The sequence below is a fragment of the Calidifontibacter indicus genome (assembly GCF_003386865.1).
Classification (GTDB): domain Bacteria; phylum Actinomycetota; class Actinomycetes; order Actinomycetales; family Dermatophilaceae; genus Yimella; species Yimella indica.
Genome location: NZ_QTUA01000001.1, coordinates 2,157,896 through 2,388,581, shown reverse-complemented (window position 1 = coordinate 2,388,581; position 230,686 = coordinate 2,157,896). Strand labels below are relative to the sequence as shown.

The following is a 230,686-nucleotide window of genomic DNA, read 5'->3' as shown; positions in this document are numbered from 1 at the left end:
CGGCACCCCGGTGCGGTCGATGGTGTCCTGCACGCCCCGGGTGAAGGACGACGCGAGCGCGGTCATCCGCGAGAAGGCATCGGCGGTCAACACCTCCGACAACGTCGCCCGCGCCGCCGCGAGTGACAGTGCGTTGCCGGCCAGGGTGCCGCCGACACCACCCATGTCGATGAGGTCGAGGTCGCTGCGCGCCAGCAGTGACTCGGCGAGCGCGGACGAGATGCCGTAGGCCCCGATCGGGATTCCGCCGCCGATCGCCTTGCCGATCGTCACGATGTCGGGCTTCAACCCCCAGGCCCGGGTCGCTCCGCCGACACCCGCGGAGAAGGTGTGCGTCTCGTCGTTCACCAGCAACACGCCGTACCGCTCGGTCAGCTCGCGCACTCCGTCGAGGTAACCGGGCTCGGGGAGGATCAGGCCGATATTGGTCAGCGCCGGCTCCATCATCATGGCGGCCACGTCGCCCTGGGCAAGCTGCTTCTCCAGGCCCTCGAGGTCGTTGAACTCGGCGACCCGCGAGGTGCGGGTCACCTCGACGGGCGCACCGACATTGCCCGGCCGGTCGGCTCCGTCGAAGCTGTCGTCACACACGATCAGCGACTCGTCGACCGACCCGTGGTAGCAGTAGCTGTGGAACAGGATCTTCGGTCGGCCGGTGATCGCCCGCACCAGCCGGAGCACCCAGCGGTTGGCGTCGGTGGCGGTCAGCGAGAAGCTCCACCGGTCGACGCCGAATCGCGAACTCAGCTCGGCCGCAACCCATTCGGCGTCCTGCGTCGGCATCATCGCGGTGGCGCCACCGAGTTCGCCGAACCGTTTCGCCACTGCCGCGACGACCGGCGCGGGGGAGTGACCCGCCATCGCACCGGTGTCGCCGAGGCAGAAGTCGATGTACTCGTGGCCGTCCAGGTCCCAGACCCGGGCGCCGTCCGCCCGGTCGAGACCGAGCGGAAACCCGCCGGCCGCCTTGTTCATCCACGTCATGGGCACCCGCCCGAACAGGTGCTCACCTGCGTCGTACAACTCCCGTGAGCGCGGGTTGCGCCGCGCGTACTCGGCGCGTTCGGATGCGAGCAGGTCGCGCAGGCGGGAGCGGTCGATCGACATGGGAGGTCCTTCCACGGGGCCCGAGGTGGCTTGCTCCGGATGCTAGAACCACCGGCGCGAAGGTGGGTGTGCTTCTAGCGAACTCCCAGCGCACGCGCCATAGGGTGTGGCCGTGAATCACAACGAGTCACCGGTCAGTTGCCGGGTGTGGCGCGACGGCGCGATGGTCGAGGAAACCGTCCGCAAGGACGAGATCATCGACGCTCTCAACGACTCCGACCGGCTCGTCTGGCTCGACGTCGTCGACGCGAAACCGGAAGCTCTCGGCTCGCTCATCGACGCCCTCCGGTTGCCGGCCACCGAGATCGAGGACGCGTTCGCGCCGCACGAACGGCCCAAGGTCAGCCGACACGGCGACCATCTGTTCTTCACCACGTACGCCACCGAGCTCGCCGGACGACTCGCCGACCTCGAGGGCGACCGGCTGCGCACGCACCGGATCTCCGGTTTCGTGCTGCCGAGCGCGCTCGTCACCATCCGCTCGTCGGACTTCGACATCGAGCCGGTGTTGCGCGCTTGGGACGAGAACTCCGACCTGCTGAAGGCGGGTCCGCGGGCGCTCGTGCACGGCCTGATGGACACGATCGTCGACGGACACTTCGCCACGATCCAGACCCTCGACGACGACATCGAAGACCTCGAGGACGTGCTCTTCGAGGAGAACCGCACCGGTCGCGGCTTCCAGCAGCAGGTCTACTCGCTGCGCAAGGAACTCGTCGCGCTGCGCCGGGTGGTGCTGCCGATGCGTGAGGTGGTCAACGGGCTGCTGCGCCACGGCGGCCGCACCAACACCGAACTCGACAGTTGGTACGAGGACCTCTACGACCACATCCTGCGAGCGGCCGAATGGACCGAGTCGCTGCGCGACATGGTCACCTCGGTCTTCGAGACGAACCTGTCGCTGCAGGACGCCCGACTCAACACCACCATGCGCAAGCTCGCCGCATGGGCCGCGATCATCGCCGTGCCGACCGCGATCACCGGATGGTTCGGGCAGAACGTGCCCTATCCCGGCTTCCAGAAGGAGTTCGGGCTGTGGGTCAGTGTCGTGACGATCGTGCTGGGGTCGTTGGCGATGTGGTGGTCGTTCCGGCGGCGTCGCTGGCTCTGAGCCGGCTTCAGCGATCCTCAGAAGTCGATGCAGCCGAGGTCGCACCCGTCGCAGCCGTCGCACCCGTCGGAGCAGCCGTCGGCGCTGTCGAACAGGTCGGACGCCGAGGAGGTGAAGCTCTCGAACGCGTCGGAGATGTCCAACAGGCCGACGTCGATGTCGCCTCCCAGATCGATCAGAGCGCCGATGCCTTGGCCGACGTCGCCGATCAGGGAGATGGCATCCATGCCCATGCTGGTGAGGTCGGATGCGTATTCGAGGTTGTCGAGACCCCGCTCGAGGCGACCCTGACGCAGCGCGTCGCCGACGACCTTCGCCCACCGATCGGCCAACCCGAAGACGATCGCGAACGGCAGATAGCGGGTGAAGAGGCCGGCGGCCTCCTCGTAGCGGATCTGGTCGGCCTCGGCGGTTGCGAGGTACCGCTCGAACCCGAGCGTCTGGATGCGTGCGGCGGTGCCCTCTGCGGTGCGGGCCGACCGTCCGCGACCCAGGGTGAACAACAACACGGACGCCACCAGCGTCGCCACCGGGAGGGCGAACAGATACGGGTCGTCGTCACGCGCGTAGACCGAGTACGCGCCGCCGGCGAGCACCGCAGTGACGATCAACATGAGGATGCCGAACAGGGTGGTCCAGGCGCTGCGCGAGCGGGGGTGCTTGCGATACCAGCCGCGGTCGATCATCTCGCGGTACAGGTCGATCTGCGCCTCGCGCAGGCTCAGCCCGAGGTTGTCCTTCAGGGTCGACAGCGGCACCTGGTCGCCGTGCGAGAACACCGCGTCGAGCATCCGCCGCTCGGCGGGCGAGACCGGCTCCCGAGGTGGGTTCTGATTGCGCACGAACAACCAATCGGACTTCGCCGACCCGTCCTTGGCGCGTCCCTTGGTGCCGTCACCGCTCAGCGGCTCGAGGGTGAAGAACCCGCGCAACGACAGATCGACCAGCATCGCCGCGAGGTCACGTCCGTCGACCTTGCCGTCGACCACGGTGCCCGCCACCGCCGGGCCGATGCCGGCCGGCGGCGCGAAGGCGACCGCGACCGGCCCCTTCCATTCCTGCCCGCCGCGCACTCGTCGGACGCGGCGCGGCTGACCGGGTGCCGGAACGACACCCGGCGTGACTCCGACGAACTCCTGGTCGCGTCGACGCCAACGCAGCAGTGCCACGGCCCCGGCCGCGATCACCAGCACGACGCCCGACACCGCCAACCAGGCCATGTCCACCTCGGTCACGGAAATCCCCTCAGTACCCTCGACGGTATGATTGCACCGACCCTACGGCCTCGGGTCGCGTCGAACCCGGGCGCAACAACCGCTGTGGACGACTGATGGGGCGCCGCACAGATCGCAGACGCCTGGTTCAGGTGACTTTCGGTGCCGACCGGGTCAGCGCGCGTGAACGGTCCGAGACGGTGGCCGTCGAGGAACCGCTGGAGATCCGGGTCGGCGGCGAGAGTCTCACCGTGACGATGAGGTTGCCCGGCGACGACATGGAGCTCGTGCACGGGCTCCTGCTGTCCGAGGGGCTCATCCGGCACCGCGAAGACCTCATGGTCGCGCGCTACTGCGCCGACACCGACACGATGAACGTGATCGACGTGACCCTCGCCGACGGGCCGCGTCCGTTACCGGTGAGCGCTCAGCGTTCCTTGGTCATGCACGGCGGTTGCGGGCTCTGCGGCAAGGCGAACATCGACGCGATCACTGCTTCCGTCGGGGTTCTGAACTCTGAACGTCGAGTTGAGGCTGAAGTTCTACGAGCCCTTCCGGGCCGCCTGCGCGCAGGCCAGCAGACCTTCGACCGCACCGGCGGAACACACGCGGCCGGGCTCTTCACGGCGACCGGCGAGACGGTCGTCATCCGCGAGGACGTCGGGCGCCACAACGCCGTCGACAAGGTGCTCGGCTGGGCCTTGGTCAATGGTCACGACGCCGCGAACGACGTGTTGCAGGTCTCCTCGCGGGCGTCGTTCGAGATCGTGCAGAAGGCCGCCATGGCCGGGGTGGGCGTGCTCAGTTGCGTGTCCGCGCCGTCCGCCCTGGCCATCGACGCGGCAATCGACACCGGGGTGACGCTGATCGCGTTCAGCCGTGAAGACCGGCTGACGATCTGCTCCCACCCCGACCGGGTGCTGTTGCCCGGATCTCGTGAGCCGCTGCACGGCGCCGCCGGCGCGGGCGCTTAGGCTTCCGGACGTGGAACAGGCGGATCAGGTCAGCAACCGCATCTGGACGGTGCCCAACGCACTCTCCGTGCTGCGGCTGCTCGGTGTCCCCGTCTTCTTCTGGTTGATCCTCGCCGAGCACGACTGGTGGGCGTTGATCGTGCTCATGGTGTCGGGGTTCACCGACTACCTCGACGGCAAGCTGGCACGCGCCCTGAACCAGATGTCGAAACTCGGCCAGGTGCTCGACCCGGCCGCCGACCGTCTGTACATCCTCGCCACGATCGTCGCGCTGGCGATCCGCGACATCATCCCGGTCTGGTTGGTCGCGATCCTGATCGCCCGCGAGGTGTTCATCGCCTGCCTCGGCCCCATCCTGCGCACGCACCGGCTGCCGTTGCCTCCGGTGTCCTTCATCGGCAAGTCCGCCACGTTCAACCTCATCTACGCCTTCCCGCTGGTGCTGCTGGGGGAGCAGGCCGGGGTCGTCGGTGACATCGCGCGCCCGCTCGGCTGGGCGTTCGTCTGGTGGGGCACGGCGCTCTACTGGGTGGCCGGCATCCTCTACGCCGTCCAGGTCAACCAGATGGTCGCGGCCAAGAAGGGTGCCACGCCGCGATGAAGTGGTCGAAACTGCCCAAGCTCACCCCCGACGAGCCGACCCCGCCGCGCGACCCCGCCGCCTCGATGAGCCTGATCAACGACGTGATCAGGCACCCGCTCGACCCGTCGTACGAGGCCGCCGCCGCGAAGAAGCGCGCCGCCGGCCTCGCGCCCACCTCGGGCACCCGCTCGCCCCTGCTCATCCTGGTGATGGTGCTGATCGGTTTCGGGCTCGCGGTCAGCGCGCTGACGCTGCGCACCCCGCTCGGTGAGGCCAAGAAGCAACACGACGAACTCGTGTCGCGGATCAACAAGGGGCAGACGCTCATCGACCAGCGCTCGCGCTCGGTCACCGGGCTCAACACCGAGATCGCCGGGCTGCAGGAGTCGGCGCTGAGCCGAGGCAACCGGCAGGACACCACCGATGAACTGCACGTCGCCGAGGCGGTCGCCGGTGCGGTCGCCGTGCACGGTCCCGGATTCGTGCTGAGCGTGAACGACGCGAAGGACGCCGGCACCGATGCCCAGGGTGATCCGCGCACCTCCGGGTCCGACACCGGGCGGGTGACCTCCGCCGACCTGCAGATGGTCGTCAACGGTCTGTGGGAAGCGGGCGCCGAGGCGATCGCCATCAACGGCCAGCGGGTCACCTCGCTCACCGCGATCCGGTTCGCCGGCGAGGCGATCCTCGTCAACTACCGTCCGCTCGTGCCGCCCTACGACATCTCGATCATCGGACCGTCGGGTCTGCATGCGGCATTCGACAAGAACGCAGGTGGCAACTACCTGTCGACCATCAGTAAGGGTGTCGGCGTGCGCTCGAGTTGGCGCACGTCGCAGAACGTTCAGCTTCCCGAGGCACCCTCGGTGTCGCTGAACTACGCACGCCCCGCGAAGGAGAAGTCCCAGTGATCCCTGCCCTCGGCCTCGTTGCCGGCCTCGTCATCGGCATCGTCCTGTCCCCGGACGTGCCGCTGTGGCTGCAGCCGTACCTGCCGATCGCGGTCATCGCCGCTCTCGACGCCGTGTTCGGCGCCGTGCGTGCCGTGCTCGACGGCATCTTCGACGACAAGGTGTTCGTCGTCTCGTTCCTGTCGAACGTCGTCGTCGCCTCGTTCATCGTCTTCCTCGGCGACCAGCTCGGTGTCGGTTCCCAGCTGTCGACCGGTGTGGTCGTCGTGCTCGGCTTGCGCATCTTCAGCAACGTCGCCTCCATCCGTCGACACCTCTTCCACGCATGAGCCCCAGGAAGCGCAAGCCCGACCCCGAGGCGTCGCCACCCGGCGAGGTCGATCCGGCGCTGGCCGCGTACGAGGACGAAGTGCCCGACGAGACCGAGTCCGTCGAAACCCGGCCCGCCGCGTCCCAGACACCCTCACAGGGCTGGGGACGGCTGGCCCGGATGGGGCGCCCGCGGTTCACCAAGGCCAACCTTCTGGTCACCGCGTTGGCGGTGCTGCTCGGTTTCGCGATGGTCACGCAGGTGCAGCAGTACCGCGCGTCCGGCCTGGAGAACATGCGCCAGGAAGACCTGGTCACGCTGCTCGACGGCGTCAACCAGCAGAGTGGCAAGCTCGGCGACGAGATCAACCGGCTCACCCGCACCCGTGACTCGTTGCGGGCCGGCGGGGGAGACGCGGCGGCCATCAAGGCCGCGGAGGACCGCCTCGCGGCCCTCGGCATCCTGGCCGGCACCGTCCGCGCGACCGGGCCGGGCATCATCCTGACGATTCCCGACCAGGCCCGACAGATCCAGCCGAACAACGTGCTCGACACCGTGCAGGAACTGCGCGACGCCGGCGCCGAGGCGATCCAGATCAACGACAGCCGGGTCACCGCCAACACCTGGTTCGGGCTGACGATGCAGGGCCAACTGATCGTCGACGGCAAGACGCTGACCGCCCCGTACACCGTGCGGGCGATCGGTGATCCGCACACCATGTCGACCGCGCTGGCGATCCCCGGTGGTGTGCTGGAGACGTTGCGGCAGTTGGGAATCGCCGCCACAGTGGCCTCCAAGAACCCAGTTGAGGTGACCGCGTTGCGGCCCTCGGAGGTGCCTGGATACGCTCAGGCGGACACAGCCCGGTAGACCTCCGGTTTTCCGCGTGCATCACGCATCGTCGACCTAGGAGCATCATGAGCGACCTCGAGTACCCCGCCGACCTGCGCTACACCAGTGACCACGAGTGGGTGAAGGAGCAGGGCGACGGTGTCGTCCGCGTCGGCATCACGGCGTTCGCGCAGGATGCCCTCGGCGATGTGGTCTACGTGAGCCTGCCGGGCGTCGGTGACACCGTCTCGGCGGGTGACTCGTGCGGTGAGGTCGAGTCGACCAAGTCGGTCAGCGACCTCTACTCGCCGCTGGAGGGCGAGGTGACCGCTGTCAACGAGCAGCTCGACGCGACCCCCGAACTGGTCAACTCCGACCCGTACGGCGAGGGCTGGATGTACGAGCTCAAGGTGGCCGACCCGGCCGCCGTGGAGCAGCTCCAGGACGTCGACGCGTACAAGTCCTCGCTCAACTGAGCTCCGTCGCCCTGCGGGGCCGATCGATTAGGCTGAACAGATGAACGACCAGCAGCACCCTGGAACCGACCAGCCGGGTGGTGACGCCACTGCCCGTTTCACCATCGGCTCCGACGCCGTCGTCCCGGCGGAGTTCTCCGGTGAGCTGCGCCTGTCGCAGTCCGACCAGGCGATGGTCGACGCGTTGCGACCCGGCACGGCCCTGTTGATCGCGATGCGCGGCCCGAACTCCGGTGCACGATTCCTGCTCGACGACGAGGAGATCGGCAGCGGTCGGCACACCGACAGCGACATCTTCCTCGACGACGTCACCGTTTCCCGTCGGCACGCGGTGTTCCGCCGTCGCCAGCAGGGCTACAGCGTGGTCGACGTGGGCTCGCTCAACGGCACCTACGTCAACGGTGCGATCACCGACGCCGCCGAACTGCACAGCGGTGACGAGGTGCAGATCGGCAAGTTCCGGTTCGTCTACTTCGCCGCCCCCGCGGGGTCGTGAGCGAGCAACGGCCGACGCTCGCCATCGGCGCGGTCCTGAAGCAACTGCAGGACGAGTTCCCTGACCTCACCCTGTCGAAGGTGCGATTCCTCGACGCGCAGGGCGTCGTCAGTCCGCAGCGTGCCGGCAGTGGCTACCGGCGCTACACCGAGCGTGATGTGGAGCGGCTGCGGTTCGTGCTGCGCGCCCAACGCGACCGGTTCTGGCCGCTCAAGGTGATCCGCGAGGCGCTCGACGCGTTCGACCGCGGTTTGGAGCCGGCTCCGGTCGAGGGCCGACCATCGGTGCCGGCCTCGGCATCCGACGCCGACGCCGACGCGCCGACCGTCGCCGACATCGTCGCCGAGGGCGACCACGACCTACGGCTGTCCGTCGACGAACTGTGCGCGGCCACCGGGCTCGACGCGAAGGCGGTCGCCGGACTGGCCGATTTCGGGCTGGTGCGCCCGGGCAAGGACGGCTACTACGACGCCGACGGTCTGCAGATCGCCCGCGCGGCCGCAGCGTTGCTCGCCTATGGCATCGACGCGCGCCACCTGCGCCCCTTCCGGCTGGCGGCCGACCGTGAGGTGGGGCTGGTGCAGCAGCTCAGTTTCCGACCGGGCGACTCCGACCGCGACGCTGCGGCCGAGGTGGTGCGCGAATGTCTCGCTCTGCACCTTGCTCTCGTGCGAGCCGGGCTGCGGGGGTAGCGTTGTCGGTGTGAGACAGGTCGAGGTGATGGGCGTCCGTGTCGAGATGCCCACGAACAAGCCGATCGTCATCCTGCGCGAGGCCGACGGAGGTCGGTGCGTGCCGATCTGGATCGGGGCTCCCGAGGCTGCCGCCATCGCACACGTGATGGAAGGCGTCGAGCCGCCGCGACCCCTGACCCATGACCTGTTGCTCACCGTGATGGAAACTCTCGGTGGCCGCCTGTCGCACGTCGACATCGTCTCGATGACCGAGGGTGTGTTCTACGCCGAGCTGGTGTTGGCCAATGGCACCCGCATCGACGCGCGCAGTTCCGACGCGATCGCACTGGCGCTGCGGTCCGGTTGCGCGGTCTACGTCGACGATTCGATCCTGGAGGAGATCGGCATCACGATGGATGTCGAGGAGGACGAGGTCGAGCGGTTCCGGGAGTTCCTGGACAACGTTTCCGCGGAGGATTTCGAGGACGCCGAGGGCGGAACCGAAGAATCCGGCGGAACGACGGGCGAGAATCCTTAACCATGAACTACAGGTTGAAGGTTTGTGGAGGCGGCTTGTCGAGGCGCGACACGCCGAGGGAGTTCGTTGACGCTCCCTCGTCCCACCCGTACCTTGATTCACAGGCACGCGAGGGCGTGCAGCAGTCATTTACGAGGAAGAGGTAGCCATGGCACGCGCTGATGTGCAGCCCGAAGGCTCCCCGGCTCCGGCCCCGCTCGAGGCGCCGGTCACCGACGGCATCGACCTGCCGGACGACGACCAGCTGGGCTACCGCGGACCCGCGGCCTGCCGCGCCTCCGGCGTGACCTACCGCCAGCTCGACTACTGGGCCCGCACCGGCTTGGTCGAGCCCTCGGTGCGCAACCCGAGCGGTTCGGGCAACCACCGTCTCTACAGCTTTCGCGACATCCTCGTGCTGAAGGTGGTCAAGCGACTGCTCGACACCGGCGTCTCGCTGCAGCAGATCCGCATCGCGGTGGCCGCCCTGCGCGACCACGGCGTCGACGACCTCGCGACCATCACCCTGATGTCCGACGGTGCGAGCGTCTACGAGTGCACCTCCGACGACCAGGTGATCGACCTCATGCGCGGCGGCCAGGGCGTCTTCGGCATCGCACTCGGTTCGGTCTGGCGCGAGGTGGAGGGCACGCTGTCCGAGCTGCCCTCGGAGCGCCCCGGAGCCGAGGAGATCGCCGAACACCCCGGCGACGAACTCCGCAGCCGCCGCGAGCGTCGCAAGGCCGTCTGAAGGCCGGGCAACGAGTTTGCCGCCACGATGCGGCACCAGCACCGGACGTTTCGACGTCCGGTGCTATTTTTGTGCTCAGCTCGCGACACCGGGTGGGAGAGTCCTGCACTCACATCCACCGATGTGGTCCAGGCGCCGAAGGTGCAATTCTCCCCAGAACCTCTCAGGCCACCGGACCACCCGGACGAGGCGACTCTGAAGACGCTGCCGTCCGGCGGCGCCGACAGAGGGGGAGACGTACCAGCCGTACCTCGCCAGAAGGAAGAGCATGACGAACAGCACCCCCGGCCCTGATTTCGTCGGCCGGCACATCGGTCCGTCGCAGTCGGAGATCGACGCCATGCTGGAGGTCATCGGTTACCCCAGCGTCGATGCCCTGGTCGACAAGGCGACCCCGGCCACCATCCGGATCAGCGAAGCCCTCGACGTCGAGGCCGCACCGAGCGAGGCGGCCGTGCTCGCCGAACTGCGGGAGAAGGCGTCTCGCAACAAGGTGCTCACCTCGATGATCGGCCTCGGCTACTACGGCACCCACACCCCGGGCGTCATCAAGCGCAACATCCTGGAGAACCCCGCCTGGTACACCGCGTACACGCCCTACCAGCCGGAGATCTCCCAGGGCCGGCTCGAGGCACTCCTGAACTTCCAGACGGTCGTCTCCGACCTGACCGGCCTGCAGACCTCGTCGGCGAGCCTGCTCGACGAGGGCACCGCGGTCGCCGAGGCGATGGCGCTGATGCACCGCGCCACCCGGGCCAAGGACGACGCCGTCCTGCTGATCGACGCGCAGGTGCTGCCGCAGTCGATCGCGGTCACCCAGACCCGCGCCGACGCGGTCGGCTTCGAGGTGGTCGTCGCCGACCTGCGCGGCGCCACCACCGCCGACGCGCTGCGCGAACTGGCCGGTGACCGTCCGGTCTTCGGTGTCGTGGTGCAGTACCCCGCCGCGAACGGAGAGATCGTCGACTGGGCCGCTCTGGGCACCGCGGCGCACGACGCCGGTGCGCTGGTCACTGCCGCGGCCGACCTGCTGGCCCTCACCCTGTTGAAGTCGCCGGGCGAGTGGGGCGCCGACATCGCGGTCGGCACCACCCAACGCTTCGGTGTGCCGATGGGCTTCGGCGGCCCGCACGCCGGCTACATGTGCGTGCGCGACGGCCTGGAGCGCAACCTGCCCGGACGCCTGGTCGGCGTGTCGATCGACGCGGACGGCGCGCAGGCGTTCCGGCTCGCGCTGCAGACCCGCGAGCAGCACATCCGCCGTGAGAAGGCGACCAGCAACATCTGCACGGCGCAGGTGCTGCTGGCCGTGATGGCATCGATGTACGCCGTCTACCACGGCCCCGACGGACTGCGCCGGATCGCTCGCGAGGTGCACGGCAAGGCCGTCGGTCTCGCCGCGGCGCTGCGTGCCGGGGGAGTCGAGCTCGTCGCCGACAGCTTCTTCGACACGCTGACCGCGGTCGTCTCCGGCCGGGCCGACGCCGTCGTGTCGGCGGCGCTCGACCGCGGCGTCAACGTGTGGCGGGTCGACGCCGACCACGTCAGCTTGAGCGTCGACGAGACCACCACCGAGGCCGAGTTGGCCGCCGTGGCCGCCGCCTTCGGCGTCAACGCGCCCGTGCCCTCCGACGGCACCCCGACCTGGGCGGCGTCGCTGGTGCGTGAGTCGCACTTCCTCGGCCACCCGGTGTTCAGCACCCACCACAGCGAGACCGAGATGCTGCGCTACCTGCGCGGTCTCGCCGACCGCGACTACGCGCTCGACCGCGGCATGATCCCGCTCGGCTCCTGCACGATGAAGCTGAACGCCACCACGGAGATGGAGTCGATCACCTGGCCGGAGTTTGCGAACCTGCACCCGTTCGCACCGGCCGATCAGACCGTCGGCATCCGTGAGCTCATCGGCGAACTCGAGCAGTGGTTGTGCGCGATCACCGGCTACGACTCGGTGTCGCTGCAGCCGAACGCCGGCGCGCAGGGCGAGTTCGCCGGACTGCTCGCGATCCACGCCTACCACCAGGCGCACGGCAACGGACACCGCAATGTCTGCCTCATCCCGGCGTCCGCGCACGGCACCAACGCCGCGTCGGCCGCGATGGCCGGCATGAAGGTGGTCGTCGTGAAGACCGCGCCGACCGGCGAGATCGACATGGACGACCTGAAGCTGAAGTTGAAGCAGCACGGCGAGAACCTCGCCGCGATCATGGTCACCTACCCCTCGACCCACGGCGTGTACGAGGACACCATCACCGAGCTGTGCGACCTCGTGCACGAGGCCGGCGGCCAGGTGTACGTCGACGGCGCCAACCTCAACGCGCTCGTCGGCCTTGCCCAGCCGGGTGTCTTCGGTGGTGACGTGTCGCACCTCAACCTGCACAAGACCTTTTGCATCCCGCACGGCGGCGGTGGCCCGGGCGTCGGTCCGGTGGCGGTGCGTTCGCACCTCGCGCCGTACCTGCCCAACCACCCGCTGTCGGCCCACGCCGGCCCTGCGACCGGGGTCGGTCCGATCTCGGCCGCGCCGTTCGGTTCGGCGTCGATCCTGCCGATCTCGTGGGCCTACGTGCGCCTCATGGGTGGCGCCGGTCTGACCCAGGCCACCCAGGCCGCGGTCGTCAACGCCAACTACGTCGCCGCCCGGTTGAACGAGCACTACCCGGTGCTCTACACCGGCGAGGGCGGCCTCGTCGCGCACGAGTGCATTCTCGACCTGCGCGGGCTGACCAAGGAATCGGGCATCACCGTCGACGACGTCGCCAAGCGACTCATCGACTACGGCTTCCACGCGCCGACGATGTCGTTCCCGGTGGCCGGCACGCTGATGGTCGAGCCGACCGAGTCGGAGAGCCAGGCCGAGCTCGACCGTTTCTGCGAGGCGATGATCGCCATCCGCGCCGAGATCCAGGCCGTCATCGACGGTGCGGTCAGCGCCGACGACAGCGTGTTGCGCGGCGCCCCGCACACCGCGCTGAGCCTGGCCGGCGACTGGCCTTACGCCTACCCCCGCAAGGAGGCCGCGTACCCGGCCGGTGTCGACCCGCTGCGCAAGTACTGGGCGCCGGTGCGCCGCATCGACGGGGCGTACGGCGACCGCAACCTGATCTGCTCCTGCCCGGCGCCTGAGGCGTACGAGGACTGACCGGGTAAGAGGGATGGGGGCGCTCAGCGCATGGTCGCGAGGAACTCGTCGATGCGGCCGATCGCCTCGGTGAGCAGTTCGACGTCGGGCAGCGTCACCAACCGGAAGTGGTCGGGTTCGAACCAGTTGAAGCCCGTGCCGTGGGTAACGAGGATCTTCTTCGCACGCAGCAGGTCGATCACGAACTGCTGGTCGTCGTCGATCTTGTAGACCTCGGGGTCGAGGCGCGGGAAGCAATACAGCGCGCCCTGGGGTTCGACGCAACTCACGCCGGGAATGTCGTTGAGCAGCTTGGACGCCAGCTTGCTCTGCTCGTAGAACCGGCCGCCGGGCACGATGAGTTCGTTGATCGACTGGTAGCCACCGAGCGCGGTCTGGATGGCGTGCTGGGCCGGCACGTTGGCGCACATGCGCATGTTCGCCAGCAGGGTCAGGCCCTCCAGGAAGTCGGTGGCGAGGTGCTTCGGGCCGGTGATGAACACCCAGCCGGCGCGGTAACCGCAGACCCGGTAGGCCTTCGACAACCCGGAGAAGGTGAGGCAGAGGACGTCGTCGGCCGCGTAGGTGGCGGCGTGGTGGTGCACGGCGTCGTCGAACAGGATCTTCTCGTAGATCTCGTCGGCCATCACCACCAGGTCGTGGCGGCGGGCGATGTCGATGAGGCCCTTGACGATCTCGGGGGAGTAGACGGCGCCGGTCGGGTTGTTCGGGTTGATGATCACCATCGCGTGGGTGTTGGCGGTGATCTTCGACTCGATGTCCTCGAGGTCGGGGTTCCAGCCGTTCTCCTCGTCGCACCGGTAGTGCACCGGGATGCCGCCGGACAGGGTGACCGCGCCGGTCCACAGCGGGTAGTCGGGCGCCGGCACGAGGATCTCGTTGCCGTCGTCGATGAAGGTCTGCAGCACCATCGTGATGAGCTCGGAGACACCGTTGCCGATGAACACGTCGTCGACGACCGCGTCGCGGAAACCGCGCGACTGGTAGTACTGCGCGACTGCGGTGCGAGCGCTGTAGATGCCGCGCGAGTCGCTGTAACCCTGGGCGTCGGGCAGTGCCTGCACCATGTCGGCCACGATCGCCTCGGGGGCCTCGAAACCGAACGGGGCGGTGTTGCCGATGTTCAGCTTGAGGATCCGGTGGCCCTCGGCCTCGAGGCGCTGGGCCTCGACGAGGATCGGTCCACGGACGTCGTAACGGACTCCCTGCAGCTTGCGGGATTGTCGGATGGTGCGCATGGGCTCACCTTTGCACAGCGGTTCAGGCGGCCGACGACGCATCGCCGACATGCACCTCGACGCGTGACCCTTGTTCTGTCTTGTGGACGCGGATCTGCGCCGGCACCCGGCTGCGTAGCTCGCTCACGTGGCTGACGATGCCGACCGTGCGCCCGCCGGACCGTAGGTCGTCGAGCACCTGCATCACGAGTTCGAGCGACTCGTCGTCGAGGCTGCCGAAGCCCTCGTCGACCAGCAGGGTCTCCAGCGGACGGCCGCCCGCGTCGTGCAGGACGGCTTCGCCGAGCGCGAGCGCCAGAGCGAGCGACACCATGAAGGTCTCGCCGCCGGAGAGAGTGGCGGTGTCGCGGGCGGTGCCGGTCCAGGAATCGCGCACATGAAGGCCGAGGCCGCTGCGGGCACCGCCCTTCGCCTTGGCGTCGGTGTGTTCGAGGCGGTAACGACCGGCCGACATCACCTCGAGTTGGTGATTGGCCAGGGTGGTGACCTGCTCGAGCCGGGCCGCCAGCACATAGGCGGACAGTCGCATCCGCAGCTGGTTGTCGCCGGCGCCGGTGGTGAGGTCGGCCACCCGGTCGAGCACCGGCAACGACTCGCGGTCGGCCCGTGATTCGGCCAGGAGGCGGTCGACGTCGGCCGCGAGACGTTCCAAGCTGGCGGCTGCACGCTTCGCACCGGCGAACTGCTCGCGGGCCTGCCGGTCGGCCGACTGTGCCTCCCGGCGCAGCGCCAACGCACCCGCGGGGTCGGCCGGGTCGGCGGCCATCGCGGCCACGACGTCGGGTTGGTCGAGCACCCCGCGGGCCTGCTGCGCGGCGTCACGCGCCGAGCGCAACTGCGCGACGAGTTCGGCTTCGGCGGCCGTCGACAGCAGGGCAGCCCGGGCCTGTTCGACGCCGGAGAATCCTTCATCCTCCAGTTGACGGTCAAGCTCGGTGCGGGCTTCGGCCAGCGACTGCTGTGTCGCTGCGACCTGGTGTGACACGGTCGTCCACCGCTCGAGGAGTTGTTCGAGGTCGCGGTGCCGGCGGTGCGCGAGCGCCGGGTCGTCGGTAGGGTGATCGGCTGCGGTGTCGGCGCTCGGGCGCGCGCAGGCGCAGACCTCGCGGTGGCGGCTCAGCGCTTCGGCGCGACGGTCGACCGCGTCCTGCAGCGCCTGCCGCAGGCTGTCGCGCTCGGCGGTGGCCTGCAGGACCGCTTGCTCCGACCGGCGCTGCTCCTGCTCGAGGTCGAGCCGGCGGGCCTCGAGCGCAGCGTGCTCCTGCTCGGCGGCGGCCAGCACCTGGCGGGCGCGGGCGACGTCGTCGAGTTGCGTCGCGAGATCGGACTGCAGGGTGGTGAGGTTCGACGGTTCGAGGCTCGCTCCGGTGAGCGCCGCCCACTGTTCGGCCAGGGACGCCTGGCGTTCGGCGAGCGCGACGACCGTCGTCCGCGCCGCGGTCTGCTCACGCTCGGCCGCGCGGTGAGCGTCGGCGGCGCTGCGCGCTACCTGCTCGGCGGCGGCGACATCGTCGGCGCCCACGCCTGCTGCGGACGACGCTGGACGCGGATGTTCGGCCGAACCGCACACCGGGCAGGGCGCGCCTGGCCGCAGACCGAGCGCGAGCTCGCCGGCGAAACCGGCCAGGCGGCGGGTGCGCAGGTCGATGACCTCGGCCTCGGCCTCGGCGTACCGGCGCGCGGTCTCGGTGACGCGCTCGACGGCGCGGGCGTCGCGGCGTTCGGCGTCGCGCAGTGTGGCGGTGCTGCCCCGCCATTCGTCGAGCAGCGCCTTGCGGTGCTGCAGGTCTGCCGCGCCCTGACTGGTCTGCCGCGCTGTCGTGATCGTGGTCGTCAGCACGACCAGGCGTTCGTCGAGCCGTGTGCGGGTGGTCGCCAGGGTGCCGACGGCCGTGCGGGCGGTCTCGACCGCGGTGTTCCTGGCCGGGAGTTGCTGCTCGGCCAACCGGGCGCCGCGGTCGGCCTCGAGCGCCTGGCTCAACGGTTCACGCCCGTCGGCCAGCAGTCGGGTGCCCTGGTCGGGGTCGGCGATGCCGGCCGCCTCCAGCGAGGCCCGCACCGGCGCGGCGGTCTCACCGGCCGTGCGGTGACGGACGGCGGCGCGCTCGGCCGCGCGCACTGAGGGCATGACACGGGCGGCCCGCCGATGGGCGGCGAGCACGCCCTCGGCCGACGCCCGCTCGTCGTCCTGGGCCTCCCATTGGGCCCAGGTGGCCGCGGCCGCCGCGCCCTTGCGTTGCAGCCCGAGCAGTGCGTCGGCCTGCTCGTGGGTGCGCACTGCCGCGTCGAGCGCGGTCGCGGTGCGTTCGGTGAGCGCCATCGCCTCCGACAACCGGGTGGACGTTGCGGCCGCGGCCTCGGTGACGGCCGCGGGCAGGGCGTCGACCGGCAGACCGCGCCATTGTTCGATCTGCGGGGCGAGATCGACCAACGACTCCTCGGCGCGCACCACCGAGGTGTGGATCGCCCGGTCGTTCTCGGTGACCTGCGCGCGCACCGTGCGCCGGCGATCGGCGAGCCAGGTCTCGAGGTCGGCGAACCGCGAGATGTCGAACAGCCGCTGCAGCAGCGCGGCGCGGTCGTCGGCCTTGGCGCGCAGGAACGCAGCGAACTCGCCCTGCGGCAGCAGCACCACCTGCGCGAACTGGTCGAGGCCGAGCCCGATGAGGTCGTCGAGAATCTCGGCGGTCTCGTCGGCGCGGGTGCTCAGCGCCGTCCACCGTCCGGCGAGGCGCTCCTCGAGCAACACCTTCGCCTGGCGGGGAGTCTGCCCGTGTCCGCGCTTCTTGGTGACGAGGTGTTTGGGGGAGCGGGTGATGCGCAGCCGGCGCTGGGCGACGGTGAACTCGAGCCGCACTTCGGGGGAGGTGCCCGGCTGCGCGTGGTCGCTCACCAGTCGCTCGGTCTGGCTGCGTCGGGCTCCCGGCACCGCGGCGAACAGCGCGAAGCAGACGGCGTCGAGCACGGTGGTCTTGCCGCTGCCGGTGGCGCCGTGCATCAGAAACAGCCCGTGGGCGCCGAGCGCGTCGAAGTCGATCGCCTCGGTGCCACCGAACGGACCGAAGGCCCGGATCTGCAGGTGGTGCAGCCTCACGCCACTCCCTCCCGCGCTTCGCCACCGATGGCGGCGATTCCCTCGTCGTCGGCGCGGGCGCGGTCGATCTGAACGGCCGCGATGCCCTCCTGCAGGAGCGCGTGTTCGGCCTCGTCGGCCGGGCGTGAGCGCACGTGGTCGACGAAGTCGCAGCAGATGTCGACATCGCTGCGCGCCCGCAACCGCTGCGCGTAGCTGACCTGGGCGCCGATGCGGGCCGGACCGTCGAAGCCGAGCGCGAGGGTGTGCGGGAACCGCGCCCGGATGCGTTCCATCGCTCCCACCGGCTGGATCGCATCGGTCAGCGTGACCTCGCACCAGGCGTCCTCGGCGTGATCGAGCGCCGGGTCGTCGAGCAGTTGCTCCAACTCGCCGCGCAGTCGCGCGACCGGGCGGTGCACCGGCGTCGGGATCAGTGACTGCTCGCCCGAGTCGAGGTCGACCAGCACCGACGACTTCACCTGCCCGGCCTCGCTGAACGAGAACGCCATCGGGGCCCCGCTGTAGCGCACGTGGTCGCGCACCACCTGCGGACGGTGCAGGTGGCCGAGGGCCACGTAGTCGATGTCGTCGAACACCTCGACCGGCACGACGCCGAGCCCGCCGACCGAGACGTCGCGTTCGGAATCGCTGGTCGTGGCGCCGGCCACGAACGCATGCGCCATCACGACCCTGCGGTCACCGATCGCACAGTCACGCACGCGGTCCATCGCGGCCCGCATGACGGTGGCGTGGGTGCGTTCGGTGGCGCCGAGAGCCTCGGCGACCACGGCCGGCTCGAGGTAGGGCAGCGGGTGGATCGCGACGTCGTCGAGCAGGATCGGGGCACCGATCGAGGCGACGTCGGTGGCGATGTGCAGGCCGAGCCGGGACATGATGCGCGAGCCGAAGCCCAGCCGCCGGGCGGAGTCGTGGTTGCCGGCCGACAGCACGACGGTGGTGCCGGTGTCGAGCAGCGCGACCAGAGCGTCGTCGAGCGCGGTCACCGTGTCGGGCGCGGGCAGCGCACGGTCGTAGATGTCACCGGAGACGAGCAAGGCGTCGACGTCGTGCTCCTGGACGACCTGCACGAGGTGGCGCAGATAGGCCCGCTGGGCATCGAGCAGCCCGACTCCGTGGAACGACCGGCCGAGATGCCAGTCGGAGGTGTGCAGCAGGCGCATACCCGGAGGTTATGTCGGGGCACGGACAACATCCCCGACCAACACGGCGTACCACTAGCGTTGGCGCAGCAGAGCAGGCAGCTGCGCAGTCACGTGTAGGAACCGTGCGAAGGAGTGGACATGGGATCTGACGTCACCGGCAACAACTACACGCGCGAGGAACGGCAGCGGTACCGCGAGAAGGTCCGCCAGGACCTCGACGTGTTCGAGCGGATGCTGCACAGCCGCGGCTTCGAGTTCGACCGGCAGCTGACCGGCATGGAGATCGAGATGAACCTCGTCGACTCCGGCATGCAGCCCACGATGAGCAACGCGGCGGTGCTCGACAAGATCCAGGACGGCGACTACCAGACCGAGCTCGGGCAGTACAACATCGAGTTGAACGTGAGCCCTCGTCCGATGCCGGGCGAGGAGGCGTTGCACCTCGAACGCGACCTTCGCGCCAGCCTCAACCGGGCCGATGAGCTCGCCCGGCAGGCGGGGTCACGGATGGTGATGATCGGCATCCTCCCGACGATCATGCCCGAGCACTTCCACACCGAATGGATGAGTGCCAACATCCGCTACGGCGCGCTCAACGAGGCGATCTTCAACGCTCGCGGTGAAGACCTGTTCATCGACATCGAGGGTCCGACCGGTGAACGTCTCGCGACATACGCCGACTCCATCGCCCCCGAATCGGCGTGCACCTCGGTGCAATTGCACCTGCAGGTGCGGCCGATGCAGTTCGCGGCCTACTGGAACGCCGCACAGGCGCTGTCGAGTGTGCAGCTCGCGCTCGGTGCCAACTCGCCGTTCTTCTTCGGCAAGCAGTTGTGGCACGAGACCCGCATCCCGCTGTTCAAGCAGGCGACCGACACCCGCAGCATCGAGTTGAAGAACCAGGGTGTGCGTCCGCGGGTGTGGTTCGGCGAGCGGTGGATCACCTCGATCTTCGACCTGTTCGAGGAGAACGTGCGCTACTTCCCCTCGCTGCTGCCCGAGTGCAGCGACGAAGACCCGGTGGCGTTGTTCGAGCAGGGCGAGGCACCGGTGCTGTCGGAGCTGCGGCTGCACAACGGCACCGTCTACCGCTGGAACCGTCCGATCTACGACATCGTCGACGGCAAGCCGCACCTGCGCGTCGAGAACCGCGTGCTGCCGGCCGGGCCGACGATCGTCGACACCATCGCCAACTCGGCGTTCTACTACGGCGTGGTGCGCATGCTGGCCGAGGACGAGCGCCCGATCTGGACGCGGATGAGTTTCGCGGCCGCCAACGACAACTTCACCCAGTGCGCGCGGCGCGGTATCGAGGCGAAGGTCTACTGGCCGGGCTTCGGCGAGGTCGCCGCCGACGAGCTGATCCTGCGGCACCTGTTGCCGCTGGCGCACGAGGGCCTGGAGAAGTGGGGCGTCGCGCAGTCGGTGCGCGACCGCTTCCTCGGTGTCGTCGAGGACCGCTGCCGGGCCGGCGTCAACGGCGCCAGTTGGCAGATCGCGTGCGTGCAGCGGCTCGAGGCCCAGGGCGCCTCGCGCCGTGATGCGCTGGTCGGGATGCTCGAGCGCTACCTGGTCGGCATGAGCGACAACGCCCCGGTGCACACCTGGGAGCTGCCGGCCTGAGCGGTCAGGCCCCGCGGGTTTGCCGGTTCCACACCTGGATCGTCGGCTGCCCGTGGTGGAAGCCGAGCATCGACAGCGAGCCGGCGTCGAGCAGCAGGCGCGCGCCGAAGCGCGGGCTCATCTGCAGGAACACCGACGCCAGGATGCGCAGCGAGTGCCCGTGCGCCACGAGTGCTACGTTGCCCTCGTCGAGCAGCGGGGTCACCTTGGCGAGCACGTGCGACACCCGCGCCGCGACGTCCCACACCGACTCGCCGGGGGTGTCGCCGGGCACGGTGCCGTCCTTGAAGATCTCCCACGTTGGGTCACCGGTCTGCTCGCGGATCTGCGGGGTGGTCAGGCCCTCGTAGCCGCCGTAGTCCCACTCGCGCAGTTCGGGGGCGAGCTCCACGTCGCGCAGTCCGGCCAGTTCGGCGGTGCGGACGGCGCGCTGCAGCGGTGAGCAGAACGCGGCCACGAACGACATGCCGGCGAGCAGTTCACCGGCCCGGCGGGCGCACGCCTCGCCTTCGGGCAGGAGCGGAAGATCGGTGGTGCCGGTGTGCTGACCGCTGCGCGACCATTCGGTCTCGCCGTGCCGGATGAGCACGATGCTGTGCTCGACCTCGACGTGGTTCGCAGCGGGCTGGCTCGCGGGGTGGCTCATGACCCACCACGCTAGTGGCAGGCTGATCCCATGACGAACCCCGAGGCCATGCGCTCAGTCACCATCACCCGGACGTCGGCGGGCAAGTTCCGCGCCACCAACGCCCGCGGCGGCACATTCGACTTCGGCAGCGGCGGCGACGACCAGTTCACCCCGGTCGAGTTGCTGCTCACCGCGATTGCCGGCTGCTCCGCGATCGACGTCGACATCCTCACCTCGCGCCGCAGCGAGCCGACCACCTTCGACGTCACCGCGTCGGGGGAGAAGCTGCGCGACGAGCAGCACAACCACATGGGTCCGATCACCGTGCGCTTCGAGGTGAGCTTCCCAGAGGGCGCCGAGGGCGATGCCGCCCGCTCGGTCTACCCCGACGCCGTCGAGCGTTCGCACGACCGGTTGTGCACGGTGAGCCGCACCGTGCAGTTGGGCGCCGACGTCACCATGCAGATCGCGGGCGAGAGCGGCGACTGATGGCGCAGTACGTCGCGTTCCTGCGGGCGGTGAACGTGTCTGCGCGCTGGGTGAAGATGGAACGCCTGCGGGAACTCTTGGGCGACAGCGGATTCCGTGACGTCGCCACACACATCCAGAGCGGCAACGTGCTCTTCGGCACCTCGATGCGCAGTCGCGCGAAGATCATCGATGCGCTGGAGTCGGCGATGGAGACGGAGTTCGGTTTCCCGGTGCCGGTGGTGTTGCGCACACCCGTGCAGCTCGTCGAGATCGCCGACACCGCGCACGGTCTCGACGACCCGTTGGGCGGTGCCGACCGGCGCTACGTGACGTTGTGCGCGCAGACACCGTCCGCCGACGCCGTCCGCACCCTCGACGAGTGGGACGTCGACGGTGAGCGGTTGAAGGTCGTGGGCGATGAGATCCATTGGTGGTTGGGCAAATCCACGCACGAGGCCAAGATCAGCAATGCGCGCATCGAGAAGCTCGTCGGGGTCGCCACTACCCGCGACCTGAAGGTGATGCGCACGCTCGCCGACAAGTGGGGCGCGCGGGCGTAGGTTGACGCCATGGCCCGCTATTTCGACGTCCACCCGGTCGACCCACAGCCACGCAGCATCAACCAGGCCGTCGCGATCCTGCGCGACGGTGGACTGATCGCGTACCCGACCGACTCCTGTTTCGCGCTCGGCGCGATGCTCGGCAACGTCGAGGCGAAGGAGCGCATCGTGCGCATCCGTCACCTCGACGACAAGCACCACTTCACGTTGATGTGCCACGACTTCGCGCAGTTGGGGGAGTTCGTGATCATGGACAACCGGGTCTTCCGGGCGTTGAAGGCGGCGACGCCGGGCCAGTACACCTTCATCCTGCCGGCAACCGGCGAGGTGCCGCGGCGCTTCCTGCACGCGAAGAAGAAGACCGTCGGGGTGCGCATCCCGCAGCACCCGGTGGTGCACGCGTTGTTGGAGACGCTGGGGGAGCCGCTGATGACCAGCACCCTGCTGCTGCCCGACGAGGAGGAGCCGATGGTCGACGGTTGGTCGATCAAGGAACGCCTCGACCACGAGGTCGACGCGGTGATCGACAGCGGCGAGTGCGGTGTCGAACCGACGACCGTCGTCGACTTCTCCTCCGGGTACCCCGAGGTCGTCCGGGTCGGAGCGGGTGACCCGACGCCGTTCGAGTGACGGTCGCTAGGGTGAATCACATGACCCGTGCACTCATCGTGACCGAACACGGCGACCGGTCCGTCCTGGCCGTCCGAGACATCGACGTCGCGGCTCCCGCGGCCGGCCAACTGCAGGTGAAGGTGGCGGCCGTCGGCGTCAACTTCATCGACGTCTACAAGCGCCAGGGCGTCTATCCGCTCGACACGCCGTTCGTGCTCGGCGAGGAGGCGGCCGGCGAGGTCGTCGCCGTCGGCGAAGGGGTTGAAGGTTTCACCGTCGGTCAGCGCGTCGCATGGGCCCAGTTCACCGGCAGTGCGGCCGAACTCGTCAACGTCGACGCCGCCGGTGTGGTGCCGGTGCCCGACGGACTCGACCTCGAGACCGCTGCCGCCGCGATGCTCCAGGGCATGACCGCTCACTACCTGACCAACTCGACCTGGGCGCTGCAGGCCGACGAGATCGCGCTCGTGCACGCGGCCGCGGGTGGTGTCGGTCAGTTGCTGGTGCAGATGGCCCGCACCAAGGGTGCCGTCGTCGTCGCCACCGCGGGCAGCGAGGAGAAGCTGCAGATCGCCCGCGACCTCGGTGCGAACCACACGATCAACTACCGCGAGTTCGAAGCAGAGGCGCTCGCCGCCGAGGTGCGGCGGCTCGCCGGACGCGGCGTCGACGTGGTCTACGACGGCGTCGGCAAGGCGACCTTCGACGCGTCGCTGGCCAGCCTGCGTCCGCGTGGCCTGATGTGCCTCTTCGGTGGCGCCAGTGGGCAGGTGCCGCCGTTCGACCTGCAGCGGCTCAACGCCGCCGGGTCGCTGTTCGTGACCCGTCCGACGCTGGGCAGCTACCTGCTCGACCGTGACGAACTGCTTTGGCGCTCAGGGGACGTGCTCGGTGCGCTGGCCGACGGGTCGCTGAAGCTGGGGATCGGCGGACGCTACCCGCTGGAGCGGGCGGCCGACGCGTACGAGGCGCTCGAGGGGCGGCAGACCACCGGCAAGCTGATCCTCACGATCTGAGCGTCAGTTTTGACCGTCAGTCGCGTGCGGTGAGACCCCAGACCTGCGCGAGCGCATCGTACGACTCGCGCCGGTGCGCCGGGTCGTAGGTGTAGGTCGTCACGATGACCTCGTCGAGCTCGTAGTCGTCGACGAAGCCCTGCAAGCCGTCGCGCACCTGCTCCGCCGTGCCGACGAAGGTGGCCGGGCCGTCGGGGCGTCCGGCGAACTCCAGTGCGCCCTCGGGCAGCACGGTCGACAGGTCGTCGACCGGCGGGAGCAGCGGCCCGAGCTGGCCGGTGCGCAGGTGCACCCGCATCTGCTGGGAGGTCGTGAACCGTCGCTCGGCCTCGGCGCGGGTGTCGGCGATCAGGACGTTGACCCCGGCCATCACCCGCGGTTGCTCGATCTGGGCGGTGCGCACCGAGGCGTCGAAGCCGTCGCGGTAGACCGCGAGCGCCTCGCGGATCTGCTGGGGTGCGAAGTGTGAGGCGAACGAATAGGGCAGGCCCAGGGCGGCCGCGACCTGCGCGCCGCCGGTCGACGACCCGAGCATCCACACCGGCACCCGCGTCTCCTCGCCGGGAATGGCGCGCACGCCGCCGGGCAGTGAGCGGGCGTCGCCGAGCAGGTCGATGATCGCGACGACGTCACTGGCGAAACCGTTGAGGTCGGGGTTGCCGCGGCGCAGTGCGGCGGCGGTCATCGGGTCGGTGCCGGGTGCCCGGCCAATGCCGAGGTCGAACCGGTCGCCGTACAGGGTGGCGAGGGTGCCGTAGTACTCCGCGACCATCAGCGGGGCGTGGTTGGGCAGCATCACGCCGCCGCTGCCGAGGCGGATGCCGCTGGTGTGATGGGCGAGGTCGCCGAGGATCACCGAGGTGGCCGACGCCATGAAGGTGGTGCTGCCGTGGTGTTCGGCGACCCACAGGCGTTCGTAACCGAGTCGGTCGACCTGCGCCGCCAGGGTGCGGGTCTCGTCGAACGCGGCCGAGCGGGTCATCCCCTCACTCACCGGGACGAGATCGAGCACGGACAGTGGGACCGACGTGTGCGCTGACTGGGCTTCGGGGGAGTTGGTCACGAATGGTCCAACCAACCGGTGCGGCCGGTTGTTCCGAGTCATAGGGTGAATCCAACCTTTGGGAGGAGCCCTGACATGACGCAGGCAGGCGAGCCGACGGACGGCGACGCACGGGTGCAGGACCTGGTGGCTCGGCTGGGCGCCGACATCGTGCGCACCTCGGCGGAGCAACGCGAGGCCTATCGCTACGACTGGGCCCGCGACCCAGACGCACAGCTGCCGCTCGCGGTGGTGCTGCCGCGCGAGGTCGGCCAGGTGCAGGAGACGATGCGGTGGGCCACCGAGCACGGTGTCGTGGTCGTGCCGCGCGGTGCCGGTTCGGGGTTGTCCGGCGGTGCGTCCGCGCAGCCCGACGGCATCGTGCTCTGCCTCGAGCGGATGACCACGATCGAGGTCGACCCGGCCACCCGCACCGCCCGGGCACAGGCCGGGGCGCTCAACGTCGACATCAAGAAGGTCGCCGCCAAGGACGGGCTCTGGTATCCGCCCGACCCGTCGTCGTACGAGATCTCGACGATCGGCGGCAATGTCGCCACCAACGCGGGCGGGTTGTGCTGCGTCAAGTACGGCGTGACCGTCGACTACATCATGGGCCTGCAGGTGGTGCTCGCCGACGGACGCCTCATCGAACTCGGCGGCCCGCGGATCAAGGACGTCGCCGGACTCAACCTCATCAAGTTGTTGGTCGGCAGCGAGGGCACCCTCGGCATCGTCACGCAGGTGCTGTGCCGACTGGTGCCCAAGCTCGCGGCGCCGGCCACCCTCGTCGCGATGTTCGCGACGGTCGAGGACGCCGCCCGCGCGGTCGTCGCGACCTGTGCCACCAGCCGTCCGTCGATGGTGGAGTTGATGGACAACGCGTCGATCAATGCCGTCGAGGACTTCCAACCGATGGGCCTCGACCGGTCGGTGGGCGCGATGCTGCTCATCCAGTCGGACGCGGCGGGGGAGTCGCGCACTCTGGAGCTGCAGGCCGCGCGCGAGGCCTGCGAGCAGGCGGCGGCCCAGGAGATCTTCGAGACCGACGACCCGGCCGAGGGCGAGATGTTCGTGCAGGCCCGGCGTGCGGTCTTCCCGGCGGTGGAGCGGCTCGGCGCCTACATGCTCGAGGACGTCGGGGCGCCGGTGCCGAAGCTGCCCGAGCTGGTCGGTGGGGTCGCGGCGATCGCCGCCGAGCACGACCTGCGGATCGTCACGGTGGCACACGCGGGCGACGGCAACGCCCACCCGGTGATCGTCTACGACGCCACTGATGCAGACGAAAAGGCCCGGGCCGCAAGGGCTTTCACCGAGATCATGGCGTTGGCGCTCTCGATCGGCGGCACGATCACCGGCGAGCACGGCATCGGCCGGCTCAAGCAGCCGTTGTTGCGCAACCAACTCGGCGACGACGTGCTCGACCTGCAACACGCCATCCGCAAGGTGTGGGATCCGGACGGGTTGCTCAACCCGGGAGCGGGTTACTAGCCACCCAGCGTGCCTGGGGTTCTGCCCGATTGCTGGTGGGTAGGCGTCACACTTCAGAGTTGTTGACGCGTCAACTGTATTCGTTCTAGGCTGGTGCTATGAGCGAACGCATGCCGGTCATCTACCTTTCCCACGGCGCCCCGCCACTGGCCGACGACGACACCTGGACGGCGCAGCTGGCCCAGTGGTCGAAGGAACTGCCGAGGCCGAAGAACGTGCTGATCGTCTCCGCACACTGGGAGAACAACCCGATCACCGTGTCCTCGACGACCGGCGCGCCGCTGACGTACGACTTCTGGGGTTTCCCGAGCAAGTACTACGACGTCACCTACGAAACCCCGCCGGCGGAGGAACTCGCGCACGCCGTCGCCCGCAATGTGTCCGACCTCGGCCCGGTCTACCAGGATCAGTCGCGCGGCCTCGACCACGGCGCCTACGTGCCGATGGTCGAGATGTTCCCCGAGGCCGACGTGCCGGTGCTGCAGGTGTCGATGCCGACCCTCGACCCGCGTCAGCTGTTCGAGTTCGGCAAGCGCCTGTCCGGGCTGCGCGACGAGGGCACGCTGATCGTCGGCTCCGGCTTCACCACGCACAACCTGCGCTGGTTCCACCCGCACGAGCCCGCCGATGCTCCCGCGCCGATCGCGTCGCAGGAGTTCGACCACTGGGCCGCGGAGAAGGTCGCCGAGGGTGACGTCGACGCGATTCTCGACTGGGAGTTCAAGGCGCCGGCCGCCCACGAGGCACACCCGCGCTCGGAGCACTGGGCGCCGCTGTTCGTCAGCCTCGGTGCGACCAGCGTCGAGGGAAGCGTCAACGGCGACAGCCAGATCGACGGCTTCTGGTACGGCCTGAGCAAGCGGAGCTGGACCTTCAACTGACCCACCCCACCCGCAAACGCTGCGGCAGCCGCAGCGTTTGCGGTAAGTGGGGGCCGGCGGGTCAGCGGTACTGGCGCAGTTCCCGGCGCGCGATCGAGCGCTTGTGCACCTCGTCCGGGCCGTCGGCCAGGCGCAGCGTGCGCACACCGGCGTAGGCGCGGGCGAGCGGGAAGTCGTTCGTCACGCCGCCGCCTCCGTGCACCTGGATGGCCCGGTCGATGATCTTCAGCGCCATGTTCGGGCCGGCCACCTTGATCGCGGCGATCTCGGTCTGGGCCTGCTTGTTGCCGACGGTGTCCATCAGGTACGCCGCCTTGAGGCACAGCAGGCGCACCATCTCGATGTCGATGCGGGCCTCGGCGATCCAGTCCTGGATGTTGGCGTTGTCGGCGACCGGCTTGCCGAAGGTGCTGCGCGCCAACGCCCGCTTGCACAGCAACTCGAGCGCGCGCTCGGCCACGCCGATGGTGCGCATGCAGTGGTGGATGCGGCCGGGGCCGAGGCGGGCCTGGCTGATCGCGAAACCCTCGCCCTCGCCCTTCAGCAGGTCGGACGCCGGCACCCGGACGTCTTTGAAGACGATCTCGGCGTGACCCTCGCGGTCGATGTAACCGAAGACCGGCAGGTTGCGCTCCACGGTGATACCGGGGGTGTTCGCGTCGACGACGAACATCGACTGCTGGCGGTGGGTCTCTGCCGACGGGTCGGTCTTGCCCATCACGATGTAGACACCGCAGTTCTTGTGAAGAGCGTTGGAGGAGAACCACTTTCGCCCGTTCATGACGTATACGTCGCCGTCGCGCTCCATCGACATCTCGATGTTGGTGGCGTCGGAACTGGCGACGGCGGGCTCGGTCATCAGGAAGGCGGAGCGCAGCGTGCCGTCGAGCAACGGCTTGAGGTACTTCTCCTGGTGTTCGGGCGTGCCGAAGAGGGTGAGCACCTCCATGTTGCCGGTGTCGGGGGCGTTGCAGTTGAACACCTCCGGTGCCCAGTGCACGCGTCCCATCAGCTCGGCCAGCGGGGCGTACTCGAGGTTGGTGAGACCCGGACCCCATTCGGCGTGCGGGTGGAACAGGTTCCACAGGCCCTGCTCCTTGGCCTTGGCCTTGAGGTCCTCCAGGATCTGCGGCTGGTGGTGCGGGTCACCCGACTCCTCGATCTGCTGCTCGTACACCTCCTCGGCGGGGTACACGAACTCGTCCATGAACGCGCAGACGCGCCGGTGGTAGTCGGCACCACGCTCGGTCATCTCGAACATCGTCGTCATCGGGTCTGGCCTTTCGTCTTGTCTGCAGTGGTCATCGGGGGTCATCGGGGGTCATCGGGGGTCATCGGGGGTCATCGGGAATCGTTGAGCAGGGACGCCTGGTAGCGCCGCATGCCACCCAACCAGCGTTCGTGGTCGGAGGTCTTCTGGCGCATCATCTCCAGCACACTGGCGTGCGGGAGGATCAGGCAGCGCTCGTCGGCGACGGCATCGAGCACGATGGTGGCGACGTGCTGCGGGGTGAGCACCTCACCCGCGCTCAGCACGGCGTTGGTCGCGGCGACCCCGAGCGGGTCACCGGTCTCCCGTCCGGCATAGAGCAGATCGGTCTCCACACCCATCGGGCACAGGCAGCTGGCCCGCACCCCGGCGTCGCCGTACGTGATGTTGAGCCACTCGGCGAACCCGACGGCCGCGTGCTTGGTGACCGTGTAGGTGGCCGAACCGATCTGGGTGAGCAGACCGGCGGCGGACGCGGTGCTGACGAAGTAGCCTTCGCCGGCCTCGACCCAGCGGGGCACGAGCTTCTTGGCCGCGCGGATGTGAGCGCGCAGGTTGACGTCGATCGATGTGTCCCAGTCGGATTCGCTGACGTCGAGGCCGGGGGCGCCGATGATGCCGGCATTGGCGAAGTAGAGCTGCAGAGCGCCGAAGGTGTCGTCGGCGAGTCGCACCAGGTCGTCGATGACGGCTTCGGCGCAGACGTCACCGACATGGGCCACCGCCACCGGAGCGCTGTCGCCGGCGGCCTCGTTGAGGGTCGCCGCGACCTCCTCGACCTTGGGTGACAGATCGCCCAGCACCACCCGCGCGCCGCGCGACACGAGCTCCTGCGCGAGTGCCGCTCCGATCCCGGCGCCCGCACCGGTGACGATCGCAACCTTGCCGTCGACGTCCATGTCGCTCCTTCGCTTGTCGGCCACCTGCATTCAATCCGACCGGGCGCCGTTGCCCAAGGGCGGGGTTGCCTGGTGATACGCGTCGGCGATCGGCAGTCGGCGCCCGCTGCGCAGCACCCGTGAGGTGCCGTCGATCGGGTCGACGAAGGTCAACTGTTCGGCGAGCAGCTGCAGCGGGTGGTCGAAGTCGTCACGGGCGACGGTCTGTTGGACGGGGTACAGCGGGTCGCCGACGATCGGGGCGCCGAGGTGACTCATCGTGGCCCGCAGTTGGTGGGTGCGGCCGGTGGTGGGCTCGAGCCGGTACAGGCCGAGCGGGCCGCCGGCGACGAACTGGTCGACGAGCGCAATCCGGGTGTGCGCGTTGGGTGCCGGATGCCCCACTTCGACGGTGGTCGCGTGCCGGCCGTGCACCTTGACCAGGTGCAGGTGGACGTCGCGCGGACGGTCGAAGCCGTCGAGCACCGGCGCCAGGGCGAGGTAGGTCTTGCCGGCGCGGCGGGCCGCGAACAACTCCTGGTAGGGCCCGCGCCAGCGCGGATGTTTGGTGAGCACCAGAACGCCACTGGTCAGCCGATCGAGCCGGTGCGCCGGGCTGAGCAGCGGCAGGTCGAGTTCGTCCCGCAGGCGCGCCACCGCGGTCTGGGTGATGTGGCTGCCGCGCGGCATGGTGGCCAGGAAGGGCGGCTTGTCGATGACCAGGATGCGGTCGTCCTGCTCGATCACCGGAATGTCGAAGGGCACGACCGGCTCGGGTGCGAACTCCCGCCGCACGAACACCACCCGACCGCCGACGTACGGCGTGGAGCCGGTCACCGGCGTGCCGTCGGGTGCGGCGACGTCGCCGGCCGCGAGCTTGGCATCGAGCTCAGCCGCGCTGAGCTTGCTGAGTCGGTCGAGCAGATGCTCACGCACCGTCGTCCACCCGCCGTCGTGCGGCAGCGTGACGCGCATGGCGTCGATGCCGTGCTCCTGGGGGAAGGGGGAGACCGGACGGTGCCGACGGGATCGGCTCACGACCGCGCCGGCAAGATCATCGGCGGGCCAACTGCACGAGCACCTCGTGGTGGGTGCTCTGCGGGAACATGTGGAATACCCGCGCCCGCTCGACGACGAAGCCGGGCATCCGGTCGAGGTCGGTGGCCAGGCTGCGCGGGTTGCAACTGGAGTAGACGAGGTGCTCGACCTGGGCGTGCTCGAGCCAGTCGCACAGGTGGTCCCCGATGCCGCGTCGGGGCGGGTTCACCACGACGACGTCGGCGGACGGCGCGTCGGCGAGCGCGTGGAAGGCGTCGCCCGCGACATAGTGGAAAGTCGTTGTGGGCGAGTCGAGTTCGGCAGCCGACCGACGAGCGCTCGACACCGCGTCGGCAGAGATCTCCACCCCGAACACCTCGCGCACACCCGCACCGGCAGCGGTCAGACCGAAACCGCCGACCCCGCAGAAGAGGTCCAGCAGCACGCCGGGTGCCAGCTCGCCGATCCACGTCGCGGCCTGGCGGTACAGCTGCTCGGCGACCGTGGTGTTGGTCTGGAAGAAGCTCGCCGGCCGCAGGTGCAGTCGCACCGTGCCCAGGCGCATCGGCAGGGTGTCGTGCTCGGTGAGCACGATCTCCTCCTCGCCCTCCATCACCGCGCGATGGCCGGGCAGGAGGTTGGCGGTGACGACGCGGGCGTTCGGCAGGCGCTGCTGCAGGTCGGGCAGCGCGCGCTCGAGCTTGCCCAGTTGGCCGGTCGAGCGCAGCACGAACCGCACCATCAGTTCGCCGTCGGGCGAATAAGTGACCAGCAGGTTCTTCAGCTCACCGTTGCGGGTCGGCACGTCGTAGGGCGTCAGGCCGATGTCTGCGACGAACTCGCGCAGGGTGGGCAGCGCGGCGGCCAGCCCGGGCTCGTACAGCCCGCATCCGGTGAGGTCGACGCCGTTGCCGCCGGCGTCGAGAATGCCCAGGGCGGGTGCGCCGCGGCGGCCGGCGACGACGAGCTTGGCCTTGTTCCGGAAACCCGCCTCGGGCCCGGTGGCGCTGGGCAGCCAGGAGTCGACGCGGTCGGCAAGGGTCGCCCGCACGGCGTCGTCGCCCGAGGCGACCTGGTCGGCGTACGGGACGTTCATCAGGGTGCACGACCGGCACTCATGTCGGTCGAAGTACCCGCAGCGCATGGGTCGAGGATAGGCGGAGTGCGCCGTCGCCTCCGGGAGCGGCCGAACGCAGCAAGGCACCGGCTTCGGGCCGGTGCCTTGCTGTCGTAGGGGGCTAGGCGGGCCGGTCAGGCCTCGGTGGCCAGCGCGGAGGCGAACCCCAGCATCACCAGCCCGGTGCCACCTTCGATCGCCTGCTGGAACCGCTTGCGCTGCAATGCTCCTCGCACCCGTCCGGCGATCGTGACCACCAGCAGCAGCACCAGCAGGCCGACGACGGTCAGCGTGAGTGCGTAGGCCATCAGCCCGGCAAGGCCGGTGTCGGGCGAGGCGAACTGCGGCAGCACGGCGAGGTTGAACGCGAGCACCTTCGGGTTGGTGATGTTGCACAGGAAGCCCTGGCGGAAGGCGCGCCACGGCGACGCGGCCGTCTTCTCCCCGGCCGCCCAGTCGGCGTCGCGGGCGCGCAGCGCGGCACGGATGGCAATCACACCGAGATAGACAAGGTAGGCGACACCGGCCCACCGGATGGCCTCGAAGACCGGTCGCGCGTTCGCGATGATCGCACCCAGCCCGATCGCGGCGAGGATGCCCTGCGTGGCACCGGCGACGCAGATGCCGAAGGTCGTCCACAGTCCGCGGCCGCGACCACCGATGACGGTGTTGCGCAGCGTCAGGAAGGTGTCGGGTCCGGGCGCGACGGCGATGGCGGTCGCGAAGAGGACGAAGCTGAAGTAGTGGGCCACATCCGGAGTATGCGACCGGCGCGCGACTACCCGCCAGTCCGGTCCGGACGGTGGTCGGGCGCCGCGCCGGCGGCAGTTCGGGGTGACCGTGCTCGACCATCTGCGCCGGCGCGGCGGCAAGGTGCTGGCCGGGGTGGAGCGCAGCCGGCCCACCCAACAGGGTGGAACCGTAGGGTGAGGACATGGCTGAACTCGTCCTCATCGCCAACGCCGGCGACGGCACCGTCTCCGCCCTTACCCTCCACCGCGACAACCCCCGGTTGGAACTGCTCACGACCTCGAGCGTCGGGCAGGGCTGCAGCACCTTCGCGGTCGACACCGAGCGCGACCTGGTCTACGCCGCGTTCAAGGGCGACCCGGCCGGCATCGCCACGATGCGACTCGACCGGGCCACCGGAGCACTCACCGAGATCTCCCGGCGCGAGGTGCCGGCGTCGATGACCTACCTGTCGCTCGACGCGTCCGGCACGGTGTTGCTCGGCGCGTCGTACGGCGGCGGGTGGGGCGCCACCTGGCCGATCGGAGACGACGGCCGACTCGGCGACCCGGTGTCGCAGATCGAATACCCCAACCTGCATTGCGTCGTCGCGCGCGACGGCCGCGCCTACTTCGTCTCGCTCGGCGCCGACCTGATCGCCCAGTTCGACCTCGCCGGCGACGGCACGCTGACCCCGCTCGAGCCGGCGACCGTCGCGCAGACCGAGGGCTGCGGGCCGCGGCACCTGGTCTTCGACGGTGCGGACGGTTACCTGATCACCGAGTACTCCGGCGAGGTCATCCGGCACTCGGTCGGTGCCGACGGCACCCTCACCCGGGCCGAAGTGGTGAACATCGTCGATCCGTCAGCGGGGTTGAAGCACAGTCGTTTCGGTGCCGACCCACGCGCGGAGCACCTCATCTGGGGCGCCGACGTGCACCCTGCGGGTCGGTGGCTCCTCGCCTCCGAGCGCTCGGCGTCGACCCTCGCGACGGTCAGCCGCGACGGCGGCCGGCTCGGCGAGGTGGTTGCGTTCGCGTCGACCCGGGAGCAGCCGCGCGGGTTCGCGGTCACCGCCGACGGTGCCTACGTCATCGCGGTGGGGGAGCGCGCCACCGACGCCGAACTGCACGAGGTCGGCGCCGACGGCACGTTGACGTCGCTCGGCACCACCCCGATCGGTCAGGGCGCGAACTGGGTGCGGATCGTTCGGTAGGGCTCGGTCATATGGTGGCCGGCTTGTTCTTGGTGCAGGTGCGGAACCAGAACCTGCCCACCCACCACATGATCGTGAACCACACGGCGAGGTACAGGATGCGTTGCCAATTCGGCATGACGTACTCGGACCGGGGAACGATCTGTTCGAAGGTGTAGCCCTCGGTCTGTGTCGTCGAAATTGCGATCCCGCTTCTGCGCGGGTGTGTCTGGTTTGCGTTTGGTGCGTTGTACTTCTTGGCGGACTTCGGTTGATCGGTCTTCGCCCCATGCCGCCCAAGAGCAGAAGGGGGATCCTTCCCTGCTGGTTTTCAGCGGCGACTCAGCGGGAGTCGGACGCCTCGAACGGCCACCCGTACTCGCGCAGGTGCGACTCCACTCGCCGCACGTCGTCGTCCGTCGGGAGTTCGTCGGTGGTGCCCAGGATCGCGGTGCGTGCGCTCATCTGGTCGGGCATACGGCCGTGGGCGCGGGCGTCGGCGATCACCTTGAGCGCGATCGCGTCGGCCTCTTCCTCGCTCAGCTGACGCCGCAGCAGTGCGAGCACCGGTTGGTAGTCGGTCGGCGGCACACCCTGCGGGTAGCCGGCGCGCAGCCAGTTGAGTATGCGCTGTAACCAGCCCTGCTCGCCGTGTTCGCGCAGCAGATCGTCGGCGAGCGGCCATCCGGTCTGCGCGAGGCGGGTGGCAACCGCGGCGACCTCCTCCTGGGTCGGCACGGTGTTGGCTACGTCCTCGATCGCGGCCGTGACACTGGCTCGGTCGGCTTCGGAACGCGGGTCGTCGTCCTGCAGGTGCGCGACGACCTGGTCGACTTCTTCGTCGGTGAGCGCCCGACGCAGCAGCGCGACGATCGGCGCCACGTCGTTCGGTGCCACGCCCTCGGGGTACCCGGCGCGCAACCAGTTCAGAACGGACTCGATCGATGCCATCAGAACAGGGTGATTCCGAAGTAGTGGTCGATGCTCTTCTGGGTGATCCAGAGGACGCCCATCACGACGGCGAACACGACCACGGCGAGGCAGACCACGGCGCCGGCGAGCGCGGCCGGGTTGCGACGGGCGGCGGTGCCGTCGGCGCTCGGCTCGGGACTGCCGATGCTCCACAGGCGGATGCCGATCGCGAAGATCGCGGGCAGGCCCGCGCCGAACAGCAGTCCGGCGAGGAACACCTTGAGGGCGGACTGGGCGGCGTCGGCAATCATCGGGTGACCTCCGGGGTGGTGTCCTTCGCGTCGGTGGTGGGCACGACGCTGTTCGACTCTTCGTTCCACTCGTGGTTGACGTTGTTGTGATCGACCTTCTGGGCCTGGGCGCGCATGTACATGAAGCCGGAGAGGCCGAGCAGGATCGCGAAGATGACGACCGCTCCCGCCAGACCGCCCACGGTGTCGGCGATGAAGAAGCACAGCGCGCCGACGATTCCGGCGGCCGGCAGGGTGAGCAGCCATCCGACGACCATGCGTCCGGCGACGCCCCAGCGCACCTGGGCGCCGGGCTTTCCGACACCCGACCCGAGGATCGAGCCGGTCGCGACGTGCGTCGTCGACAGCGCCATGCCGAAGTGGCTGGAGGTCAGGATGATCGCGGCCGACGATGCCTCGGCCGCCATGCCCTGCGGCGACTCGATCTCGACGAGGCCCTTGCCGAGGGTGCGGATGACCCGCCACCCGCCGAGGTAGGTGCCGAGCGCGATCGCGGAGGCGCAGGTGAAGATGATCCAGACCGGAAGTCCGTTGCTGTCGATGCTCTGCGTCGTGAGCGAGCCGTGGGCGATGAGCGCGAGGGCGATGACACCCATCGTCTTCTGTGCGTCACCGGTTCCGTGGGCCAGCGACACCAGCGATGCGGTGCCGACCTGACCCCAGCGGAAGCCGTGCGAACGCTTGCTCTCGGAGGTACCGCGGGTGATGAAGTATACGAGCGCGGTGCCGATGGCGGCGATGACGCCGGCGATGAACGGTGACATCACGGCGGGTATGAGCACCTTCTCGCCGATGCCTTGCCAGTTCACCCCGCTGGTGCCGATCGCTGCGAGGCCTGCGCCGATGAGGCCGCCGAAGAGTGCGTGGGACGAACTCGACGGGAGCCCAAACAGCCACGTCAACAGGTTCCAGAGGATGCCGCCGATCAGACCGGCGAAGATCAACAGCATCGCCTGATTCGGGTCGAGTCCGGAAACGAGTGCACCGTCGGACGTCTGGATCTTCAGGACGTCCTTGGTGATGGTCGTTGCCACCTCGACGGACAGGAAGGCACCCAGCAGGTTGAGCACCGCCGAGAGCGCGACGGCGACCTTGGGTTTGAGCGCTCCGGTCGCGATCGAGGTGGCCATCGCATTGCCGGTGTCGTGGAAACCGTTGGTGAAGTCGAAACCGAGAGCGGTTACGACGACCAGGATCAGAATGATCAGGTCTGTTGACATGGAGCCAGAATGGACCCGACGCCGCGGCGGCGTCCACTCAGCCGCTCGTCGCTACGAGCCGCTGACCTGCACTGTCGCTATGTTCACCGAAAGTTCACCGGTCGGGGTTGAGCCACACGTTCGCCGTGACCCGGTCGCCGAGTTCGATGCCGTGTTTCTTCAGGACGCTCGTTCGTCCTGGGTCGAGCCGGAGTCGGACAGCTGCCGGGCGACCTCGAGTGCCGCACGGCGGGCGGCGCGGCTGGCGCCGATCGTGCTCGCCGACGGGCCGTAGCCGACAAGGTGCACCCGGTGGTCGAGCACCGCGGTCGTTGCGCCCTGCACGTTGCCCTGCACCCGCTCCAGCGGGATGCCGCCGTTCGGCCCGCGCAGGCCGAGCGGTTCCAGATGGTCGACGGCAGAACGGAATCCGATCGCCCACAGAATCACGTCGGCGGGCTCGAAGGTGCCGTCCGACCACAATGCGCCGTGCTCCTCGAGCCGCTCGAACATCGGCAACGGGTCGTCGTACGCGCCGAGCCGGTCGGCCTCGGCCTCCTGCGGACGCAGCATCAGGCCGGTGACCGCCACCACGCTCTTGGGTGGAAGACCCTCGACCACGCGCTTCTCGACCTCGGTGACGACCTGCAGCCCGGCCTCCGGGCCGAGCGTGCCGCAGTCGCGCCACTGCGGTGGGCGACGGGTCACCCACAGAACGGCGGCGATCGGGGCGAGCTCACCGATGAACTGAACCGCCGAGGCACCCGCGCCGACCACGATCACGCGCTTGCCGCGTAGGTGGTCGCGGCCGGGATAGGTGGAGGTGTGGAACTGCTCCCCGGCGAAATCGTCGATGCCCGGGTAGTCGGGCCGGTTCGGACGCGTCCAGGTGCCGGTCGCGTTGACGAGCGTGCGGGTGCGCCAGGCGCGGTCGCCTGCGTGGACGACCAGGAGGTCGCCGTCGCTCGTGACCCGGGTGACCTCGACCGGTCGTTCGACGGGGAGGTCGTGGTGCCGCTCATAGGCCGCGAAGTACTGCGGCACAACGACATTGGCGCGATCCGTCGAGCGGGCAGGCGCAGCCTCGCCGGGTAGGTCGGCGACACCGTGCACGTCGTCCATCGCGAGGGAGTCCCATCGGTGCTGCCACGCACCGCCGGCGATCGGGTTCGCGTCGAGCACGAGGTGATCGATGCAGCGCTGCTTGAGGAAATACGACGCCGCCAGCCCACCCTGGCCGGCGCCGATGACGATCGAGTCCAGAACGTCAGTGCCCACGCCAGTTGAACAAGCAACAACGCCCGGTTATGCCGACGGCGGTGGGAGGCTGGAGCGTATGGGACGACTCGTGTACGTCAGCATCGGCTCGCTCGACGGGTTCATCAACGACGAGCACGGCGAATTCGACTGGAGCGCACCGGATGCCGAGGTGCACAGCTTCCTCAACGAGCGCGACTGGTACGACGTGCGGCGATGACGATTGCGGCGACCAACCTGCACTGGGGGAGACCCACGCACGATCGCGGCACCGGTGTGCTGGTGCTCGCGGGGTCGAGCGGGCGCCTTGATTCGGCGCGCGCCGAGGTGCTGGCTCGCGCCGGCGCAACAGCGCTGGCGCTGCGCTGGTTCGGCGGTGCGGAGCAACCGCCGACGCCCTGCGAGGTGCCCTTGGAGATGTTCGTCGAGGCATTGGATCTGATTGCGGCAGAGTGTGATCGGCTCGCGATCATGGGGCTGTCGTACGGTGCGGAGGCTGCGCTCTCGGTGGCCGCGCGCGACCCGCGAATCGGTTCTGTGGTGGCGCTCGCACCGACCACGGTGGTGTGGGAGGGGCACCGGGAGGACGACGACGCGCCGGCCCGCAGCAAGTGGACCTGGGGTGGTGATCCGCTGCCGTTCGTGCCGCTCGACCGGTCATGGCGGCCCGCCGACGAGCCGCCGGCGTTCTCACCGCTCTACGAACACAGCATCGAGGTCGCCGACGCTGGTGTGGTGGACGCGGCCCGAATCCCGGTCGAACGCATCGAGGCGGAGGTGCTGCTGGTTGCCGGTGGCGACGACCGGGTGTGGCCGAGCACGCGCGCGGTCGAGGAGATCGTCGCCTCTCGTGCCGAGCACGGCCTCGACACGCAAACCGTCGTCGATCTGCGCGCCGGGCACTCGGTGGCGTTGCCCGGCGAGCCCCAGGGCGACCAACGCCGTCCGTATCAGGTGGGTGGCGACACGGGCGCTGCGCAACGGATCGGCGCTGCGGCCTGGCCGCAGATCTGCCGGGTGCTGCATCTCGATCACGATTTCGGCGAGGACGAACGGCCCTGGCCACCGTGCCGTCGGGCATCGGTCTGCTCGGCACACCCGGGATGTTCGACACCCCGTTGATCCTCGCCGGTGTCGTCACCCTCGCGTCGGTGATCTACCTGCACCACCTCATCCGCAAGGGACGCGCCACGGCGAAGGCGCTGCTCGGCGCCGGCGTCTTCTACCTCGTGTTCGCCGCCGGCTTGGTGCTGACGCTGGTCTAGCGTGGCCGAGTGCCCATCGAGATCCGTTCGCTCCAACCCGAGGAGTGGTCGACCTATCGCGCGGTTCGCCTGGCGGCCCTGAAGGATTCACCGGACGCCTTCGGTGGCAGCTACGACAAGAGCGCCGCCTACCCGGAGGCTCTCTGGCGCGAGTGGTGCGGTCAGCCGTCCTGGTTCGCGTTCGACGGGACGGCGCCGGTCGGGATGGTGCGAGTCTTCGCGGCGCCCGCCGAGGAACTGCCCGAACTGGTGTCGATGTGGGTGGCTCCCGAGGTCCGTGGCCGGACGGTGGCCACGGACCTCGTCGCCACCGTGATCGACTGGGCGCGGGCGTCCGGGGTACCTGGCGTCCGGCTGTTCGTCGTCGACGGAAACGCGCGGGCACAGCGGTTCTACGAGCGAATGGGCCTCCGTGACACAGGTGTTCGTGAACCGTTGCCAGATGGACGCACCGAGATCGGCATGGAGCTCAGGTTCGGCTGACCGCTGAGGTTCGGCTGACCGCTGAGGTTCGACGGACGGTCGGGTTCGACGGCGGCATCCCGAGTTCGTAGACGGGTTCGTCGACCAGCAGAAGCGCGGCGACATCGCGCACCCGGCTGGGCGAGTGAGGTCGCCGGCTATCGCGCCCGTCGCGGTGCTCGATTGGCGCACACCTAATGTTGTCCCCAGCCCGGACGACTCTCGCGTCGGGCAACCCGAGCCCGGAGGAGTGGGTAGGTGGACCTGGTTCGCCCGAGCGAGCACGCCGATCCTGTTGCCGCCGTGATCGCCGCGCACCGCATCGGAGCCACCCTCGCGCTCAGCACTTCGGGCACGACCGGTCCCGCCCGGAGCATCCTGCGATCGACCCGGTCGTGGTGGGGGAGCTTTCCGGCCTACACGGCGCTGTCGGGGGTGACTTCCGGGTCGCGGCTGTGGGTGCCGGGTCCGCCGAGTTCGACGATGGTGCTCTTCGCCGCGGTGCATGCCGCCGCCGCCGGTGCCGTGGTCGTCGCCGATCCGGCGGACGCGACCCACGCCTGTCTGACGCCCGCGCTGCTCGCGCGTCGCGGCAGTGAACTCTCGCCGGGAGCGCACCTCGTGGTTGCGGGAGCGGCGCTGCCGGCGCGGCGGGTCGACGAGGCCACGCAGCGTGGTCTCACCCTCAGCCACTACTACGGAGCGGCAGAGCTGAGCTTCGTCGCCGCGGGCACCCCCGGCAGCGGTCTTCAGCCGTTCCAGGACGTCGAGGTCGAACTGTGCGACGCCCCGCACCCGGGCACGATCTGGGTGCGCTCGCCCTGGGTGTGCGACGGCTACGAGGGCGCGCCGGGTGCGCTGCAGCGCGACGGTGGGTGGGTCACCGTCGGCGACGTCGGACGCTTCGAGGCCGGTGTGCTGCATGTGCTCGGGCGTCCGGACGCGGTGACGACGGCGGGCGCCACGGTGCAACTCGCGGATGTCGACGCGGCCCTGCGTCCCGCGGCACACGGCGACTTCGCCGTCCACGGTGTGCCGCACCCGACCTTCGGCGAGTTGATCGCGGTGACCCTCGTCGACCCCGGCGACCTCGCGCGACTGCAGTCGGCGGCGTCAATGTTGCCGTCGTCGCATCGTCCGCGGGTGTGGCGAACGGTCGACGAGCTGCCGTTGACCGAGGCCGGCAAGATCGACCGTATTGCGTTGCGCGACAACGCGTCTGCGGGAGCGGTGTTGTGACCGGGGCGCTGATCGTCGCGGCTCGCCGCACGCCGATCGGGACGGCCGGCCATGGGTTCGCGTCGGTCTCCGCCGCCGACCTCGCGTCGGCGGCGATCGGAGCCGTCGTCTCCGACGTGGAAGAGATGGACGAGATGGCCGACGTCGGGGGAGTGCCCGACGAGGTCGTGCTCGGCAACTGCATGGGTCCGGGCGGCAACGTCGCCCGGGTCGCGGCGCTCGGCGCGGGCTTGCCCGACGCGGTGCCGGCGTTCAGCGTCGACCGTCAGTGTGCCAGTGGCCTTGCCGCCATCGAGATCGGCGCGCGACTCGTGCAGACCGGACGCCGGCTGGTGGTGGCCGGCGGCGTCGAGAGTGCGTCGACCGCGCCATGGCGCATGTGGCCGCCACGCGAGGGCGGCGAGCCGGTGCGCTACGAACGCGCGCCGTTCGCGCCCGAACCCCGAGACCTCGACATGGGTTACGCCGCAGACCTGCTCGCAGCCGAACACGGCATCACCCGGGCCCGGCAGGACGCGTACGCCGCGCGGTCGCACGCCCGCGCTGTCGAGGCCATCGCCAAAGGCGAGTTCGACGACGAAGTCGTGCCGGTCGGTGCAGTGGTGCGTGACGAGCGTCCCCGTGCCGGGCTCGGCGTCGCTCAGCTCTCCCGGTTCCGTCCGTTGCACCGCACCGACGGCACGGTGACGGTCGGCAACTCCTGCGGCATCAACGACGCGGCCGCGGCCGTCGCGATCGTGCCGGAAACCGTTGGCGTGCAGGGGCTTCGGGTGTTGGGCGCCGCGTCGGTCGGCGTCGTACCGGAACGCCCCGGCATCGGCATCGTGCCCGCCGTGCAGGCGGCTCTGGCCGAAGCCGGTGTGGGAATCGACGACGTCGATGTCTTCGAGTTCAACGAGGCCTTCGCCGGGCAGGTGTTGGCGTGTTACGACGCGCTCGGCATCGATCCCGACCGGGTCTGCCTCGACGGCGGCGCCCTCGCGCTCGGTCACCCGTGGGGAGCCAGCGGAGCCGTCCTGGTCGTGCGCCTGTTCACCCAACTCGTCCGGCGCGGCCGCGGACGAATCGGCTTGGCGGCCATCGCCGCCGGCGGCGGACAGGGCACGGCGCTGGTGGTGAGCGCATGCCCGTGATCGAGTTCGACCGGGTCGGGCACTCCTACCCCGATTCAGCCGGCGGCACCACGACGGTGCTGCGCGATGTCAGCGTCCGTCTGACCGAGCCGCGGATCGGGGTGATCGGCGCCAACGGTTCGGGCAAGTCGACCTTCGCTCGGATGCTCAACGCACTGGTCGTGCCGACGACAGGCAGCGTGCGCATCGACGGGCTCGACACCGCTCGGGACGCCCGGGCGATCCGGCGCAAGGTGGGCTTTTGTTTCACCGACCCGGACGCCCAGATCGTCATGCCCACCGTGCAGGAGGACCTCGCGTTCGGGCTGCGCCGCCGGATGCCCAAGGACGAGGTGGAGCGTCGGGTCGACGCGGCCCTCGAGACGTACGGGCTTGTCGCACAACGCAATCAGCCCGCGCATCTGCTCTCCGGCGGGCAGAAGCAGTTGCTCGCGTTGGCCGCTGTGCTCATCACCGAACCGTCGCTCGTCGTCATGGACGAGCCGACGACGCTGCTCGACCTGAGGAACGCCCGGCGCATCCGCGACCTGGTGCACCGCCTCGAACCCCAGGTGGTGCTGGTGACCCACCATCTCGACCTGCTCGACGACTTCGACCGGGTGCTCGTGTTCGACGGGGGAGGGCTGGTCTTCGACGGTGCGCCGGCGGACGCCGTGCGCCACTACCGAGACCTCGTGTCGTGACCGTTCTCGCGACGTACGTCGAACGCGACTCACCGATCCACCGGCTGCCGGCCGGGGTGAAGCTCGGCGCGTTGGTCGTCATGGCGGCGTCGACGGTGTTCGTCCGACAGTGGTGGCAGCCGGTCGCGCTGCTGGCGTCGATTGCTGTCGTCTACCTGGTCGCCCGCATTCCGTGGCGCAGCGCCCTCGCCCAGGTGCGTCCGTTGCTCGCGCTCCTGGTGGCACTGGCGATCTTCCAGACGGTGTTCGCCGGGTGGGAGAAGGCGGTTGTCGTGTGCGGATGCATCCTGGCGCTTGCCGCCCTCGCGTCGCTGGTCAGCCTGACGACCCGCACCGACGACCTGGTCGATGTAGTGGTGCGGATGGCGCAGCCGTTGCGCCGGTTCGGGGTGGTGCCAGAGCGGATCGGGTTGCTGGTGTCGCTGGGCATCCGTTCGGTGCCGGTGGTCGTCGGGTTGGCACGGGAGGTGCGGGACGCGCAGCGCGCGCGAGGTGCGAGTGCGCGTCCGGTCGCGTTTCTGGTGCCGCTGGTGGTGCGCAGCCTACGGCACGCCGACAAGGTCGGTGAGGCACTGGCCGCGCGCGGTCTCGACGACTGAGGTTCGAGTCGGGCGGGTGGCGTTCAGGCGGCCCAGCGCAGGTCGAGTCGCTGCGTCAGGAAGGCTTCGACCACGCTCGTCGGATCGTCGCCGGTGGGACTGGTCGCTGCGCACGGTGCGGGTGGCGCAGTCGACCGGTAGGTCTTGCCGGTCGGCGTGGTGATCTCGATCGTGTGCCGGTGACCGGGCGGCGGATCAGTGCCGTCGGCGCCATCGACGCCCTCTTCCGGGGGACCATGCAGCACCCGCACCGACCACCCGGGCATTTCCTTCACCAGGTTGAACCGTCGGCACACCCCCGCACCGTTGTCGATGTCGGTGGGTCCGCCGTCGGCGAACCGGTGCACATGGTCGGCGTCGTCGATCGGCGCCTCGCAGAACGGGGTGCGACACAGTTGGTCTCTGATCCGGATGAACCGTCTGACCGTGCCGTCGAAGCGGCGTCGTCGTGGATCGACCGCCGTGACCTGCCCGGTGACCGGGTCGGTGAGCACGCGTCGCACCCAGGCCTGCGCGTGGTCGGCCTCGACCGGGGTGGGACCGAACAGTGCCGGGTGTCCGGCGATGATCGCCCGCGCCATCGCTGCCGGGATCGGCCCGTAGCCGTCGAGCCAGGCGGGCCCGTCCGGGTCGGACTGGCCGGCCGGTGACGGCGAGCCTGCCGTGTCCGGGGTATCGCCGAAGAGTTGATCGGTGCCCATCACCAGTTGTACCTCGACGGGCAGCCCGGCCTCGCGGGGGCGACCGGTGAGCCGTTCGACGAAGAGATCGGCCATCGCCTGCGGGCGGGTGCGCCCGTCGATCGCACCGGTCGTCATCGCTGCTGCGGTGTCCTTCTTCAAGGCGCCGAAGGCAGCGATGCCTTCGGGGGCGGGAAGGAAGGCGACGATCTTGCACATGCCGTCGGGCTGGGGTTTGAACCAGACAGCCCGGTCAGCTGCCGCCTTGGTGGCCCGCTTGGTCGCACCGTCGGGGTCAGCAGCGAGCGCAGCCCGTCGGGCCGCGTTGGCCGCCGCGCGAACACCGAGCCGAGGAAGCGCACCGACCAGTTCACCGTCGACCTGGCGCCGCAGCGTCGGCTCGAGGTGATCGGTCTCCCGATGAACCGCTTGCGCCGCCCGCTCGTTGATCTGACCGGTCGACAGCAACCGTCCGGTGCCGGCGAGGTCGCGACGCATAGCCCTGGCGAACCCGAGATCGCGTGAGGCCTGCGCGGGGGAGATGCGGCGCGCGAGAGCGATCTGATCGGCAATGCCGCGTCCGCGCTCCCGGCTGGGCACCTGCTGTCTGCGCTGCTCGTCGCGCTGGGAGATCTCGAAGTCGGCCGATACCCGTGCGATCGCCCCGGCGGTCGCGTTCTGCAGCTGTTGCAGCAACTCGAGTTGAGTGATCTTGTCGAAATCGTCTGCGGCAGAGAGCAACTCGGCAACCCCTTGAACCAACTGGTCAAGGCCTCCGGTCTGCTCTTCGTTCGCCATGAGACAAGTCAAGCAGCGAGGTGTGACAACCTTCCGTGACGACGTCCGGCACCTGCACGTCGGGAGGGTTCAGTCGTCCGCACTCGGTCGCGAACGGTCACTCTTCACCTGGCCGCGGCGGTGCTTGGCCGCGAGCCGCCGCCGCTGCGACCCACGCGTCGGGCGAGTTGCCCGGCGCGGTTGCGGGGGAGGCGCGAGGGCTTCGCGCAACAGGTCGGCCAGGCGCTCCCGGGCGGCCGTCCGGTTGCGACGTTGCGATCGGTGCTCGGCCGCATCGATGGTGATTGTGGTGCCCACCAGACGGTCGCGGAGGCGCTCGAGCACGCGTGCGCGCTGGACGTCGTCCAGCGCATCGCTCGCCGCGATGTCGAAGGTGAGCTGCACACGGGAGTCGGTGGTGTTGACCCCTTGGCCACCGGGTCCGGAACTGCGCGAGAAGCGTTCCACGAGTTCGGCGGACGGCACGGTCAACCCGTCCGGGATGCCCGGACCGGGAGGAACACGCAGATCGGCCACCCGTTCATTGTCGCGGGTGGAACGAATGGTCAGCCGCGTCGGCGGGGGAGTAGGCGCGGGTCGGCCCGGTGCACGGCGCCGGCGATGATTGCGGCGAGCACCGCCTTGATGAGGTCGCCGACGATGAAGACGCCGCTGCCGACGATGGCCGCGCGCAGGCTGATGTCGGCTCGCCAAGCGGTGACCGGCACACCGATGAGGTAGAGCACGACGATGCCACCGAAGATGATGGCGGCGAGTGCGTACGGGAGGTTGTACGGCGCGCTGTGGCGGTAGATCAGGTAGCCGATCACGGCCGCGGAGATCGGGAACCCTACGAGGTAGCCGGCGCTCGGTCCGGTGAAGACGCCGAGGCCGCCTCGTCCGCCGGCGAGCAGGGGGAGCCCGAGCGCGACGAGGAACAGGAAGAAGAGCACGGCCGAGGCGCCGTGTCGCGGGCCGAGCACGGCGCCGACCAGCATGATGCCGAGCGACTGCAGGGTGATCGGCACGGCGAACCCGAAGGGGGAGAAGGCCGGCACGAGGCCGAGCACCGCGATGAACGCTGCGAACGTCGCGGTCAGTGCGAGGTCGCGCGAGCGGGTGGACGAGCCGGACATCGAATCTCCCCGGATTAGGTTCGGTCTGAGCACAACAAACAAGCCGAACTCTATGAGAGGTGCAACGGACGGTGACGCACGCGTCCGCCGGACACGATTGCGACCCGTCCGGACCAGCCGGTGACCGCGCGCCGGACGGCACGCGTAGCGTTGTCGCGATGTCATCGACCACCCAACGACGCCGTGTCCTGACCGCCGGAGTTGCCGCGCTGACGCTCACGATTGCCGGCTGCAGCAGCGGGCGACCGACCACAGCGACGAGTTCCAGCACCGCCACCAGCACGTCGCCGGTTCAGACCTCGGCTCCGAGCACCAAGACGAGCCCGTCCGCGACGTCGTCGACGTCGGCGGTGCCGTCGGTCGATCCGCTCACCGGTGGCCGGAAGAACGGCAACCCGGTCATTGCGGTGAAGCTGGAGAACACTGCCGCCGCGATGCCGCAGCGCGGGCTGTCGGCTGCCGACCTCGTGTTCGTCGAGGAGGTCGAGGGCAGCCTCACCCGGTTGATGCCGATCTATCAGTCGAGCTACCCGCAGCGCGTCGAGCCGGTGCGCAGTGCGCGCAGCACCGACATCGACATCCTGCCGATGTTCGGCCATCCGCTCCTGGTCTACTCGGGCGTCGCGTCGCAGGTGCGTCCGAAGTTGACCAAGGCACCGATTCGACTGAACAGCAATGGTTCTCGCGACAAGAGTCGTGTCGCACCGCACAACGTCTACTTCGATGTGCAGGCTGTCGCCAAGCAGCGCGGGTTGTCGACATCGGGGGACATCGGCCTGCGGTTCGCGACGTCGTACGCCGCCGTCACGAACGCCGCGAAGCAGGAGAAACCGGACGTCCGCGTGGGCGGCGACCGGTTCACCTTCGCCTACCAGGGTGGGCGCTATCTGCCGAGTTGGAACGGTCGGCCGTACACCGACGGTGCGACCCGCGTCATGGCAGACAACGTGCTGGTGCTTGCGACGAAGGCCGTGCCGGACTCGTACAAGGACCCGGCGGGCAACCCGGTGTACAAGACGGTGTCGACGGGATCGGGGAAGCTGTCGCTCTACCGGAACGGCAAACAGATCTCGGGCACGTGGAGCCGGACGGCGACGGACCAGCCGTTCGTGCTGCGTGATGCGAGCGGCAATCAGTTGCAGTTGGCGCCGGGGAAGACCTGGATCTTGTTGCAGAACTGAGGTGGTACAGGCGGGTGGAAATGCGAGGCTGGCCCGGGGGAGTTGGGTGCCGACTCGGATGACACCTCGTCACGCCTCCGTCGCCCTCATCAACGACCTCGCTCCATGTCCCGGCAGGGGACTGCGAGTCAGCAAGTCACGAAAGCGCACGTCTGGGGGCTGTATACGACAAGACCCAGCTTGGCTGCATGGCCGGCAATGAATTCCTCGACAGCGCGGCCCCGCTCAGCGCCGGCGACCGTGATGTAGCTGAAGTCACCGTCAATGAGGTCTTGGAACGACTCGCCCTCCCACGGCCCGTCAGGCCCGAACTCGCCTTCCACAAGCTCGGTCAATCGCGCGAACTCTGGAGTGGCCGGTCGAAAATTTGGCCACCGGGAGTCGCTCGCGTCGAATCGTCGGGTGAACTCAGCTGTGCAGGTCATCTGCGAAGGTCAGAGCCCCAAAGGCCGTCGCCCCGGGGTAGTGGCGTGCGGCCGTCCGAAGGATTCACTCTGCGGTACGCAGACTATAACTTTACATAATGTAGATTATCGGACAATAACCAACGGGCGTTCTAGTAGATGCAGTGACTCCCGCGCTGCCGACGTGAACCGCGTTGTCGCAGGTCAGCCGGCCCACCACCGGGCCAGGCAGTCACCAGCCCACCAGCCCGGTGCCTTGCGGTATCGGCGCAGGTCGCCGTACGTTTTCTGCGTTAGATGCAGGTCGGTTCCGAACTCACAGTTACGAGACATCGCCCGCGGGACCAGCCCCAAGCTGCACAAGTCCGGGCAGGACGCAGCCATCGAGCGTGTGGTGTACACCGACGAACTCACCGTGCGTGACCGAGCCGCCGCGATCTTGGTCATCGTGTTCGCCCAGCAAATCGAGGATGTCGTCGAGCTGACGTGGGACGACGTCACCGTGACCGACGATGACGTCACCGTCAGGCTGGGGAAGACCGAGTTCGCACTCCCCTCCCCTCTGGACGAACCGTTCCGCCACCTAGCTGCCGAACCAGACCACGACCTCACCGCCTCGCATCCGAACAGCAACTGGGTCTTCCGCGGCTACTCCCCTGGACAGCACATTCATGGCTCCAGCCTGCGAGAGCGGCTCAAGGTCGTCTTCGCCACCCGCGCCGCTCGACTCGGCACATTGCATGAACTCACCAAACTCGGACCCGTGCCGGTCAGCGCGGACGCGCTTGGGTACCACCCGTCGACCATCGAGCGCCACGTCGTTGCCGCGGCAACGACGTATGCCGAGTACATCGCAGCAGCCCGCGACCAAAGGATGACCTCATGATCCCAGTACCCGCTACTGGGGTAAGGCACATATCGCGAAGCCGCCGAGGAACACCACAAGCGGACTCTCTGTGCCCTGTCACTCAGCCCAGAATGGGCTGTCCGCCGTGAAGGGGATATCGCCTTTCGCCCTTCAGTACTCGGTTCTCCGTGCGACGGCTGAGCGGAGGTGGAGGGGTAGGGTGCGTTCGACATTTGACTTCGGAGGGATAGCAGATGGCCAACTCTTTGCTCGAAGACGCTCGGATGACCCGAGCAGTGAGCAGCATCGTCGCTCGTTCCGAGCGTCAGCCTGACACCGAAGTGCTGAGAGAGACCTACGTCGAGACAGGCGTCATGCCTCAGGTGGCAAACTTCGGCCATCAGATCCTCTACGGCCGCCGGGGCACGGGCAAGACCCACGTACTCCAGGTGCTCGCCGCCGAGATGGAAGAGCGGGACGACGTCTTCTCCATCTACATTGACATCCGCCTGCTCGGCAGCGCCCACATGTTCACCGACCCAACGCAGCCCCTCGCGCCCAGGTGCATCGCCCTCTACAAAGACTTCTTGTCTCTCCTCCAAAGCCGTTTGCTTGACATCGCGACCGCTCCTGACCGCGACGGCAGCGGTTTGCAGGAGGTTGACGAACTCGCACGCTTCATCACTGAGAAGACTGCCGACGTGACGCGCCGGGACGTGAAGTCGACCAGCGTGACGGACTCCGGCAGCAACGCCGGGGCGCATGCCGGCGTGAACGCCACGGGGCCGAACATCAGCGTGACCCTCGGCGCCAAGTCGAACGACTCGCAGACCAACGAGGTCGCCTTCACCGAGGCTCTCCGCGAGACGATCGTCTATAGCGAGGTCTACCAGTTGCTCGACGCTGCCCTTGGCGCCATGGGCGTGGACAACCTTCTCCTCCTCATCGATGAGTGGACGTCCATCCCGACGGACCTCCAGCCATTCATCGCCGAGTTCCTCAAAAGGTCCGTCCTCCCATCACGGCGCGTCACAGTGAAAATCGGTTCACTGGAGTATCGGTCGCGCTTCAACCTTCCCCAGGACGAGGGCGGCAACGTCGTAGGCTTCGAGTTAGGGCCGGACATCACGGCGAACCTGGACCTCGACGACTACTACGTCTACGAGCGGAACCCCGAGCGGGTCGAAGACATCTTCGCGGCCCTGCTGTACCGCCACGTCGCGTCCGGGATCGAGGCACAGGCCCTGGAGGAGCACGGGGTGCGAGATGCCACGGGTTTCCGGGCCCGCGTCTTCACCGAGCGAGCCACGTTCGTCGAACTTGTCCGCTCCGGAGAGGGTGTGGTGCGGGACTTCCTGGGGATCTTCGGCGCCGCCTACTTCAAGGCGACAGGGAGCGGGCGCAAAAAGATTGATCTGCACTCAGTTGAGGAGGCCGCCCGCGACTGGTACGAGACCGACAAATCCGCATCCCTTTCGCACGCACAGCACGCCGCCCTTCAGCGAATCATCAGGGACGTCATCGGGGAACGTCAGACGAAAATGTTCATGCTCTCTCGCGAGCACTCGGACCACCCGATGATCCACTCCCTCTTTGACCTCCGCCTGCTGCACCTCATCGAGCGTGGGTATAGCGATAAAGAGAACCCGGGCCTGCGATACAACATCTACGCCCTCGACTACGGCACGTACGTCGACCTCAAGCGAACCAACGTTGAGCCCGAGGGCGTCTTGATCGACGTCGCCGAGAGCGCGGAGGACGACAGCGGGCGTTTGGTGCCTCTTGCGGACAAGCGCAGCATCAGGCGTGTCATCCTTCAGCCCACCATCTTCGACGACCTGTAACGCTGCTGAGCGACCTGGCTGGGTCTCGGCGCGTGTCTGGATCGCCTGTCTTTCCGCCGCGGATGGTGCTGCCGCTCGCCTGCGCACACTGAGCTCAAGCTGTCCGTCTGGGAGCACGCAACTCAGCGGCGAGCCAGTCGGTCCCTCGCTGACGCGGCAAGGTCCCCCATGACGGGAATCGACGGGCTCCCAGAGTTCGCGCTCACCGCACCACCTGCACACCATGGCCTTCCAGCGGACCCGCTACGTCGGCGCCCTCCCAGCGGTGCAGCAAACCAAAGAGCAAGAGCGTCTCGCAGAGGTCAGGTGGATGGTCGCGCTGCCGGCAACGGCCACAGACCCATGCTGCCGTGTTCCGCGCTCATGCCGCTGTTGGGACGCAGTCTGCCCACCGACTCCCGCCTCACCTACTCCCGCGCCTGCCAGCTGGGGACTGTCCGCCAAACGGTGTTTCTGGCCTGACACGCCGGCTCAGCTGGCGGGGAAGGTCATGTGATGACCGAGAAGATCACGAGCGTGAGCTCGATGCCGAAGAAGGTGAAGAAGACGACCTCGCGCAGCGAGGTCGAGCAGGCTGCGGTCCGGGAGCTGGTCAAAGCCGCCCGGGCCCGTGGTGAGGACCTGACCGGCCCGGACGGGCTGCTCAAATCAATCACCGCCACCGTCCTGGAGACAGCGTTGGAAGAGGAGCTGACCGAGCACCTCGGCCACGAGAAGCACCAGGTACCCACCGCGGAGAACGGCAACATCCGCAACGGCACCCGACCCAAGACGGTGCTGACCGACGCCGCCGGAGAGGTGACGATCGCGGTCCCCCGGGACCGGGCCGGCACGTTCGAGCCGGTGATCGTCAAGAAGCGACAGCGGCGCCTCTCGGACGTGGACGCGGTCGCGATCAGCCTGTTCGCCAAGGGCCTGACGACCGGTGAGATCAGCGCGCACTTCCACGAGGTGTACGGCGCCTCCATCAGCAAGGACACGGTCTCGAGGATCACGGACAAGGTGCTCGAGGAGATGGCCGCCTGGTCCTCCCGGCCGCTGCAACCGGTGTACGCGGCCATCTTCATCGACGCGATCTACGTCAAGGTTCGCGACGGGCAGGTCTGCAACCAACCCTTCTACGCCGCGATCGGCGTCGACCTGAACGGCCGGCGAGACGTCCTGGGCCTGTGGGCCGGGCAGGGAGGTGGTGAGTCGGCAAAGTTCTGGATGAACGTGTGTCAACGGCGGCTGAAAAGTGACCCCCTAGCGGCAATCGAAAGTTGACCCCCTCGTCTACTGGTTCTCTTCGGTGGCGGCCGCGGGGACGCGGCCGAGTTCACGGTTCTTAAGCCGGTAGGAGTCGCCTTTGAGGGCGATGACTTCGGCATGGTGGACGAGCCGGTCGATCATCGCGGCGGCGACTGTGTCGTCGCCGAAGACCTCGCCCCAGCGGGCGAAGTTCTTGTTCGAGGTCACGATCAGGCTGGCGCGCTCGTAGCGGGATGAGACGAGTTGGAAGAACAGGTTCGCTGCCTCGGGCTCGAACGGGATGTAGCCGACCTCGTCGATCACGAGCACGGGGTAGCGGACTAGCCGGCGTAGCTCGTCTTGCAGCTTGCCGGCGTGGTGGGCTTCGGCAAGCCGGTCGACCCACTGGGACGCGGTCGCGAACAAGACCCGATGCCCGGCCTGGCAGGCCCGGATCGCGATCCCGGTCGCTAGGTGCGTCTTGCCGGTGCCTGGCGGGCCGAGCAGGACCACGTTCTCTTTCCCGGCGACGAAGTCCAGGGCGCCCAGGTGCGCGATCGTCTCGCGTTTCAGGCCACGGGCGTGGTCGTAGTCGAAGTCCTCCAGGCTCTTACGGCCCGGGAACCGGGCAGCGCGGATGCGTCCCTCGCCACCGTGGGACTCCCGCGCGGATACTTCGCGTTGCAGGCAAGCCGCGAGGAACTCCTCGTGAGTCCAAGACTCTTCCCGGGCCCGCTGCGCGAGCCGTTCGACCGAGTCACGCAAGGTGGGTGCCTTCAACGCCCGAGTGAGGTATTCCAACTCACTCGACACATCTCTCCCCGTCCTCGGCTTCGCCACCTCCTGCGACGATGCCGACGCCCTGGCGTTCGTGGCGTTCGTGGCGTTCGTGGTGGTGGCGGGGTTTCGGGTTGTCATCAGCTCAGCTCCCCGTCCACCAGGCCGAGGGCTTTGTCATAGAACCCCAACGAACGAACTTCTACCTCGGCGTCGTCCTTCATCGCAGCGCCCGCGACTGAGCGCAGCACGTCACTGCGCCCTCGGCGCAGCAATTTGGCCGCGACAGCGTGGTCGAACTCGGTGATCGTCTGATGCTGTGCCCACACCCGGGCATGGTCGGCAACGACCTCGCCCGCGCACGTCGCCCATACCCGGTCCAGGTCGGCATGGATCTCGATCCGGCGGCCAATCACCGCCGGGTGGACCGAGTAATCGTTGGAATCAACCCGGACGTAGTAGTCACGTGGCAGGCGCATCGACTTGCGCCACCCGACCTGCGGTGGCACCGGCGGCAACGGCATCATCGCGGCCCGGTCCGCGGCGACACGGTCGCTCGGGCTACACCCCAACACCCGCATCCGTCGGGCGTTGGCCCGGACGAAGAACCCAGCCAGTTGGGTGTTGAAATCCTCCGGTGAAGCGAACGTGCGACCGGGCAAGAACGACTTCTCCAGGTAGTCGTGGAGCCGTTCGAGCATGCCCTTAGCCTCAGGGTCGGCGGGCTTACAGATGTACACCTTCGTGCCGAGCACGCCACGGAACGCCTGACAGTCACCAGTCAACTCCGGTTGCCGCGCCCGCCACCGCCCGACCGCGCCTTCGCCGTCCCACACCAGCATCTTCGGGACGCCCTGCAACTGGGTCGACACCAACTGCCACCACCCGGCGTACAAATCCTCGGCCTCCCGCGAGGGAATCAGCAGACCACCTGACCAGCGTGAGTACCCCGTCACCGTCGTCATCACCGGCAACCGCGTCGCCGTTCGTGCTTGGCCGTACCCAACCGGCAGCTCGATGGCTGGGAACCAGAAGTCGAACTGCGCCAACTCGCCCGGCTCATACACCGTGCGGGAGGCCGGGTCCGGCGGCAGATACACCGGGCGGAGCTCACTGACACGATCCCGCAGGATCCGGATCGAGTGCTCCCACCCGATCCGCTCGGCCACCACCGTCGCCGGCATCGTCGGCGTCACCTGCAGCAACTCCCGGATCCGCGGCTCGACCGCGTCGACCAGTGACCCTCGACCGACCCGCTCATACCGGGGCGGACCACCGGCACGCAGCGCCCGACGCACTGTGTTCTTCGAAATGCCCATCGACCTGGCGATCACCTTGATCGGCACTCCCTCCGCACGGTGCAACCGCCGGATCTCAGCCCAATCCTCCACTGCCAACACTCCGCATCTCCTGCCTCGAGGGTCGAGGACAGGCTCTCGGAGAGGGTCAGTTTTCAGTTGCCGTTTAAGGGTCAGTTTTCACGTGCCGCCGACAACGTGCTGGCGGACCTGAAGAACCGTGGCGTGCGCGACGTGTTCTTCATCGTCTGCGACGGCCTCAAAGGACTGCCCGACAGCGTGAACGCCGTCTTCCCCCAGGCGATCGTGCACGCCTGCGTGATCCACCTCATCCGGGCGACGCTGCGCTACGCCTCGCGGAAATACTGGGACCAGCTGGCCAAGGACCTGCGCCGCATCTACACCGCACCCTCGGTCGAGGCAGCATGGGCGGCGTTCGAGGAGCTGGAGGAGAAATGGGGCAAGCCCTACCCGGCCATCCCCAAGATGTGGACAGCGGCGTGGGAGGAGTTCATCCCCTTCCTGGCCTACGACGTGGAGATCCGCCGGGTGCTGTTCTCCACCAACGCCATCGAGTCCCTGCACGCCAGGTACCGGCGCGCGGTCACCGTGCGCGGGCACTTTCCGACCGAGCAGGCCGCCCTCAAGTGCCTGTACCTGGTCACCAGGGGCCTGGACCCCAAGGGCACCGGCCAGGCACGATGGACCATGCGGTGGAAGCCCGCGCTCAACGCTTTCGCCGTCACCTTCGCCGACCGCATGCCGGCCGCGGAGAACCTCTGAGATGAACGCCGGAAACACCGTTCATCGGACAGACCCCTCTGCGACCTGCTCGGCGACTGAGGTCAAGGTAGAGCTACTCCCCCTCAGCAACTCCCACTCTCGCCAATTTGCGCATAGTGCAAGGAGGCTGAGAAAGCGCCGTCAGCAGTCTCTTTAAGGCTTGATTGCGTCGATGCGTTCACGGTTCATGTCCGCGTCGAGCGAGACTTCCAGCTCGGGAGGTTCAACGCGTACATACCAGGTGTACCCTGCGGCCTCGCACAGGTGCCCAGTGGTGCTGGTCCCGGACGCGCGACAGCCGATCAGTTGGAGATTCGTTCGTGTAGTGACTTTGCCGTGGCCCACAGGCAGTGGGGAGTCGATGTCGCAGAACAGTTCGGTTTCTGGGGCCAGGCTGGCTCCCGGGATGGCTTCGAGTCTCGTGCGTAGAGCGGTGTAGCTGGCCCTGATTGTCTGATCGGTACAGGTGCCCGGCGTCTGCGGGTCGTCGAGCAGGCCGCACCCCGCACTGGCGAGAACCCCAATAGCGATCAGGCACCGCTGCCAGTGCGCTCGTCCGCCCAAGGTTCTGTCGACCTTGGCCATTTGGCTCGAGTCGGTCATCGTTGATCGGAAGCGTTTGGCTCGCAGGTGGACTCGGAGATCGCAAGCCACCAACCGGTGTCGCTCGCTGTGGTGGCGTCCCGCTTGCCCTCATGCTCGGCCTTGAAGCTCTCGCCTGCGATGCCACGACCCCACATCGCGGTATGACCTGCATGCTGCGCCGAACCTGACTCGCTGATGTTGAAGCTGCTCATCGGATGCCACGTGCCGTCAACGCGTTCGTACCAGTCGAAGTCAATGTCAGCGCCGTCGCCGTTGGTGTCCACGATCGCTGCGCCTGCATTGCCGTTCGTTGCGACCGCCAAGACGATTGCGTAGCGCGCGTCCCACCCGCCGGCTTCGATCGCAGTGTCCCAGTCCAGCCTACGCACGCTTGAACTCCCCTTCTGGACGACGTCCCGCTCGAAGTATTGCCCAACGGCAGATCAGCCGCGACCCATCACCTGAACACCTGGCCGCAGTTGGCCGAGCCGTTGCCAGCCGGCGCGCAGGTACAGGCGCACCGCCGGGTCGCTCGCGTCGTCGTTCGTGCTCAGCAGGCACCGTCCATGGCGGAGCCAGATTTGCTTGCGGCTCAGCCCTGCTCGCGATTCGCTGGGTTCGTGAGTCTCCATGCAGACGAAGTCTCCATCACGATCGACGACGCGCGGCGACTGGTCGACGGCCAGTGTCCTCAGTGGCGATCGATGCCGCTGTCCCCCGCCGGCCACGGCACGGACAACCAGATGTTCCGCCTCGGCAATGAGTTTCTCGTGCGTCTCCCCCGGCGTCCGGGAACTGCGAAAGACGTTGCGAAAGAACAGGATTGGCTACCTCGGCTCGCGCCCCGACTCCCCCAGCAGATTCCGGAACCCGTGTTTCGCGGCGCCGCCGACGACGAGTACCCGTTCGCCTGGTCGGTGCTGCGCTGGATCGACGGCGCCGAGCCCGATGAGTCCACCGTCGACGACTGGGCGCAGTTCGGGCGCGACCTGGCGGAGTTCGTCGAGGCGCTGCACGGGATCGATCCTGGCGACGCACGCGCCGAAGGCGCTCTTGAGTGGTACCGCGGGCGGCGGCTTGCGGAGTTCGTTGCCGACGGCCACGACGTCATCGAGCAGGTGCGCGGCCTTGACGGCCTCGTCGACCTCGACGTTCACGCGGTCGCCGACGAATGGCATCGCATCGCATCGGTACCCGACCCGGTCGTGCCCGACGTGCTCCTGCACGGCGACCTGCGGAGTGCGAATCTTCTTGCCCGCGACGGGAAGTTGGCGGCTGTCATCGATTTCGGTGCCCTGAACATCGGCAACCCGACGGCCGAACACGCGGCAGTCTGGCAGTTGCCGCGCGACGCCCGTGTCGCCTACCGCGAGCGGCTCGGAGTCGACGACGACTCCTGGCAACGCGCACGCGCTTGGGCCATCTTCGTGTCGTTGCTCGCGATGCCCTACTACTGGACGAGCTGGCCTGAGTTCGCGCGGTCGGGCATCGACACGATCAATACCGTGCTGGGCGAGCCTCGTTGAATCGCAGTCGAACCAAGCGGCGCTGAATCGCCTTCGATCGAGATCGATGCATGGTCGAGCCAGCGGGTGGAGATGAAGCGCAGTTGGGTCTGATACTGCCCGAAGCAGACGAGCGTCAGACACATGTCGGTCATGCCGCTCAAATCGGTATCCCGGGACAATCCGTACATGCGCAATCACCTCGGAGCGGACAGGCGTTGCGCGGAGATTAGGGTTTCCGGATGGCAGAGGAACTCGACCCCGTTGCCCACAACCGTGCCGCGTGGGACCAACTCGTCGACAACGACAACGAGTGGTCGCGGCCGGTCGGCTCGGACGTCATCGCGCGGGCTCGCGCAGGTGACTGGTCGGTGGTGCTCATCGGCTACGAGCCGACACCGCGGGACTGGTTTCCGGCCGATCTGGACGGATCGGACGTGCTGTGCCTGGCGTCCGGCGGCGGGCAGCAGGGGCCGGTGCTTGCGGCGGCTGGTGCCAACGTGACAGTTTTCGACAACTCCCCCAAACAGCTGGCCCGCGACGAGGAGGTCGCGGCGCGCGACGGCCTCGAGATCCGCACCATGCTCGGAGACATGCGCAATCTGAGCGCATTCGACAAGGAGAGCTTCGACGTCGTCCTCAACCCGGTCTCGAATGTCTTCTGCCCAGACCTCGCGCCTGTCTGGGCGGAGTGCTTCCGGGTGCTGCGACCGGGCGGCGCGTTGCTCGTCGGGTTCATGAACCCGGACATCTACATGTTCGACGAGAACGCACTCGATCGGCGCGAACTCGTTGTCGCACACAGACTTCCCTACAGTTCTCTCGACCTGCCGGAGGCCGAGCGGGAGCGTGCCTACGGCGATGGTCCGATCGAGTACAGCCACTCACTGACGACCCAGATCGGTGGCCAGCTGCTTGCCGGGTTCAGCCTGACGCACCTCGTCGAAGCGCCGCACCACGCGGACGTCACCGCGGAGCACTTGCCGGGCTACATCGCGACACGCGCAGTGAAGCCCGTCGGCCGGAACTGACGCCTCAGTGGGCCGACGCGTCGACTTGCACCGCGTAACCCGACGCGAGCACCGCGACGGTCGGACGCGGCGTCAACACTTCGGCGTCGCCGGTCTACGGACGCGGCGACCACTCGCCGTAACCGCCGGAAGCGGCGTCCCAACGTGCCAGGTGATCCTGCACGACCACCACCGCAGCGCCCTCAACCACGACGAACGTTCCATCGGGCACGTCACGCCAGGGCAACGTCCACGTCAAACGCAACCCGGGGCCGAGTGGTCGCCGGGTCCGGTGCAGCGCGGCGTCCATCTCGACCGCGCGAGGTGCCGAAGAACCAGCCGCACCCACCACGACGACTCGTTGGGAACAGTCAAGTCATCCACTACCGGACTTCCGACACCCCATAGCGGGTCCACTTCACACCGTCAGCCTGGGGCCAACTCTGCTTGACGTAGCCAGATCCTCGGGGCGTCATGCCAGATCCTCCGGACGAAGACCTTCGGGTCCGAGGTAGACGTCGTGACTCGATTCAAGGGCAAGTGTCAGAGTCTTGCGGTAGCGGTCATCAAGTTCAGGAAGTGCGTCAATGGGGAACCATGCCACTGCGGAAGACTCGTCATCGCCGACCTTTGCCTCACCCGCAACCGCCTCGCAGAGGAAAGCGATGTCGTAGTACTGGGTCTGGTCTCCGTTGGGGTAGGTACTCCGAGGAAGGGTTTGGACCCATAGGAGCCGCGTGATCCTGGCCTGGAGAGTCGTCTCCTCATGGATCTCCCGCACCATCGCCTCGTGGGCCTGCTCACCGGGATCGATAGCGCCGCTGATCAGCGTCCATACACCATTCTCTGAGCGGCGGACAGCCAGGACCTCGCGGGAGTCAGGGGTCCCACGCATAACGACTCCAGTGACCCCTGGCAGGAGGACGAGGTCATTGCCCACCTTGGACCTCAATCCCGCGACGTAGTCCGACATGCCCATATTCGTTGCCTCCCGAGTCCTACCCCCTGACAGATCTTGACAGGATGAACTCTAATTCCTCTTTTTACAGATCCCTGCAGGCAACCTAGCGACCGAACAGCGCGTGTCTCACCTGGGCAAAATTTACATGGATCATGCATGGAATCCCGTGTACAGCTGCTCGACGACGTACCGCTCACCGAAGCCGAGACCGAGTACGTCGAGGCCGCCCGGGCGGCGAACACACTGGCCCGCGACGTCACCAACGCCACGGCAGCCTCGACGCCTTCGCCCTCGCTCCTGGCCTGAGCCAGGTCGGCGAGTTGAGCGATGCGGGTGGCGATCGGGAGGTCCACGCCCGCGGCACCGGCGGGGCCACTACGTCCGTCCCACCGCTCGTAGAGGGCAGCCCCGCCCAGTCTTACCGGTAGGAGTTGCGACGCGCAGCGATGTCGTCGCCCAACCAGCGTCCGTACTCGTGCGAATCCGCGTGACATCCGATCCACATCACCATCGTCGTGTGGAAGGCGGAACGCTGTTGGTCGGCGTCGAGCCCGAGAGCGCCGGCGAGGCGGTGCGCACAGATCGCAGACCGCAGCACATGTTCGGCCGGCAGTCCGAGGCCCAGGTCGATAGCAAGGGTGAGCGCCCCGAGCAGCTCCTGCCGGTCGGGACCGACTCCGTCGGGTGCGACGCCGATCCATTCCCACAGCTGCACCGTGCCGCCGGCAGCTTGCGTTGGCGACCAGCGTGCCGGGGTCGACCGCTCGTGAGGTGAGGCCGATCGGACAGAGGAGGAAGCGTCCGCCGGCGGCCGCGTAGCGGTCGAGCAGGCCCGGCAGGTCGGGGCGCGGCACGTAGGCCGCCAGATGTGGTGTTGGTGTCCATGTCTCAGGTGTATGCCCGCGCGACGGGCCGCACATGAGGCATTCGCCCCAGGAATCGCCACCAGCTTCGCCGACGGTGCCGCGGTCGCGGCCCATGCGTCAGCCGACCCGGTTCAGCGCGTTCACCACTCGGAAGAGATCGCCGCGGTTGTAGTAGTTGACGGCGACGAAGTTGGGGATCATGCCGCGTTCCTTCTGGCACCGCAGCATCCGCGGGTAGAGGCTGTCGTAGGCATTGACCTGGTCGGCGCCGGTGACGATGCGGTCGAAGTTGTTGAGCCAGTTGTTGATGAGCAGGAGTTGGCTCTTGTCGGTGCCCCGGTTGCGTGCGCAGCTGAGTTGCTCGGGCGTCTTCGCGTCGTAGTTGGTGTCCTGCGCCTGGTCCCAGCCCTGCAAGAGCCACGGGTAGGTCGCTCCCCCGCCGTCGCGCTGCATCAGCACGACGACCCGCTTGCCGGTTTCGATCATCTGGCCGAGGGTGGGCCAGGGCCGGCCCGGCTCGTGGGTGGCGACGTAGGGCAGCAGCCCGGCTGCCTCGAACACCTTCGCGGTGTCGGCGGCCGACACGTTGTCCTCGATGAAGAAGGTCACGACCTCCCGCGGGTGGTTCTGCAACCAGGTGCGGACGCCGGCCATCGCGGGCTCCCACTTGGTCGCGCCGATGTCGCAGACGGCGTGGCACAAGTACGGCTCGACCGGACCGATCGGGTTGCCCGACACCGTGTTCCGCAGCCGCCGTGCGCTTGCCACCGCCCCAGCACCGAATTCGGCGTTCAACTGCGCTTCGGCTTTCGCCTTGTCCTTGGCCGCGTTGGAGACCTGGCCGGGGGTTGTGGTGGCCTGCCCGTACCAGGTGTCGATCAGCAGCACCCTGATGCCGGCGTCCAGCTGTCCCACGAGCCCGGTCGGCTGCTCGGCGAGGAACCATCCCGGCTCGTCGGCCGCCGACATCGAGTTGTGCGCGGCCGGATAGGCGACCTGGTTGTACGGACGCGCGCAGAGTTCGACATATCCGTTGCACCGGGTGTCGTTCGGCACCGCCAGCACGGCAGGCAGGGCGCGCGACGACGGCAGCGCCAGCGAGATCACCAAGCCGGCGACAACCACCCCCGGAGCCACCTGCAGCACCCGGCCGATCCAGCGCTGCACCCGATCGCTCACTCGCGAGCCGTGCTCGGCGACAAGTTGGGACAGGATGCGGGTCGCCTCGCCGAGTCCGAGCAGCAACACCCCCAGACCGATCAGCAGCGCGACCGCCTGCACCGCCGACGCGGGCCGCACCACCACGTACGTGCCGAGGAGCACCAGAATGCCCGCACGCAGGCCCTGCACCCGCTGCGAGGACGGTTGCAGCTCAAGCCAATCGCGCGCGTCCGAGGTGGCGGGTGCGCCGTCGAGCGCCGCGACGACGCGCAGCACCACGCCGGCACCGAGCAGCACTGCGGCCGGCCACCACAGGAGACCGACGAGTTCGTGGATCGTCGCCGCCCGCAGCGCGCCGTCGAGGGTGTTGGTGCCGGTGGTCGAACCGATGACGGTGCCCACCCCTGCCACGAGCGCGACGAGGCAGCCCGCACCGAGAAGTGAACGGCCGGCAAGGCGCACCGACCGTTCGCCCCACCCGCTCGCCCAGGCCGCCGCGACGACGCACAGCAGTGCCAGCAGCGGCAACAGCCACGACAACAAGGAAACCCGGCGGGCCAGGTCGATCGTCGAGTGCGCGGCTGTCTGATCGCCGATCCGAGCGAGCGTCACATCGAGGTTCGGCGGCAGCGACGCTGCGGTGTCGGGCGAGATCTTCGCGACCACACCCGACAACACCGCGCCGATGTCGGCGAGCCGCAGCACGACCGTCCCTGACCCGGGCTGGGTGAACGCCGCGTGCACCTCGCGGATCGTCGCCGTCAGCATCGGGCTCACGCTCGGACTCTGCACCACGGCCACCGACGCCGCTTCGATCAGCGGACGCACCGCCACGAGATCGGGGTTGGCCTCGATCACCTTGTTGGTCATGGCGATTCCGACCTGACGCGCGACGGCGTCGTCCTGCCGGACGGCGTCGACGTGGGCCGCAAAGCGTGAACCGTCGACGAGTTGTCGGTTGGCGATGCCTGCGAGAGTGCCGCCGGCAAGCAGCACCGCGCTCACCACGCACAGGACGATGGATGCCCAGGCCCGCGCCGATCTGCGCGGTTTCGCCCGCCCGACTACCGGCTCGCGGGACTCGGCCGACTCGGGTGACACAGGGTCTGCGTCGTCACCCGACGCCGGCTCGCCGTCCTGGTCCACAACTCAAGCATCTCGCATCCGGCGTGAGCGAGCAAGGTCTTTGATCTGTTCGATCACCGCGGTCTTGGCATCCGAGTATGCGTTCATGTCGGGCCAGTCCTGCGCGACCAACTCGCGCTTGGTGCGTTCGTACAGGTCGCGGTCGGCGTCGTCGGCGCGCAACTGGTCGCGCAGCAGCAAGTAATCGTCGGCCGCGGGGTCGTCGGGTTCAAGGATGTGCACGTGCACGTCACGCTCGGGTGTGCGCACCAGCCGGTGGCCGGGTTCGCGCACCCGCATCACGTAACCCGCGGTGAGCAGTTGGTCGAGGTAGTCCTCCTCGGCCGTGATGTCGGGCACGGTCACGAGGATGTCGATGATCGGCTTGGCGGCCAGGCCGGGCACAGCCGTCGACCCGATGTGTTCGACCGCCGCCGCGTTGTCGCCGAGCGCCGCACGGATGCGCGCCTCGTGGGTGCAATAGTCCCGCGCCCACGACGGGTCGTGCTCCACGAGGTACAACTCCCGCTTCTCGACACCGCCGACGAGTTCGACATCGTTGACGTCAGGGCGGCGTCGGGCGCGGGGCTTGGACTGGCTCACTCCAGGAGGCTAGCCGTCAGCACCGTTGCCCGGAGTCGACGGTCCAGGTGCCGTCGCGCAGCTTCAGCACATGCAACCTGGAGTCGTCGGCCTTCAGCAGCACACCGCTGTCCGACGTCTCGGCGGTCGCCCACCCGTCCTTCGGCAGGCCGTTCTTCGCGGCGTACGCCTGCGCGGCGGCCACTGGGGTGGCAGCTCCGCCGCCCTGATCCGAGATCAGCGACAGGGCGAAACCGGTGCACGACGGACCGTCGCCCGTGGCGCCGCAACCGGTGACGGCCAAGAGCACCGAGCTTGCGAGGGCAAGCCGAACGAACCTGTTCGCCGCAGGCGGGGTCATGGCGACCAGTATCCGAAGGGGGGCGCGGGGTGGCTACGGCCGTAACTGCATCGCAACCGGTATGAGTCGATTCCGTGATGTCCTCGATGGCGTCGATGTCGGGGCCGACTCAGCTCGGACGCAGACCCGCCAGGTAGACGTCGACGAGCAGTGGCTTCGCCGATACCGGACGATGCTCCGGTCACGAGGGATACCCGGTCGGTCATCGCGGCGGACGGCGTGCGCACCTTAGGCTGCACAGCGTGAGCACAGCAGTCGTCCGCCGAACCCGCCGACGTCGCTGGCCTCGGCGTCTGCTCGTCTCCCTGGTGGTGCTGGCCCTCGTCGCTGCCGCTGGTCTGGTCACCTGGGCGCGGACCTTTCCCGCCGACGACGTCGAGGTGGTGCGTCCGACGAAGCTCACCTTCGCCCCCGGTGTCGGCGGGGCGCGGGTGCAGGACCTCGAGGCCGTCGTCTTCGGTGATCGGCTGCAGCTTCAGCGCAACGAGCGTGTCGTCTGGACCAGCCCGATCAACCAGTCCTTCGTCACAGCGGCGAAGGCAACGGTGAAGTACGACGACCATCACGGCTACTTCTGGCCGACGGTCTCGACCGGTCGCGAGTGGACCACTCAGCGAGTCGATTCGGTTCGGGCACAGGGAGATCGGATCGTCGTGAGCGGTGTGCTCACCGGGTCGCCGCAGGTGCCCTACACGATGACGATCGCGCCACGGGCCGCCGGCGGGCTGGACGTGCAACTCAGCACCACCTCGACCGCCGTCGACGCGATCGGTTTCCAGACCGGGCGCACGCCCGGGCGCGGGGTGCACGGCTTCGGCGAACAGTTCGACAGCTTCGACCTCTCGGGCCGGCTCATTCCGCTGCTGGTGCGCGAGCAGGGGGTCGGGCGCGGGGAGCAGCCGGTCACCTTCCTCGCCGATGCCACGCAGCACGGCGCCGGCGGCACCCGCCAGATGACGTACGCCGCCTACCCGACCTTCGTCACCGATGACCTGCGCGGGGTGCGGGTCAGCCCGACCAGCCCCGAGGCGGGAGCGTTCGCGGTCGCCGACACCCGCAACGGTGACCGCGTCGGACTGCAGGTCTGGAGCCGCACGCTGCATCTCGAACTGACAGCCGCCGAGTCCGCCACCGGCCTCATTACCCAACAACAAGGCGCCGTCACCCGCCCCGAACTGGCGTCGTGGACCCAGGACGGTCTGATCGTCGGAGTGCAGGGTGGCAGCGCGAAGGTGCGCGACACCGTCCGCCGGTTGAAGGCCGCGGGGGTGCGGGTTGCAGGAGTGTGGATCCAGGACTGGGCGGGGCAACGCACCACCGGCTTCGGCGACCGACTCTGGTGGACCTGGCAACCCGACCCCACCAGGTATCCCGACTGGAAGGGTCTGGTTGCGGAACTGCAGAGTCAAGGCATCCGCACCACCACCTACGTCAACCCCTTCCTCACCGACGCGACCGGACGGCCCGGCACGAACCTCTACGCGCAGGCCGCCGACCGCGGTTACCTGATTCGCGACGCCGCCGGCAAGCCGTACCAGCAGGACCAGGGCGGTTTCTCCGCGACGATGGTCGACTTCACCAATCCGGCTGCCCGGCAATGGTTCTCCCAAGTGATCGCGCAACACGTGTTGGCCGATGGAGTGGTCGGTTTCATGGCCGACTTCGGTGAAGGGCTGCCGATGGACGCGCGCCTGCACTCCGGCGATGCGCGCACCCTGCACAACCGTTGGCCGAAACTATGGGCCGACACCGTGAAGGCCGGTTGCGCTGCCGCGGGCCGCACCGATTGCGTCACGTGGTTCCGCTCCGGCACCCCGGACATGGCCGGCGACACCCCGCTGTTCTGGAACGGCGATCAGCTGGTGACCTGGTCGGCCGACGACGGGCTTGCCTCGAGCTTGCTCGGCACCTTCTCCAGCGGCGTGTCGGGTTGGGCCCTCAACCACAGCGATCTGGGCGGCTACACCTCGGTGAACGCGGTCGTGAAGAACTACGTCCGCTCCCCCGAACTGCTGCAGCGCTGGGGTGAGGTCGCTGCGTTCGGGGTGGTGCTGCGATCACACGAGGGCAACCGGCCCGCGCAGAATCGTCAGGTCTACGACACCGCCGAACTCGCTGCAACAGCACGCAATTCGCGCATCTTCGCTGCGCTCGCGCCGTATCGGGCGACCGTGCTCGCCGAAGCGACCGGCGACGGCGTTCCTGCGGTGCGGCACACCTGGGTGAACTGGCCGAACACCACTGCGGCCGCGAATGACAGGCAGTTCTTCCTCGGGCGCAGCCTCCTCGTCGCGCCGGTGCTGGCCGAAGGCTCTCGGACGGCGACGGTCTCGTTCCCACCCGGCACGTGGGTCAACATCTTCACCGGGGCCAGCTACTCCGGCGGTCTGACCACCGACGTGCCCGCGCCGCTCGGCACGCCGGCCGCGTTCGTGAGTGCTGACGACCCGTGGCTGCCGAAGATTCGAGCCGCGGTGCAGGCACAGGGACTGAGCACCGCGAACTGACCGAATCGGGGTCCGAGCTACCGGACGGTGGATGTGGGTCCGAACGCACTCAACCACACGTTGATTGCTCCGAGCGCGCCGTTCGAGCCGGGCAGCCAGCGAGCTTGCCGCCCGTCGACGACCACGACGCTCCGCTCACCGATGACTGTGGCCTGTGCGCTGCTGACGCGCAACGCCGTCCGCTCGCTGATGCCGACTCCAACAGTGGACGGTGCGGCCTTCCCACCGGTGTACAGGCGACCCCAGCGGTAACCCTCGGTGAGCTCCGGTTCGAAGCGGTAGCCCGGCACGATGCCGAGGCCGGTGGCCAGCACCGGGTAGGAGGTGCGGAACTGGGCGATCGCTTCGTCCTCATCGAAGAGGTCCGGATCGGGGTTGGCCAGGTAGTTCGCACCCAGCGCGGGCGTCATCGCACCGTCCGTCATCACAATTGTGGTGGTCACGGCGACCTTGACCGTCTGGGTGAACTGCTTGTCATGCAGCGCCTTCGGTATCGCCGACTGGTCACCACCGACGAAGAGCACAGCCGCGGCGCCGGCGATGGTGCCCGGGTTGACCTTGTCGCTGCCCTGCACCACCGACCTGGTCGCACCCGACCAACCAGCTCCCTTGACAGCGCTCACGTACTTCGCGGCAGCTGCCCGGCCCGAGGCCTCGTCGGCGTAGCCGGCAGCGATCACGACGACCGGTCCCTTCCCACCGGCCGCGGACACGAACGATCGAAGGGCACCCGACGATGCTGAGTCGTTCTGTCCACCGCCGAGCAAGAGCGTCCGCTTCGTGGCCAGGGGCGGCAGCGCCTGCTGGACCGGTGCGGCGACCGGCGCGCCGCCCGATGACGGCGTGCGCGACGCAACGTCGTAGGTCATCCTGGTGCCCGGCGCCATCAGGTGTGTGAGCGCGCCGCGCAAGGTCAGTGTCTGCCGTGGTCCGACCCAGGTCGGTGCGGACGCGTGCCTGAGGTCGATGAAGGTCGACGAGGACGCGCCGTACGGACGAGCGACGCTCGTGTCGTCGGTGATGGCCAGCCCGGTGGCGAAGTCGACCCCGAGGCCGAGCTTGCCGGCGCCGCCGTAGCGCTGCGCCGACTCCGCGGTGTACTCCACCAGCCGACCGAAGCGTCCTCGCTGGTAGAAGTGCTGGTCGAGGATGATCTTGCGCGAGCCGAAGGACAACCCCCGCTCGTCGCTCGCCGCGTCGTCACCCCAGAAGATGAGCGCCTGGCCTCGCTCCATCGCGTTCTCGGGGTAGCCACTGGGGGCGTAACCGGCACCCATGCTCACCGACTCGACCGCGTTTCCTGCGCTCGTGCCGCCGAACACCACCCCGCGGCCGGACGCGTAGTGCATCGACTGCTCGGCCGGGGTGTTCGCCAGTACCTGCATGGCGAGCACCTGGTCGCCGCCGAGGATGAAGCTGCCGTCGGTACCGGGATCGCGGAACGCATTTGAGTTCTTCGGATCAAGCGCGTCGGCGCGGTTCAACAAGGTGAGCAGCGTGGCGTTGCAACCACCCGGGAAGCGCGCGGCATACGCGGACGCGGCGACCGCCGCATCGCACTCGCGATCGATCTGTTGCGCCCGTTCACCGGCAAGACGCAGGTTCTGCGCACGATCTTCCGGTGCGTCACCGTACGACGACGGCACGACCAGGATGTCGACGGTCGACCCGGTCGCGTGCGCGGCCACCTCGAGCGCGAATCCGCGCAGGGCGGGCGACTCATATCCGCCACCGATCGGTGTGAGCACCAGTGGTGCGGTGGGATCGGCCGCCTGCGCGCTCGACGGGGCGAGCGTGAAGGTGCCGCAGACGACGGCGAGCGCAGCAGCGGTGAGGCGAGAACGACGAGGCATGACGGAACCCTTCGTTGCGTGACGAGGCGTGACGGTGGAGCCACGCTATGCCCGACACGACGTTCTACGGGGAGCAGCGAGCCTTCGAATCGCGTTGTCGAACCGACGTACTCGGCTCCAGTGAAAGATTGCTGCTGCTATGACAGCACCAATCTTTCACTGGAACCGCCCAATCACTTCCCGGCGGCGACGTACTGCGCGAGATACTTGCCGGTCAGCGTCTTCTGCCCCTTCACCAGGTCGGCCGGGGTGCCCTCGAACACGATCTCGCCGCCGTCATGTCCGGCGCCCGGACCGAGGTCGATGATCCAGTCGGCGTGCGCCATGACGGCCTGGTGGTGCTCGATGACGATGACCGACTTGCCGGAGTCGACGAGGCGGTCGAGCAGCGTCAGCAACTGCTCGACGTCGGCCAGGTGGAGGCCGGTGGTCGGTTCGTCGAGGATGTAGACGCCGCCCTTCTCCCCCATGTGGGTCGCGAGCTTGAGCCGCTGCCGCTCCCCGCCGGAGAGCGTCGTCAGCGGCTGCCCGAGCCGCAGGTAACCGAGCCCCACCTCGGACATGTGCCCGAGGATCTTCGCCGCGGCGGGCACCTTCGCGTCGCCGTCGGCGAAGAACTCCAGCGCCTCGTCGACCGGCAGCTCCAACACCTCGGCGATATTGCGCCCGCCGAACTCGTACTCGAGCACGGCGCTGGAGAAGCGCTTGCCCTCGCAGTCCTCGCAGACGGTCGACATGCCGGCCATGATGCCGAGATCGGTGTAGATGACCCCGGCCCCGTTGCAGGTCGGGCAAGCGCCTTCGGAATTCGCGCTGAACAGAGCGGGTTTCACGCCGTTCGCCTTTGCGAACGCCTTACGGATCGGCTCCAGCAGGCCGGTGTACGTGGCCGGGTTACTGCGTCGCGAACCGCGGATCGCCGTCTGGTCGACCACCACCACACCGTCGCGCTTGGCGAGCGACCCGTGGATCAGGGAGCTCTTGCCCGACCCGGCGACACCGGTCACCACGACCAGGACGCCGGTGGGGATGTCGACGTCGACGTCCTTGAGGTTGTGGGTGCCCGCGCCGCGCACCTCGATGACGCCGTCCGCCTCGCGCACCTGGTCCTTCAGCGAGGCCCGGTCGTCGAGGTGCTTGCCGGTGAGCGTGCCGGCTTTGCGCAGCCCGGCGATGTCGCCCTCGTAGACCACCTCACCGCCGCCCGAGCCGGCCGCCGGACCGATGTCGACGATGTGGTCGGCGATCTCGATCATCTCGGGCTTGTGCTCGACCACGAGCACCGTGTTTCCCTTGTCGCGCAACCGGATCAGCAGCTCGTTCATCCGCTGGATGTCGTGCGGGTGCAGCCCGATCGAGGGCTCGTCGAAGACATACGTCACGTCGGTGAGCGCCGACCCGAGGTGGCGGATCATCTTGGTGCGCTGTCCCTCTCCCCCGCTGAGCGTGCCCGACGGACGGTTCAGGCTGAGGTAGCCGAGCCCGATCTCGACGAACGAGTCGAGGGTGTGTTGCAGCCCCGCGATCAGTGGCGCGACCGACTTGTCATCGACCCCGCGCAGCCACTCGGCGAGCGCGTCGATCTGCATCTCGCACGCCTCGGCGATGTTGATGCCCTTGATCTTGGAGGAGCGGGCGTGTTCGGCCAGCCGCGTGCCGTCGCACTCCGGACACGTGGTGAAGGTGACCACCCGGTCGACGAACGCGCGGATGTGCGGCTGCATCGAGTCGCGGTCCTTCGACAGCATCGACTTCTGGATCTTGGGGATGATGCCCTCGTAGGTGAGGTTGATGCCCTCCACCTTGATCTTGGTCGGCTCCTTGTAGAGCAGGTCGTGCAGTTGCCGCTTGGTGAACTTCTTGACCGGCTTGTCCATGTCGAAGAAGCCCGACCCGCCGAAGATCCGGCCGTACCACCCGTCCATCGAATAGCCGGGCACCTTCAAGGCGCCTTCGGACAGCGAGAGGTTCTCGTCGAACAGCTCGGCGAGGTCGAAGTCGGAGACCTGCCCCATGCCCTCGCAGCGCGGGCACATGCCGCCGAGCCGGTTGAAGGTCGCCTTCTCGGCGATGGTCTTGGCGCCCTTCTGCACGGTGATCGCTCCCGACGCCGACACCGACGGCACGTTGAACGAGAACGCGTTCGGTCCGCCGATGTGCGGAACACCCAACCGGGAGAACAAGATCCGCAGCATCGCGTTCGCGTCGGTGACGGTGCCGACGGTCGACCGGGCGTTCGCGCCCATCCGCTCCTGGTCAACGATGATCGCGGTCGTCAACCCCTCGAGCACGTCGACCTCCGGCCGGGCGAGCGTCGGCATGAAGCCCTGGACGAACGCGCTGTAGGTCTCGTTGATGAGGCGCTGGGACTCCGCGGCGATGGTGCCGAAAACCAGCGAACTCTTGCCCGACCCCGACACCCCGGTGACCGCGGTGAGGCGGCGTTTGGGTAGGTCGACGCTGATGTCCTTCAGGTTGTTGACGCGGGCGCCCTGCACCCGGATGACGTCGTGGCTGTCGGCTGCCGGCGTGGTGGCCATGGCTTGGTTCTCCGTCCGGCTGCGGGTCGGTCGGATGCATCGGTCGCAGCCGACCCGATCCAACCACGCTGCCGACCCGCCGTGGGAACGGCCGCACCCCGGCCCACAACACGACGTGGAGGCCGAGCGATCGACAGAACGGTCACTGACACAATGGCGCCCATGAGTGGCATGGACACCGAGACCGGCGGAGCCTGGCTGTCCCGCGAGGAGATCCGCGACGCCCGCGAGCGGTTGCCGATCCTGTACGTCGACCTGATCCCCGTCCGGGTGGACGAGCGATCGATGGTGACCGAGATCGGCCTGTTGCTGCGCGGCAACGCGGAAGGACGCATCCGACGCGAACTGGTGTCTGGCCGGGTGCTCTACCACGAGCGCATCCGCGACGCGATCCTGCGCCACATTGAGAAGGACCTCGGTCCGATGGCACTGCCGCAGGTGCCGATCTCCCCGCAGCCCTTCGCGATCGCCGAGTACTTCCCGACCCCTGGTGTGACGCCGTTCCACGACCCGCGCCAGCACGCCGTGTCGATGGCGCACATCGTGGTCGTGATGGGTGATTGTGCACCGAGCGCCGATTCCCTCGACCTCGCGTGGCTGAGCCCGCAGGAGGCGCTCGAACTTGCCCGCACCGAGGAGATGGCCGGCGGTCATGGCGTGTTGTTGCGTCAGGCGTTGGCCCACCTCGGGTTCCCGGTCTGAACCGGCGCGCGTCCGAGCTGCCGATGACCGATCTGCGGATCGAACCCTGCCGGAGCGAATGCGCTTGGGGCGCGACCGGCGCCGAACTCGACGGCGAACCCTTGTTCGCGTGTCGCTCCTGCGGCAGTGAGTGGGTGCCCAGTCAGCCCTGGACCCCGGCTGACGCCGACGGCTGCGTGCCGGACGACGTCGCGCGGCTGCGTCGAGCCGACTGAACGGACCGGAGAAGCAGATCGCCGGACGCACCCGTGGTGGGTGCGTCCGGCGATTCGCGTGGTGTTCGGGTTACAGCGGCAGCTTGTTCTGCGCGTTCGCCGCGGCGAGGCGAGCCTCGAGCGCACCGGTGTGCGCGGCGCGACCGACGGCGTCCTTCGCCATGCCGGCGCGGTAGGTGAGGCCGGGCTTGCCGGCGGTGTCGACGGCCGAGGTGAGCAGGCCGCCGAGCAGGCCGAGGTTGGTGACGAAACCGACCAGGTGGCGGCGCTTGTCGGCCTCATTGTCGGTGGCCCAGAAGGCTTGGCCGGCCAGCGTGGTCGGGATCAACAGGCCGGACAGCAGCGCCGACGAAACGCGCGGCGCCTTGCCGGTTGCAAGGAGCAGGCCACCGGCCACCATTGCGGCCCCATTGGCCTTGACCAGCACGTTCGGGTCGCTGGTCGGCAGCTTCATCGGCGCGGCGAGCCGGTTGGTGACCGGTTCGGCTGCTGGTGCGAACTGCTCGCTGTTGCGCAGCTGGTTGAAGCCGCCGAACACGAACGGGGCGGCGAGCAGCGGACGGGCCAGAAGACGGACGAGAGCCATCGGGGCGAATCCTTTCGTCGGGGATCGGGATGCTGCGTCCAACGCTATCGATCGGCGAAGTCCCGGCGGGAGTCGGCGGGCTGTGAATACGCACGCCCACCCCTGAGGGTGCGTCCGAAATATGGACGTCATGACCAGATGGCGGATGCGCTGTGGCTGTGTCGGCGGCCGGTGCGATGATTGGGCGAAGCTGCCGGCGCACCAGTGCCGGCGTACGGAAGGAGTCGACATGCCCGAATTGCGTTCCCGCGTCACGACCCACGGCCGCAACGCCGCCGGTGCGCGTGCGCTCTGGCGGGCGACCGGCACCGGCGAGAACGACTTCGGCAAGCCGATCGTCGCGATTGCCAACTCCTACACCCAGTTCGTTCCGGGTCACGTCCACCTGAAGGACATGGGCGAGATCGTTGCCGAGCAGGTGCGCGCCGCCGGCGGAGTCGCCAAGGAGTTCCACACCATTGCCGTCGACGACGGCATCGCGATGGGACACGGCGGCATGCTCTACTCGCTGCCCTCGCGCGAGGTCATCGCCGACGCCGTGGAGTACATGGTCAACGGCCACGCCGCCGACGCGTTGGTCTGCATCTCCAACTGCGACAAGATCACCCCGGGCATGCTCAATGCCGCGATGCGCCTCAACATCCCCACCGTGTTCGTGTCCGGTGGCCCGATGGAAGCCGGCAAGGCGGTCGTCGTCGACGGTGTCGCGCAGGCGCCCACCGACCTCATCACCGCGATCTCCGCGTCCGCTTCGCCCGACGTCGACGACGCCGGCCTGAGCGCCGTCGAGGCCGCCGCCTGCCCCACCTGCGGTTCGTGCTCGGGCATGTTCACGGCCAACTCGATGAACTGCCTCACCGAGGCCCTGGGCCTGTCGCTGCCGGGCAACGGTTCGACCCTCGCCACCCACAGTGCCCGCCGGGCGCTGTTCGAGGAGGCCGGCCGTCTCGTGGTCTCGCTCGCGAAGCGCTGGTACGACGACGACGACGCGTCGGTGCTGCCGCGCTCGATCGCGACCAAGGAGTCGTTCGAGAACGCCATGGCGCTCGACGTCGCGATGGGCGGCTCCACCAACACCGTGCTGCACATCCTCGCCGCCGCCCAGGAGGGTGAGGTGCCCTTCGGGCTGGCCGACATCGACGCCGTGAGCCGTAGGGTGCCCTGCCTGTCGAAGGTGGCCCCCAACTCCGACTACCACATGGAAGACGTGCACCGCGCCGGTGGCATCAGCGCCATCATGGGCGAGCTCTACCGCGGCGGGCTGCTGCACAAGGACGTCCACAGCGTCCACTCCCCCTCACTCGAGGCGTGGCTGTCCGAATGGGACATCCGCTCGGAGCAGCCCTCGCAGCAGGCGCTCGACCTGTTCCACGCGGCGCCGGGCGGAGTGCGCACCACCCAGGCGTTCTCCACCGACAACACGTGGAGCAGCCTCGACACCGACGCGGCCGAAGGCTGCATCCGCGACGTCGAGCACGCCTACACCAAGGACGGCGGCCTCGCCGTGCTGCACGGCAACCTCGCCGCCGACGGCGCCGTCATCAAGACGGCCGGCATCGACGAAGACCTCTGGACCTTCCGCGGCCCCGCGCTCGTGGTCGAGAGCCAGGAGGACGCCGTCGACGCGATCCTGTCCAAGCGGATCAAGGAGGGCGACATCATCGTGGTCCGCTACGAAGGTCCGTCCGGCGGCCCGGGCATGCAGGAGATGTTGCACCCGACCGCGTTCCTCAAGGGCACCGGCATGGGCAAGAAGTGCGCGCTGATCACCGACGGCCGGTTCTCCGGCGGTTCCTCGGGTATCTCCGTCGGCCACGTCTCCCCCGAGGCGGCCCAGGGCGGCCTCATCGGCTTAGTGGAGGACGGCGACCAGATCCTCATCGACGTCCGCACCCGCACGCTGGCCCTCGAGGTCGACGACGAGGTGCTCGCTCAGCGCCGCGAGCGGATGAACGCCTCGGAGCGTCCGTGGCAGCCGGTCGATCGCGACCGCCCGGTGACCAAGGCGTTGCAGGCCTACGCGGCGCTGGCCACCTCGGCGTCGTACGGCGCGGTGCGCGACCTGGGGCAGATCAAGCGCCACTGACGGGCACTGAGCAAGCATGAACGAGCACTGAACGGCACCGAGCCGGCTCAGCCGGCTTCCACATAGGTGTTCATCGGCTCGGCATCGGAGGCGCCGGTCTTGGAGTTGCTGATCGTCAGCGCCGACGAGGTGACCAGGTAGCTGTACGTGCCGTTGCTGGTCTTGGCCAGCCAACCGCCCTCGCTGCGCACCGGGTCGGCCAGGCGCAGGCTGTTCGGCCGGGTCGCCTGGTTCGGGCGCATCCCGAGGTAGTACATGCGACCCGAGTGCGTCTCGCAGATCGTGATCAGCGAGTTGTCGCTCGAGGCGACCATCGCGGCCCGGTCGTCGCCGCCGCACCGCACCGCCGAGTAACCGGTCCACCCCTGCCAGTCGTACCCGGGACCCGCAGGAATCGTCGTGCCCCAGGTTGGGGACGACGAGGTGCTCGTCGACGTGGTGGTCGACTCGGTGGTCGACTCGGTCGTGGACGACTCCGACGTCGACTCCGACGAACTCGACGGACTGCTGCTCTGGGTCACGGTGACGGTCGTGGTGTGACCGTTGGGTTGCGTGCTGACCGAGGTCGTCGTCGACGTCGTGGATGTCGTCGAACTCGTCGTGGTCGAAGTGGTCGTCGAGTTCGGACTCGACGACCCCTGCGAGGTGGTGCCGCTCGTCGTGCCCGGACCAGGCCCGTCCGCTTGCTTGCTGCCGTCACGTCCGAAGGCCTGCCAAGCCGCAAACCCGGCGAGCAGCAGCACGGCGGCGAGCGCCGCGAGCAGAGCCGCGCTGGGGCGCCGCCCGAGCCGCTGCGTGTCCCCGTCGTGCGAGGAACCGTTGTATCCGTTGCCGCCGCCAGCGTTGCCGTTCACAGTGCGCTGACCCAGTTGCCCTGCGGCGTAACCCGTTTCGTGGTCGGCACGACCGGTGCCGTAGGTCGCTCCGTGCGTGATGCCGCCGGCCAGCGGCACCGCCGTGGCCGACTCGTGCGGACGACGGGGCGTGAAGGCCGGCACGGTCATCGTCGGGGCGGTCGTCGGGTCGGGAGGGTGTGTCGCGGCACCTGTGCCACTCAGTGCCGCAGTGGCCGCCTCGCCGAACTCCCGCGCACTCGGGAATCGCTGTCGAGGGTCCTTGGCCATCGCCCGGGCGATCACCGCGTCGAGTTCGGGTGACACATCACTGCGCAGAGCCGACACCCGTTCCGGGGTTTCGGACAGGTGGGCCTGGATCAGCGCCGACACCGACCCGCGCGGGAACGGCGGCCGGCCGGCCAGGCATTCGTACAGCACACAACCCAAGGAGTAGATGTCGCAGGCCGGGCTGACGGGCGCGTCCTGGAACCGCTCGGGTGCCATATAAGCGAACGAACCGATCGCGGTTCCGGCCGAGGTCATCCGCGCTTCGTTGGTGCGGGCCGCGATGCCGAAGTCGGCCAGGTAGGCGAAGCCGGACGGCAGCAGCAGGATGTTCTCCGGCTTGACGTCACGGTGCACGAGTCCGTCGGCGTGCGCCGCACCCAACGCGTCCGTCATCTGGCGCACGAGGTCGACGGCGAACGCCACATCCATCCGGTCGGGGCGGCGCAGCACGGTGCGCAGGTCCCTGCCGCGCACCAAGCGCATGTCCATGAAGAGCACGTCGTCGATGCGGCCGAAGTCATGGATCGGGATGACGTGCGGTTCCTGCAGACGTGCCGCCACCCTGGCCTCGCGCTCGAAACGGTCCCGATAGGACGCGTCACCGGCCAACTCTCGCGGCAAGAGTTTGAGGGCCACCTCGCGGTCCTTGACCGTGTCGTAGGCGCGATACACCTCCCCCATTCCGCCGCGACCGATCAGGTCGACGATGCGGTATGGGCCGAAGGTCGTGCCGACGCGATCGTCGGTCATGCCAGGTCCTCCCGGGTCAGGGCGAACTCCCCCGAATTCGCTCGGCCCCACCGTAACCCGACCGACTCGGTGGAATCGGTTCTGCCCCGGCAACGGTTCGGCCTCGAACCGTCCGGCACCCGGCCGCAAGTCCCGCACCACGCGCGCGGGATGTGTCACAGTTCACCCGTGGATCTGACCGACACCGCCGGCGAACCGGTGATCACCCGTTCGACTCCGCAGCAACGCGAGCTGCAACGCAAGTGGTATTGGTACGACTGGGCGTGCTCGGCGTTCGTCACCGCGACGATGACGGTGCTGTTCGGGCCGTACGTCACGGCGCTCGCCAACAAGGCCGCCTGCCCCACGCAACCCACCGACGACGAGTGCCTGCGTGACCTGCACGTGCTCGGCGTCCCGATCCCGCCCGGATCGCTGGTGGCGTACACGCTCACCGTCTCGACGATCGTCTCCGCGGTGATCCTGCTGTTCATCGGCGCGATCGCCGACCGTTCGCCGCGTCCGACCCGCCTGCTCGGACTGTTCACCCTCGTGGGTGGCCTGGCCGCGACCTCGATGTTCTTCCTGGAAGGCGACAACTGGCAGCTTGCCGTCCTGTTGGTGATCGTCGCCAACCTCAGTCTCGGCGGTTCCCTCGTCGTCTACTCGGCGCTGATGATCCGTATCACTCCCCCGAACGACCGCGACCGGGTGTCGACCGTCGGCTGGTCGTTCGGGTATCTCGGCGGCGGACTCATGCTGGCGGTCGCGCTCGCCTTCCTCAGCTTCCACGAGCAACTCGGTCTGTCGCTGAGCATGACGGTGCGCATCGTCTTCGCGGCCGGAGGCATCTGGTGGATCGTCTTCGGTCTCATCCCCGTGCTGGGTCTGAAGGACGTGCCCGGTTCGGCGAACCCGCGCGGACGGGAGCCGGTGATCCGTGGTTCGCTGACGCAGCTGAAGCAGACCTTCGGTGAGTTGCGCGGCTACCCGCAGACCATGCGCTTCCTCATCGCGTACCTCTTCTACAACGACGGCATCCAGACCGTGATCGCCGCGGCCGCGCTGTACGGCGCGCTCGAGCTCGACTTCTCCGAGAACCAGCTGTTCATCACGATCCTGGTGGTGCAGTTCGTCGCGTTCTTCGGGGCGCTGTTGTTCGGTCGGCTCGCCCGCACCCGCGGATCGCGCCAACTCATCCTGCTCAGCCTGGTGCTGTGGACCGGTGTCGTGTGTGTCGCGTTCTTCGTACCCAAGGGCGCGTTCGGGCCGTGGCTCCTGCTGGCGGTCGGCATCGGCATCGTGATGGGCGGCAGCCAATCGCTGTCCCGATCGTTGTTCAGTCACCTGATCCCGCACGGCCGCGAGTCGGAGTTCTTCAGCCTCTACCAGGCGATGGAACGCGGCACCAGCTGGCTCGGCACGTTCGTGTTCGGTCTGGTCTACCAGCTGTTCCACAACTACCGGCTGTCGATCATCGCCCTGATCGTCTTCTTCGCCGTCGGCGGCGCACTGCTTCGCACAGTCGACGTCCGCAAGGGCATCTCGGACGTCGGCAACGAGGTGCCACAGGTCATCTGAGCCAGGCAGTTCGCCCTTGCTGTGGATATTCTGTCGTGTTCTCGGAACAATGTCGGTCGCCGGCCCGTTTGCATCAACAGATGCCACGGCAACAGCGAGGACGCTGTGGCGACCAGGCAAAGGGGTTAAACATGGCAGAGCGATCATTGCGAGGCACGAACCTCTCGTCCGTCTCCCACGAGAGCGACGAGGGCGTCACCCTCAGCGAACGGCGGTTGACCCGCTACCAGTGCCCGGAGGGGCACATCAGCGAGCTCCCGTTCTCGGTCGAGGCCGACATCCCGGGTCTCTGGGAGTGCCGGTGCGGCGCCGAGGCGAAGTTGGTCGACGGACCCGAACCGGAGCGTAAGCCGGTGAAGCACGTCCGCACCCACTGGGACATGCTGCTGGAGCGGCGTTCGATCCCCGAACTCGAGGAACTGCTCGAGGAGCGGCTCACGCTGCTGCGCGAGTCCCGTGGCGTCAAGCCGCGGCGCAAGCGCACCGCCTGAGCTCGACTCGCACACACCGAAAAGGTGGTCACCGTGAGGGTGACCACCTTTTTCGTGTGTTCCCGGCGGCGGACCGCACCCGTCAGTCGTCGACGATCTCGCCTTCGATGATCTCCTCGCCCGCGGCGTTGCCCGGTGCCGCACGGCCGTCCTGCTGCTGATGCGGCGGCCGGCTGTCGTAGGTCGTTTCCGTCGCCTGCATCGCGAACCCCGACCCGGCGAGCACCCGGCGTGCCACCGCGGCCTGCAGCAACGGCCGTGCCAGCGGACGGGTGAACGGCAGCACCAGCAGCAAGCCGAGCACGTCGGTGACGAACCCGGGCAGGAACAGCAGCGCACCACCGATGAGCACGAGCGCAGCGTCGGTGAGTTCCCTGGCGGGCATCTTGCCGGTCTGCAGCGCCGTGCGCAGTCCGCGCCAGGCGGTGCGCCATTGGCGCTTTACCAGCCAGGCGCCGACAACCGACCACAGCACCAACAGGCCGAGGGTCTGCCACGCCCCGATCCGGCGTCCGACCATGATGATCACGATCACCTCGATGACCGGCATCACCAGGAAGAACAGGAACATCGCCCAGCCGATGCGTCCGCGTCGCGCCGCCATCAGCGTCTCCCCACCAGCCGTTTCACCTGATCGACCCGGTGCGCCAGGCCCCATTGGGTGACGTTGAGCATGGCTTCGCGCACGATCGACTCGTCCATCTTGGAGGCACCGATCTGCCGCTCGACGAACGTGATCGGCACTTCTGCGACCACGAGGCCCTGCCGGACGGCGCGCCAGGTCAGGTCGACCTGGAAGCAGTAGCCCTGCGACGACACGTCGCCCAGGCCCATCGTGCGCAGCGCCGATGCGCGGTAGACGCGGTAGCCGGCGGTCGCGTCCTTCACCGGCATGCCGAGGGCCAGACGGATGTAGAGGTTGCCGCCACGGCTGATGATCTCGCGCGACTTCGGCCAGTTGACGATGGCGCCACCGGGCACCCAACGCGACCCGATGACCAGGTCGGCTTCGCCGGCCACCTCGAGCATCCGGGGCAGCACCTCCGGCGGGTGGCTGCCGTCGGCGTCGATCTCGATGAGGGCGTCGTAGCCGCGTTCGAGGCCCCAGGCGAACCCGGCGAGGTAGGCCTTGCCGAGCCCTTCCTTGCCGGTGCGGTGCAGCACCTGGACGCGCGGGTCGTCGGCGGCCATCTTGTCGGCGAGTTCGCCGGTGCCGTCGGGTGAGTTGTCGTCGAGCACAAGCACGTCTGCGTCCGGGACTGCTGCACGGATGCGTTCCATGATGAGCGGGAGGTTCTCCAGCTCGTTGTACGTCGGCAGCAGGACCAGGACGCGGTCCAGCGGTTCGCGGGCGGTGTCAGACACGCGCTCCCTCTTCTGTCTCGGTGGTCTCGTCGGTGCTCTCACCCGCGTCGTCGGTCGTGGAGCTGTCGTCCGCCGGGTCGGCGGAGTCTGTGACGTCGCGGCGGCGCTTTCGGTTGCCGCGCGCGGCGAGCGCGACGGCGACGACTGCTGCCGCGTCGACCAGGTACTCGGGTAACGGACCCCATCGGTCGGCGAGCGTCGTCGACGACCGCAACGGCAGAGTCCCAGCGAGCACCTTTCGGGTGAACAACGACGAACGGTCGTGCACCATACCGTCGGGTGTGATCAACCCGCTGACCCCGACGGTCGAGACGTGCACCACGGAACGGCCGTGCTCGACCGCGCGGACCTGCGAGATCGCCAGTTGCTGTTCCGACTCGGCGGTGTAACCGAAGGTCGCGTTGTTGGTCTGCACGATGAGCAGTTGCGCGCCCCGGTCGACGGGAGCGCGGGTGATCGAGTCGTAGGCGATCTCGAAACAGATGACCGGGCCGACCTTGACGTTGCCGCGGCTGGTCGGGATGTCGAAGACACCGACCTTCTGGCCGTGGGTGAACTCGGTGGTCAGCAGGTCGACCTTGTCGGAGAACTTGCGGAAGAAGTTGCGGTAGGGCATGTACTCGGCGAACGGCACCGGGTGTTGCTTCACGTAACGGTCGACCAGCCCCTTGCCGGGCAGGTACAGCATCGAGGTGTTGGAGACCTTCGGGGCCGGCTCTTCCAGCACGGCGCCGACGATCAGGGGCGCGTTGATGTTCGCGACGGTCTGCGCGATCTCGGTGGCGGCGTCGGCATTGCGGGTGGGGTCGATGTCGGAGGAGTTCTCCGGCCACACGACCAGGTCGGGGTGGGCGATCTGACCGGACCGCACCATCACGGCCGCCTGGGCGGTCGCAGTGACGTGGTTGTCGAGCACGGCGCGGCGCTGGGCGTTGAAGTCGAGGCCGGCGGTCGGCACGTTGCCTTGGATGCCGATGACCTGCATCGGGCGGCCCGAGGTGGGCACGGGCACGACGAACGCGGTTGCCGCGATGATCGCGGTGGCGGCGAACGGGATGAGCACCCGGCGCACGTCGATGTGTCGCTCGGTGTCTCCATCGGTGTGTCCATCGATGCGTCCCGCGGTGCGGCCCACGAGGCGCAGGACGCCGAGCGCGATGAGCGCTCCGAGCAGCGCGACCAGGAAGGTGAGGCCGGGTGCGCCGGCGATCGACGCGAAGCGCATCAGGGGCGAGTCGGCGGTGGTCCAGGCCAGCCGGGCCCAGGGGAAGCCACCGAAGGGCACGTTCGATCGCAGGGTTTCCTGCAGCACCCACAGCGCGGCCACGGCTCCCGGGCGCACCTTGCCGGTGCGCTGGACGACGGCGATGGCGAGGCCCATGAACGCCAGGTAGAGCGATTCGGTGATCGACAGGGCGATCCACGGCAGGTCGCCGACGTAGATGCCGCTCCAGTGCAGCGTCGGCAGGAAGCACGCGAGTCCACCGAGAAGTCCCAGCAGGAACCCGTTCCGTGCCCGGGTGCCGACGGTCGACAAGGTGATCAATGCGACGCCGACCGGCGCCATCGGCCACCACGCGACCCCGGGGAACGCCAGCCAGAGTGCGAGCCCGCCGAGCACGGCGAGCAAGCAGCGGGCGGGCAGCCCGAGCCGGGCGAGCTTTGCGGAGGACATCACTACCCAAGCGTAATCGGACGCGTCCACTCCCCCACCCAGGCACAACGGATCACCGGCCGAGGAGGTGTGTGAGGTGCACCAGGGTCGCGCACGAAGCTCACAGTGGCGGGACTGCAACTGCGAGAAGCAGCCAAGAAGGAGGAACGGCGCAGCTCGGGTTTGGTGGGTACGCAACTGCCGGTGGTGGCACCCGAGGGTGGACCGTACGAAAGGCTCACCGTGGCGGGACGGCTCGTGGTCGCAGCGAGGAACGAGCGGCGAGCACGAACGCCGAAGGAGCCACGAAAAAATGCAGATGGGCCCCGTTGAGTCATCGTTGGGACCGATCGCGGGCGTGCGAAAGTTATCTACTTGATGACGGGGCCCATCTGGCGTAAGAGCTACGCTACCGGGCACTCTGCGACTGTCAACGCGGCCGTGACCTGCGGGTTTGAATCGTTGATGCAGGTCAGGCGGCTTCGTCTGAGGTACCGAACTGATCAGGATTTTTCGGATGTGGACGGCGTGTCCCTGCGCGACACGCCGAGGAGGTTGCGGATGGGACGCAAGGGACGTGGCCGTGAGGGCGTCGAGGGTGCGGCGACACCGGCGACGCGAGTGCTCACCCAGGCGGCGGTGGAGTTCTCGGTGCACCCGTACGAGCATGACCCGCGGGCGGACAGTTACGGCCTCGAAGCGGCTGAGGCGCTGGGTCTCCAACCGGCCGAGGTGTTCAAGACCCTTGTGGCACAGACAGATTCGGACCGTGACCACGGCCTCGTGGTGGCGGTCGTTCCCGTGGATCGTCAGGTCGACCTGAAGGCGTTGGCGGCCGCGGTCGGCGCGAAGAAGGCGGCGATGGCACCGGTGCCGTTGGTGGAGCGCACGACCGGTTATGTGGTCGGCGGCGTGAGCCCGGTGGGTCAGAAGCGCCCGTTGCGCACGGTGGTCGATGCCAGTGCGCAGGGGTTGCCGCGGATGTATGTCAGCGGAGGGCGCCGCGGCTTCGACATCGGGTTGAGTCCGGCCGACCTGGTTGCTGTCGTCGACGGGCGGTTCGCTCCGATCAGTCGGTGAACGGGCTGCGGTCCTCCCACGGTGTGCTGAGCACGACCGTGGTGCGGGTGGTGACGGCTGCCGCCGTTCGGATACGCGCCAGGAGTTCCTCGAGTTCGCAGGGGCTGGCGACGCGCACCTGGAGCACGTAGTTCTCCTCGCCCGCCACCGACCAGCAGGACACGATCTGGTGGATGTCGCGCAGCCGGTCGGGGATGTCGTCGGGTGCGGACGCGTCGAACGGCGTGATCGAGACGAGCGCGGTGAGCGGGAGCCCGGCGGCCTCGTGGTCGACGACGGCCCGGTAGCCCTTGATCGCCGATCGTTCCTGCAGTCGACGCACCCGCTGGTGCACGGCGCTGACCGACAGCCCCGTCTCCTTGGCCAGGTCGGTGAAGCTGAGCCGGCCGTCGGACGCGAGAAGTGCGACTATGCGCCGGTCGAGGTCTTCCATGGGCCTACGGTATTGCAGCATGGAGCCCACTCCCCGACTGCTTCTGCTCGACTCTGCCAGCCTGTATTTTCGGGCGTTCTTCGGCGTGCCCGACCGGCGCTCGCGGGCGGACGTGCCAATCAACGCGGTGACCGGTTTTCTGGACATGATCGCCACCTTGGTCGACCGGGAGAAGCCGACCGACCTGGTGTGTTGTTGGGACAACGACTGGCGTCCGGCGTTCCGGGTGGAGGCGATCCCGTCGTACAAGACGCACCGCCTCACCGAGGGCAGTGACGTGCAGGAGGAGTCTCCGGAGAACCTCACGCCGCAGGTGCCGATCATCCGCGACGTGCTGGCGGCGATCGGCCTGACCCGGTTGGGTGTCGACGGCTACGAGGCCGACGACGTCATCGGCACGCTGGTGCAGACGCACCTGGGGCGGATGCCGGTGGACGTCGTGACCGGCGACCGTGACCTGTTCCAGTTGGTCGACGACGCCCAGGACGTGCGGGTGCTCTACACCGCCAAGGGCGGTGTGCGGGAGCCCGACATCATCGACCAGTCGTTCCTGCAGGCGAAGTACGGCGTGGCGACGGGTGCCGGATATGCCGACATGGCGGCCCTGCGTGGCGACACCAGTGACGGCCTGCCGGGCGTGCCGGGCGTCGGCGAGAAGACAGCCGCCCAGCTGATCGCTCGTTACGGCGACCTCGCGGGTCTGCGCGCCGCGATCGACAACGGTGACCCGGAGATCAAGGGTGCGCGCCGCGCGAAGCTGGAGGCGGCGTCCGCCTACCTGGACGTGGCTCCGCGGGTGGTCAACGTCGTGCGCGACATGCAGTTGCCGGCCGACCTGGTGACCAGCCTCCCGAAGCAGATCGCCGACCCCGAGCGCCTCGACGAGCTGGTCGAGGAGTTCGGGATCGGCGGATCCGTGGGACGTGTGACGAAGGCGTTGTCGATCGCCTGAGGTCAGTAGCGGTTCGGGTTGCCGTCCTCGGGCGGAAGCTGCGGCATCGCCCGGGTCTCGCCACCGTCGTAACCAGGGGCGCGGCCACCGGTGCCGTCGGCATACGGCTGCGGCCGGTCGTCGGAGCCGGTGGAGTCGTTGTAGTCGTCGTAGCGCGGCCGGTCGTCGTACCGCTGCTGGTCGAACGGGCGCTCGTCACGCCCTCGCTCGTCACGCCCTCGCTCGTCACGTCCACGCTCGTCACGTCCACGCTCGTCACGCGGGGCGGCGAAGCGCTCACGCGAGGCTCCGCGCCGGTGGCCACCCTCGTCGAGGGAGTCGGAGTGGCTGAACAACAACTCGTTGATCTTCACCTGCACCGACTCCACGTGCGGGATGTCCTCAAGCCGCAGCTGCGGCTGGTCGGACGCGTCGGAGATGAGCAGAGTGCCGCACCCGAGCATCCGGTCGCTCACACCCTTCTCGTACTGCACGTCGTTGATGCGGAACAGCGGGATGTCGCGGCCGGCCTTGGCCATGATGCCGGTGCGCGTGATCAGCCGACGGTTGGTGAGCACGAAGACCGTGTTGCGCCACTTCCAGATGGGGATGAGGCCCCAGATGAACAGCACGATGAGGCAGAGCACGAGCACCGCGATGAGCGTCCACGGCTGACCGCTGTCGGGCAGGTAGAAGTACGCCAGGACGCCGAGCACGATCATCGCGAGGATCACCAGGATGGGGCCGATGATCCGCTTGATGTGAGTACGGAACTCCAGTTCGATCGACTCGCCCTGGGTGAGGTGCTTACTCGAAAAGGCCATGCCCAGCATCCTGCCAGAGCGGGCCCCACCTGGCGGGCACACCGACGGGCGTGCCGTCGAGCCCGACCCCCACGGGTGGGGCGTGACCAGCGATCAGTCGAGGCGGTCGGCCGCCACCACGCCCCGCAGCAGCAGATCGACGGCCCGTTTCGCGCTCGCCGACACGGCCGGATACCCGTCGAGGTCGGCCAGTTGGTCGAGCAGGTCGATGATCTGCTTGCAGCGCCGCACGAAATCGCCCGCGGTGAGCTCCGAGCCGCGCAGCACCGTCTCGAGGCGCTGCCCCGCCGCCCAGCGGTGGATCGCCCAGGCGATCGACGCGTCGGGTTCGGACGGCGGCGTCAGGTGGTGCCGCTTGGCCTGCTCCAGCAGCCCCTCCCAGACGTCGTACTGGCGCTGCACGGCCTCGGCGACGTCCTTGCCGGGCATCCGGGGGTCGGGGTCGGGGCCGTCCTTGCTGCGCGACTGGTGCACGATCGCCGACACGGCCGACGCCAGTGAGGGCGCGTCGAGGCCCTTCCAGACGTCCTGCCGCAGGCACTCGGCGACGAGCAGATCCTTCTCGGCGAAAATGCGTTGCAGGGTGCGGCCGTCGGCCGTCACCGACTGCCCGTCGGCGGACAAGAACCCCAGCTCGGCGAGCTGGTCGCAGACCCGCTCGAAGGTGCGGGCCACGCTGTGCGTGCGCCCGTCGACCATCTTCTGCAGGCCGTCGGTCTCGCGGCGCAGCTTCCACCACCGCTCCGCCCAGCGGGCGTGTTGTTCGCGGTAGGGGCAGTCGTGGCAGGGGTGACGACGCAACTGTTCGCGCAGTTCGCCGACCCGTGCGTTGAGCCGGCGCAGTTCCTCGGTGTCGGGCGCCTCGACCTGCCCGGGGCGCACGTCGCGCATCTTGATCCGCAACGTCGAGGCGAGGTCGGCCCGCGCCTTGCGGTCACGGTGGTTGAACCGCTTCGGCACCGGCAGGTTGCCCACGGTCGCAACCGGGCCCCGCACGTCCTGCTCGGTGAGCCGCTTGGTGCGGGCGTCCTCGGTGAGCACGTAGGGCTGGGCGAGGCCACGACGCGGCGCGTCCATCGACAGCACCAGCGCCAGACCGTCCTTGCGGCCCTGTGGAATGCGGATGACGTCGCCGACGGCGAGCTTGGAGAGGGCGACGGCGGCCGCGGCGGTGTTGGCCGACGAGGTGCGCCGGCTCAGCTGTTTCTCGGCGTCGGAGAGTTCACGGCGCAGCGCGGCGTACTCCTCGAAGTCGCCCAGATGGCACCGCATCGCCTCGGCGTAACCCTCGAGGCCCTCCTCGTTGCGCTTGATCGAGCGCGCGTGCCCGACCACCGACCGGTCGGCCTGGAACTGCGCGAACGACGACTCCAACGTCTCTCGCGCCGGGCCGCGGCCGAGCCGGTCGACGAGGTTGACGGCCATGTTGGACGTCGGGACGAAGCTGGAGTTGAGCGGGTAGGTGCGGGTGCTGGCCAGGCCGGCCACCGACTCGGGGTCGACGTCGCGGCCGAAGAGCACGACGGCGTGGCCCTCGAAGTCGATGCCGCGGCGCCCGGCGCGACCGGTCAGCTGGGTGTACTCGGCCGGCGTCACCGGAGCATGCGCCTCGCCGTTGAACTTCACCAACTTCTCCAACACGACGGTGCGCGCGGGCATGTTGATGCCGAGGGCGAGGGTCTCGGTGGCGAAGACCGCTTGGATGCGGCCGGCGGAGAAGAGTTCCTCGACGATCTCGCGGAAGGTCGGCAACATGCCCGCGTGATGAGCCGCGAACCCGCGGGTGAGCCCCTCCACGAAGTCGAAGTAGCCCAGCACGGTGAGGTCTTCCTCGGGCAGGGTCGCGATGCGTTCCTCGACGAGCCGGCGGATACGCTCCCCCTCCTGGGGCGCGATCAACCGGGTGCCCCAGGCCAGCAGTTGCGACACCGCGGCGTCGCAGCCGACCCGACTGAAGATGAACGTGATCGCCGGCAGCAGACCGTCCTTGTCGAGCGCGTCGATCACCTCGGCGCGGCTCGGCCCGCGCGAGGGCCGACCCGAACGCACCGGGCCGGACGGCGCCTTGCCCGGGCGGCCACGGCGTCCGCGGGGCGCACCCGCGTCCATGCGCACCCCGCGCGGGCCGTCGTCGCGCTGCCGGAACGCCGAGATGCGCTGCCGCAGTTCGGGATTGACGGTCTTCTCCCCGCCCGACTCGGCGAACAGGTCGACGAGGTTCTGGCCGACCATCATGTGCTGCCACAACGGCACCGGACGGTGTTCCTCGACGATCACCTCGGTGTCGCCGCGCACCGTGCGCAGCCATTCGCCGAACTCCTCGGCGTTGCTGACCGTCGCCGACAGCGAGACCACCTGCACCTGCTGCGGCAACTGGATGATCACCTCCTCCCAGACCGCGCCGCGGAAGCGGTCGGCGAGGTAGTGCACCTCGTCCATCACGACGAACCCGAGCCCGTCGAGGGTGTCGGAGCCGGCGTACAGCATGTTGCGCAGCACCTCGGTGGTCATCACCACGACGGGGGCCTCACCGTTGATCGAGGAGTCGCCGGTGAGCAGTCCGACCTTGTCGGCGCCGTGCCGGGCGGCGAGATCGGTGTACTTCTGGTTGGACAGCGCCTTGATCGGGGTCGTGTAGAAGGTCTTGCGGCCGGTGTGCAGCGCGAGGTAGGCGGCAAACTCCCCCACCAGCGTCTTGCCGGCACCGGTCGGGGCAGCCACGAGCACTCCGTGGCCGTTCTGAACAGCCTCGCAACCGGCTCGCTGAAAGTCGTCGAGCGGGAAGTCGTAGCCCTCGGCGAATCGGTCGAGGTGGGTGCTGTCGAACGCGCGACGGGGGCTGTTGTCGGTGGACGGGACAGGCATGTCCGCAGGTTAGTTCGCCGCAGCGATCACATCGTGGAGGCGTGGTCGTCCGGCACGTCGAGCCATTGCGGACGGTCCTTCTTCTTCCGACGGTCGAGGATCGCCGAGATGCCGCAGGCGAGGTAGAACAGCCCGACCATCGGAAAGGCGAGCGCCAGCATCGACCACGCGTCGGGGCTCGGACTCATCAGTGCGGCGAAGACGAAGATGACCATGACGGCCACCCGCCAGCCCTTGATCATGACCCGCGCCGGAAGCACCCCCGCAGTGTTCAGACCGACCAGGAAGACCGGCAGGAGGAACGCGATGCCGAACGCGAGGATGAACCGCGTGACGAATGCGATGTAGGTGTTGGCGTCGGGCAGGTTGACCGCGTCACCCGGCGTGACGCCCAACAGGAACCGGACGGCGTTCGGCAGGGCGAACGTCGAGACCCAGCAGCCGAGCAGGAACAACGGCACCGCCGCCGCAACGACGAGGCGGGAGATCCGCTTCTCCTTCTTCGTCAGGCCGGGCGCGAGGAACCCCCAGATCTGCCACAGCCACACCGGGCTGGCGAGAATCAGACCCACCCACATCGACACCTTTAACTTGACGTTGAAGGCTCCGGTGACGCCCTTGCCGCCCCAGTTCAGGTTGATGTTCTCGTTGTGCCGCTGGGTCTGCAGGTCTTTGATCGGGCCGACCAGCCATTCGTAGAGCACATCGAACTTCACCCAGCCGACGATCGCCGCAATGAGGATCGCGAGCACCGCGACGAGCGCCCGGCGACGGAACTCGCGGAAGTGATCGCCGAGGGACATCCGTGCTTCGGGATTGTCCTTACGACGCAGCAGTGCCATGGGTTGCGATCGGGGTCGGGGTCAGCGAGGCGGCGTCGGACGGAACTCAGGAGGAGCGGCCGGAGTCGGACTGGTCGTGCCGCGGGTAGCCATCGGGGTGACCGGCCTGGGCTTGCTGGCGCAGGCGGTCCTCGGACTGCTGCACCGTCTCGTCGGCGGACTCCTTGACGGTCTCGCCGTTGACGGTCTCCTTCGACGCCTTGGACGACGCCGACTCCGACTTCATCTCATCGACTTCGCTCTTGAGGATGCGGGCCGAACGGCCGAGCGACCGGGCGGCGTCGGGCAGGCGCTTCCAGCCGAAGACGACGACGATCACGAGGATGAGGATGACAAGGTGCCAGCCCTCGAAGAGGTTGCGCCACATGGCCTGGATGCTCCTTCTTTCCGACCACTCTGCGGGCCGGTCGACACTGCGAAGAACACTACGCGATGGGTTCGCGTTGTTCCCTCTCACCCACCGTACGCCGCCAACGCTTCTCGCGCTCCCTGCTCCACCGACGCACGCAGGTCGTCCGGAGCCACGACCCGCGCCGCGCCGCCCAGTCGCCACACCAACTGCCGCACCCAGTGCAGGTCGTTGGTGCGCAAGGTGGTGGTCAACCCACCGTCGTCAGCGCGGGTCACCTGGTCGACGGGGTAGTAGTCGACCACCCAACCGGCCTGCGGCTGCAGTTCGAGCGTGACCGACACGGCGTCGGCGCCCGGGGAGAAGACCGAGTCACCGAGCTCGCGCGGACGGGCCTGCGCCGGCGGGGTGCCGTCGGCGTCGAGCAATTGCAGTGTCTCAATGCGGTCGAGCCGGAACATCCGCACGTCGTCGGCCCGGTGACACCAGCCTTCGAGATACCAGTGGTCGTCCATCAGCACGACCCGCATCGGGTCGACGTCGCGTTCGGTGCTCTCGTCGCGGGCCGCGACCAGGTAGTTCAGCCGCAGCCGGCGATGCTCGGCGATCGCCTGCCGGGCGAGCGCGAGCCAGCGGGTCTGCTCGCCGTCGTCGGTGGAGATGCGCACCCGCATCGACGCGGCCGACGCGTCACCCGCCGCGTCGATGAGTTTCGCCAGCGCACATTCGATCGCGTCGCGCTCCCCCAACCCGGGCACGGCGGCGAGAGTGCGGAGTCCGACGATCAGCGCGAGCGCCTCATCGACCCCGAGCCGGAGCGGTCGGGCGATCGTGTCCGCATTGCCGACGAACACCTTGCCGCCTTCCCATTCGGCCTCGATGAGGTCGTCGGGCATGTGGCCCGGGGTGCCGCAGACGAACAGCAGATTGAGGTCGGCCTCCACCTGGGCCGGACTGACACCGAGCTCCTTCGCGGCTTCCTCGATGTCGATGCCCTGGCGGTGCATCAGCCACGGCACCATCGTCAGCAATCGCGCCAGGCGATGGGTTGCGCTCTCGGCAGCCATCAGGCGTCCTCTCGATTGGTGTCCAGCACCGCACGCAGCCGCCGCGTGACCGATTCACGCAGGTCGTCGGGCTGGATCACCCGGACGGTGGGCCCGTAGCCGGCGATCTGGTCGGCGAAGATCTCGGTGTCGGTGTAGTCGATGTCGAGCTGCGACCAGTCGTCGTCGATGTCGCCGCTGGTGCGCGCTCGGCGCCGCAGCGCGTGTCCCGAACCGACACGCACGTGCAACACGGCCGGCTGCGGCTCGCGTTCGACCTCGCTGCCGCGGATCATCACCAGGGCATCATGATCGGCGGGCACCTCGTAGGCGGCAGCGGGGCCGGATGCTCGCACCGGGCCGTCGATGCGTCCGAGTCGGAACACCCGGGGTGCATCACGGTCGAGGTCGTGCCCCGCGACGTACCAGCGGCCGTGCCAGTTGGTGACCGACCACGGTTGCAGGCGTCGCTCGCTGACCGTGCCGTCGGCCTTGCGGTAACGGAAGCTCACCTGGCGGCGCGCGACGGTGGCGTCCTTCATCGCCGGGAAGGCCGGCTCGGCGGTGCGCACTCGCGGTTCGAGACCCACCAGCGTGCCGTCGTCGCGTTCGACGTCGGCGGCTTCGAGCTTGCGCAGCGCGGTCGCGGCCGCACCCGCCAGGCTGGCCTGCTGCCAGGTGCGACTGGCGAGGCCGAGCACGGCCAACTCGTCGGGTTCGAAGCGGATCTCCGGCAGGGCGTACTCGCGCCGATCGATCCGGTAACCGGTCTCGTCGTCGAACAGCGGGTCGATCGCCTCGGCGCGCAATGGGATGCCGAGGTCGCGCAGTTCGTCCTTGTCCCGCTCGAACATCCGGTCGAACGCCTCGTCGGATGCTGCTTCGCCGTACTGCGGCACCGCTGCGCGGATGCGCTGCTTCGACAGAGGCTGGCGGGTGTAGAGCAGGCAGATCACGAGGTTGAGCAGCCGCTCCGTCTTGGCGGCAGGTGTCGGGGCGCTCATGGGTCCGACGCTATCCCATCGCGGGCGCCGCGATCGCACTAGTGTACGAGCCGTGATCACGTGGCGCGAAGGAATCGTGGTCGGCCTCGGGCGTGCCTGGTCGACCGCAGTACAACTCAGTGTCCGGTTGCCCGACGACTCCGTCGTCGACGCGCTCGCCTACACCGACCTCGTCGGCTCCCCCGAGCCCGGCGACCGGGTGCTGCTCAACACGAACGCGATCGACCGCAACCTCGGCACCGGCGGCAGCGCCCTGGTGACCGCACTGCCAGACCGGCTGCCCCCGACGCCTCCGGCGCGGCCGGGCCACATCGTGAAGGCGCGCTACACGCCGCTGCAGACGATGCTGCTCGGGGTCGACGAACAGGAGAGCCCCCACCACGAACTGCTGCGCGACGCCGACGATCTGGCCGGCCTGCCGGTGGTGGCGGCCGACCTGCATTCGGCGGTGCCGGCGATCATCGCCGGGCTGCGCACGGTGCGAACCGACGCGACGATCGCCTACGTGATGACCGACGGCGGTGCGTTGCCGGCCGCGTTCTCCCGCACCGTCGACGGCCTGCGCAGCTCCGACTGGCTGGCCGCGGTCGTGACCGTCGGTCAGGCCTTCGGCGGTGACCTCGAAGCCGTCAACGTCCACACCGGCCTGCTCGCCGCCCGTGAGGTGGTCGGTGCCGATGTCGCCATCGTCGCCCAGGGACCGGGCAATCTCGGCACCGGCACTCGTTGGGGGTTCTCCGGCACCAGCGCCGGAGAGGCGCTGAACGCCGCGCACACCCTCGGCGGACGCGGGGTGGCGTCGCTGCGGGTGTCGCAGGCCGACGCCCGCGATCGGCATCACGGCATCTCACATCACAGCGTCACCGCCTACAGCCGGGTCGCGCTGGTGCCCGCCGACCTGCCGGTGCCGCGTTTGGACGGCGCGTTCGGAGCGAAGGTGTCGGCGCAGGCCGACGACCTCGTGCGGTCGTCCGACGGTCGCCTCGTCCGCGCGGATATCGCCGTCGACGGGCTGCTCGATGCGCTGCGCACCAGCCCGGTCGGGCTGCGGACGATGGGGCGCGGCCTCGAGGAGGATGCCGCGTCGTTCCTCGCCGCCGCGGCCGCGGGAGTGCACGCCGCCGACCTGCTCGCCTGAAGTCTCGATCGGGTTCCTGCGAAACGCCGTAGCGTCGAACGTTTAGTCGTCGCCCGTTCGACACAAAGGATCCCCGGCACCATGCGGTGCCGGGGATCCTTTCGCGTCAGGTGTCAGCGCAGGCCGAAGGCGCTTCCGGCGCCGGGCTTGGCGGTCGAGACGAGGTCGACGACGAAGATCAGCGTCTCGTTCGGTCCGATCGCGCCGCCGGCACCGCGGGCGCCGTAGCCGAGCTCCGGCGGGATCGTCAGCTTGCGGCGACCGCCCGGCTTCATGCCGACGATGCCCTGGTCCCAACCCTGGATGACCTGACCGACACCGACCTGGAAGTCCAGCGGTGCGCCGCGGTTCCAGGACGCGTCGAACTCCTCTCCGGTCGACCACGCGACGCCGACGTAGTGCGCCTTGACGGTGTCACCGGCCTCGGCCGCGCGGCCCTCGCCCTCGGTGATGTCCTCGATGAGGAGTTCGGCCGGGGGGGTGTCACCCGGGAAGTCGATCTCGGGCTTGGTGGTGTTGGGGTCGAAAGGCATGGGTACTCCTTCGTACTCGGGTTTGGAAGCTTGGATTCTTGCGGGTCAGAGGCCGGCGAGGATGTCGACCACGAACACGAGGGTGTCGGTGCCCTTGATACCGGCCTGGGTGTTGCCCGCGGTGCCGTAGCCCTCGGCCGGTGGGAGCACCAGCAGGACGCGGCTGCCGACGGTCTTGCCGACCAAGCCCTTGATGAAGCCGGGGATCATCTGGCCGTCGACGAGGCCGAAGTCGACCGGCGCACCACCCTGGGTGGCGGAGCTGTCGAAGGCCTTGCCGGTGTTCCAGATGACGCCGGTGTAGCGCACCTTGACCGTCTCGCCCTCGACGATCTTGCGGCCCTTGCCGGTGATGAGGTCCTGCGACACGAGCGTCTTCGGAGCCGTCGCCACCTTGGCACCGTTCTTCGGCATCGTGATGGTCGCCGGCTTCTTGGACTGGTTGCCGTCGGAGACCGCAACGGTCGGCAGACCGGCCTTGGGCGCGACGGTGGTGCCCTCGGGCTTGTCGAGCACGGCGGCGGTGCCCTTCACGGTCATCCGGAAGACGAGGGTGTCCTTGGCGGTGACGCCGAGCTGCTGGCTGCCGGTGGCTCCGAATCCTTCGGCCGGCGGGATCGCGATGTCCATCACGGTGCCGACCTTGGTGCCCTTCAGGGCGGTGACGAAGCCGGGGAACTGGGTCTTGTCGTTCATCAGCACTGCGACGTCGTTGGTGTCGTAGGTGCTGAGCAGTTCCTTGCCGTTGGTGCCGTTGACCGCGACATAGCTGACGTAGGCGATGTCGGTGGCCTTCACCTCGGCGCCGGTGCCGGCCGTGACGACGTTCTTGGTCGTCTTGTTGACGTGGAACGGCGTCTTGGTCAACGTGAGCTTCGGCGCCTTCGGATTCTTGTCGTTGACCTTGATCGACGACATCGACGCGACCTTGTCGGCCGCCACGGTCAGCGGAGTCTCGGCGGCGGTGGTGGCGCTGGAACTGCTGCTCTTGGAGGCGGAGTCGTCGCTGCCGCAACCGGCGAGCAGGACGGTGGAAAGGACGCCTAGCGCGAGCAGGCGGGTGTTACGGCGCACGCGAAAATACCTCGTGATCGTCGGAAAGGTCAGCTGGAAACTCGGTCCACCATAACCGGCGAGCCTGTGGGCACCTGTGTCCGAGCCATGTGAGCGGTGCCGGGCGGCGCGTGCTGCGGCTTTCGTGCGCCGGCTCCGCCGGGCCGGGTCAGCGCCCTAACCCATCGCTTGGATCAGTGCCTCGACCCGGGGGTCGGAGTTGGCGAACGGGTCCTTCACCAGCACCGTCCGCTGGGCTTGGTCGTTGAGCTTGAGGTGGATCCAGTCGACGGTGAAGTCGCGGCGGTGCTCCTGCGCGGCCCGCACGAAATCGCCGCGCAGCTTGGCCCGCGTCGACTGCGGCGGCGTCGTGATCGCGGTCGTGATCTCGTCGTCGGTGCACACCCGCGCCGCGCGACCGGCCCGCTGCAGCAGGTCGAAGACACCGCGGCCGGGCTTGATGTCGTGATAGGTCATGTCGAGCTGCTGAATCCGCGGGTGGTCGAGTTCGAGGGTGTGCTTGGCGGCGTACTGGTCGAGCAGCTTCTTCTTGATCACCCAATCGATCTCGGTGTCGACCCCGGACAGATCGCCCGACTCGATCGCGGTCAGGGTGCGGCCCCACAGGTCGAGCACCCGGGTGGTGGTGGGGTCGCTGATGCCCTTGCGTTCGACAAAAGCGGTGGCCCGCTCGAAGTACTCCGTCTGCATCGCCAGCGCCGAGATCTCCTTGCCGTTGGCAAGGCGCACCTGCGCGCGTCCGGTGATGTCGTGGCTCATCTCGCGGATCGCCCGGATCGGGTTCTCCAGCGTGAGGTCACGCATCGGCGTGCCGTCCTCGATCATCTGCAACACCAGGTGCGCCGAACCCAGCTTGAGCATGGTCGTCGTCTCGGACATGTTGCTGTCGCCGACGATCACGTGCAGTCGGCGGTAGTGCTCGGCGTCGGCGTGCGGTTCGTCGCGGGTGTTGATGATCGGACGCGAGCGGGTGGTGGCGCTGCTGACGCCCTCCCAGATGTGGTCGGCCCGCTGACTCACCGCATAGACCGGACGGTTGCCCAACTGCACGATTTTGCCTGCGCCACAGGTGATCTGGCGGCTGATCAGGAACGGGATCAGGTGGTCGGCGACGCGTTGGAAGTCACCGGTGCGCGACACCAGGTAGTTCTCGTGGCAGCCGTAGGAGTTGCCGGCGGAGTCGGTGTTGTTCTTGAAGATGTAGATGTCCCCGACGATCTCGTCGGCCGCCATCCGCTCCTGGGCGTCGACGGCGAGGTCGACCAGGATGCGCTCCCCGGCCTTGTCCTGGATGACCGCCTCGCGGATGTCGTCGCACTCGGCTGTGGCGTACTCGGGGTGGCTGCCGACGTCGAGGTAGAGCCGCGCGCCGTTGCCGAGGAACACATTGCTCGAGCGGCCCCACGACACGACGCGGCGGAACAGGTAGCGCGCCACCTCGTCCGGCGTCAGCCGCCGGGTGCCGCCGGAGGTGCACGTCACGCCGTACTCGGTCTCGATGCCAAAGATGCGCCGCTCCATGTCATGACCTTATGTTCTGCGGCTGCGCCGACAAGGCACCGACCACCACCTGAGCCGCGCTCCCGCAGAGGCGGGGGTTGCGCTGAGCGCGAAGTCGGCTGACAACGACCACCCGTTCCTGGTGGGCTGAGGGCATGCGACTGCTCATCCTCGGCGGAACTGCCTTCCTCGGCCGCGCCACGGCGACGGCCGCCCTGCGACGCGGCCACGAGGTCACCTGCCTGGCGCGAGGCACCAGTGGGCCGGTGGCCGAAGGTGCCGAACTCGTGGTCGGAGAGCGCAGCACCTCCACGGGCTACGCGGCACTGGACGGCGACTTCGACGCCGTCATCGACGTCGCCCGCGAACCACGGCATGTGCGCACCGCGCTCCGAGCGCTCGAGGGACGCATCGGCCGGTGGTCGCTGGTCTCGACCATCAACGTCTACGCCGATGTCGGACCGGACGTCATCGGTGCCGACGAATCGGCGCCCCTGTTGGACGCCTGGGACGGCGACGACTGGACGCCCGAGCAGTACGGCGCCGGAAAGGTGACCTGCGAACGGCTTGTCGCACAGGCCTATCCGGACGCGCACCTCATCGCCCGCGCCGGTCTGCTGGGCGGGCCCGAGGACGTCTCCGATCGCACCGGCTACTGGCCGCTGCGGTTCGCGCACCCGTCCCGCGCCGACGGACGCGTGTTGGTGCCGCACTCCCCCGACGCCCAGGTGCAGCTGATCGACGTCCGAGATCTTGCCGACTGGCTGGTGGCCGGCGCGGAGAACGAGGTGGTCGGAGTCTTCAACGCGTCCGGGCCGAGCGTGCCGCTGCACGGCGCGCTCGCCGCCGCCCGCAAGGTCGCCGGCCACACCGACGAACTGGTGCCGGTGACACCCGACTGGCTTGCCGCACACGGAGTTTCGCCGTGGATGGGTGAACGTTCCCTGCCGCTGTGGCTGCCGTGGCCCGACCTCGCCGGGATGATGACCGTCGACAACGGCGCCGCCCAACGCGCCGGGCTGACCGTGCGCCCGCTGCCGCAGACCTTCACCGACGCGCTCGCGTGGGAGCTGCGCTCCGGGCCGGGGCGACCGCGCAAGGCGGGACTCTCACCGACGGACGAGGCCGACCTCATCACCCAGCGGTTGTCCGAACCAGCCTGAGGCCGACCCGAACCACCCGCAAACGGGGGTTGGGGTAGGGATTTGGCGGGTGGGTCAGGCGAGCGAGTCGACCCAGGCCTGGTGCAACGCGGCGTACTTGCCGCCGGTCTGGCGCATGAGTTCCTGGGGCGAGCCGTCCTCGAGCACCCGGCCGTGTTCGAGCACCAGCACGCGGTCGGCGATCTCGACCGTCGACAGGCGGTGAGCGATGATCAGCGCGGTGCGACCGGCCAGCACCGTCTGCAGGGCGTGCTGCACCAACCGCTCGCTCGGGATGTCGAGCGAACTGGTGGCCTCGTCCAGGATCAGCACGTCGGGGTCGGCGAGGAACGCGCGGGCGAAGGCGACCAACTGTCGTTGACCCGCCGAGAGCCGTCCGCCGCGCTTGGCGACGTCGGTGTCGTAAACCTGCGGGAGCGCCTCGATGAAGGTGTGGGCACCCACCGCAGTGGCAGCCGCACGCACCTCGTCGTCGCTCGCGTCGGGGCGACCGAACCGGATGTTGTCGGCGACCGACCCCGAGAACATGACGTTCTCCTGGGTCACCATCACCACGTGGCGGCGCAGGTCGGGCTGGGCGAGGTCGCGCAGGTCGTGGCCGTCGAGCAACACCCGACCGCTGTCGGGGTCGTGGAAACGGGCGATCAGCTTGGCGATGGTCGTCTTGCCGGCTCCGGTGGTGCCCACGAGCGCAACGGTCTGACCGGCCGGAACGAAGAGATCGAGACCGGGCAACACCGGCCGATCGGCCACGTAGGCGAAGTGCACGTCGTCGAAGATGACCTCACCCTTGACGTCGTGCAGCGGCGTAGGCTCGGCCGGGTCGTCGATCGCGGGCTTCTCGGCCAGCACCACCGACAGCTTCTCCAGCGCCGACGTGGCCGACTGGAAGGTGTTGTAGAACTGCGTGATCTCCTGCATCGGTTCGAAGAACATCCGCAGGTACAGCAGGAAGGCGGTCAGGACGCCGATCGTCATCTCGCCGTGCATCGCCAGGTAACCGCCGTAGAGCAGCACCACGCCCGTCGTGAGGTTGCCGATGAGCTTGACACCTGGCATGAAGATCGCGACCAGTCGCATGGTGTGGATGTTGATGTCGCGGTAGCGGTCGGCCAGGCCGTCGAAGATCTCCTGGTTGCGCGGCTCGCGGCGGTAGGCCTGCACCGCCTTCACCCCGGTCATCGTCTCGACGAACTGCACGATGAGCAGCGCGGAGATCTCGCGGACGGTGCGGTAGGCGGCCGCCGACTCACGGCGGAACCACAGCGACAACAGCACGAGAAACGGGAAGCTGACCAGGCAGACCAGGCCGAGGCGCACATCGAGGGTGATCAGCAGGATCGACGTGCCGATCAGGGTGAGGACGGCGGTGATGAGGCCGTCGAAGCCGTTCTCGAGCATCTCCTGGATCGCCTCGACGTCGCTGGTGGAACGACTGACGACGCGGCCGGAGGTGTACTTGTCGTGGAAGGTGACGTCGAGCCGGCCGAAGTGGCAGAAGATGCGTCGGCGCAGTTCGAGCAGCACGTTCTGGCCGATGCGGCCCGACTGCAGTAGGAACACCATGCGCATGCCGGCCTGCACCACCAGCGCGATCAGCAGCACGACGACCACCCGGGTGAGCACGCTGGAGTCGCCGGAGCGCTGCAGCGGGGGCACACCGTCGTCGACGCCCACCTGCACAAGGCGCGGCACCGACAGTCGCGCGGCGTTCTCCAGCACCACCGCGATCGCGAGCAAGAAGACCGTCTTGCGGTAGGGCCGCAGCAGGTCCCACAGCAGCGCCTTGGCCTGCCCGGGAGCCGCGTGCTTCTCGACATCGGCCTGCGGCTGGTCGGCCATCCGGCCGCGCCATGCATCGGTGGTCTCGGTGGCGCCCTGGGCGGTGTCCGACGTCGCCGCGGACGTCGAGGTGGTGGAAGTGGTCGTCATCGGCTGCCCTCGCAGTTGTCCTCGCGGCGTCGATCGGCGGAGCGCTCGGTCGGCATCCCGACCAGCACCCCTTCGTCGAGCGCATCGCGTTCGTCGTCGCTGAGCCAGGTCTCGTCGTGCTCGGCGTCGTCGATCTCGTCGTCGGCGGCGAGCAGGTAGCGGTATTCCGGCACGGTGGCCAGCAGTTCGGTGTGCGAACCGACGTGACTGATCGTTCCGCGCTCGAGCAGCGCCACCTTGTCGGCCAGCAGCACGGTCGAGGCGCGGTGGGCCACGACGATGCCGGTCGCCTCGGCGAGCACGCTGCGCAACGCCTGTTCGACCAGTGCTTCGGTGTGCACGTCCAGGGCCGACAAGGTGTCGTCGAGCACCAGGATCCGCGGTTCGGCGAGCACCGCTCGAGCCAGGGACAGGCGCTGCCGCTGCCCACCGGAAAGGCTCATGCCCTGCTCACCGATGCGAGTCTCCAGGCCGAACGGCAGGTCGCGGACGAAGCCGGCCTGAGCGACGTCGATCGCGCGGTCGATCTCGGCGTCGGTGGCGTCGGGGTGACCGAGCGTGAGGTTCTCGCGCACGGACATCGAGAACAAGGTGGGGTCTTCGAAGGCGGTGGCGACGACCTTGCGCACCACCGGCAGCGGGAGTTCACGCACGTCGACGTCGTCGATGAGCACAGCTCCCTCGCTGACGTCCTGCAGCCGGGAGACGAGCCCGGTGAGCACGGACTTGCCGGAGCCGGTGGCCCCGACGAGCGCGACGGTCTCCCCCGGTTCGACGACGAGGTCGAGATGGCGAAGCGCCCACTCCTCGGAGTCGGGGAAGCGGAACCCGGCGTCGCGGAACTCGAGCCGTCCGCTGGTGATCGGGACGTCGCGTTGCCCGCTGACGATCTCACGCGGTGCATCGAAGATCTCGCCGACGCGGTCGGCGGCCGTGACCGTCTCCTGCAGCATCGACAACAGGAAGCCGAGGCTGGCGATCGGCCAGACGAGGTTGAGCATGAAGGTGATGAACGCGACGAGCGTGCCGAGGGTGATCGAGCCATCACCGACCGCGTGGGCGCCGAGAGCGAGCACGATCACCAAGGTGGCGGTCGGGATCACCTCGAGCAGCGTCCAGAAGCGCGACATGATCTTCACCTTGCGCAACTGGATGTCACGCAGGGTGCGGGCCTGTTCGTCGAACCGCTCGAAGGAGTAGTCCTCGCGGCCGAACGACTTGATGACGCGGATGCCCAGCGCGGCCTCTTCCACCTGGGTGGCGACGTTTCCGGTCTGGTCCTGGGCGGCCCGGGACGCCTTGGTGAACTGCCGCTCGTAGTGCAGGTTGGCGGCCACGACAGGGCCGATGGAGATGAGCACGACGATGCCGAGCGGCCAGTACATCGCCAGCAGCATGATCGTGACGACCACGACCTGGATGAGGTTGAGGATGAGCATCACGGCGCCGAATCCGATGAACCGGCGCATCATGCCGAGGTCGTTCATGATGCGGGAGAGCAACTGCCCCGACTGCCAACTGCCGTGAAAACTCATTGGCAGCACCTGCAGTCGGGCGTGCATCTGCTTGCGGATGTCGGTCTCGACACCCGTGCTCGCGAGCTTCACGAGCCAGCGGCGCAGCATCCACAGCGCAGCCTCGGCGATGCCGAGCAGGATCGCGCTGGCCCCCAGCACCCACAGGCCGTGTTCGTCCTTGTGTCGCACCGGACCGTCGATGACCGCCTTGGTCATCAGCGGGATGGCGATCGTGCTGCCGATGGAGGCGAGCGCGACGACGAACATCACGATCAACCGGGTGCGGTAGGGCCGCAGGTAGGGCACCAGCCGCCACAGGGAGTTGGCCCGCAGACCCTTCCCCCCCCGCCGGCGCAATGCTGGGTTGGCTGATCAGCTCGCCGGGTGCCGCGAGTGTGTTGGACCGGTGTGCGTCGGCGGACAAGACCTCAAGCGCCCCTCAGGAAAAAGTTCGGCACTGAATCATGCCGCTCCACGAGTATGCCAGCCGACACCGACAAAGGGCGAGCGAAAAACTAGGGCTGCGGGTCCTCGGTGATCGGATCCTGTTGCGGCTCAGGAGAGTTCGACGACGGAACATTGTCTGCCGAAGTACCTTCGCGGAGCAGCCCCTCCAGCACGGGCACGGCCAATCGGCGGAAGGTGCGACGTTCTCGGGCACGATCGAGCACCGCCACCTCCAACTGGTCGGCCGACAGCTCGCGGGAGCCCCCGTCGCCGTCGGCACCGAGCAGTTCGACTGCCAGGCGCAACGCGGCACCGAGATCGAGGTCGTCACGCCAGCGCTCCTGCAAGCCGGCCGTGATGCGGTCGGCCCCGCCGCCCATCGCGACGTAGGCCCGTTCGTCGGCGACGGAGCCGTCGTACATCAAGCGGTAGATCTGGTCGTCGGACGCCGACTCCCCCAACTGCGCGACGACGATCTCCACCTCGTACGGCTTCGACTCCTGGGTGAACACCGTGCCGAGCGTCTGGGCGTAAGCGTTCGCCAGACCGCGGGCGGTGACATCGCTGCGGTCGTAGGAGTAGCCGCGCAGGTCGGCGTAACGGACGCCGGCGACCCTGAGGTTCTCGAACTCGTTGTACTTGCCGACCGCCGCGAACGCGATGCGGTCGTAGATCTCGGAGATCTTGTGCAGCGCCCGGCTCGGGTTCTCGGCGACGAACGCGATGCCGCCGTCGTAGACCAGCGCCACCACCGCGCGTCCGCGGGCGATGCCCTTGCGGGCGAAGTCGGCGCGGTCCTTCATCAACTGTTCGGGCGAGACGTAGAACGGCATGCTCATCGCGCACCACCCCTCCGGCGGGACTCGATGACCGAGGCCACCACCTGTTCGATGTCGTCGTCGGCCACGAACCTGCCGCCCTCGGCGTCGAGCACGGCGACGGTCGGCCAGATGCGGCGTCCGGGGTCGGGGCCACCGGTGGCCGAGTCGTCGTCGGCGGCGTCGTACAGCGCCTCGACGATCACCCGCACCGCGGCGTCGGCGTCCATGCCGTCGCGGTACAACTTCTTCAGCGCACCGCGGGCGAACAACGATCCGGAGCCGACCGAGTGGTACTGCTGCTCCTCGTAGCACCCGCCGGTGACGTCGTAGCTGAAGATGCGACCAGCGCCGGTGTCGAGATCGAAGCCGGCGAACATCGGCACGACCGTGAGGCCCTGGAATGCCATCGACAGGTTGCCTCGGATCATCGACGCGAGGCGGTTGGCCTTGCCCTTCAAGGACAACTGCGTGCCCTCGATCTTCTCGTAGTGCTCGAGTTCGACCTGGAACAACCGCACCATCTCGATCGCGACACCCGCGGTGCCGGCGATGCCGACGCAGGAGTAGTCGTCGGTGATGAAGACCTTGCGCATCGTGTGGCTGGCGATGAGGTTGCCCATGGTGGCGCGCCGGTCACCCGCCACGAGCACGCCGCCGTCGTAGGAGACCGCGACGATCGTCGTGCCGTGCGGGGCGGACGCAGCCGCTCCCCCCGAGGCGGACGCCGCGTCGAGCTGCGCCCGGGCGACGTCGGGCGCGTAGGCCTGGAGGAACTCGGTGAACGAGGACGAACCGGGTGCGAAGTAGGCAGCAGGCAGCCGACCGGCCGGGTCGGCGGTCACTGGCCGCCCTTCTGCACGAATCCGCGCACGAACTCCTCGGAGTTCGCCTCGAGCACGCCGTCGATCTCATCGAGGACGCTGTCGATGTCGCCGGTCTGCACCTGGGGCGCGGCCGGTGCGGGCGGCGGGGTCTCGTCGGCCGGGTCTCCGTCTCGACGCTGCGGGGTGATGCGTTCCTGAGCCATACCTTCACCCTAACCGCGCGGCGCGGCCATCCGGCGGCAGTCCGCAGGTACTGTCGGCGCAAGCGCTCAAGGGGTGGACGGGGACTGCAGATGAACGCACGAACGACGACAGCAAAGACGCCCGCGTCGGGCAAGCGGCGGCAAAGGGCGACCGTCGCGCTCCTGGCCGCCGTGCTCGCGGGTTCGGTGACGGTGGCGGGCTGCTCGGGCTCGAGTTCGGATCCCGCGGCGAAGACCGCGTCCGGCACTGCTTCGGGCACTGCTTCGGGTACCACGGGTGCGCCCTCGTCCGGGTCGGGCACCGGCAGCGCGAACGGCACGACGCAGGGCGGCGCCGACAGCCTGACGATCCTGTTCAGCGGCGACGACATTCCGCAATCCGCGCCGAACCGGGCGGCACGGGTGCCCGGCACGAGGAACACCTACGACTTCAAGCCGTTGCTCGCCGCGGCCAAGCCCTACACCTCCTCGGCCGACCTGTCGATCTGCAACATGGAGGGGGCGCTGTCGCCGGACAACACCAACCTCACCGTCGGCATCCGCCATCACGGGCCACGCGAGTTCGCCACGGCGCTGGCCTGGATGGGCTACGACGGGTGCAGCACGGCCAACAACCACACCTTCGACGCCGGTCTGCCGGGCATCGGTCAGACCCGCCAGGTGATGGCCGATGCCGGGCTCAAGGTGTCGGGCCCCGGGCCCGACGCGCAGACGCCCAAGGTGGCGACGTACGAGGTCAAGGGCGTGAAGATCGCGCAGTTGTCCTACAGCTACACGCTCGACAACTTCGCCGGCGGCACCGACACCTCCGTGCCGGCGAACGTGCCGTGGTTCAAGGACTCGATGTGGAAGCTGAAGGACGCCGCGGGCATCATCGCCGACGCCAAGCAGGAACGCGCCAACGGTGCCCAGATCGTGCTGGTCTCGATGCACTGGGGTATCCAGTTCACCTTCACCCCGACGCCGCAGATGGTCGACACCGCCACGAAGGTGCTCGCCTCCGGTGAGGTCGACACGATCATCGGCAACCACGCCCACGTCGTGCAGAAGTGCGACCGCATCAACGACCGCAACGTCTTCTACGGTCTGGGCAACCAGATCTCCGACCAGGGCACCAACTGGGGTTTCCCGGACGAAACCCAGGACGGCATCATCGTCAAGGCGACTTTCAAGCGGGGCGCCGACGGCAAGTGGACGCAGCCGTCCGCCGAGTATCAGGTGACGCGGGTCGACCGCACCGGCGGATACATCCTGAAATTGGTGACCCCGACGTCGAACCCGAAGTCGTTCGAGCGTGAGTCGCAGTTGATCAAGGGCGACTCGAACGCGTGCAACCTGTCCCCCGCACCGGCAACCGACTGAGTCGGGGCCGGCTCAGCGCAGCAGTTCGTTGAGCAGTTCGTCGGCGCTGGCGGCGCGGTCGAACAGCTCGCCGACGTGCTCCCGGGTGCCGCGCAACGGCTCGAGCATCGGCACCCGCTGCATGGTGCGACGTTGCGGCACGTCGAAGATCACCGAGTCCCACGACGCGGCGGCGATCTGATCGGGGAACTGCGTCACGGCGCGGCCCCGGAAGTAGGCGCGGGTGTCTTCCGGCGGGTTGTGCACGGCCGCGGCGACGGCCTCCGCCGAGACGAGTTCGGTGAAACGGCCACCCGCGGCGAGCTTGTGGAAGATGCCCTTGTCGGCCCGCACGTCGCTCCACTGGATGTCGATCGCGCGCAGCTTGGGATCGGCCCACTCGATGCCGCGGTTGCGAAACCCTTGCAGCAGTTGCAGTTTGGCAACCCAGTCGAGGTCGGCCGCGGCGTTCATCGGGTCGGTGGCGAGGGTGTCGAGGGTCTGCCCCCACCGGCGCACCACCTCGGCGGTCTCGGAATCGACGTCCGAGCCGTAGGTGGCCTCGAGCCAATCGGTGACCATCGCGAGGTACTCGCGCTGGATCTGCACGGCGGTGAGCTCACGACCGTCCTCCAACCGGACGGTGGTGCGCAGGCTCGGGTCGTGCGAGATCTGTTGCAGCGCCGCGACCGGCTCGCGCAGGCTGAGGTCGCGGGTGACCGCGCCGGCCTCGATGATCGCGAGCACCAGGCTGGTGGTGCCGAGCTTGAGGAAGTTCGCGACGTCGCAGTGGTTGGCGTCGCCGATGATGACGTGCAGCCGGCGGTACTTCTCGGTCACCGCGTGGGGTTCGTCGCGGGTGTTGATGATCGGCCGCTTCAAGGTGGTCTCGAGCCCGACCTCCGTCTCGAAGAAGTCGGCGCGCTGCGACAACTGGAAGCCCGGACGCTGCGACTCGGTGCCGATGCCGACCTTGCCCGAGCCGCAGATCACCTGGCGGGACACGAAGAACGGGATGAGTCCCTTCACGATGTCGGCGAACGGGGTCAGCCGGCGCATGAGGTAGTTCTCGTGGGTGCCGTAGGAGGCGCCCTTGCCGTCGGTGTTGTTCTTGTAGAGGTTCAGCGGCGGCATGCCGGGCTGGTTGAGCAGGCGGGCCGCCTCCCGCATCACGAGCTCACCGGCGCGGTCCCAGGTGACGGCCGCAAGCGGGCCGGTCACCTCCGGTGAGCTGTACTCCGGGTGGGCGTGGTCGACGTACAGCCGGGCGCCGTTGCCCAGCACGACGTTCGCCATCGTCGGGTCTTCGGCGTCGGTCAACTGGCTGGGGTCGGCGAACTCCCGGTCCATCGCCCAGCCGCGGGCGTCCTGCAGCGGCGCTTCGTCGGCGTAGTCCCACCCGGTCTGAGCGGCGCGCAGGCCGAGTTCGCGGGCATAGGCAGTGACGACTCGACCCGAGAGCACCATCGGGTTGGCGCTCGGGTCGCCGGGCTGTGAGATCCCGTACTCGGTCTCGATTCCCATCACACGGCGCACGGTCATGCACCCCACCCTAGGAGCGACCCCGGCAGGCCCGTGGCGGGTGGTCATCCAGCAGACTTGCCGCATGTCCCCCACTTCCTGGACCGACACCGCCGGAATGCCGTTGCGCACCCGCCTGCTCTGCTATGCACGTGGACGCAGCGGCAGCGTCGCGGACATGACCCTCGAGCAGATCGCGGTCAACCGCGCCCTCTCGCCGGCGCCGCGCTTCCCCGCCTCGCTCGTGATCGGAAGTCTCACCAAGGGGGTGCAGATCGACGGGTTCACCGTGCGTGGCCGGTCGGGCCACGAGATCCCGGTGCGCCGCTACCGCACCGGACGGCGCACCGACCGGGTGCTGCTCTACCTGCACGGTGGCGGGTGGGTGCTGGGGCGCCCGCAGGACTACGACTCGATGCTGTCGATGCTGGCCGGCCGGTGCGACGCGACGGTGCTCGCACCCGACTACCGCAAGGCGCCCGAGCACAAGGCTCCGAACGGCCTGCACGACTGCCTCGACGTCTTCGACTGGCTCGCGGCGGCGCCGTCGGAATGCGGCACGACCTCCCCGCGCATCGTCGTCGGTGGTGACAGTGCGGGCGGCAACCTCTCGGCCTTGGTGGCGCAGCACGCCCGCGACCACCGCAAGGACCTCGTCGGTCAGGTGCTGATCTACCCCGCGACCGACCTGTCGATCGAGCACACGATGCGCAACGCGCCCGGCCTCACCGGCGACGACATCGACCGCTACAAGGACCTCTACCTGTCCGGCAGCGGGATCGAGGCCGAGTCCGCGGTGCTTTCGCCCGCGCGGGGTGACCTGCGCGGGTTGGCCCCGGCGCTGGTGCAGACCGCGGAAATGGACCCGCTGCGGGACGAAGGCATCGACTACGCCCACAAGCTGCGCCACGCCGGCAACGAGGTGCGACTCACGCGCTACTACCAGGTGCCGCACGGCTTCCTCAACATGCCGGGGGCCACCAGTTGCGGGCATCAGGCGCGGATGGAGATCGCCGACCAGCTCATCGACTGGTGGCAGCACCGATGAGTGCGCGTGCTCGCCAGTCGGCCCTGCTGTGGGCCTTCTTCCTGCTCGACGCGGCGCTGGTCACGGTCTTCGCAGCCATCGGACGCCGGTCGCACGACGAAGCCGATCCCGTTGCGGGAGCGCTGGATACGGCGTGGCCGTTCCTGGCCGGACTGGCCATCGGTTGGCTGATCGCCTACTTCAACTGGTCGCGGGTCATCCCGGTGTCGGTGGCCTCGGGCGTGACCGTGTGGGTGTCGACGGTGTGTTTCGGGATGCTGATCCGTCACTTCACCGACAAGGGCACGGCGTTCTCGTTCATCGTCGTGGCGAGCGTCGTGCTCGCGGTGTTCCTCATCGGATGGCGGGCGGTGCGCCACCTGCTGGCGAGCCGCTCGGCGAAGACTCCGTGATCGATCAGTAGCCGAACAGGGCGGACAGCCGGGAGCGCCCACCGTCCGCGTCGAGGCGGCGTTCGATCCGGGTGACCAGCCCACGGTTCGGCACCACGTGAACGATGGAACTGGATCAGTCCGGCGCAGATGAGCCCGATGAGCACGAGCATCATCGGCGTGGTTTCGGCATTCAGGTCACACCTCAGTGTTCGCGGTCACCGTTTCGTCAGAGGTACTGGCCGGTGGTGGCGACCGAATCGATCGCTTTTGCGGATCCACCGCCCTGCTTGCCGTCGATGAGAGTGCGGATGTACGTGATCCGTTCCCCCTTCTTGCCCGAGATGCGTGCCCAGTCGTCCGGGTTGGTGGTGTTGGGCAGGTCTTCGTTCTCCTTGAACTCCACCACGCAGCTCTCCAGGAGGTGCTCGACCCGGATGCCCTTGGCGCCCGTCGTCAGTTGGTCCTTGATCGCCATCTTCTTGGCGCGGTCGACGATGTTCTGCACCATCGCGCCGGAGTTGAAGTCCTTGAAGTAGAGGATCTCCTTGTCGCCGCTGGCGTAGGTGACCTCCAGGAAGCGGTTCTCGTCGATCTCGGCGTACATCCGCTCGACCGCGGCCTGGATCATCGCCTCCACCGTCGCCTGACGGTCGCCGCTGTTCTCGGCGAGGTCGTTGGCGTGCAGCGGGAGGTCGGCGGTGAGGTACTTGCCGAAGATCTCGTGCGCCGACTGGGCATCTGGGCGTTCGATCTTGATCTTCACGTCGAGCCGGCCCGGACGCAGGATGGCCGGGTCGATCATGTCCTCGCGGTTGGACGCGCCGATGACGATGACGTTCTCGAGCTTCTCCACGCCGTCGATCTCGGCCAGCAGCTGCGGCACGATCGTCGTCTCGACGTCGGAGCTCACGCCGGAGCCGCGGGTGCGGAACAGCGACTCCATCTCGTCGAAGAACACCACCACGGGGTTGCCGCCCGACGACGCCTCCCGGGCGCGCTGGAAGATCAGCCGGATGTGGCGTTCGGTCTCGCCGACGTACTTGTTGAGCAGTTCCGGACCCTTGATGTTCAGGAAGTAGCTCTTGGCCTCTTCCTGCCCGGTCCTCTCGGCGACCTTGCGCGCGAGCGAGGCGGCGACCGCCTTCGCGATCATCGTCTTGCCGCAGCCGGGAGGGCCGTAGAGCAGCACGCCCTTCGGCGGCCGCAGCGCGTGCTCGCGGAAGAGTTCGGCGTGCAGGTACGGCATCTCGACCGCGTCGCGGATCTGTTCGATCTGACCGGCGAGGCCACCGATGTCCTCGTAACGGATGTCGGGCACCTCCTCCAGCACGAGGTCGGCCACCTCGGCCTTCGGGATGCGCTCGAAGACGAAGTTGCTGCGCGCGTCGAGCAACAGGGAGTCGCCGATGCGCACCTTCACCCCCTTGAGCACGTCGGCCACGCGGCAGACCCGCTCCTCGTCGCCGTGCAGCACGACGAGCACCCGGTCGTCGCCGAGGAACTCCTTGCACTGCACGAGTTCCCCGACGTTCTCGTAGCCGAGCGCGCGCACCACGTTGAGGGCCTCGTTGAGCACGACCTCCCGCCCGGGCACCAACTGGTCGAGTTCGATGGTCGGGCTCACCGCAACGCGCATCTTGCGGCCCGAGGTGAGAATGTCGACCGTCTCGACCTCACCGCTGTCGGCGGCGTCGTTGCGCTGCAGGATGATGCCGAACGACGCCGGCGGCTGGGCGAGCCGGTCGATCTCGCCCTTGAGCGAGACGATCTGCTCGCGCGCGTCCTTCAAGGTGCGGACGAGACGTTCGTTCTGGGTCGACAGGGTCGCCTGCGCCGACTGCAACTGCCGGATCTTCTGATCCTGTTCGGCACGCTGCGCCGACCCGGTGACACGTGAACGGAGGGCCTCGACCTCGGCGCGCAGACTCTGCACCTCGTCGAAGCGGGCGGCATCGCCGCTGGGGCGCTGTTCGTCGGACACGTCACTATCCCTTCGTCGACGGCTCCGACTTCGACCCTAACTCTCCGAGCGGGTCGAATCCTGGTGCGGCTCACCAAATGAACGCGCCAGCTTGCGCACCTTCTTGTCCGAGACCGGGCGCTCCCCCACGTCCTGCGGGCTCCACTCGCCCGACGGGAGCACGGCCTGCACGTCGGCCTCGTCGTAGCCGTCGGCCGCACCCTTGCTCGGACGGCGCTTGCGCACCGGCGGCGTGACGCCCGGAGCGAGGCGCCGGGTGGAGACGAGGAAGCCGGTGTGGCCGTGCATGCGGTGCTCGGGTCGCACCGCGAGTCCCTCGAGGTGCCAACCGCGCACCAGCGACTCCCAGGCCTGCGGCTCGGTGAAACCACCGTGATCACGCATCGCCTCCGCGGTGCGGGACAGCTGAGTCGCGGTGGCGACATAACAGATGAGCAGGCCGCCGGGGGCGAGCGCGTCACCGACGACGCCCAGGCAGTCCCAGGGCGCCAGCATGTCGAGCACGACCCGGTCGATGGTGCCGGCCTCGACAGTGGTGGGGAGGGCGTCGACCAGGTCACCGACGGTCACGGTCCAGCCGGGGTGTTCGCCGCCGAAGAAGGCATTCACGTTGCCGCGGGCGATCTGAGCGAAGTCGTCACGGCGCTCGAAGGAGTAGAGCCGTCCCTGGTCGCCGACCGCGCGCAGCAGCGACATCGACAACGCGCCCGAGCCGACGCCGGCCTCGACCACCCGAGCGCCCGGGAAGATGTCGCCCATCGTGACGATCTGGCCGGCGTCCTTGGGGTAGACGACGGCGGCGCCGCGCGGCATCGACAGCACGTAGTCGGGCAGCAGCGGCCGCAGCGCGAGATACTCCACGCCCGCGGTGTTGGTGATCGTGGTGCCATCGGGGCTGCCGATCAGCTCGTCGTGGCTGAGGTAGCCGCGGTGGGTGTGGAACTGCTTGCCGGCACCCAGGGTGATCGTGTGCATCCGCCCCTTCGGGTCGGTGAGCTGGACGCGTTCGCCCTCGGTGAAGGGGCCGCGGCGCAGGTGGGCGCCGAGCGGGCTGTCGGGTGCTTCGGTCATGGGCGCCAAGTCTAGGGTCGGCCGCGCCGCGGACGAATTCGGTCGAAGCGACCGCGGCGGAGGCGGCTCAGGTCAGCGCCCGGCTCACCGCGTTGATCAGGTCGTCGCGGGCGATCCAGCCCAGGGGGCGTCCGTCCGCGGTCAGGACGACCGTGCGTTCGGCGACCCCGCCGTGCCGGGACGCGTGCTCGACGAGGGCGCCGAGGTCGTGACCGGCGGTGTTCTCGTTCTCGACCTGCACCAACCACGGGCCGGTCGGCACGATCATCAAGGCGTGCGCCGGGGTCGAGGCACGACGTTCGATCGGCACGGCCATCGCGCTGCCCGCGGGCACGAACCCCGCCGCTTGTTGATCGCCTCCGACCAAGAGGGTGTCGGCCGGCGGCAGGTTGGCCACCGTGATGTCGGCGGCGGCGACCGCCAGCGGACGCAGGATGTCACCGAGCGCGACCGCGCCGAGCTGGTTGTTGACCTTGCCCCGTTGCACCGCGGACGACGCACCGAACCACATGAACGAGGCGATGAGAGCGACCCACACGGTGCCGATCATCGACAGCGGCCGGCCGTTGACCAGCGGCCAGACGACAAGCACGCCGACCACGGCCAGGGTGACCAAGCGTCCGCACCAGCCGGCGGCGACGGTGCCCTTGTTGCGATTGCCGGTGGCGCCCCACACCGCCGCCTCGACCAGATGGCCGCCGTCGAGCGGGAAGCCGGGGAGCAGGTTGAACGCCGCCACCAGCGCGTTGGCCCAGGTGAACGCGACGACCAGGAGATGGGCGACATCGGGCAGACCGAACTGCAGAGCGCCCCACCCGGCGACGGCGAGCAGGGCGTTGGACAGGGGTCCGACGACGGCGACGATCGCGCTGCTGGCCGGGGAGCTGTCCTCACGGGTGAACGACGTGTGACCGCCCCAGAGATCGGCGACGATCTGGTGCACCTCGAAACCGCGCCATTGGCCGGCCAGCGTGTGGGCGGCCTCGTGCACGAGCACCGAGAGCAGGAGGCCGAGGACATAGGCCAGCGCCACGACGTAGGCCAGACCGCCGAGCTCGGGCAACGCCCGCTGCACCTGAGGGCCGAACGTCGCCACGATGACGATCGCGATGAGCACCCATGAACTGCCGATGAACACGGGCACGCCGCGCAGGGAACCGATCTTCAGACCGGGGGCGGCGTTGCGATTCATGTTCGAAAGGTTAACTGCCGCGCCTGTGGAGGTCCGATGCCGTCCGGCCCGCGCTGCGGTTGTCGGCGCCCGCGCCTAGAGTCCAGGACATGCAGGACAGCACGCTCGCCCAAGAAGTCTCGGTCACCGTCGTCAAACCGGCGATCTCCCCGAGCCGTGCTGCCGACTACATGCAGTGTCCGTTGCTCTACCGCTTCCGGGTCGTCGATCGGCTGCCCGAGCCCCGCTCTGCCGCCGCTGCACGCGGCACGCTCGTGCACGCGGTGCTGGAGAGGTTGTTCGACGTCGAGGCGGCCTCGCGAACCCTTGCGCACGCGCACAGCCTGCTGCAGCCGCAATGGGAGGCGCTGGTCGCCGACGATCCCGAGCTCGCGCAGTTGGTCGAGGGTGACCTCGGCGACTGGTTGGCGCCGGCACGGGGCTTGGTCGAGCGGTGGTTCGCGCTGGAAGACCCGACGCGGCTCGAGCCGGCCGAACGCGAGCTGTACGTCCAGGTCGAACTCGACGGGCTCACCTTCCGTGGCTACGTCGACCGGCTCGACGTCGCCCCGACCGGCGAGATGCGGGTGGTCGACTACAAGACCGGTCGCTCGCCGTCCCCGTTGTTCGAGGCCAAGGCGCTGTTCCAGATGAAGTTCTACGCCCTCGTGCTGTGGCGCACGCGCGGCGAGATTCCCAAGCTGCTCCAGTTGGTCTACCTCGGCAACAGCGAGATCGTGCGCTACGCGCCCGACGAGCAGGAGTTGCTGGCCACCGAGCGCAAGGTGCAGGCGCTGTGGGCCGCCATCGAGCGCTCGGCCCGCACCGGAGACTGGCGCCCGTCGACCTCGCGTTTGTGCGACTGGTGCAATCACCAGGCGATCTGCCCCGCGTTCGGCGGCACTCCCCCGCCGCTGCCCGCCCAGGCCGCCGGACGCGCTGTCGACCCGTCGGTCGCCGGCACCCCCGAGGTCGACGACTGACCGTCAGGTCTGCGCGATCCGCCAGAGTGACTCGAGGCTCTGACCAGCGAGCGTGTCGACCTTCGCCGCGCCGACCTCGTCGGGCACCGCGACGATATGTGGCACGGCCACGGTGCGGGCACCGGAGTCGACCGCAGAGCGCGCTCCCGTCGGCGAGTCCTCCACCGCGAGGCAGTCGATCGGATCGACACCGAGGGCCTCAACCGCCTTGAGGTAAGGCTCCGGGTGCGGCTTGCCGTGGGTCACGGCATCGCCGGTGACGATCGCGCTGAAGGTGCCCTCAGGTAGTTCCTCGACCAGCACCTGAGCGAACGACGCATACGACATCGTCACCAGCGCGTTCGGAATCCCTTGTGCCACAGCCTCGTTCAACAACTCGGCGGCGCCCGGACGCCACGGGATGTGCTCGCGCATCTGCCGGATCACCGACTCGAGCAACCGGTCGACGATCTGCTCCGGGGCCAGCGTCACGGGTGAGTTGTCGCGGATGACCTGCGCCGACACGAGCAACGGGTTGCCCACGAGCAGGTGTGCCAGGTCGTCGTTCCACACCCCGCCGAACTCGCCGACCAGTTCGTGCTCGGCGTTCATCCAATACGGCTCGGTGTCGACGAGCGTGCCGTCCATGTCCCACAGCGTGGCCTTGGGCAGGTCTGGCACCGTTCAGTCCTCCGGCTCGTAGCCGAGGTTCGGCGACAACCACTTCTCCGCCTCGGCGAGGGTCCAGCCCTTGCGCTGCGCGTACGACTCCACCTGGTCACGGCCGACCCGTCCGACCACGAAGTACTGCGACTGCGGGTGGGAGAAGTACCACCCCGACACCGACGCGCCCGGCCACATCGCCATCGACTCGGTGAGTTCGATGCCAGTCTGCGCCTGCACGTCGAGCAACTCCCACAGGGTCTGCTTCTCGGTGTGGTCGGGGCAGGCCGGGTAGCCCGGGGCGGGGCGGATGCCGCGGTACTTCTCGGCGATCAGGTCATCGTTGCTGAGGTGCTCGTCGGCCGCGTAGCCCCAGAGTTCGTGGCGCACCACCTCGTGCATCCGCTCCGCGAACGCTTCGGCAAGGCGGTCGGCCACCGACTCGAGCAGGATCGCGGAGTAGTCGTCGATGGCTTCCTTGAACTCCTTGATGCGGTCGGCCGCACCGAGGCCCGCGGTGACCGCGAACCCGCCGATGTAGTCGCGCAACCCGGTGTGCTTCGGCGCGATGAAGTCGGCGAGCGACTTGTTCGCGACGCCCTCGCGGTGCTGGCCTTGCTGGCGCAGGTGGTGCAGCATGGTGCGCACCTGCGCACGCGACTCATCGGTGTAGACCTCGATCGAGTCACCGACGGCGTTCGCCGGGAAGAATCCGACCACACCCGACGCGTCGAGCCAGTCCTCCTTCTCGATCCGGTCGAGCATGGCGTTGGCGTCGTCGTACAACTTGCGGGCCGTCTCACCGGTGGCCGGGTTGTTGAGGATGTCGGGGAAGCGCCCCTTCATCTCCCAGGCGTTGAAGAACGGCTGCCAGTCGATGTACTCGCGCAAGGTTGCGATGGAGTACTTACGCACCACCTTGGTCCAACTGCGCACCTGGCCGTGCAACTGGTCGTTGCCGATGTGCTCGTCCTGGGTGAGCAGCAGCCGCGGCCGCGGCGGCTGGTAACCCGACCAGTCGATCGCCGGCGCCGCCGCGACGGCCTTCTCGTACGACACCAGCGGACGGTCGTTCTTCTTGGCCGCGTGCCGTCGCCGGATCGACTCGTAGTCCTTCTCGACCTCGTCCAGGAAGGCCTGCTTGCGGCTGTCGGACAACAACGCAGAAGCGGTGGGCACCGAGCGCGACGCGTCCTTCACCCACACGACGGGGCCGTGATACTTCGGCGTCACACGCACCGCGGTGTGTGCCCGGGACGTCGTGGCGCCACCGAGCAGCAGCGGGATCTCGAAGCCCTGGCGTTCCATCTCCTCGGCGACACCGACCATCTCGTCCAGCGACGGGGTGATGAGGCCGGACAGGCCGATGATGTCGGCATTCTCGGCCTTGGCCGTCTCGAGAATCTTCGCGGTCGGCACCATGACACCGAGGTCGACGACGTCGTAGTTGTTGCACTGCAGCACGACGCCGACGATGTTCTTGCCGATGTCGTGGACGTCGCCCTTGACCGTCGCCATGACGATCTTGCCCTTGGAGTGCGCGGCGTCACCCGGCTTCTTCTCCGCCTCGATGAACGGAATGAGGTGTGCCACAGCCTTTTTCATCACGCGGGCTGACTTCACCACCTGCGGCAGGAACATCTTGCCGGCGCCGAAGAGGTCGCCGACGACGCCCATGCCGTCCATCAGCGGGCCCTCGATGACGTTCAGAGGGCGCTCGCCGGCCGCGGCGAGCTCGACCCGCATCTCCTCGGTGTCATCGACGACGAAGTCGTCGATGCCCTTCACCAGGGCATGCGTGATCCGCTCGCGCACCGGCAGGTCACGCCACTCGAGCCCGGCGTTCGGGTCTTGGGCCTCCCCCGCCTTGTTGTGCTCGGCGGCGATCTCCAGCAGCCGCTCGGTGGCATCCGGACGGCGGTTGAGCACGACGTCCTCGATGCGCTCACGCAGTTCGGGGTCGATCTGGTCGTAGACGACCAGCGCACCGGCGTTGACGATTCCCATGTCCATGCCGGCCGCGATGGCGTGGTAGAGGAACACCGAGTGGATCGCCTCACGCACCGGGTTGTTGCCGCGGAAGCTGAACGAGACGTTGGAGACGCCGCCGGAGACCAGAGCGCCCGGCAGGTTCTGCTTGATCCAGCGGGTCGCCTCGATGAAGTCGACCCCGTAGTTGGCGTGCTCCTCGATGCCCGTCGCCACCGCGAAGATGTTCGGGTCGAAAATGATGTCCTCGGCGGGGAACCCGACCTCCTCGGTCAGGATCTTGTAGGCCCGTGCGCAGATGTCCTTGCGCCGTTCGATGGTGTCGGCCTGACCGTCCTCGTCGAACGCCATCACCACGACCGCGGCGCCGTACTTGCGACACAGCTTGGCGTGTTCGACGAACGGCGCGACACCCTCCTTCATCGAGATGGAGTTGACGATCGCCTTGCCCTGCACGCAGCGCAGACCGGCCTCGATGACGTCCCACTTGGAGGAGTCGATCATCACCGGCACCCGGCTGATGTCGGGCTCGGACGCGATCAACTTGCAGAAGCGGTCCATCGCCTCGATGCCGTCGATCATCCCCTCGTCCATGTTGATGTCGATGACCTGCGCGCCGGCCTCGACCTGCTGGCGCGCGACGCTGAGAGCGGTCGGGTAGTCGCCCTCCCTGATCAGCTTGCGGAAGCGGGCCGAACCGGTGATGTTGGTGCGCTCGCCGACGTTGACGAACAGCGAGTCGGGGCCGACGTTGAACGGTTCCAGACCCGACAGCCGCAGCTCCGGGTCGACCTCACCCACCCCGCGCGGTGCGACCCCGTCGACGATCTCGGCGATCGCGCTGATGTGTTCGGGCGTGGTGCCGCAGCAACCGCCGAGGATGTTGACGAGGCCATCCTTGGCGAAGCCGCCCACCACCTCGGCCATGGCCTCGGGCGTCTCGTCGTACTCACCGAAGGCGTTCGGCAGGCCGGCGTTCGGGTAGACCGACACGAACGAGTCGGCCACCTTCGCCAGCTCCGCCACATACGGCCGCATGTCGGCGGCACCGAGGGCGCAGTTGAAACCGACGGCCAGCGGTTTGGCATGCCGGACGCTGTTCCAGAAGGCCTCCGTGACCTGCCCGGACAGGGTGCGACCGGACGCGTCGGTGATCGTGCCGGAGATGATCACCGGCCAGCGACGTCCCTCCTGCTCGAAGAGGGTCTCCAGGGCGAAGATCGCGGCCTTCGCGTTGAGGGTGTCGAAGATCGTCTCGACCAGCAGGAGGTCTGCCCCGCCGTCGACCAGCCCCTGCGCCTGCTCCAGGTAGGCGTCGACGAGCTGTTCGTAGCTGATGTTGCGCGCGCCCGGGTCGTTGACGTCGGGCGAGATGGACGCGGTGCGGTTCGTCGGGCCGAGTGCGCCGGCGACATAGCGCGGCTTGTCCTCGGTCGAGGCCTTGTCGGCCTCGGTGCGGGCGAGCACCGCGGAGGCGTGGTTGAGCTCGTAGGAGAGGTCTTCCATGCCGTAGTCGGCCATCGAGATGCGTTGTGCCGAAAAGGTGTTCGTCTCGATGATGTCGGCGCCGGCGTCGAGGTAGGCGCGGTGGATGTCGGCGATCAACTCCGGGCGCGTGATCGACAGGAGGTCGTTGTTGCCCTTGACGTCGAGGTGCCAGTCGGCGAACCGCTCACCGCGGAACTCTTCCTCCGAGAGCTTGTGCCGTTGGATGAACACACCCATCGATCCGTCGAGGATCAGCATGCGGGAGCTGAGGGCCTCGGTCAGTTCGGGAGTGGCGTCCGGACGCTGGTGGCTGCGGTCGCGCTCGATGGTCTCGGAGCGGGAGTCGGAGCGGCTGCTCACTGTTGTTGTTCCCTTCGTAGAGTCGACCGAGTTTACGACACGGCCGCGTGATCCCCGGGGGCTGCACCTGCGGCCCCGGTCACTCCGTAGGCTGGTGGGGACAGCTGTTTCCTCAGCTGCTTCCCGGCCCCGGAGGACGAAGTCGCGTGATCGAGATCGAGGACATTCCACTGCTGGACGACCCGATCATGATCGCGGCGTTCGAAGGGTGGAACGACGCCGGCGAGGTTTCGTCCAGCACCATCGCGCACCTCATCGAGGTGTGGGACGCCGAGCTGGTGGCCGCGATCGACCCGGCCGACTACTACGACTTCCAGGTCAACCGCCCCCGGGTCACGGGCGAACCGGGGTCACGGCAGGTCGAGTGGCCGACCACCCGCATCTACCTCGCCCGTGACACCCCGCTCGACCGCGATGTGCTGCTGGTGCACGGCATCGAGCCGTCGTTCCGGTGGATGCAGTTCACGTCCGAGCTGCTGTCGTTGGCGGTCGAGACCGACACGACGATGATCATCACGCTCGGTGGTCTGCTCGCGGACGTCCCGCACACCCGTCCGCTGCCGATCACGGTCACCGCCGAGCACCCCGACATCCAGCAGCGCTACGACGTCGAGCCGAGCCGCTACGAAGGCCCGACCGGCATCGTGGGCGTGCTGACCGACACCGCGGGTCGCACCGGCATCACCACCCTGTCGGCCTGGGCGGCCATCCCCCACTACGCTGCCGCGGCGCCTTCGCCCAAGGCGACCTTGGCGATGGTGGTGAAGCTCGAGGAACTCCTCGACGCCGTGATCGAGCACGCCGACCTGCCCGACGCGGCGGCGGCGTGGCAGCGCGGGGTCGACGACCTGGCCGCCAACGACGACGAGGTCGCCGAATACGTGCAGGCGCTGGAGCAGGCGCAGGACACCACCGATCTACCCGAGGCGAGCGGTGACGCGATCGCGCGCGAGTTCGAGAAGTACCTGCGTCGGCGCGACGAGGACCAGTAGCCCGGTCTCAGAGCGCGATTGTCAGAGTGCGACACCGAGCACGGCGTCGATCGCGGCGCGCACCCGCGGGGAGTCGCCCGACTCCGCCTGAACGTTGCGGGCCGCCCAGGCGTCGACGGCGGCCAGCGCGGACGGCGAATCGAGGTCTTCGGCCAGCGCTGCGGTGATCGTGGCGATCAGGTCGTCGGCATCGGTGTCACCCGCCCGCGCCGCGACGTCGCGCCAGGTGGCGAGCCGCTCCTGCGCACGGGTCAGCTGGTCGTCGGTGTACTCCCAGTCGGTGCCGTAGTGGTGGTCGAGCACCGCCAGGCGCACCGCCATCGGGTCGACGCCGGCCGCGCGCAGCACCGACACCTTCACCAGGTTGCCGAGCGACTTGCTCATCTTCTCGCCGTCGTACGCCACCATCGCCTGGTGCGCGTAGCGGCGTGCGAACGGCGACTTGCCGGTGAGCGCCTCGGCCTGCACGGCCGACATCTCGTGGTGCGGGAACACCAGGTCGGTGCCGCCACCCTGCAGGGTGAACGAGATGCCGAGGTGGTCGAGCGCGATCGTGGTGCATTCCAGGTGCCAGCCCGGACGGCCGTCGCCGAGTTCGCCTCCGTCCCAGTGCGGTTCGCCGACACGGCGGCCACGCCACAGCAACGGGTCGAGCACGTCACGCTTGCCGGCACGGTCGGGGTCGCCGCCGCGGTCGGCGAACACCTCGAGCATCTGCTCGCGGGTCCACCCGCTGGTGGCGCCGAACGACGGCTGGGTGGACAGGTCGAGGTAGAAGTCCTGCACACCCGGTGCACCCGCCTCGGGCTCGTCGACCGGGAGCCCGTAGGCGACGCCGTCGGCGACGAGTTTCAGGATCACCTCGACGTGGCGCGGCATGGTCTCGACGACACCCACATAGTGCTGCGGCGCGATGTTGCGCAGCGCCTCCATGTCGCCGTGGAAGATCTCGATCTCGCGCTGGGCGAGGTCGACCCAGTCGATGCCGTCGCGGGCGGCCCGCTCCAGCAACGGGTCGTCGATGTCGGTGACGTTCTGCACGTAGGTGACCGGGTGTCCGGCGTTGCGCAGGGCCCGGATCGCGAGGTCGAAGGTGACGTAGGTGGCGGCGTGGCCGAGGTGGGTGGTGTCGTACGGCGTGATGCCGCAGACGTAGACGCCGACCGGCTTGTCGACCGGCACGGGCTCCACTTCACCGGTGAGCTCGGCCCGCATCCGCAGGGCGGGTGCCGGGGTCTCCAGGGTGGGCAGCGACGGCGACGACCAGGACTTCACGCGTAGAGCCTAGGCCCCGTGGCCGACCACCCCTGCACCGCTCGGGCCTGCGGTGGCGAGGATCACGCGCGCAGCAGCACCAGCGCCGTCAGCACCGCACTCACCACAGCGGCCACGGCAGCGGGTGCCGGTCGTCCGGCACCTCGGGCATCACGCGTGTCGACAGCAGGCGATGAAGGCGGTCGTCGAGCGCCTCGATCTCCACCGGCGTCAGCACTTCGGCGAGTTCGTCACCGCACTCCGCGTCCAACGCGTTCGAGAAGCGTTGCAGCGCAGCGAGATCCGCTTCGGCGATCGGGGCGCCGGCGAACCCCCAGAACACCGTGCGCAGCTTCTCCTCCTCGTGGAAGCACAGACCGTGGTCGATCGCCCAGAAGCCGTCTCCGTCGGCGAGCAGCGCGCTGGCCTTGCGGTCGGCGTTGTTCAACAGGGCGTCGAACAACGCCAGCGTGCGCAGCCGAGGAGTGTCGCTGTGCGACACGACGAGCGGACGGTTCGCGTCGTCGCGCACCATGAGCACGACCACATTGCCGGCCGGCACGTGTGACGGCTCGTCGATGCGCACGAAGTCGGGGTCTTCACGCCCGTCGAGCGGCCCGACCCATTCCTGCACGGTGCCCACACCGAGCGGACCGTCGCGCAGCACGGTGCGGGGCACGAAACCCCAGCCGGTGGCGTCCGACACCAGCGACGCAGCCAACTCGCGCCCGGCCAGGGATCCGTCGGGGAAGTCCCAGAGCGGACGCTCCCCCTGAATCGGCTTGTAGACGGCTGCAGTTCGCGACTCGCCCGCACCCACCCAGACGCGCAGGGCGAGGTTGGACGCGTCGACCAGGCGTCCTTCGATCTCCAGGTCGCTGTCGGCCAGCAGCCGCAGCACCGGGTCGTCAGCGTTTGTATCCGTTGGCACGGGGGCAGATGTGTCCGCTGGGGTCCAAGGGGTCGCCGCACAACGGGCAGGGTGGCCTGCCCTGTTCGAGCAGAGCGCCTGCGCGCCGGGCGAATTCACGGGCAGCCGCCGGGCTGACGGCGACGCGCAGGGTGGTGCTGTCGGGTTCGTCGACGGCGACGGACGGCTCCCCCGTCTCGTCGACCTCGACCGACACCGTCGAGTCGAGGCACTCCACCAGCACCCGGCCCGATTCCGGGTCCCAGGCGAGGGTGAGCGTGCCCACCCGGAACTCGTCGTCGATCGGGGTGGTGAGCGGCGCGTTGTCGGGCTCGATGGCCGGGAGGTCGTCGTCAGCGCCGAGTTGGTCGAGCAGTTCCTCGAGGCGCTCGGCGAGCATCGCCACCTGCGCCTTCTCCAGGGACACGCTGGTGACCCGGCGCCCGTCGACGGCCTGCAGGAAGAAGGTGCGTTGACCGGCCGGTCCGACGGTGCCGGCGACGAACCGGTCTGGATCCACGTAGTCGATGAGCGGCATGACCTGACCCTAACGCCGCGCTAACCCTGCGCGGTCGCGCCACCACCGACGGCGGCGTCCGACGACGCCTCCTCCTGGGGTGCAGGCACGAGATCGGACGGGTCACTGCCGGTGTCGTTGATCCGCAACACGAACGGGCGCCCGGGGCCGAGGCGGACGGCGCTGAGCGACGCCGGGCCCACGGTGATGCGCTGGAACTGGTCGAGGTGTTCGCCGAGGCAGTCGGCGAGAATCGACTTGATGACGTCGCCGTGCGAGACCAGCGCCCAGACCGCGTGCGGTCCGACCTCGGCAGCGAAACGCTCGTCGTGTCGCCGCATCGTCTCGACCGCGCGCAGTTGCATCTGGGCGATCGACTCGTGCCGGAAGTCGTCGCTCGCCGGGAAGGTCGCGGCGCTCGGCCGGTGTTGGACGGTGCGCCAGAGGTCTTCCTTGGCGAGGTCCTTGAGCGGGCGACCGGTCCACGCCCCGTAGTGGCACTCCCCCACGCCCTCGTCGACGACCACCGGGGTGTCTCGGCCGGCCACGACCGAGTCGGTGGTCTCGACGCAGCGCTGCAAGGGGCTGGTGACGACACCCGCGAGCGGCACCTCGGCGAGGCGCTTGCCGAGGGCCTCGGCCTGCGCGCGACCGGTGTCGTCGAGCCCGATGCCCTCGGTCCAGCCGGCGAGCAGGCCGCCGGCGTTCGCCGCGGTGCGGCCGTGACGCAGCAGCAGCACGGTCGTCATTTCGACCGCAGCCCCTCTTCGTCCATCAGTCGTGCGACCAGGCCGACCAACTCGATGCGTTCCTCGAGGCTGTCCATCCACGGCGAGATCGCCAGCGTCGTGACGCCGGCCTTGGCGTAGGCGCGCAGGCGGGCACGGATCGCCTCCGAGTCGCCGACCATCGCGGTGCGTTCGATGAACTCCCGGGGCACCGCCGCTGCCGCGTCGCGGTGCTGCTTGGCGAGGTAGAGGTCCTGCACGTGATCGGCCTGCTTCTCGAACCCCATTCGGGTCGCGAGCGCGTGGTAGAAGTTCTTGTCCCGCGAGCCCATGCCACCGACGTAGAGCGCGGTGTGGGCTCGCAGGCGGTCCGCGGCGACATCGATGTCATCCGAAACGCTGATTCCGATGGAGGCGACCACGTCGAACCCGTCCATCGTCTTGCCGGCCTTCTGCCGCCCCTCGCCCATCACCGCGAGCTGCTCGGGAAGGAACTCGGGGCTGACGAAGATGCCGATCCAGCCGTCGGCGATCTCACCGGTCAGCGCGAGGTTCTTCGGGCCGAGCGAGGCGAGGTAGATCGGCAGGTCGTCGCGTTCGGGCAGCAGGAGCAGGCGCAGCGACTTGCCCGGACCGTCCGGCAGCGGCAGGTCGAAGTGCTTGCCGTGAAACTCGACGTTCTTGCGCCCGAGCGCCTGCCGCACGATCTCGACGTACTCCCGGGTGCGACCCAGCGGGTCGGCGAAACGCACGCCGTGCCAGCCCTCGCTGACCTGGGGCCCGGAGACCCCGAGACCGAGGTGGAAGCGTCCGCCGGTGATGCGGTCGAGCGTCGCGGCGGTCATGGCGGTCATCGCCGGGGTGCGACCCGGGATCTGCATGATCGCGGCGCCGTAGCCGACGTTCTGGGTGTGCGCGGCGAGGTAGCCGGTGAGGCTGGGGATGTCGGAGCCGTACGCCTCGGCCAGCCAGACGACGTCGTAGTGGTGCTCGTCGGCCGCCTTCGACAGCGCGAGCATGCCGTTCAGGTCGTCGGTGCCGGTCGTGCCCCAATAGCCCACATTCAGCGCAAGTCGCATGGCCTGAACGGTACTCGGTCGGCGACGCGCCGCGAGCGGCACCGGCAGGGTGCGCGCCTGCTGCAGATAGGTTGGGGCGCATGCACTCCCGCCCTCTCGGTCGTAGCGGCCTGACCGTCTCCACCCTCTCCTTGGGGACGATGAACTGGGGCACCCAGGTCGACGAGGACGATGCGCGGCAACTGCTCGACGACTACCTCGACGCGGGCGGCACCACGATCGACACCGCCTACGGATACGCCGACGGCGCGTCGGAGACGATCATCGGCTCGCTGACCGCCGACCTGCGCCGCGAAGACCTTGTGCTCGTCGGCAAGGCCGGTATTTCCCGCCGCACCGGCGAGCGGGTCGTCGACACCTCGCGGCGGGCCCTGCTCGACCAGCTCGACGCGAGCTTGGGCCGGCTGGGCACCGACCACCTCGACCTGTGGCTGGTGCACACCTGGTCGGACGCGGTGCCTTGGCAGGAGACGCTGTCGGCGCTCGAACACGCCGTGGTCTCGGGCCGTGCGCGCTACGTCGGGCTGTCCAACCACACCGGCTGGCAGTCGGCGATGGTGACGAGCGAAGCGCAACGCTGCCGGATCCCGTTGATCGCCAACCAAGTCCAGTACAGCCTCCTGGCCCGCGAGGCGGAAGCGGAGATCGTGCCGGCCGCGCAGGCGCTCGGTCTGGGGTTGATGGCGTGGTCGCCGTTGGCCGGCGGCGTGCTCACCGGGAAGTACCGCGCAGGGGTGCCCGCGCAGAGCCGTGCCGGTTCGGGTGACCACCCCCGCTGGGCGGCCAGGATGCTGGCGGCCGCCGACGGACCGGTGATGAAGGCGGTGGCCACCGCCGCCGACGGCCTCGGCGTGTCGGCCACCGAGGTCGCGCTGGCGTGGTTGCGTGACCGTCCCGGGCTGGCCACGGCCGTCGTCGGCGCCAGTCGGCAGAGTCAGCTGCGGATGGCGTTGGCCAGCGAGCGACTCGAGATCGCGCCGGCGATCAAGCAGGCACTCGATGAGGTGTCGGCCTGAGCTGAGCGCGACGACTCGTTCAGCAACTCATTCGTCGCTGTCGTCGTACTCGATGTCCTCGTCGTCCAGCCCCCGGTACGACGCGGCGTCCTCGTCGTCGTCCTCGTCGTCGTCCTCGAACTCCTCGAGTTCGTCGTCGTCGAGGTCGTCGTCCTCGTCAGCCTCGTCGTCCTCGTTTTCTTCGTCGTCGTCGTCTTCATCGAAGTCGTCGTCGAAGTCGTCGTCCTCGTCGGCCGGCACGAAGAACGGGGTGGCGACGCCGTACTCGTCGTAGAGCGCGTCGTCGTAGGCCTCGAACGCGTCGGACAACGCGTCGTAGGCCTCTCGGAGGTGGGGGTCGTCGGGATTGCGCCCGCTCGAGGCAAGCTCGAGATGACGCTCCAGGGCGTTGACGAAAACTGCGAGGGCGGCACGCGGGTCGTCACTCATGACACGAACGCTAGCGGCTCTGGCGCACAATGGCATCGATGATCGAGTACGAGTACCAGGTGCTGACCTTCCCGCGGGACGTGGAACGGTCGGTGATCCGTCAAGCCCTGACCGACCACGCCGAGTACGGACACTGGGAACTGGCCCGTTCCGTGCTGTATCTCGGCGGCTTGCGGCGGGTGTGGCTGCGCCGCAAGATCATCCGGGTGCAGCGCACGGCCTGACGTCCGATCAGCGGTGATCCGCACTCAGCAGTCGCGGAAGAACTCGCCCAGCACGTCGGCGCCGAAACGGAGCGACTCCAACGGAACCCGCTCGTCGATGCCGTGGAACATCGGCGCGAAGTCGAGGTCGGCCGGCAGCTTGAGCGGGGCGAACCCGTAACCGGTGATACCCAACTTCTTCAGCGCCTTGTTGTCGGTGCCGCCCGACAGGCAGTACGGCAGCACGACCGCCTCCGGGTCGTGTGCGGCGACGGCGCTGCGCATCTTGGCGACCAGCGGCCCGTCGACCGGAGCGTCGAGCGCGATGTCGTGGTGCAGCACCTCCACCTCGACGAACTCCCCCGCCAGTTCGCGGATCACGTTCATCAGATCGTCCTCGTGTCCAGGCAGGAACCGGCAGTCGAGCGATGCCGACGCGGTCTGAGGGATGACGTTGTGCTTGTAACCGCTGTCCAACATGGTGAAGTTCGCGGTGTCGCGCAGGGTGCCTTCGACGAATCCGCGGGCGCCGCCGATGTGCTGCAGCAGTTCGCTCGCGTCGTCGGACGTGTAGCCGATGCCGGTGATGTCGCAGAGTCCGTCGAGCAGCAGCGACACGCTCGCGATGTACTCACGCGGCCACGGGTGGGCGCTGATGCGGGCGATCGCCTCGGCGAGCCGCACGACCGCGTTGGCATCGTTGGGCACCGAGCCGTGACCGGCGCGTCCGTGCGCCACCAGACGCAGCCAGGCGATGCCCTTCTCCGCCGTCTGCAGCAGGTAGACCCGTTGCTGGGCAGCGGTTTTGGTGGGCACGGTGACGCTGTAACCACCGACCTCGCTGATCGCCTCGCTGGCGCCTTCGAACAGGTCGGGACGGTTGTCGACCAGCCAGTGGCTGCCCTTGATGCCGCCGGCCTCCTCGTCGGCGAACATGCCGATGATGAGGTCACGCGGGGGCTTCTTGCCCGACCGGACGAGTTCGCGCACGTTCGCGATGATCATCGCGTCCATGTCCTTCATGTCGACCGCGCCGCGGCCCCAGACGCAGTCGTCCTTGATCTCTGCCGCGAACGGGTCGACCTGCCAGTCGTCGGCGTTCGCCGGCACGACGTCGAGGTGGCCGTGCACCACCAGGGCGCCGCGCGAGGAGTCCTCACCCTCGATCCGCACCACGACGGACGCGCGGCCGGGCTCGCTCTCGAGCAGTTCGGGTTCGAGGCCCACCTCGGCGAACTGCGACATGACGTACTCGGCCGCCTTGCGCTCGCCGGGGCCCTTGTCGGTGCCGTAGTTGCTGGTGTCGATGCCGATGAGGTCCTGACAGATGCGCACGACCTCGTCGCGGGCCTTGACGTCCGACGTCGTGGTGTTGTTCGTGTCGCTCATGTCTGCTCCTCGTCCGGGTCCACCTGGTTGTTCTGCTGCCACTGTGCCAAACGCAGCACGTCGTCGATCGAGTCGGCCTGCTCGGCGGACTTGTCGTCGCGATAGCGCAGCACCCGCGCGAAGCGCAGAGCGACGCCGCCCGGGTAGCGCGTGGAGCGTTGCAGACCGTCGAACGCAATCTCCACGACCTGCTCCGGGCGCACCCGCACGACCCAGTCGTCGCGTTCGGTCATCAGGTCGGTGAACCGCCGGGTCTGCCAGGCGAGCATCTCGTCGGTCATGCCTTTGAAGGTCTTACCGAGCATCACGAAGCCGCCCTTGCCGTCGCGGGCGCCGAGGTGGATGTTCGACAGGTAACCGCGGCGGCGACCACTGCCCTCCTCGACGGCGAGCACGACCAGGTCGAGGGTGTGCCGGGGTTTGACCTTCACCCAGCCGTTGCCCCGGCGTCCGGCGGCATAGACGGCGTCGGTGCGTTTGGCCACGACGCCCTCGTGGCCGCGGGCCACCCAGTCGTCGAAGAATGCCTGTGCGGCAGCCGTTTCGGTGACCTCGAGCGCGGAGACGACGTGCTCGGCGGGCACGAGGCCTTGCAGCGCAGCGCGCCGCTGCTGCATCGGCGCATCGACGAGGTCGGCGCCGTCGAGGTGCAACAGGTCGAAGAAGAGCGCGGTGACCGGCACGGTGCGTCGCAGTTCGTCGGGGTCGGCGCTGCTGGCCGTGCGGGCCCCGGTGACCTGGAAAGGGTGCGGGCTGCCGTCGGGGCGGAGCGCGATCGCTTCACCGTCGAGCACCACATTGCGCGCGGGGAGCGAGCCGACGAGGTCGACGATCTCCGGCAGCCGGGCAGTGATGTCGTCGAGGCTGCGGGTGAACAACCGCACGTCGTCGCCGATCTTGTGTGCCTGCAACCGGATTCCGTCGAGTTTCACCTCGACGGTCCACTCGCCCGGTGCGGTGACGTCGCCGAGCGCCGAGGCGATGTCGGGGCTCGAACCGGCGAGCATCGGGCGCAACGGTCGACCCACCTCCAACCGAATGCGCGCGAGTGCCTCGGCTCCGCCGTCGAGCGCGATCGCCGCGACGGGGCCGGTGCGCCCGGCGAGCATCACCGCCCGACGCACCTGCGTCTCCTTCAGGTCGGCGGCCGCCGCGATCGCCTTGAGCATCACGCCGTCGCCCGCGCCTTGGCGGGCATCACCGATCAGCAGACCGGTGAGAAAGGTGCGCTCGGCGTCGGTGAGCCGCGCCCACAGGTCGTCGAGCAGTTCCTTGCGACGGGTCACGGAGCCGGGGCCGTGCAGGTCTTCCAACTCGGTGAGCCGGGCATCGATCTCGCGGACGGCGACCGTCGGTGCCTGCGCGGGTGTCGAGGTGCTGCCCCGCAGCGATCGCCAACCGACGCCTACACGTCGTTGCGGGAGGGTGCCGGCGAGGTAGTCGGCGGTGAGTGCACGTTCGTCGGGCGCCACGTCGCGCAGCAGCGCCGCGATGTGGGCAACCTTCTCGTTGCGCGATGCCGTGCCGGCCACCTGCCGGGAGACGTCCGCGAGGCGGGCGAACGGAGTCGGGTTCATGCGAGCCGGGAGTGCAGGTCGCGGATCGCCGGCTCGACGAAACGCATGACGCTCAGGTGGCCGGCGTCGACGACCCGCAGGTCGGCGTCCGGGATCACGCCGGCGAGCCAGCGGGAGTGGTCGGCGGGCACCATCCGGTCGCGCGCCCCGTGCAGCAGCACGGTTGGCACCCCGATGCCGGCCGGATCGAAGCCCCACGGGTGGGTCGCTGCGACGTCGTCGTCGACGAAGCCGTCCGGGCTGTGCACCATCGAGGGGCGCACGACGTCCATGAACCACGACCAGGCGCCCTCGAACATCTCCAGGTCGTCGGGTTCGAACGGCGGCTCTGCGTCGGGCTCTGCGGCCAGGAAACGCTCCATCTCCCGCGGACCGGCCGACGCGGCGGCGAGTTCGCGACGTCCGGCCTCGTCGAACCCGGCGAAGAAGTCCAAGCCCTCCGCGTCGATCGGCGCGAGTCCCGAAATGGCCAGCGCGCCAACGCATCTCCGATCGCGGGCCGCCAGCGCCAGGCTGTGCGCTCCGCCACCGGAATGCCCCATCGGCACGAACTGTTCGATGCCGAGGTGGTCGAGCACCGTCGCGGCGTCGGGCACCACGTCGACCACCCGGCGGTCACGCGCACGGTCGGACCCGGTGTAGCCGGGGCGGGTGTGCGAGACGAACCGGATGCCGAGCTCGTCGGCGAGCGGGAACAGCGGCACCGGCGGCTGCCCGATGTTGGGCGACCCGTGGTGCCAGTAGAGGGTGAGCGCGACACGATCGGACGGAACCGCGACGTACGCGTGCAGCACGCGCCCGTCGGGCAGCCGGATGTTGTCCTCGTGCAGGTCCACCGCTCAGCGCTCGCCCGGGTTGACCAAGGTGTCGAGCTTCTCGAAGGAACTGCCCCACCCTGCGGCGGTCTGCGCGAGGAGTTCCTCGGTGGGGAAAGGTCCTTGGCGCAGCACGAGTTTCGCACCGGACGGGTCGGCGCCGAAGGTGACGGCGAGAGTGATCTCGGTTGCGCCGTCGGGCCCGTCCATCGACTCCTTGCCGACGAGCCGCTCCCCCGGCACCACCTCGGTGAGCTGTGCGTCGACCGGCACCCGGCCGGCACCGCCGTCCTCCGCCATCGTGAGCCGCCAGACGCCACCCGGGCGTGGGTCGATCGTGACGGTCTCGGCCGGGACGGTCCACCCGGTCGGCGCGAACCACGCGGCCAACTCGACCGGGTCGGTCCAGGCGCGGAACAGCCGCCGCGGGTCTGTTGTGAAGGTGCGTTCGATCTCGACGTGGTCGGTCATCGGCTCTCCGGGGTTCGCGTTTCGTCAGGGGTGGTCCGTGTGAGCACCGCCTGGTGGCACGTCCGATCCTGGCAGGATCAGCGGTGTGACGGTGGCCACGGCGTGCCGAACCCGTGGCGAGCACACCGTTCACCCCAGAATCATCAAGCCCAGGAGGAGACCGATGCCGGTGACGGTCGAACTGCCGTCGGACGAAGCGACCCGGGTGCATGCACTCATCGACCGGCTGGGCCTTCCCGGCCTGATCGACGTGCACACTCACTTCATGCCGAAGTCGGTGCTCGACAAGGTGTGGGCCTACTTCGACTCGGTCGGGCCGCTCACCGGCCGGGAATGGGGCATCGCGTACCGGTTCGACGAAGCGGAACGGGTTGCGAAGCTGCGCGAACTCGGGGTCGTCGGGTGGTCGTCGCTCAACTACCCGCACAAGCCGGGAATGGCGCAGTGGCTGAACCAGTGGAGCGCCGATTTCGCTGCGGCACACCCGGACTGCCTGCAATCGGCGACGTTCTATCCCGAACCCGGGGCCGGTGACTACGTGGCCGAGGCGATCGCGTCGGGCGCCGAGATCTTCAAGGCCCACGTGCAGGTCGGCGCCTACGACCCGACCGACGACCTGTTGGACGGCGTCTGGGCGAGGTTGCAGGAGTCCGGCGTTCCGGTGGTGTTGCACGCCGGCAGCGGCCCGACCCCGGGCGAGTTCACCGGACCGCAGCGGGTGCGCTCCGTGCTGGAACGCTTCCCCGGCCTCAAGCTGATCATCGCCCACATGGGTATGCCGGAGTACGGCGAATTCCTCGACCTGTGTGATGAGTTCGCCGGCGTGCACCTCGACACCACGATGGTGTTCACGCAGTTCGTGGAGAACGACATGCCGTTCCCGAAGGACCGCCTGGGCGACCTGGTGCGCCTCGGTGACCGAGTGCTGCTCGGCACCGACTTCCCGAACATCCCCTACCCGTACGTGGAGGCCCTCGACGCCATCGTCGGTCTGGGTCTCGGCGACGACTGGTGTCGAGGTGTGTTGCACGACAACGCGGCCCGCTTGTTCGGGCGCGGCTGACCGGCGACCGAACGACGAAGGGCCACCCGTTGGGTGGCCCTTCGTGACTGGTGTCCGGAGGGGTGTTGAGTCTCAGGACATAGGAAACACATGTCTCAAGACATCGGAAACACTGCTGGGTGAATCGCCCCGGCATGTCCGGAGACTCCAGATGTTGGGAAGGTTGGAGTCATGGCAGGCACTGGTACGAAGAGGTATCCCGCGGAGCTCAAGGAGCGCGCGGTGCGGATGGTGACCGAGCGGCCCTCGGACGAGAGTGAGTGGCCGGCGATCCAGCGGGTCGCTCCTTTGTTGGGGATCGGGTCGGCCGAGACGCTTCGGAAGTGGGTGCGTCAGGCAGAGGCTGACGCCGGCGCTGCTGGCGGTGTCGGCGGGGTCGGGACGGCCGAGTCGGAGGAACTGCGCAGGCTGCGGCGCGAGGTCGCCGAGTTGAAGCGAGCGAACTCGATCCTGAAGGCAGCCTCGGCTTTCTTCGCAGCCGAGCTCGACCGGCCACGCGGCTGATCGTGGACTTCATCAGGGTGCACGCCGATCGGCGTGAACCTGGTGGTCTGCGGTGGGGTGTCGAGCCGATCTGTTCCGTGCTGACCGAGCACGGGATCACGATCGCCCCATCGACCTATTACGAACTCGTGGATCGCCCGATGACCACCTCGGACTGGCGAGAAGCGTTGCTGACCAGAGAGATTCACCGTGTCTACACCGAGAACTACAGCGTGTACGGGGCTCGGAAGGTGTGGTTGCAACTCAACCGCGAAGGCCACCGGGTTGCCCGGTGCACGGTGGAGCGGATCATGCGTGAACGCGGGTGGCGGGGCGCGATCCGCGGCACGGTCAAGCGGACCACGACGCCCGACGCGTCGGCCGCTGATCGGCGTCCGGATGATCTGGTGTGTCGCCGGTTCGCGCCGTTGGCGCCGGACCGGCTGTGGGTCGCCGACTTCACCTATGTCAGCACGTGGTCGGGGTGGGTGTACGTCGCGTTCGTCGTCGACGCCTACGCGCGGCGGATCTTGGGGTGGTCGGTGTCGACGTCGATGACGACGGACTTCGTGTTGCATGCGTTCGAGCAGGCTGTCTGGACCCGGAACCGTTACGGGACAGCTGATTTCAGCGCGTTGGTGCATCACCACGATCGGGGGTCTCAGTACACCTCGATCCGGTTCGGTCAAGCCCTGGCCGAGGCCGGTGTCGCGGATTCCATTGGTAGTACTGGGGATTCGTACGACAACGCGTTAGCGGAGTCGATCAACGGGTTGTACAAGACCGAGTTGATCAAGCGAGCCAAGCCCTGGAAGGGCGCCGATGACGTCGAGATCGCGACCACCGAATGGGTCGACTGGTTCAACCCCATCGGCGCCTGTACGAGTACTGCGGCGACATCCCACCCGTCGAGCTTGAGGAGGCGTACTACGCTCGCAAAACAGCCCAGCAAACCGCTGCGCTGACCGTTTGAGAAAGTCTCCGGACACTCCGGGGCGATTCAACCTGCGGCAAGGTCGAACGCTTCCAACAAACACTGAAGAACTGGCTGCGGCGCCAACCCGTCCAACCCACCACGATCGCCGAACTCCAGGCCCTGCTCGACCAATTCCGTGACGAGTACAACCAGCAGCGGCCCCACCGCTCCCTGCACCGGCGCACACCCGCTGCGGCCTACCAGGCGCGACCCAAAGCCACGCCCAGCACCGAACCCTCAGACCGAACCCACAGCCGCGTCCGCCACGACAAAGTCAACAACGGCCGCGTCACCCTCCGCCACGCCGGGCAGCTGTTCCACATCGGCATCGGCCGAGCCCACACCGGACAACCCGTGACCCTGCTCATCCAGGACCTCGACATCACGATCATCCACACCGAAACCGGCGAAGTCCTACGAGAACTCACCCTCGACACCACCCGCAAATACCAGCCCCAAAACACGAAACAGGGCGAACCCTGAGGGTTCGCCCTGTTTCCGATGTCCTGAGACATCACACTGGTGTCCGGAGGGGGACTTGAACCCCCACGCCCGTTAAAGGGCACTAGCACCTCAAGCTAGCGCGTCTGCCATTCCGCCACCCGGACGAGGTGACTTGGCTGCCGATTTCTCGGTGGCCAACGACGCGAAACATTAGCACGGAGGCGCCAAAACTCCCGCATCGGCCGCCACGTCGGCCGCTGAGAATTGTCAGGCCGAGATCAGGCTGGCGCGGGATACTCGAACCACGCCCTCCGTCCGCCCCCGCCGTAGAAAGCCGGTCATGAGCGACTCCGCCGCCTGGCCCCGCATCCACGCCGAGCGCGATCAGCCCAGGTCGCCCAACTCCGGCTGGCGGTGCGCCCGCTCCTTGGTCAGCGGGATGACGTCGACAGCGACGTGGAGGGTGCTGCCACTGCCCTCGCTGAAGATGATGCCCTTGAGCGGTGACACGTCGCGGAAGTCACGCCCCCACGCGGTCACGATGTAGCGCGAGTCGGCGAAGTGGTTGTTCGTCGGGTCGAGGTCGACCCACCCGAGCGGGGTCCGTATGGACGTCCAGGCGTGGGTGGCGTCCGACCCCGCGAGCTTCGGTTTGCCCGGTGGGGGCACCGTCTCGATGTAGCCGCTGACGTAGCGGGCCGGCAGCCCGACGTGGCGAGCCATGCCCGCGGCGAGGTGTGCGAAGTCCTGGCAGACCCCGGCCTTGCCCTCGATGACCTCCTCGAGGGTGGTCGTGGTCGAGGTGGCTCCCTTGGCGTACTTGTAGTCGCTGTAGATCAGCTCGTAGAGGTGCACCAGCGCGTCGCCGAGCGGCTTGTTGTCGGGCAGGTGCTCGACCGCGTACGCGGCGACCATCGGGGTCACATCGACCAGCCGTGAGGGCAACAGGTAGCGCGCGTGATCGAGGTCGAATCCCGCTGCGGTGGAGCGCAGTTCCTCCCGGGCGGTGGCCACCGTCCACCGGTTGAGGGCTTCGACGTCGACCTGGGGCCAGGTGATCTCGAGCTCCGACCGCTTGGTCACCGCAAACCGCGTGTGCCGGGTGCGGATCTCCAGGTAGTGGCTGTAGTTGCCGAAGAAGTCGGTGTGTTCCGACATCACGTTCGCCGACGGGGTCACCTCGATGACGTTGGAGACGACCTTCTGGTGGTCGGTCGAGCGCGGACGCAGGCAGGCCCGGCTGTAGGACGCGGTGACGTAGTCCTCGTAGACGTACTCGGTGGTGTGACGCACCTCGTAGTGGCGGGTGTTGTGCAGGTCGGGGCGCGGCTCGGTCGTGGTCACTGGCGCACTCCGATCTCGTGGATCGTCCTGACCCGGTGCAGTGGCGTGGGCCGCACGAAGTAGCGCTCGGACACCAGGTCGCTGAGCCTGCGCAGCTGTGTCGCGAGCTCGCTGGTGTAGTCGGCGAGCTGATTGCGCTCCCTGGACGCCAGCGCCTCCGGTGCGATCGACTTCAGGTGTGCGGCGAGGTTGTCGACGGACTCGCGGATGTCGGGGTCGTCGACGGTCTCGGTGATCGCCGAGAGGCGGTTCACCTGGAACTCCATCGACCGCGGGTTGATCGGGTCGCGCAGCAGCAGTTGCAGCATGCCGGCGACCGGCGATGCCGGACCGGTGCCGGACGCGAGCCGGCGACGGAACGTGATGACGCTGTCGCAGGCCCGCAGTGCGGCCTCGGTGACCTGACCGTCGGTCACCGGCGACCGCTCGGCGCCGATCGACACGCGCAGCAGGGTCGACTGTTGCAGCGCCCGCTCGAGCCGGCGGCCGAACTCGGTGAACGCCCACACCTCGTCACGCACGGTGTTCTCGGCGGACAGTCCGGCGAGACCGACGAGGCCCTCGAGCACCTGTGCGAGCACACCGGGCAGCGGCTCGTCGTCGTCTTCCGGACGGTGGATCGCGGTCTGCAACCGGCTGAGGATCAGCCAGGTGTCGGGCGACAGCAGTTCGCGGACGGCGTGGGCCGTGCGCGCGAGTCGTCGTACCGAGTAGGCGATCGTGCCCGGCGTCTCCTCGTCGAAGACGATGCGGCGCAGGAACTCGGTCGGGTGCTCCTCGACGCCCGGCGTGGGCACACCGGTGACCTGACCGAGGGTGAGCAGCATCTCGCGCATCGCGGAGAACCCGGGCGACCCGGTGCGGCCCCAGTGGTCGGCCACCAGGTCGTCGACCACGGTCACCAGGCGCGCACTCGACTCGGCGCGTTCGGCGTAGCGACCGAGCCAGAACAGATCGTCGGCGACACGGGGTGCCAACGAGAGCGACTCCGGCTCGGCGGCGGTGAGCTGGAGGGTGTCACGGTGTCGGCCACGGGCCGTCATCGCGGCCTCGAACTCGCTCGGCGCGAGCACCCAGATGTCCTTGGCGATGCCGCCGCGCTGGTTCGAGACGTCCCAGCTCATGCTGTCCGGCGACACCCGTCCGAGCCCACCGTGCAGGAACCGGTAGCCGTCGTTGCCGCCCACCCCGAACGTGCGCAGTACGAGGCGACGCGGCTCAAGGCCGTCCGAGGCCACGACGGGGGCGGTCGACATCGCCACCTGCTCCTGCGCCGTCCACTTCCAGGGCTCGGCCTCGATGCGAGTGCGCAGCTCGTCGAGTTGCTCGGTCGACAGCTCCCAGCCGTACGTCGCAGGGTCGGCCTCGCCGCGGCTGATCGGCTTCACGACGAGTTCGTCGAGTCGGTCGAGCGCCTCGGCCCGCTGCCCGTCGTCACCCATCCACCAGGTGCGGGCGTCCGGCAGGATCAGTTCTTCGCCGAGCAGCCGCTTGGCCGCCTCGGGCAGGAACGGCACGAGGCCGGGGTTCTCCAGCACTCCGCTGCCCAGCGGGTTGACCACACTGATCGTGCCGCGCCGGGCAGCCTCGGTGAGACCGGTGACTCCGAGCCGCGAATCCCCTCGCAGGTCAAGGGGATCCGACCATGCCGCGTCGACGCGGCGCACGAGCAGGTCGACCTTCTGGGGCTTGTGGGTGGTGCGCCGCCAGACCTGGCCGTCGCGCATCGTGAGGTCTTCGGCGAGCACCAGCGGCAGGCCGAGCAGGGTGGCGAGGAAGGCCTGGTCGAACGCGGTCTCGCTCTCCGGGCCGGGCGACAGCAGCACGATGTTGGGCTGGTCGACGGTGACCGGCGCGGCGTCGAGCAGCGCGTCGCTCATCTCGTCGAAGAAGCCGCGCAGCCGCGCCAGCGCGGTGTCGCGGTAGAGGCGTGGGAGGGTGCGCGCGATGATCCGGCGGTCGGCCATCGCGTAGCCCGCACCGGACGGCGCCTGATTGCGGTCGGCGATCACCGTCCAGTTGCCGGCGGCGTCACGCGCGAGGTCGACGCTGGTCATGACGAGTTGGCGGGCACCGGGCAGCCGGATGCCATCGGCGGCGGGCAGGAACCCGTCGTGACCGACGACCGCCGCCGCCGGGACGACACGTTCGGAGATCATCCGCCGGTCGCCATAGAGGTCTTCGAGCAACGCGTCGAGCAGCATCGCCCGCTGGGCGAGTCCGCGTTCGAGTTCGACCCACTTGGTGTCGGTCATCACGACCGGTAACGGGTCGAGTTGCCATGGGCGAGAACGCTGTTCGCCGTTGGCCGTGTAGGTGAGCCCGTCGTCCTTGATGTAGCGGTTCGCCGCGGCGCGGCGGGCGAGCAGCCCGCCGACCCCGACGGTGTCGACGATGGACCGCAGCGACTCGTGCACTGCTGCACCGTCGCCGACCCACTCGTCGTAAGAACCGCCGACCCGGTCACCGAGCTCGGTGCTCAGCGCTTCGACGCGTTCGTCGTAGCGGCTCAGCACGCCGGAGCGGTCGTGTGGTTGCGCCGTCATGCGTCCACCCTATGAGGCGGCACCGACCGGATGCCGGTCAGTCGCGGTGCCCGGGCAGGAATCGGCGCAGATCCAGGGTCGACGGGTACTCGCCGCCGCCGTGTCGCACCTGGGTGTCGGCCGGCCAGGTCGAGGTGTCGATCGGCCCCGAGGTGTGTCCGAGCGCCTCGAACCGGCTGTTGCGGCGCGATTCGGCCTCGGCCGCGTTCACCGGGTAGGTCTCGAACGCCCGGCCACCCGGGTGCACGACGTGATAGGTGAACCCGCCCAACGACAGCCCGTTCCAGCGGTCGACCAGGTCGAACACCAACGGCGAGTGCACCCCGATCGTCGGGTGCAGGGCGGACGGCGGTGCCCACGCGCGGTACCGAACGCCACCGACCGCCGTGTCGGGCGCACCGGCGGTGCCGGGGCTGCCTGTGCCCCAACCCGATCCGGACACCGGCGACATCGGAACGGGGATGCCGTTGCAGGTGACGACGTGGCGTCCGGGCACCAGACCGGTCGCGGCGACCTGCACCTTCTCGACCGAGGAGTCGACGTAGCGAGCGGTCCCTCCGGCCGACACCTCCTCCCCCAGCACGTGCCAGGGTTCGACGGCCTGACGCAGTTCGAGGTGCACCCCGTCGACGTCGGTCTCGCCGAGCCGGGGGAAGCGGAACTCCAGGAACGGGTCGAACCACGCCGGGTCGAACCGGTGCTCGTCGCCGTTGCCGTTGTTCTCCAGGAACCGGTTGAGGTCGGCCACCACGTCGCGCAGGTCGGCTGCGGCGAACGCGGGCAACAGGAATCGGTCGTGCAACCGGGAACCCCAGCGCACCAGGGCGCCCTCGTACGGCTCGTTCCAGAACCGGGCGACCAGGGTGCGCACGAGCAATGCCTGCACCAGCGACATTCGCGCGTGCGGGGGCATTTCGAAGCCGCGCAGTTCGAGGATGCCGAGGCGGCCGCGGTCGGAGTCGGGGCTGTAGAGCTTGTCGATGCAGAACTCGCTGCGGTGGGTGTTGCCGGTGATGTCGGTCAGCAGGTGGCGCAGCAGTCGGTCGGTCAGCCACGGCCGCGGCTCGCCGCCGGATTCCTTTGTGACGCGGTCGAGTTCGTGGAAGGCGATCTCGAGTTCGTAGAGCGTCTCGTGGCGTCCTTCGTCGACGCGCGGCGACTGGCTGGTCGGGCCGATGAAGCGTCCGGAGAACACATACGACAGCGCCGGGTGGTGCTGCCAGAAGGTGATCAGGCTGCGCAGCAGGTCGGGACGGCGCAGCAGCGGGGAGTCCTTCGGTGTCGAGCCGCCGAGGGTGATGTGGTTGCCGCCGCCGGTGCCGGTGTGTGTGCCGTCGAGGTCGAACTTCTCGGTGGCCAGGCGGGTGCGGCGCGCGTCGTCGAAGAGCGTGGTGGTGAGGTCTTCCAACTCCTCCCACGACGAGGTGGGCTGCACGTTGACCTCGATGACGCCGGGGTCGGGGGTGACGGTCAGCGACTTGAGCCGTCCGGCACCGCTGGGCGGCGCGTATCCCTCGAGCACCACTGGGGTGCCGGTGGCGACAGCGGCCTGCTCGATCGCTGCGAGCATGAGTAGGGCGTCGTCGAGTTCCGACAGCGGCGGCAGGAAGACGAACAGGTGCCCGTCGCGGGCCTCGACGGTCAGCGCGGTGCTCGGCGATTCCTCGATGTCGTGCAGGGTGGCCGGCGCGACGTCGTCCGAGGCGAGTTCTTCGGGTGTGGGGAGCGTGCCGGACGCCGCGAACGGCGAGGCGTCGGGCGTGAACGGTGCTTCGGTCCAGGCGATCGAGCTCAGCGGCAACCGTAGGCCCATCGGTGAGGTGCCCGGGGTGAGGTAGAGGTGGTCGCGGCGGGTGCGCCAGATCGCGCTCCCCCAGCCGTCGCCGTCCGAGTTTGGGAAGATCGGCAACACCCAGCCGGTCGGCAGCTCGGGTGCCTGCTCCTTCGCGGCGAGCTTCTGCGCACGGTCCGGGTCGAGCGCGTCGACGTCGTCGCCCGGCTTCTCCCCGGCGGGTTGGCGGATCTCGTTGTGCCACTGCGTGATCGGGTCTTCGTAGGCCGCGCGCACCACGTCGTCGGGCAGCCCGAGTCGGGCGGCGAGGTGTTGGGCGAAGTCACGGACGGCGGTCGCCTTCTCCTGCTCGTCGTCGGGCACACGCGCGTCGCCCCACGGGTCGTCGAGCAGGTCGGGGTGCTGCCACATCTGTTGTCCGTCGGCCCGCCAGATGAGGCCGATCTGCCAGCGCGGCAACGGTTCTCCCGGATACCACTTGCCCTGACCGTGGTGGGTGATGCCGCCTTCGGCGTAGCGGGTGCGCAGCGTCGCGGCGAGTTCGGTGGCGAGCTTGCGCTTCTCGGGGCCGTCGGCCGCGGTCTCCCACTGCGGGGTCGAGGTGTCGCCTGCGGAGACGAAGGTGGGCTCGCCGCCCATGGTGAGCCGCACGTCGCCCGCCTCGAGCAGTTCGTCGACGTGGCGTCCGAGCTCGCGCACCTTCTCCCACTGCACGTCGGAGTAGGGCTTGGTGACGCGCGGGTCTTCGAAGATGCGGGTGACGGTGTTCTCGAAATCGAAGCTGACACCGACGGGTGCGGTGGCTCCGGTGATCGGTGCCGCGGCGGACGGGTGGGGCGTGGCGCACAGCGGGATGTGCCCCTCGCCTGCGAAGAGGCCACTGGTCGCGTCGAGTCCGATCCATCCGGCGCCCGGCACGAACACCTCGGCCCAGGCATGCAGGTCGGTGAAGTCCTCGGTCGGACCGTCGGGTCCGTCGAGCGCCTTCACGTCGGAGGTGAGCTGAACGAGATAGCCCGAGACGAATCGGGCGGCCAGGCCGGCTTCGCGCAGCGCCGACACCAGCAGCCAGGCACTGTCACGGCACGACCCGATACCTCGATCGAGGGTCTCCTGCGGTGTCTGCACGCCGTGCTCCATCCGCACGGAGTACGAAACCGACCGGTTCACAGCGCTGTTCATCGCGACCAGGAAGTCGACGATGCGCGGGTCGTCCTCGCCGGAGCGGGCGTCGGCAACCGCCTTGTCGATCCATTCCCGCACCTGCGGCGAGGGGCCGCTGCCCTCGTCGCCGTCGTCGACCGGGCGCAGGTAGGGCTCCAGATCGGCACGCAGGTCGGGGGCGTACTCGAACGGGAAGTGCTCGGCGTACTCCTCGACGAAGAAGTCGAAGGGGTTGATCACCGTCATGTCGGCGACCAGGTCGACGGTGATGTCGAGTTCCTTGACGCGCTCGGGGAAGACCAGCCGGGCGAGGTAGTTGCCGAACGGGTCCTGCTGCCAGTTGATGAAGTGGTTCTTCGGCGAGACCGACAGCGAATACGACTCGATCGGAGTGCGACTGTGCGGTGCCGGTCGCAGCCGGACGACATGCGGGTGCACCGTCACCGGCTCGTCGAAGGTGTACGTCGTGCGGTGGTGGAGGGCAACCCGGATCGTCACCCGGCCAACAGTATCCAGAGCCGGGTCTCCTGCGGGTTCAACTCCAGTCGGGTGGATCGGCCGTGGACAAGTGAGGATCGTCACTTCGGAAGGTGCGCACCGGCCCCGGGCCGGTCGTCGGGCCCTCGAACCGCACCGTGACCCGGCCCAGCCCACTGCCCCACACCCAGCCGGCGCCGTGCTCCTCGTGGCGGACGTCGGCCCCGGGCGACCAGGTGTGCGGGTCGCGTCCCCAACCTTCGTCGAGGTCGTGAGCCGTCACCGCTTGCGCCGGGGACGGTTCGACGACCTCCTCCTCGTCGAACGCCATCCGCTCCTGCGCATGGGGCGACATGCCCGACACGCCGAACCCCAGCAGTCGCAGGCCGGCGGCGGTGTCGGCGGCCGAGAGCAGACGGCGGGCGACGGCGAGGATCGCGGCCAGGTCGCCGGTCGGGTGCAGGGTGCTCTCCGACCGGGTGAAGGTGGAGAAGTCGCCGTGGCGCACCTTGATGGTCATCGTGCGCGCGAAGTGTCCGTGCTCGAGCAGTCGGGCGGTGACCCGCTCGACCAGTTTGACGAGTTCACGGTCGAGCACCGCCGAGTCGGCGATGTCGATCGGAAAGGTCTCCTCGGCCGAGATGCTCTTCGCCTCGCGCTCGGTGACCACCGGACGGTCGTCGCGGGCGAACGCCATCTCGTGCAGGCCGCGTCCGTGCGACTCGCCGAAGATGCTGACGAGGTCGGTGACCGACATGCGCTGGAGGTCGGCGACCGCCTCGACTCCGAAGGTGCGCAGCCGCTCCCCCGTCACCGGGCCGACGCCGCCGAGCACACGGACGGGCAGCGGCGCGAGCACCTCCACCTCGTGCCCGGCCGGAACGATCACCAGACCGTTCGGTTTGTCGAGGTCGGAACCGATCTTCGCCATCTGCTTCGAGCTTGCGACACCGACGCTGGCGGTCAGTCCGCCTGTCGCAGTGGAGATCTCGGCCAGCAACATTTCGATCCGCGGGCGCAGGGCCTCGACCGAGAAGTCTTCGATGTCGCCATCGGCCAGGTCGACGTACGCCTCGTCGACCGACACCTGCTCGACGGTGGGCGAGAGTTCGTGCAGCAACTCCATGACCAGAGCGCTCGACCGTCGATACGCGGCGCCGCGCGGGCTGAGGAACGCGGTGCCCGGCGGGCACAGACGCCTGGCCTGCGCCGTCGGCATCGCCGACCTCGCCCCGAACACCCTCGCCTCGTACGACGCTGTCGCCACGACACCGCGTCCGCCGGTGCCGCCCACGACCACCGGTTTGCCGCGCAGGCTCGGCTTGTCACGCTGTTCGACGGCGGCGAAGAAGGCGTCGAGGTCGAGGTGCAACACGCTCGGACGAGTTCTCACCCGTTCATTCTGGCCCGTCACCGCGCGTTGACGTCTGGGGCACGGGTGCCTCGGTGGATGGGGGTCGTGATCTCTGCATCGTCTGCTTCGACTGCTTCGTCAGTGGTGTCACGGCATCGTGCTTCGCCGGCGCGCTGCTGCAGCAATGTCGCACCGACCAACCTGACGTCGTGGAACTGGCCGACGATGGCATGCGCCGCCGTGCTCGTCGTTCTCGCGTTCGTCGGGTTCATCGCCGGATGCCGCCGGGCACGCGCACACACCGGTTGAGAAGATCGCGGCTGGCTCGATGTGACGCTGGTGGCCCGATGCGACTCTGGCGGCTCAACGTGGCTCGGGTGGATTCTTCTCGGTGCGGCCGCTGTCGCTGTCGGGGTACGTGGTGTAGCGGCGGCCGGTGCGGCTGATCCAGGTACAGATGCCGTCGTCGGTCATTTCGACGTCCCAGTGGCCTTTGGTCTTGGCGTCGTGGTGGTGCCGGCACATCGCGGCGAGGTTCGCGCCCTTGGTGTCGCCGGTTGGCCATTCCTGCACATGGTCTTCGTCGCAGCGGATCGCGGGTCGGCTGCATCCGGGGAACCGGCACGACCGGTCCCGCAATGCACGAACTCCCGGATCTTCGGTGGCGGTTCGTAGCGTGCGGACGCTGTTTGCGCGGTGATGCCGGTGTCGGCGTCGAACAGCACCCGGGTCAGCCGGCAGCCGAACCGGTCGACCAGCGCATCGACGGTGTCCGGTGCGACCAACCCGATGCCGGGGATCTCCGCCCAGTCAGTGCGGGGCCTCCCATGGGCGTCACCATCTGGTGGGCCGGTCGAGCCGTGTGATGTCTCCGGATCGGCTGTGTCACAGTCATTTTCGGGAGGACCTGGATCGCTTGCCGCCTGCGGACCGGCGCCTTCGCCGTTGTCGGCGCAGTCACTGCTGTCGTCATGGTCGTCGCTGGTGGCGTTGGTGCGTTCGAAGGGGACGTGGATGACGAGGTGGACCCCGATGTCGCAGCCTTCAGTGACGAGGTCACACAACGCGTCGAGGCGTAGCTGGCCCAGTGTCGGCTTGAAGGCTGCGCCCGGTTCCGAACCCTGCGAGTAGTGCTCGGGGTGCGCTTTGGCGTGTTGTTCGGGGTGTTTACGCCAGGTGTCGGCCAAGTGGTCGAGCGCGGCGTGGATCTTCGCGATCTGATCCGCCGGACCCACCGCACGTAACTCCGAGAGTCCGGGGATGTCGGAGGCGTCGGCCCAGACCCCGATCGCCTCCCGCGCGGTCCGCTTTCTCGTTTGTTTCGCGGCGTCGGCTTCCCACCGGGTCACCAGAGCTCGCACAGTCGACTTCAGTTTCTGGAACCCCCACGATGCGAACCCGCGCGACCCCAACAACTCCGCCTCGACCAAGGCTGCGGTCTCACGGGAGGCGTCGGCGACTTCGGCCGCGACGAGGTTCACCTTCCAGAACGGCACCCCACCCGCGACCGCGGCCTCGACCAGCCGCGGGGTTTTCGTACACGCCGTCACCGCGGCACCCAACCGGGTCGAGGCCGTCCGGGGCGCCAACCGGCAGGCCGCGGCCAAATCAGTGTCGGCGAAGTCCGCCTGATGCCCGATGGGCCGTTCGACCGGCACCGCGAACCCGGTGTCGGAATCGATCACTTCCCGGTCGATCGCCGCGTACCTCGCCATCGCGATCGCCGAAGCGGCCTGCACCACCGAACCCGTCACCGCGGCCGCACGGATCGTCTCCTCCAACGACCGCAGCTCCTCCACCGACGACACCCGCCCCGTGGCCGCACCCTCACCCGCGCGGATCGTGTCGGTGTCGATCTTGGCGAACGCATCCCGACACAACTGCGCCGCCGCAGCCAGCATGTCCGTCGCCGAGGAATGCTGCGTGATCACCGGGCGCACCCGATACGTCTTGCGACTCAACACCGATTCGAGCAGCTCGAGTTCGACCTCGCTCAGAGGCTCATCGATCTCGTAACTGGTGGCCATGAATCAAACATATGTACGACCACCGACACCCACAATCAGTCGCAGACGACCTGTGGACAAACGACACCGACCCGAGGGGCTGTGGATCAAATCACGTTGAGAATCAACTGGTTTGGACACGGTCGGGTATCGGCTCGGGCTCGCTTCGCTCGCGCGATCGCTACCCCACCGTGCGGTGCACAACCAAGGGCAGCACCCGCGTCGCACCCTGCCCACGCAGCACGGCCGCGGCGACCGTGGCGGCCCAGCCGGACGAGGTGCGGTCGATGATGAGCAGGACGGTGTGTTCGCTGACCGGAGCCTGCGGCCCGGCACCGAGACGCTCCTTCAACGCGGCGGCTTCATCAGCGCTCGGCAGATCGGAGGGCACGCGCTCGACCGGCCAGTTCGCATACGGCAAGCGACCAGCCGCAGCGAGGTGCTCGGCGACCGACTGCACGAGTGCCGGGAGGCCGCCGGGTGCGACCGACACCACGCAGGTCGGCCGCTGCGTCCAGCTCTGCGCCCAGTCCGACAGCGTGTGCACCGCGTGTTCGAGCAGTTCGGGGTCGGCAGCCGACCCGTCGGCAAGACAGCCGGCCAGCGAGTCCGACCATTCCGGTGCGTCGGCGTGCACCAGCACCCGCCCTGCGTCGGCCGCGACAGCGACCGGAATCTTGCCGCGAGTACCGAAGGCCCCACCGGGCCACATCTTGCGCGGCTCCAATACGTGTCGTTCGGTGCGCAGCACCCGACGGACCCCACGCATCGTGTCGGCGGACGCCTCGCCCACCAGTCCGTCGGGCAGGCCGCCGGTGCACACCGAGCATCGTCCGCACGGCGCCGCCGACGGATCGTCGAGCGACTCCTGCAGCAGTTGCATCAGGCAGCCCTGCCCACGCACGTAGCGGCGCATGATCTCCGCCTCGCGCCGCCGCGTTGCAAGCACCGAGTCGTAGTGTTCCTGGTCGTAACGCCACTCCTTGCCGGTCACCGTCCAGCCGTCGGTGCTGCGGGTGACGATGTCGTCGACGGCCAGCTGTTTGAGCATCAATTCGACACGGGTGCGTCGCACGCCCGACTCCGCCTCCAAGGCGACGACCGACATCGGCCCGTCGACCCCGCGCAGGATCTCGAGCACCCGCTCGACCTCCTTCGGTCGCGGGATGGTCGCGGTGGCGAAGTAGTCCCAGACCGACTCGTCGGAGGCCGACGGCAGCAGTGTCACGAGAGCATGGTCGATCGCACGGCCGGCACGGCCGACCTGCTGGTAGTACGACACCGGGGACGGCGGGGCGCCGACGTGCACGACGAACCCCAGGTCGGGCTTGTCGTAGCCCATCCCGAGCGCCGAGGTGGCCACGAGTGCCTTCAGCTCGTTGCGACGCAGCCCCTCCTCGAGTCGCTCGCGTTCGGCGCCGTCGAGCTGACCGGTGTAGGCCGCCACCTGCAGCGACGGGTCGGCGCCGTGTCGGGTGCGCAGCACCTCGGCGAGACGTTCGGCATCGGCGACGGTGAGCGTGTAGATGATGCCCGAGCCGGGAAGTTTGGGCAGGTGGTCGGCCACCCAGGCGAACCGTGCGAGCGGGTCCATCTGCGGGGTCACCGCGAGGGTGAGGCTCGAACGTGCGAGCGGTCCGCGCAACACGAGAGTGTCTGAACCCAGCTGTGCCGCAACGTCTTCCACGACGCGCGCGTTCGCGGTCGCGGTCGTGGCGAGCACCGGGGTCTGCGGGTTGAGGCGTCCGAGCACATCGACCACCCGGCGGTAGTCGGGGCGGAAGTCGTGACCCCAGTCGCTCACCGCGTGGGCCTCGTCGACGACCACCATGCCGAGTCGTCCGGTGAGGGCGTCGAGCACCCGGGCGCCGAATCCCGGATTGGCGAGCCGTTCGGGCGAGACGAGCAGCACGTCGATGCGGTCGGCGGCGAGCTCGGCCTCGATGCGCGACCAGTCGTCGATGTTGGCGGAGTTGAGGGTGGCCGCCACCAGACCGGCGCGCTCGGCGGCGGCGACCTGATCCCGCATCAGCGACAGCAACGGCGAGACCACCAAGGTGGCGCCTTCGCCGCGATCGCGCAGCATCGAGGTGGCGATCCAGTAGACGGCCGACTTGCCCCACCCGGTGGCTTGCACGACGAGCACCCGCGCACCCGGGTGGGTGAGATGCTCGAGCGCTTCGCCCTGGCCGTCCCTCAGCTGCGCGCCCGGGCCGGCGAGGGCTCCCAGGACGCGTTCGACGGCGTTGTCCAACAGTTCGGTCGACATGTGCTCGACCTTGCCACGAGGTGCCGACAACCCGCCAAGAACCCGTCAGAGGCCTGTTGAAAACCTGGCGGCCGACAGCGGCCGGCACGGCCGACAGCGGCCGGCACGGGCCGCCACAGAGCGAGCCGCGCTACTTCGAGCCGTTCTCCTTGGCCGCGGCCTTCGCCGCCTTGCGCTCGGCACGCCGAGCCCGCTCGTCGGCGTCCAGCTTCTCGGCTTCTTCCAGCGACGGAGCCGTGCCGCCGAGCGCCTTCGGCAGAAACACCAGGTCGTCGCCGGTCAGCGGCTCGTAGTCGGCCTTGGCCTTGTCGAGCATCTGCTTCATCACGGCCTTGAGTTCGGCCGTGCGCTCGACCGGGTCGTCGGTCGGTGCGACATAGATCGCCGGGCCGACAACGAGCGTGATCGGCAACTTGGTGCGGCCCAGCCGCTTCGGATGGTCCTTGGTCCACATCCGGTGCGCGCCCCACATCACGGTGGGCAGCACCGGCACACCCGCCTCCTGCGCCATCCGCACGGCCCCCGTCTTGAACTCCTTCAGCTCGAACGAGCGGGAGATCGTCGCTTCCGGGAACACCCCGACGAGTTCGCCGGCCTTGAGTGCGTCCACGGCCGCGCGGTACGCGTCCGCACCCGCGGATCGGTCGACCGGAATGTGCTTCATGCCGCGCATGAGAGGTCCGGCGACCTTGTTGTCGAAGACCTCCTTCTTCGCCATGAACCGCACGATCCGGTCGACGTCGAGGTAGATGCGTCCGGACAGTGCGAAATCCATGTAGCCGAAGTGGTTGAGGGCCACGACGCCGCCACCGGTGCGCGGGATGTTCTCCTGTCCGGCGGTGTCGAACTTGAGTCCCTGGAAGGCGAACAGACTCCGAGCCGTCCAGAGGACTGGCGTGTAGACCGGTTCCATGTCCAGCAGCCTACCCATCAGTAGCGGGGCTTCCGCCGCTGCTCCGTAGACTCCTTGCGTGCTGCCCACCGTCAACGCCCTCAGGTACGTCGTCCCGCTCAAAGAAGGCGGGTCGTTGCCCGGCGTGATGGAGGCGGACGACTGTGGCACCTGGGTGGTGAAGTACCGGGGTGCCGGGCAGGGCGTGAAGGTGCTCGTCGCCGAGATCATCGTCGCCGGCATCGCCCGCGCCATCGGTGTGCGGGTGCCGGAGCTCAAGCTCATCGAGATGCCCGAGCAGATCGCGAAGTACGAGGCGGACGAAGAGGTGCAGGACCTCCTGAACGCGTCCGTCGGCCTCAACCTGGCCATGGACTTCCTGCCCGGCGCGTTCAACTACGACGGTTCGACGCCCCCGCCCCCGCAGGACGCCGCCGCGATCCTGTGGCTCGACGCCTACGTCGCGAACATCGACCGCACACCGCACAACCCGAACCTGCTGCGCTGGGGCAAGCAGTTGTGGGCGATCGACCACGGCGCCGGCCTCTACTTCCACCACACCTGGCCGTCGCGCACACCCGACCCGAATCGCTTTGCGGCGCAACGGTTCGACGACTCCGGACACATCCTGCGCCCGGTCGCAGGATCGGTCTCGACGGTGCACCAAGCGGCCCGCGACGCCGTGACCCCGGAACTGCTGGCCGGCATCGTCGCCGACGTTCCGGACGAGTGGCTCGAGCCGACCGACGACCTCCCGAACGCGACAGCGATCCGTGCGATGTACGTCGACCACCTCGTGGAGCGCCTCGAGCGCCCGGACGCGTGGCTGCCGGAGGACGGGCGATGATCGGCTACCAGTACGCCGTGCTCCGGTTGGTGCCGGCGGTCGAACGTGAGGAGTTCGTGAACGTGGGTGTGGTCGTCTACGCCCAGATGGCCGACCACCTGGAGATCGCGTGGCGGCTGCGACCTGCGCTCGTCCGAGCCCTCGCCCCCACCATCGACGTCGCGGAGATCGAAACGGCGCTGACCTCGCTCGCCGACTGCGCCGCCGGACGCGCCACCCCGGGCAAACCCGAGATCCGTTCACTCGGAGCACGATTCGGCTGGCTGACCGCTCCGAGGAGCACCAGCATCCAGCCGGGTCCGGTACACGGCGGGCTCACCGACGACCCGGCCGCCGAGACCCAGCGGTTGCTCGACCGGCTCATCGGGTCGCGCGCCTGACCGAACGTCCGCGCTGAACAGGACGACGCCCCACCCGCAGAACGCGGGTGGGGCGTCGTATGTGTTTCCGCTCTCGAAACCGTCTCACCGAGCCGGCACCGGGAGCGGAGCTCTCGGGCTACGCGCCGTCGTTGTCACGACCTCGCATGTCATCGCGTAGCGATCGGATCCGGTCACCGATCGAGCGGTGCTTCGAACCGTTGTCAGCCGGATTGCCGACCGAGTCATCGACCGTGCCACCGGCCGGATCACCGGTCGTGTCGGTACCCGTCGCGTTGACGGTGCCGTCCGCCGCACCAACGGCGGGTTCCTGGTCGATCACACCGGGGTAACCGCCGGAGGCGTCAGCGGGGTTCCGGTCTGCACCGTCGAAGCCACGGTCACCCTCGAAGCCACGGTCACCGTCGAACTGTTGATCCGGAGCACCGAACCCACCGTCCGCAGGTGCACCGGGGCTCACCGGCGCCTGGTCGTCGACTCCTGGCGTGCCCTGGTGCGAGTGCCAGTCGGTGCCGTCCGGAAGCTGCGCGTCATCGGCGGGGTACTCCCCGCGCGCCCCGTCGGCGCCCGCCTGCGGCTGCTCGAAGTTGCCACCCTGCGACTGGTCACCGAACTGGTCCTGCTGCGGCGGCGCATCCCAGTTCGACTGTGCGCCAGGCGCACCAGTGCCTGCTTGAGTGGACGGCGCCTGGTCGAAGCCGTCGGCCGGGCGGTCGACGGAGTCGTTCCATCCGGCGGTCGACTCGTCGGCGTAACCGCCGCCGATCTCGTCCGCTGCGCCGACCGGAGCGTCGGTGTGTTCCGTACGGGTCTGCTCGAACACCGGCGAAGCGGCTGCACCGGCGACCGCACCGTCGGCGGCCTCGGAGCGGCGTCCGCCGAGGCCGCCTTCGTGCTGGTGACCCTCGACGTCGCGGTGGTGGTCGCCGGTGCCCTCGTTGTACGAGTGACGCCCTGCCAGACCCGGCTCCTGCGAACGCGCGGGCAGATCGCCGTCGTGGCCACGCGGGCTGTTGCCGGCGAGTCCGTCGCCGAAGTGAGTCTGGGGGTCGCCCTGTTCGTCGTAGCCGCCGTGGTGGGCGTCGCCGGCGACGTCACCCATCGTGCGGGTCGACTCCCGGTCACCCAGATCGTCCACCACCGGACCATCGACCGAATCATCGACCGGACCAGCCGCGGGATCCGAGATGCCGTAGGCACCACCGGACGTGCCGGCGGACGTGGCGGCCGGCGCACCAACCGGTGCGTCGGCATCGTGGTCACCGAAACGGTCACCGTCGTTGTCGCGGTCGCGCAGGTCGAGCCCGCTGTCGCCGTGGTCGGCAACCCGCTGGTCGTCCCGAACGCCGGTGCGGTCGTCGTCGAGAACTCCCGCTCGGTCGTCGTTGTCCCGAGTGTGGTGCGCCGCCGCACCCGCGCCGAGCGCACCGGCTCCACCGGCTGCGGCGGCGGTGCCCCAGCCGGGGCCGTCGTTGCGGTCGTTGCGCTCCTCCTGCGCGACACCATCGCGAGGACCGTCCGCGGCGCCGAGCGCGTCGTCGCCGCCCGGGCGGCTGCCGTCGGTGCGGAAACCGTCCCTGTCGGTGTCGACATCGGGGTCGATCAAGTCGGCCTGACGGTGCTGATCGTCGTACTCACCGCGAACGGACTGGGCACCGGCCTGCTTCTGCGACGCCGCCTGCTCCGCCTGCCGTGCCTCGGCGGCGGCGCGGTCGGCATCTGCCCGTCGGCGCGCGGCTTCCTGAGCTGCCTGCTCGGCTTCCTGCTCGCGCTGCTTGACCTGCAACTCCTGGGCCGCGGCCTGCTCGCGCAACTGCGCGGCTTCCTCGCGCTGCTGTTCCTTTTTCTTCTTGCCGTTCAACATCGCGACGATGGCGACGATGATCAAGATCACGACGATGGCGACGATGATCCAGAGGACGGGGTTGTCCATGCCACTCTCCTGCCGTTCGGGGGTCGAATGGGTCCACCTGTGGGTGGTTCTCAACCGAACGTACGCGGTCGGAGCGGGTGTTTGTGTGTTCTCGGCTGTGCCGGAACTGTCTGATCCTTATCGGTGAGGAGCAGCTACCTGGTGGCCCAGAGCGCCACGGCCGACGCAGCCGCGACGTTCAACGAGTCGACGCCGCCGGCCATCGGGATGCACACGGTGCGGGTGGCCAGTGCGGTGGTGCGGCGACTCAGTCCGTCGCCCTCGGTGCCTACTACGAGGCACAGCTTGTCGTGTTTCGCGGCGGCGAGATCGTCGAGCGATTCGGCGTCGTCGTCGAGCGCGAGCGCGGCTACGTCCCAACCCGATTCGCGTAGTTCGGTGATTGCGGCCGGCCACGGTTCCACCCGCGTCCAGGGCACCTGGAAGACGGTGCCCATCGACACCCGCACGGCCCGCCGATAGAGCGGGTCGGCGCACCGCGGCGTGACGAGCACAGCGTCGGTGCCCATTGCCGCCGCCGACCGGAAGATCGCACCCACGTTCGTGTGGTCGACAACGTCCTCGATCACCAGAATGCGTCGGGCGTCGCGCACCACCTCCTGCCATGGCCGATTCTGCGGACGGTGCATCGAGGCGAGCGCGCCACGGTGCAGGTGGAATCCGGTCATCGCCTCGATGACCGACGCCTCGGCGACGTAGACCGGCACCCCGTCGCGCTCGGCGTCGGAAACAAGATCGGCGAGATCGGTGAGCCAGCGCTCCCCCATCAAATACGAGCGCGGACGGTGTCCCGCACCGAGCGCCCGCCGGATCACCTTCTCGCTCTCGGCGAGGTAGAGGCCCTCGGCGGGCTCGAGGATGCGGCGCAGCGCCACATCGGTGAGGCCGAAGTAGTCGCGCACCCGCTCGTCGGTCGGGTCGTCGATGCGCACGATGGTCACGGCGCACTCACTTCAGCAGGAGGTTGACGATCGCGATCAACCCGATGACCACGATGAAGCCGCGCAGCACGTTCGGCGGCAGCTTGCGCCCGACCCCGGCGCCGATGAAACCGCCGAGCAGCGAGCCGACCGCGATCAGGCCGGCCACCCGCCAGTCGACGTGGTCGCGGGCCACGATGATGAAGGTGATCGCGGCGACACCGTTGACGATCGTGCCGAGCACATTCTTGATGCCGTTGATCCGTTGCAGCGGCTGCGACAGCAGCACACTCATGATGCCCATCAACAGAACGCCCTGTGCCGCACCGAAATACCCGCCGTACACACCGGCGACGAAGATGCCGCCGGCCAGCAGGATGCGGCGGCCGGCGGAGTCGTGTGCGACCTCCTGGTCGGCGTGGTTCTTGGCCGCCCAGCGTTGGATGCGCGGACCGAAGACGACCAGTAGCACCCCCAGCAGGATGAGCGCGGGCACGATGGCCTGGAATGCCGACGGCGGCAGCACGATGAGCAGCAGCGCACCGACCACCGCGCCGAGGAACGACATCGGCGCGAGACGCTTCAACTGGTCGGACATCGTCCGCACCTCGCGGCGGTAACCCCAGGTGCCGCTCAGGCCCCCGGCGACCAGCCCGATGGTGTTCGAGACGTTCGCGGTGACGCTGGGGAAACCGAACGCGAGCAGCGTCGGGAAGGTGACCAGGGTGCCCGAGCCGACGATCGTGTTGATCGTGCCTGCCGCCATGCCGGCGAGCAGGATGAGCAGAGCTTCGGTCCAGGGCATTGCTGCAGGTTATCGGTGGCCCTCAGGAGCCGGCGCGGGCACTCCACCTGTCGCCGTGACGGTCGAGTTCGAGTGGCATGCCGAAGGTTTCGCTGAGGTTGTCCGCGGTCAGGGTCGCCTCGATCGGCCCCGCGGCGACCACACGCCCCTCCCGCAGCATGAGCACGTCGGTGAACCCGGGCGGGATCTCCTCGACGTGGTGGGTGACCAGCACCATCGCGGGCGCGTAGACGTCCTGTGCCAACTCACCCAACCGCCGGACGAGGTCTTCGCGGCCGCCGAGGTCGAGCCCGGCCGCCGGCTCGTCGAGCAGCATGAGTTCGGGATCGGTCATCAAGGCGCGCGCGATCTGCACCCGCTTGCGCTCGCCCTCGCTGAGCGTGCCGAACATCCGGTCGGCCAGGTGGCCCGCGCCCAGTTGGTCGAGCAGTTCGGCCGCACGCTGGTGATCGAGCGAGTGGTAGTCCTCGCGCCAGCGTCCGACGATGCCGTACGACGCGGTCACGACCACATCGGCAACCTTCTCCTCGCGCGGGATGCGCTCGGCAATCACCGCCGACGACAAGCCGATTCGGGGGCGCAGCTCGAACACGTTCACCGCGCCGAGCACTTCCGACAGCACCCCCGCCACACCGCTGGTCGGGTGCATCCTCGCCGCCGCGAGCTGCAACAGGGTGGTCTTGCCGGCACCGTTCGGGCCGAGCACGACCCACCGCTCACCCTCCTCGACCTCCCAGGTGACATCGTCGAGCAGCAACTTGTTGCCACGACGAACGGACACCCCGGCGAACGCCAACACATCGCTCATGGCCCCAAACCTAGGCCAACTAGAATTTCCGGATGGGCACCCTCCCCGCTTCGGTCCGTCTGGCGCTGTGGGCCACCGCCGTGTGGAACGGCCTGGCACCCGCCAACACCCTGCTCGACCGGGCATTTCCGGACATCGACGACGTCGCCGGCGACCTCGACCGGCTCGAGCTGTGGCCGCAGATCGGTGAACGCGTGTTGCTGTGCGCGCTGCCGCACCCCGGGCACGCGCAGGCGATGCCCAAGGGCGGCACCGAGTTGCTCGCCGACGCACTGGACGCCGGTGAGTGCGTCTACGTGCCGATGTTCGGCGGGGCGATCGTGCCGGAGATCGAACGGTACGGCCCGGCGTCCGACCAGGGCTGGCGCGCCCGGCTGCGGGCGTTCGACTGCGCCCCGACACCGATTCACCGCATCGAGATGCTCACCGACTCGGCGATCGAACGCCGACTGCAGGCCGCGATCGCCGCCGCGACGTCCGAACTCACCCAGATCGACCTGGTGCCCTGGCAGCGCAGCAGCGAACGCGACCGTGCCGCAGCCGAACTCAGCGGCAGCTTCGGCCTGCCGGCGGGCATGCCGGGACGCCTGGCCCGCACCATCTGGAGCGCAGCCACCGTCTCGGAGGCAGCCGAGGCCGCGCTCGAGCACGACCCGATCGTCGGCGCGGCTGCGCACGAACGGCGCCAGAGCACCCTGCGCGACCTCATGGTCGGGGCCGATCAGGTGTTGGCCGACGCGACGAACCTCGCCGCGGTCGTGCTCGCCGGGTTGGTGCCCGCTCGCTGAGCGGGCTGCAGGCGGTCCCGACTCAGCCGGGCGACGCTGCGCCAGACTCAGCCGGCCGACGTTGCGCCGAACTGCTCGACGATCTCCCGGTAGGCCTGCTGGGTCTTCGCGGCGATGGCGTCCCAGCCGAACTTCTCGACCGCACGCGCGCGCCCGGCCTGCCCGCGGCGGCGGGCTTCCTGCGGGTCGGACACCGCCTCGGTGAGTGCCGCGGCGAGGTCGGCGACGAACTTGTCCGGGTCGACCGGCGTGCCGGTGCCGTCGTCGACCTGCTCGATCGGCACCAGCCAGCCGGTCTCGCCGTCGGCGACTACCTCGGGGATGCCGCCGGTGGCGGTGGCGACGACAGCGGCCTCGCACGCCATCGCCTCGAGGTTCACGATGCCGAGCGGCTCATAAACCGACGGGCAGACGAAAACCGTTGCGGCGGAAAGGAGTGCGATGACCTCGGTGCGCGGAAGCATCTCGTCGATCCAGACCACCGGGGCGCTGCGAACCGTGCGCAGTTCGTCGACGAGCCCCTTGACCTCCTCGAGGATCTCCGGGGTGTCGGGCGCGCCCGCGCACAACACCAACTGCACCTCGTCGGGCAGTTCGCGGCACGCACGCAACAGGTAAGGCATGCCCTTCTGCCGGGTGATGCGGCCGACGAACACGACCGACGGGGCATCGGGGTCGAGACCGTGGCTGCGCACGATCTCCTTGCCTGCGTCGGAACCGTCGCGTTGCCACATCGTCGAGTCGATGCCGTTGTGGATCACCCGCACCTTGGCCGGGTCGAGTTGCGGGTAGCAGCGCAGCACGTCCTTGCGCATCCCGTCGCTCACCGCGATGATCGCCGCCGCGTGCTCGTAGGCGGTGCGCTCGACGAACGACGACACCTGGTAGCCGCCGCCCAACTGTTCGGCCTTCCACGGCCGCAGCGGTTCGAGACTGTGGGCGCTGATCACGTGGGGCACGCCGTGCAACAACGACGCCAGATGACCGGCCATGTTCGCGTACCAGGTGTGCGAGTGCACCAGCGCCGCACCCTCGCAGTCCTGGGCGATCTGCAGGTCGACGCCGAGGGTGCGCAGGGCGGCGTTCGCGTCGGCGAGTTCGGGAAGGTCGGGATAACCGAAGGTGCCCGGTTCGTCGACCGGTTCACCGAACGCGCGCACCGCGACGTCCTGCCCGAGGCCCCGCAGCGCCCGGACGAGTTCGGCCACATGCACTCCTGCGCCGCCGTAGATGTTCGGCGGGTACTCCTTGGTCAGCACGTCGACTCGCATGACTCGAACGCTACCGCTGTTCAGCTTCCGAGACATGGGGACGGGTTTGGTCACACCGTCCCGCCCCGCCCAACTAGGTTTGGGGCATGGTTGCAAAGGGCCCGAAGGTACTCGCCATCGTCCTCGCCGGCGGCGAGGGCAAACGACTGATGCCCCTCACCCAGGACCGCGCGAAACCGGCGGTGCCGTTCGGTGGCATCTACCGGCTCATCGACTTCGCGCTGTCCAATCTGGTGAACAGCGGCTACCTCAAGATCGTCGTACTCACGCAGTACAAATCGCACAGCCTCGACCGTCACGTCACCAAGACCTGGCGCATGTCGACCATGCTCGACAACTACGTCGCGCCGGTGCCCGCCCAGCAGCGTGTCGGCAAGCACTGGTTCGCCGGCTCGGCCGACGCAATCTTCCAGAGCCTCAACCTGATTCACGACGAGAAGCCCGACTATGTGGTGGTCGTCGGTGCCGACCACGTCTACCGCATGGACTTCAGCCAGATGGTCGACCGGCACATCGAGTCGGGAGCCTCGGCCACCGTGGCCGCCATCCGCCAGCCGATCTCGTTGGCCAACCAGTTCGGTGTCATCGACCTCGACACCAATACCCCGGGCAAGGTCAACGCCTTCCTGGAGAAGCCGTCCGACCCGCAGGGCCTGCCGGACAACCCCGACGAGGTGCTCGCGTCGATGGGCAACTACGTGTTCACCACGCAGGCACTGGTCGACGCCGTCACCCAGGACGCGCACGACGAGTCGAGCAAGCACGACATGGGCGGCGACATCATCCCGTTCTTCGTCGACCGCGGCGAGGCCTACGTCTACGACTTCAAGGACAACGAGGTGCCCGGCGCGACCGAACGCGACTTCGGTTACTGGCGTGACGTCGGCACGATCGACTCCTACTTCGACTCGCACATGGATCTCACCTCGATCCACCCGATCTTCAACGTCTACAACTACGACTGGCCGATCCGCACCAGCGCCGGCAACTACCCGCCGGCGAAGTTCACGACGGGTGCGTCCGACATCGCCGGATACGCGGTCGGCTCGATCGTGTCGCAGGGCTGCATCGTCAGCGGTTCGACGATCCGCAACTCGGTGCTCTCCCCCGCCGTGAGAACACACAGTTTCGCCGAGGTGAGCGACTCGATCGTGTTGAACAACGTCGACATCGGGCGCAACTGCCGGGTGCGCCGGGCGATCATCGACAAGGACGTCGTGTTGCCCCCGGGCACGAACATCGGCATCGACCTCGAGCACGACCGTGCCCGCGGTTTCACCGTCACCGATTCGGGCATCGTCGTCGTCGGCAAGGGCACGGTCATCGTCCCGTGACCGACGCCTCCCCCGGCACGAAAGACAACTCCACCACCCAGCCCACCGACGCGGCCAAGGGCACGTCTGCCGACACCGTCCTGCTCACGATCACCGGGCCCGACCACCCGGGCGTCACGACCGGCTTGCTGCAGCGCCTCCCCGAAGGTGTCGCCGTGCTCGACCTGGAGCAGGTCGTGGTGCGCGGACGGCTCGTGCTGTGCGTTCTGGTGACCGACGCACCACAGGTGCTCGCCGACGGCGAGGCCCTGCGGCAGTGGGCCGCCGCCGAAGGTCTCGACCTGCAGCTCACCGAGGGCCGCGGCGACAACGCCAACCGCGCCCCGGGCCGGGCGTACGTCGTGATCCTCGCCCGGCGACTCGGGTCGCAGGCGGTCGCGCACATCACCCGCCAGATCGCCGGGTCGGGCGCGAACATCGACCGCATCCGCCGCCTTGCCCGCACTCCGGTGACCGCGTTCGAACTCGATGTCTCCGGTGCCGACGTGCCCACGCTGCGGCGCCGACTGGCCCTCGACGCCGCCGAACTCGGCGTCGACATCGCCGTCGCTCCGGGCGGTCTCGCCCGCCGCGGACGCCGCCTGCTGGTGATGGACGTCGACAGCACGCTCATCCAGGACGAGGTCATCGAGTTGCTGGCGCGTCACGCCGGCCGGGAGGCGGAGGTCGCCGCGGTCACGGAGCGGGCCATGCGCGGCGAGATCGACTTCACCGAGAGCCTGCACCAGCGGGTCGAGGCGCTCGCCGGGTTGCCGGAGTCGGTGCTGGCGGAGGTGCGCGACCAGGTGCGCCTCACGCCCGGCGCGGCGACGCTCGTGCGCACCGTCCGCCGATTAGGTTACACGGTCGGTGTGGTCTCCGGCGGGTTCATCGAGATCGTCGGCCCGCTGGCCGCGCAGCTGCAGATCGACCATGCACACGCCAACGCCCTCGAGGTGGTCGACGGCGTGCTCACCGGACGCGTGTCGGGCCCGGTCGTCGACCGCGCCGAGAAGGCGTGCAAGTTGCGTGAGTGGGCGCGGCAGGCCGACCTGCCGGTCGAGCGCACGGTCGCGGTCGGTGACGGTGCCAACGACCTCGACATGCTCGCGACCGCCGGGATGGGCATCGCGTTCAACGCCAAGCCGGTCGTGCAGGCCCGCGCCGACACGACCGTCAACGTGCCCTATCTCGACTCCGTGCTGTTCCTGTTGGGCATTTCCCGCGACGAGGTGGAGGAAGCCGACGCGACCACTTGCGCCGGTCCCTACAATCCGACCCATGCGTAAACCAGGTTCTCGTTCCCTGCTCATCATCGGCGGCGCCGAGGACAAGGTCGGGCGCGTCACCGTGCTGCGCCGGTTCGTGCGCCTCGCCGGTGGGCGCAAGGCGCGGATCGTGGTCATCCCGACTGCGTCGTCCGTGCCCGACGAGGTCGTCGAGGTCTACTCGACCGTGTTCAGCCGGTTGGGCTGCGAGAGCATCACCTCGGTCAACCCGCCGAACCGCCAGGCGAGCAACGACGAGGAACTCATCGGTCGGATCGACGACGCGACGGGCATCTTCATCTCCGGCGGCAACCAGCTCAAGCTCAGCCAGCTCATCGTCGGCACCCCGCTCGGACGCGCCCTGCTCGAGGCCTACCAGCGCGGCGCCGTCGTCGCCGGCACCTCCGCGGGTGCGTCGATCATGAGTCAGTTCATGATCTCGATGGGTGAGGAAGGCGTGACCCCGCGGCAGCGCTCCTCACAGCTCACCGCCGGCCTCGGCCTCCTACCCGGTGTCATCGTCGACCAGCACTTCGACCAGCGCGCCCGCTACGGCCGCCTGCTGTCGCTGGTCGCCGGTTCGCCCTCGTTGCTCGGCATGGGCATCGACGAGGACACCGCCGCCGAGATCACCGACGAGACCGAGCTGACCGTGGTGGGCAGCGGGGCCGTGTTCGTCGTCGATGCCCGAAACGCGGTCACCGACGCGCACGAGGCACGGCGCGACGCACCACTGCTGGTCACCGGTGCGATCGTGCACACGCTCCCGTTCGGCGCCACCTTCGACCTCGACAGTGCGAAACTGATCGACTTCGTCGAGAAGTACCCCGACGTCGCGGTGCAGTCGGGTCGCGACCAGCACGACACGGCCACGGCCGCCGCCGCGTTGCGCCACCACTAGCGTCACCCAGCACGCCCTCAGTTACCCCTGAGTACCCGTCCACCCCGCCCCGAGCCACCGCCGAGACAGGAGCACGCGATGACCGACGTGACCCCCGAGCCCAGCCGTCCGGCCGCGCCCGACCTCACCATCAGGTCGACCCGCGTCTACCGCGGTCCGAACGTCTGGTCGTACGAGCAAGCGATCCACCTCGTCGTCGATCTCGGTGTGCTGGAGGAGTATCCGACGAGCAAGCTGCCCGGATTCACCGACCGGCTGCTCGAACTGCTGCCCGGCATCGAGGGCCACACCTGCTCGCGCGGGCATCGCGGCGGCTTCGTGGAGCGACTGCGGGAAGGCACCTGGCTCGGGCACGTCGCCGAGCACGTCGCCCTGCAACTGCAGCAGGAAGCCGGACACGACATGCGCCGTGGCAAGACCCGCGCGGTCAAGGGCGAGACCGGTCTCTACAACCTGATCTACGGGTTCATCGACGAGCGTGTCGGCCTCGCCGCCGGCGAGCTCGCGGTGCGGCTCGTCAACCACCTGGTGCAGGCCGAGGACGACTTCGACTTCGCCGACGCGCTCGAAACCTTCCTGACGCGGGCCGGCCGCACCGCCTTCGGGCCGTCGACCGCCGCGATCATCGAAGAGGCCGTCAGCCGCGACATCCCGTGGACCCGCCTCAACGAGTACTCGCTGGTGCAGCTCGGTCAGGGCGTGCACGCCCAGCGCATCCGGGCGACGATGACGTCGCAGACCTCCGCGCTCGCCGTCGACATCGCCGGCGACAAGAACCTCACCACCCGCCTGCTCGGGTCGGCCGGGCTGCCGGTGCCGAAGGCCGAGACCGTGCGCACGGTCGACGGTGCCGTGTCGGCCGCCCGCCGCGTCGGCTACCCGGTCGTCGTCAAGCCGCTCGACGGCAACCACGGACGCGGTGTGTGCCTCAACCTGCAGTCCGACGACGACGTGCGCGAGGCCTTCCCGATCGCCGAGGGGCAGTCCCGGCGCGGAGTGGTGCAGGTCGAGTCGTTCATCACCGGCAAGGACTACCGCTGCCTCATCATCGGCGGCCGGATGGCGGCCATCGCCGAGCGGGTGCCCGCGCACGTCATCGGCGACGGCGAGCACACCGTGAGCGAACTGGTCGACATCACCAACGCCGACCCGCGTCGCGGAGTCGGCCACGAGAAGGTGCTCACCCGCATCAAGGTCGACGACGCAGCGATCGAACTGGTGCGGGAGCAGGGCTTCGCGATGGACGAGGTGCCGCCGAAGGACAGGATGGTCAAACTTGCGCTCACCGGCAACATGTCGACCGGTGGCATCAGCGTCGACCGCACCTTCGACGCCCACCCCGACAACATCGAGATCGCCGAGGAAGCCGCCCGGATGATCGGGCTCGACGTGGCGGGCATCGACTTCATCTGCCCCGACATCACCGCCCCGGTGCGTGAGACCGGCGGCGCGATCTGCGAGGTCAACGCGGCACCCGGTTTCCGGATGCACACCCACCCCACCGTCGGCGAGCCGCAGTTCATCGCCAAGCCGGTGGTCGACCTGCTCTTCCCGCCCGGCGCTGCCTCGCGGGTGCCGATCGTGGCCGTGACCGGCACCAACGGCAAGACCACGACCTCGCGAATGATCGCCCACATCATGAAGGGTCTCGGCCGCAAGGTCGGCATGACCTCGACCGACGGCATCGTCATCGACGAGCGGCTGGTCATCAAGGCCGACGCCTCCGGTCCGCGCTCGGCGCGGATGGTGCTGCAGAACCCCCGCGTCGACTTCGCGATCATGGAGGTCGCCCGCGGCGGCATCCTGCGCGAGGGCCTCGGCTACGACCGCAACGACATCGCAGTGGTCACCAACATCCAGGCCGACCACCTGGGGATGCGCGGCGTCGACTCCCTGGAAGACCTCGCCTCGGTGAAATCCGTTGTCGTGGAGGCTGTTCCGCGCGACGGCTTCGCGGTGCTGAACGCCGACGACCCCTTGGTGCGCCAGATGCGTCGTCGGTGCAGCGGCACCATCGTGTGGTTCTCGATGGAGCCGCCCGGCTCCGCCGTCCGGGAGTTCATCGACGAGCGGTGCCGGCGCGGCGCACGTGCCGTGGTGCTTGAACCGTCCGACCGCGGCGAGATGATCGTGCTCAAGCAGGGACGCCGCTCGATGCCGTTGGCATGGACCCACCTGTTGCCCTCGACCTTCGGCGGTGCGGCACGGATGAACGTCGCGAACGCGCTCGCCGCGGCCGGCGCAGCGTTCGCCGCCGGTGCCCCGCTGCACGACATCCGGCAGGGCCTGCGCACCTTCGACACCTCCTACTACCTCTCCCCGGGACGCCTCAACCGGGTGGAGCTCAACAACGCCGAGGTGTTCGTCGACTACTGCCACAACCCGCCCGGCATGGAGCGGCTCGGCGAGTTCGTCGAGGGCTACGTCAAGGCCCGCCAGGGCGCCTCGGAGACCCGCATCTCGCGCATCGGCATGATCGGTGCCGCCGGTGACCGTCGCGACGAGGACATCCGCGAACTCGCCCGGATCGCCGCGCGACACTTCGACGTGCTGGTCATCCGCGAGGACGACAACCTGCGTCGTCGTGCGCCGGGTGAAGCTGCTGCGTTGCTCGTCGAGGGCGCCAAGCAGGCCCAGTCCGACGGTGCCCGCGTCCGTGTGATCGACACCGTGCTCAACGAACTCGATGCCGTGCGCAATGCGGTGCTGCGCTCCAACCCCGGCGACCTCGTCATGCTCTGCGTCGACCAGCACGCAAAGGTGCTGCACGAGTTGGAGGCGTTCAGCCACAAGGCGCAGGCCGGTTCGCGGTTCAGCGACGACCAGCCCGGCGACCCCGACCTCGACCCGACCGAGCTCGCCGCCGAGGCGGAGTCGGCGATGGAGCAGGACGACCTGGAGCTGCGTGAGGCGCTGGAGTCGTCGGCCTCGGAATGACCTCGCCGGCCTGATCAGCAGTCAACGGAATCGGCGCGACAGTCTTGCTCGTCGCGCCGATTCCGTTGTGTGTTAGCGGACTTCGTCGGTGAACGCGGTCAGGGAGCGGCGGTAGCGGTCGACCTCGGGGTCGGTCGAACGCAGGACCAGGCGGCGCAGCACGTCGCCGAGCGCAGCCGCGTCGAGATGCCGGTCATGCATCGTCAAGGCGCGGAACAACGCAATCGCGTCGTTGTCGGGCCACGCCGCGGCGAGGTCGTCGAGGATCTCCTGCGACTCCTCCAACCGGCCCAGGTGACGCAGCGTCGATGCCTTCTGGATCAGCGCACGCCGATGGAACGGCTCGCGCAGCCCGGCGGCCAGCGCCTCATCGTAGGCCGCGACGGCCTGTTCCTCCTCGCCGGCGCTGTCGAAGGTGCCGGCGTACTCGTAGAGCACCCGGGCGTCGTCCGGGAAGCGGTCGCGCAGTTTCGCCCCCACGGCGATCCGTTCGGTGGGGTCGTCGATCTGCCAGAGTGCGACGATCTCGTCCTCGGCCTCGTGCTCGCCGCGGGCCCGGATCACCTTGTGCCGCACCGCTTCCGGGGAGTCTTCCCCGCCTCCTCGCGCGAGCAACCAGTCGTGCAGTTGGGCGCGGCTCTCGTGCGTCATCATCGCGAGCACGTCACCGTCGTGGGCGTCGGCGAGCAGCGCCTGCAAGCCCTCGAGTTCGGTCGGCGAACTCGACAGCGAGGTGGCGCCCACCCGCGACAGTCCCTCGACGAGCTTCGCCTCGAGGTCGGCCATCGTGCGGTCGCGCAGATACTTCGCCTTGTGCTGGATGTGCACCCGGTCGGCGTCGCGGCCGGCCATTTCTCCGAGGTTGCGCAGGATCTCGTCGGTGCGGTCGCCCCCGGTGCCGAGACCGAGCACCAGGTGGGCGCCCTGCTCACACAACCCGCGGGCCACCCGCAGCAGCGCCTCCAGCCCGCCCTCGTTGTGGGCCATGTCGAGGATGACCGTCACCTCCCCGCCGTCCGGCAGGCCGAGGGAGTAGATGTTCATCCGCCCGGCATTGTGCGCGGCGTCGGGCACGAAGGTGCGCAGCCCCTCGACCACCGCGTCGCGCGGGATGCCTGCACCGAGTGCGGCGGCGGCTCCGGCCAGGGCGTTGGCGAGGTTGTGGCTCGACAGGCCGCACAGGGTCATCGGCACCTCGAGCACCGACATCAGCGGTTCCGGGGCCAGGCCGGGCACGAGAACGACGATCGTGCCGTCGTCGACCGTGATGCCACGTCCCCCGCTGTCGCGCGCCTCGCGCAGCGAGGGCGACTCGGGGTCGAGCGAGAAGCACCAGACGGGTGCGCTGGCGGTCGTGCGCATCGCCCACACCCGCGGATCGTCGCCGTTGAGCACGACCCAGCCGTTCGGCTTGGTCACCTTGGTGATGATCGCCTTCACCTCGGCGAGCTGGTCGACGGTGTCAATACCGTTCTGCCCCAAGTGATCTGCGCTCACGTTGGTGACAACACTGACGTCGTTGTGCGCGGTGCCCAGCCCCTTGAGCAGCATGCCGCCACGGGCGGTTTCGAGCACGCCGAACTGCACTCCGTCGCGCAGTGCGGTGCGCGCACCGGCAGGTCCGGAGTAGTCGCCGTACTCGACCAGTTCACCCTGGATCAGCACGCCGTCGGTCGAACTCCAGCCGGTCTTCAGACCGGCGGTCATGCCGAGGTGGGCGATGAGTCGGGTCGTGGTGGTCTTGCCGTTGGTGCCGGTGACGGCGACGACCGGCACCTTGGGTCGCAACGGTCGCAACTGCTCACCGGGGTCGCCCTGCGCCACCCGGTGCGCGGCGTCGGCCAAAGTGGCGGCGGGGTCGCCGCCGTCCAGCAGTGTGGGCAGCACCTCGTCGAGAGCCTGCGTGAGCAACGCGACGCGCCCACGATGGCGCAACGCGAACGCGACGACCAGTGAGCCGTCGGCTGCCTGCCGCACGCGGACCGCAAGCCGGGAGATGCCTGCGTCGCGGGCGATGATGCGCACCACCCGCTCGACCAGCGACGCGACGTACTGTCGCCGCACCGTGCTACCCGGTGCGCCCGGGTCACGTCGGCGCAGGTGCAGCTCCCTACCGATCCGTTGCAGCACAGCCGAATCGGCGTCGACGTAACCGGGTAGCGCGAGCGAGATCTTGCCCGCGGGACGCGGGAAGTAGAGGTTCGGGCCCTCGAGTACGCGGACCTCGGTGATCTCGACGGATGCAGCCATGCCGCACAGACTAGAGCCGCGCAGTGGGGCTGCGCACGTCGTCCGGGCGGCTGCGGTTTGCGGCGGAGTCCCGGTTCGCCGCGGGGACGCTCAGGTCAGGCCGAGCAGGTGCTGCACCGCCGGACCGGGTGAACTCAGGACCGGGATCGCCAGGTCGGCCAGGAGCGGCTCGGCACCAGCCATGCTTGCCTGGGCCAGGATCAGGATGTCGACGTCGTCGGCCAACCGGCGCGCGGTATGGACGACGCTGGCCAGGTAGCCAGGCTCGTCGCCGTCCTCGAATCGGCCCCACGCACCGTCGGCGATGAGCTGTTCGATCCGCACCTCCTGGCCGGCGCTCTCGGCTTCCTGCCGCAGCAGCGCTGCGGTCGGTTCGAGCGTCGACTCCAAGGCCGCGACCACGCCCACTCGTGGTCCGCACCGGACGGCACGTGCCGCCATCGGACGATCGACGCGAAACACCGGCACGTCGGCGCGGGCACGCTCTGCAGTGTCGCCGATCGTGGAGCACGTGCAGCAAACGACCGTCGCGCCCTGACCGACCAGGGCGGTGAGGTGCTGAGCGACACGCTCCGCGACGGCGTCCGGACCGTGGTTGCGGGCGTCGACGAGAAGCTTCTCGTCGACGACGTGGAGGGCCTGCACGCCAGGGCGACGCCGCGCCAACAGTCGGTCGAAGGTCGCCGGGTGCACCGGGGAAGTGTGCAGAAATCCGGGACCGGTCACCGCCCCATCATCCGACACGACGCTTGCCGGCCGACAGGCCACCTCGTGGAACCTACTGACCCATCGCGTGCACGCCGCCGTCGACGTGCAGGATCTCGCCGGTGGTGGCCGGGAACCAGTCGGAGAACAACGCGACGCAGGCCTTCGCGGCCGGCTCCGGGTCACGGATGTCCCAACCCAGCGGGGCCCGCTCGTTCCAGGTGTTCTCGAAGGTCTCGAACCCGGGGATCGACTTCGCCGCGGTGGTGCGGATCGGACCGGCGGAGACCAGGTTGCACCGGATGTTCTTCGGGCCGAGGTCACGGGCCAGGTAGCGGTTGGTCGACTCGAAGGCGGCCTTCGCGACACCCATCCAGTCGTAGACCGGCCAGGCGAACTTCGCATCGAAGGTGAGCCCGACGACCGAGCCGCCCTCGGCCATCAGCGGTTCGGCGGCGACCGCCAGGGCCTTCAGCGAGTAGGCCGAGACGTGCACTGCGGTGGCGACGTCGTCCCACTCCCCCGCCATGAAGTCGAACGCGCCGGGCGGGGCGAAACCGATGGAGTGCAGCACACCATCGAGGGAGTCGACGTGCTCCTTCAGCCGGTCGGCAAGGGTGTCGAGGTGTTCCTTGTCGGTGACGTCGAGCTCGATCACCTCGGGCGTGGTCGGCAACCGCTTGGCGATCGTGCTGGTGATCTTCATCGTGCGTCCGAAGCTGGTCAACACCACGGTGGCGCCCTGCTCCTGCGCCAGCTTCGCGACGTGGAACGCGATCGAGGAATCCATCAGGACTCCGGTGATCAGCAACTTCTTGCCCTCGAGAATGCCCATGAGTTCTGTTCTCTTCCTTGAGTTTTCGTGATTCGCTCAGTGGCCCATGCCGAGGCCGCCGTCGACCGGGACCACCGCGCCGCTGATGTAGCCCGCTTCGTCGGACGCCAGGAAGCGCACCACCTTCGCGACCTCGTCCGGCTGCGCGAAGCGGCCGGCAGGGATGGCCGCGAGGTACTGCTGCTGCTGTGCCTCGGGCAGCGACCGGGTCATGTCGGTGTCGATGAAGCCGGGGGCGACGACGTTCGCGGTGATGCCGCGCTTGCCGAGTTCGCGGGTGATCGAGCGGGCCAGGCCGACCAGACCTGCCTTGCTGGCCGAGTAGTTGGCCTGGCCCGGGCCGCCGTACAGCCCGACCACGCTGGAGATGAAGATCAAGCGGCCGCGCTTGAGCTTGAGCATGCCCTTGCTCGCGCGCCGGGCGCACCGGAACGCGCCGGCGAGGTTGGTGTCGACGACGGAGGCGAACTCCTCGTCGGACATGCGCATGAGCAGGGTGTCCTTGGTGATGCCGGCGTTGGCGACGACCACCTCGATCGGTCCACCGAGCTTCTCCTCCGCCTGGGTGAACGCCTCGTCGACACTCGCGCTGTCGGTGACGTCGGCGGCGATGGCGATCGCGCCCTGCGGGCCGGAGCCGTCGCGGGAGGTGATCACGACGTTGTCGCCGGCATCAAGGAACGCCTGTGCGATCGCGGCGCCGATGCCTCGGTTGCCTCCGGTGACCAGGACGTTGCGCGGTTGGGACATCGACTCTCCTTGATGACGGTTGCGTCGACCGTATCCACTACTTTTCGGTAGACCCCAACCGGTGGGCCGGACGCGGCTCGAAGGCTTGCGCTTCGGCGGCGTACGGTGGACGTCATGGCTCGCCGTACGACTCCTGAACCCGAGGTGCCCTCGGCGACGAACCTGCCCGCTCCCGCCCGGGACGACCGCGATTCGCGCACCAAGCACTATCTGATCTCGATGGGCATCCGCACGGTCTGCTTCGTGCTCACGGTGCTGTTGTGGGGTCCGCTGCGTTGGGCGTCGATCGTCTGCATGGTCGCAGCCGTGGTGCTGCCCTACTTCGCCGTCGTCTTCGCCAACGCCACCAACCAGCGTCGGATCGATGTGTTGGGGTCGGTGCGGCCGAGCGATCCCGTCGAGCAGGTCGGGCCGCGGCGTGACCGCTGACCACCCCCGTTGCAGCGCGAAAGGCTGCACCGTCGACGCCACCTGGGCAATCCTGTGGCGCAACCCGAAGATTCACGACGAGTCGCGACGCAAGACCTGGCTCGCCTGCGACGAGCATCGAGTGACGCTCACCGATTTCCTCGGTATGCAGGGGTTCCCGCTCGAGGTGGAGGCGTTCGAGCCGCGCTGAGCCCGGTCTCCATCGCTTGGCGGACGCTAGACCGGTGCGGTGGCCGTGCGAAACGGCGCGGCGTACAGCCCGATCGCGACGAGTGCGAAGACGCCGGCGGCGGCGACGAGCATCGGCCGAAATCCCCACGTGTCGGCCAGGATGCCGGCGATCGGCGCCGCGACCATCGCGATCGCCCGATTGAGTGATCGCAGCGTGGTGTTGGTTCGGGCCTGCAGTTCGTCGGGGGTCACCAATTGTCGATAGCTCATCTCGTGTGAGTTGCTCATGCCCATCGCCAACCCGTACAACCACTGACCGACCGACAGCAGCAGCACCGCGCCGAACGAACCGCGCACGGCGCCCGCACCGGCCAACGCTCCCACCGCCCCCACGGTGATGACGTGGCACAGGACGATCGTGCGACCGGTGCCGAGTCGTCGTCCAACCCTGGTGGTCACGCCGGCGCCGATGAGCGCTCCGACACCTCCGATGGCTCCGACAACACCAAATTCGAACGGGCTCAGCCCGAGCATGCGGTACGCGTACGGCGCAAGCACGACCCCCACGATCGCGTTACCGACGAACCATCCGTGGGTCGCAATCGCGAGCGGTCTCAGGCCCGACCCGCCGTACGACCACCGGACGCCGTCGCCGATGTCGGCCACCAGCCGCCGCACTGTGATTCCCGTGCGGGCCGGCGGCTCCTCGATCCGGATCCTGCGCAAGGTCATTGCCGAGTAGAGATAGGTCAGCGAGTCGAACAGCACCGCGGCCGGTGCGCCGACGGCGCTCACCAGCAAACCGCCGATCGCAGGACCCGACGTCGACGCCACGGCATCAGCACCGTCAATCCTGGCATGAGCCCTCTGCAGGTGAGCCCGATCCACCACGCGCGGGAGGAACGACATCGTGGCCGCGCCGTTCACCACCGATGCCGAGCCGTACAGCACCACGACGACCAGCAGTGACGCCAACGTGAGCTGATCGAGCCACCACAGCAGTGGGATGGCGAGCAAGAGGATCGCCTGAGCGAGGTCGGTGCCGATCATCAACGGCAGTCGCCGTCGTCCGTCGACGATCGCGCCCACGATCAGTCCGAGCACGAGGAACGGCATCCAGCGCGCCGCGTACAACCAGCCGACCTCCGTGGCCGAGCCGTGCAGGGTCAGGATGACGACCATCTGTAGCGCGAACAACGTGACGTACGAACCGAATCCGGACACCGCCGCGGCACGCCAGTAGCGTCCGAACTGCTGGTTTGCAGCGGTGTCGTCCATTCGACGAGTCTTGCATCGACCGTGGCGGCCGCGATGAGCGAACCCTTCTCAACACCCGGGGCCGGCCGGCTCCAGTGAAAGATCAGTGCTGCTATGACAGCAGCAATCTTTCACTGGGCGGCTCCAAGATGGTTGAACCTGGACCGACCGTTGACCGGTTGTCCACAGCCCTCCTGCCGAGCCTGCGTTTGTCTGTGGATGAATCGACTGAACGAGGGGGCTGTGGATACCGACGGGTATCGAATGACTTTGTTTTTCAGTCGAATTCGTGACAAGAAGTCTTGTTTCAGGGTTCGAACGGGTGTACGTTTGAGGTATTCCGCATGGCACACCTGGGGAGGTGTCCCTATGGTCTTCGTCAAGCGGCGGCTGGGGTTTTCTGTTGGTAGAGGGTTCCGTCGCGAAGCATCGCGTACAGCACGTCGCAGCGTCGTCGGGCGAGGCAGATGAGGGCGGCGTTGTGCTTCTTGCCTTGGCCGCGTTTGCGGTCGTAGTACGCCCGCGAGGTCGGGTCGTGCAGTGCGGCGAACGCGGCGAGGAACATCGCTCGTTTGAGGTGCTTGTTGCCGCCTCGGGCGGGGTGCTCACCGCGGATCGAGGTGCCGGATCGGCGGGTGACGGGTGCGAGGCCGGCGTACGCGGCGAGGTGGCCGGAGGTGGGGAAGCTCGAACCGTCGCCGACTTCGAGCAGGATCCGTGCGCCGGTCCTGACGCCGATGCCGGGCATCGAGGTCAGGACCGCGGCAAGAGGGTGGGCATCGAGCATGTCCTCCAGTTGGGTTCCCAGCTCGTCCCGGTCGTGCAGCAGGCGCGCCAGTCCGGTCGCGAGTTTGGGCAGGACCAGCTCGGCGGCTCGGGTGCCAGGGACGGTGACGGTCTGCTCGGTGAGCGCTGTCTGGATGTCGTCGACGAGGCGTTGGTAGGAGCGGGGCGCGCGGGGTTTGGCGACGGCGAGCAGACGTCGCCGGCCGGCCGCGCGCAGGCCGGTCGGGCCACCGAAGCGGGTCAGGAGTTCGAGGACTGCCGGGTGTTGGATGCGTGGGCCGAGGACACGTTCGAGGGCTGGGTTCACTTGTGTCAGAAGGCCTCTGATCCGGTTTGCTTGCGCGGTGACCTGCCCGGCCAGGTCGTCATCGAAGCCGACGATGACTTCCAGGTCGGCCAGGGTGTCGTCGCCGACATCAACCCGTCGCAGGGCGTGCGGCATCGACCGGGCAGCTTCGGCGATGACGTACGCGTCCCTTGCGTCGGTCTTGGCGTTGCCGGGGTGCAGGTCGGCGATACGGCGCATCGCCAGCCCGGGCAGATAGGCCACATCGATACCCATGGCTCGGGCGACCGCGACGGGCAGCGCGCCGATCGTTGCGGGTTGATCGACCACGACCAGCAGGCGACCGTGCGTGCCGAGTTCGGTCAGCAGGCCACGCAGCGACGACTCGTCTTGGGGCAACGGTTTGTCGTGCAGCCGTGTGCCATCGACGTTCAGCGCGCAGGCGTGGTGCGCCTGTTTGCCGACATCGAGCCCGATGTACACCGCGTAGTCAGGTCGGGACATGGTCCCCTCCTCGTGCGTCCGAGCGGCTGGTCACCAGATCAGGCGCAGGAAGCCGACATCCACGTTACGAAGAGACCTACCCAGGCGTTCGGGCGGCCCGGTCCCTATCAGCGGTCCACCAGCGCCACCAGCACCCGGTGACAACACCTCCCGGATCATGCAAGCGACAGGGGTGATCAGTCATGCCGGGGCCGGCGACCAGGGGCCTTGCTTCAAGGCCCATCAAAGACGGTAACGGGTGAATCCGGACATGACGAGTGACGAAGGTATCGATCAGCACGTCGACCAGCAGCGTGATCAGGCGTTGTACGACTCGTATCCGGGTGAAGCCGCTGCTTGTGCCGCTCTGGTGTCCGACGCGGTGGCTGCCGTGTCCCGATTGGCGCAGCTGACCGGCAACCTGACCGACGCCGAACTCACCGCGCTCGCACGGTCCCTGACGCTTGTGCAGCAACAGTCCGAGGCCACTCTCGTCGCGGTGACCAGCGACGCGATCGACCGCGGGGTCGTGTACCGCTCCACCGCTGCGGACGCGACCCAATGGGTGCGCCGACTGTCCACCGGCGAGAGTGCGGACGCGTTGCTCGGTGCCGAGTCCTTGTCCGTGGCAGGTCCGCTGGTGCCACTGGACGAACCCGCCACCAATAAAGGCGCGGCGGATGCGGGGGACAACGCCAGTGACGAGTCCGACGACCGGGCCGGCGACCGGGTTAGCGACGTGGCCACCGACGAAGCAGAGGCGTGGCGGTCGGGTTTGGAACCGTCGCACGCGTCCCGGATCGCGAAGTTGGCTGAAGCAGCCCGCTCCCCGTTGAACCAGGCATTGGCCGACGCGGTCACCTCCGGGCAGGTCAACACCACGATCGGGAAAACCTGCCTGGACACCATCGACAAGATCAAAGCCGTGCTGCCGAAAGCGAGCCGGGACGAAATCTACGGCTGGCTCCTCACGTTGGGTCCCGGCGCCGGCGCGAAAACAGTGCGGGAACTGACCAAGCGGATCCTGGCCGAGTACGGCGAAGAAGTGCTCGACGAGAACGAAGACGCCCTCCAGAAAGTCGAATCGTTGTCCTGGTCGGATTTGCCCGGGTGGGATGGTCCGATTCACCGCCGACCTGTCACCCGACCACGCCGAAGCCCTCATCCACGGCGTCCAATCACTCGCGGCACCGTCCCCGAAATCAGCCTGTTGCGCCGACCCGCACCACCGACACACCCCCGACCAAGACGGCAACTCCCAGAAAACCGGGGAACCCGACCCCCGCACCCCCGGCAAACGCCGCGCCGATGCGTTCCTGCTCCTCCTCGGCCTCGGCGCCGCCGCCGTCAACAACGATCCAGAGATCACACACCGCGGCAGTGCCACCCTCGTGGTCACCATCGACTTCCTCGTCCTCGCCGGACTACTCGCCGGACTCGGCACCACCGACACCGGCACCGGCGTCACCCCCGACACCGTCCGACAACTCGCCTGCGACGCAGACATCCTGCCGATAGTCCTCGGGTCCAAGAACCAACCCTTGAACGTCGGACGCAAACGAAGACTCGTCGACAACGAACTACGACGCGCGGTGATCCACCGTGACAAACACTGCACCTACGCCGGCTGCGACCGACCACCCGTCATGTGCGAAGTCCACCACCTGATCCCCTGGTATCTGGGTGGCGAAACATCCCTCACCAACAGCGCCCTGTTGTGCGACACCCACCACCGCATCGCCCACCGCGACCACCTCGCCGGCACCGCCACCGTCACCAGCGTCACCTGGCACTACCAAGCCACCGGCACCCACGCCGCCTGAGCAACATCACGGGCGACCACAGCCAACCGCAACCGGCTCCAGTGAAAGATCACTGCTGCTATGACAGCAGCAATCTTTCACTGGAGCCGCTCAAACCGGGCGACCTACACCAGCGGTGCGGCTACGCGGGCCTCAGCCGCCGATCGCAGACATCGGACGGTCGGGCTGTTCGAAGTTCGGGGTGCCGATGCCGTGGCCGGTCGCCTTGCCCCACATGTTCAGCCGGATGAGGTCGACGAGTTCGTCGTCGGTCGCGCCGTCGCGCATCGGGCCGCGCAGGTCGTTCTCCTTGCGGGCGAACAGGCAGTTGCGCACCTGTCCGTCGGCGGTCAGACGCACGCGGTCGCAGGCACCGCAGAACGGTGCGGTCACGCTCGCGATGACGCCTACCGTCTCGGGGCCGCCGTCGACGAAGAAGCGTTCCGCGGGCGCCGAGCCGCGATCGCCGGCCGGGCTGAGCCGGAAGCGCGCACCGAGGGCAGCCAGCAGGTCGTGACGGCTCATCAGGTGCGAGCGGTCCCAGGAGTGCTGGGCGTCGAGCGGCATCTGCTCGATGAACCGCAACTCATACCCCCGGTCGAGACACCACGCCAACAGATCGGCCGGGTCTTCGCCCGGCATCGCCACCGCATTGACCTTCACCGGCGCGAGCCCAGCATCGACGGCAGCCTTCAAGCCGCGCTCGACGTCGGCGAACCGGTCGCGCCGGGTGAGCTCGAGGAACCGTTGCGGCGACGCGGTGTCGAGCGACACATTGATGCGGTCGAGCCCGGCATCGGCCAGCGGCCGCGCGAGCCGGTCGAGTCCGATGCCGTTGGTGGTCAGCGCCATTCGCGGACGGTTCGGCAACTCCCCCACGCGGCGTACGACGTCGACCAACGAGCGGCGCAGCAGCGGCTCGCCGCCGGTGAATCGCACCTGGTTCACGCCGAGCCCCACGAACAGTCGGATGAGGCGCACCATTTCGTCGTCGTCGAGCATCTCCGGCTTGGCCATCCACGGCAGACCCTCCGCCGGCATGCAGTAGGTGCAGCGCAGGTTGCAGCGGTCGGTCACCGAGACGCGCAGGTCCGTCGCGACGCGCCCGAAGGTGTCGACGAGAGGTCCGGTGCGGGGAAACGACATGCGCTCCATGCTAGGCCGAATCACAGGATCCGCCAGGGACGTTCGTCCTCCGACCATTGACGCGACCACGATCCGCAGCACTGCGACCCGCGCGCACGGGCCGGCGGGTCGGGCTCACATGACCGGCGAGTAGCGTTGCCCCGTGCTTCGCCTGCTGATGTCCCGCCGATGGTTGGGCTGGCTGGCCGTCGCCGTCCTCGCCGCCGCCGTCTGTGTCTTTCTCGGCCGCTGGCAGTACACCCGCTACGACCACAAGATCACCGCGGAGAACCACCTCGAGGCCAACTACAACGGCGCCCCCGTCGACCTCGCCACGGCGCAACCGGATCCGTCGGGCGCACCCGACGCGGAGCAGCAGTGGAAGCAGGTGCGGTTCACCGGTCAGTACCTCGCCGATCGGCAGGTGCTCATCCGCAACCGACCGTTGGACAAGACGTACGGCTACGAGGTGGTGGTGCCGATGCGGACGACGACCGGTGACGTCGTGTTCGTCGACCGCGGATGGATCCCCAACGGGCGGACCGCCGCCGCGCCCGACTCGGTGCCGCCGACGCCGACCGGCACAGTGCAGGTGACCGGGTGGCTGCGCGCAGGCGAACCCGACCTGAAGCGTGCCGAGGTGCCCGGCCAGGCCGCCTCGATCAACACCACCCTGCTGCGCGAGCTCAGCGGGCAGCCCGACGCGCGCAACGCGTACGTGTTGCGCCGCACCGAGGTGGGCGCCGGTGTGCCGCAGACCCTTCCGCAGGACCTCCCCAAGCCCGACCCGGGTGGCTACGCCTGGATCAACTTCAGTTATGCCCTTCAGTGGTGGGCCGGTGCGATCGCGGTCCTCGCGTTCTTCCTGCTGCGAGCCCGCCGCGAACACCTCGATCAGATCGGCCGACCGAAGGCACCGAAACCGAAGAAGACCCGCATCTGGGACGAAGAAGACGACTAGCGCCCGCCGGCATCAACCGACGGTCGGCGCCGGCTCGTCCGTGAACTGGGTGCGGTAGAGGTCGGCGTAGAGGCCACCTTGTTCGAGCAGTTCGTGGTGGCGTCCTTGTTCGACGACGCGTCCGCCCTCGATGACGAGGATCTTGTCGGCGCCGCGCACGGTCGAGAGCCGGTGCGCGATGACCAGCGCCGTCCGACCTTCCAGAGCCGAGTCGAGCGCGTGCTGCACGAGCGCCTCGCTCTCGCTGTCGAGGTGCGCGGTCGCCTCGTCGAGGATGACCACCGACGGCGCCTTCAACAGCAGTCGCGCGATCGCCAGCCGCTGCTTCTCACCGCCGGACAACCGGTGGCCGCGGTCGCCGACGACGGTGTCGAGTCCGTGCGGAAGCCGCTGGACGAGAGCCCACACATTCGCCGAGCGCAGCGCCGCCTCGAGCTCGGCCTCGGTCGCGTCGGGCTTGGCGTAGAGGAGGTTCTCGCGGATCGAGTCGTGGAACATGTGCGCTTCCTGCGTGACGACTCCCACCCGGGAACGCAACGACTCGAAGCTCGCGTCGCGCAGGTCGACGCCGCCGATCCGCACGGCTCCGGACGTCGGGTCGTACAGCCGGGCGACCAGTCCGGTGATCGTCGTCTTGCCGGCACCGGACGGTCCGACGAGCGCGACGACCTGGCCAGCGGACGCCTGCAAGGACACCCCGCGCAGCACCTCGTCGCCGTCGCCCTTGTCGACGGTGGCTCCCTCCAGCGAGTCGAGTGACACCTTCTCCGCCGTCGGGTAGCTGAACGACACGTCGTCCAGTTCGACGTCGAGCGCGCCGTCGGGCAGGGCGCGCGGGTGCTCGGCCTCCTTCACCAGCGGCTCGAGGTCGAGAATCTCGAAGACCCGCTCGAACGACACCAGCGCGGTCATCACATCGACCCGCACGTTCGACAGCGCGGTCAGCGGACCGTAGAGCCGTCCGAGCAGCGCGGCCAGCGCGAGCAGGGTGCCGATCGTCAAGGTGCCGTTGACGGCCATGATGCCGCCGACGCCGTAGACCATCGCGGTGGCGAGTGACGCCAGCAGCATCAGCCCGACCATGAAGATCGCCCGCTGCACCGCGATGCTCACCCCGATGTCGCGCACCTTCGCTGCGCGCGCGGCGTACTCCTCGTCTTCGGTCGCCGGGCGCCCGAACAGCTTCACCAACAGCGCACCAGCGACGTTGAACCGCTCGGTCATCCGGGCGCCGAGGTCGGCGTTCTCGATCATCTGCCCTCGGGTCAGCCCGGCGAGCCGGCGACCCATCAGCTTCGTCGGAATGAGGAAGAACGGCACCAGCACCAGCGCACCCAGCGTCAGCTGCCACGACAGCGTCGCCATGGCGATGACGATCACGACGAGGCTCACCGCGTTCGAGACGACGTTCGACATCACCGACGTGAACGCCTGCTGCGCGCCGATGACGTCGGAGTTCAGGCGCGTCACCAACGCGCCGGTCTGCGCGCGGGTGAAGAACGCGATCGGCTGCCGCAGTACGTGCCCGAACACCTCACGCCGCAGGTCGTAGATGAGCCCTTCGCCCAGACCCGCCGACAACCACCGCTCGGCGACGCCGAGCACGGCGTCCAGGACGGCGACCACCGCGGCCGCGACGCCCAACCAGACGATCAGCTGCTTGTCCTGCTCGACGACACCCTTGTCGACGATCTCCTTGAGGATCAACGGAGTTGCGATCACCAGGAGCGCATCGATGACGACCAGCACCAGGAAGAACGTGATGCGCCGGCGGTACGGACCCGCGTACGACAACACCCGCTTGGTCGTGCCGGGCTTGAGTTTCGCACCCTTCACCGACGAGTCCTTCGTCAGTGAGCGCATCACCTGCCAGCTGCCCATACTCATTGTTCGACTCCCTCTGGCAGCCTCATACTTCGACTCCCTTTGGCAACTGCACCGCCGACGTGATCACTCGCACAACAACAGTGCGGACGGCGGATCTATGCCAACGTGACGAGGTCGAGGTAGTCCGGACCCCAGAGGTCCTCGACACCGTCCGGCAGCAGCAGGACGCGTTCGGGCTGCAGCGCATCGACCGCGCCCTCATCGTGGGTCACCAACACGACCGCGCCCTCGTACCCGGCCAACGCGCCGAGGATCTCGGCGCGCGAGGCGGGGTCAAGGTTGTTCGTCGGCTCGTCGAGCAGGAGGACGTTGGCTGCCGAGACGACGAGCATCGCCAACGACAGCCGGGTCTTCTCTCCACCGGAGAGCACGCCCGCGGGCTTGTCGACGTCGTCGCCACTGAACAGGAACGAACCGAGCACCTTGCGCACCTCGGTCTCACCCAGGTCGGGCGCGGCCGACTTCATGTTCGCGAGCACGCTGCGATCGACGTCGAGGTTCTCGTGCTCCTGGGCGTAGTAGCCGAGCTTCAGACCATGGCCCGGTTGCACCTCGCCGGTGTCGGCCTCGTCGACGCCGGCGAGCAACCGCAGCAGCGTCGTCTTGCCGGCACCGTTGAGGCCGAGCACGACGACCTTGCTCCCTCGGTCGATCGCGAGGTCGACATCGGTGAAGATCTCCAGCGAGCCGTACGAGCGCGACAACCCCTCCGCACGCAACGGCGTGCGCCCGCACGGGGCGGGGGTCGGGAAGCGCAGCTTGGCCACCTTGTCCTGTTGCCGCTCCCCCTCGACGCTCGCGAGCAGCTTCTCGGCGCGACGTGCCATGTTCTGTGCGGCGGTCGCCTTCGTCGCCTTCGCCCGCATCTTGTCGGCCTGCGACATCAGCGCCGCGGCCTTCTTCTGGGCGTTCTGCAGTTCGCGCTTGCGCCGCTTCTCGTCGGTCTCGCGCTGCTGCAGGTAAGCCTTCCAGCCCACGTTGTAGAGGTCGAGTTCGGCCCGGTTGGCGTCGAGGTGGAACACCCGGGTGACGACCGTGTCGAGCATCTCCACGTCGTGGCTGATGATGATCAGCCCGCCCTTGTACGCCTTCAGGTAGTCGCGCAACCAGATGATCGAGTCGGCGTCGAGGTGGTTGGTCGGCTCGTCCAACAGCAACGTCTCGGCGCCGCTGAACAGGATGCGGGACAGCTCGACCCGGCGCCGCTGACCACCGGAGAGCGTGCGGAGCGGCTGGTCGAGGATGCGTTCGGGCAGGCCGAGGCTGGACGCGATCGACGCGGCCTCGGACTCCGCGGCGTAGCCGCCCTGGGCGGTGAACTCGGCGTCGAGGCGGGCGTAGCGGCGCATCGCCTTCTCGCGCAGTTCGTCGTCATCGTCGGCCATCTGCTTCTCGGCCTTGCGCAGGTCGCGGATGATCGAGTCGAGCCCGCGGGCCGACAGGATGCGGTCGCGGGCGAGCACCTCGAGATCACCGGTACGCGGGTCCTGCGGGAGGTAACCGACCTCACCGGAGCGCGTGACCTCACCGGCGGCCGGGATGCTCTGGCCGGCGAGCACCTTCGTCAGGGTCGTCTTGCCGGCGCCGTTGCGACCCACCAACCCGACCCGATCGCCGGGCGCGACCCTGAACGTGGCGTTCTCGACCAGGAGCCGGGATCCGGCTCGAAGCTCGATGCCATGGGCGGTGATCACGAAGGTCCTCCGGACGTCAGGGCGCGCCCCGGTCAAACGGTGGCGTCGTGGGTTGTTGTCGAACTGCGATGCCGCACTTGCGGTCGAGTGCGGGCGCGACTGGATATTCTACGCAGCGGTAGTGCGTGCGACCGATCACGGTCGCCGACCAAGACGGAGGTCACAAGTGACGTTCAACGACAACGCCCAACTCGACACCTCGCAGGTGCAGAGCGGTGGCTCCGGCGGTGGCGGCATGGCCCCCGGCGGAATTGCGGTCGGTGGCATCGGCGGTCTCATCCTGATGATCATCATGGTGTTGCTGAACGGCTTCGGCGGTGGCTCCGGATCCACCGGCGGCGCGGGTCCCTGGAACATGAACCCCGCACAGGTCGCCTCGGGTGCGGACACCAGCGGCAGCGGTGCCGGCAACGATCAGATCAGCCAGCAGATCAGCCAGTGCAAGACGGGTGCCGACGCGAACCGTGACGACGTCTGCCGCATCATCGGCACCGTGAACAGCACCCAGGCCTTCTGGCGCAACTACCTGCCGCAGTACGGCAAGCAGTACACCGACGCCAAGACGGTGATCTTCAGCGGCTCGACCCAGTCCGGTTGCGGCACCGCGAGTTCGGCGATGGGCCCGTTCTACTGCCCGCTCGACAACAAGGTCTACATCGACGCCGCGTTCTTCCAGGAGCTCAGCGGCAAGTACGGCGCCGATGACGGCAACCTGGCCAAGGAGTACGTGCTCGCGCACGAGTACGGCCACCACGTCCAGAACATCCTCGGCCTGCTCGGTCGCTCCCAGCAGGACCCGGAGGGCGCGAACTCGGCGTCGGTGCGCACCGAACTGCAGGCCGACTGCTTCGCCGGCATCTGGGTCGCCCACGCGACCGAGACCAAGGACGCCAACGGCAACACGCTGCTCCAGCCGATCACCGAACAGGACATCCAGTCGGCGCTGTCGGCCGCGGCCGCGGTCGGTGACGACCGCATCCAGGAGAAGGCTCAGGGTCGCGTCACCCCCGAGAGCTGGACCCACGGCTCCGCCGCCGCTCGCCAGAAGTGGTTCATGACCGGCTACCAGAGCGGCGACATCAACAAGTGCGACACCTTCTCGCCGGCAACCGTCGAGTAGGCAAGCGACTCACGTCGGCAGCGGCCGTTCGGTCCGAGGAATTCTGCGGAATTCCGAGGAGCGGGCGGCCGCTTCCTGTTTCGGTTCGCGTTCCGGTTCTCGACGTGAGTGTGACCACAACTGCCTCATCCGTCCCGCCGAACTCCCCGTCGGCGGTCCGCGATCCGTAACACGGCTCGACGGGGTTGCGGCCGGACGCGCCTTCACGCCGTCCCTACCGGTCCGATCGGCGGCCCGCGCCCGACCCCGGACGACTGATAAACGACTAGGAGGGTCGACTGCGTGCGCGTGGTCGACAGTGGAGATGACGACGACATCACAGAGTCCACCGGGCGCCACGCCGGGTGACGACAGCAATACCGATACGCATGAACTTCTGTACGGCATCGACGAGGCGACGATCGAGCCCGAAACCCCGAAGAAGGTCGGGGTCGACTGGGTGATCTTCGGGGTCACCGCGACGCTCGCGGTCGGCTTCCTCATCTGGGGTTTCGCCGCCCCGAAGAACCTCGGCACCACCTCGGGCGACGCCCTCGAGTGGGTCATGGAGTCGACGGATTGGCTGTTCGTCCTGTCCGCTTCCTGCTTCGTGGTGTTCGCGCTGTGGCTGGCCGCCAGCCGCTACGGCAACATTCCGTTGGGCGGTGACGACGAGACGCCGGAGTTCCGCACCTCGTCGTGGATCGCGATGATGTTCTCCGCCGGCATGGGCATCGGTCTGATGTTCTTCGGTGTCGCGGAGCCGCTGATGGACTACGCGAGCCCGACCCCGGGCACCGGCGTCGTCCCGCAGACCGACGCCGCGATGCGTCAGGCAATGGCGACCACGTTGTTCCACTGGTCGTTGCACCCCTGGGCGATCTACGCCGTCGTCGGTGTCGCCATCGCGTATGGGACCTTCCGCAAGGGCCGCACCCAGCTCATCTCGTCGGCCTTCCGGTCGCTGCTCGGCCCGCGCGTCGACGGCCCCATCGGCAAGGTCATCGACATGCTCGCGATCTTCGCGACGCTGTTCGGTTCGGCGGCCTCGCTGGGTATCGGTGCACTGCAGATCCAGGCCGGCCTGAAGAGCGTCGGCTGGGTCGAGAACCTCGGCCGCATGGGGCTGGTCGTGCTCATCTCGGTGCTGACCATCTGCTTCATCCTGAGCGCGGTCTCGGGTGTTGCCCGCGGCATCCAGCTGCTGTCGAACATCATCATGGTGCTTGCCCTGGTGCTCGCCCTGTTCGTGTTCCTCGTCGGCCCGACGGTGTTCATCCTCGACCTGCTGCCGACGACCCTGGGCACCTACTTCGCCGACCTGCCCACGATGGCGTCGCGCACCCAGGCCGCCGGCGGTCCCGAGCTGCAGGCATGGCTGTCCAGTTGGACCGTCTTCTACTGGGCGTGGTGGATCAGCTGGACCCCCTTCGTGGGCATGTTCATCGCGCGGATCAGCCGCGGTCGCACGATCCGTCAGTTCGTCAGCGGTGTGCTGCTGGTGCCGAGCATCGTCAGCCTCGTGTGGTTCGCGATCTTCGGTGGAGCCGCGATCGACCAGCAGCGTCAGACGAAGGACCTCGTCGCCCAGGGCGGCAAGGTCGACTCGAACACCGCGTTGTTCGACATGCTGTCGCACTACCCGCTGGCCACCGTCGCCTCGGTGCTGGTCATGGTGCTCGTCGCGATCTTCTTCGTTTCGGGTGCCGACGCCGCTTCGATCGTGATGGGCACGCTCAGCGAGCGCGGCACCATCGAGCCGACCCGCAAGACGGTGATCTTCTGGGGTGTCGCCACCGGTGGCGTCGCCGCGGCCATGCTGCTCGCCGGGTTCGCCGAGGGCGATGCGTCCGCGGCGCTGACCTCACTGCAGAACGTCACGATCGTGTCGGCGCTGCCGTTCGTGATCGTGATGGTGATCATGTGTGTCGCGCTGGTGCGTGACCTGCAGCAGGACCCGCTGATCAAGCGTGCCGAACTCGTCAGCAGATCATCGAGCAGGCCGTCATCGAGGGTGTCACCGAGCACGGTCACGACGAGCTGGCGCTCGTGGTGACCGAGGCGGAGACGGACACCGAGGACGGCACCCGGGTGCTCAAGGTGTCGCCCGCCGGCGACAAGTCGGTGCCCGAGAAGCACTGATCCGCAGGCAATGCGACGCCAACCGCGGGCGGACCACTTCGATGGTCCGCCCGCGGTTGCTCGTTACGGCTCGGATCAGGCGAGCACGCGTCGTAGCAAGGCCTGCTGGGCCAGGGTCCAGACGTTGCTGAACGCCCAGTAGAGCACCAACCCGGCGGGCACGAAGAAGGCGCCGACCACGACCCCGCCGAGACTCAGCCAGGGCATGACCGCCTGGACATTCGTCATCGCGTCCGGGGTTCCTGCGCCGGTCGGTGTCGTGGCGAACCAACGCTGGGCGGCGAAGGTCGCGAACCCGGCGAGCAGCGCGACGCCAAGCACGATCGCGGCCTGACCGGTCGAGCCGGCCAACAGTCGCGAGCCCAGGTGCACCCCGCCGACCGACGCAGCGGTCGCCGAGGCGAGGGTGAGCGCCGTCAGGGCACCCACGCCGGTGCCTCCGCTCACCTTCATCATCAGGTGGTACAGCGAGAACAGCACCGGCATCTGCAGGAGCAGCGGGAGGCAGCCGAGCGTGGACAGCCCGTGCTCGCGTTGGATCTCGCGACGTTCGGTCATCATCCGCTGCAGGTTTTCGCTGTCCCGTTTGCCCGCGTACTTCGCGGTCAGTTCGCGCATCGCCGGTGCCGCCGCTGCGGAGCGTCGAGCGTTCCGAGCGCCTGCGACGGCGAACGGCAACAGCGCCATTCGCACGGTCACGGTCAACAGGCCGATGGCGATGATCCAGGCGACCGCGCCGTCCGGGCCGAGCGCGGACGCCGCGGTGTGGGTGAGTGCCAGGACGGTGCCCAGCAGGGTGGTCAGGGGTGCAAAGAGGTCGGGCATGTCGTGCTCCAATCCCCGGGTGTGCCGGGGTCGTTCGGGAAGGGTGGGCTGAGGGGTTCCTCAGGCCAGCCCTGGAGCACGCGGACGGATCGGGTCCTGCGGGAGGGTGATTGACCGGCAGACCGGTGGGTGTGTCGCGGTCTGTGGGCCACGCGCACGCGGCGGCGCCGCGACCATCGGCAGCACGACCCTCGTGACCTGGATCAGGGTGACCGCCGCGGCCAACGCCACCAGCGCGACTCCCCCGGCCACCTGGGTCGACGGCAGCAGCGTCATCACTACCGCTGCGGGCACGAGCACCGACAGCAGCACGCGCAGCTGCGCGGCGATGCGGTCGGAGTCGAAGCTCATGGTCCGATGATACGTCCGCGTAGCCTCGAACGATGACCGACGACTGGGCCGACACCCTGCGCGAACAGAAGACCTACTACGACGCGCGTGCCGGCGAGTACGACGACTTCTGGTTCCGTCGCGGCACGTACGCGCTCGACGAACCGGTGCTGAGCCAGTGGAACGCCGATGCCGCCGACACGATGACCCTGATCAGCGGAGCCGCCCGCGGCGACGTGCTGGAACTCGCCTGCGGCACCGGGATCTTCACCGACGTGCTGCGCCGCCACGCGGAGTCCGTGCACGCGGTGGACGCCTCCCCCGCCATGCTGGAACTCAACCGGGCACGGACCGCCGGCGCGGCTAATGTCAGCTACGGGCAGGCCGACCTGTTCGACTGGCGGCCGGCGCGCCGCTACGACCTGGTCTTCTTCGGGTTCTGGCTGTCCCACGTGCCCGACGACCGGTTCGAGGCGTTCTGGGCGATGGTGCGTGACTGTCTCGCACCGGGCGGACAGGTGATCTTCGTCGATTCCGCGCCCTACCCCGCCGACGAGGTGACCGGGCCGAACTCGCAGGTGTCAGCCCGCACAGAGGAACGCACCCTTGGCGACGGGCGCCGGTTCCGGATCGTCAAGCGCTACTGGGACCCGCGAACCCTCAGCGACCAACTCACCGCCACCGGCTGGGACGCGCAGGTCCAGGCGTCCGAGCACGCACTGATGCTGGTGGGTCGGGCCCGGCTCAGCGAAGCCGCTCGGCCAGAGCGACGGTGATGCCCTCCGGGCCCCGCACGTAGGCCATCCGCCACTCGTCCTGCCACTGCTTGATCCCGCCGACGAGCGGGTAACCGTCCGCGGCCGCACTCGCCACGGCGGCGTCGATGTCGTCGACCTGGAAGGCGACGCTGCGCAGACCGAGTTCGTTCGCCATCGCGTCCGGCGAACCCGGCGTGTGCTCGGGGTGTTCGAAACTGGACAGTTCGATCGTGGCGCCGCCCGCGGGTGCCTTGAGCATGACGATCCGGCTGCGGGCGCCCGGGATACCGCACACCGTGTCGATGAACTCCCCCTCGATCGTCGCCGGCTCGCCGAGCGGTTCGAGCCCGAGTCTGACGAAGAACGCGGTGGCGGCATCGAGGTCGGAGACGGTGATGCCGACGTGGTCGAACGCGGTGATGTGTCCCATACGACCAACCTAGGGCGATGAGGCAGTCGATCGTCCGGATCGCGTGTGACGCTTGCGCCATGACGCCGCCCACGACCTCGCCCACGACCTCGCCCGCGACCTCGCCCGCGACCGCGGCATCGATCAGCTGGGACCAGGCCCTCGGCTGGCGACTCGGCCGGCAGTTGCTCGATCAGCCCGGTGAGCGTTCGGCCAGCGAGGTCGTGCAGACCTTGGGCGCGGTGCTGGCGACGCACCCGAGTTCGGCCGAGCTGGCCGTGCGCAGTCGCCAATACCGTTCCCGTCCGGGCGAACTCGCGCAAGCACTGACCGAAGGCACGGTGATCAAGACCTTCGCCTACCGCGGGGCCATGCACCACCTGTCGGCGCAGGACGGCGGGATCTACCTGGCCCTGCGCGCGGCCGGCCGCCAATGGGAGTTGCGCAGCTGGGTCGAGTTCTACCGCCTCACCGCCCAGCAGTGGCCACGGTTCCGGGAGACCGTCCGCGACGCACTGCGCGACGGCCCGCTCACCGTGCCCGAGCTCGGCGCCCGGGTGACCGGCCGGAGCTCGTACAAGCACCTGCAGCCGGTCTTCGCCGACGACCCGTGGACCCTGCTCAAGGCCCTCTGCTGGCAGGGCGACATCTGCTTCGGCCCGTCGGTGCAGGGAAAGCCCACCTTCCAACGGCTCGACGCCAATTCGCACTGGGCCGGCATCCCCACCCTCGACGAGGCAGGCCCGCGGGCGATCCTGGCCTGCCTGCACAGTTACGGCCCGGCCACCGGCGAACACATCCAGCACTGGTTCGGCGAGGGACTGAGCGCCGGACGCAAGCGGCTCGAACGATGGCGGACCCAACTCGGTGACCGACTCGTCCCGCTCGACGTCGACGGCACGACGACGTTCGCCGCGGCCGAGGACGTGGAGTCGATCCTCGCCGCCGAACCCTCCGACGCCGTCCACTTCCTGCCCGGACATGACCAGTGGGTGATGGGCCCGGGCACCAAGGACACCCACGTCACTCCCCCGCCGTACCGTACGGCGATGACCCGACAGGCCGGCATCGTGCTGCGCGGTGGCGTGGTGAGCGGCACCTGGGCAGTCCGCGGTTCCGAACTGCACGTCTCCTCCCCGGTGCAACCAGCCGAGTTACAGGAGCAGGCCGAACGCCTTGTCGGGTTGCTCGGCCAGGATCTCGAGATCCACTACACCAAGGCTTGAAGCGAGGCCAGAAGACGCAGCAGGCCCGAGGGACGAATCCCTCGGGCCCGCGGCGAATCACCGGCGTGACGGCTCAGACGTTGAAGCCGAGCGCGCGAAGCTGCTCGCGGCCGTCGTCGGTGATCTTGTCGGGGCCCCACGGCGGCATCCACACCCAGTTGATGCGGTGTGACGCGACGAGGCCTTCGAGAGCCTGACCGCACTGGTCCTCGATGACGTCGGTCAGCGGGCAGGCCGCCGAGGTGAGCGTCATGTCGATGACCGCGTTGTTGTCGGAGTCGACGGTGATGCCGTAGACGAGGCCGAGGTCGACGACGTTGATCCCGAGCTCGGGGTCGACGACATCGCGGAGGGCTTCCTCCACGTCGGCGACGTTGGGCGGGGTCTGGACCTCACTCATTGGGTGCCTCCCTGGGCTGTTTTATGGGACGAAATGCTCGAGATGTCGGCGCCGGCGCGGGCCAGCGCGTCGGTGTAGGCCGACCAGGAAAGCAGCGCGCACTTCACCCGGGCCGGATACTTCGAGACCCCGGCGAGAGCGACGCCGTCGCCGATCTTCTCCTCGTCACCGGCGTCCTGGCCGCGGCTGGTCAGCATCGACCGCATCGCCTCGAAGGTCTCCAGGCTCTCCGCGACGGAGTAGCCGATGACCTCCTCGGCGAGGATCGACGCCGACGCGACCGAGATCGAGCACCCGATCGAGTCGTAGGAGACATCGGCGACCTTCGCGTCCGAGCCTTCACCTTCAAGGTGAACTCGAAGGGTGATCTCGTCGCCGCACGAGGTGTTGACGTGGTGCGTCTCGGCCTCGAACGGTTCACGCAGGCCCGCGTGCTGCGGACGCTTGGAGTGGTCGAGGATGAGCTGCTGGTAGAGGTCCATCAACTCGCCTCCGCCGTAGCGGTTGCCGTCGCCTCGACGTCGAGCCCGAACACCGTCGGCACCCGGTCGAGCGCGGTGAGGAACTCCTCGACCTCGTCCACCGTGTTGTAGACGCCGAAGCTGACGCGGGTGGACGCGGTCACCCGGTACGCACGGTGCAGCGGGGCCGCACAGTGGTGTCCGGTGCGCACCGCGACGCCGGAGTCGTCGAGGATCTGACCGACGTCGTGCGGGTGCACCCCGTCGACCACGAACGCCACGGCACCGGTGCGCGCGGCGGCGTCGAGCGGTCCGAGCACCCGGACCCACGGACGCTTCGCCAGACCGTCGAGGGTGGCCTGCACCAACTGCCGGTCGTGTTCGGCGACGACGTCCATGCCGATGTCGCACAGGTAGTCGCACGCCACGCCGAGCCCGACGGCCTGGGCGGCCATCGGCACGCCCGCCTCGAAGCGCTGCGGCGGCACGGCGTACGTCGAGTACTCCATCTGCACGGTCTCGATCATCGACCCGCCGGTGATGAACGGCGGCATCGCGGCGAGCAGTTCGCTTCGACCCCAGAGCACACCGATGCCCATCGGGCCGAGCATCTTGTGGCCGCTGAAGGCCAGGAAGTCGACGCCGAGATTGGTGACATTGACCGGCAGGTGCGGCACCGACTGGCACGCGTCGAGCACCACGAGCGCGCCGACGGCGTGGGCCTTGTCGGCGAGCTCACGCACCGGGTTGATCGTCGCGAGCACGTTCGAGACGTGCGTGAACGCGACGACCTTGGTGCGCTCGGTCAGCAGCTCGTCGAGGTTCGACAGGTCGAGCCGGCCGTCGTCGGTGAGGCCGATCCAGCGCAGCGTCGCACCGGTGCGGCGGCACAACTCCTGCCACGGCACGAGGTTGGCGTGGTGCTCCATCTCGGTGACGAGCACTTCGTCGCCCTCGCCGAGGGCATACCGCTCACTGCCCTCGATGCGCGGGTGGGGAGAGACCGCGAACGCGTTGGCGACCAGGTTGATCGACTCGGTCGCGTTCTTGGTGAACACGATCTCGTCGGCCGAACTGCCGATGAACGCCGCGACCTTGCTGCGGGCCTGCTCGTAGGCGTCGGTCGCCTCCTCGGCCAGCTGGTGCGCCCCACGGTGCACCGCGGAGTTCTGAGTCTCGTAGTAGGTGCGCTCGGCATCGAGCACGGTGAGCGGCTTCTGCGACGTCGCGCCGGAGTCGAGGTAGACCAGCGGCTGGTCACCACGCACCGTGCGGCGCAGCAGCGGGAAGTCCTCACGCAGCCGCTGCACGTCGAAGGAGGTCATGGCTCAGGCCTTCGCGCTCACGTAGCGGTCGTAGCCCTCGGCCTCGAGGCGGTCGGCCAGCTCGGGGCCGCCCTCCTCGGCCACCTTGCCGTCGACGAACACGTGCACGAAGTCGGGCTTGATGTAGTTGAGGATGCGCGTGTAGTGGGTGATCAGCAGCACGCCCACCTCGGTGTTCTCCTTGGCGCGGTTGACGCCCTCGGAGACGATGCGCAGCGCGTCGACGTCGAGGCCGGAGTCGGTCTCGTCGAGCACGGCGATCTTCGGCTGGAGCAGCTCCATCTGCAGGATCTCGTGGCGCTTCTTCTCACCACCGGAGAAGCCCTCGTTGACGTTGCGGTCGGCGAAGGCGGAGTCCATGCGCAGGTTCTCCATCGCGCCCTTGACGTCCTTGACCCAGGTGCGCAGCTTCGGAGCCTCGCCGTCGACGGCGGTCTTGGCGGTGCGCAGGAAGTTCGAGACGGTCACGCCCGGAACCTCGACGGGGTACTGCATGGCCAGGAACAGACCGGCGCGAGCGCGCTCGTCGACCGACATCGCCAGCACGTCCTCGCCGTCCAGCAGCACCTCACCGGAGGTGACGGTGTACTTCGGGTGGCCCGCGATGGAGTAGGCCAGGGTCGACTTGCCGGAGCCGTTCGGGCCCATGATCGCGTGGGTCTCCCCCGACTTGATGGTCAGGTTCACACCCTTCAGGATCTCCTTCTCACCCTGCTCGGTCTCGACCGAGACGTGCAGATCCTTGATCTCGAGAGTCGTCATGTCAGTTCGCTTTCCTTGGTACGAAGTTGATCAGTCGTTGGTGAGGGCGACGTAGACGTCGGGGCCCTCGATCTTCACGGTGTGCACGGCCACCGGCACCGTTGCCGGCAGGCCGGTCGGTTCGCCGTTGACGAGGTCGAAACGCGATCCGTGCAGCCAGCACTCCAGCGTGCGTCCCTCGACCTCGCCCTCGGCGAGCGAGACGTTGGCGTGGGTGCAGGTGTCGTCGATCGCGTGGACGTCGCCATAGCTGTCACGCACGATCGCGACCCGGCGCCCGTCGAAGTCGGCCACCACAGCGCCGACCTCGGGCAACTGGTCGGTCGTGCACACCCGGACGAAGTCGCTCACTGGCCGGTCGCCGCCAGCTCGGTCTCGATCGCCTCCATGAGGGAGTCGACCACCTCGGGCAGGCCGATCTTGGCGATGATGTCGGCGAAGAAGCCGCGCACCACCAGGCGACGGGCGTCGGCCTCGGGAATGCCGCGGGCCTGCAGGTAGAACAACTGCTCGTCGTCGAACCGGCCGGTCGAGGAGGCGTGACCCGCACCCTCGATGTCGCCGGTCTCGATCTCGAGGTTCGGCACCGAGTCGGCGCGGGCACCGTCAGTGAGCACCAGGTTGCGGTTGAGCTCGTAGGTCTCGATGCCCTCGGCCTCGGCGCGGATCAGCACGTCACCGACCCACACGGTGTGGGCGGTGTCGCCCTGAAGGGCCCCCTTGTAGGTGACCAGCGACTGGCAGCGCGGCGTGTTGTGGTCGACGAACGAGCGGTGCTCGAGGTGCTGACCGGAGTCGGCGAAGTAGACACCGAGCATCGTGGCGTCGCCACCCGGGCCGGCGTACTTCACGTTGCTGTTGAGCCGCACCACCGAGCCACCGAGGGTCACGGCGATGTGCTTGTAGGTGGCGTCGCGGCCGACCTGCGCATCGGTCTGCGCGAGGTGGTTGGCGTCGTCGGCCCAGCGCTGGATGGTGACGACCGTCAACTGCGCACCGTCACCGACGAGCACCTCGACGTTGGCGGTGACATCGGCGCTTCCGGTGTGCTCGACGAGCACGACGGCCTTGCTGTGCGTGCCCGCCTCGATGACCAGGTGGCCGTTGTAGCGCTTGCCCGCGCCGTTGCCACGCAGGTCGACCCGCACCGGCTCGGTGAGTTCGGCGTCCTTGGCGATCTTCAGGTGCAGCGCGTCGGCGGCGTTGGCCGATGCCATGACCGCGGCGCGGTCGCCGGGCACCAGGACGGTGCCACGCGGTGCCTGGCCGATGGCCAGCGTGCCGACCTCGACCTTCTCGGGCGCCACGACCTCACGGGTGACGGCGTTGTCGTCGGACGGCTTGTCCGACAGCAGCGCGGTGAGCTTGTCGACCGGGGTGAAGCGCCACTCCTCCTCGCGGCCGTGCGGCACCGGGAAGTCGGCGACGTCGAACGACGTCTTGCGCTCGGCGCGGGACTGGTCGGGCACGAACGCCGCGGCGGAGTCGGTGTGACCCTCGGCCAGGTTGCGCTCCGGAGTGATGAGCGTCATGAAAGTTGGATCTCCTTCTTGCAGAACTGGATTCGATGGGGTGCGCGAAAAGGGCGTCAGCCCACCGCGCCTTCCATCTGCAGCTCGATGAGGCGGTTGAGCTCGAGGGCGTACTCCATCGGGAGCTCGCGGGCGATCGGCTCGACGAAGCCGCGCACGATCATCGCCATGGCTTCCTCCTCGGTCAGACCGCGGCTCATCAGGTAGAACATCTGGTCTTCGCTGACCTTGGACACCGTGGCCTCGTGGCCCATCTGCACGTCGTCCTCGCGGACGTCGACGTACGGGTAGGTGTCGCTGCGGCTGATCTGGTCGACCAGCAGCGCGTCGCAGACCACGCTCGACTTGGAACCGCTGGCGCCCTCGAGGATCTGCACGAGACCGCGGTAGGAGGTGCGGCCACCGCCACGGGCCACCGACTTCGACACGATCGTCGAGGAGGTGTTCGGCGCGGCGTGCACCATCTTCGAACCGGCGTCCTGGTGCTGGCCCTCGCCGGCGAACGCGATCGACAGGGTCTCGCCCTTGGCGTGCTCGCCGAGCAGGAAGACCGCCGGGTACTTCATGGTGACCTTCGAACCGATGTTGCCGTCGATCCACTCCATGGTCGCGCCCTCGTCGCAGGTGGCGCGCTTGGTGACCAGGTTGTACACGTTGTTCGACCAGTTCTGGATCGTCGTGTAGCGGACGCGGGCGTTCTTCTTCACGATGATCTCGACGACCGCGGAGTGCAGCGAGTCGGACTTGTAGATCGGCGCGGTGCAGCCCTCGACGTAGTGCACGTACGAGTCCTCGTCGGCGATGATCAGCGTGCGCTCGAACTGGCCCATGTTCTCGGTGTTGATCCGGAAGTAGGCCTGCAGCGGGATGTCGACGTGGACGCCCTTGGGCACGTAGATGAACGAGCCGCCCGACCACACCGCGGTGTTGAGCGCGGCGAACTTGTTGTCACCGCTCGGGATCACCGAACCGAAGTACTCCTTGAAGAGTTCCTCGTGCTCGCGCAGACCGGTGTCGGTGTCGACGAAGATGACACCCTTCTCCTCCAGGTCTTCGCGGATCTGGTGGTAGACGACCTCGGACTCGTACTGCGCGGCGACACCTGCGACCAGGCGCTGCTTCTCCGCCTCCGGGATGCCGAGCTTGTCGTAGGTGTTCTTGATGTCCTCGGGCAGTTCGTCCCAGGTGGTCGCCTGCTTCTCGGTCGACTTCACGAAGTACTTGATGTTCTGGAAGTCGATGCCGGTGAGGTCGCTGCCCCACTGCGGCATGGGCTTCTTGTCGAACAACTTCAGCGCCTTGAGTCGGCGCTCCTTCATCCAGGCCGGCTCGTCCTTGCGGTCGGAGATGTCGGCGACGACGTCGTCGTTGAGACCACGGCGCGCGCTCGCGCCGGCGTCGTCACGGTCGGCCCAGCCGTACTCGTAACGACCGATGTCCTTCAGTCCCGGGTTGAGCTCTTCGATGGTGCTCATCGCGGATCCCTTCTTTCGTGCGACGTGTGGGCAAGTTGGTGGGTAGGTACGAAGGTGGTGCAGACGTGGTCGCCGTGGGCGAGCGACGCGAGCCGCTGCACGTGCACGCCGAGCAGACCGGAGAACGCCTCGGCCTCGGCCTCGCAGAACTGCGGGAACTCCGCGGCGACGTGCTGCACCGGGCAGTGGCCCTGGCACAGTTGAACGCCGGCGAGCGGGGTTCCCTTCCCGACCGGCCGGGCGGACGCGGCATAACCCTCGTCGCGCAGGGCGTCGGCGAGAGCGGCGCTGCGTGCCTCGGGGTCGTCGCCGGCGGCCTCGACCGCGGCACGCACCCGCTCGGCCAGCGCGGTCGCCTGAGCCTTGGCGAACGCACCGACGGCGTCCTCGCCCTGGGTGTCGCGCAGGAAGCGCAGCACCGAGGTGGCGAGTTCGTCGTAGTCGCCGCGCAGGTTCTTGTGCCCCTGGTCGGTGAGCACGTAGGCACGGGCCGGACGGCCACGCTTGCGGGCCTCGGCGAGCGTGTGCTCGCTCTCGGCGACCGCGCCTTCCTCGGCGAGCACGTCGAGGTGGCGGCGTACGCCGGCGGTGGTCAGGCCGAGGATCTCGGCCACCTGCGCAGCGGTGATCGGGCCACGCTCGCTGACCAGCGTGAGCACCCGGCGACGCGTGCCGGACTCGGCACGGTCGGCTGCAGGCACAGCGCGGTCAGCGATAAACACAACACCAGTATGACGTTATTCGGAAGCAGATGAAACTCAGGTGGACCTAACCCGGCGCGAGGGCGCCTCGGCCTGCATGCCGAGGACAGCCGGCACCGCCGATGCGTCGGTTGAGGTGCCCTGTCCCAAGGCTCGCGTGCTCGGGAGGTTGTGAGCATGCACGTCCCGAGCCCGGACCATCGCGACCATCTCGCCCGACGTATGGTGAGCGGCCGCAGTCGAATCGAGGGGGGCCTGGTCCGGCGGCGAATCCGCAGGTAGGGGCACCCAACGGCCACGCTGCCCGCCGACACCGAAGGCCCCCAGCTCGTTGCGGATCTCCCAGCACCGCAGGGCGATGTTCGTGCCTCGCAGCAGTGCGTGGTCGGCCTGATTCATCGCACGGCCGACCAGCGCGCGCGATCGCGCCCTGTTCCTTGACCCCGGACATGCGACTCACCCTAAAACGGCGCAGCTCGCCAACAGCGCCCCCGATGCGCTCGAGTTCCAACCCATCCACTGGTCATCCCCTCCTGTCCTACTTCGACCGGCCTGGCACCAGCAACGGACCAACGGAGGCGATCAATGGTCGCCTCGAGCACCTACGCGGGTCGGCCCTCGGCTTACGCCACCTCGCCCACTACATCGCCCGATCCCTCCTCGAAACCGGCGGCTTCAGACCTCAGCTACACCCTGGTTTGTGATGAGCCAAAAATCGTTGGCACGCAGACCACCAGCAGCCCTGCCTCACACCGTTAACCTGAGCGGAACCTGTGAGAGAAATCTCACTTTCAGCAAGATCGCCCGCCTCAGGATCGGACCGACACGTCATGCGCCTCACCAGCATCCTCGCAATCTCGCTCATAACCTTCTCCACGGCCGCCTGCGGCACTCAAACTCTCGACTCCGCAGGCGCTAACCCAGGGGCCACCACCAAGCCAGTCGCCGCAACGACATCCCCTACTCCAGAGCGAGTAACGGGCCAGAAGGAAAAGTCTCCGGAAGCAAAGACCGTCACGATCGAAGCGTCCCGCACAACCGCCAACTACGCAGCTCCGGCAACTCCGGAAGGTGCCGTGCAATTCTTCGTCACCGCACTCCGTGACTACGTCAGAACGGCGCCCACCGACCGCCAGGACCGGGCTAACCAATTGCATGGGGACGTCCCCTCCCCGGACGCGGCGTCCACTCCAGTGGACATCGCGCAAGCCACTGAACCCGGGTGGGACGACTTGGTTGCCACCGCTGGCGAATATCGCATACTTGCAATCTCAGGACCTACGTCCTCCCCGCAGGCCGTCATGCTTGAAGCCAAACTTACTCCCCAAGTCTCGGGAAGATCTCAGACACCTGTGGTTATCGGAGGAGTTGTGGCTCGCTCACAGAGCGGCGAATGGGTACTAGAGTCCACGCGCCGTGCGCCATCCAAGAAAAACTACAGCTCATCCCCATGGGGGCATCTCGCCGAGGTTGAAAAATGATCCGCACGCCCATCTCATCCACCATCAGCGCAGCCGCCGTAGTCGTTCTCATGACGTCGTGCGGAACCACACCACACAACCCCGGGCAGTCAACCTCAGTAAAACAATCCAGCATCTCGCAGGTAGATCTTCGCAAGGCAGCGATCGCAGCCGATCCGCAAGCGTGCACCAGTCCAAACCCGGATCCGCGCACCGTCAAACTCCCACGAGTGGCCGCGAACACCCGAGCAGCATTTTTACTGAATCCCCCTCAGAACACTGCAGCACTTTCTAAGCAACAGTTGGACAAACTTCTGGGTCAGCCGAATCTGTCGGGCATGGAATTGGCAGGGTCGACCATATTGGCCGTCCTTGAAAACGCACCCGCACGATTTGAGAATGAAAAGACACTCAGGAGCGAGCTGGGCGCTAGTATTCCAGAACCTGGATTTCGGCAAATGAGAAATAGGACAATCGTAAAATTCGTCCTAAAGTTACCCATGCAGTGGGAGTACAAACGCACAAGGTACACGGCGTCCTACACGGCCGGAACTGGAATTGGCGTTTTTCGGCAAGTCGGGCCGATTGAAGATGCCATTCCAAGGAAGGTCCACGACGACCAAGAAGCGCTCTGGGAGTCTCGCCAGATTGTAATGCATTGGGGCAAGGGTCGCTGGGAAGTTCTATGCTTCTCGATCGCCGAGCCAATGATAGATTTCGACACCACGGGTGACTCGATGCCCGTATCGTCGTCCAATTACGCGGCACTTGACACATGGAAGAAGTACGACCTGGAGACGTCCAGCTCTTCCGTTAGGTCGGGCCAATGAGTTCCCAGACGGAAGTACGTCCAGTGCTCCTAGTCGGGCGGCTGCGCCTAGCCCTACGCGTTTTTCCTGTCTATATCGGTCAGTCTATTTGGGGTTAGCTTACAACTCACTTCAAACGTTGCTCAAGCCGCAGACAACGCGCGAATACTTGTCGTTGGCGACAGCATTTCCCAGGGGTCATCGGGCGCCGCCGATCAGCAGGTCGGCGGCAACAGTCCGTACGCCTGCTTGGCCCGGTAGATGTGCAGCGCGGCGACATTGACCTTGTTCCGGAACGACGCGTCGGTGCGAGCGTGCTCCAGCACGGCCTGGTACATCGCCGGGACGGCGTTCGGGGTGACGGTCAGGAGCATTTGCACACCCGCGTTCACGGCGTAATAGGCGCGGTACCCGTACGACCAGGGCGTGACGGCGGCCGCTACCCCGAGGTCGTCACTGATGACGACGCCGCCGAACCCGATCTGGCCGCGCAGCACGTTCTGGATGATGCCGGGCGAGAAGACCGCAGGCCGCAGCGGATCGATGCGGTCGTAGATCGCCGAACTCATCATCATGAACGGCGTGCCCTGACTGGCCGCGAGGCGGAACGGGTCGAGGTAGCTGGAGTACGTGCCGGTCGTCGCCGTCTGCGTATCGTGGACGTTTGCGGTGTTGTCGGTGTTGGCCCGCACCAGACCGAGCCCCGGGAAGTGCTTCGCGGTGGAGGCGACACCCATCGTGCGCATGCCCCAACTGAACGCGTTGGAGCGCACGCTCACCAGCGATGGCGTGTAGCCGTACTCGCGGTACCAATAGCCGATCGGCGGGTTGTTGCGCCCCAGCGACGCGGGCACGGTGTCGGCCACGGGCGCGAGGTTCATGTTCACCCCGGCCGACTTCAGCTGTTGCGCCCAGCCCTGCGAGGCGGCGTACAGGTTGGGGTTCGAACCCTGCGACAACGCGGTGGGGATGGTGCTGAAACCCGCCCCTTGGAGGACCTGGACGTTGCCGCCCTCCTGATCGGTCGCGATGAACGGCCGGATGCTCTGGGTGTTTGCCGCGGTCGCCCGCGCCCGGATCGCGGACGTCACCTGGGCGACCTGTCCCACCCCGCCGTAGCTGCGGCCGGACAGGAACACGTTGCCGACGTGATAGGTCGCCATCTGGTTCAGCAGGGTCGAACTCGCCCCGGTGGCAGGGGTGCCCACCATGAACATCTGCCCGATCTTCACCTCCAGCGTGGTGCCGACCGAGAGTCTGGCTGCGGTGCAGGCGGTCGCCGCCGTCGCGGGCGTTGCCTTCGCCGGTGCCGTGCCGATCACGGCCGAGGCGCCGACGGCGAGCGCGGCACAGGCCGCCGCGGCACGGCTGATCCGAACGGTGCGGCGAGTGGTGCGGTTGATGGTGCTCATGACGATGGTCCCCCGATGTTCGGTTTCTCCCCAGCCAAGCACCGGCTCGGCCGGTTGTCGATGGTGCCATCTCCCCACCCGACCGCGCGCCGTACGGGGCTGTCATCCGGTGGCCGCGAAGGCACCTAGAATGGTGCCTCGTGAAGTCCCCGGCCGTTGCGTTCGATCAGGTGACGCACCGGTACGGCGACAGAACCGCACTCGATGCGCTCACCTTCACCGCCGACGCCGGACGCGTCACCTGCGTGCTCGGCCCCAACGGCGCCGGCAAGACCACCGCGATGGAGTTGGCCGAGGGCCTCAAGCGTCCGCAGCAGGGCACGGTGTCGGTGCTCGGTCGTTCGCCGTGGCGTTCGCCCGACGATCACCGCGCCGCGGTCGGTGTGATGCTGCAGGACGGCGGACTGCCGGGGGCGGTGCGCGCCGAACGTTTCCTGCGCCATGTCGCCCGGTTGACCGACGGCCACCAACGGCTCGACGAACTCGCGGATCACCTTGACCTCCAAAGCTTCTGGGGCACTTCCGTGCGCCGCCTCTCGGGCGGCCAGCGGCAACGCGTCGCCCTCGCGGCGGCGCTGCTGGGCTCCCCCGCCGTCGCCTTCCTCGATGAGCCGACCGCCGGCCTCGACCCGCACGCCCGACTCGACGTCTGGGACCTCGTGCGTGCCGAGCGCGACCGCGGTTGCGCCGTCGTGGTCACCACGCACTCCTTCGAGGAGGCCGAGCGCATCGCCGACGAGATCGTGGTGATCGCCGGCGGACGGGTGCGCGCGGCCGGACCGCTGGCGGAGGTGGCCGGAACCGGCGGCCTCGAGGCCCGCTACTTCGAACTCACCCGCCGCAAAGGGGCCACCCGATGACCACCGCAGCCGAACGCGTCCGGTCGCAGGCGGGGTACGAGGCCCGCACGCTGCTCGCCAACGGCGAGCAACTGCTCGTCTCGCTCGTGCTGCCGGCGATGGCGCTGTTCGGGTTGCACCTGGCATCGGTGCCCGACCTCGGCCCACGTCGCATCGACGTCATCGTGCCGGGTGTGATCGCGCTGGCCGTGGTGTCGACGGCGTTCACCGGGCAGGCGATCGCGACCGGGTTCGACCGGCGGTACGGCGTGCTGCGCTTCCTCGGCACCACGCCGCTGGGTCGTTCCGGACTGCTCGCCGGCAAGGCGTTCGGTGTGCTCAGCGTCGTCGCCGTGCAGACGGTGGTGCTCGCCCTCATCGGGCTGGCCCTCGGATGGCGGCCGTCGGCGGTGGGGCTGCCGCTCGGGGTGCTCTTCGTGCTCCTGGGCACCTGGACCTGGGTGGCACTCGCCCTCGCGTTGGCGGGCGCGCTGCGCGCGGAAGCGGTGCTGGCCCTGGCCAACCTGGTGTGGGTCGTCGTCGCCGGACTCGGCGGCTTGCTGCTGCCCAGCGACAAACTCCCCGGTGCGATCGGCACGGTCGTGCACTGGTTGCCGTCCGGCACCCTCGGCGACGGCATGCGTTCGACCCTCACCGGCTCGCCGGGAGAAGCGCTGCTGCCGCTCGTGGTTCTGACGGCGTGGGGCGTCGCGGCGACCGCCCTCGCGCTGCGCACCTTCGACTGGTCCGACTGACCGCCGCACTTCCCGACAGCCACCACCCAAGGAAGACATGACCTCCGCCGACACCCTCGCCGCGCCCGACCGTTCGATCCTGCCGACGCTGTCGGCGCGGCCGCTGCCGAAGTGGTTGACGGCGCTGTTCTGGCTCAATCTCGCCTGCCAGGTCGGCATCGTGGTGACCGGGGGTCTGGTGCGACTGACCGGCTCGGGCCTGGGTTGCCCCGAATGGCCCCGCTGCACGACCGACTCGCTCACGCCCACGCGGCACCAGGAGCAGAGTTGGCACAAGTACATCGAGTTCGGCAACCGCACCCTCACCGGCGTGCTCAGCATCGTGGCGCTGGCGCTGCTCATCGGCATCATCGTCGGCGCGCCGCAGCGCAAGGGCCTGCGCCTGCCGACCGGCCTGGTGCTGGCCGGCATCGCACTGCAGGCGATCGTCGGTGGCATCACCGTGCTCACCGGGCTCAACCCCGCGATCGTCGCGGCGCACTTCCTCATCTCGATGCTGCTGGTCGCGGCGTCGGCTTGGCTGGTCTGGCGCGGCCGGGAGGGCGACTCCCCCGCCGAGCTCGTCGTGCGACCCGGCATCTGGCGGCTCGGTCAGGGCATCGCCGCGTTCACCGTCGTCGTGCTGTTGCTCGGCACCCTCGTCACCGGTTCGGGCCCGCACTCCGGCGACGCCGACGAGCCGGCCCGCCTCGGCCTCGACCCGCGCACGATCTCCTGGATCCACGCCGACGCGGTGATGCTGTTCATCGGTCTGGTCGTCGCGATGATCGTCGCCGTGCGCCTGACCGCCGCCGGCACCAACGCCCCGCGCGCCTGGACCGCCGTGCTCGTCGTCACGCTCGCGCAGGGCGTCATCGGTTACGTGCAGTACTTCACCGGCCTGCCCTGGCTGGTCGTGCTCCTGCACATGCTCGGTGCGTCGCTGCTGGTGGTCGCGGTCACCTGGGCGCTGCTGAGCCTGCGAGTGCGCGCCGACGCCTGACGCCCCTGTCTGGGCGAGAGTCCGTCGCGACCGGTCGTGCGTCGTCACGATTCGGCGTCATCGCTGTTCGCCACGCCCGTCCGCGCCCATACTCGATCCGGGTGATCCCCAACCGGTGAGCGCCCACGGGGAATGAGGGGCGCGCATGCGAAGTCGGATTTTCAGCGGTGCGGCACTGCTGTGCGTGGCCCTCAGCGGCTGCGGCACCGAACAGGCCGCCGGCCCCACAGGCGCCACCCCGACCGTCACGCCAACCACCGCGTCACCAACGACAACGCAGCCGACCAGCGAGCATCCCTCACCGACGAGCGTCCCGCTCGACGCCGACTCCCCCGCCCGACCCGTCTGCCCGAGCACGATCGGCACCTCGCCGACCCTGGTGCCGGCCAAGCCCACGATCGGCGGCACGACGGACGCGCTCGTGCCCGACCAGGTGCCGTCGTACGCGGTCGTGTGCAGCTACCCGGCCGGTTCGAACACCGAACAGACACCGACGGCGTCGAGCTATCGGCTGCAGAGTTCGGTGCAGGTGAAGTCGGGGTTGGAGGCGATTCCCGACGACCTGGGGCACCTCATGGCCGGTTCGGGCAAGAACCGTCCGTGCACTGCGATGGGCGGAGCCCAGACCCAGACGCTGCTCGGTCTGCAATACGCGCGCGGCGTCGTGTGGGTCGCCAACCTGGCCGAGCCCAACAACTGCTCCGCATCGAGCAACGGGGTCTTCACGACCCCCACCTCGCTCGGCCGGGAGTTCACCGACGCGGCCCGCACCGGCGTGTGGAAACTCACCACCCCGACGAACCCGTGCGCGGGAGGCAGCCCGGGCCGTGCGGGCGCGGACAAGCAGTTGGCGCCCGGCGACCCGACCGGCCTGGTCGTCTGCGTCGAATCGAAGGCGAAGCCGGTGCCGGTCGATCTGCAACACAGGCTGCAGGCCGCCTTCGGCAAGCTCGTCACGGCACCCTCCCAGATGTACGCCCAGTGCAGCGGGGCCGGCAAGACCGCCTACCTGGTGTTCGACTACGCGGTGGGCCCCAGGGTGTGGATCCAGGTGGCGCCGAGGTGCACGCCGCAGGTGCTGAGCGACGGTCTGCAGGCCGATTCGGCCGGCGAGGTGGTGCAACTCCTGGAGCAGGGCGGCTACCTGAGCTGACCGACGCCCAGCCGCGAGCAGATCAGCTGAGACCCGGGAGCGCGAGGTAGACCAGCGGGTCGATCGCGACGCCGAGGAAGACCAGCGTCAGGTAGCTGATCGAGTAGTGGAACAGCCGCATCGGCTTCAGCACCGAATAGGGCACGCCCTGCTTGGCGCGCCGCTGCAGTTTGTGCGCCTCGACGAGGAACAGCCCACCGGAGGCGACGGCGATGACGGTGTAGACCCATCCCATCGGCGCCACCGGCACCAGCACGAGCGTGGTCAACACCGTCACCCACGAGTAGATGACGATCTGCTTGGCCACCGCGGTGTCTTGGGCGACGACCGGGAGCATCGGCACGCCGGCATTGGCGTAGTCGTCGCGGAAGCGCATCGACAACGGCCAGTAGTGCGGCGGCGTCCAGAAGAACACGACCAGGAACAGCACGAGCGCCGACCACGACAAGGAGTTGGTGACGCTCGACCAACCGATGAGCACCGGCATGCAGCCGGCCACGCCGCCCCAGACGATGTTCTGGGAGGTGCGGCGCTTCAGCAGCATCGTGTAGAAGCCGACGTAGAGCACGATCGCGCCGACCGAGAGTGCCGCCGACAGCCAGTTGACCAGCAGCCCGAGCCACAGCGTCGAGGCGACGCCGAGCACGGTGGCGAAGATCAGCGCGTTGCGCGGCGAGATCGCGCCGGTGACCAGCGGTCGGCCCTCGGTGCGGTGCATCAGTTTGTCGATGTCGCGGTCGAGGTAGCAGTTGTAGGCGTTGGCCGAACCGGCCGACAACGATCCACCGACCAGGGTTGCCAGGATCAGCCAGACGTTGGGCACGCCCCGCTCGGCCAGGAACATCACCGGGAAGGTGGTGACCAGCAGCAGTTCGATGATGCGCGGCTTGGTCAACGCGAGGTAGTCGGAGAACACCTGACGCCGGGATCGATCGGTCGGCAGACCTTGCGACGTACGGCCTTCCGTACGCGGCTCGATCGAGGTCACGATGCTCCTTCGGCGGACGAGGTCGTGCCGCCTTCTCAGCTGGTTGTCAGTGGGCGCTGGGTGCGACCACAGCGTGGTCGGTGCACCCGGGGCGCACCGCTCATGAGTCTACGCGTTCGACAGCGGCCGCCGGTGCACGACCCACGGCCGCGACGACGTGGCACTCGATGTGGCACTCGATGTGGCACCGCCCACGTCGTCGCGGCCGCCGTGGCGCTGAGAACCGTCTCACACTCGGCGGGGGGCCCATCGCGAGTGGCTCGCGTGTGGCCTTTGTCGCGCGAGACGCGGGCAGCCACTGCCGTGCCGACGGGACTACGCTGCTTGAGGAATCTTCGTCTCCCATTTCTAAGGAGCCACTTCACGTGACCACGGACGCCTCCCCCATCGCCGGTCGTGACGACAGCCTGACCCTTCCGAAGGCCGACGCCGTCGGTTGGAGCGACCTGGACATCCGCGCGGTCGACACCGCGCGCATCCTCGCCGCCGACGCCGTCCAGAAGACCGGCAACGGCCACCCCGGCACCGCGATCAGCCTCGCCCCGGCGGCGTACCTGCTCTACCAGAACGTGATGACCCACGACCCGGCCGACCCGCACTGGCTGGGCCGCGACCGCTTCGTGCTGTCGGCCGGACACTCCAGCCTCACCCAGTACATCCAGCTGTACTTCAGCGGCTACGGCCTCGAACTCGAAGACCTCGAGGCGCTGCGTACCTGGGAGTCGGCCACCCCCGGCCACCCCGAGGTCACCCACACCACCGGTGTCGAGATCACCACCGGCCCACTCGGCTCGGGCATCGCCTCGGCGGTCGGCATGGCGATGGCGCAGCGCCGCCAGCGCGGCCTGCTCGACCCCGACGCCGCCGCAGGCGAGAGCCCGTTCGACCACCACATCTACGTGATCGCCGGCGACGGCTGCCTGATGGAAGGCGTGAGCGGCGAGGCGAGCTCGCTGGCCGGCACCCAGAAGCTGGGCAACCTCATCGCGATCTACGACCAGAACCAGATCTCGATCGAGGACGACACCGACGTGTCGTTCACCGAGGACGTCAAGGGCCGTTACGAGGCCTACGGCTGGGAGGTCATCGACGTGCCGTGGCGCAAGCACCACGGCACCACCGACCCGGAGTACCTCGAGGACGTCGACGCCCTTTACGCCGCACTGCAGAAGGCGAAGACCAGCACCGACAAGCCGACGCTGGTCATCCTCAACACGGTGATCGCGTGGCCCGCACCGTCCAAGCAGGGTTCGGGCAAGTCGCACGGCTCGGCGCTGGGCGACGAGGAGATCTCCGGCCTGAAGAAGCTGCTCGGCTTCGACGGCCGCAAGACCTTCGAGGTCACCGACGAGGTCATCGGGCACACCCGCGAGGTGAAGCAGCGCGGCAAGGATGCGCACGACGCCTGGAACACCAAGTACGAGGCCTGGCGCTCGGCCAACCCCGACGGCGCCAAGCTGCTCGACCGGCTCGTGGCGCGTGAGCTGCCTGAGGGTTTCGCCGAAGCGTTCCCGACCTTCGAGGCCGACGAGAAGGGCATCGCCACCCGCGCCGCATCGGGCAAGGTGCTCACGGCCCTCGCCGACGTGATGCCCGAGTTGTGGGGTGGCTCGGCCGACCTCGCCGAGTCGAACAACACCACGATGGGCGGGCAGCCGTCGTTCATCCCGAGCGACCGCCAGACCAAGGAGTGGTCGGGCGGTCCGTACGGCCGCACGCTCCACTTCGGTGTGCGTGAGTTCGCAATGGGGTTGGCGCTCAACGGCATTGCGCTCGAAGGCCTCACCCGTCCGTACGGCGGCACCTTCCTGGTGTTCTCCGACTACATGCGTCCGGCGGTGCGCCTGGCGGCCCTGCAGAACATCCCCGTCACCTTCGTGTGGACCCACGACTCGGTGGGTCTCGGCGAGGACGGCCCCACCCACCAGCCGATCGAGCACCTCGCCGCGCTGCGCGCGATTCCGATGCTCGACGTGGTGCGTCCGGCCGACGCCAACGAGACCGCGGTCGCGTGGCGCACGATCCTGGAGCACACCGACCACCCGGCCGGTCTCGCGCTCTCGCGCCAGGCGCTGCCGACGGTCGACCGCACGGAATACGCGTCCGCCGAGAACGTTGCAAAGGGTGCCTATGTTCTCGCCGACACGGAAGGAACCCCGGACGTGATCCTGATCGCCAGTGGGTCCGAGGTGCCGGTCGCGCTCGAAGCACGTAAGTCGTTGGCGGACAAGGGCGTTGCTGCCCGCGTCGTCTCGGCTCCGTGCCTGGAGTGGTTCGAGAAGCAGCCGAAGTCGTACCGCGACGAGGTGCTGCCCCCGGCCGTCAAGGCCCGGGTCAGCGTCGAAGCCGGAATCTCGATGCCGTGGCACCGCTACGTCGGTGACGCCGGACGCTGCGTCTCGATCGAGCACTTCGGCTCGTCCGCCGACGGTGCGCTTGTGCTGAAGAAGTTCGGCATCACCCCCGACCACGTCGTGGCCGCGGCGAACGAGTCGATCCAGGACGCCGCCGGCGACGCCACCCCCGGTGTCGACGTCGAGGTCCCGGTCTGGCCCCTGAGCAAGGCACACTGACCGCAACTCGGTCAGCCGCTGCGTAACCCAGAGATTTCAACTCCCCCATTCGATTCCCGAGAGGAAACGACATGACGAACAGCAACACCAAGGCTCTGTCCGAGGTCGGGGTCTCCATCTGGCTCGACGATCTCAACCGCACCATGCTCGAGCAGGGTGAGCTCACCGAGCTCGTCGAGGAGAAGTCGGTCGTGGGTGTCACCACGAACCCGACGATCTTCGCGACGGCCCTCAAGGACGGCGCCGCGTACGACGAGCAGGTGAAGGACCTCGCCGCTCAGGGCGCCGACGTCGACGAGGCGGTCTTCGAGATCACCACCACCGACGTCCGCAACGCCTGCGACCAGCTCAAGTCGGTCTACGACGCCAGCAACGGCCAGGACGGCCGCGTCTCGATCGAGGTCGACCCGCGTCTCGCCCGTGACACCGAGGGCACCACCGCCAGCGCCAAGAAGCTCTGGGGCACCGTCGACCGCGCCAACGCGATGATCAAGATCCCCGCGACGGTCGAGGGTCTGCCTGCGATCACCGCCACCCTGGCCGAGGGCATCAGCGTCAACGTGACGCTCATCTTCTCCATCGACCGCTACCGCCAGGTGATGAACGCCTACCTGGAGGGCCTGGAGCAGGCCAAGGCCAACGGCCACGACCTGTCGACCATCCGCTCGGTCGCCTCGTTCTTCGTCAGCCGCGTCGACACCGAGATCGACAAGCGTCTCGACGCCATCGGTTCCGACGACGCCGCAGCCCTGAAGGGCAAGGCGGGTGTCGCGAACGCGCGCCTGGCCTACCAGGCCTTCGAGGAGGTCTTCTCGACCCCGCGCTGGCAGTCGCTCGCCGACGACGGCGCCCACGTGCAGCGTCCGTTGTGGGCCTCCACCGGAGTGAAGAACCCGGAGTACAAGGACACGATGTACGTCGTCGACCTCGCGGTCGACAACACGGTCAACACGATGCCGCCGAAGACCCTCGATGCGGTCGCCGACCACGCCGAGGTTGCGGGCGACCAGGTCACCGGCAACTACGACAACGCGCGCGAGGTGCTCGCCCAGCTCGACGCCGCGGGTGTCGACTACAACGACGTCGTGAAGGTGCTCGAGGACGAAGGCGTCAGCAAGTTCGAGGACAGCTGGGGCGAACTTCTCGACTCCGTCAAGGGCGAGCTCGACAAGGCGGCCACCAAGTGAGCGACCTCCAGGTCACGGCCGGCGGCGCCGCCGCCCAGGCCGTGGAGCAGCACGTCGGCGACCTCGTCGCCGAGAAGTTCGCTTCGCGCCTGTTCGCACAGGACGCCACGCTGTGGGGCCCGGACGCGGAGTCCGAAGCAGCCAAGCGACTGTCCTGGGTCGGGCTCGGTGAGTCCTCTCGTCCGCTGGTCGAGCAGATCGAGAATCTGCGGAAGTCGTTGAACGACAAGGGTGTCGACCACGTCGTGCTGTGCGGCATGGGCGGCTCGTCGCTGGCGCCGGAGGTCATCTGCGCCACCGCGGGCGTGCCGATCACCGTGCTCGACAGTTCGCAGCCCGACATGGTGCGCGCCAGCCTCGAGGACCGCCTGGAGCAGACGGTCGTCGTGGTGTCGTCGAAGTCGGGTTCGACCGTCGAGACCGACTCCCAGCGGCGCGCGTACATCGACGCGTTCACCAAGGCCGGCATCGACCCGACCGAACGCATCGTGGTCGTCACCGACCCGGGCAGCCCGCTCGACGAGCAGTCGCGCAAGGACGGCTTCACGGTCATCAACGCCGACCCGAACGTCGGCGGCCGCTACTCGGCGCTCACGGCGTTCGGCCTGGTGCCGAGCGGGCTCGCCGGCACCGATGTGGCGGCGTTGCTCGACGAGGCGTCCGCTGCGGTGCAGGTGCTCGCGGCCGACGACGCGTCGAACCCCGGCCTGCAACTCGGCGCGGCCCTCGGCGGCACCTCCCCGTTGCGCGACAAGATCGTGCTCATCGATGCCGGCACCTCGGCCGTGGGCTTCGGCGACTGGGCCGAGCAGCTCATCGCCGAGAGCACCGGCAAGCTCGGTAAGGGCCTGCTGCCGGTCGTCGTCGGCGCGACGCCACCGTCGCCGCAGACCGCCGACGAGCTGTACGTCAACCTGGTCGCCGACTCGGGTTCGGCTGCGGCCGAGGGTGACTCGGTGTCCGTCGCCGGATCGCTCGGTGGTTCCTTCCTGCTCTGGGAGGTCGCCGTTGCGGCTGCCGGACGGCTCATCGGGATCAACCCGTTCGACCAGCCCGACGTCGAGTCGGCCAAGCAGGCCGCCCGCGATCTGCTCGATGCCGGAACCGGCTCCGACGACGCCCCGGCGTTCGTCGACGGTTCGATCGAGGTGCGTGCCGCCGGTGACTTCCTCGGTTCCGCCGGCACCGTCGGCGAGGCCCTGGCGGCGCTGTTCGCGCAGGTGCCCCAGGACGGCTATCTCACGGTGATGGCCTACCTCGACCGCATCGCGGAGCGGTCGCTGGCCGACCTGCGCGTGCCGATCGCCCGGTCGCTCGGTCGTCCGGTCACGTTCGGCTGGGGTCCGCGCTTCCTGCACTCCACCGGGCAGTACCACAAGGGCGGCCCGGCCAACGGGGTCTACCTGCAGATCACCACGGCACCGCGCGAAGACCTCGCGGTGCCCGGTCGCGACTTCACCTTCGGTGACTTCGTCGCGGCTCAGGCCGCCGGTGACGCGAAGGTGCTCGCCGACAAGGGTCGCCCCGTGCTGCGGCTGCACCTCGCAGACACCGAGGAAGCGCTGAGCGCGCTGACCCAGGCGTTGCGCGCGGCGACTTCGGGCGCCAAGTGAGCCCGGCCCGCGTCGCACGCGGGATCAACCCGCTGCGGGAGGCGGCCGACCGCCGCCTCCCGCGGATCGCGGGTCCGTGCAGCATGGTGATGTTCGGCGTCACCGGCGACCTCGCCCGCAAGAAGCTGCTCCCCGCGATCTACGACCTCTACAACCGCGGCCTGCTCTCCCCCAGCTTCTCCCTCGTCGGGTTCGCCCGGCGCGACTGGGAAGACCAGGACTTCGATCGAATCGTGAAGGAAGCAGTGCAGGCGGGTGCCCGCACCGGTTTCTCCGAAGACGTCTGGCGTGACATGAGCAAGGGCCTGCGCTTCGTGCCCGGCTCGTTCGACGACGACGAGGCCTTCGACGAACTCGCCCGCACGGTGAGCGAACTCGACGAGGAGCGCGGCACCGGGGGCAACCACGCCTTCTACCTGTCGATCCCGCCGGCCGCCTTCGGCACCGTGTGCCAGCAGTTGGAGCGCTCCGGGCTGTCGACGCCGCGGGCCGACACGTGGCGCCGTGTGGTCATCGAGAAGCCGTTCGGCCACGACCGCGACAGCGCCCGCGAACTCAACGACATCGTGGGTGCGGTCTTCCCCACCGACTCGGTCTTCCGGATCGACCACTACCTGGGCAAGGAGACGGTGCAGAACATCCTGGCGCTGCGCTTCGCCAACCAGCTGTTCGAGCCGGTCTGGAACAGCAACTACGTCGACCACGTGCAGATCACCATGGCCGAGGACATCGGCATCGGCGGCCGCGCGGGCTACTACGACGGCATCGGCGCCGCCCGCGACGTCATCCAGAACCACCTGCTCCAATTGCTCGCGATCACCGCTATGGAGCAACCGAACTCCTTCTCCGCCAAGGCTCTTCGCACCGAGAAGGAGAAGATTCTCGCGGCGGTGCGGTTGCCGTCCGACCTCGGTAAGCACACGGCCCGCGGGCAGTACACCGCCGGCTGGCAGGGCTCGGAGAAGGTCACCGGGTTCCTGGAGGAGGACGGCATCGCGCCCGACTCCAAGACCGAGACGTACGCCGCGATGAAGCTCGAGATCGCCACCCGCCGCTGGGCGGGGGTGCCGTTCTACCTGCGCACCGGCAAGCGGCTCGGCAAGCGGGTCACCGAGATCGCGGTCGTCTTCAAGCGAGCACCGCACCTTCCGTTCAACGAGACCTCCACCGAGGAACTCGGCCAGAACGCGATCGTGATCCGGGTGCAGCCCGACGAGGGCGTGACGATCAGGTTCGGGTCGAAGGTGCCCGGTGCGGGCTCGATGGAGTTGCGCGACGTCACGATGGACTTCGGTTACGGCACCGCGTTCACCGAGTCGAGCCCGGAGGCCTACGAGCGGCTCATCCTCGACGTGCTGCTCGGCGACCCGCCGCTGTTCCCGCGGCACGAGGAGGTCGACCTGTCCTGGCAGATCCTCGACCCGGTCGAACGCTACTGGGACCGCCACGGCAAGCCGGCGCCGTACGCCGCCGGCAGCTGGGGGCCGACCACCGCCGACACGATGCTGCGTCTCGACGGACGCGTCTGGAGGACCCCGTGATCGCCGATCTGCCCGACTGCACCACCCGCGACATCTCCAAGGCACTGGTGCGGCTGCGCTCCCAGGTCGGCGCCGTCACGCTCGGCCGGGTGATGACGCTCATCGTCGTCACCGACGAGGACAACGCCGACGCGGCCGTCGACGCTGCCGCGGAGGCGAGCCGGGAGCACCCGAGCCGCATCCTCGCGCTGGTGCGCGGCTCGGGCCGCACGGCCAGCCGACTCGACGCGCAGGTGCGGGTCGGCGGTGACGCCGGCGTGAGCGAACTGGTGGTCATGCGCAGCTTCGGCGAACTCGCGTCGCACGCCGGCAGCGTCGTCACACCGTTGCTGCTGCCCGACTCCGCGGTGGTCGCCTGGTGGCCGGGTGAGGGCGAGAAGGACCTCGCCGGCTCGTCGGTGGGCATGCTCGCCGGTCGACGCATCACCGACGTGTCGTTGGCTCCCGGCCCGCGGCGTGCGCTGCGGGTGCGCGCCGACAACTACTCCCCCGGTGACACCGACATGGCGTGGTCGCGCACCACCCGGTGGCGCGCCCTGCTGGCCACCGCACTCGACCAGATGCCGTTCGAGTCGGTGCAGTCGGTCACGGTCAAGGGTGCGTCCGACTCGGCCAGTGCCGACCTCATCGCCGCGTGGCTCGGGGTGCGGCTGCGCTGCCCGGTGGAACGCATCGACGGTCCGGCGGGAGTCGGGCTGATGAGCGTGCGGCTGGATCGGGCGAGCGGCCCGATCGTGCTCGAACGCGCCGCCGAGACCAGCCAGGCGACGCTGACCCAGCCGGGGCAGCAGCCGCGTCCGTTCCCGTTGCCGCGTCCGACCACCGCTCAGGCGCTGAGCGAGGAACTGCGGCACCTGGACAAGGACGAGGTCTACCGGCGGGCCCTCAAGCACCTCGACCTCGCCGGGGCGGCCCGCAAGTAGCCGGGCGGTCGCGGACGGGTTCCTGAGAGCCGCCGACGCGCAGCAACTCGTCGATGCAGTGGTCGCCCGCTGCGGGTCGCGACGAGGCGTTCATGTCCGTCACGATGTTCGCGGTGATCGGGCGCTGCTGACCGCTGCCTGCGTCCGGCGCTCGGACGGCAGAAGCAAACCAGCCCCGCCGAGCTCGGCGGGGCTGGTAGAAGTTCCTGCTGTTACTTGATGAGGCCGCGCTCGCGCAGCGCCCCCAGGGCTTCGTCGAGGATCACGGCACCCTCGGCGTCGGAGCGGCGCTCCTTCACGTAGGCGAGATGCGTCTTGTAGGGCTCGGCCTTCGGCGGAGCCGGCGGGTTGTCCTTGTCCTGGCCGGCCGGGAACCCGCAGCGCGGGCAGTCCCACTGCTCGGGGACGACCATGCCGGGCTCCTGCGCGAAGCTGGGCTTGGTCTCGTGCCCGTTGGAGCACCAGTACGACACGATGACGCGGGGTGCGGCCTCGCCGCGCTCCGCCTCGCCCATCGGACCGGCACCGACCCGGCTGCCCCGAATTGCGTTTCCACCTGCCACGACGTGACTCCTTCTCGTCCGATTCGATTCAGGCGCTGAAGCGCGCGATGAGACCCAGACCGACGATCGCGCCGATCCAGATGAGCCCGGCGATCACGGTGAGCCGGTTGAGGTTCTTCTCGGCGACCGACGAACCGCCCAGGTTGCTGCTGACGCCGCCACCGAACATGTCGGACAGACCGCCGCCCTTGCCTTTGTGCATCAGGATCAGCAGCACCAGGAAGAAGCTGCTGAGGACCACCAGCACCTGCAACGCGATCCGCATCGCATCCACGTCAGGAACTCACCTTCGTCGAAAACATCTTGTCCGCCACTTGCGGCCACCTCGGGTGGCGGCAACCCGTCCAACTTTACGGCATCGGCGTGGCAGCTCCGATTGCCCGGCCCGCGGGCGCGTCGGGCCATCTCCGTTGCCGAAAGGTGGATCGTCGTTGCCAGGACGACGACGATCCACCGTTGGACGCGGTCAGGAGCCGCCGTGGTGCTGCTTGTACCGGCAGATCGTCGCGAACTCGGTCGGGTCGATGCTGGCACCACCCACCAGCGCGCCGTCGACGTCCTGCTCGGCCATGATCGAGGCGACATTGCCCGACTTCACCGAACCGCCGTAGAGCACCCGCACCCCGTCGGCCAGCTTCTGGTCGTAGAGCGATGCCAGCTCGCCGCGGATCGCGCCGCAGACCTCCTGGGCATCGGCCGGGGTGGCCACCTCGCCGGTGCCGATCGCCCACACCGGCTCGTAGGCGATGACGATCGACTCGGCCTGCGTCGCGGGCAGGCCGTCGAGGGCGGCGCGCACCTGCGCGAGCACGAACTCGACCTGCTCGCCCGCCTTGCGGGTCTCCAACTTCTCGCCCACGCACAGGATCGGGGTGAGGTCGTTCTTGTAGGCAGCCTTCACCTTCGCGGCGACGACCTCGTCGGTCTCGGCGTGGTACTCGCGACGCTCGGAGTGTCCGACGACCACGTACTCGCAGCCCAGCTTGCGCAGGAACACGCCCGCGATGTCACCGGTGTAGGCGCCCTCGTCGTGCTGGCTGAGGTCTTGCGCGCCGAGCTTGAGCTTCAGCTTGTCGCCGTCGATGAGGGTCTGCACCGAACGCAGGGCGGTGAACGGCGGGATCACCGCGACCTCGACCTGGTCGAAGTCGTGCTTGCCGTCACGCAGCGTCCAGTCCAACTTCTGCACCAGGACGGTGCCCTGCTGGTGGTCGAGGTTCATCTTCCAGTTGCCGGCGATGAGGGGGGTGCGGGCGTCAGCCATGTCGAACTCCGTGGATCGTGCGTGGGTATGGGCCGGGCATCAGTTGTCGAGCACCGACAGACCGGGCAGTTCTTTGCCCTCGAGGTACTCGAGGCTGGCGCCGCCACCCGTGGAGATGTGGGTGAAGTCGTCGTCGGCGAAACCGAGCTGACGCACCGCGGCGGCGGAGTCGCCGCCGCCGATGACGGTCAGCGCGCCCTGCTTCGTGGCCTCCGCCACGGCCTCGGCGACCGCCTTGGTGCCGGCCGCATAGGGCTCCATCTCGAACGCACCCATCGGGCCGTTCCAGAAGACCGTCTTCGCCGCGCGCACGACCTCGGCGAACGCCCTGCCGGATTCCGGCCCGATGTCGAGGCCCATCCGGTCGGCGGGGATCGCGTCGGCGGCGACGACCTCGTGGTCGGCGTCGGCCGAGAACTCCGTGGCAGCCACGATGTCGGTCGGGAGCACGATCTCGACGCCCTTGGCCTTCGCCTCGTCGAGGTAACCCTTGACGGTGTCGATCTGGTCCTTCTCCAGCAGGCTCTTGCCGACCTCGTGCCCTTGGGCGGCGAGGAAGGTGAACACCATGCCGCCGCCGATGACGAGCTGGTCGGCGGTCTTCAGGAGGTTCTCGATCACACCGAGCTTGTCGCTGACCTTCGCGCCACCGAGCACCACCGCGTACGGGCGCTGCGGCTCGTCGGTGAGGCGCTTGAGCACCTCGACCTCGGCCTGCACCAGTCCGCCGGCGGCGTGCGGCAGCAGCTGGGCGATGTCGTAGACCGACGCCTGCGCGCGGTGCACGACACCGAAGCCGTCACTGACGAAAACGTCTGCCAGAGAAGCGAGTTCACTTGCGAACGCGGAACGCTCCGCGTCGTCCTTGCTGGTCTCCCCCGGGTTGAACCGGAGGTTCTCGAGCAACACGACCTCGCCGTCCTGCAACGCGGCGACCTTCTCCTTGGCCGACTCGCCGACGGTGTCGGACGCGAACGCCACCGGTTTGCCGATCAGTTCGCCCAGTCGCTGCGCTACCGGCGCGAGGGAGTACTTCTCCTCGGGCGCACCCTTGGGCCGCCCGAGGTGGGCGCACACGATGACCTGGGCGCCCTGCCCGGTCAGCTTCTCGATCGTCGGCACGGACGCGCGGATGCGTCCGTCGTCGGTGATCGTGCGGCCGTCGAGCGGGACGTTCAGGTCGCTGCGCAGCAGCACCTTCTTGCCCTTCAGGTCACCCAGGTCATCGATCGTGCGCATCGGCTCAGAGGTCCTTACCGACGAGCTTCACGAGGTCGACGAGGCGGTTGGAGTAACCCCACTCGTTGTCGTACCAACCAACGACCTTGACCAGGTTGCCGCTGACCTTGGTGAGGTCTGCGTCGAAGATGCAGGACGCCGGGTCGGTCTCGATGTCCTTGGAGACGATCGGGTCTTCGGTGTAGACCAGGTAGCCCTTGAGCGCGCCTTCGGCGGCCGACTTCACGGCGGCGTTGACCTCTTCGACCGTGACCTCCTTGGAGGCAACGAAGGTGAGGTCGGTGGCCGAACCGGTCGGGGTCGGCACGCGCATCGCGAAACCGTCGAGCTTGCCCTTGAGCTCCGGCAGCACCAGCGCCACGGCCTTCGCCGCGCCGGTGGTTGTCGGCACGACGTTCAGCGCGGCAGCGCGCGCACGGCGCAGGTCCTTGTGCGGGGCGTCCTGCAGGTTCTGGTCCTGGGTGTAGGCGTGGATGGTGGTCATCAGGCCGCGCTCGATGCCGATCGCGTCGTTGAGGGCCTTGGCCATCGGCGCGAGGCAGTTGGTGGTGCAGGACGCGTTGCTGATGATGTTGTGCGACTTCGCGTCGTACAAGCCGTCGTTGACGCCCATCACGATCGTGATGTCCTCGTTCTTGGCGGGCGCGGAGATGATGACCTTCTTCGCACCGGCGTCGATGTGGGCCTGGGCCTTGGTGGCGTCGGTGAAGAAGCCGGTCGACTCGACGACGACGTCGACGCCGAGGTCCTTCCACGGCAGCGCCGACGGGTCCTTCTCGGCGAACGCCTTGATCTGCTTGCCGTTGGCGGTGATCGACTCGTCGTCGTACGTGACCTCGCCGTCGAAGCGGCCGAGGATCGAGTCGTACTTGAGCAGGTGGGCCAGCGTCTGGTTGTCGGTCAGGTCGTTGACCGCCACCACCTCGACGTCGGCTCCGGAGGCCACGACGGCCCGGAAGAAGTTGCGGCCGATACGGCCAAAGCCATTGATTCCTACACGGACGGTCACGGTGAGCCATCCCTTCCTGGGAGTCTGTTTCCGAACATCGGACGTGGTCCCTACGAAGCATCACGGCGAGCCGAGAACCTCGCGGGGTGTCGCCACCGACCCTAGGGGATGACCGGCAAGTAACCGCACTCAGGTCGTCGAGATCTGGACATCCGGAACACGACCGGGTCAGCCGGTAGGTCGACGGGTGGGGCTCACTCCCCGTCGAGCATGTCCGGGGTCAGCCCGGCCTCGGTGCCGGGGATGCCGAGCTCCTCGGCCTTCTTGTCGGCCATCGCCAGCAGCCGCCGGATGCGGCCGGCCACGGCGTCCTTGGTCATCGTCGGCTGGGACAGCTGCCCGAGCTCTTCCAGGCTCGCCTGCTTGTGCTGCAGACGCAGTTGTCCGGCGTGCGCCAGGTGGTCGGGCACCTCGTCGCCGAGGATCTCCATCGCGCGCCCCACCCGCGCGCCCGCGGCGACCGCGGCACGGGCCGAACGGCGCAGGTTGGCGTCGTCGAAGTTGGCGAGCCGGTTGGCCGTCGCGCGCACCTCGCGCCGCATCCGGCGCTCCTCCCAGGACAGCACGCAGTCGTGAGCACCGAGCCGGGTGAGCAGTTGGCTGATCGCGTCGCCGTCGCGGATGACCACACGGTCGACGCCGCGCACCTCGCGCGCCTTGCTCGCGATGCCGAGCCGGCGGGCCGCACCGACGAGCGCCAAGGCGGCCTCCGGGCCCGGGCAGGTGACCTCCAGGGCCGACGAGCGGCCCGGCTCGGTGAGCGAACCGTGGGCGAGGAACGCACCGCGCCAGGCGGCCTCGGCGTCGCAGATCGACCCGTTGACCACCCGCGGCGGCAGGCCGCGAACGGGGCGGCCACGGCTGTCGATCAAGCCCGTCTGACGGGCCAGGGCCTCGCCGTCCTGGCTGACCCGCACGACGTAGCGGCTGGTGCGACGAATGCCACCGGCGCTCATCACGACGACCTCGGGCACCTGGCCGTAGAGGTCGGTGATGTCCTTGCGCAGGCGGCGTGCGGCGTTCGCGGTGTCGAGTTCGGCCTCGATGACGATGCGGCCACCGACGATGTGCAGACCACCGGCGAACCGCAGGATCGCGGACACCTCGGCCTTGCGGCAGCAGGTCTTGGCGACCGGCAGTCGGCTGAGTTCGTCCTTGACCGCGGATGTCATCGCCATGGCGGCAATCCTCTCACCGCCGCCGGTGCGTTCGTGGCGCCCGTGCGACGTGCTGGTTGATCCTGTGTGAACTGTGTGCGTCCGGAGGAAGTCGGGGTCAACCGACGATGTCGCGATACGCAGCAGCGAGCAAGAGTACGTCGTGAGTGCCCGGACGCTGCGGGTTGGCCACCGTTTTCAGCACGAGCTCGGCGCCGACCGACTCGGCCGCGCTGCGCAACTGCTGTTCCTGTCCGGCGACGGCGGACGCGTCGGCGAGCACGGTATCGAAGTGCAGTTCCGGGGCGTGCTCGACCATCACCTGCAGGTGGTCGGCCGCGGTGAATCCTTCGGTCTCGCCGCTGTTGACCACGTTGAGCGTCAGCAGACGCTTGGCGCGGGTCTGCACGAGCGCCTCGCGCAGGTCGGGCACCGCGAGGTGTGGCATCACCGAGGTGAACCACGAGCCAGGCCCCAGCACCACCCACTCCGCGTCGTGGATCGCGTCGACCGCCTCGCGGCAGGCCAACGGTGGGTCGGGCACGAGCCGGATCGACTGCACCCGACCGGGGGTGGTGGCCACCTGCGCCTGCCCGACGACCTCGCTCACGTCGTCGTCGCGGTCGGGGTGCACACCTGCCACCATCGCGCGGATCTGCAGCGGCTCCGTCGACATCGGCAGCACGCGTCCGCGGGCACCGAGCAGGCGCCCCACCAGGTCGAGACCGGCGACCGGGTCGCCGAGCAGATCCCACAGCGAGGCGATGATCAGGTTGCCGAGGGCGTGCCCGCCGAGCGGGCCGTCACCGGCGAAGCGGTGTTGCAGTGCGTCGGCCCACTGTTGCCCCCACTCGGTGGTGTCGCACAACGCCGCCAACGCCATCCGCAGGTCACCGGGCGGCAGGATGTCGAACTCCTCACGCAGCCGTCCGCTGGAGCCGCCGTCGTCGGCGACCGTGACGATCGCGGTGATCCGGTCGGTCACCAGTTGCAGCGCCTGCAGGGAGGCCGACAGGCCGTGGCCGCCGCCGAGCGCAGCGACGCGCGGACGCAGGTTGATCCCGGCGCCGACACCGGGGATGGGTGCTGGGGTCATCGAGGGTCACTCACGGCCGAGGTCGCGGTGCACGACGACCGCGCGGATGTCGGGGTCGGCGTCGAGTCGGCTGCGCAACGCCTCGGCCATTGCAACCGACCGGTGCTTGCCGCCGGTGCAGCCGAACGCGATCGTCGCGTAACTGCGTCCTTCACGCAGGTAGCCGCGCAGCACGGGTTCGAGCATGGCCTCGGCGCGGTCGAGAAACTCGGTCGCTCCGTCCTGGGACAGCACGAAGTCGGACACCACCTGGTCCTGGCCGGTGAACGGACGTAACTCCGGGTTCCAGAACGGGTTGGGCAGGAACCGCATGTCGAACACGATGTCGGCGTCGAGCGGGATGCCGTACTTGAACCCGAACGACAGCACCGCGACCCGGAGCGCGACCTGGTGGTCGCTCGGGCCGAGGAACTGACGCACCTTCGCACTCAACTGATGCACGTTGAGGCCGCTGGTGTCGATGATCACGTCGGCGTTGGCGCGCAATTCGCGCAGCACCTCACGCTCGGTCTGGATGCCGTCGAGCAGGCGTCCCTCCCCCTGCAACGGGTGCGGACGGCGCACCGACTCGAACCGTCGCACCAACGCCTCGTCGGTGGCGTCCATGAACAGCACCAGCGGCCGCCAGCCCTCGTCACGGAGCCGGTCGAGGCCGTCCCGGAAGTCGGTGAAGAAGGTGCGGGCCCGCACGTCGACGACCGCGGCCAACTTCATCGGCGCCTTCTCGGAACGGCCCGCGAGCAACTCGGCCATGGCCGACAACATCTGCGGCGGCAGGTTGTCGATGACGTACCACTGCGCGTCCTCGAGCACGTTGGCTGCACTCGTGCGGCCGGCGCCGCTCATCCCGGTGAGGATGAGCAACTCGTGCCCCGTGGGCCCTGTGGCTGGCTCGGACACGGCGGGGGTCTGACTCGGATCTGACATGCGTCCCTACTCCAGAACCTCTCCCGTGGTCAGGTTGACCGCGGGTGCAGCATCATCTTGGCCCAGATGCGTGCGGATCGCCTCCGCAAGCGACGGACCGATGCCGTCGACTTCGCGGATCTCCTCGGCGGTCGCGGCCCGCACCTTCTTGACCGAGCCGAAATGCTTCAGCAACGCCTTGCGCTTCACCTCGCCCAAGCCGGGGATGCCGTCGAGGGCCGACACGGTCATCGACTTGCTGCGCCGCTGGCGGTGGAAGCTGATCGCGAACCGGTGTGCCTCGTCACGTACCCGCTGCAGCAGGTAGAGACCCTCGCTGGTGCGCGGCAGGATGACCGGGAAGTCGTCGCCGTCGACCCAGACCTCCTCCAGCCGCTTCGCGAGGCCGACCACCGGGATGTCGTCGATGCCTAGCTCGCGCAACGCCCGGGTGGCCGCACTGACCTGCGGCTTGCCGCCGTCGACGACGACAAGTTGCGGCGGGTAGGCGAACCGGCGCGGCTTTCCGGTGGTCTCGTCGATCGGTCCGGACGTGGGCGCGTCGTCGTCCAAGTCGTCGAGTTCGACGTCTCCGGCGTTCTCCCGTTCGGCGAGATACCGGCGGAAACGCCGGGTGAGCACCTCGTCCATGGCGGCGGTGTCGTCGAGACGCAGCTCGCCCGACTCGGTGCGGGTGCCGCGCACCCCGAACTTGCGGTACTCCGACTTGCGCGGCAGTCCGTCCTCGAAGACCACCATGCTGGCGACGACGTTGGTGCCCTGGACGTGGCTGACGTCGTAACACTCGATGCGCAACGGTGCCTGCGGCAGGTCGAGATACTCCTGGAGTTCCTGCAGGGCCTGACTGCGCGCGGTGAGGTCGCCGGCGCGGGCCACTTTGTGCCGGGCCAGCGACTGGGTCGCGTTGCGGGTGACCGTCTCCATCAGGGTCTTCTTGTCGCCCCGCTGCGGCACCCGCAACGACACCTGCGCGCCGCGTCGTTCGGTGAGCCATTCGGCCATCGAGTCGACATCGGCGGGCAGCACCGGCACCAGCACCTCGCGCGGCACGCCTTGCCCCGACTCCTCGCCGTAGACCTGCTGTAGCAGCCGCTCGATCACCTCGGCCAGAGCGAGGTCGCCCTCGGCCTCCTTGTCGACGACCCAGCCGCGCTGGCCGCGCACCCGTCCGCCGCGCACGTGGAACACCTGCACGGCCGCCTCGAGGTCGTCGTCGGCGACGCCGAACACGTCGGTGTCGGTCTTGTCGCCCAGCACAACCGCGCTGTGCTCCAACGACTTTCGCAACGCGACGATGTCGTCGCGCCGGCGGGCGGCGGTCTCGTAGTCGAGTTCGGCCGAAGCCTGCTTCATCTGCTGCTCGAGCCGCTTCACGAACCGGCCGGTGTTGCCGTCCATGAAGTCGCAGAACTCCTCGGCGATCTCGCGGTGCTCCTCGGCCGACACATTGCCGACGCACGGCGCCGAGCACTTCTCGATGTAGCCGAGCAGGCAGGGGCGCCCCACCTGACCGGCCCGCTTGAAGACGCCTCCGCTGCACGTGCGCACCGGAAAGACCCGCAACAACTGGTCGAGCGTCTCCCGGATCGCCCAGGCGTGCGCGTAGGGGCCGAAGTAGCGGGTGCCCTTGCGCTTCGCGCCGCGCATCACCTGCGCGCGGGGAAACTCCTCGCCCATCGTGACGGCGAGGTAGGGATAAGACTTGTCGTCGCGGTACTTGACGTTGAAGCGCGGGTCGAACTCCTTGATCCAGGAGTACTCGAGTTGCAGCGCCTCGACCTCGTTGCGCACGACGGTCCATTCGACGGACGCGCCGGTGAGCACCATCGTGCGGGTGCGCGGATGGAGCGCGGTGATGTCCTGGAAGTAGGACGAAAGCCGGCTGCGCAGCGACTTGGCCTTGCCGACGTAGATGACCCGGCCGTCCTTGTCGCGGAAACGGTAGACCCCCGGGTCTACCGGGATGTCTCCTGGTTTCGGACGGTAGGTCGACGGGTCAGCCACAGCTCAAGCCTATGCATCGCCACCGACAGCATCGCCACCGACAAGGGCAAGCCGTCGGGTCAGTGGCCGGCTCAGCGGCAGACTCAGGAGACGATGAGGTTCGCGCCGTCGACCGCGACCTTCTTTTCCGACAACGGCTTGTCGGCCGGGCCGTTGACGACAGAGCCGTCGGACAGCGAGAACGCGCTGCCGTGACACGTGCACACCGCGGCATCGCCGTCGATGCGGGTGATCGGGCAGGACTCGTGGGTGCAGATGGAACTGAACGCCTTGAACTGCCCGGCCTCCGGCTGGCTGACCACGATCTTCTTGTCGGCGTCGATGTAGCCGCTGCCGACCGGCACCTTCGCGGTCGGGATGCTGTCGCCGGAGACCTCCGCCGACACCGACGACGACACCGACGACGCTGCCGACGACGCGCTCCCGGCGGCCTGCGAGGCCCCGGAACTGGCGGACGAGCCGAGGTCGGACGCGCTGGTCTTGGCCGCGTCGACGTCGTCCTTGCTGCAGGCGGCGAGACCGCCCGCAGCGGCGACGACGCCGAGTCCACGAAGCACGCTGCGGCGGTCGGTGGGTCGTTTCTGGTCGCTCATGACAGGCCTTCCGCTAGGACGTTGATCCGGCAACCATCGTCGCAGAGTGACCCCCGGAAGGCGTCCGGGTGGTCGCTAGGAGTTTGCTGAGGAGTGCGCTGCCGGCCGATCACTTCTTCGGTGCGGCCGCCTTCGTGGCCGCCCGCTTGGTCGCGCTCTTGGCCGGACTCTTGGCCGGACTCTTGGCCGGACTCTTCGCGGCACTCTTCGCCGCACTCTTGGCAGTGGGCGCACTGGCGGTGGCCCGTTTCGCGGCGCCGCCTCCGGCCTTCGCCGCCACGGTCGGTGCGGTCGGCGCCGTCCGTGCACCCTTGCCCCGCGCCTGCGACGGACGCGGCTTGCCGGCCGCCTCCAGCAGCGGCCGCAGGAAGCGTCCGGTGTGGCTCGCCTCGACGGCGGCGACGTCTTCGGGGGTGCCTTCGGCGACGACCGTGCCGCCACGGAACCCGCCCTCGGGACCCATGTCGACCAGCCAGTCGGCCGACTTGATGACGTCGAGGTTGTGCTCGATGACGACGACCGTGTTGCCCTTGTCGACCAGGCCCTGCAGCACGCCGAGCAACTTGCGGATGTCTTCGAAGTGCAGCCCCGTCGTGGGCTCGTCGAGCACGTAGATCGTGCGACCGGTCGAACGCTTCTGCAGCTCGGAGGCGAGCTTCACCCGCTGGGCCTCACCACCGGAGAGCGTCGGCGCGGGCTGACCGAGCCGGACGTAGCCCAGACCGACGTCGACGAGGGTGTTCATGTGCCGCGCGATCGCCGGCACCGCGGCGAAGAAGCCCTTCGCCTCCTCGATCGGCATGTCGAGCACCTCGGCGATCGTCTTGCCCTTGAAGTGCACCTCGAGCGTCTCGCGGTTGTAGCGCGCTCCGTGGCAGACCTCGCACGGCACGTAGACGTCGGGCAGGAAGTTCATCTCGATCTTGATCGTGCCGTCGCCGGCGCACGCCTCGCAGCGACCGCCCTTGACGTTGAACGAGAACCGGCCCGGTTGGTAACCGCGGATCTTCGCCTCGGTGGTCTCGGCGAACAGCTTGCGGATGTTGTCGAAGACGCCGGTGTAGGTGGCCGGGTTGCTGCGCGGGGTGCGCCCGATCGGGCTCTGGTCGACGTGCACCACCTTGTCGAGTTGGTCGAGACCTTCGACCGTGCGGTGCCGGCCGGGCACGTGCCGCGCACCGTTGAGCTGGTTGGCCAGCACGTTGTAGAGGATGTCGTTGACCAAGGTCGACTTGCCCGAGCCGGAGACGCCCGTGACGGCGACGAGATTGCCGAGCGGGATCGCGACGTCGACGTTCTGCAGGTTGTGCTCCCGCGCGCCGCGCACCACGATCTGCCGGCCGTCCTGCGGACGGCGTACCGCCGGCGTCTCGATCTGCCGACGTCCGGCGAGGTAGTCGCCGGTGATCGACCGGGTGTTGGCCAGCAGGTCCTTCACCGGGCCCGCGTGCACCACTTCACCGCCGTGCTCCCCCGCGCCCGGGCCGATGTCGATCACCCAGTCGGCCGTCGCGATGGTGTCTTCGTCGTGTTCGACGACGATCAACGTGTTGCCGAGGTCGCGCAGCCGGGTGAGGGTCTCGATCAACCGGTGGTTGTCGCGCTGGTGCAGCCCGATCGACGGCTCGTCGAGCACGTAGAGCACGCCGACCAGACCCGACCCGATCTGCGTCGCGAGCCGAATCCGTTGTGCCTCACCGCCACTCAGAGTCGCGGCCGGACGGTCGAGGGACAGGTAGTCGAGGCCGACATCGAGCAGGAAGCCGAGCCGGGCGTTGATCTCCTTGATCACCTGCTCGGCGATCTGCCGCTCGCGCGGGGTGAAGTCGACCCCGGGCAGGAAGGTGGCGGCTTCGGAGATCGGCAGCGCGGAGACCTCTGCGATCGACTTGCCGCCGACGGTGACCGCGAGGGTCTCGGGCTTGAGCCGCGACCCCTTACAGGTGGGACACGGCACCTCGCGCATGTAGCCCTCGTACTTCTCCCGGCTCCAGTCGGAGTCGGTCTCCGAGTGGCGCCGCTTGATGAACGGCACCACCCCCTCGAAGCCGGTGGTGTAGCTGCGCTCGCGCCCGTAGCGGTTCTTGAACCGCACGTGCACCTTGTAGTTCTGGCCGTACAGGAGCGCTTCCTTGGCCCGTTCGGGCAGCGCGCGCCAGGGGGTGTCGAGCGAGAACCCGAGGTCGGCGCCGAGGGCACCGATCACCCGGGTGAAGTAGTCACTGGAGGTGCCACCGGTCGTCCACGGCAGGATGGCGCCGTCGACGATCGACTTGTCCTCGTCGGGCACGAGGAGGTCGGGGTCGACCTCGAGCTCGGTGCCGAGACCGGCACACACCGGGCACGCACCGAACGGGCTGTTGAACGAGAACGACCGCGGCTCGATCTCGTCCATCGCCAGCGGGTGGTTGTTGGGGCAGGCCATCTTCTCGGAGAAGCGGCGCTCCCGTTCGGGGTCGCCGGCTTCCTTGTCGACGAACTCGATGAGCACGATGCCACCGGCGAGGCCGAGCGCGGTCTCGATCGAGTCGGTCAGCCGCTGCTTGCCCGACCGGTCTTCAGGCCCCTTGGCCACCAGCCGGTCGACGACGACGTCGATCGAGTGCTTCTTCTGCTTCGCCAGCGTGGGCGGTTCACTGAGGGTGACGACCTCGCCGTCGACCCGGGCACGCGAGTAGCCCTTGGTCTGCAGCTCGCCGAACAGGTCGACGTATTCACCCTTGCGTTCGCGCACGACGGGTGCGAGCACCTGGAACCGGGTGCGGTCGGGCAACTGCATCAGCTGGTCGACGATCTGCTGCGGGGTCTGCCGGCCGACCGGCTCACCGCAGATCGGGCAGTGCGGACGACCTGCGCGCGCGTAGAGCAGACGCAGGTAGTCGTAGACCTCGGTGATCGTGCCGACCGTCGAGCGCGGGTTGCGGTTGGTCGACTTCTGGTCGATCGACACCGCCGGCGACAGGCCCTCGATGAAGTCGACGTCGGGCTTGTCCATCTGTCCGAGGAACTGGCGGGCATAGGCCGACAGCGACTCGACGTAACGCCGCTGGCCCTCGGCGAAGATCGTGTCGAACGCCAGCGACGACTTGCCCGAGCCGGACAGCCCGGTGAACACGACGAGGCTGTCGCGCGGCAGGTCGACGCTGATGTTCTTGAGGTTGTGTTCGCGCGCGCCGCTGATCCGCAGGTGGTCGCGGGCGGTCGAGGGTGCGGTGGACGGGGTCTGGGCAGGCACGTCCGCAATGCTAGGCGCGCCCACCGACAACCTCCGATTCGGTGAGCTCCGGTGGCCACCGAGCGTGCCCGAAATCACCCTTCGGGGTGCTGCCGCGACCATCCCGCACGGCCGCTGCGCTGACCGTTACGCTGGCGCGATGCTCGAGGACATTCACGACGAGGTGCGCCGCGCCGCCGAACCCGAGACCACCCCGATCGAGGATTACGCCGTCATCGGCGACACGGAGACGGCCGCGCTGGTCAGTCGGTTCGGGTCGATCGACTGGCTGTGCCTCCCCCGGTTCGACAGCGCGTCATGCTTCACCAACCTGTTGGGTCGTCCCGAGCACGGGCGGTGGCTGCTGCGTCCGTTTGCGGAGGCGGAGACGACCCGGCGATACGTGGGCAACACCTCGATCCTGGAGACCACGCACCGCACCGCCACCGGCGCCGTGAAGGTGACCGACCTGATGCCCTTGGGCATGGAACGGGCCGACCTCGTGCGCATCGTCGACTGTGTCGAGGGCGAGGTCGAGATGCAGCACGAGTGGATCGTGCGGTTCAACTACGGCCGCACCCGGCCGTGGGTGACGCACCTGGAGCGGGCCGACGACGAACCCGAGGCGCTGACCGCCATCGCCGGCCCCGACATGTTGGTGCTGCGCAGTTCGCGCTCGCCGCACGCCGAGGACGGAACCCACCGCGACCGCTGGACCATGAAGGCCGGGGACCGCGAGGAGTTCACGATGAACTGGTTCGCGTCGTGGAAACCGGTGCCGCCACCGACAGATGTCGAGCGGCGCGTGGCGAGGACCTTCGAGACCTCCCAGGCGTGGGCCGCCCAGTGCACCTATCGCGGGCCGTACGAGGACGCCGTCGTGCGCTCGCTGCTGGTGCTGCGGTTGCTCACCGACACCCGACGCGGCGGCATCGTCGCCGCCCCGACGACGAGCCTGCCCGAGGACTTCGGCGGGGTGCGCAACTGGGACTACCGCTACTGCTGGTTGCGGGACGCAGCGCTCACTCTCGAGGCGCTGCTCGGTGCCGGTTTCGTCGAGGCGACCGATCTGTGGCGTGACTGGCTGATCCGTGCGATCGCCGGTGACCCCGAGGACATGCAGATCATGTATGCCGTCGACGGCGGTCGGGATCTGCCCGAACGCGAACTCGACCACCTGCCCGGCTACGCCGGATCCAAGCCCGTGCGCATCGGCAACGGCGCGGTCGACCAGCGCCAGACCGACGTGCTCGGCGAGGTGATGATCGCCTTGCAGGACGCCCGGGCGATGGGGCTGTCCGACTCCGACCGCGGCTGGGCGATCCAGCGTGCGCTGGTGGAGGAACTCGCCGAGCACTGGACCGAGCCCGACAACGGACTCTGGGAGATCCGCGGGCCGCTGCGCCATTTCACCCACTCCCGGGTGATGGTGTGGGCGGCGTTCGATCGTGCGATCCGCGCGGTCGAGGAGCACGGCGCCGAGGGCCCGCTCGAACGCTGGCGGGAGATCCGCGACCAGGTGCGCGCCGAGATCCTCGAGAAGGGTTTCAACCAAGAGATCAACTCGTTCGTGCAGCACTACGACACGACCGAGGTCGACGCCAGCCTGCTGCTGATCCCGCTGGTGAAGTTCCTTCCCGGCGACGACCCCCGCGTGCTCGGCACCATCGAGCGCATCGAGCACGACCTCATGCGCGACGGGTTGCTGCTGCGCTACCGCACCGAGGCGGGCGTCGACGGTCTGCCGGGCGACGAGCACCCGTTCCTCGCGTGCTCGTTCTGGCTGGTCTCGGCCTACGCCCGCGCCGGGCGCGTCGACGACGGCCACCGGCTGATGCAGCGCCTGGTCGCCCTGTGCAACGACGTCGGGCTGCTCGCCGAGGAGTACGACGTCGAGAACAACCGGATGGTCGGCAACTTCCCGCAGGCCTTCAGCCACCTCACCCTCGTCGGCGCGGCCGTCGAACTGGCTGCGGCCGAGGCGGACCGGCCCGGCACCGACTGATCGGACGTAGGGTGGTGCGGTCGGTTTGGGGTACGAACCGGCACCGATCAAGACCGAATCGACACAGGGTGCGCTCCGCGACGCGAGTGCACGGCGACCGTAGGACAGACGAAGGACATCGATGACCACGTACGACGGCAAGGTGCAGCCGGGCGGCGATGCTCAGACGCGGGATGTCGGCAACGCCCGCATCCACAAGCGCAGCGTCGGCTCCATGAGCAACAACGCCTACCTGATCGAGTCGGACGGGCAGGCGCTACTGATCGACGCGGCGGCCGATTGGCCGAAACTGCAGGAGATGGTCGAGGCGTCCGGGGCGCAGGTCGTGGCGATCGCGACCACCCACCGCCACCACGACCACGTGGGAGCGCTCGCCGAGGCCGTCGCGCACCTGGGCGCGCCGACGTACGCCGGTGCCGACGACGCCGACGCGATCGACGTCCCCACCGCCACGCTCCTGCACGACGGTGACACGCTGACGGTCGGCGACCTGGTCGTCACCGCCACCCACCTGCGCGGTCACACCCCCGGTTCGGTCGCGTTGTCGTTCCGCGACGCCGACGGAACCGATCACCTCTTCTCCGGCGACTCGCTCTTCCCCGGCGGCGTCGGCGCCACGAATCACTATGACTACCAGTCGTTCCCCCAGCTGATCGCAGACGTCGAGGAGCGCTTGTTCGGCCGCTTCGACGATTCGACCTGGGTCTACCCCGGTCACGGCGACGACACCACCATCGGCACCGAGCGTCCGGCCCTGCCGGAGTGGCACGCCCGTGGTTGGTGAGGCATGGGTGTCGGTGCCCGTCACCGGCTTGTGGCGCGCGCCCGACCGCACCCGCAGCGTCGACGAAGCCTTCCTGCGTGATCGACCTGACCACGGCGAGTGGTTGCGGGGGATGGACGCCGCGACCGACCGCGAGCAGGACGGACGGCTCGGGCTGTACGACCGTCTCGACTCCGAGTTGAGCTGCTGTGAACCGGTGGTGGTGCAGGAGTCGGTCGAGGGTTGGTCGCGGGTCAGCTGCCCGCTGCAGCCGGCCGCGTCCGCCGAGGGCGGCTACGCCGGCTACCGGGGCTGGGTGCGCAGCGCGCACCTCGCGTCGACCCGCCCCGAACACGCCGTCACTGTCGGCGACGGGTCCTTGGACGCCGCGGAGTTCGTCGACCGTGCCCGCCGGCACCTCGGGTTGCCGTACCTGTGGGGCGGCCTCACCGAGGAAGGGCTGGACTGCTCCGGGCTGGTGCACCATGCCGCGCGTGAACTGGGTGTCGTGCTGCCGCGGGACGCCCACGATCAGCACACCGCCGCGCGCAGCATTGCAGCCGGTGAGGAGCGGTTCGGTGACCTGTACTTCTTCGCGCACCCGGGCGAGACGGTGCACCACGTCGGCATCGTGATCTCCCCGGGGACCATGCTGCACGCCCCGGAGTCGGGCGCGCAGGTAGTGGAGGAACCTCTCGGGGAAAGCCGTCGACGCACCCTCGTCGGGGCGGGACGCTTCACCTCTTGACCGCAGGCTCGCTCGAGCGGATTCCCGCTCCGGCACTCGTGCTCGCGGCCGTCGTCTCGGTGCAATTCGGTGGTGCGCTCGCCGCCACCCTCGTGCCGGCCGTCGGCGCGGCGGGTTCGGTCGCACTCCGACTGACGATCTCGGCGATCGTGATTGCTGCCGTCGTGCGTCCGCGCCTGCGTGGTCGCACGCGGGCCGACTGGGGCACGGTGATCCTCTACGCCGGCTCGTTGGCGGCGATGAACCTCAGCTTCTACGAGAGCTTGACCCGGCTGCCCATCGGTGTCGCGGTGACGATCGAGTTCATCGGCCCGCTGACCTTGTCCGCGGTGTTGTCGCGGCGGCTGCGTGATTTCGTCGCGGTGCTGGCGGCGGCGGTCGGTGTGCTGCTGATCTCCGAGGCCTTGTCGACGCCCTGGGCCGACCTCGACCACACCGGCATGTTCTTCGCCTTGCTCGCCGGAGTCTTCTGGGCGGCCTACATCGTGACCGGCGGCCACACCGCGCGACGGTTCGAACAACTCGACGGACTGGCGATCGCGTTGCTGTTGGGTGCTGCCTTGCTGGTGCCGGTCGGCGCGTTCACCGCCGGCAGCAAACTGCTCGAGCCCGAGATCCTCGCCAAGGGTTTCGGGGTGGCGATGCTGTCGTCACTGATCGCGTACAGCCTCGAACTCGTCGCGCTGCGCCGGATCAGCGCGTCGGTGTTCGGGGTGTTGCTCAGCCTCGAGCCGGCGGTCGCCGCGTTGGCGGGTCTGATCGTGCTCGACCAGACTTTGGGGCCGGTTCAGTTGGTCGGCATGGCCCTGGTGGTCGCGGCCAGCGCCATCATCATGGGGTCGAAGCAACCGAAGGAGCCGGTCGTCACCGACTGAGCCCTCGACTGGGAGTTTCGACGGAACTCAGCGGGTGGGCCGGGCGCTGTGCGACAGGATGCCGGCGCGCTCGGCGTGCTTCTCGAACCACAGGGTCATCAGCGGCGGGATGCTCGACACGAGGCCGAGCACGGTCTGCTTGCCGGTCCACTTGTGCGCCGCGGCCGCCCAGAGGGTCGAGATGACGTAGAACATGAACAGCGTGCCGTGGATCGGACCCATGATCTGCACGCCCTTCTCGGTGGTGTCGAGCACCCATTTGAAGAACATCCCGATGAGCAGACCCAACCAGGACAGGGCTTCGAGCACGGCCGCCACCTTGAACACCTTGGCGGACGGGTGGACGGACGAGGGCGCGGTGATGGAGGGCTCGGACACGCCCCGACCCTACGAAACCGCGTCCGCCCACTGCTACAGCGGGTAGGAGTTCGTCAGCTGGTGGCGGCCGTCATCTGGCGCAGTTCCTTCTTGAGGTCGGACAGCTCGTCGCGCAATCGAGCCGCCAGTTCGAAGTGCAGGTCGGCGGCCGCCTGGTGCATCTGTTCGGTGAGCTCCTGGATGAGTTGCGCGAGTTCGGCAGCCGGCATGTTCTGGGTGCGTGACGCCCCGGCGACCTCGGCGTCACCGACGACCGTGCCGCGGCCGCGTCCCTTGCCGCGCGACTGGGTGCGACCGCTGCCGAGCAGGGCATCGGTGTCGGCGTCCTCGCGTTGGAGCATGTCGGTGATGTCGGCGATCTTCTTGCGCAGCGGCTGCGGGTCGACGCCGTTCTCCTTGTTGTAGGCCAACTGCTTCTCGCGTCTGCGCGCCGTCTCGTCGATGGCGTCCTGCATCGACGGGGTGATCTTGTCGGCGTACATGTGCACCTGCCCCGACACGTTGCGGGCGGCACGTCCGATCGTCTGGATCAGCGATCGGGTCGAGCGCAGGAAGCCCTCCTTGTCGGCGTCGAGGATGCTGACCAGCGACACCTCCGGGAGGTCGAGACCCTCCCGCAGCAGGTTGATACCGACCAACACGTCGAACTCGCCCAGCCGAAGCTCCCGCAGCAGCTCGACCCGGCGCAGCGTGTCGACCTCGGAGTGCAGGTAGCGCACCCGCACGTCCTTCTCCAGGAGGTAGTCGGTGAGGTCTTCGGCCATCTTCTTGGTGAGCGTCGTGACCAGCACGCGTTCGTCCTTGGCCGTGCGCTCGCGGATCTCGTGCAGCAGGTCGTCGATCTGGCCCTTGGTCGGCTTGAGCACGATCTCGGGATCGACCAGCCCGGTCGGGCGGATGACCTGCTCGACCACACCGTCGGACTTCGCGAGCTCGTAGTCGCCCGGGGTCGCCGACAGGTAGACCGTCTGACCGATCCGCTCGAGGAACTCCTCCCACTTCAGCGGACGGTTGTCCATCGCGCTGGGCAGTCGGAACCCGTGGTCGACGAGCATCCGCTTGCGGGACATGTCGCCCTCGAACATGGCGCCGATCTGCGGCACCGTCTGGTGGGACTCGTCGATGACCAGCAGGAAGTCTTCGGGGAAGTAGTCGAGCAGGGTGTTCGGCGCGGTGCCGGCGCTGCGCCCGTCGATGTGACGGGAGTAGTTCTCGATGCCCGAGCAGGAGCCGACCTGACGCATCATCTCGATGTCGTAGGTCGTGCGCATCCGCAGGCGCTGCGCCTCGAGCAACTTGCCCTGCTTCTCGAACTGCGCCAACCGCTGTTCGAGCTCCTTCTCGATGCCGGTGATCGCCCGCTCCATCCGCTGCGGACCGGCGACGTAGTGGGAGGCCGGGAAGACGTACATCTCGTCCTCCTCACGCATCACCTCACCCGACAGCGGGTGCAGGGTGTAGATGCGCTCGATCTCGTCGCCGAAGAACTCGATGCGGATCGCAAGCTCTTCGTAGACCGGGATGATCTCGACGGTGTCGCCGCGCACCCGGAAGGTGCCGCGGGTGAACGCGAGGTCGTTGCGGGTGTACTGCATCTGCACGAATCGGCGCAGCAGGTCGTCGCGGTCGAGTTGCTGCCCGACCTTCAGCGGCACCATCCGGTCGACGTACTCCTGGGGCGTGCCCAGGCCGTAGATGCACGACACCGAGGCCACCACGATCACGTCGCGGCGGGTCAACAGCGAGTTGGTGGCCGAGTGACGCAGCCGCTCGACCTCGTCGTTGATCGAGGAGTCCTTTTCGATGTAGGTGTCCGTCTGCGGGATGTAGGCCTCGGGTTGGTAGTAGTCGTAGTAGGAGACGAAGTACTCGACCGCGTTGTTGGGCAGCAGGTCGCGGAACTCCCCCGCCAACTGGGCGGCGAGCGTCTTGTTCGGCGCCATCACCAAGGTCGGTCGCTGCACTTGTTCGATCAGCCAGGCGGTCGTCGCCGACTTGCCGGTGCCGGTCGCCCCCAGCAGCACGATGTCCTGCTCCCCCGCCTTGATCCGCTTGGTGAGGTCGGCGATGGCCGTCGGCTGGTCGCCGCTCGGGGTGAATTCGGAGACCACCTCGAACGGGGCGACGCGGCGTTGCAGGTCAGTAGTCGGGCGCATGGGTCAACGGTACGACCGCGCACCGACAACCTCACGACGACGTCACTGCGACCGTCCGCCTGGCCGACGCGAGCGGCCGCCCGCAGCGACCCCGGGTTGGGATGTCGAACGGCAGCCGGTGCTGGGAGGATACGCGGGTGCGCATCTCCCCCTGCCTCCATCATCGGCACCGTCGGCACCGATGAGTCCCAACACCTACATCGCCGCGGCCTACCTCATCATCGGCGTCGCGCTCTTCGTCGGATTGCTCCTGCCGCGGCTCACTGAGAACCGCGCGGTCTCGGCACCCATCGTCCTGCTCTCGATCGGCCTGCTGGCCGGGCTGTTGCCGATGCCGAACGGGTTCAGCCTCGACCCGCTGCAGCACCCTGCACTCGCCGAGCAGCTCACGACGGTGACGATCATCGTGGCGCTCACCGGTGTCGGCATCGCGCTCGACCGCCCGTTGCACCGCACCCGCGCCGCCTGGCGCCGCTGGAACTCCACCTGGCGGCTGATCCTGGTGGCGATGCCGCTGGCGATCCTGGCCACTGCACTGCTCGGCTGGTGGCTGGCCGGGCTCGTGCCTGCGGCCGCGCTCGTGCTCGCCGGGTCACTGGCACCCACCGATCCGGTGCTCGCGTCCGACGTGCAGGTCGGCGGCCCCACGGTCGACGGCGACGGCGACGGCGAACAACACGACGACGAGCTGGACGAGCTGGACGAGCTGGACGAGGACGACGAGGTGCGTTTCGCGCTCACGTCCGAAGCCGGCCTCAACGACGGTGCGGCCTTCCCCTTCGTGGTGCTCGGCCTGAGCATGGTGGCCACCGGCACGCTCACCGCCGCGGACATCGCGTCCTGGATCGCCTGGGATCTCGTCGGGCGCACCGTGATCGGCGTCGCCGTCGGATGGGCCGTGGGCACCGTGCTCGGACGGTTGGCGTTCCGTGCGCCGCGCGGTCTGCGGTTCGCCGACCTGGGCGACCCGCTGCTGGTCGTCGTGGCGCCGCTGATCGCATACGGCCTCGGCGAGTTGCTGCACGGCTGGGCGTTCCTGTCGGTGTTCGTGTGTGCGCTGCAGATGCGCGCCGGCAACCCGACGCACGCCTACCACGACCACATGCACGGGGTGATCGAACGGCTCGAACACCTGCTGACGCTTTTGGTGCTGCTCCTGCTCGGCGCGGCACTCACCGACGGCATGCTGCGCGACCTCACCTGGGGCGGCGCGCTGGTCGCGGTGCTGCTGATCTTCGTGGTGCGCCCGCTCACCGGCTCGCTCGCCCTCTGGAATCGCACCACGGTCGATGTCGCGGGCGACGGCCGGCTCGGCCCGCGCGAACGGTTCGCCACCGCGTTCCTCGGGGTGCGCGGCATCGGCACGCTCTACTACCTGGCGTACGCGTCGTCGCACAGCAACCTGCCGCACGAGGCCGAACTCTGGTCGATCGGCGGGTTCACCGTCGCGTTGTCGGTGCTGGTGCACGGGGTGGTCGCCACCCCCATGGTGCGCTGGCTCGACCGCCGCCGCGACGAGTTGGCCGCGGGCTGATCACCATGACCGCCTGGGTGGTGAGCACGTTGTTGATGCCGATGAAGAAGGCCCAGTTGTACAGCAGGGCGGTGATGCTCATCGTCAACAGACCGCGGTGCTTGAGCGCCTTGAGCGGTGCGAACACCGAGGTGCGCCGGGCCGGCTTGGGCTGTTCCGGAACGAACAGCACGGTGGCCACCAGCGCGATCGCCATGAGCACCGAAACACCGAAGAACGGGCCGCCAGCTCATGTTGCCGAGCATGCCGCCGAGCAGCGGGCCGAACGCGATGCCGACGTCGAAGGCTGTTTCGTAGAGGATGATCGCGCTGGCGAGGCCGCCCGACGCGGAGGCCACGATCACGGCCAGCGAGGTGGCGATGAAGAGCGCATTGCCCAGGCCCCACCGCACACCGCGCTGGGTTGCCGGAACATGCTCGACGTCCCTGCGCTGGTATCTGAACCGTGACTCAACGTTGCCTCTCCTCGGGCATTTACTTAGGTTCTCTATATCTCATGAAGAGGCGATTTCCGGTAGTTCGACGTGCTTCGACTTCGGGTGCGGGAATCAGTGGGTCGAAGGGTTCGCCCACCCGGTGGCCCGGGCCCACTCGCGTGCACGCGGCAGCGCCTGTGCGAACCACGGTTCCTTCGCCTGCACGTAGTCCTGCTTGGTCTCCGGGCTGCCACCCGGGTGCGCGCGCGCGATCTCGCGTTTGACCGCGGCATAGGCATCGCGCTCGGCGTCGTGGGCGCGCAGCCAGTCACGGAACTGCAAGGCCACCTGCGCGGCCGGCCCGGACGCGGTGCGGACATGCAGGTGCGTGACCCTGGCCGGGTCGGCCCCGTTGGCGTAGAGCTTGCGCCACTGCTCGGGGTCGGGCGCCCACGGCTTGGGTTCGTCTTGATTGGGGCGCAGATCGACGAACCCGGCGGCACGCAACGCCTCGCGGAAGGTGGGAGTCTCGGCGATGCCGAGGTCGGACACCCGCACCTGGAGGTCGATGACGTCCTTCGCGGCCAGACCGGGCACCGACGTCGACCCGATGTGGTCGACCTCGACCTCGAATCCGGCCCGGCCGAGTTGGTGGACGAGGCGCCGGGAGAGGCGACGCCCCTGCGCAGCCCAGGTCGGGTCGGGTTCGGTGATGGTCACGGCGTCGGGCCGACGCACCGCCCGATCGGCCACCAGGTTGTCTGCGTAGGGTCGAATCCGGTTGTGCCACAAGGATGTCAACGATTCGGTGAGCTGCTCCGGGGTGCCGCTGTTGTCGAGCAGCACGTCGGCCGCCTCCCGGCGCTGGGCGTCGGTGGCCTGGGCGCCGATGCGGGCACGGGCATCGGCCTCGGCCATGCCGCGTTGTTCGACGAGCCGGGTCAGCCGCACCTCCTCGGGCACGTCGACGATGAGCATCAGGTGGTAACCGTCGGTCTGGCCGAGCTCGACCAACAGCGGCATGTCGTGCACGACGACCGCATCGGTGGGAGCCTGCGCGAACAGTTCCTGCGTGCGTTGCCCGATGAGTGGGTGGGTGATCGCCTCGAGCGCGCGGCGACGCTCGGGGTCGGCGAACACGACCGCACCGAGCGCCGGTCGGTCGAGGGACCCGTCGGGCTGCAACACCTCGGCGCCGAACTCCGCGCGAATGGCGGCCAACCCCGGCGTGCCCGGCTCGACCACCTCCCGCGCGATGAGGTCGGCGTCGACGATCACCGCGCCGAGCCCGGCGAGCACCTTCGACACCGTCGACTTGCCCGATCCGATTCCGCCGGTCAGCCCGATCCGCATCATGGCGCCGAATGTACCGGCCGCCCCCGACACCGGCGAGAATGCCCGGGTGACAACCCGATCCGACCTGCGGTTGCCGGTGCGCCCGCCGTTCGCGGCGACCGCCCTCGCGGCTGCATTGCGGGCGCACGCGGTGCCGGCGCTCGAGACTCAGGTCGACGGCGTCCATCGCCGCGTCGTCGCAGCGCCCGGTGGACCCGCCCTCGTCGAGGTCGACCTCCACCTCGATGACGACGCGTCCGAGGTGCCTGTGACGCTGCACCTCAGCGACCCTGCCGACGCACCACAACTGGTCGCGATCGTGCGCCGCTGGCTCGACCTCGACGCCGACCCGGTGCAGATCGACCGGGCCCTCTCCCTCGACCCTCGTCTCGCAGCCCTGGTCGCGGCGCGACCAGGGCTGCGGGTGGCCGGCGCGGTCGACCGCAGCGAGTGCGCACTGTTCACCGTGCTCGGTCAGCAGGTCACGCTGCGCGGCGCCCGCACCCTGCAGGCACGCTTCGTCGAGGCGTACGGCTCCCCCGTCGCCGCCGAACTTCCCGGCGGTCCGTGGACGCTCGCGCCGACGCCGCACACCGTCGCGTCCGTCGACGTCGACGAACTGCGGGCCACGATCGGGTTGACCGGTGCGCGGGCCCGCACGGTGCATGTGCTGGCGCAGGCGTTGGCCGACGGACTGCGGCTCGACCCGCAGGACCCCGTCGGCACCCGGGCCGCGTTGCTTGCGCTGCCCGGCATCGGGCCGTGGACGGCTGACTACCTCGCCCTTCGCGCGCTCGGCGACCGGGACGCGTTCACGCCCGGCGACGCCGTGCTGCGCCGGGCCCTGGACGGCGTCACACCGGCCGAGGCGCACCGCGCCTCGCAGGCGTGGCGGCCCTGGCGGGCCTACGCGCTGACCCACTTATGGACGGCCGAGGCGTACGCCCGATGACGGCACTCGGCGACCTACTCTTGACGCCATGACCCGACGCATCGTGATCACCGGCGGCGGCACCGGCATCGGCAAGGCCATCGCTCACCGGCTGCTGCGCGAAGACCCCGACCTCATCCTGGTCGGGCGCCGCGCGGAACCACTGGAGTCTGCCGCTGCCGAGCTGCGCGAGGGCGCGCCGACCGCGCGCATCGCGACCCGCACCTGCGACCTCACAGTGCCGGACGATGTGGAGCGGCTGGCCGCGGAACTGAAGACGGGGCGCCCGATCGACGTGTTGGTCGCGAACGCCGGCGGCAACTACGGTCTCGGGGCGAAGACGCTGCAGGAGACCGCCCAGGCGTGGCGGGCCGACTTCGACGGCAATGTGCTGTCGGCGGTGCTCATCACGCAGGCCCTGCTCGACCACATGCCGCGCCCGGGAGGTCGCATCATCGCGATGAGCTCCATTGCGGCACTGCGTGGTTCGGGTGCGTACGGCGCGGCCAAGGCCGCGGTCAACGCATGGGTGCTGAGCCTTGCCGGTGAACTCGCGGCCGACGGCATCACGGTCAATTCCGTCGCACCGGGGTTCGTACCCGGCACGCCGTTCTGGGCCGGCCGCATCGCCCGCGACCCCAGCATCGTCGAGGGCCGCATCGCGCCCATCCCGATGAAGCGGCCGGGCACCCCCGAAGAAGTCGCGGAGGCCGTCGCCTACCTGGCCTCCCCCAACTCCGGCTGGACGACCGGGCAGATTCTCCAGGTCAACGGCGGCACGCTCTTCGGCCGCGGCTGACACGACCCCGCCTCCCCCGAAAGTTTGCGCGACGCGCGACGCACGCGCACGAAGTTGCAACATCTCGCGAGCCCGCCTTTCCGAAAGTTTGCATGACCCGTGACGCACGCGCATGTGATGTCCTGAGACACCAACTGTCACCGATGTCCTGATGCAGAACTGTCACCGATGTCCTGAGACATCACACGGGACCCTCGCGCGCAAACCTGCAAACTTCCGCGGGCCCCGTGAGCCGAAAGTTCGCACGACACGCAACGCACGTGCACGAAACCGCAAACTTTCGCGAGAGTGAGCGAACGAGAAAGGCCCCGCCCACCGAAACGGTGGGCGGGGCCTTTCAGGCCGCTGTGCCGACGTCAGTCAGCTCAGTTGCCGGTGAGCTTCTCACGCAGCGCGGCCAGTGCCTCGTCCGAAGCGAGGGTGCCCTCGGCCGGAGCCGAGGTGGTCTCGCCACCGGAGGAGTACGAGGTCGGCGCGGTCGCAGCGGTGGCGACAGCCTCCGCGTCGGCCTTGCGGGCGGCCTCGATCTGGGCCTGGTGCGCTTCGTAGCGGGCGTGGGCGTCGGCGTACTGCGCCTCCCAGGCCTCGCGCTGGGTCTCGTAACCCTCGAGCCACTCGTTGGTCTCCGGGTCGAAGCCCTCGGGGTACTTGTAGTTGCCCTGGTCGTCGTACTCGGCGGCCATGCCGTACAGCGTCGGGTCGAAGTCGTTCGCACCGGCGGCGTCGTCGTTGGCCTGCTTGAGCGACAGCGAGATGCGGCGGCGCTCCAGGTCGACGTCGATGACCTTGACGAACAGCTCGGTGCCGACGGTGACGACCTGCTCCGGCAGCTCCACGTGGCGCTCGGCCAGCTCGGAGATGTGGACCAGACCCTCGATGCCATCCTCGACGCGCACGAACGCACCGAACGGAACGAGCTTGGTGACCTTACCCGGGACGACCTGACCGATCGCGTGGGTGCGGGCGAAGTGCTGCCACGGGTCTTCCTGGGTCGCCTTCAGCGACAGCGAGACGCGCTCGCGGTCCATGTCGACGTCGAGCACCTCGACGGTGACTTCCTGACCGACCTCGACAACCTCGGACGGGTGGTCGATGTGCTTCCAGGACAGTTCCGAGACGTGCACCAGACCGTCGACGCCACCGAGGTCGACGAACGCACCGAAGTTGACGATCGAGGACACGACGCCCGAGCGGACCTGGCCCTTCTGCAGTTCCTTGAGGAACGTGGTGCGCACCTCGGACTGGGTCTGCTCCAGCCAGGCGCGGCGCGACAGAACGACGTTGTTGCGGTTCTTGTCGAGCTCGATGATCTTGGCCTCGACCTCCTTGCCGACGTACGGCTGCAGGTCGCGGACACGACGCATCTCGACCAGCGAGGCGGGCAGGAAGCCGCGCAGGCCGATGTCGAGGATGAGGCCACCCTTGACGACCTCGATGACTGTACCGGTGACGACGCCGTCCTCTTCCTTGATCTTCTCGATCGTGCCCCAGGCGCGCTCGTACTGCGCACGCTTCTTGGACAGGATCAGACGGCCTTCCTTGTCCTCCTTCTGGAGAACGAGAGCCTCGACCTCATCGCCCACGGAAACGACCTCGGTCGGGTCGACGTCGTGCTTGATGGAGAGTTCGCGCGAGGGAATGACGCCCTCGGTCTTGTAACCGATGTCGAGGAGAACCTCGTCACGGTCGACCTTGACGATGACACCTTCGACGATGTCGCCGTCATTGAAGTGCTTGATCGTCGCGTCGATCGCGGCGAGCAGCTCCTCCTCGGATCCGATGTCGTTGATCGCGATCTGGGAGGTGGTGGCGGTAGTCATGTAGTAGGAAACCTTTGGTGGACGGTTGAGTTGGACAATAAGGACGTCCCGTCGAACCACCGGAATGACCGACGGGATACTGCGCACACGAAAGTGCCTCTTTATCCTACCCGCTGTGCAAGACGTGGGCAAAACCACTTTCGGACCCAAAACGTCCGATGAAAGGACTCGGATCATGGACGACTCGGCAACGCCCGGCGGCTCCTCGGCCGGGCGCGGGAAGAACCACCACGTCGACGACCGGGAGAGCTCCCGCGCACAGCGCGCGTGGTGGGACGGCGAGGCCCGCGACTACTACCTCGAGCACGGCGCGTTCCTCGGCGACGAACAACTGGTCTGGGGTCCGGAGGGCTGGACCGAGGAGGAGCTGCGGATCTTCGGCGATCGACGAGGGCTCGCCGGACGCGATGTGCTGGAGTTCGGAGCCGGCGCCGGTCAGGGCGCCCGGTGGATGGCGGCGCAGGGTGCCCGGGTGGTGGCGTCCGACATCTCCCTCGGCATGCTCGAGGTGGGCCGCGAGATCGACGAACGCGCGGGGCGCTCGCTGCCGATGGTGCAGGCCGACGCGGGCGTGCTGCCCTTCGCCGACGACACTTTCGACATCGCGTTCTCCGCATACGGCGCCGTGCCCTTCATCGCCGACACCGCATCGTTGATGCGCGAACTCGCGCGGGTGCTGCGCCCCGGCGGACGCCTCGCCTTCTCGACCACCCACCCGTTCCGGTGGGCGTTCCCCGACGTGCCGGACAAGTCGGGCCTGGTGGCGCAGTACGACTACTTCGACACGACACCGTACGTGGAGCGGTCGGGTGACCTCGTCACGTACGTCGAGCATCACCGCACCTTCGGCGGTCGCATCCGGGAGATGGTCGCCGCCGGCCTCACCGTCGAGGACGTCGTGGAGCCGACCTGGCCCGACCACAACAAGTCGGACTGGGGCGGCTGGAGTCCGACCCGCGGCAAGGTCATCCCGGGCACCGCGATATATCTCGCGACGAAGCCCTGACCGCGGCGCGGTCAGGGCTTCGTCGGGCTTCGTGGGCGCTGGTTGGATCAGGCGCGCGAGGTTGCGTCCTGGTCGGCGTCGTCCCAGTCGACTTCGTCGTTGCGGTGACGACCACCGGCGTTGCGCGCGCCGAGGGTGAGGAATGCACCCACCACACCGGCGATGATGCCGAGCGGGAGCAGCACGAGCGGAGCGTTCTTGACGAGGCCCAACTGGCTGTGGTTGTCGTTGGCGTCCTGGACGTTCTTCTTCACGGTGTCGTCGGTGAACGCGAAGTCGAGGGTGATCGCGTTGTCGCCGTTCTGCAGCTTGCGCACCTGCTTGTCCTGCTGGTCGATGATCGAGCCGGTGACCGGGTCGACCCACATCGTCTTGTCGTCGGAGTAGGTGCCGTCGACACCGGCAGTGACCTTGGCGGGCTGGTCGGCGAAGGAGATCACGAACTTGTAGGTCTCCAGGCCCTGGATCTTCTCGGTGCCCTTGTACTCGGCCGGCACGCTCTTGCCGAGCACGCCGTCCCAGAAGTTGTAGGTCTTCTTCTCGACGTTGAACGGGAACTTGTTGACCAGGCCCGTGTGCGGCACGGCGTCGGTCGGCAGGTTCGGGTAGTCGGTCACGGCCTGCGCGGTGTGCCGGTCGGCCGCGAAGGTGTCGACGTCACTGGTGATGAGGCGCTTGTCCTTCACACAGTTCTGCACGTTGTTGTCGGGGTCGCGCACCAGGCACGTGAACGCGTTGAACTGCACGACCGAGTCGCTGGACGCCTTGACGTCGACACGGTTGGCGCTGATCGCCTTGACCGGGGTCTCCGCCTCCGACAGATAGGTGGCTTTGCCCGTGAGCCGAGTGATCGAGTCGATATCCAGCGGGGTCCGCTCGACCTTGCCCGGGGCCCACAGGAACAGCAGCAACGATGCTGCGATCAAGAAGCCGGAGAGCCCCAACAGAACGAGGCCGAGAACTTTTCGCACACCAAAACCTTTCGTGTCATTGGCAGGACGACTCCGGGGATGCTACCACCGAGTAGCCCCCTAAATGCGATCCTCGTCACATCCCGACAGTCGGTGTCGTGACGACCGATTCCGGCGGGTTCAGGCCTCGGGTCGGGCGTCGGGCGTTCCGTGCTTGCGCAGCACCATCAGCAGATTCCACCCGACGACCTCGCGCACCCCGGGCACGCCGGTGACCCACTGCAACCACCAGGGGGCGTAACGGGGTCCGGTGAACAGCACCTCAGCACCCCTCTGCTCTCGAGCCCAGGCGAGCCCGTCGGCCATCGACGCGGCGAACATCGAGGTGCCGAAGCGGTTCTTCGGCGGATGCCCATGCGTGCGCTCGTAGCGTCGAGCCGCATAGTCGCCGCCGAGGTAGTGCCAGGGTGACGTCTCGTGGCCACCCCACGGCGACAACCACAAGGTGTAGGACAGAAAGATCAACCCGCCCGGACGGGTCACCCGCACCATCTCGTCGGAGAAGACGTCCGGGTCGGGCACGTGTTCCAGGACATTGCTCGACATCGCCACGTCGAGGCTGTCGTCGGCGAACGGGAGCTGCTGACCGCGACCCACGACGCCTGCGCTCACCTCACGATCGAGGTCTTCGCGCGCAACCTCCAGGGCGACATAGCGCGCGCCGCGGCTACCGAACTCACGCGCGAACTGTGCCGGGCCGGCACCGATGTCAAGCACCGTGGAGCCCTGCAGCGAGTGGAAGTGCTCGACGAGGTTCGCCGTGTCGGTCGCAAGCGGGCCGTAGAACAGTTCGGGCCGTGGCTGTTCCTGGCGAAAGGCGCGCAGCAACCCGATGGAGCGGCGGGTGGTGCGATAACTTTTCAAACCGGCGTTCTGTGACACGGGCTACATGGTGCCAGAACCCGATTCCCCCGCCGCGGACGACGGCGACACGACTTCGGAGGTTCGATGGCCTACTCGGTGCTGCTGCTCAACTGGCGTGATCTCGGGCATCCCGAGGCCGGTGGCGCGGAGAAGTACCTGGTGGAGGTGGCCGAGGGGCTCGCCGCACGCGGCCATCACGTCACCTTCCGAACCGCCCTGTATCCCGGCGCACTCCCCCGTGAAGTGGTCAACGGCGTCAACTACATCCGCAAGGGCGGCCACTACTCGGTCTACACCCGCGCCATCGCCTCCCAGGCGGTCCGCCGCCTACGCG

At 68.5% G+C, this 230,686-nt stretch carries 206 protein-coding genes, 1 tRNA gene, 5 pseudogenes and 1 riboswitch (2 of these 213 cut by a window edge); of the genes and pseudogenes, 92 read left to right on the top strand and 120 right to left on the bottom strand.

Annotated features, from left to right (window positions below; translation table 11 throughout):
* Positions 1-1,107, bottom strand: partial view of a transaminase gene (locus tag DFJ65_RS11315; protein WP_115923116.1) — the 5' portion only. 258 nt of this gene lie to the left of the window's left edge; 1,107 of the gene's 1,365 nt are visible here — the first part of the coding sequence; the start codon lies at positions 1,105-1,107; its stop codon lies off the left edge, out of view.
* 112 nt (positions 1,108-1,219) lie between these two features.
* Here DFJ65_RS11315 and DFJ65_RS11310 point away from each other — a divergent pair, with 112 nt between their 5' ends.
* Entirely contained in the window at positions 1,220-2,218 is a 999-nt protein-coding gene (locus DFJ65_RS11310) for a magnesium transporter CorA family protein (protein WP_245950178.1), read from the top strand.
* A gap of 17 nt (positions 2,219-2,235) precedes the next feature.
* On the opposite strand, the gene DFJ65_RS11305 is transcribed toward DFJ65_RS11310, so the two are convergent.
* A complete protein-coding gene (locus DFJ65_RS11305) occupies positions 2,236-3,453 on the bottom strand; it encodes a DUF2207 domain-containing protein (protein WP_115923115.1) in 1,218 nt (405 codons plus the stop codon).
* A 95-nt stretch (positions 3,454-3,548) separates the two neighbouring features.
* On the opposite strand from DFJ65_RS11305, the gene fdhD reads away from it, so the two are divergent.
* From fdhD to gcvP, 11 genes are all read left to right on the top strand, one after another.
* Complete coding sequence (fdhD, locus tag DFJ65_RS11300) at positions 3,549-4,406, top strand: formate dehydrogenase accessory sulfurtransferase FdhD (protein ID WP_115923114.1); 858 nt, start codon at positions 3,549-3,551, stop codon at positions 4,404-4,406.
* A 10-nt stretch (positions 4,407-4,416) separates the two neighbouring features.
* Positions 4,417-5,007, top strand: coding sequence for a cardiolipin synthase ClsA (gene clsA, locus DFJ65_RS11295; RefSeq protein WP_211308426.1), 591 nt, complete (start codon positions 4,417-4,419; stop codon positions 5,005-5,007).
* Positions 5,004-5,900, top strand: coding sequence for a DUF881 domain-containing protein (locus tag DFJ65_RS11290; protein ID WP_115923112.1), 897 nt, complete (start codon positions 5,004-5,006; stop codon positions 5,898-5,900). Before clsA ends, DFJ65_RS11290 begins: the two co-directional genes overlap by 4 nt.
* On the top strand, positions 5,897-6,229 hold the full coding sequence (locus tag DFJ65_RS11285) for a small basic family protein (RefSeq protein ID WP_115923111.1): 333 nt from the start codon (positions 5,897-5,899) through the stop codon (positions 6,227-6,229). The genes DFJ65_RS11290 and DFJ65_RS11285 overlap by 4 nt, the downstream gene beginning before the upstream one ends.
* On the top strand, positions 6,226-7,080 hold the full coding sequence (locus DFJ65_RS11280) for a DUF881 domain-containing protein (protein ID WP_115923110.1): 855 nt from the start codon (positions 6,226-6,228) through the stop codon (positions 7,078-7,080). The genes DFJ65_RS11285 and DFJ65_RS11280 overlap by 4 nt, the downstream gene beginning before the upstream one ends.
* A 47-nt stretch (positions 7,081-7,127) precedes the next feature.
* Positions 7,128-7,517 (top strand): glycine cleavage system protein GcvH, encoded by a 390-nt coding sequence (gene gcvH, locus DFJ65_RS11275; protein WP_115923109.1) that lies wholly within the window; start codon positions 7,128-7,130, stop codon positions 7,515-7,517.
* A 40-nt stretch (positions 7,518-7,557) separates the two neighbouring features.
* Positions 7,558-8,013 (top strand): FHA domain-containing protein, encoded by a 456-nt coding sequence (locus DFJ65_RS11270; RefSeq protein ID WP_115923108.1) that lies wholly within the window; start codon positions 7,558-7,560, stop codon positions 8,011-8,013.
* Entirely contained in the window at positions 8,010-8,705 is a 696-nt protein-coding gene (ftsR, locus tag DFJ65_RS11265) for a transcriptional regulator FtsR (protein ID WP_115923107.1), read from the top strand. Before DFJ65_RS11270 ends, ftsR begins: the two co-directional genes overlap by 4 nt.
* Positions 8,706-8,715: 10 nt before the next feature.
* Positions 8,716-9,225, top strand: a complete 510-nt coding sequence (locus DFJ65_RS11260; RefSeq protein WP_115923106.1) for a bifunctional nuclease family protein — start codon at positions 8,716-8,718, stop codon at positions 9,223-9,225.
* Between the two features lie 148 nt (positions 9,226-9,373).
* Positions 9,374-9,955, top strand: coding sequence for a MerR family transcriptional regulator (locus tag DFJ65_RS11255; protein WP_115923105.1), 582 nt, complete (start codon positions 9,374-9,376; stop codon positions 9,953-9,955).
* A gap of 83 nt (positions 9,956-10,038) precedes the next feature.
* Positions 10,039-10,144: riboswitch (glycine riboswitch) on the top strand.
* Between the two features lie 79 nt (positions 10,145-10,223).
* The gene (gene gcvP, locus DFJ65_RS11250) at positions 10,224-13,097 is read left to right on the top strand and encodes an aminomethyl-transferring glycine dehydrogenase (protein WP_115923104.1); all 2,874 of its coding nucleotides are present in this window, start codon (positions 10,224-10,226) and stop codon (positions 13,095-13,097) included.
* A gap of 23 nt (positions 13,098-13,120) precedes the next feature.
* On the opposite strand, the gene DFJ65_RS11245 is transcribed toward gcvP, so the two are convergent.
* The 3 genes from DFJ65_RS11245 to DFJ65_RS11235 are packed head-to-tail and all read right to left on the bottom strand — an operon-like array spanning position 13,121 to position 18,592.
* Positions 13,121-14,335 (bottom strand): pyridoxal phosphate-dependent aminotransferase, encoded by a 1,215-nt coding sequence (locus DFJ65_RS11245; protein WP_115923103.1) that lies wholly within the window; start codon positions 14,333-14,335, stop codon positions 13,121-13,123.
* 22 nt (positions 14,336-14,357) lie between these two features.
* Entirely contained in the window at positions 14,358-17,429 is a 3,072-nt protein-coding gene (locus DFJ65_RS11240) for an AAA family ATPase (protein WP_170144070.1), read from the bottom strand.
* Positions 17,426-18,592: an exonuclease SbcCD subunit D gene (locus tag DFJ65_RS11235; protein ID WP_115923101.1), complete on the bottom strand. Its 1,167-nt coding sequence runs from the start codon at positions 18,590-18,592 to the stop codon at positions 17,426-17,428. Before DFJ65_RS11235 ends, DFJ65_RS11240 begins: the two co-directional genes overlap by 4 nt.
* A 120-nt stretch (positions 18,593-18,712) precedes the next feature.
* Between DFJ65_RS11235 and DFJ65_RS11230 the strand changes: the two genes are divergently transcribed.
* Positions 18,713-20,197 carry a glutamate-cysteine ligase family protein gene (locus tag DFJ65_RS11230; protein ID WP_115923100.1) on the top strand — a complete coding sequence of 495 codons (1,485 nt, stop codon included), beginning with the start codon at positions 18,713-18,715 and terminating at the stop codon, positions 20,195-20,197.
* 4 nt (positions 20,198-20,201) lie between these two features.
* Here the strand turns inward: DFJ65_RS11230 and DFJ65_RS11225 are convergent, their stop codons facing one another.
* Positions 20,202-20,843 (bottom strand): histidine phosphatase family protein, encoded by a 642-nt coding sequence (locus tag DFJ65_RS11225; protein WP_115923099.1) that lies wholly within the window; start codon positions 20,841-20,843, stop codon positions 20,202-20,204.
* Positions 20,844-20,873: 30 nt separating this feature from the next.
* Here DFJ65_RS11225 and DFJ65_RS11220 point away from each other — a divergent pair, with 30 nt between their 5' ends.
* From DFJ65_RS11220 to DFJ65_RS11205, 4 genes are read left to right on the top strand one after another with little or no spacing between them, the layout of a single operon-like run.
* On the top strand, positions 20,874-21,314 hold the full coding sequence (locus DFJ65_RS11220; RefSeq protein WP_115923098.1) for an OsmC family protein: 441 nt from the start codon (positions 20,874-20,876) through the stop codon (positions 21,312-21,314).
* Positions 21,314-21,856: a DUF1697 domain-containing protein gene (locus DFJ65_RS11215; RefSeq protein WP_115923097.1), complete on the top strand. Its 543-nt coding sequence runs from the start codon at positions 21,314-21,316 to the stop codon at positions 21,854-21,856. Before DFJ65_RS11220 ends, DFJ65_RS11215 begins: the two co-directional genes overlap by 1 nt.
* Positions 21,857-21,865: 9 nt before the next feature.
* On the top strand, positions 21,866-22,486 hold the full coding sequence (locus DFJ65_RS11210) for an L-threonylcarbamoyladenylate synthase (protein ID WP_115923096.1): 621 nt from the start codon (positions 21,866-21,868) through the stop codon (positions 22,484-22,486).
* Positions 22,487-22,506: 20 nt separating this feature from the next.
* Positions 22,507-23,484 carry a quinone oxidoreductase family protein gene (locus DFJ65_RS11205; protein ID WP_115923095.1) on the top strand — a complete coding sequence of 326 codons (978 nt, stop codon included), beginning with the start codon at positions 22,507-22,509 and terminating at the stop codon, positions 23,482-23,484.
* A 16-nt stretch (positions 23,485-23,500) separates the two neighbouring features.
* On the opposite strand, the gene DFJ65_RS11200 is transcribed toward DFJ65_RS11205, so the two are convergent.
* A complete protein-coding gene (locus tag DFJ65_RS11200; RefSeq protein ID WP_245950176.1) occupies positions 23,501-24,496 on the bottom strand; it encodes an LLM class flavin-dependent oxidoreductase in 996 nt (331 codons plus the stop codon).
* A 126-nt stretch (positions 24,497-24,622) separates the two neighbouring features.
* On the opposite strand from DFJ65_RS11200, the gene DFJ65_RS11195 reads away from it, so the two are divergent.
* Together DFJ65_RS11195 and DFJ65_RS11190 are read left to right on the top strand one after the other, a co-directional pair.
* Positions 24,623-26,014, top strand: coding sequence for an FAD-binding oxidoreductase (locus DFJ65_RS11195; protein WP_115923093.1), 1,392 nt, complete (start codon positions 24,623-24,625; stop codon positions 26,012-26,014).
* Positions 26,015-26,112: 98 nt separating this feature from the next.
* A complete protein-coding gene (locus tag DFJ65_RS11190) occupies positions 26,113-26,895 on the top strand; it encodes a dioxygenase family protein (protein WP_115923092.1) in 783 nt (260 codons plus the stop codon).
* 61 nt (positions 26,896-26,956) lie between these two features.
* Here the strand turns inward: DFJ65_RS11190 and DFJ65_RS11185 are convergent, their stop codons facing one another.
* The 5 genes from DFJ65_RS11185 to DFJ65_RS11165 form a co-directional block, all read right to left on the bottom strand.
* Positions 26,957-28,156, bottom strand: a complete 1,200-nt coding sequence (locus DFJ65_RS11185; protein WP_115924261.1) for an acyl-CoA dehydrogenase family protein — start codon at positions 28,154-28,156, stop codon at positions 26,957-26,959.
* 80 nt (positions 28,157-28,236) lie between these two features.
* Positions 28,237-29,064, bottom strand: coding sequence for an SDR family oxidoreductase (locus tag DFJ65_RS11180; protein ID WP_115923091.1), 828 nt, complete (start codon positions 29,062-29,064; stop codon positions 28,237-28,239).
* Positions 29,065-29,094: 30 nt separating this feature from the next.
* Complete coding sequence (locus DFJ65_RS11175; protein ID WP_245950175.1) at positions 29,095-30,081, bottom strand: pseudouridine synthase; 987 nt, start codon at positions 30,079-30,081, stop codon at positions 29,095-29,097.
* Positions 30,082-30,097: 16 nt separating this feature from the next.
* Positions 30,098-31,225, bottom strand: a complete 1,128-nt coding sequence (locus DFJ65_RS11170; protein ID WP_115923089.1) for a methyltransferase domain-containing protein — start codon at positions 31,223-31,225, stop codon at positions 30,098-30,100.
* A gap of 107 nt (positions 31,226-31,332) precedes the next feature.
* Positions 31,333-31,950: a LysE family translocator gene (locus DFJ65_RS11165; protein WP_115923088.1), complete on the bottom strand. Its 618-nt coding sequence runs from the start codon at positions 31,948-31,950 to the stop codon at positions 31,333-31,335.
* Positions 31,951-32,132: 182 nt separating this feature from the next.
* On the opposite strand from DFJ65_RS11165, the gene DFJ65_RS11160 reads away from it, so the two are divergent.
* Positions 32,133-33,143 (top strand): lactonase family protein, encoded by a 1,011-nt coding sequence (locus tag DFJ65_RS11160; RefSeq protein WP_115923087.1) that lies wholly within the window; start codon positions 32,133-32,135, stop codon positions 33,141-33,143.
* 321 nt (positions 33,144-33,464) lie between these two features.
* On the opposite strand, the gene DFJ65_RS17505 is transcribed toward DFJ65_RS11160, so the two are convergent.
* The 4 genes from DFJ65_RS17505 to DFJ65_RS11140 form a co-directional block, all read right to left on the bottom strand.
* Positions 33,465-34,073, bottom strand: coding sequence for a DUF3349 domain-containing protein (locus tag DFJ65_RS17505; protein WP_170144069.1), 609 nt, complete (start codon positions 34,071-34,073; stop codon positions 33,465-33,467).
* Positions 34,073-34,345: a hypothetical protein gene (locus tag DFJ65_RS11150; protein ID WP_115923086.1), complete on the bottom strand. Its 273-nt coding sequence runs from the start codon at positions 34,343-34,345 to the stop codon at positions 34,073-34,075. The genes DFJ65_RS17505 and DFJ65_RS11150 overlap by 1 nt, the downstream gene beginning before the upstream one ends.
* Positions 34,342-35,565, bottom strand: coding sequence for an inorganic phosphate transporter (locus DFJ65_RS11145; protein ID WP_211308425.1), 1,224 nt, complete (start codon positions 35,563-35,565; stop codon positions 34,342-34,344). The genes DFJ65_RS11150 and DFJ65_RS11145 overlap by 4 nt, the downstream gene beginning before the upstream one ends.
* Positions 35,566-35,724: 159 nt before the next feature.
* Positions 35,725-36,822: an NAD(P)-binding domain-containing protein gene (locus DFJ65_RS11140; protein WP_211308424.1), complete on the bottom strand. Its 1,098-nt coding sequence runs from the start codon at positions 36,820-36,822 to the stop codon at positions 35,725-35,727.
* Positions 36,823-36,880: 58 nt separating this feature from the next.
* On the opposite strand from DFJ65_RS11140, the gene DFJ65_RS17500 reads away from it, so the two are divergent.
* From DFJ65_RS17500 to DFJ65_RS11110, 8 genes are all read left to right on the top strand, one after another.
* Positions 36,881-37,021: a dihydrofolate reductase family protein gene (locus DFJ65_RS17500; RefSeq protein WP_170144068.1), complete on the top strand. Its 141-nt coding sequence runs from the start codon at positions 36,881-36,883 to the stop codon at positions 37,019-37,021.
* Complete coding sequence (locus DFJ65_RS11135; protein ID WP_115923085.1) at positions 37,018-37,923, top strand: acyl-CoA thioester hydrolase/BAAT C-terminal domain-containing protein; 906 nt, start codon at positions 37,018-37,020, stop codon at positions 37,921-37,923. Before DFJ65_RS17500 ends, DFJ65_RS11135 begins: the two co-directional genes overlap by 4 nt.
* Positions 37,905-38,066, top strand: a complete 162-nt coding sequence (locus DFJ65_RS17195; RefSeq protein ID WP_170144067.1) for a hypothetical protein — start codon at positions 37,905-37,907, stop codon at positions 38,064-38,066. The genes DFJ65_RS11135 and DFJ65_RS17195 overlap by 19 nt, the downstream gene beginning before the upstream one ends.
* Before the next feature lie 9 nt (positions 38,067-38,075).
* The gene (locus DFJ65_RS11130; RefSeq protein WP_115923084.1) at positions 38,076-38,549 is read left to right on the top strand and encodes a GNAT family N-acetyltransferase; all 474 of its coding nucleotides are present in this window, start codon (positions 38,076-38,078) and stop codon (positions 38,547-38,549) included.
* A gap of 237 nt (positions 38,550-38,786) precedes the next feature.
* Positions 38,787-39,767, top strand: a complete 981-nt coding sequence (locus DFJ65_RS11125) for a class I adenylate-forming enzyme family protein (RefSeq protein WP_115923083.1) — start codon at positions 38,787-38,789, stop codon at positions 39,765-39,767.
* On the top strand, positions 39,764-40,900 hold the full coding sequence (locus DFJ65_RS11120) for a thiolase family protein (protein WP_115923082.1): 1,137 nt from the start codon (positions 39,764-39,766) through the stop codon (positions 40,898-40,900). Before DFJ65_RS11125 ends, DFJ65_RS11120 begins: the two co-directional genes overlap by 4 nt.
* Positions 40,891-41,583, top strand: a complete 693-nt coding sequence (locus DFJ65_RS11115; RefSeq protein ID WP_115923081.1) for an energy-coupling factor ABC transporter ATP-binding protein — start codon at positions 40,891-40,893, stop codon at positions 41,581-41,583. Before DFJ65_RS11120 ends, DFJ65_RS11115 begins: the two co-directional genes overlap by 10 nt.
* The gene (locus tag DFJ65_RS11110; protein ID WP_115923080.1) at positions 41,580-42,182 is read left to right on the top strand and encodes an energy-coupling factor transporter transmembrane component T family protein; all 603 of its coding nucleotides are present in this window, start codon (positions 41,580-41,582) and stop codon (positions 42,180-42,182) included. The genes DFJ65_RS11115 and DFJ65_RS11110 overlap by 4 nt, the downstream gene beginning before the upstream one ends.
* 23 nt (positions 42,183-42,205) lie before the next feature.
* Here the strand turns inward: DFJ65_RS11110 and DFJ65_RS11105 are convergent, their stop codons facing one another.
* The 3 genes from DFJ65_RS11105 to DFJ65_RS11095 all read right to left on the bottom strand — a co-directional run bounded on the left by DFJ65_RS11105 (position 42,206) and on the right by DFJ65_RS11095 (position 44,775).
* The gene (locus DFJ65_RS11105; protein WP_115923079.1) at positions 42,206-43,660 is read right to left on the bottom strand and encodes an HNH endonuclease; all 1,455 of its coding nucleotides are present in this window, start codon (positions 43,658-43,660) and stop codon (positions 42,206-42,208) included.
* A gap of 69 nt (positions 43,661-43,729) precedes the next feature.
* The gene (gene arfB / locus DFJ65_RS11100) at positions 43,730-44,176 is read right to left on the bottom strand and encodes an alternative ribosome rescue aminoacyl-tRNA hydrolase ArfB (protein WP_115923078.1); all 447 of its coding nucleotides are present in this window, start codon (positions 44,174-44,176) and stop codon (positions 43,730-43,732) included.
* A gap of 29 nt (positions 44,177-44,205) precedes the next feature.
* Positions 44,206-44,775 (bottom strand): biotin transporter BioY, encoded by a 570-nt coding sequence (locus tag DFJ65_RS11095; protein ID WP_115923077.1) that lies wholly within the window; start codon positions 44,773-44,775, stop codon positions 44,206-44,208.
* A 158-nt stretch (positions 44,776-44,933) separates the two neighbouring features.
* Between DFJ65_RS11095 and DFJ65_RS11090 the strand changes: the two genes are divergently transcribed.
* The gene (locus DFJ65_RS11090; RefSeq protein ID WP_115923076.1) at positions 44,934-45,956 is read left to right on the top strand and encodes a DUF3048 domain-containing protein; all 1,023 of its coding nucleotides are present in this window, start codon (positions 44,934-44,936) and stop codon (positions 45,954-45,956) included.
* A gap of 128 nt (positions 45,957-46,084) precedes the next feature.
* On the opposite strand, the gene DFJ65_RS11085 is transcribed toward DFJ65_RS11090, so the two are convergent.
* Positions 46,085-46,291: a hypothetical protein gene (locus DFJ65_RS11085; protein ID WP_115923075.1), complete on the bottom strand. Its 207-nt coding sequence runs from the start codon at positions 46,289-46,291 to the stop codon at positions 46,085-46,087.
* A 508-nt stretch (positions 46,292-46,799) separates the two neighbouring features.
* On the opposite strand from DFJ65_RS11085, the gene DFJ65_RS11080 reads away from it, so the two are divergent.
* The 3 genes and pseudogenes from DFJ65_RS11080 to DFJ65_RS11070 all read left to right on the top strand — a co-directional run.
* On the top strand, positions 46,800-47,246 hold the full coding sequence (locus DFJ65_RS11080) for a hypothetical protein (RefSeq protein WP_211308423.1): 447 nt from the start codon (positions 46,800-46,802) through the stop codon (positions 47,244-47,246).
* A 257-nt stretch (positions 47,247-47,503) separates the two neighbouring features.
* Complete coding sequence (locus DFJ65_RS11075) at positions 47,504-49,051, top strand: ORC-CDC6 family AAA ATPase (RefSeq protein WP_147301379.1); 1,548 nt, start codon at positions 47,504-47,506, stop codon at positions 49,049-49,051.
* Between the two features lie 495 nt (positions 49,052-49,546).
* Positions 49,547-50,269: pseudogene (locus DFJ65_RS11070) on the top strand (IS256 family transposase); the annotation flags it as partial.
* Positions 50,270-50,326: 57 nt separating this feature from the next.
* Here DFJ65_RS11070 and istB read toward each other — a convergent pair.
* Entirely contained in the window at positions 50,327-51,199 is an 873-nt protein-coding gene (gene istB / locus DFJ65_RS11065; protein ID WP_245950174.1) for an IS21-like element helper ATPase IstB, read from the bottom strand.
* Entirely contained in the window at positions 51,199-52,458 is a 1,260-nt protein-coding gene (gene istA, locus DFJ65_RS11060; RefSeq protein WP_115921240.1) for an IS21 family transposase, read from the bottom strand. The genes istB and istA overlap by 1 nt, the downstream gene beginning before the upstream one ends.
* A 90-nt stretch (positions 52,459-52,548) precedes the next feature.
* Between istA and DFJ65_RS11055 the strand changes: the two are divergent.
* Positions 52,549-53,139 (top strand): annotated as a pseudogene (locus DFJ65_RS11055) (IS256 family transposase); the annotation flags it as partial.
* A 153-nt stretch (positions 53,140-53,292) separates the two neighbouring features.
* Here DFJ65_RS11055 and DFJ65_RS11050 read toward each other — a convergent pair.
* Both DFJ65_RS11050 and DFJ65_RS11045 read right to left on the bottom strand, forming a co-directional pair.
* A complete protein-coding gene (locus DFJ65_RS11050) occupies positions 53,293-53,742 on the bottom strand; it encodes a hypothetical protein (protein ID WP_115923073.1) in 450 nt (149 codons plus the stop codon).
* A complete protein-coding gene (locus DFJ65_RS11045) occupies positions 53,739-54,113 on the bottom strand; it encodes a hypothetical protein (RefSeq protein WP_115923072.1) in 375 nt (124 codons plus the stop codon). Before DFJ65_RS11045 ends, DFJ65_RS11050 begins: the two co-directional genes overlap by 4 nt.
* Before the next feature lie 90 nt (positions 54,114-54,203).
* Here DFJ65_RS11045 and DFJ65_RS11040 point away from each other — a divergent pair, with 90 nt between their 5' ends.
* The gene (locus DFJ65_RS11040; RefSeq protein WP_245950173.1) at positions 54,204-55,250 is read left to right on the top strand and encodes an aminoglycoside phosphotransferase family protein; all 1,047 of its coding nucleotides are present in this window, start codon (positions 54,204-54,206) and stop codon (positions 55,248-55,250) included.
* A 221-nt stretch (positions 55,251-55,471) separates the two neighbouring features.
* Positions 55,472-56,260, top strand: coding sequence for a class I SAM-dependent methyltransferase (locus DFJ65_RS11035; protein WP_115923070.1), 789 nt, complete (start codon positions 55,472-55,474; stop codon positions 56,258-56,260).
* Positions 56,261-56,711: 451 nt separating this feature from the next.
* On the opposite strand, the gene DFJ65_RS11025 is transcribed toward DFJ65_RS11035, so the two are convergent.
* Positions 56,712-57,212 carry an NUDIX hydrolase gene (locus DFJ65_RS11025; RefSeq protein WP_211308422.1) on the bottom strand — a complete coding sequence of 167 codons (501 nt, stop codon included), beginning with the start codon at positions 57,210-57,212 and terminating at the stop codon, positions 56,712-56,714.
* Between the two features lie 144 nt (positions 57,213-57,356).
* On the opposite strand from DFJ65_RS11025, the gene DFJ65_RS17495 reads away from it, so the two are divergent.
* The gene (locus tag DFJ65_RS17495) at positions 57,357-57,506 is read left to right on the top strand and encodes a hypothetical protein (RefSeq protein WP_170144066.1); all 150 of its coding nucleotides are present in this window, start codon (positions 57,357-57,359) and stop codon (positions 57,504-57,506) included.
* 112 nt (positions 57,507-57,618) lie between these two features.
* Here the strand turns inward: DFJ65_RS17495 and DFJ65_RS11020 are convergent, their stop codons facing one another.
* From DFJ65_RS11020 to DFJ65_RS11005, 4 genes are all read right to left on the bottom strand, one after another.
* A complete protein-coding gene (locus DFJ65_RS11020) occupies positions 57,619-57,915 on the bottom strand; it encodes a hypothetical protein (RefSeq protein WP_115923067.1) in 297 nt (98 codons plus the stop codon).
* Between the two features lie 268 nt (positions 57,916-58,183).
* Positions 58,184-60,373 (bottom strand): phosphoinositide-specific phospholipase C-related protein, encoded by a 2,190-nt coding sequence (locus tag DFJ65_RS11015; protein ID WP_147301378.1) that lies wholly within the window; start codon positions 60,371-60,373, stop codon positions 58,184-58,186.
* 3 nt (positions 60,374-60,376) lie between these two features.
* A complete protein-coding gene (locus tag DFJ65_RS11010) occupies positions 60,377-60,955 on the bottom strand; it encodes a GrpB family protein (protein ID WP_115923065.1) in 579 nt (192 codons plus the stop codon).
* A 16-nt stretch (positions 60,956-60,971) separates the two neighbouring features.
* Positions 60,972-61,295 (bottom strand): hypothetical protein, encoded by a 324-nt coding sequence (locus DFJ65_RS11005; protein ID WP_147301377.1) that lies wholly within the window; start codon positions 61,293-61,295, stop codon positions 60,972-60,974.
* A 242-nt stretch (positions 61,296-61,537) separates the two neighbouring features.
* On the opposite strand from DFJ65_RS11005, the gene DFJ65_RS11000 reads away from it, so the two are divergent.
* Positions 61,538-63,802: an alpha-glucosidase gene (locus DFJ65_RS11000; protein ID WP_170144065.1), complete on the top strand. Its 2,265-nt coding sequence runs from the start codon at positions 61,538-61,540 to the stop codon at positions 63,800-63,802.
* A 17-nt stretch (positions 63,803-63,819) separates the two neighbouring features.
* Here DFJ65_RS11000 and DFJ65_RS10995 read toward each other — a convergent pair whose 3' ends face one another.
* Positions 63,820-65,655, bottom strand: coding sequence for a type 1 glutamine amidotransferase family protein (locus tag DFJ65_RS10995; protein WP_115923062.1), 1,836 nt, complete (start codon positions 65,653-65,655; stop codon positions 63,820-63,822).
* Positions 65,656-65,828: 173 nt separating this feature from the next.
* Positions 65,829-68,195, bottom strand: coding sequence for an ATP-binding cassette domain-containing protein (locus tag DFJ65_RS10990; protein WP_115923061.1), 2,367 nt, complete (start codon positions 68,193-68,195; stop codon positions 65,829-65,831).
* Positions 68,196-68,357: 162 nt separating this feature from the next.
* On the opposite strand from DFJ65_RS10990, the gene DFJ65_RS10985 reads away from it, so the two are divergent.
* Positions 68,358-68,897, top strand: a complete 540-nt coding sequence (locus DFJ65_RS10985; RefSeq protein WP_115923060.1) for an NUDIX hydrolase family protein — start codon at positions 68,358-68,360, stop codon at positions 68,895-68,897.
* A gap of 23 nt (positions 68,898-68,920) precedes the next feature.
* Positions 68,921-69,112 carry a hypothetical protein gene (locus DFJ65_RS10980; RefSeq protein WP_115923059.1) on the top strand — a complete coding sequence of 64 codons (192 nt, stop codon included), beginning with the start codon at positions 68,921-68,923 and terminating at the stop codon, positions 69,110-69,112.
* A 70-nt stretch (positions 69,113-69,182) separates the two neighbouring features.
* Here the strand turns inward: DFJ65_RS10980 and DFJ65_RS10975 are convergent, their stop codons facing one another.
* Entirely contained in the window at positions 69,183-69,698 is a 516-nt protein-coding gene (locus tag DFJ65_RS10975) for a DoxX family protein (protein ID WP_115923058.1), read from the bottom strand.
* A 229-nt stretch (positions 69,699-69,927) separates the two neighbouring features.
* Here DFJ65_RS10975 and ilvD point away from each other — a divergent pair, with 229 nt between their 5' ends.
* Positions 69,928-71,784: a dihydroxy-acid dehydratase gene (gene ilvD / locus DFJ65_RS10970; protein WP_115923057.1), complete on the top strand. Its 1,857-nt coding sequence runs from the start codon at positions 69,928-69,930 to the stop codon at positions 71,782-71,784.
* Positions 71,785-71,831: 47 nt separating this feature from the next.
* Here the strand turns inward: ilvD and DFJ65_RS17490 are convergent, their stop codons facing one another.
* Positions 71,832-73,658, bottom strand: a complete 1,827-nt coding sequence (locus DFJ65_RS17490; RefSeq protein WP_170144064.1) for a serine/threonine-protein kinase — start codon at positions 73,656-73,658, stop codon at positions 71,832-71,834.
* Positions 73,659-73,826: 168 nt separating this feature from the next.
* Between DFJ65_RS17490 and DFJ65_RS10955 the strand changes: the two genes are divergently transcribed.
* Together DFJ65_RS10955 and DFJ65_RS10950 are read left to right on the top strand one after the other, a co-directional pair.
* Positions 73,827-75,218, top strand: a complete 1,392-nt coding sequence (locus DFJ65_RS10955; protein WP_342767512.1) for an MFS transporter — start codon at positions 73,827-73,829, stop codon at positions 75,216-75,218.
* A gap of 131 nt (positions 75,219-75,349) precedes the next feature.
* Complete coding sequence (locus DFJ65_RS10950; protein ID WP_115923056.1) at positions 75,350-75,709, top strand: RNA polymerase-binding protein RbpA; 360 nt, start codon at positions 75,350-75,352, stop codon at positions 75,707-75,709.
* 82 nt (positions 75,710-75,791) lie between these two features.
* On the opposite strand, the gene DFJ65_RS10945 is transcribed toward DFJ65_RS10950, so the two are convergent.
* Genes DFJ65_RS10945 through lnt form a run of 3 tightly spaced genes read right to left on the bottom strand, consistent with a single transcriptional unit; the run spans position 75,792 to position 78,749 of the window.
* On the bottom strand, positions 75,792-76,313 hold the full coding sequence (locus DFJ65_RS10945; protein ID WP_115923055.1) for an FxsA family protein: 522 nt from the start codon (positions 76,311-76,313) through the stop codon (positions 75,792-75,794).
* Positions 76,313-77,074 carry a polyprenol monophosphomannose synthase gene (locus tag DFJ65_RS10940; RefSeq protein WP_115923054.1) on the bottom strand — a complete coding sequence of 254 codons (762 nt, stop codon included), beginning with the start codon at positions 77,072-77,074 and terminating at the stop codon, positions 76,313-76,315. The genes DFJ65_RS10945 and DFJ65_RS10940 overlap by 1 nt, the downstream gene beginning before the upstream one ends.
* Entirely contained in the window at positions 77,067-78,749 is a 1,683-nt protein-coding gene (lnt, locus tag DFJ65_RS10935) for an apolipoprotein N-acyltransferase (RefSeq protein WP_115923053.1), read from the bottom strand. The genes DFJ65_RS10940 and lnt overlap by 8 nt, the downstream gene beginning before the upstream one ends.
* 540 nt (positions 78,750-79,289) lie before the next feature.
* Here lnt and ybaK point away from each other — a divergent pair.
* Complete coding sequence (gene ybaK / locus DFJ65_RS10930) at positions 79,290-79,808, top strand: Cys-tRNA(Pro) deacylase (RefSeq protein ID WP_115923052.1); 519 nt, start codon at positions 79,290-79,292, stop codon at positions 79,806-79,808.
* On the opposite strand, the gene DFJ65_RS10925 is transcribed toward ybaK, so the two are convergent.
* Positions 79,798-80,241 (bottom strand): Lrp/AsnC family transcriptional regulator, encoded by a 444-nt coding sequence (locus DFJ65_RS10925; protein ID WP_115923051.1) that lies wholly within the window; start codon positions 80,239-80,241, stop codon positions 79,798-79,800. The two genes, ybaK and DFJ65_RS10925, sit on opposite strands and share 11 nt — an antisense overlap.
* A gap of 19 nt (positions 80,242-80,260) precedes the next feature.
* Between DFJ65_RS10925 and DFJ65_RS10920 the strand changes: the two genes are divergently transcribed.
* Positions 80,261-81,193 carry a 5'-3' exonuclease gene (locus DFJ65_RS10920; RefSeq protein ID WP_115923050.1) on the top strand — a complete coding sequence of 311 codons (933 nt, stop codon included), beginning with the start codon at positions 80,261-80,263 and terminating at the stop codon, positions 81,191-81,193.
* A gap of 2 nt (positions 81,194-81,195) precedes the next feature.
* On the opposite strand, the gene DFJ65_RS10915 is transcribed toward DFJ65_RS10920, so the two are convergent.
* The 6 genes from DFJ65_RS10915 to DFJ65_RS10890 all read right to left on the bottom strand — a co-directional run bounded on the left by DFJ65_RS10915 (position 81,196) and on the right by DFJ65_RS10890 (position 88,102).
* On the bottom strand, positions 81,196-81,996 hold the full coding sequence (locus DFJ65_RS10915) for a PH domain-containing protein (RefSeq protein ID WP_170144063.1): 801 nt from the start codon (positions 81,994-81,996) through the stop codon (positions 81,196-81,198).
* A 93-nt stretch (positions 81,997-82,089) separates the two neighbouring features.
* Positions 82,090-84,861: a DEAD/DEAH box helicase gene (locus DFJ65_RS10910; RefSeq protein WP_115923048.1), complete on the bottom strand. Its 2,772-nt coding sequence runs from the start codon at positions 84,859-84,861 to the stop codon at positions 82,090-82,092.
* 26 nt (positions 84,862-84,887) lie between these two features.
* Complete coding sequence (tatC, locus tag DFJ65_RS10905) at positions 84,888-85,703, bottom strand: twin-arginine translocase subunit TatC (protein ID WP_245950172.1); 816 nt, start codon at positions 85,701-85,703, stop codon at positions 84,888-84,890.
* A 46-nt stretch (positions 85,704-85,749) separates the two neighbouring features.
* Positions 85,750-86,070 carry a Sec-independent protein translocase subunit TatA gene (tatA, locus tag DFJ65_RS10900; protein WP_115923047.1) on the bottom strand — a complete coding sequence of 107 codons (321 nt, stop codon included), beginning with the start codon at positions 86,068-86,070 and terminating at the stop codon, positions 85,750-85,752.
* Between the two features lie 86 nt (positions 86,071-86,156).
* Positions 86,157-87,119 carry a helix-turn-helix transcriptional regulator gene (locus tag DFJ65_RS10895; RefSeq protein ID WP_115923046.1) on the bottom strand — a complete coding sequence of 321 codons (963 nt, stop codon included), beginning with the start codon at positions 87,117-87,119 and terminating at the stop codon, positions 86,157-86,159.
* On the bottom strand, positions 87,119-88,102 hold the full coding sequence (locus DFJ65_RS10890; RefSeq protein ID WP_115923045.1) for a helix-turn-helix transcriptional regulator: 984 nt from the start codon (positions 88,100-88,102) through the stop codon (positions 87,119-87,121). Before DFJ65_RS10890 ends, DFJ65_RS10895 begins: the two co-directional genes overlap by 1 nt.
* Positions 88,103-88,154: 52 nt before the next feature.
* On the opposite strand from DFJ65_RS10890, the gene DFJ65_RS10885 reads away from it, so the two are divergent.
* Entirely contained in the window at positions 88,155-89,240 is a 1,086-nt protein-coding gene (locus DFJ65_RS10885) for a DUF3866 family protein (protein ID WP_211308421.1), read from the top strand.
* 113 nt (positions 89,241-89,353) lie between these two features.
* Here DFJ65_RS10885 and DFJ65_RS10880 read toward each other — a convergent pair whose 3' ends face one another.
* The 3 genes from DFJ65_RS10880 to pafA all read right to left on the bottom strand — a co-directional run bounded on the left by DFJ65_RS10880 (position 89,354) and on the right by pafA (position 92,368).
* Positions 89,354-89,773, bottom strand: coding sequence for an FKBP-type peptidyl-prolyl cis-trans isomerase (locus DFJ65_RS10880; RefSeq protein WP_115923044.1), 420 nt, complete (start codon positions 89,771-89,773; stop codon positions 89,354-89,356).
* 45 nt (positions 89,774-89,818) lie between these two features.
* Entirely contained in the window at positions 89,819-90,847 is a 1,029-nt protein-coding gene (locus DFJ65_RS10875) for an FKBP-type peptidyl-prolyl cis-trans isomerase (RefSeq protein ID WP_115923043.1), read from the bottom strand.
* Between the two features lie 156 nt (positions 90,848-91,003).
* Positions 91,004-92,368 (bottom strand): Pup--protein ligase, encoded by a 1,365-nt coding sequence (gene pafA, locus DFJ65_RS10870; protein WP_115923042.1) that lies wholly within the window; start codon positions 92,366-92,368, stop codon positions 91,004-91,006.
* A gap of 134 nt (positions 92,369-92,502) precedes the next feature.
* Here pafA and DFJ65_RS10865 point away from each other — a divergent pair, with 134 nt between their 5' ends.
* Positions 92,503-93,510: an NAD-dependent epimerase/dehydratase family protein gene (locus DFJ65_RS10865; RefSeq protein ID WP_115923041.1), complete on the top strand. Its 1,008-nt coding sequence runs from the start codon at positions 92,503-92,505 to the stop codon at positions 93,508-93,510.
* 54 nt (positions 93,511-93,564) lie between these two features.
* Here the strand turns inward: DFJ65_RS10865 and DFJ65_RS10860 are convergent, their stop codons facing one another.
* The 5 genes from DFJ65_RS10860 to DFJ65_RS10840 all read right to left on the bottom strand — a co-directional run bounded on the left by DFJ65_RS10860 (position 93,565) and on the right by DFJ65_RS10840 (position 99,254).
* Positions 93,565-95,442: an ABC transporter ATP-binding protein gene (locus tag DFJ65_RS10860; protein ID WP_115923040.1), complete on the bottom strand. Its 1,878-nt coding sequence runs from the start codon at positions 95,440-95,442 to the stop codon at positions 93,565-93,567.
* Complete coding sequence (locus DFJ65_RS10855) at positions 95,439-97,316, bottom strand: ABC transporter ATP-binding protein (RefSeq protein ID WP_245950171.1); 1,878 nt, start codon at positions 97,314-97,316, stop codon at positions 95,439-95,441. The genes DFJ65_RS10860 and DFJ65_RS10855 overlap by 4 nt, the downstream gene beginning before the upstream one ends.
* Positions 97,317-97,474: 158 nt before the next feature.
* Positions 97,475-98,245, bottom strand: a complete 771-nt coding sequence (gene prcA / locus DFJ65_RS10850; protein ID WP_115923039.1) for a proteasome subunit alpha — start codon at positions 98,243-98,245, stop codon at positions 97,475-97,477.
* Positions 98,242-99,069, bottom strand: coding sequence for a proteasome subunit beta (gene prcB, locus DFJ65_RS10845; RefSeq protein WP_115923038.1), 828 nt, complete (start codon positions 99,067-99,069; stop codon positions 98,242-98,244). Before prcB ends, prcA begins: the two co-directional genes overlap by 4 nt.
* Positions 99,066-99,254, bottom strand: a complete 189-nt coding sequence (locus DFJ65_RS10840; protein ID WP_115923037.1) for a ubiquitin-like protein Pup — start codon at positions 99,252-99,254, stop codon at positions 99,066-99,068. Before DFJ65_RS10840 ends, prcB begins: the two co-directional genes overlap by 4 nt.
* 90 nt (positions 99,255-99,344) lie before the next feature.
* Here DFJ65_RS10840 and DFJ65_RS10835 point away from each other — a divergent pair, with 90 nt between their 5' ends.
* Positions 99,345-100,616 (top strand): CapA family protein, encoded by a 1,272-nt coding sequence (locus tag DFJ65_RS10835; RefSeq protein WP_115923036.1) that lies wholly within the window; start codon positions 99,345-99,347, stop codon positions 100,614-100,616.
* A gap of 12 nt (positions 100,617-100,628) precedes the next feature.
* Here DFJ65_RS10835 and dop read toward each other — a convergent pair whose 3' ends face one another.
* Complete coding sequence (gene dop / locus DFJ65_RS10830) at positions 100,629-102,137, bottom strand: depupylase/deamidase Dop (protein WP_281269870.1); 1,509 nt, start codon at positions 102,135-102,137, stop codon at positions 100,629-100,631.
* Positions 102,138-102,201: 64 nt separating this feature from the next.
* Between dop and DFJ65_RS10825 the strand changes: the two genes are divergently transcribed.
* Together DFJ65_RS10825 and DFJ65_RS10820 are read left to right on the top strand one after the other, a co-directional pair.
* On the top strand, positions 102,202-103,164 hold the full coding sequence (locus tag DFJ65_RS10825) for an alpha/beta hydrolase (protein WP_170144062.1): 963 nt from the start codon (positions 102,202-102,204) through the stop codon (positions 103,162-103,164).
* Positions 103,161-103,556, top strand: coding sequence for a DUF3054 domain-containing protein (locus tag DFJ65_RS10820; RefSeq protein ID WP_115923034.1), 396 nt, complete (start codon positions 103,161-103,163; stop codon positions 103,554-103,556). Before DFJ65_RS10825 ends, DFJ65_RS10820 begins: the two co-directional genes overlap by 4 nt.
* Before the next feature lie 208 nt (positions 103,557-103,764).
* Here DFJ65_RS10820 and arc read toward each other — a convergent pair whose 3' ends face one another.
* The 3 genes from arc to DFJ65_RS10805 form a co-directional block, all read right to left on the bottom strand.
* Positions 103,765-105,519, bottom strand: coding sequence for a proteasome ATPase (gene arc / locus DFJ65_RS10815; RefSeq protein WP_115923033.1), 1,755 nt, complete (start codon positions 105,517-105,519; stop codon positions 103,765-103,767).
* A gap of 36 nt (positions 105,520-105,555) precedes the next feature.
* Positions 105,556-106,590: a tRNA (adenine-N1)-methyltransferase gene (locus tag DFJ65_RS10810; RefSeq protein WP_115923032.1), complete on the bottom strand. Its 1,035-nt coding sequence runs from the start codon at positions 106,588-106,590 to the stop codon at positions 105,556-105,558.
* A gap of 67 nt (positions 106,591-106,657) precedes the next feature.
* Complete coding sequence (locus DFJ65_RS10805; RefSeq protein ID WP_115923031.1) at positions 106,658-107,782, bottom strand: site-2 protease family protein; 1,125 nt, start codon at positions 107,780-107,782, stop codon at positions 106,658-106,660.
* Positions 107,783-107,871: 89 nt separating this feature from the next.
* Here DFJ65_RS10805 and DFJ65_RS10800 point away from each other — a divergent pair, with 89 nt between their 5' ends.
* On the top strand, positions 107,872-108,744 hold the full coding sequence (locus DFJ65_RS10800) for a RecB family exonuclease (protein ID WP_115923030.1): 873 nt from the start codon (positions 107,872-107,874) through the stop codon (positions 108,742-108,744).
* A gap of 3 nt (positions 108,745-108,747) precedes the next feature.
* Here the strand turns inward: DFJ65_RS10800 and DFJ65_RS10795 are convergent, their stop codons facing one another.
* Positions 108,748-109,404 carry an HAD family hydrolase gene (locus tag DFJ65_RS10795; RefSeq protein ID WP_115923029.1) on the bottom strand — a complete coding sequence of 219 codons (657 nt, stop codon included), beginning with the start codon at positions 109,402-109,404 and terminating at the stop codon, positions 108,748-108,750.
* Positions 109,405-109,407: 3 nt separating this feature from the next.
* Complete coding sequence (gene metH / locus DFJ65_RS10790) at positions 109,408-113,121, bottom strand: methionine synthase (RefSeq protein WP_245950425.1); 3,714 nt, start codon at positions 113,119-113,121, stop codon at positions 109,408-109,410.
* 248 nt (positions 113,122-113,369) lie between these two features.
* Here metH and DFJ65_RS10785 point away from each other — a divergent pair, with 248 nt between their 5' ends.
* Positions 113,370-114,215: a PAC2 family protein gene (locus DFJ65_RS10785; RefSeq protein ID WP_115923027.1), complete on the top strand. Its 846-nt coding sequence runs from the start codon at positions 113,370-113,372 to the stop codon at positions 114,213-114,215.
* 21 nt (positions 114,216-114,236) lie between these two features.
* Here the strand turns inward: DFJ65_RS10785 and mshC are convergent, their stop codons facing one another.
* The 5 genes from mshC to DFJ65_RS10760 all read right to left on the bottom strand — a co-directional run bounded on the left by mshC (position 114,237) and on the right by DFJ65_RS10760 (position 118,703).
* On the bottom strand, positions 114,237-115,490 hold the full coding sequence (gene mshC, locus DFJ65_RS10780; RefSeq protein WP_115923026.1) for a cysteine--1-D-myo-inosityl 2-amino-2-deoxy-alpha-D-glucopyranoside ligase: 1,254 nt from the start codon (positions 115,488-115,490) through the stop codon (positions 114,237-114,239).
* Between the two features lie 100 nt (positions 115,491-115,590).
* Positions 115,591-116,400 carry an SCO1664 family protein gene (locus tag DFJ65_RS10775; protein ID WP_170144061.1) on the bottom strand — a complete coding sequence of 270 codons (810 nt, stop codon included), beginning with the start codon at positions 116,398-116,400 and terminating at the stop codon, positions 115,591-115,593.
* A complete protein-coding gene (locus DFJ65_RS10770; RefSeq protein ID WP_115923024.1) occupies positions 116,378-116,917 on the bottom strand; it encodes a DUF3090 family protein in 540 nt (179 codons plus the stop codon). Before DFJ65_RS10770 ends, DFJ65_RS10775 begins: the two co-directional genes overlap by 23 nt.
* Before the next feature lie 20 nt (positions 116,918-116,937).
* Positions 116,938-117,645, bottom strand: coding sequence for an MSMEG_4193 family putative phosphomutase (locus tag DFJ65_RS10765; protein WP_115923023.1), 708 nt, complete (start codon positions 117,643-117,645; stop codon positions 116,938-116,940).
* Complete coding sequence (locus tag DFJ65_RS10760; RefSeq protein WP_115923022.1) at positions 117,642-118,703, bottom strand: LLM class F420-dependent oxidoreductase; 1,062 nt, start codon at positions 118,701-118,703, stop codon at positions 117,642-117,644. Before DFJ65_RS10760 ends, DFJ65_RS10765 begins: the two co-directional genes overlap by 4 nt.
* Positions 118,704-118,783: 80 nt before the next feature.
* On the opposite strand from DFJ65_RS10760, the gene DFJ65_RS10755 reads away from it, so the two are divergent.
* Positions 118,784-119,719 carry an aldo/keto reductase gene (locus DFJ65_RS10755; RefSeq protein ID WP_115923021.1) on the top strand — a complete coding sequence of 312 codons (936 nt, stop codon included), beginning with the start codon at positions 118,784-118,786 and terminating at the stop codon, positions 119,717-119,719.
* A gap of 27 nt (positions 119,720-119,746) precedes the next feature.
* Here DFJ65_RS10755 and DFJ65_RS17815 read toward each other — a convergent pair whose 3' ends face one another.
* The gene (locus DFJ65_RS17815) at positions 119,747-120,148 is read right to left on the bottom strand and encodes a DNA primase (RefSeq protein WP_211308420.1); all 402 of its coding nucleotides are present in this window, start codon (positions 120,146-120,148) and stop codon (positions 119,747-119,749) included.
* 29 nt (positions 120,149-120,177) lie between these two features.
* On the opposite strand from DFJ65_RS17815, the gene DFJ65_RS10745 reads away from it, so the two are divergent.
* Complete coding sequence (locus DFJ65_RS10745) at positions 120,178-120,372, top strand: DUF5703 family protein (protein ID WP_115923019.1); 195 nt, start codon at positions 120,178-120,180, stop codon at positions 120,370-120,372.
* Positions 120,373-120,396: 24 nt separating this feature from the next.
* On the opposite strand, the gene DFJ65_RS10740 is transcribed toward DFJ65_RS10745, so the two are convergent.
* Genes DFJ65_RS10740 through DFJ65_RS10725 form a run of 4 tightly spaced genes read right to left on the bottom strand, consistent with a single transcriptional unit; the run spans position 120,397 to position 124,603 of the window.
* Positions 120,397-121,740: a M20/M25/M40 family metallo-hydrolase gene (locus tag DFJ65_RS10740; RefSeq protein WP_115923018.1), complete on the bottom strand. Its 1,344-nt coding sequence runs from the start codon at positions 121,738-121,740 to the stop codon at positions 120,397-120,399.
* Positions 121,737-123,317 carry an ATP-dependent DNA ligase gene (locus tag DFJ65_RS10735; RefSeq protein ID WP_115923017.1) on the bottom strand — a complete coding sequence of 527 codons (1,581 nt, stop codon included), beginning with the start codon at positions 123,315-123,317 and terminating at the stop codon, positions 121,737-121,739. Before DFJ65_RS10735 ends, DFJ65_RS10740 begins: the two co-directional genes overlap by 4 nt.
* A complete protein-coding gene (locus DFJ65_RS10730; RefSeq protein WP_211308419.1) occupies positions 123,314-124,153 on the bottom strand; it encodes an alpha/beta fold hydrolase in 840 nt (279 codons plus the stop codon). The genes DFJ65_RS10735 and DFJ65_RS10730 overlap by 4 nt, the downstream gene beginning before the upstream one ends.
* A gap of 3 nt (positions 124,154-124,156) precedes the next feature.
* A complete protein-coding gene (locus tag DFJ65_RS10725; RefSeq protein ID WP_115923016.1) occupies positions 124,157-124,603 on the bottom strand; it encodes an SRPBCC family protein in 447 nt (148 codons plus the stop codon).
* Between the two features lie 163 nt (positions 124,604-124,766).
* On the opposite strand from DFJ65_RS10725, the gene DFJ65_RS10720 reads away from it, so the two are divergent.
* From DFJ65_RS10720 to DFJ65_RS18485, 3 genes and pseudogenes are all read left to right on the top strand, one after another.
* Positions 124,767-125,666 (top strand): amidohydrolase family protein, encoded by a 900-nt coding sequence (locus tag DFJ65_RS10720; protein WP_115923015.1) that lies wholly within the window; start codon positions 124,767-124,769, stop codon positions 125,664-125,666.
* 171 nt (positions 125,667-125,837) lie between these two features.
* Positions 125,838-127,122 (top strand): annotated as a pseudogene (locus tag DFJ65_RS10715) (IS3 family transposase).
* Between the two features lie 27 nt (positions 127,123-127,149).
* Positions 127,150-127,608, top strand: a pseudogene (locus DFJ65_RS18485) (integrase core domain-containing protein); the annotation flags it as partial.
* A gap of 37 nt (positions 127,609-127,645) precedes the next feature.
* On the opposite strand, the gene DFJ65_RS10705 reads toward DFJ65_RS18485, so the two are convergent.
* The 8 genes from DFJ65_RS10705 to DFJ65_RS10665 form a co-directional block, all read right to left on the bottom strand.
* Positions 127,646-127,733, bottom strand: a tRNA-Leu gene (locus DFJ65_RS10705).
* 220 nt (positions 127,734-127,953) lie between these two features.
* Entirely contained in the window at positions 127,954-128,913 is a 960-nt protein-coding gene (locus DFJ65_RS10700) for a transglutaminase family protein (protein ID WP_115923014.1), read from the bottom strand.
* A complete protein-coding gene (locus DFJ65_RS10695) occupies positions 128,910-131,459 on the bottom strand; it encodes a circularly permuted type 2 ATP-grasp protein (RefSeq protein ID WP_115923013.1) in 2,550 nt (849 codons plus the stop codon). Before DFJ65_RS10695 ends, DFJ65_RS10700 begins: the two co-directional genes overlap by 4 nt.
* A gap of 37 nt (positions 131,460-131,496) precedes the next feature.
* Positions 131,497-134,913, bottom strand: a complete 3,417-nt coding sequence (locus DFJ65_RS10690) for a transglutaminase family protein (RefSeq protein WP_115923012.1) — start codon at positions 134,911-134,913, stop codon at positions 131,497-131,499.
* Positions 134,914-134,950: 37 nt separating this feature from the next.
* Entirely contained in the window at positions 134,951-136,285 is a 1,335-nt protein-coding gene (locus DFJ65_RS10685) for a DNA polymerase IV (protein WP_115923011.1), read from the bottom strand.
* Between the two features lie 431 nt (positions 136,286-136,716).
* Positions 136,717-138,273 (bottom strand): 13E12 repeat family protein, encoded by a 1,557-nt coding sequence (locus DFJ65_RS10675; RefSeq protein WP_115923009.1) that lies wholly within the window; start codon positions 138,271-138,273, stop codon positions 136,717-136,719.
* Positions 138,274-138,433: 160 nt separating this feature from the next.
* Positions 138,434-140,521: a RecQ family ATP-dependent DNA helicase gene (locus DFJ65_RS10670; protein ID WP_115923008.1), complete on the bottom strand. Its 2,088-nt coding sequence runs from the start codon at positions 140,519-140,521 to the stop codon at positions 138,434-138,436.
* Between the two features lie 130 nt (positions 140,522-140,651).
* On the bottom strand, positions 140,652-141,434 hold the full coding sequence (locus DFJ65_RS10665) for a lysophospholipid acyltransferase family protein (protein ID WP_115923007.1): 783 nt from the start codon (positions 141,432-141,434) through the stop codon (positions 140,652-140,654).
* A gap of 58 nt (positions 141,435-141,492) precedes the next feature.
* On the opposite strand from DFJ65_RS10665, the gene DFJ65_RS10660 reads away from it, so the two are divergent.
* The gene (locus DFJ65_RS10660; RefSeq protein ID WP_115923006.1) at positions 141,493-142,260 is read left to right on the top strand and encodes a HipA family kinase; all 768 of its coding nucleotides are present in this window, start codon (positions 141,493-141,495) and stop codon (positions 142,258-142,260) included.
* Positions 142,257-142,640: a DUF3037 domain-containing protein gene (locus DFJ65_RS10655; RefSeq protein WP_115924251.1), complete on the top strand. Its 384-nt coding sequence runs from the start codon at positions 142,257-142,259 to the stop codon at positions 142,638-142,640. The genes DFJ65_RS10660 and DFJ65_RS10655 overlap by 4 nt, the downstream gene beginning before the upstream one ends.
* A 118-nt stretch (positions 142,641-142,758) precedes the next feature.
* Here the strand turns inward: DFJ65_RS10655 and DFJ65_RS10650 are convergent, their stop codons facing one another.
* The 4 genes from DFJ65_RS10650 to DFJ65_RS10635 all read right to left on the bottom strand — a co-directional run bounded on the left by DFJ65_RS10650 (position 142,759) and on the right by DFJ65_RS10635 (position 147,106).
* A complete protein-coding gene (locus DFJ65_RS10650; RefSeq protein ID WP_115923005.1) occupies positions 142,759-144,573 on the bottom strand; it encodes a hypothetical protein in 1,815 nt (604 codons plus the stop codon).
* 134 nt (positions 144,574-144,707) lie between these two features.
* Entirely contained in the window at positions 144,708-145,514 is an 807-nt protein-coding gene (locus DFJ65_RS10645; protein WP_425452984.1) for a TrmH family RNA methyltransferase, read from the bottom strand.
* Between the two features lie 7 nt (positions 145,515-145,521).
* Positions 145,522-146,298 carry a sulfite exporter TauE/SafE family protein gene (locus DFJ65_RS10640; protein WP_115923004.1) on the bottom strand — a complete coding sequence of 259 codons (777 nt, stop codon included), beginning with the start codon at positions 146,296-146,298 and terminating at the stop codon, positions 145,522-145,524.
* Between the two features lie 22 nt (positions 146,299-146,320).
* A complete protein-coding gene (locus DFJ65_RS10635) occupies positions 146,321-147,106 on the bottom strand; it encodes an ABC transporter ATP-binding protein (protein WP_115923003.1) in 786 nt (261 codons plus the stop codon).
* A 32-nt stretch (positions 147,107-147,138) separates the two neighbouring features.
* Here DFJ65_RS10635 and DFJ65_RS10630 point away from each other — a divergent pair, with 32 nt between their 5' ends.
* Complete coding sequence (locus DFJ65_RS10630) at positions 147,139-147,894, top strand: hypothetical protein (protein WP_115923002.1); 756 nt, start codon at positions 147,139-147,141, stop codon at positions 147,892-147,894.
* A gap of 47 nt (positions 147,895-147,941) precedes the next feature.
* Here the strand turns inward: DFJ65_RS10630 and glgA are convergent, their stop codons facing one another.
* Positions 147,942-149,165, bottom strand: coding sequence for a glycogen synthase (gene glgA, locus DFJ65_RS10625; protein ID WP_115923001.1), 1,224 nt, complete (start codon positions 149,163-149,165; stop codon positions 147,942-147,944).
* Positions 149,166-149,251: 86 nt separating this feature from the next.
* Between glgA and glgC the strand changes: the two genes are divergently transcribed.
* The 4 genes from glgC (at position 149,252) to cphA (ending at position 155,584) form a co-directional block, all read left to right on the top strand.
* On the top strand, positions 149,252-150,499 hold the full coding sequence (glgC, locus tag DFJ65_RS10620) for a glucose-1-phosphate adenylyltransferase (protein WP_115923000.1): 1,248 nt from the start codon (positions 149,252-149,254) through the stop codon (positions 150,497-150,499).
* Complete coding sequence (gene serB, locus DFJ65_RS10615) at positions 150,496-151,767, top strand: phosphoserine phosphatase SerB (protein ID WP_115922999.1); 1,272 nt, start codon at positions 150,496-150,498, stop codon at positions 151,765-151,767. The genes glgC and serB overlap by 4 nt, the downstream gene beginning before the upstream one ends.
* Positions 151,760-152,647, top strand: a complete 888-nt coding sequence (locus DFJ65_RS10610) for a cyanophycinase (RefSeq protein ID WP_115922998.1) — start codon at positions 151,760-151,762, stop codon at positions 152,645-152,647. The genes serB and DFJ65_RS10610 overlap by 8 nt, the downstream gene beginning before the upstream one ends.
* 78 nt (positions 152,648-152,725) lie before the next feature.
* Positions 152,726-155,584 carry a cyanophycin synthetase gene (cphA, locus tag DFJ65_RS10605; RefSeq protein WP_115922997.1) on the top strand — a complete coding sequence of 953 codons (2,859 nt, stop codon included), beginning with the start codon at positions 152,726-152,728 and terminating at the stop codon, positions 155,582-155,584.
* 72 nt (positions 155,585-155,656) lie between these two features.
* Here cphA and DFJ65_RS10600 read toward each other — a convergent pair whose 3' ends face one another.
* From DFJ65_RS10600 to DFJ65_RS10585, 4 genes are all read right to left on the bottom strand, one after another.
* A complete protein-coding gene (locus DFJ65_RS10600; protein WP_115922996.1) occupies positions 155,657-157,834 on the bottom strand; it encodes a tetratricopeptide repeat protein in 2,178 nt (725 codons plus the stop codon).
* Positions 157,835-157,924: 90 nt separating this feature from the next.
* Positions 157,925-158,527 (bottom strand): aspartate/glutamate racemase family protein, encoded by a 603-nt coding sequence (locus DFJ65_RS10595; RefSeq protein WP_211308418.1) that lies wholly within the window; start codon positions 158,525-158,527, stop codon positions 157,925-157,927.
* 85 nt (positions 158,528-158,612) lie between these two features.
* Positions 158,613-159,374 carry an enoyl-ACP reductase FabI gene (gene fabI, locus DFJ65_RS10590; RefSeq protein ID WP_115922995.1) on the bottom strand — a complete coding sequence of 254 codons (762 nt, stop codon included), beginning with the start codon at positions 159,372-159,374 and terminating at the stop codon, positions 158,613-158,615.
* A gap of 36 nt (positions 159,375-159,410) precedes the next feature.
* Positions 159,411-160,124, bottom strand: a complete 714-nt coding sequence (locus DFJ65_RS10585) for a beta-ketoacyl-ACP reductase (RefSeq protein ID WP_115922994.1) — start codon at positions 160,122-160,124, stop codon at positions 159,411-159,413.
* A 114-nt stretch (positions 160,125-160,238) separates the two neighbouring features.
* On the opposite strand from DFJ65_RS10585, the gene DFJ65_RS10580 reads away from it, so the two are divergent.
* Together DFJ65_RS10580 and DFJ65_RS10575 are read left to right on the top strand one after the other, a co-directional pair.
* Positions 160,239-160,553, top strand: a complete 315-nt coding sequence (locus DFJ65_RS10580; protein WP_115924248.1) for a DUF3099 domain-containing protein — start codon at positions 160,239-160,241, stop codon at positions 160,551-160,553.
* On the top strand, positions 160,543-160,743 hold the full coding sequence (locus tag DFJ65_RS10575; protein ID WP_211308417.1) for a hypothetical protein: 201 nt from the start codon (positions 160,543-160,545) through the stop codon (positions 160,741-160,743). Before DFJ65_RS10580 ends, DFJ65_RS10575 begins: the two co-directional genes overlap by 11 nt.
* Before the next feature lie 26 nt (positions 160,744-160,769).
* Here the strand turns inward: DFJ65_RS10575 and DFJ65_RS10570 are convergent, their stop codons facing one another.
* The 3 genes from DFJ65_RS10570 to DFJ65_RS17190 all read right to left on the bottom strand — a co-directional run bounded on the left by DFJ65_RS10570 (position 160,770) and on the right by DFJ65_RS17190 (position 164,665).
* The gene (locus DFJ65_RS10570) at positions 160,770-162,002 is read right to left on the bottom strand and encodes an MFS transporter (protein ID WP_115922992.1); all 1,233 of its coding nucleotides are present in this window, start codon (positions 162,000-162,002) and stop codon (positions 160,770-160,772) included.
* Between the two features lie 358 nt (positions 162,003-162,360).
* Positions 162,361-163,557 (bottom strand): IS110 family RNA-guided transposase, encoded by a 1,197-nt coding sequence (locus tag DFJ65_RS10565; protein WP_115921497.1) that lies wholly within the window; start codon positions 163,555-163,557, stop codon positions 162,361-162,363.
* 76 nt (positions 163,558-163,633) lie between these two features.
* Positions 163,634-164,665 (bottom strand): hypothetical protein, encoded by a 1,032-nt coding sequence (locus DFJ65_RS17190; RefSeq protein ID WP_147301376.1) that lies wholly within the window; start codon positions 164,663-164,665, stop codon positions 163,634-163,636.
* On the opposite strand from DFJ65_RS17190, the gene DFJ65_RS10560 reads away from it, so the two are divergent.
* Complete coding sequence (locus DFJ65_RS10560) at positions 164,652-165,359, top strand: HNH endonuclease (protein WP_115922991.1); 708 nt, start codon at positions 164,652-164,654, stop codon at positions 165,357-165,359. The two genes, DFJ65_RS17190 and DFJ65_RS10560, sit on opposite strands and share 14 nt — an antisense overlap.
* Before the next feature lie 132 nt (positions 165,360-165,491).
* Here the strand turns inward: DFJ65_RS10560 and moaA are convergent, their stop codons facing one another.
* The gene (gene moaA, locus DFJ65_RS10555) at positions 165,492-166,484 is read right to left on the bottom strand and encodes a GTP 3',8-cyclase MoaA (protein ID WP_115924247.1); all 993 of its coding nucleotides are present in this window, start codon (positions 166,482-166,484) and stop codon (positions 165,492-165,494) included.
* 142 nt (positions 166,485-166,626) lie between these two features.
* On the opposite strand from moaA, the gene DFJ65_RS10550 reads away from it, so the two are divergent.
* The gene (locus DFJ65_RS10550; RefSeq protein WP_115922990.1) at positions 166,627-167,424 is read left to right on the top strand and encodes an SURF1 family cytochrome oxidase biogenesis protein; all 798 of its coding nucleotides are present in this window, start codon (positions 166,627-166,629) and stop codon (positions 167,422-167,424) included.
* A gap of 12 nt (positions 167,425-167,436) precedes the next feature.
* Here the strand turns inward: DFJ65_RS10550 and DFJ65_RS10545 are convergent, their stop codons facing one another.
* Together DFJ65_RS10545 and DFJ65_RS10540 are read right to left on the bottom strand one after the other, a co-directional pair.
* Positions 167,437-169,311, bottom strand: coding sequence for an ABC transporter ATP-binding protein (locus DFJ65_RS10545; RefSeq protein ID WP_115922989.1), 1,875 nt, complete (start codon positions 169,309-169,311; stop codon positions 167,437-167,439).
* Positions 169,312-169,406: 95 nt separating this feature from the next.
* Positions 169,407-171,005, bottom strand: a complete 1,599-nt coding sequence (locus DFJ65_RS10540) for an ABC-F family ATP-binding cassette domain-containing protein (RefSeq protein ID WP_115922988.1) — start codon at positions 171,003-171,005, stop codon at positions 169,407-169,409.
* A 166-nt stretch (positions 171,006-171,171) separates the two neighbouring features.
* On the opposite strand from DFJ65_RS10540, the gene ypfJ reads away from it, so the two are divergent.
* Together ypfJ and DFJ65_RS10530 are read left to right on the top strand one after the other, a co-directional pair.
* Entirely contained in the window at positions 171,172-172,125 is a 954-nt protein-coding gene (ypfJ, locus tag DFJ65_RS10535) for a KPN_02809 family neutral zinc metallopeptidase (RefSeq protein ID WP_115922987.1), read from the top strand.
* Positions 172,126-172,429: 304 nt separating this feature from the next.
* Positions 172,430-174,160 carry a BCCT family transporter gene (locus DFJ65_RS10530; RefSeq protein ID WP_425452982.1) on the top strand — a complete coding sequence of 577 codons (1,731 nt, stop codon included), beginning with the start codon at positions 172,430-172,432 and terminating at the stop codon, positions 174,158-174,160.
* 161 nt (positions 174,161-174,321) lie between these two features.
* Here DFJ65_RS10530 and DFJ65_RS10525 read toward each other — a convergent pair whose 3' ends face one another.
* Together DFJ65_RS10525 and DFJ65_RS10520 are read right to left on the bottom strand one after the other, a co-directional pair.
* Positions 174,322-175,071 carry a membrane protein insertase YidC gene (locus DFJ65_RS10525; RefSeq protein WP_147301375.1) on the bottom strand — a complete coding sequence of 250 codons (750 nt, stop codon included), beginning with the start codon at positions 175,069-175,071 and terminating at the stop codon, positions 174,322-174,324.
* Between the two features lie 60 nt (positions 175,072-175,131).
* Positions 175,132-175,422: a hypothetical protein gene (locus DFJ65_RS10520; RefSeq protein ID WP_115922985.1), complete on the bottom strand. Its 291-nt coding sequence runs from the start codon at positions 175,420-175,422 to the stop codon at positions 175,132-175,134.
* A 32-nt stretch (positions 175,423-175,454) separates the two neighbouring features.
* On the opposite strand from DFJ65_RS10520, the gene DFJ65_RS10515 reads away from it, so the two are divergent.
* On the top strand, positions 175,455-176,177 hold the full coding sequence (locus DFJ65_RS10515; protein ID WP_115922984.1) for a class I SAM-dependent methyltransferase: 723 nt from the start codon (positions 175,455-175,457) through the stop codon (positions 176,175-176,177).
* Here DFJ65_RS10515 and DFJ65_RS10510 read toward each other — a convergent pair.
* Entirely contained in the window at positions 176,146-176,589 is a 444-nt protein-coding gene (locus DFJ65_RS10510) for a VOC family protein (protein ID WP_115922983.1), read from the bottom strand. The genes DFJ65_RS10515 and DFJ65_RS10510 overlap by 32 nt on opposite strands.
* 59 nt (positions 176,590-176,648) lie before the next feature.
* On the opposite strand from DFJ65_RS10510, the gene DFJ65_RS10505 reads away from it, so the two are divergent.
* Positions 176,649-177,794 carry a DNA glycosylase AlkZ-like family protein gene (locus tag DFJ65_RS10505; RefSeq protein WP_115922982.1) on the top strand — a complete coding sequence of 382 codons (1,146 nt, stop codon included), beginning with the start codon at positions 176,649-176,651 and terminating at the stop codon, positions 177,792-177,794.
* A 73-nt stretch (positions 177,795-177,867) separates the two neighbouring features.
* Here the strand turns inward: DFJ65_RS10505 and DFJ65_RS10500 are convergent, their stop codons facing one another.
* From DFJ65_RS10500 to DFJ65_RS10465, 8 genes are read right to left on the bottom strand one after another with little or no spacing between them, the layout of a single operon-like run.
* Entirely contained in the window at positions 177,868-178,194 is a 327-nt protein-coding gene (locus tag DFJ65_RS10500; protein ID WP_115922981.1) for a metal-sulfur cluster assembly factor, read from the bottom strand.
* Positions 178,191-178,676 carry a Fe-S cluster assembly sulfur transfer protein SufU gene (gene sufU / locus DFJ65_RS10495; RefSeq protein ID WP_115922980.1) on the bottom strand — a complete coding sequence of 162 codons (486 nt, stop codon included), beginning with the start codon at positions 178,674-178,676 and terminating at the stop codon, positions 178,191-178,193. The genes DFJ65_RS10500 and sufU overlap by 4 nt, the downstream gene beginning before the upstream one ends.
* Positions 178,676-179,980: a cysteine desulfurase gene (locus DFJ65_RS10490; RefSeq protein WP_115922979.1), complete on the bottom strand. Its 1,305-nt coding sequence runs from the start codon at positions 179,978-179,980 to the stop codon at positions 178,676-178,678. The genes sufU and DFJ65_RS10490 overlap by 1 nt, the downstream gene beginning before the upstream one ends.
* A 3-nt stretch (positions 179,981-179,983) precedes the next feature.
* Positions 179,984-180,742 (bottom strand): Fe-S cluster assembly ATPase SufC, encoded by a 759-nt coding sequence (gene sufC / locus DFJ65_RS10485; protein WP_115922978.1) that lies wholly within the window; start codon positions 180,740-180,742, stop codon positions 179,984-179,986.
* Between the two features lie 30 nt (positions 180,743-180,772).
* Positions 180,773-181,093 carry a non-heme iron oxygenase ferredoxin subunit gene (locus DFJ65_RS10480; protein WP_115922977.1) on the bottom strand — a complete coding sequence of 107 codons (321 nt, stop codon included), beginning with the start codon at positions 181,091-181,093 and terminating at the stop codon, positions 180,773-180,775.
* Positions 181,090-182,274: a Fe-S cluster assembly protein SufD gene (gene sufD, locus DFJ65_RS10475; RefSeq protein ID WP_115922976.1), complete on the bottom strand. Its 1,185-nt coding sequence runs from the start codon at positions 182,272-182,274 to the stop codon at positions 181,090-181,092. The genes DFJ65_RS10480 and sufD overlap by 4 nt, the downstream gene beginning before the upstream one ends.
* 56 nt (positions 182,275-182,330) lie before the next feature.
* Positions 182,331-183,749, bottom strand: coding sequence for a Fe-S cluster assembly protein SufB (gene sufB, locus DFJ65_RS10470; protein WP_115922975.1), 1,419 nt, complete (start codon positions 183,747-183,749; stop codon positions 182,331-182,333).
* The gene (locus DFJ65_RS10465; protein ID WP_115922974.1) at positions 183,746-184,471 is read right to left on the bottom strand and encodes a helix-turn-helix transcriptional regulator; all 726 of its coding nucleotides are present in this window, start codon (positions 184,469-184,471) and stop codon (positions 183,746-183,748) included. The genes sufB and DFJ65_RS10465 overlap by 4 nt, the downstream gene beginning before the upstream one ends.
* A gap of 509 nt (positions 184,472-184,980) precedes the next feature.
* Between DFJ65_RS10465 and DFJ65_RS10455 the strand changes: the two are divergent.
* Together DFJ65_RS10455 and DFJ65_RS17185 are read left to right on the top strand one after the other, a co-directional pair.
* Positions 184,981-185,154, top strand: a pseudogene (locus DFJ65_RS10455) (transposase); the annotation flags it as partial.
* Between the two features lie 773 nt (positions 185,155-185,927).
* On the top strand, positions 185,928-186,740 hold the full coding sequence (locus tag DFJ65_RS17185; RefSeq protein WP_147301374.1) for a hypothetical protein: 813 nt from the start codon (positions 185,928-185,930) through the stop codon (positions 186,738-186,740).
* A 194-nt stretch (positions 186,741-186,934) separates the two neighbouring features.
* Here DFJ65_RS17185 and DFJ65_RS10445 read toward each other — a convergent pair whose 3' ends face one another.
* The gene (locus DFJ65_RS10445) at positions 186,935-188,131 is read right to left on the bottom strand and encodes a glycoside hydrolase family 3 N-terminal domain-containing protein (protein ID WP_115922971.1); all 1,197 of its coding nucleotides are present in this window, start codon (positions 188,129-188,131) and stop codon (positions 186,935-186,937) included.
* 140 nt (positions 188,132-188,271) lie between these two features.
* Here DFJ65_RS10445 and DFJ65_RS10440 point away from each other — a divergent pair, with 140 nt between their 5' ends.
* The 4 genes from DFJ65_RS10440 to DFJ65_RS10425 all read left to right on the top strand — a co-directional run bounded on the left by DFJ65_RS10440 (position 188,272) and on the right by DFJ65_RS10425 (position 191,860).
* Positions 188,272-188,991, top strand: a complete 720-nt coding sequence (locus tag DFJ65_RS10440; RefSeq protein ID WP_115922970.1) for an ABC transporter ATP-binding protein — start codon at positions 188,272-188,274, stop codon at positions 188,989-188,991.
* The gene (locus DFJ65_RS10435; RefSeq protein ID WP_115922969.1) at positions 188,988-189,725 is read left to right on the top strand and encodes an ABC transporter permease; all 738 of its coding nucleotides are present in this window, start codon (positions 188,988-188,990) and stop codon (positions 189,723-189,725) included. Before DFJ65_RS10440 ends, DFJ65_RS10435 begins: the two co-directional genes overlap by 4 nt.
* 37 nt (positions 189,726-189,762) lie before the next feature.
* Positions 189,763-190,707: a COX15/CtaA family protein gene (locus tag DFJ65_RS10430; RefSeq protein ID WP_115922968.1), complete on the top strand. Its 945-nt coding sequence runs from the start codon at positions 189,763-189,765 to the stop codon at positions 190,705-190,707.
* A gap of 145 nt (positions 190,708-190,852) precedes the next feature.
* A complete protein-coding gene (locus DFJ65_RS10425; RefSeq protein ID WP_147301373.1) occupies positions 190,853-191,860 on the top strand; it encodes a hypothetical protein in 1,008 nt (335 codons plus the stop codon).
* A gap of 22 nt (positions 191,861-191,882) precedes the next feature.
* Here the strand turns inward: DFJ65_RS10425 and DFJ65_RS10420 are convergent, their stop codons facing one another.
* Positions 191,883-192,803 carry a heme o synthase gene (locus DFJ65_RS10420; RefSeq protein WP_245950422.1) on the bottom strand — a complete coding sequence of 307 codons (921 nt, stop codon included), beginning with the start codon at positions 192,801-192,803 and terminating at the stop codon, positions 191,883-191,885.
* 410 nt (positions 192,804-193,213) lie between these two features.
* Between DFJ65_RS10420 and tkt the strand changes: the two genes are divergently transcribed.
* From tkt to DFJ65_RS10395, 5 genes are all read left to right on the top strand, one after another.
* Positions 193,214-195,421, top strand: coding sequence for a transketolase (gene tkt / locus DFJ65_RS10415; RefSeq protein WP_425452981.1), 2,208 nt, complete (start codon positions 193,214-193,216; stop codon positions 195,419-195,421).
* A 71-nt stretch (positions 195,422-195,492) separates the two neighbouring features.
* The gene (gene tal / locus DFJ65_RS10410) at positions 195,493-196,608 is read left to right on the top strand and encodes a transaldolase (protein ID WP_115922966.1); all 1,116 of its coding nucleotides are present in this window, start codon (positions 195,493-195,495) and stop codon (positions 196,606-196,608) included.
* Entirely contained in the window at positions 196,605-198,221 is a 1,617-nt protein-coding gene (locus DFJ65_RS10405; protein ID WP_115922965.1) for a glucose-6-phosphate isomerase, read from the top strand. Before tal ends, DFJ65_RS10405 begins: the two co-directional genes overlap by 4 nt.
* Positions 198,218-199,762, top strand: coding sequence for a glucose-6-phosphate dehydrogenase (gene zwf, locus DFJ65_RS10400; protein ID WP_115922964.1), 1,545 nt, complete (start codon positions 198,218-198,220; stop codon positions 199,760-199,762). Before DFJ65_RS10405 ends, zwf begins: the two co-directional genes overlap by 4 nt.
* Positions 199,759-200,685: a glucose-6-phosphate dehydrogenase assembly protein OpcA gene (locus tag DFJ65_RS10395; RefSeq protein WP_115922963.1), complete on the top strand. Its 927-nt coding sequence runs from the start codon at positions 199,759-199,761 to the stop codon at positions 200,683-200,685. Before zwf ends, DFJ65_RS10395 begins: the two co-directional genes overlap by 4 nt.
* 212 nt (positions 200,686-200,897) lie before the next feature.
* On the opposite strand, the gene DFJ65_RS10390 is transcribed toward DFJ65_RS10395, so the two are convergent.
* From DFJ65_RS10390 to uvrA, 11 genes are all read right to left on the bottom strand, one after another.
* Entirely contained in the window at positions 200,898-201,248 is a 351-nt protein-coding gene (locus tag DFJ65_RS10390) for an RNA polymerase-binding protein RbpA (protein WP_115922962.1), read from the bottom strand.
* Between the two features lie 28 nt (positions 201,249-201,276).
* Complete coding sequence (secG, locus tag DFJ65_RS10385; protein ID WP_115922961.1) at positions 201,277-201,522, bottom strand: preprotein translocase subunit SecG; 246 nt, start codon at positions 201,520-201,522, stop codon at positions 201,277-201,279.
* Between the two features lie 192 nt (positions 201,523-201,714).
* A complete protein-coding gene (gene tpiA, locus DFJ65_RS10380; RefSeq protein ID WP_115922960.1) occupies positions 201,715-202,512 on the bottom strand; it encodes a triose-phosphate isomerase in 798 nt (265 codons plus the stop codon).
* A gap of 39 nt (positions 202,513-202,551) precedes the next feature.
* Positions 202,552-203,751, bottom strand: coding sequence for a phosphoglycerate kinase (locus DFJ65_RS10375; RefSeq protein ID WP_115922959.1), 1,200 nt, complete (start codon positions 203,749-203,751; stop codon positions 202,552-202,554).
* Positions 203,752-203,755: 4 nt separating this feature from the next.
* Positions 203,756-204,760, bottom strand: a complete 1,005-nt coding sequence (gene gap / locus DFJ65_RS10370; protein ID WP_115922958.1) for a type I glyceraldehyde-3-phosphate dehydrogenase — start codon at positions 204,758-204,760, stop codon at positions 203,756-203,758.
* A gap of 194 nt (positions 204,761-204,954) precedes the next feature.
* Positions 204,955-205,938, bottom strand: a complete 984-nt coding sequence (gene whiA / locus DFJ65_RS10365; RefSeq protein ID WP_115922957.1) for a DNA-binding protein WhiA — start codon at positions 205,936-205,938, stop codon at positions 204,955-204,957.
* A 97-nt stretch (positions 205,939-206,035) separates the two neighbouring features.
* A complete protein-coding gene (locus DFJ65_RS10360) occupies positions 206,036-207,013 on the bottom strand; it encodes a gluconeogenesis factor YvcK family protein (protein ID WP_115922956.1) in 978 nt (325 codons plus the stop codon).
* A 6-nt stretch (positions 207,014-207,019) separates the two neighbouring features.
* Positions 207,020-207,940 carry an RNase adapter RapZ gene (gene rapZ, locus DFJ65_RS10355; protein ID WP_115922955.1) on the bottom strand — a complete coding sequence of 307 codons (921 nt, stop codon included), beginning with the start codon at positions 207,938-207,940 and terminating at the stop codon, positions 207,020-207,022.
* Between the two features lie 6 nt (positions 207,941-207,946).
* Positions 207,947-209,944 (bottom strand): excinuclease ABC subunit UvrC, encoded by a 1,998-nt coding sequence (gene uvrC / locus DFJ65_RS10350; RefSeq protein WP_115922954.1) that lies wholly within the window; start codon positions 209,942-209,944, stop codon positions 207,947-207,949.
* 83 nt (positions 209,945-210,027) lie between these two features.
* Positions 210,028-210,537 (bottom strand): Rieske (2Fe-2S) protein, encoded by a 510-nt coding sequence (locus DFJ65_RS10345; RefSeq protein ID WP_115922953.1) that lies wholly within the window; start codon positions 210,535-210,537, stop codon positions 210,028-210,030.
* Between the two features lie 109 nt (positions 210,538-210,646).
* The gene (gene uvrA, locus DFJ65_RS10340; protein ID WP_245950170.1) at positions 210,647-213,772 is read right to left on the bottom strand and encodes an excinuclease ABC subunit UvrA; all 3,126 of its coding nucleotides are present in this window, start codon (positions 213,770-213,772) and stop codon (positions 210,647-210,649) included.
* A 139-nt stretch (positions 213,773-213,911) separates the two neighbouring features.
* On the opposite strand from uvrA, the gene DFJ65_RS10335 reads away from it, so the two are divergent.
* The 4 genes from DFJ65_RS10335 to DFJ65_RS10320 all read left to right on the top strand — a co-directional run bounded on the left by DFJ65_RS10335 (position 213,912) and on the right by DFJ65_RS10320 (position 218,142).
* Positions 213,912-215,756 carry a glycoside hydrolase family 15 protein gene (locus DFJ65_RS10335; RefSeq protein WP_115922951.1) on the top strand — a complete coding sequence of 615 codons (1,845 nt, stop codon included), beginning with the start codon at positions 213,912-213,914 and terminating at the stop codon, positions 215,754-215,756.
* Positions 215,757-215,877: 121 nt separating this feature from the next.
* Positions 215,878-216,540: an MBL fold metallo-hydrolase gene (locus DFJ65_RS10330; protein WP_115922950.1), complete on the top strand. Its 663-nt coding sequence runs from the start codon at positions 215,878-215,880 to the stop codon at positions 216,538-216,540.
* 7 nt (positions 216,541-216,547) lie between these two features.
* Entirely contained in the window at positions 216,548-217,267 is a 720-nt protein-coding gene (locus DFJ65_RS10325; RefSeq protein ID WP_147301372.1) for a C40 family peptidase, read from the top strand.
* Positions 217,264-218,142 carry an EamA family transporter gene (locus DFJ65_RS10320; protein ID WP_245950169.1) on the top strand — a complete coding sequence of 293 codons (879 nt, stop codon included), beginning with the start codon at positions 217,264-217,266 and terminating at the stop codon, positions 218,140-218,142. The genes DFJ65_RS10325 and DFJ65_RS10320 overlap by 4 nt, the downstream gene beginning before the upstream one ends.
* Positions 218,143-218,169: 27 nt before the next feature.
* On the opposite strand, the gene DFJ65_RS10315 is transcribed toward DFJ65_RS10320, so the two are convergent.
* Positions 218,170-218,520 carry a DUF3817 domain-containing protein gene (locus tag DFJ65_RS10315; protein WP_245950168.1) on the bottom strand — a complete coding sequence of 117 codons (351 nt, stop codon included), beginning with the start codon at positions 218,518-218,520 and terminating at the stop codon, positions 218,170-218,172.
* A gap of 53 nt (positions 218,521-218,573) precedes the next feature.
* Positions 218,574-220,676, bottom strand: a complete 2,103-nt coding sequence (gene uvrB / locus DFJ65_RS10310; RefSeq protein ID WP_115922948.1) for an excinuclease ABC subunit UvrB — start codon at positions 220,674-220,676, stop codon at positions 218,574-218,576.
* Between the two features lie 181 nt (positions 220,677-220,857).
* On the opposite strand from uvrB, the gene DFJ65_RS10305 reads away from it, so the two are divergent.
* Positions 220,858-222,210: a cation:proton antiporter gene (locus tag DFJ65_RS10305; protein WP_115922947.1), complete on the top strand. Its 1,353-nt coding sequence runs from the start codon at positions 220,858-220,860 to the stop codon at positions 222,208-222,210.
* 5 nt (positions 222,211-222,215) lie between these two features.
* Positions 222,216-222,659 (top strand): hypothetical protein, encoded by a 444-nt coding sequence (locus DFJ65_RS17810; RefSeq protein WP_211308415.1) that lies wholly within the window; start codon positions 222,216-222,218, stop codon positions 222,657-222,659.
* Positions 222,660-222,758: 99 nt separating this feature from the next.
* On the opposite strand, the gene coaE is transcribed toward DFJ65_RS17810, so the two are convergent.
* Complete coding sequence (coaE, locus tag DFJ65_RS10295; RefSeq protein ID WP_115922946.1) at positions 222,759-223,982, bottom strand: dephospho-CoA kinase; 1,224 nt, start codon at positions 223,980-223,982, stop codon at positions 222,759-222,761.
* Between the two features lie 46 nt (positions 223,983-224,028).
* Here coaE and DFJ65_RS10290 point away from each other — a divergent pair, with 46 nt between their 5' ends.
* Positions 224,029-224,913, top strand: coding sequence for a DNA-3-methyladenine glycosylase family protein (locus DFJ65_RS10290; protein WP_245950167.1), 885 nt, complete (start codon positions 224,029-224,031; stop codon positions 224,911-224,913).
* 28 nt (positions 224,914-224,941) lie between these two features.
* Positions 224,942-225,691 carry an SDR family NAD(P)-dependent oxidoreductase gene (locus DFJ65_RS10285; RefSeq protein WP_115922945.1) on the top strand — a complete coding sequence of 250 codons (750 nt, stop codon included), beginning with the start codon at positions 224,942-224,944 and terminating at the stop codon, positions 225,689-225,691.
* Positions 225,692-226,056: 365 nt separating this feature from the next.
* Here the strand turns inward: DFJ65_RS10285 and rpsA are convergent, their stop codons facing one another.
* A complete protein-coding gene (gene rpsA, locus DFJ65_RS10280; protein WP_115922944.1) occupies positions 226,057-227,511 on the bottom strand; it encodes a 30S ribosomal protein S1 in 1,455 nt (484 codons plus the stop codon).
* Between the two features lie 175 nt (positions 227,512-227,686).
* On the opposite strand from rpsA, the gene DFJ65_RS10275 reads away from it, so the two are divergent.
* Positions 227,687-228,517 carry a class I SAM-dependent methyltransferase gene (locus DFJ65_RS10275; protein WP_115922943.1) on the top strand — a complete coding sequence of 277 codons (831 nt, stop codon included), beginning with the start codon at positions 227,687-227,689 and terminating at the stop codon, positions 228,515-228,517.
* Between the two features lie 47 nt (positions 228,518-228,564).
* Here the strand turns inward: DFJ65_RS10275 and pgfA are convergent, their stop codons facing one another.
* Positions 228,565-229,488, bottom strand: a complete 924-nt coding sequence (gene pgfA, locus DFJ65_RS10270) for a cell envelope lipid trafficking protein PgfA (protein WP_115922942.1) — start codon at positions 229,486-229,488, stop codon at positions 228,565-228,567.
* 120 nt (positions 229,489-229,608) lie between these two features.
* The gene (locus tag DFJ65_RS10265) at positions 229,609-230,370 is read right to left on the bottom strand and encodes a class I SAM-dependent methyltransferase (protein WP_245950166.1); all 762 of its coding nucleotides are present in this window, start codon (positions 230,368-230,370) and stop codon (positions 229,609-229,611) included.
* Positions 230,371-230,436: 66 nt separating this feature from the next.
* Here DFJ65_RS10265 and DFJ65_RS10260 point away from each other — a divergent pair, with 66 nt between their 5' ends.
* Positions 230,437-230,686, top strand: the start of a protein-coding gene (locus DFJ65_RS10260) for a glycosyltransferase family 4 protein (protein WP_115922941.1). The gene runs 863 nt beyond the window's last position; only the first 250 of its 1,113 coding nucleotides appear in the window; the start codon lies at positions 230,437-230,439; its stop codon lies beyond the right edge, outside the window.

Coding starts and splice junctions, on each gene's coding strand:
- DFJ65_RS10600 (WP_115922996.1), bottom strand. CDS start 157,834: ATGGCTGCATCCGTCGAGATCACCGAGGTCCGCGTACTCGAGGGCCCG.
- DFJ65_RS10995 (WP_115923062.1), bottom strand. CDS start 65,655: ATGCCTCGTCGTTCTCGCCTCACCGCTGCTGCGCTCGCCGTCGTCTGC.
- DFJ65_RS10835 (WP_115923036.1), top strand. CDS start 99,345: ATGAACGCACGAACGACGACAGCAAAGACGCCCGCGTCGGGCAAGCGG.
- glgA (WP_115923001.1), bottom strand. CDS start 149,165: ATGCGAGTCGACGTGCTGACCAAGGAGTACCCGCCGAACATCTACGGC.
- DFJ65_RS11235 (WP_115923101.1), bottom strand. CDS start 18,592: ATGCGCCTGCTGCACACCTCCGACTGGCATCTCGGCCGGTCGTTCCAC.
- gcvH (WP_115923109.1), top strand. CDS start 7,128: ATGAGCGACCTCGAGTACCCCGCCGACCTGCGCTACACCAGTGACCAC.
- DFJ65_RS11095 (WP_115923077.1), bottom strand. CDS start 44,775: ATGTCCGGCTCGTCCACCCGCTCGCGCGACCTCGCACTGACCGCGACG.
- DFJ65_RS10760 (WP_115923022.1), bottom strand. CDS start 118,703: ATGCGACTTGCGCTGAATGTGGGCTATTGGGGCACGACCGGCACCGAC.
- DFJ65_RS10670 (WP_115923008.1), bottom strand. CDS start 140,521: ATGTCGACCGAACTGTTGGACAACGCCGTCGAACGCGTCCTGGGAGCC.
- DFJ65_RS17490 (WP_170144064.1), bottom strand. CDS start 73,658: ATGACCGACGATCGCGTCGGCACGACCTTCGGCCCATACCGCATCGTC.
- DFJ65_RS10840 (WP_115923037.1), bottom strand. CDS start 99,254: ATGGCTCAGGAACGCATCACCCCGCAGCGTCGAGACGGAGACCCGGCC.
- DFJ65_RS11205 (WP_115923095.1), top strand. CDS start 22,507: ATGACCCGTGCACTCATCGTGACCGAACACGGCGACCGGTCCGTCCTG.
- DFJ65_RS10650 (WP_115923005.1), bottom strand. CDS start 144,573: ATGGACAACCCCGTCCTCTGGATCATCGTCGCCATCGTCGTGATCTTG.
- DFJ65_RS11210 (WP_115923096.1), top strand. CDS start 21,866: ATGGCCCGCTATTTCGACGTCCACCCGGTCGACCCACAGCCACGCAGC.
- prcA (WP_115923039.1), bottom strand. CDS start 98,245: ATGAGCATGCCGTTCTACGTCTCGCCCGAACAGTTGATGAAGGACCGC.
- rpsA (WP_115922944.1), bottom strand. CDS start 227,511: ATGACTACCGCCACCACCTCCCAGATCGCGATCAACGACATCGGATCC.
- DFJ65_RS10630 (WP_115923002.1), top strand. CDS start 147,139: ATGGGCACCCTCCCCGCTTCGGTCCGTCTGGCGCTGTGGGCCACCGCC.
- tatC (WP_245950172.1), bottom strand. CDS start 85,703: ATGGCACTGCTGCGTCGTAAGGACAATCCCGAAGCACGGATGTCCCTC.
- DFJ65_RS10655 (WP_115924251.1), top strand. CDS start 142,257: ATGATCGGCTACCAGTACGCCGTGCTCCGGTTGGTGCCGGCGGTCGAA.
- DFJ65_RS11215 (WP_115923097.1), top strand. CDS start 21,314: ATGGCGCAGTACGTCGCGTTCCTGCGGGCGGTGAACGTGTCTGCGCGC.
- DFJ65_RS11135 (WP_115923085.1), top strand. CDS start 37,018: ATGACGATTGCGGCGACCAACCTGCACTGGGGGAGACCCACGCACGAT.
- DFJ65_RS10635 (WP_115923003.1), bottom strand. CDS start 147,106: ATGAGCGATGTGTTGGCGTTCGCCGGGGTGTCCGTTCGTCGTGGCAAC.
- DFJ65_RS17495 (WP_170144066.1), top strand. CDS start 57,357: ATGGAATCCCGTGTACAGCTGCTCGACGACGTACCGCTCACCGAAGCC.
- DFJ65_RS10800 (WP_115923030.1), top strand. CDS start 107,872: ATGCAGGACAGCACGCTCGCCCAAGAAGTCTCGGTCACCGTCGTCAAA.
- tpiA (WP_115922960.1), bottom strand. CDS start 202,512: ATGGCTGACGCCCGCACCCCCCTCATCGCCGGCAACTGGAAGATGAAC.
- DFJ65_RS10640 (WP_115923004.1), bottom strand. CDS start 146,298: ATGCCCTGGACCGAAGCTCTGCTCATCCTGCTCGCCGGCATGGCGGCA.
- pafA (WP_115923042.1), bottom strand. CDS start 92,368: ATGGAGCGGCGCATCTTTGGCATCGAGACCGAGTACGGCGTGACGTGC.
- DFJ65_RS17195 (WP_170144067.1), top strand. CDS start 37,905: ATGTTCGACACCCCGTTGATCCTCGCCGGTGTCGTCACCCTCGCGTCG.
- DFJ65_RS10285 (WP_115922945.1), top strand. CDS start 224,942: ATGACCCGACGCATCGTGATCACCGGCGGCGGCACCGGCATCGGCAAG.
- DFJ65_RS11035 (WP_115923070.1), top strand. CDS start 55,472: ATGGCAGAGGAACTCGACCCCGTTGCCCACAACCGTGCCGCGTGGGAC.
- DFJ65_RS10890 (WP_115923045.1), bottom strand. CDS start 88,102: ATGAGCGCCCCGACACCTGCCGCCAAGACGGAGCGGCTGCTCAACCTC.
- DFJ65_RS10735 (WP_115923017.1), bottom strand. CDS start 123,317: ATGAACCCGACTCCGTTCGCCCGCCTCGCGGACGTCTCCCGGCAGGTG.
- DFJ65_RS10805 (WP_115923031.1), bottom strand. CDS start 107,782: ATGAATCGCAACGCCGCCCCCGGTCTGAAGATCGGTTCCCTGCGCGGC.
- DFJ65_RS11195 (WP_115923093.1), top strand. CDS start 24,623: ATGACGCAGGCAGGCGAGCCGACGGACGGCGACGCACGGGTGCAGGAC.
- DFJ65_RS11105 (WP_115923079.1), bottom strand. CDS start 43,660: ATGGCGAACGAAGAGCAGACCGGAGGCCTTGACCAGTTGGTTCAAGGG.
- DFJ65_RS10515 (WP_115922984.1), top strand. CDS start 175,455: ATGACCGACGACTGGGCCGACACCCTGCGCGAACAGAAGACCTACTAC.
- DFJ65_RS11180 (WP_115923091.1), bottom strand. CDS start 29,064: ATGGACGTCGACGGCAAGGTTGCGATCGTCACCGGTGCGGGCGCCGGG.
- DFJ65_RS10430 (WP_115922968.1), top strand. CDS start 189,763: ATGACCTCCGCCGACACCCTCGCCGCGCCCGACCGTTCGATCCTGCCG.
- DFJ65_RS10740 (WP_115923018.1), bottom strand. CDS start 121,740: ATGAGCGACACGAACAACACCACGACGTCGGACGTCAAGGCCCGCGAC.
- sufB (WP_115922975.1), bottom strand. CDS start 183,749: ATGAGCACCATCGAAGAGCTCAACCCGGGACTGAAGGACATCGGTCGT.
- istB (WP_245950174.1), bottom strand. CDS start 51,199: ATGACAACCCGAAACCCCGCCACCACCACGAACGCCACGAACGCCACG.
- DFJ65_RS17815 (WP_211308420.1), bottom strand. CDS start 120,148: ATGAGTGACGACCCGCGTGCCGCCCTCGCAGTTTTCGTCAACGCCCTG.
- DFJ65_RS11050 (WP_115923073.1), bottom strand. CDS start 53,742: ATGACCGACTCGAGCCAAATGGCCAAGGTCGACAGAACCTTGGGCGGA.
- DFJ65_RS17505 (WP_170144069.1), bottom strand. CDS start 34,073: ATGGCATCGATCGAGTCCGTTCTGAACTGGTTGCGCGCCGGGTACCCC.
- DFJ65_RS10585 (WP_115922994.1), bottom strand. CDS start 160,124: ATGTCCCAACCGCGCAACGTCCTGGTCACCGGAGGCAACCGAGGCATC.
- DFJ65_RS10725 (WP_115923016.1), bottom strand. CDS start 124,603: ATGACCGACCACGTCGAGATCGAACGCACCTTCACAACAGACCCGCGG.
- gcvP (WP_115923104.1), top strand. CDS start 10,224: ATGACGAACAGCACCCCCGGCCCTGATTTCGTCGGCCGGCACATCGGT.
- glgC (WP_115923000.1), top strand. CDS start 149,252: ATGGTTGCAAAGGGCCCGAAGGTACTCGCCATCGTCCTCGCCGGCGGC.
- DFJ65_RS10985 (WP_115923060.1), top strand. CDS start 68,358: ATGAGTGGCATGGACACCGAGACCGGCGGAGCCTGGCTGTCCCGCGAG.
- DFJ65_RS10920 (WP_115923050.1), top strand. CDS start 80,261: ATGGAGCCCACTCCCCGACTGCTTCTGCTCGACTCTGCCAGCCTGTAT.
- DFJ65_RS10945 (WP_115923055.1), bottom strand. CDS start 76,313: ATGGCGGCGCGACGCGGACGCATCGGCTGGGCGATGTTCCTGTTCTTC.
- DFJ65_RS10580 (WP_115924248.1), top strand. CDS start 160,239: ATGGCTCGCCGTACGACTCCTGAACCCGAGGTGCCCTCGGCGACGAAC.
- DFJ65_RS10345 (WP_115922953.1), bottom strand. CDS start 210,537: ATGAGCGACCAGAAACGACCCACCGACCGCCGCAGCGTGCTTCGTGGA.
- DFJ65_RS11005 (WP_147301377.1), bottom strand. CDS start 61,295: ATGACCCCGCCTGCGGCGAACAGGTTCGTTCGGCTTGCCCTCGCAAGC.
- DFJ65_RS10675 (WP_115923009.1), bottom strand. CDS start 138,273: ATGGCCACCAGTTACGAGATCGATGAGCCTCTGAGCGAGGTCGAACTC.
- tal (WP_115922966.1), top strand. CDS start 195,493: ATGACGAACAGCAACACCAAGGCTCTGTCCGAGGTCGGGGTCTCCATC.
- DFJ65_RS10825 (WP_170144062.1), top strand. CDS start 102,202: ATGTCCCCCACTTCCTGGACCGACACCGCCGGAATGCCGTTGCGCACC.
- DFJ65_RS10525 (WP_147301375.1), bottom strand. CDS start 175,071: ATGCCCGACCTCTTTGCACCCCTGACCACCCTGCTGGGCACCGTCCTG.
- DFJ65_RS11230 (WP_115923100.1), top strand. CDS start 18,713: ATGGGATCTGACGTCACCGGCAACAACTACACGCGCGAGGAACGGCAG.
- DFJ65_RS10820 (WP_115923034.1), top strand. CDS start 103,161: ATGAGTGCGCGTGCTCGCCAGTCGGCCCTGCTGTGGGCCTTCTTCCTG.
- DFJ65_RS10360 (WP_115922956.1), bottom strand. CDS start 207,013: ATGACCCCAGCACCCATCCCCGGTGTCGGCGCCGGGATCAACCTGCGT.
- DFJ65_RS11145 (WP_211308425.1), bottom strand. CDS start 35,565: ATGTCAACAGACCTGATCATTCTGATCCTGGTCGTCGTAACCGCTCTC.
- DFJ65_RS11090 (WP_115923076.1), top strand. CDS start 44,934: ATGTCATCGACCACCCAACGACGCCGTGTCCTGACCGCCGGAGTTGCC.
- DFJ65_RS11225 (WP_115923099.1), bottom strand. CDS start 20,843: ATGAGCCACCCCGCGAGCCAGCCCGCTGCGAACCACGTCGAGGTCGAG.
- DFJ65_RS10435 (WP_115922969.1), top strand. CDS start 188,988: ATGACCACCGCAGCCGAACGCGTCCGGTCGCAGGCGGGGTACGAGGCC.
- coaE (WP_115922946.1), bottom strand. CDS start 223,982: ATGATGCGGATCGGGCTGACCGGCGGAATCGGATCGGGCAAGTCGACG.
- DFJ65_RS10375 (WP_115922959.1), bottom strand. CDS start 203,751: ATGCGCACGATCGATGACCTGGGTGACCTGAAGGGCAAGAAGGTGCTG.
- DFJ65_RS11245 (WP_115923103.1), bottom strand. CDS start 14,335: ATGCGCACCATCCGACAATCCCGCAAGCTGCAGGGAGTCCGTTACGAC.
- DFJ65_RS10530 (WP_425452982.1), top strand. CDS start 172,430: ATGACGACGACATCACAGAGTCCACCGGGCGCCACGCCGGGTGACGAC.
- DFJ65_RS11150 (WP_115923086.1), bottom strand. CDS start 34,345: ATGATTGCCGACGCCGCCCAGTCCGCCCTCAAGGTGTTCCTCGCCGGA.
- DFJ65_RS10275 (WP_115922943.1), top strand. CDS start 227,687: ATGGACGACTCGGCAACGCCCGGCGGCTCCTCGGCCGGGCGCGGGAAG.
- sufD (WP_115922976.1), bottom strand. CDS start 182,274: ATGACGCTCATCACTCCGGAGCGCAACCTGGCCGAGGGTCACACCGAC.
- DFJ65_RS11115 (WP_115923081.1), top strand. CDS start 40,891: ATGCCCGTGATCGAGTTCGACCGGGTCGGGCACTCCTACCCCGATTCA.
- DFJ65_RS11270 (WP_115923108.1), top strand. CDS start 7,558: ATGAACGACCAGCAGCACCCTGGAACCGACCAGCCGGGTGGTGACGCC.
- sufC (WP_115922978.1), bottom strand. CDS start 180,742: ATGACGACTCTCGAGATCAAGGATCTGCACGTCTCGGTCGAGACCGAG.
- moaA (WP_115924247.1), bottom strand. CDS start 166,484: ATGTCGTTTCCCCGCACCGGACCTCTCGTCGACACCTTCGGGCGCGTC.
- DFJ65_RS10520 (WP_115922985.1), bottom strand. CDS start 175,422: ATGAGCTTCGACTCCGACCGCATCGCCGCGCAGCTGCGCGTGCTGCTG.
- DFJ65_RS17810 (WP_211308415.1), top strand. CDS start 222,216: ATGACCGCCTGGGTGGTGAGCACGTTGTTGATGCCGATGAAGAAGGCC.
- DFJ65_RS11170 (WP_115923089.1), bottom strand. CDS start 31,225: ATGCGCTGCGGGTACTTCGACCGACATGAGTGCCGGTCGTGCACCCTG.
- DFJ65_RS11190 (WP_115923092.1), top strand. CDS start 26,113: ATGAGCGAACGCATGCCGGTCATCTACCTTTCCCACGGCGCCCCGCCA.
- ybaK (WP_115923052.1), top strand. CDS start 79,290: ATGGGACGCAAGGGACGTGGCCGTGAGGGCGTCGAGGGTGCGGCGACA.
- DFJ65_RS10950 (WP_115923056.1), top strand. CDS start 75,350: ATGGCAGAGCGATCATTGCGAGGCACGAACCTCTCGTCCGTCTCCCAC.
- DFJ65_RS10745 (WP_115923019.1), top strand. CDS start 120,178: ATGGCATCGATGATCGAGTACGAGTACCAGGTGCTGACCTTCCCGCGG.
- DFJ65_RS10755 (WP_115923021.1), top strand. CDS start 118,784: ATGCACTCCCGCCCTCTCGGTCGTAGCGGCCTGACCGTCTCCACCCTC.
- cphA (WP_115922997.1), top strand. CDS start 152,726: ATGACCGACGTGACCCCCGAGCCCAGCCGTCCGGCCGCGCCCGACCTC.
- DFJ65_RS10990 (WP_115923061.1), bottom strand. CDS start 68,195: ATGGCCACCACGCCGGCAGCCGACAGCCACGACGTCATCCGGGTGCAG.
- DFJ65_RS11185 (WP_115924261.1), bottom strand. CDS start 28,156: ATGTTCGAGATGACCGAGCGTGGTGCCGACTACCACCGGCGCGTCTGC.
- DFJ65_RS10565 (WP_115921497.1), bottom strand. CDS start 163,557: ATGTCCCGACCTGACTACGCGGTGTACATCGGGCTCGATGTCGGCAAA.
- sufU (WP_115922980.1), bottom strand. CDS start 178,676: ATGGACCTCTACCAGCAGCTCATCCTCGACCACTCCAAGCGTCCGCAG.
- tatA (WP_115923047.1), bottom strand. CDS start 86,070: ATGTGGCGCAACCTCTTCGAGGGCTGGCACCTTGTCATCCTCATCCTC.
- ilvD (WP_115923057.1), top strand. CDS start 69,928: ATGCCCGAATTGCGTTCCCGCGTCACGACCCACGGCCGCAACGCCGCC.
- DFJ65_RS17185 (WP_147301374.1), top strand. CDS start 185,928: ATGATCCGCACGCCCATCTCATCCACCATCAGCGCAGCCGCCGTAGTC.
- DFJ65_RS10610 (WP_115922998.1), top strand. CDS start 151,760: ATGCGTAAACCAGGTTCTCGTTCCCTGCTCATCATCGGCGGCGCCGAG.
- DFJ65_RS10865 (WP_115923041.1), top strand. CDS start 92,503: ATGCGACTGCTCATCCTCGGCGGAACTGCCTTCCTCGGCCGCGCCACG.
- DFJ65_RS10665 (WP_115923007.1), bottom strand. CDS start 141,434: ATGGAACCGGTCTACACGCCAGTCCTCTGGACGGCTCGGAGTCTGTTC.
- DFJ65_RS10305 (WP_115922947.1), top strand. CDS start 220,858: ATGAGTCCCAACACCTACATCGCCGCGGCCTACCTCATCATCGGCGTC.
- DFJ65_RS10880 (WP_115923044.1), bottom strand. CDS start 89,773: ATGCCTTTCGACCCCAACACCACCAAGCCCGAGATCGACTTCCCGGGT.
- DFJ65_RS10500 (WP_115922981.1), bottom strand. CDS start 178,194: ATGAGTGAGGTCCAGACCCCGCCCAACGTCGCCGACGTGGAGGAAGCC.
- DFJ65_RS10570 (WP_115922992.1), bottom strand. CDS start 162,002: ATGGACGACACCGCTGCAAACCAGCAGTTCGGACGCTACTGGCGTGCC.
- DFJ65_RS10895 (WP_115923046.1), bottom strand. CDS start 87,119: ATGGCTGCCGAGAGCGCAACCCATCGCCTGGCGCGATTGCTGACGATG.
- DFJ65_RS10505 (WP_115922982.1), top strand. CDS start 176,649: ATGACGCCGCCCACGACCTCGCCCACGACCTCGCCCGCGACCTCGCCC.
- DFJ65_RS17500 (WP_170144068.1), top strand. CDS start 36,881: ATGGGACGACTCGTGTACGTCAGCATCGGCTCGCTCGACGGGTTCATC.
- DFJ65_RS10330 (WP_115922950.1), top strand. CDS start 215,878: ATGACCACGTACGACGGCAAGGTGCAGCCGGGCGGCGATGCTCAGACG.
- DFJ65_RS10490 (WP_115922979.1), bottom strand. CDS start 179,980: ATGACCTCCTTCGACGTGCAGCGGCTGCGTGAGGACTTCCCGCTGCTG.
- DFJ65_RS11160 (WP_115923087.1), top strand. CDS start 32,133: ATGGCTGAACTCGTCCTCATCGCCAACGCCGGCGACGGCACCGTCTCC.
- DFJ65_RS10770 (WP_115923024.1), bottom strand. CDS start 116,917: ATGCCGCTCATCGACTACGTGGATCCAGACCGGTTCGTCGCCGGCACC.
- DFJ65_RS11290 (WP_115923112.1), top strand. CDS start 5,004: ATGAAGTGGTCGAAACTGCCCAAGCTCACCCCCGACGAGCCGACCCCG.
- DFJ65_RS11220 (WP_115923098.1), top strand. CDS start 20,874: ATGACGAACCCCGAGGCCATGCGCTCAGTCACCATCACCCGGACGTCG.
- DFJ65_RS11280 (WP_115923110.1), top strand. CDS start 6,226: ATGAGCCCCAGGAAGCGCAAGCCCGACCCCGAGGCGTCGCCACCCGGC.
- DFJ65_RS10810 (WP_115923032.1), bottom strand. CDS start 106,590: ATGACCGAAGCACCCGACAGCCCGCTCGGCGCCCACCTGCGCCGCGGC.
- uvrB (WP_115922948.1), bottom strand. CDS start 220,676: ATGCGCCCGACTACTGACCTGCAACGCCGCGTCGCCCCGTTCGAGGTG.
- DFJ65_RS10545 (WP_115922989.1), bottom strand. CDS start 169,311: ATGAGTATGGGCAGCTGGCAGGTGATGCGCTCACTGACGAAGGACTCG.
- DFJ65_RS10695 (WP_115923013.1), bottom strand. CDS start 131,459: ATGACGGCGCAACCACACGACCGCTCCGGCGTGCTGAGCCGCTACGAC.
- fdhD (WP_115923114.1), top strand. CDS start 3,549: ATGGGGCGCCGCACAGATCGCAGACGCCTGGTTCAGGTGACTTTCGGT.
- lnt (WP_115923053.1), bottom strand. CDS start 78,749: ATGTCCTCCGCAAAGCTCGCCCGGCTCGGGCTGCCCGCCCGCTGCTTG.
- DFJ65_RS10975 (WP_115923058.1), bottom strand. CDS start 69,698: ATGGCTCTCGTCCGTCTTCTGGCCCGTCCGCTGCTCGCCGCCCCGTTC.
- DFJ65_RS10915 (WP_170144063.1), bottom strand. CDS start 81,996: ATGGCCTTTTCGAGTAAGCACCTCACCCAGGGCGAGTCGATCGAACTG.
- DFJ65_RS10560 (WP_115922991.1), top strand. CDS start 164,652: ATGGTCCGATTCACCGCCGACCTGTCACCCGACCACGCCGAAGCCCTC.
- DFJ65_RS11025 (WP_211308422.1), bottom strand. CDS start 57,212: ATGTCGGACTACGTCGCGGGATTGAGGTCCAAGGTGGGCAATGACCTC.
- DFJ65_RS10425 (WP_147301373.1), top strand. CDS start 190,853: ATGCGAAGTCGGATTTTCAGCGGTGCGGCACTGCTGTGCGTGGCCCTC.
- whiA (WP_115922957.1), bottom strand. CDS start 205,938: ATGGCGATGACATCCGCGGTCAAGGACGAACTCAGCCGACTGCCGGTC.
- rapZ (WP_115922955.1), bottom strand. CDS start 207,940: ATGTCAGATCCGAGTCAGACCCCCGCCGTGTCCGAGCCAGCCACAGGG.
- DFJ65_RS10765 (WP_115923023.1), bottom strand. CDS start 117,645: ATGACGACCGTGCTGCTGCTGCGTCACGGCCGCACCGCGGCGAACGCC.
- DFJ65_RS10910 (WP_115923048.1), bottom strand. CDS start 84,861: ATGCCTGTCCCGTCCACCGACAACAGCCCCCGTCGCGCGTTCGACAGC.
- dop (WP_281269870.1), bottom strand. CDS start 102,137: ATGACCGTGCGCCGTGTGATGGGAATCGAGACCGAGTACGGGATCTCA.
- DFJ65_RS10720 (WP_115923015.1), top strand. CDS start 124,767: ATGCCGGTGACGGTCGAACTGCCGTCGGACGAAGCGACCCGGGTGCAT.
- DFJ65_RS10980 (WP_115923059.1), top strand. CDS start 68,921: ATGACCGATCTGCGGATCGAACCCTGCCGGAGCGAATGCGCTTGGGGC.
- DFJ65_RS10860 (WP_115923040.1), bottom strand. CDS start 95,442: ATGACGACCACTTCCACCACCTCGACGTCCGCGGCGACGTCGGACACC.
- DFJ65_RS10335 (WP_115922951.1), top strand. CDS start 213,912: ATGCTCGAGGACATTCACGACGAGGTGCGCCGCGCCGCCGAACCCGAG.
- DFJ65_RS10445 (WP_115922971.1), bottom strand. CDS start 188,131: ATGAGCACCATCAACCGCACCACTCGCCGCACCGTTCGGATCAGCCGT.
- DFJ65_RS10510 (WP_115922983.1), bottom strand. CDS start 176,589: ATGGGACACATCACCGCGTTCGACCACGTCGGCATCACCGTCTCCGAC.
- metH (WP_245950425.1), bottom strand. CDS start 113,121: ATGCTGATCCTCGACGGATCGATGGGTGTGTTCATCCAACGGCACAAG.
- fabI (WP_115922995.1), bottom strand. CDS start 159,374: ATGGGCATTCTCGAGGGCAAGAAGTTGCTGATCACCGGAGTCCTGATG.
- DFJ65_RS10925 (WP_115923051.1), bottom strand. CDS start 80,241: ATGGAAGACCTCGACCGGCGCATAGTCGCACTTCTCGCGTCCGACGGC.
- DFJ65_RS11255 (WP_115923105.1), top strand. CDS start 9,374: ATGGCACGCGCTGATGTGCAGCCCGAAGGCTCCCCGGCTCCGGCCCCG.